227 protein-coding genes, 2 tRNA genes and 5 pseudogenes (2 of these 234 only partly in view) are annotated in these 221,360 nt (G+C 68.4%); 121 read left to right on the plus strand and 113 right to left on the minus strand.

Features of this window, described 5'->3' with window-relative positions; translation table 11 throughout:
- From P1K88_RS06445 to sufD, 4 genes are all read left to right on the plus strand, one after another.
- A protein-coding gene (locus tag P1K88_RS06445) for a DNA-directed DNA polymerase (protein WP_276413467.1) crosses the window boundary here: on the plus strand, positions 1-1,036 show its end. The gene continues 1,775 nt to the left of window position 1, outside the view; only the last 1,036 of its 2,811 coding nucleotides appear in the window; the start codon falls outside the window, past its left edge; the stop codon is at positions 1,034-1,036.
- A gap of 158 nt (positions 1,037-1,194) precedes the next feature.
- Positions 1,195-2,121, plus strand: a complete 927-nt coding sequence (locus tag P1K88_RS06450; protein ID WP_276413469.1) for an ABC transporter ATP-binding protein — start codon at positions 1,195-1,197, stop codon at positions 2,119-2,121.
- A gap of 31 nt (positions 2,122-2,152) precedes the next feature.
- Positions 2,153-3,583 carry a Fe-S cluster assembly protein SufB gene (gene sufB / locus P1K88_RS06455; protein WP_276413471.1) on the plus strand — a complete coding sequence of 477 codons (1,431 nt, stop codon included), beginning with the start codon at positions 2,153-2,155 and terminating at the stop codon, positions 3,581-3,583.
- A gap of 2 nt (positions 3,584-3,585) precedes the next feature.
- Positions 3,586-4,839, plus strand: coding sequence for a Fe-S cluster assembly protein SufD (sufD, locus tag P1K88_RS06460; protein WP_276413474.1), 1,254 nt, complete (start codon positions 3,586-3,588; stop codon positions 4,837-4,839).
- Positions 4,840-4,952: 113 nt separating this feature from the next.
- Here sufD and P1K88_RS06465 read toward each other — a convergent pair whose 3' ends face one another.
- Complete coding sequence (locus P1K88_RS06465) at positions 4,953-6,584, minus strand: alpha-amylase family protein (protein ID WP_276413476.1); 1,632 nt, start codon at positions 6,582-6,584, stop codon at positions 4,953-4,955.
- Positions 6,585-6,730: 146 nt separating this feature from the next.
- Between P1K88_RS06465 and P1K88_RS06470 the strand changes: the two genes are divergently transcribed.
- From P1K88_RS06470 to P1K88_RS06490, 5 genes are all read left to right on the plus strand, one after another.
- Complete coding sequence (locus P1K88_RS06470; protein WP_276413478.1) at positions 6,731-7,204, plus strand: ferritin-like domain-containing protein; 474 nt, start codon at positions 6,731-6,733, stop codon at positions 7,202-7,204.
- Positions 7,201-7,635, plus strand: a complete 435-nt coding sequence (locus P1K88_RS06475) for a metal-dependent transcriptional regulator (protein ID WP_276413480.1) — start codon at positions 7,201-7,203, stop codon at positions 7,633-7,635. Before P1K88_RS06470 ends, P1K88_RS06475 begins: the two co-directional genes overlap by 4 nt.
- A gap of 78 nt (positions 7,636-7,713) precedes the next feature.
- Positions 7,714-7,816 (plus strand) — tRNA-Gln (locus P1K88_RS06480).
- A gap of 424 nt (positions 7,817-8,240) precedes the next feature.
- Positions 8,241-9,485: a hypothetical protein gene (locus P1K88_RS06485; protein ID WP_276413482.1), complete on the plus strand. Its 1,245-nt coding sequence runs from the start codon at positions 8,241-8,243 to the stop codon at positions 9,483-9,485.
- Between the two features lie 89 nt (positions 9,486-9,574).
- A complete protein-coding gene (locus P1K88_RS06490; RefSeq protein ID WP_276413484.1) occupies positions 9,575-9,775 on the plus strand; it encodes a hypothetical protein in 201 nt (66 codons plus the stop codon).
- On the opposite strand, the gene P1K88_RS06495 is transcribed toward P1K88_RS06490, so the two are convergent.
- Positions 9,772-10,500 (minus strand): GNAT family N-acetyltransferase, encoded by a 729-nt coding sequence (locus tag P1K88_RS06495; protein ID WP_276413486.1) that lies wholly within the window; start codon positions 10,498-10,500, stop codon positions 9,772-9,774. The genes P1K88_RS06490 and P1K88_RS06495 overlap by 4 nt on opposite strands.
- 489 nt (positions 10,501-10,989) lie before the next feature.
- On the opposite strand from P1K88_RS06495, the gene P1K88_RS06500 reads away from it, so the two are divergent.
- Positions 10,990-11,712, plus strand: a complete 723-nt coding sequence (locus P1K88_RS06500) for an HD domain-containing protein (protein ID WP_276413488.1) — start codon at positions 10,990-10,992, stop codon at positions 11,710-11,712.
- Here P1K88_RS06500 and P1K88_RS06505 read toward each other — a convergent pair.
- From P1K88_RS06505 to P1K88_RS06515, 3 genes are all read right to left on the minus strand, one after another.
- Positions 11,707-12,411, minus strand: coding sequence for a LysE family translocator (locus tag P1K88_RS06505; protein ID WP_276413490.1), 705 nt, complete (start codon positions 12,409-12,411; stop codon positions 11,707-11,709). The genes P1K88_RS06500 and P1K88_RS06505 overlap by 6 nt on opposite strands.
- Positions 12,412-12,449: 38 nt before the next feature.
- Positions 12,450-13,340 carry a coiled-coil protein gene (locus tag P1K88_RS06510; protein WP_276413492.1) on the minus strand — a complete coding sequence of 297 codons (891 nt, stop codon included), beginning with the start codon at positions 13,338-13,340 and terminating at the stop codon, positions 12,450-12,452.
- 246 nt (positions 13,341-13,586) lie between these two features.
- Positions 13,587-15,431 carry a glycoside hydrolase family 2 protein gene (locus tag P1K88_RS06515; protein ID WP_276413494.1) on the minus strand — a complete coding sequence of 615 codons (1,845 nt, stop codon included), beginning with the start codon at positions 15,429-15,431 and terminating at the stop codon, positions 13,587-13,589.
- Between the two features lie 113 nt (positions 15,432-15,544).
- On the opposite strand from P1K88_RS06515, the gene P1K88_RS06520 reads away from it, so the two are divergent.
- Genes P1K88_RS06520 through P1K88_RS06530 form a run of 3 tightly spaced genes read left to right on the plus strand, consistent with a single transcriptional unit; the run spans position 15,545 to position 17,018 of the window.
- Positions 15,545-15,715, plus strand: coding sequence for a hypothetical protein (locus P1K88_RS06520; RefSeq protein ID WP_276276603.1), 171 nt, complete (start codon positions 15,545-15,547; stop codon positions 15,713-15,715).
- A 25-nt stretch (positions 15,716-15,740) separates the two neighbouring features.
- Positions 15,741-16,166 carry a DUF371 domain-containing protein gene (locus tag P1K88_RS06525; RefSeq protein WP_276413497.1) on the plus strand — a complete coding sequence of 142 codons (426 nt, stop codon included), beginning with the start codon at positions 15,741-15,743 and terminating at the stop codon, positions 16,164-16,166.
- 51 nt (positions 16,167-16,217) lie between these two features.
- Complete coding sequence (locus P1K88_RS06530) at positions 16,218-17,018, plus strand: endonuclease III domain-containing protein (protein ID WP_276413499.1); 801 nt, start codon at positions 16,218-16,220, stop codon at positions 17,016-17,018.
- 9 nt (positions 17,019-17,027) lie between these two features.
- On the opposite strand, the gene P1K88_RS06535 is transcribed toward P1K88_RS06530, so the two are convergent.
- The 5 genes and pseudogenes from P1K88_RS06535 to P1K88_RS06555 all read right to left on the minus strand — a co-directional run bounded on the left by P1K88_RS06535 (position 17,028) and on the right by P1K88_RS06555 (position 20,816).
- On the minus strand, positions 17,028-17,372 hold the full coding sequence (locus P1K88_RS06535) for a HalOD1 output domain-containing protein (protein ID WP_276413501.1): 345 nt from the start codon (positions 17,370-17,372) through the stop codon (positions 17,028-17,030).
- A 76-nt stretch (positions 17,373-17,448) separates the two neighbouring features.
- Positions 17,449-17,697, minus strand: coding sequence for a helix-turn-helix domain-containing protein (locus P1K88_RS06540; protein ID WP_276413503.1), 249 nt, complete (start codon positions 17,695-17,697; stop codon positions 17,449-17,451).
- The gene (locus P1K88_RS06545) at positions 17,679-18,083 is read right to left on the minus strand and encodes a bacterio-opsin activator domain-containing protein (protein WP_276413504.1); all 405 of its coding nucleotides are present in this window, start codon (positions 18,081-18,083) and stop codon (positions 17,679-17,681) included. Before P1K88_RS06545 ends, P1K88_RS06540 begins: the two co-directional genes overlap by 19 nt.
- Before the next feature lie 61 nt (positions 18,084-18,144).
- Positions 18,145-18,714, minus strand: a pseudogene (locus P1K88_RS06550) (aldo/keto reductase); the annotation flags it as partial.
- A 188-nt stretch (positions 18,715-18,902) separates the two neighbouring features.
- Positions 18,903-20,816: a beta-CASP ribonuclease aCPSF1 gene (locus tag P1K88_RS06555; RefSeq protein WP_276413506.1), complete on the minus strand. Its 1,914-nt coding sequence runs from the start codon at positions 20,814-20,816 to the stop codon at positions 18,903-18,905.
- 264 nt (positions 20,817-21,080) lie between these two features.
- On the opposite strand from P1K88_RS06555, the gene P1K88_RS06560 reads away from it, so the two are divergent.
- Entirely contained in the window at positions 21,081-21,569 is a 489-nt protein-coding gene (locus P1K88_RS06560; protein ID WP_276413509.1) for a DUF7984 family protein, read from the plus strand.
- On the opposite strand, the gene P1K88_RS06565 is transcribed toward P1K88_RS06560, so the two are convergent.
- The 4 genes from P1K88_RS06565 to P1K88_RS06580 all read right to left on the minus strand — a co-directional run bounded on the left by P1K88_RS06565 (position 21,555) and on the right by P1K88_RS06580 (position 24,858).
- Positions 21,555-22,604 carry a DUF7350 domain-containing protein gene (locus P1K88_RS06565; RefSeq protein ID WP_276413511.1) on the minus strand — a complete coding sequence of 350 codons (1,050 nt, stop codon included), beginning with the start codon at positions 22,602-22,604 and terminating at the stop codon, positions 21,555-21,557. The two genes, P1K88_RS06560 and P1K88_RS06565, sit on opposite strands and share 15 nt — an antisense overlap.
- Before the next feature lie 82 nt (positions 22,605-22,686).
- Positions 22,687-23,961: a DUF7405 family protein gene (locus P1K88_RS06570; protein WP_276413513.1), complete on the minus strand. Its 1,275-nt coding sequence runs from the start codon at positions 23,959-23,961 to the stop codon at positions 22,687-22,689.
- A gap of 61 nt (positions 23,962-24,022) precedes the next feature.
- Positions 24,023-24,526, minus strand: a complete 504-nt coding sequence (locus tag P1K88_RS06575) for a winged helix-turn-helix transcriptional regulator (RefSeq protein WP_276413515.1) — start codon at positions 24,524-24,526, stop codon at positions 24,023-24,025.
- Positions 24,523-24,858, minus strand: coding sequence for a DUF7471 family protein (locus P1K88_RS06580; RefSeq protein WP_276413517.1), 336 nt, complete (start codon positions 24,856-24,858; stop codon positions 24,523-24,525). The genes P1K88_RS06575 and P1K88_RS06580 overlap by 4 nt, the downstream gene beginning before the upstream one ends.
- Positions 24,859-24,936: 78 nt before the next feature.
- Between P1K88_RS06580 and P1K88_RS06585 the strand changes: the two genes are divergently transcribed.
- The 5 genes from P1K88_RS06585 (at position 24,937) to P1K88_RS06605 (ending at position 34,222) form a co-directional block, all read left to right on the plus strand.
- The gene (locus tag P1K88_RS06585) at positions 24,937-25,647 is read left to right on the plus strand and encodes an ATP-grasp domain-containing protein (RefSeq protein ID WP_276413519.1); all 711 of its coding nucleotides are present in this window, start codon (positions 24,937-24,939) and stop codon (positions 25,645-25,647) included.
- 44 nt (positions 25,648-25,691) lie between these two features.
- Complete coding sequence (proS, locus tag P1K88_RS06590; protein ID WP_276413524.1) at positions 25,692-27,146, plus strand: proline--tRNA ligase; 1,455 nt, start codon at positions 25,692-25,694, stop codon at positions 27,144-27,146.
- Positions 27,147-27,503: 357 nt separating this feature from the next.
- Positions 27,504-32,051 carry a glutamate synthase large subunit gene (gene gltB, locus P1K88_RS06595; RefSeq protein ID WP_276413525.1) on the plus strand — a complete coding sequence of 1,516 codons (4,548 nt, stop codon included), beginning with the start codon at positions 27,504-27,506 and terminating at the stop codon, positions 32,049-32,051.
- Positions 32,052-32,117: 66 nt separating this feature from the next.
- A complete protein-coding gene (locus P1K88_RS06600; protein WP_276413527.1) occupies positions 32,118-33,104 on the plus strand; it encodes an NAD-dependent epimerase/dehydratase family protein in 987 nt (328 codons plus the stop codon).
- Positions 33,105-33,163: 59 nt separating this feature from the next.
- A complete protein-coding gene (locus tag P1K88_RS06605; protein ID WP_276413529.1) occupies positions 33,164-34,222 on the plus strand; it encodes an NAD(P)-dependent glycerol-1-phosphate dehydrogenase in 1,059 nt (352 codons plus the stop codon).
- Here P1K88_RS06605 and P1K88_RS06610 read toward each other — a convergent pair.
- On the minus strand, positions 34,215-34,706 hold the full coding sequence (locus tag P1K88_RS06610; RefSeq protein ID WP_276413531.1) for an NUDIX hydrolase: 492 nt from the start codon (positions 34,704-34,706) through the stop codon (positions 34,215-34,217). The two genes, P1K88_RS06605 and P1K88_RS06610, sit on opposite strands and share 8 nt — an antisense overlap.
- Before the next feature lie 169 nt (positions 34,707-34,875).
- Positions 34,876-36,675, minus strand: a complete 1,800-nt coding sequence (locus P1K88_RS06615) for a S9 family peptidase (RefSeq protein ID WP_276413533.1) — start codon at positions 36,673-36,675, stop codon at positions 34,876-34,878.
- An 81-nt stretch (positions 36,676-36,756) separates the two neighbouring features.
- Between P1K88_RS06615 and P1K88_RS06620 the strand changes: the two genes are divergently transcribed.
- The 4 genes from P1K88_RS06620 to P1K88_RS06635 all read left to right on the plus strand — a co-directional run bounded on the left by P1K88_RS06620 (position 36,757) and on the right by P1K88_RS06635 (position 41,275).
- Positions 36,757-37,815, plus strand: coding sequence for a glycosyltransferase (locus P1K88_RS06620; protein WP_276413535.1), 1,059 nt, complete (start codon positions 36,757-36,759; stop codon positions 37,813-37,815).
- Entirely contained in the window at positions 37,815-38,144 is a 330-nt protein-coding gene (locus P1K88_RS06625; RefSeq protein WP_276413537.1) for a hypothetical protein, read from the plus strand. Before P1K88_RS06620 ends, P1K88_RS06625 begins: the two co-directional genes overlap by 1 nt.
- A 44-nt stretch (positions 38,145-38,188) precedes the next feature.
- A complete protein-coding gene (locus P1K88_RS06630; RefSeq protein ID WP_276413539.1) occupies positions 38,189-39,241 on the plus strand; it encodes an NAD(P)-dependent alcohol dehydrogenase in 1,053 nt (350 codons plus the stop codon).
- A gap of 156 nt (positions 39,242-39,397) precedes the next feature.
- On the plus strand, positions 39,398-41,275 hold the full coding sequence (locus P1K88_RS06635) for a DEAD/DEAH box helicase (RefSeq protein ID WP_276413541.1): 1,878 nt from the start codon (positions 39,398-39,400) through the stop codon (positions 41,273-41,275).
- A gap of 6 nt (positions 41,276-41,281) precedes the next feature.
- Here the strand turns inward: P1K88_RS06635 and folP are convergent, their stop codons facing one another.
- The 4 genes from folP to purH all read right to left on the minus strand — a co-directional run bounded on the left by folP (position 41,282) and on the right by purH (position 46,765).
- Positions 41,282-43,720: a dihydropteroate synthase gene (gene folP / locus P1K88_RS06640; RefSeq protein WP_276413543.1), complete on the minus strand. Its 2,439-nt coding sequence runs from the start codon at positions 43,718-43,720 to the stop codon at positions 41,282-41,284.
- A 40-nt stretch (positions 43,721-43,760) separates the two neighbouring features.
- Positions 43,761-44,549, minus strand: a complete 789-nt coding sequence (locus tag P1K88_RS06645; RefSeq protein ID WP_276413545.1) for a hypothetical protein — start codon at positions 44,547-44,549, stop codon at positions 43,761-43,763.
- 31 nt (positions 44,550-44,580) lie between these two features.
- Positions 44,581-45,111 carry a hypothetical protein gene (locus P1K88_RS06650; RefSeq protein ID WP_276413547.1) on the minus strand — a complete coding sequence of 177 codons (531 nt, stop codon included), beginning with the start codon at positions 45,109-45,111 and terminating at the stop codon, positions 44,581-44,583.
- Positions 45,112-45,184: 73 nt separating this feature from the next.
- Positions 45,185-46,765, minus strand: coding sequence for a bifunctional phosphoribosylaminoimidazolecarboxamide formyltransferase/IMP cyclohydrolase (gene purH, locus P1K88_RS06655; RefSeq protein ID WP_276413548.1), 1,581 nt, complete (start codon positions 46,763-46,765; stop codon positions 45,185-45,187).
- A 204-nt stretch (positions 46,766-46,969) separates the two neighbouring features.
- On the opposite strand from purH, the gene P1K88_RS06660 reads away from it, so the two are divergent.
- From P1K88_RS06660 to P1K88_RS06675, 4 genes are all read left to right on the plus strand, one after another.
- Positions 46,970-47,518 (plus strand): hypothetical protein, encoded by a 549-nt coding sequence (locus P1K88_RS06660; protein ID WP_276413550.1) that lies wholly within the window; start codon positions 46,970-46,972, stop codon positions 47,516-47,518.
- A 57-nt stretch (positions 47,519-47,575) separates the two neighbouring features.
- Complete coding sequence (locus P1K88_RS06665) at positions 47,576-48,577, plus strand: PrsW family intramembrane metalloprotease (RefSeq protein ID WP_276413552.1); 1,002 nt, start codon at positions 47,576-47,578, stop codon at positions 48,575-48,577.
- Between the two features lie 37 nt (positions 48,578-48,614).
- Complete coding sequence (gene purB, locus P1K88_RS06670; RefSeq protein ID WP_276413553.1) at positions 48,615-49,997, plus strand: adenylosuccinate lyase; 1,383 nt, start codon at positions 48,615-48,617, stop codon at positions 49,995-49,997.
- Positions 49,998-50,130: 133 nt separating this feature from the next.
- Positions 50,131-51,408 (plus strand): MFS transporter, encoded by a 1,278-nt coding sequence (locus P1K88_RS06675; RefSeq protein ID WP_276413555.1) that lies wholly within the window; start codon positions 50,131-50,133, stop codon positions 51,406-51,408.
- A gap of 3 nt (positions 51,409-51,411) precedes the next feature.
- On the opposite strand, the gene P1K88_RS06680 is transcribed toward P1K88_RS06675, so the two are convergent.
- From P1K88_RS06680 to dapA, 7 genes are all read right to left on the minus strand, one after another.
- Complete coding sequence (locus P1K88_RS06680) at positions 51,412-52,473, minus strand: zinc-dependent alcohol dehydrogenase family protein (protein WP_276413557.1); 1,062 nt, start codon at positions 52,471-52,473, stop codon at positions 51,412-51,414.
- A 69-nt stretch (positions 52,474-52,542) separates the two neighbouring features.
- Complete coding sequence (locus tag P1K88_RS06685; RefSeq protein WP_276413559.1) at positions 52,543-53,781, minus strand: M20 family metallopeptidase; 1,239 nt, start codon at positions 53,779-53,781, stop codon at positions 52,543-52,545.
- The gene (lysA, locus tag P1K88_RS06690) at positions 53,778-55,016 is read right to left on the minus strand and encodes a diaminopimelate decarboxylase (RefSeq protein ID WP_276413561.1); all 1,239 of its coding nucleotides are present in this window, start codon (positions 55,014-55,016) and stop codon (positions 53,778-53,780) included. The genes P1K88_RS06685 and lysA overlap by 4 nt, the downstream gene beginning before the upstream one ends.
- 153 nt (positions 55,017-55,169) lie before the next feature.
- On the minus strand, positions 55,170-56,009 hold the full coding sequence (locus tag P1K88_RS06695; protein WP_276413563.1) for a 2,3,4,5-tetrahydropyridine-2,6-dicarboxylate N-succinyltransferase: 840 nt from the start codon (positions 56,007-56,009) through the stop codon (positions 55,170-55,172).
- A gap of 246 nt (positions 56,010-56,255) precedes the next feature.
- Positions 56,256-57,053 (minus strand): hypothetical protein, encoded by a 798-nt coding sequence (locus tag P1K88_RS06700; RefSeq protein WP_276413565.1) that lies wholly within the window; start codon positions 57,051-57,053, stop codon positions 56,256-56,258.
- Between the two features lie 234 nt (positions 57,054-57,287).
- A complete protein-coding gene (dapB, locus tag P1K88_RS06705; RefSeq protein ID WP_276413567.1) occupies positions 57,288-58,040 on the minus strand; it encodes a 4-hydroxy-tetrahydrodipicolinate reductase in 753 nt (250 codons plus the stop codon).
- Positions 58,037-58,963, minus strand: coding sequence for a 4-hydroxy-tetrahydrodipicolinate synthase (dapA, locus tag P1K88_RS06710; protein ID WP_276413569.1), 927 nt, complete (start codon positions 58,961-58,963; stop codon positions 58,037-58,039). The genes dapB and dapA overlap by 4 nt, the downstream gene beginning before the upstream one ends.
- Positions 58,964-59,534: 571 nt before the next feature.
- Here dapA and P1K88_RS06715 point away from each other — a divergent pair.
- A complete protein-coding gene (locus P1K88_RS06715; protein WP_276413571.1) occupies positions 59,535-60,032 on the plus strand; it encodes a LabA-like NYN domain-containing protein in 498 nt (165 codons plus the stop codon).
- A gap of 49 nt (positions 60,033-60,081) precedes the next feature.
- Here P1K88_RS06715 and P1K88_RS06720 read toward each other — a convergent pair whose 3' ends face one another.
- On the minus strand, positions 60,082-60,264 hold the full coding sequence (locus tag P1K88_RS06720; RefSeq protein ID WP_276413573.1) for a hypothetical protein: 183 nt from the start codon (positions 60,262-60,264) through the stop codon (positions 60,082-60,084).
- 171 nt (positions 60,265-60,435) lie between these two features.
- On the opposite strand from P1K88_RS06720, the gene P1K88_RS06725 reads away from it, so the two are divergent.
- Together P1K88_RS06725 and P1K88_RS06730 are read left to right on the plus strand one after the other, a co-directional pair.
- Positions 60,436-60,906, plus strand: coding sequence for a PUA domain-containing protein (locus P1K88_RS06725; RefSeq protein WP_276413575.1), 471 nt, complete (start codon positions 60,436-60,438; stop codon positions 60,904-60,906).
- Positions 60,907-60,948: 42 nt separating this feature from the next.
- On the plus strand, positions 60,949-61,425 hold the full coding sequence (locus P1K88_RS06730) for an Ig-like domain-containing protein (RefSeq protein WP_276413577.1): 477 nt from the start codon (positions 60,949-60,951) through the stop codon (positions 61,423-61,425).
- 45 nt (positions 61,426-61,470) lie between these two features.
- Here the strand turns inward: P1K88_RS06730 and P1K88_RS06735 are convergent.
- The 3 genes and pseudogenes from P1K88_RS06735 to P1K88_RS06745 all read right to left on the minus strand — a co-directional run.
- A pseudogene (locus P1K88_RS06735) lies at positions 61,471-61,737 on the minus strand (Rieske (2Fe-2S) protein); the annotation flags it as partial.
- Positions 61,713-61,913, minus strand: a complete 201-nt coding sequence (locus P1K88_RS06740) for a Rieske (2Fe-2S) protein (RefSeq protein WP_276413581.1) — start codon at positions 61,911-61,913, stop codon at positions 61,713-61,715. The pseudogene P1K88_RS06735 and the gene P1K88_RS06740, both read right to left, overlap by 25 nt.
- A gap of 42 nt (positions 61,914-61,955) precedes the next feature.
- Entirely contained in the window at positions 61,956-62,477 is a 522-nt protein-coding gene (locus tag P1K88_RS06745; protein WP_276413583.1) for a hypothetical protein, read from the minus strand.
- Between the two features lie 152 nt (positions 62,478-62,629).
- Between P1K88_RS06745 and dnaJ the strand changes: the two genes are divergently transcribed.
- The 3 genes from dnaJ (at position 62,630) to P1K88_RS06760 (ending at position 65,201) form a co-directional block, all read left to right on the plus strand.
- Positions 62,630-63,781 (plus strand): molecular chaperone DnaJ, encoded by a 1,152-nt coding sequence (dnaJ, locus tag P1K88_RS06750; RefSeq protein WP_276413585.1) that lies wholly within the window; start codon positions 62,630-62,632, stop codon positions 63,779-63,781.
- Positions 63,782-64,104: 323 nt separating this feature from the next.
- A complete protein-coding gene (locus tag P1K88_RS06755) occupies positions 64,105-64,854 on the plus strand; it encodes a hypothetical protein (protein WP_276413587.1) in 750 nt (249 codons plus the stop codon).
- 161 nt (positions 64,855-65,015) lie between these two features.
- On the plus strand, positions 65,016-65,201 hold the full coding sequence (locus tag P1K88_RS06760) for a DUF7333 family protein (RefSeq protein ID WP_276276651.1): 186 nt from the start codon (positions 65,016-65,018) through the stop codon (positions 65,199-65,201).
- Positions 65,202-65,266: 65 nt separating this feature from the next.
- Here P1K88_RS06760 and P1K88_RS06765 read toward each other — a convergent pair whose 3' ends face one another.
- Together P1K88_RS06765 and P1K88_RS06770 are read right to left on the minus strand one after the other, a co-directional pair.
- On the minus strand, positions 65,267-66,007 hold the full coding sequence (locus P1K88_RS06765) for a hypothetical protein (RefSeq protein WP_276413589.1): 741 nt from the start codon (positions 66,005-66,007) through the stop codon (positions 65,267-65,269).
- 102 nt (positions 66,008-66,109) lie between these two features.
- On the minus strand, positions 66,110-66,901 hold the full coding sequence (locus P1K88_RS06770) for an aldo/keto reductase (RefSeq protein ID WP_276414125.1): 792 nt from the start codon (positions 66,899-66,901) through the stop codon (positions 66,110-66,112).
- Between the two features lie 148 nt (positions 66,902-67,049).
- Between P1K88_RS06770 and P1K88_RS06775 the strand changes: the two genes are divergently transcribed.
- Positions 67,050-67,742, plus strand: a complete 693-nt coding sequence (locus P1K88_RS06775) for a halocyanin domain-containing protein (RefSeq protein ID WP_276413591.1) — start codon at positions 67,050-67,052, stop codon at positions 67,740-67,742.
- 1 nt (position 67,743) lies between these two features.
- Here the strand turns inward: P1K88_RS06775 and P1K88_RS06780 are convergent, their stop codons facing one another.
- Positions 67,744-68,274: an SRPBCC family protein gene (locus P1K88_RS06780; protein WP_276413593.1), complete on the minus strand. Its 531-nt coding sequence runs from the start codon at positions 68,272-68,274 to the stop codon at positions 67,744-67,746.
- 132 nt (positions 68,275-68,406) lie between these two features.
- On the opposite strand from P1K88_RS06780, the gene P1K88_RS06785 reads away from it, so the two are divergent.
- Positions 68,407-68,682: a MarR family transcriptional regulator gene (locus P1K88_RS06785; RefSeq protein ID WP_276413595.1), complete on the plus strand. Its 276-nt coding sequence runs from the start codon at positions 68,407-68,409 to the stop codon at positions 68,680-68,682.
- Positions 68,683-68,767: 85 nt separating this feature from the next.
- A complete protein-coding gene (locus tag P1K88_RS06790; protein WP_276413597.1) occupies positions 68,768-69,841 on the plus strand; it encodes a tubulin/FtsZ family protein in 1,074 nt (357 codons plus the stop codon).
- A 38-nt stretch (positions 69,842-69,879) separates the two neighbouring features.
- Here P1K88_RS06790 and P1K88_RS06795 read toward each other — a convergent pair whose 3' ends face one another.
- The 3 genes from P1K88_RS06795 to P1K88_RS06805 all read right to left on the minus strand — a co-directional run bounded on the left by P1K88_RS06795 (position 69,880) and on the right by P1K88_RS06805 (position 72,081).
- The gene (locus tag P1K88_RS06795; protein ID WP_276413599.1) at positions 69,880-71,226 is read right to left on the minus strand and encodes an alkaline phosphatase family protein; all 1,347 of its coding nucleotides are present in this window, start codon (positions 71,224-71,226) and stop codon (positions 69,880-69,882) included.
- A gap of 81 nt (positions 71,227-71,307) precedes the next feature.
- Positions 71,308-71,430: a hypothetical protein gene (locus P1K88_RS06800; RefSeq protein ID WP_276413601.1), complete on the minus strand. Its 123-nt coding sequence runs from the start codon at positions 71,428-71,430 to the stop codon at positions 71,308-71,310.
- Between the two features lie 117 nt (positions 71,431-71,547).
- On the minus strand, positions 71,548-72,081 hold the full coding sequence (locus tag P1K88_RS06805) for an inorganic diphosphatase (RefSeq protein ID WP_276413602.1): 534 nt from the start codon (positions 72,079-72,081) through the stop codon (positions 71,548-71,550).
- A gap of 279 nt (positions 72,082-72,360) precedes the next feature.
- On the opposite strand from P1K88_RS06805, the gene P1K88_RS06810 reads away from it, so the two are divergent.
- Complete coding sequence (locus tag P1K88_RS06810; protein WP_276413604.1) at positions 72,361-72,720, plus strand: PadR family transcriptional regulator; 360 nt, start codon at positions 72,361-72,363, stop codon at positions 72,718-72,720.
- A 17-nt stretch (positions 72,721-72,737) separates the two neighbouring features.
- On the opposite strand, the gene P1K88_RS06815 is transcribed toward P1K88_RS06810, so the two are convergent.
- The 3 genes from P1K88_RS06815 to P1K88_RS06825 form a co-directional block, all read right to left on the minus strand.
- Positions 72,738-73,292, minus strand: a complete 555-nt coding sequence (locus tag P1K88_RS06815) for a DUF7108 family protein (RefSeq protein WP_276413606.1) — start codon at positions 73,290-73,292, stop codon at positions 72,738-72,740.
- Positions 73,285-73,881, minus strand: a complete 597-nt coding sequence (rnhA, locus tag P1K88_RS06820) for a ribonuclease HI (RefSeq protein ID WP_276413608.1) — start codon at positions 73,879-73,881, stop codon at positions 73,285-73,287. Before rnhA ends, P1K88_RS06815 begins: the two co-directional genes overlap by 8 nt.
- A 98-nt stretch (positions 73,882-73,979) precedes the next feature.
- Positions 73,980-74,375 carry a hypothetical protein gene (locus P1K88_RS06825; RefSeq protein ID WP_276413610.1) on the minus strand — a complete coding sequence of 132 codons (396 nt, stop codon included), beginning with the start codon at positions 74,373-74,375 and terminating at the stop codon, positions 73,980-73,982.
- A 105-nt stretch (positions 74,376-74,480) separates the two neighbouring features.
- On the opposite strand from P1K88_RS06825, the gene nreA reads away from it, so the two are divergent.
- Together nreA and P1K88_RS06835 are read left to right on the plus strand one after the other, a co-directional pair.
- Positions 74,481-75,770: a DNA repair protein NreA gene (gene nreA, locus P1K88_RS06830; RefSeq protein ID WP_276413613.1), complete on the plus strand. Its 1,290-nt coding sequence runs from the start codon at positions 74,481-74,483 to the stop codon at positions 75,768-75,770.
- A 47-nt stretch (positions 75,771-75,817) separates the two neighbouring features.
- Positions 75,818-76,000, plus strand: a complete 183-nt coding sequence (locus P1K88_RS06835) for a hypothetical protein (protein ID WP_276413615.1) — start codon at positions 75,818-75,820, stop codon at positions 75,998-76,000.
- A 320-nt stretch (positions 76,001-76,320) separates the two neighbouring features.
- Here P1K88_RS06835 and P1K88_RS06840 read toward each other — a convergent pair.
- Positions 76,321-76,562: pseudogene (locus P1K88_RS06840) on the minus strand (APC family permease); the annotation flags it as partial.
- Positions 76,563-76,697: 135 nt separating this feature from the next.
- Here P1K88_RS06840 and P1K88_RS06845 point away from each other — a divergent pair.
- Entirely contained in the window at positions 76,698-76,871 is a 174-nt protein-coding gene (locus P1K88_RS06845; protein ID WP_276413617.1) for a hypothetical protein, read from the plus strand.
- Positions 76,872-77,099: 228 nt separating this feature from the next.
- Here P1K88_RS06845 and P1K88_RS06850 read toward each other — a convergent pair whose 3' ends face one another.
- Positions 77,100-77,387: a DUF5789 family protein gene (locus tag P1K88_RS06850; protein ID WP_276413619.1), complete on the minus strand. Its 288-nt coding sequence runs from the start codon at positions 77,385-77,387 to the stop codon at positions 77,100-77,102.
- A 112-nt stretch (positions 77,388-77,499) separates the two neighbouring features.
- Here P1K88_RS06850 and P1K88_RS06855 point away from each other — a divergent pair, with 112 nt between their 5' ends.
- The 3 genes from P1K88_RS06855 (at position 77,500) to P1K88_RS06865 (ending at position 79,621) form a co-directional block, all read left to right on the plus strand.
- On the plus strand, positions 77,500-78,519 hold the full coding sequence (locus P1K88_RS06855; protein WP_276413621.1) for a cell division protein CdpA domain-containing protein: 1,020 nt from the start codon (positions 77,500-77,502) through the stop codon (positions 78,517-78,519).
- A gap of 154 nt (positions 78,520-78,673) precedes the next feature.
- Positions 78,674-79,000, plus strand: coding sequence for a transcription factor S (locus P1K88_RS06860; protein WP_276413623.1), 327 nt, complete (start codon positions 78,674-78,676; stop codon positions 78,998-79,000).
- A 9-nt stretch (positions 79,001-79,009) separates the two neighbouring features.
- Entirely contained in the window at positions 79,010-79,621 is a 612-nt protein-coding gene (locus tag P1K88_RS06865) for a DUF6517 family protein (protein WP_276413625.1), read from the plus strand.
- On the opposite strand, the gene P1K88_RS06870 is transcribed toward P1K88_RS06865, so the two are convergent.
- From P1K88_RS06870 to P1K88_RS06900, 7 genes are all read right to left on the minus strand, one after another.
- Positions 79,602-80,003 carry a hypothetical protein gene (locus tag P1K88_RS06870; protein WP_276413627.1) on the minus strand — a complete coding sequence of 134 codons (402 nt, stop codon included), beginning with the start codon at positions 80,001-80,003 and terminating at the stop codon, positions 79,602-79,604. The genes P1K88_RS06865 and P1K88_RS06870 overlap by 20 nt on opposite strands.
- 9 nt (positions 80,004-80,012) lie before the next feature.
- Positions 80,013-80,222 carry a hypothetical protein gene (locus tag P1K88_RS06875; protein WP_276413629.1) on the minus strand — a complete coding sequence of 70 codons (210 nt, stop codon included), beginning with the start codon at positions 80,220-80,222 and terminating at the stop codon, positions 80,013-80,015.
- A 64-nt stretch (positions 80,223-80,286) separates the two neighbouring features.
- Positions 80,287-81,009 (minus strand): methyltransferase domain-containing protein, encoded by a 723-nt coding sequence (locus P1K88_RS06880; RefSeq protein ID WP_276413631.1) that lies wholly within the window; start codon positions 81,007-81,009, stop codon positions 80,287-80,289.
- Position 81,010: 1 nt separating this feature from the next.
- Entirely contained in the window at positions 81,011-81,433 is a 423-nt protein-coding gene (locus tag P1K88_RS06885; RefSeq protein WP_276413633.1) for a nascent polypeptide-associated complex protein, read from the minus strand.
- An 89-nt stretch (positions 81,434-81,522) separates the two neighbouring features.
- Entirely contained in the window at positions 81,523-81,654 is a 132-nt protein-coding gene (locus P1K88_RS06890) for a hypothetical protein (protein ID WP_276413635.1), read from the minus strand.
- A gap of 42 nt (positions 81,655-81,696) precedes the next feature.
- Positions 81,697-84,180 carry a DNA topoisomerase I gene (locus tag P1K88_RS06895; RefSeq protein ID WP_276413637.1) on the minus strand — a complete coding sequence of 828 codons (2,484 nt, stop codon included), beginning with the start codon at positions 84,178-84,180 and terminating at the stop codon, positions 81,697-81,699.
- Between the two features lie 141 nt (positions 84,181-84,321).
- The gene (locus P1K88_RS06900) at positions 84,322-85,725 is read right to left on the minus strand and encodes an aryl-sulfate sulfotransferase (RefSeq protein WP_276413639.1); all 1,404 of its coding nucleotides are present in this window, start codon (positions 85,723-85,725) and stop codon (positions 84,322-84,324) included.
- Positions 85,726-85,838: 113 nt separating this feature from the next.
- Here P1K88_RS06900 and P1K88_RS06905 point away from each other — a divergent pair, with 113 nt between their 5' ends.
- A complete protein-coding gene (locus P1K88_RS06905) occupies positions 85,839-86,387 on the plus strand; it encodes a hypothetical protein (RefSeq protein ID WP_276413641.1) in 549 nt (182 codons plus the stop codon).
- A gap of 259 nt (positions 86,388-86,646) precedes the next feature.
- On the opposite strand, the gene gatB is transcribed toward P1K88_RS06905, so the two are convergent.
- On the minus strand, positions 86,647-88,164 hold the full coding sequence (gene gatB, locus P1K88_RS06910; protein ID WP_276413644.1) for an Asp-tRNA(Asn)/Glu-tRNA(Gln) amidotransferase subunit GatB: 1,518 nt from the start codon (positions 88,162-88,164) through the stop codon (positions 86,647-86,649).
- Between the two features lie 142 nt (positions 88,165-88,306).
- Between gatB and P1K88_RS06915 the strand changes: the two genes are divergently transcribed.
- The 7 genes from P1K88_RS06915 (at position 88,307) to P1K88_RS06945 (ending at position 96,742) form a co-directional block, all read left to right on the plus strand.
- Positions 88,307-89,056: a DICT sensory domain-containing protein gene (locus P1K88_RS06915; protein ID WP_276413647.1), complete on the plus strand. Its 750-nt coding sequence runs from the start codon at positions 88,307-88,309 to the stop codon at positions 89,054-89,056.
- A gap of 119 nt (positions 89,057-89,175) precedes the next feature.
- Positions 89,176-89,484: a DUF7518 family protein gene (locus tag P1K88_RS06920; protein ID WP_276413649.1), complete on the plus strand. Its 309-nt coding sequence runs from the start codon at positions 89,176-89,178 to the stop codon at positions 89,482-89,484.
- A 20-nt stretch (positions 89,485-89,504) separates the two neighbouring features.
- A complete protein-coding gene (gene smc, locus P1K88_RS06925; protein WP_276413651.1) occupies positions 89,505-93,092 on the plus strand; it encodes a chromosome segregation protein SMC in 3,588 nt (1,195 codons plus the stop codon).
- Positions 93,085-94,137 carry a segregation and condensation protein A gene (locus tag P1K88_RS06930; protein ID WP_276413653.1) on the plus strand — a complete coding sequence of 351 codons (1,053 nt, stop codon included), beginning with the start codon at positions 93,085-93,087 and terminating at the stop codon, positions 94,135-94,137. Before smc ends, P1K88_RS06930 begins: the two co-directional genes overlap by 8 nt.
- Positions 94,138-94,201: 64 nt before the next feature.
- Complete coding sequence (locus tag P1K88_RS06935; RefSeq protein ID WP_276413655.1) at positions 94,202-95,302, plus strand: site-2 protease family protein; 1,101 nt, start codon at positions 94,202-94,204, stop codon at positions 95,300-95,302.
- A 164-nt stretch (positions 95,303-95,466) separates the two neighbouring features.
- Positions 95,467-96,357, plus strand: a complete 891-nt coding sequence (locus tag P1K88_RS06940; RefSeq protein WP_276413657.1) for a DMT family transporter — start codon at positions 95,467-95,469, stop codon at positions 96,355-96,357.
- Positions 96,358-96,466: 109 nt separating this feature from the next.
- Positions 96,467-96,742: a hypothetical protein gene (locus P1K88_RS06945; RefSeq protein WP_276413659.1), complete on the plus strand. Its 276-nt coding sequence runs from the start codon at positions 96,467-96,469 to the stop codon at positions 96,740-96,742.
- 156 nt (positions 96,743-96,898) lie between these two features.
- Here the strand turns inward: P1K88_RS06945 and P1K88_RS06950 are convergent, their stop codons facing one another.
- Entirely contained in the window at positions 96,899-97,591 is a 693-nt protein-coding gene (locus tag P1K88_RS06950; RefSeq protein WP_276413661.1) for a phosphoribosyltransferase, read from the minus strand.
- A 121-nt stretch (positions 97,592-97,712) separates the two neighbouring features.
- On the opposite strand from P1K88_RS06950, the gene P1K88_RS06955 reads away from it, so the two are divergent.
- Both P1K88_RS06955 and ppsA read left to right on the plus strand, forming a co-directional pair.
- The gene (locus P1K88_RS06955) at positions 97,713-98,618 is read left to right on the plus strand and encodes a PhzF family phenazine biosynthesis protein (protein ID WP_276413663.1); all 906 of its coding nucleotides are present in this window, start codon (positions 97,713-97,715) and stop codon (positions 98,616-98,618) included.
- Positions 98,619-98,704: 86 nt separating this feature from the next.
- Entirely contained in the window at positions 98,705-101,005 is a 2,301-nt protein-coding gene (gene ppsA / locus P1K88_RS06960) for a phosphoenolpyruvate synthase (protein ID WP_276413665.1), read from the plus strand.
- Between the two features lie 6 nt (positions 101,006-101,011).
- On the opposite strand, the gene P1K88_RS06965 is transcribed toward ppsA, so the two are convergent.
- Positions 101,012-102,016 carry a zinc-binding dehydrogenase gene (locus P1K88_RS06965; protein ID WP_276413667.1) on the minus strand — a complete coding sequence of 335 codons (1,005 nt, stop codon included), beginning with the start codon at positions 102,014-102,016 and terminating at the stop codon, positions 101,012-101,014.
- Between the two features lie 131 nt (positions 102,017-102,147).
- Here P1K88_RS06965 and mfnA point away from each other — a divergent pair, with 131 nt between their 5' ends.
- The 3 genes from mfnA to P1K88_RS06980 all read left to right on the plus strand — a co-directional run bounded on the left by mfnA (position 102,148) and on the right by P1K88_RS06980 (position 105,613).
- Complete coding sequence (mfnA, locus tag P1K88_RS06970) at positions 102,148-103,200, plus strand: tyrosine decarboxylase MfnA (protein ID WP_276413669.1); 1,053 nt, start codon at positions 102,148-102,150, stop codon at positions 103,198-103,200.
- Positions 103,201-103,421: 221 nt separating this feature from the next.
- The gene (locus P1K88_RS06975) at positions 103,422-104,561 is read left to right on the plus strand and encodes a hypothetical protein (protein ID WP_276413671.1); all 1,140 of its coding nucleotides are present in this window, start codon (positions 103,422-103,424) and stop codon (positions 104,559-104,561) included.
- Positions 104,561-105,613 (plus strand): hypothetical protein, encoded by a 1,053-nt coding sequence (locus P1K88_RS06980; RefSeq protein WP_276413673.1) that lies wholly within the window; start codon positions 104,561-104,563, stop codon positions 105,611-105,613. The genes P1K88_RS06975 and P1K88_RS06980 overlap by 1 nt, the downstream gene beginning before the upstream one ends.
- 110 nt (positions 105,614-105,723) lie before the next feature.
- Here P1K88_RS06980 and P1K88_RS06985 read toward each other — a convergent pair whose 3' ends face one another.
- Positions 105,724-106,518, minus strand: coding sequence for a transcriptional regulator FilR1 domain-containing protein (locus P1K88_RS06985; protein ID WP_276413675.1), 795 nt, complete (start codon positions 106,516-106,518; stop codon positions 105,724-105,726).
- Between the two features lie 500 nt (positions 106,519-107,018).
- Between P1K88_RS06985 and P1K88_RS06990 the strand changes: the two genes are divergently transcribed.
- The 8 genes from P1K88_RS06990 (at position 107,019) to P1K88_RS07025 (ending at position 114,593) form a co-directional block, all read left to right on the plus strand.
- Positions 107,019-107,576: a YqaA family protein gene (locus P1K88_RS06990; protein ID WP_276414126.1), complete on the plus strand. Its 558-nt coding sequence runs from the start codon at positions 107,019-107,021 to the stop codon at positions 107,574-107,576.
- Between the two features lie 96 nt (positions 107,577-107,672).
- Positions 107,673-107,972, plus strand: a complete 300-nt coding sequence (locus P1K88_RS06995) for a hypothetical protein (RefSeq protein WP_276413677.1) — start codon at positions 107,673-107,675, stop codon at positions 107,970-107,972.
- A gap of 53 nt (positions 107,973-108,025) precedes the next feature.
- Complete coding sequence (metG, locus tag P1K88_RS07000) at positions 108,026-110,203, plus strand: methionine--tRNA ligase (protein ID WP_276413679.1); 2,178 nt, start codon at positions 108,026-108,028, stop codon at positions 110,201-110,203.
- Positions 110,204-110,244: 41 nt separating this feature from the next.
- Positions 110,245-110,664, plus strand: a complete 420-nt coding sequence (locus P1K88_RS07005) for a DUF7312 domain-containing protein (protein WP_276413681.1) — start codon at positions 110,245-110,247, stop codon at positions 110,662-110,664.
- 24 nt (positions 110,665-110,688) lie between these two features.
- Positions 110,689-111,285: an NfeD family protein gene (locus tag P1K88_RS07010; protein ID WP_276413683.1), complete on the plus strand. Its 597-nt coding sequence runs from the start codon at positions 110,689-110,691 to the stop codon at positions 111,283-111,285.
- Between the two features lie 73 nt (positions 111,286-111,358).
- Positions 111,359-112,549, plus strand: a complete 1,191-nt coding sequence (locus P1K88_RS07015) for an SPFH domain-containing protein (protein ID WP_276413685.1) — start codon at positions 111,359-111,361, stop codon at positions 112,547-112,549.
- A gap of 50 nt (positions 112,550-112,599) precedes the next feature.
- The gene (locus P1K88_RS07020) at positions 112,600-113,205 is read left to right on the plus strand and encodes a winged helix-turn-helix transcriptional regulator (protein WP_276413687.1); all 606 of its coding nucleotides are present in this window, start codon (positions 112,600-112,602) and stop codon (positions 113,203-113,205) included.
- A gap of 230 nt (positions 113,206-113,435) precedes the next feature.
- The gene (locus P1K88_RS07025) at positions 113,436-114,593 is read left to right on the plus strand and encodes a right-handed parallel beta-helix repeat-containing protein (protein WP_276413689.1); all 1,158 of its coding nucleotides are present in this window, start codon (positions 113,436-113,438) and stop codon (positions 114,591-114,593) included.
- 179 nt (positions 114,594-114,772) lie between these two features.
- Here the strand turns inward: P1K88_RS07025 and P1K88_RS07030 are convergent, their stop codons facing one another.
- Positions 114,773-115,015 (minus strand): DUF7123 family protein, encoded by a 243-nt coding sequence (locus P1K88_RS07030; RefSeq protein ID WP_276276697.1) that lies wholly within the window; start codon positions 115,013-115,015, stop codon positions 114,773-114,775.
- Positions 115,016-115,232: 217 nt separating this feature from the next.
- Here P1K88_RS07030 and P1K88_RS07035 point away from each other — a divergent pair, with 217 nt between their 5' ends.
- A complete protein-coding gene (locus P1K88_RS07035) occupies positions 115,233-115,637 on the plus strand; it encodes a TRAM domain-containing protein (RefSeq protein ID WP_276413691.1) in 405 nt (134 codons plus the stop codon).
- A 68-nt stretch (positions 115,638-115,705) separates the two neighbouring features.
- Here the strand turns inward: P1K88_RS07035 and P1K88_RS07040 are convergent, their stop codons facing one another.
- Genes P1K88_RS07040 through P1K88_RS07050 form a run of 3 tightly spaced genes read right to left on the minus strand, consistent with a single transcriptional unit; the run spans position 115,706 to position 117,573 of the window.
- A complete protein-coding gene (locus tag P1K88_RS07040; protein ID WP_276413693.1) occupies positions 115,706-116,425 on the minus strand; it encodes a YkgJ family cysteine cluster protein in 720 nt (239 codons plus the stop codon).
- A 49-nt stretch (positions 116,426-116,474) separates the two neighbouring features.
- A complete protein-coding gene (locus tag P1K88_RS07045; protein WP_276413696.1) occupies positions 116,475-117,251 on the minus strand; it encodes an MBL fold metallo-hydrolase in 777 nt (258 codons plus the stop codon).
- 52 nt (positions 117,252-117,303) lie between these two features.
- Complete coding sequence (locus tag P1K88_RS07050) at positions 117,304-117,573, minus strand: MarR family transcriptional regulator (RefSeq protein ID WP_276413698.1); 270 nt, start codon at positions 117,571-117,573, stop codon at positions 117,304-117,306.
- Positions 117,574-117,756: 183 nt separating this feature from the next.
- Here P1K88_RS07050 and P1K88_RS07055 point away from each other — a divergent pair, with 183 nt between their 5' ends.
- Both P1K88_RS07055 and P1K88_RS07060 read left to right on the plus strand, forming a co-directional pair.
- The gene (locus tag P1K88_RS07055; RefSeq protein ID WP_276413700.1) at positions 117,757-118,461 is read left to right on the plus strand and encodes a class I SAM-dependent methyltransferase; all 705 of its coding nucleotides are present in this window, start codon (positions 117,757-117,759) and stop codon (positions 118,459-118,461) included.
- A gap of 49 nt (positions 118,462-118,510) precedes the next feature.
- On the plus strand, positions 118,511-119,416 hold the full coding sequence (locus tag P1K88_RS07060) for a glycosyltransferase family 2 protein (protein ID WP_276413702.1): 906 nt from the start codon (positions 118,511-118,513) through the stop codon (positions 119,414-119,416).
- Here P1K88_RS07060 and P1K88_RS07065 read toward each other — a convergent pair whose 3' ends face one another.
- The gene (locus tag P1K88_RS07065; protein ID WP_276413704.1) at positions 119,417-120,226 is read right to left on the minus strand and encodes an amidohydrolase family protein; all 810 of its coding nucleotides are present in this window, start codon (positions 120,224-120,226) and stop codon (positions 119,417-119,419) included.
- Positions 120,227-120,422: 196 nt separating this feature from the next.
- Between P1K88_RS07065 and thsA the strand changes: the two genes are divergently transcribed.
- Complete coding sequence (gene thsA / locus P1K88_RS07070) at positions 120,423-121,982, plus strand: thermosome subunit alpha (protein ID WP_276414127.1); 1,560 nt, start codon at positions 120,423-120,425, stop codon at positions 121,980-121,982.
- 102 nt (positions 121,983-122,084) lie between these two features.
- Here the strand turns inward: thsA and P1K88_RS07075 are convergent, their stop codons facing one another.
- The 4 genes from P1K88_RS07075 to pth2 form a co-directional block, all read right to left on the minus strand.
- Positions 122,085-122,276, minus strand: a complete 192-nt coding sequence (locus tag P1K88_RS07075) for a hypothetical protein (protein WP_276413706.1) — start codon at positions 122,274-122,276, stop codon at positions 122,085-122,087.
- A gap of 93 nt (positions 122,277-122,369) precedes the next feature.
- A complete protein-coding gene (gene psmB / locus P1K88_RS07080) occupies positions 122,370-123,062 on the minus strand; it encodes an archaeal proteasome endopeptidase complex subunit beta (protein WP_276413708.1) in 693 nt (230 codons plus the stop codon).
- Positions 123,062-123,796 (minus strand): archaeal proteasome endopeptidase complex subunit alpha, encoded by a 735-nt coding sequence (gene psmA, locus P1K88_RS07085; RefSeq protein ID WP_276413710.1) that lies wholly within the window; start codon positions 123,794-123,796, stop codon positions 123,062-123,064. The genes psmB and psmA overlap by 1 nt, the downstream gene beginning before the upstream one ends.
- Before the next feature lie 73 nt (positions 123,797-123,869).
- Entirely contained in the window at positions 123,870-124,208 is a 339-nt protein-coding gene (gene pth2, locus P1K88_RS07090; protein ID WP_276413712.1) for a peptidyl-tRNA hydrolase Pth2, read from the minus strand.
- A gap of 107 nt (positions 124,209-124,315) precedes the next feature.
- On the opposite strand from pth2, the gene P1K88_RS07095 reads away from it, so the two are divergent.
- On the plus strand, positions 124,316-125,017 hold the full coding sequence (locus P1K88_RS07095) for a YIP1 family protein (RefSeq protein ID WP_276413714.1): 702 nt from the start codon (positions 124,316-124,318) through the stop codon (positions 125,015-125,017).
- 17 nt (positions 125,018-125,034) lie between these two features.
- Here the strand turns inward: P1K88_RS07095 and P1K88_RS07100 are convergent, their stop codons facing one another.
- On the minus strand, positions 125,035-125,784 hold the full coding sequence (locus tag P1K88_RS07100) for a BGTF surface domain-containing protein (protein ID WP_276413716.1): 750 nt from the start codon (positions 125,782-125,784) through the stop codon (positions 125,035-125,037).
- Between the two features lie 207 nt (positions 125,785-125,991).
- Between P1K88_RS07100 and dcd the strand changes: the two genes are divergently transcribed.
- From dcd to P1K88_RS07115, 3 genes are read left to right on the plus strand one after another with little or no spacing between them, the layout of a single operon-like run.
- Positions 125,992-126,579: a dCTP deaminase gene (dcd, locus tag P1K88_RS07105; protein WP_276413718.1), complete on the plus strand. Its 588-nt coding sequence runs from the start codon at positions 125,992-125,994 to the stop codon at positions 126,577-126,579.
- 33 nt (positions 126,580-126,612) lie between these two features.
- Complete coding sequence (locus tag P1K88_RS07110; RefSeq protein ID WP_276413720.1) at positions 126,613-127,509, plus strand: thiamine-phosphate synthase family protein; 897 nt, start codon at positions 126,613-126,615, stop codon at positions 127,507-127,509.
- Positions 127,506-128,156, plus strand: a complete 651-nt coding sequence (locus P1K88_RS07115; RefSeq protein ID WP_276413722.1) for a class I SAM-dependent methyltransferase — start codon at positions 127,506-127,508, stop codon at positions 128,154-128,156. Before P1K88_RS07110 ends, P1K88_RS07115 begins: the two co-directional genes overlap by 4 nt.
- Positions 128,157-128,159: 3 nt before the next feature.
- On the opposite strand, the gene P1K88_RS07120 is transcribed toward P1K88_RS07115, so the two are convergent.
- The 4 genes from P1K88_RS07120 to P1K88_RS07135 all read right to left on the minus strand — a co-directional run bounded on the left by P1K88_RS07120 (position 128,160) and on the right by P1K88_RS07135 (position 131,768).
- Positions 128,160-128,681 (minus strand): HTH domain-containing protein, encoded by a 522-nt coding sequence (locus tag P1K88_RS07120; RefSeq protein ID WP_276413724.1) that lies wholly within the window; start codon positions 128,679-128,681, stop codon positions 128,160-128,162.
- A gap of 108 nt (positions 128,682-128,789) precedes the next feature.
- A complete protein-coding gene (locus tag P1K88_RS07125; protein WP_276413726.1) occupies positions 128,790-129,713 on the minus strand; it encodes a sulfide-dependent adenosine diphosphate thiazole synthase in 924 nt (307 codons plus the stop codon).
- A gap of 430 nt (positions 129,714-130,143) precedes the next feature.
- On the minus strand, positions 130,144-130,893 hold the full coding sequence (locus P1K88_RS07130; RefSeq protein WP_276413728.1) for a 4-phosphopantoate--beta-alanine ligase: 750 nt from the start codon (positions 130,891-130,893) through the stop codon (positions 130,144-130,146).
- 38 nt (positions 130,894-130,931) lie between these two features.
- Complete coding sequence (locus tag P1K88_RS07135; protein WP_276413730.1) at positions 130,932-131,768, minus strand: pantoate kinase; 837 nt, start codon at positions 131,766-131,768, stop codon at positions 130,932-130,934.
- A gap of 91 nt (positions 131,769-131,859) precedes the next feature.
- Between P1K88_RS07135 and P1K88_RS07140 the strand changes: the two genes are divergently transcribed.
- From P1K88_RS07140 to P1K88_RS07155, 4 genes are all read left to right on the plus strand, one after another.
- Positions 131,860-132,162 (plus strand): UPF0175 family protein, encoded by a 303-nt coding sequence (locus P1K88_RS07140; protein ID WP_276413732.1) that lies wholly within the window; start codon positions 131,860-131,862, stop codon positions 132,160-132,162.
- Positions 132,159-132,674: a PIN domain-containing protein gene (locus P1K88_RS07145; RefSeq protein ID WP_276413734.1), complete on the plus strand. Its 516-nt coding sequence runs from the start codon at positions 132,159-132,161 to the stop codon at positions 132,672-132,674. Before P1K88_RS07140 ends, P1K88_RS07145 begins: the two co-directional genes overlap by 4 nt.
- Positions 132,675-132,778: 104 nt before the next feature.
- Entirely contained in the window at positions 132,779-133,153 is a 375-nt protein-coding gene (locus P1K88_RS07150; protein ID WP_276413736.1) for a prefoldin subunit beta, read from the plus strand.
- A gap of 4 nt (positions 133,154-133,157) precedes the next feature.
- Positions 133,158-133,403, plus strand: coding sequence for a DUF3194 domain-containing protein (locus tag P1K88_RS07155; protein WP_276413738.1), 246 nt, complete (start codon positions 133,158-133,160; stop codon positions 133,401-133,403).
- 77 nt (positions 133,404-133,480) lie between these two features.
- Here P1K88_RS07155 and P1K88_RS07160 read toward each other — a convergent pair whose 3' ends face one another.
- The 3 genes from P1K88_RS07160 to P1K88_RS07170 all read right to left on the minus strand — a co-directional run bounded on the left by P1K88_RS07160 (position 133,481) and on the right by P1K88_RS07170 (position 134,751).
- Entirely contained in the window at positions 133,481-133,783 is a 303-nt protein-coding gene (locus P1K88_RS07160; protein WP_276413740.1) for a DUF8142 family protein, read from the minus strand.
- A gap of 82 nt (positions 133,784-133,865) precedes the next feature.
- On the minus strand, positions 133,866-134,324 hold the full coding sequence (locus tag P1K88_RS07165) for a hypothetical protein (RefSeq protein WP_276413742.1): 459 nt from the start codon (positions 134,322-134,324) through the stop codon (positions 133,866-133,868).
- Between the two features lie 139 nt (positions 134,325-134,463).
- The gene (locus P1K88_RS07170; RefSeq protein WP_276413744.1) at positions 134,464-134,751 is read right to left on the minus strand and encodes a DUF8081 domain-containing protein; all 288 of its coding nucleotides are present in this window, start codon (positions 134,749-134,751) and stop codon (positions 134,464-134,466) included.
- 75 nt (positions 134,752-134,826) lie between these two features.
- On the opposite strand from P1K88_RS07170, the gene P1K88_RS07175 reads away from it, so the two are divergent.
- From P1K88_RS07175 to tuf, 6 genes are all read left to right on the plus strand, one after another.
- The gene (locus P1K88_RS07175) at positions 134,827-135,282 is read left to right on the plus strand and encodes a bifunctional nuclease family protein (protein WP_276413745.1); all 456 of its coding nucleotides are present in this window, start codon (positions 134,827-134,829) and stop codon (positions 135,280-135,282) included.
- Positions 135,283-135,333: 51 nt separating this feature from the next.
- Positions 135,334-135,990, plus strand: a complete 657-nt coding sequence (locus P1K88_RS07180) for an HAD family hydrolase (RefSeq protein WP_276413747.1) — start codon at positions 135,334-135,336, stop codon at positions 135,988-135,990.
- A gap of 116 nt (positions 135,991-136,106) precedes the next feature.
- Complete coding sequence (locus P1K88_RS07185) at positions 136,107-138,584, plus strand: bacterio-opsin activator domain-containing protein (protein ID WP_276413748.1); 2,478 nt, start codon at positions 136,107-136,109, stop codon at positions 138,582-138,584.
- A 113-nt stretch (positions 138,585-138,697) separates the two neighbouring features.
- Positions 138,698-138,994 (plus strand): HalOD1 output domain-containing protein, encoded by a 297-nt coding sequence (locus P1K88_RS07190; RefSeq protein ID WP_276413750.1) that lies wholly within the window; start codon positions 138,698-138,700, stop codon positions 138,992-138,994.
- A gap of 406 nt (positions 138,995-139,400) precedes the next feature.
- A complete protein-coding gene (locus tag P1K88_RS07195; RefSeq protein ID WP_276413752.1) occupies positions 139,401-140,372 on the plus strand; it encodes a hypothetical protein in 972 nt (323 codons plus the stop codon).
- 123 nt (positions 140,373-140,495) lie between these two features.
- Positions 140,496-141,764: a translation elongation factor EF-1 subunit alpha gene (gene tuf, locus P1K88_RS07200; protein ID WP_276413753.1), complete on the plus strand. Its 1,269-nt coding sequence runs from the start codon at positions 140,496-140,498 to the stop codon at positions 141,762-141,764.
- A gap of 99 nt (positions 141,765-141,863) precedes the next feature.
- Here tuf and P1K88_RS07205 read toward each other — a convergent pair whose 3' ends face one another.
- From P1K88_RS07205 to P1K88_RS07215, 3 genes are all read right to left on the minus strand, one after another.
- Positions 141,864-142,082: a DUF1328 family protein gene (locus tag P1K88_RS07205; RefSeq protein WP_276413755.1), complete on the minus strand. Its 219-nt coding sequence runs from the start codon at positions 142,080-142,082 to the stop codon at positions 141,864-141,866.
- A 77-nt stretch (positions 142,083-142,159) separates the two neighbouring features.
- A complete protein-coding gene (locus P1K88_RS07210; RefSeq protein ID WP_276413756.1) occupies positions 142,160-143,704 on the minus strand; it encodes a (R)-citramalate synthase in 1,545 nt (514 codons plus the stop codon).
- A gap of 145 nt (positions 143,705-143,849) precedes the next feature.
- Positions 143,850-144,197, minus strand: a complete 348-nt coding sequence (locus tag P1K88_RS07215; protein WP_276413758.1) for a DUF192 domain-containing protein — start codon at positions 144,195-144,197, stop codon at positions 143,850-143,852.
- A 117-nt stretch (positions 144,198-144,314) separates the two neighbouring features.
- On the opposite strand from P1K88_RS07215, the gene P1K88_RS07220 reads away from it, so the two are divergent.
- The 6 genes from P1K88_RS07220 (at position 144,315) to P1K88_RS07245 (ending at position 150,874) form a co-directional block, all read left to right on the plus strand.
- Positions 144,315-145,838 carry a PAS domain S-box protein gene (locus P1K88_RS07220; RefSeq protein ID WP_276413759.1) on the plus strand — a complete coding sequence of 508 codons (1,524 nt, stop codon included), beginning with the start codon at positions 144,315-144,317 and terminating at the stop codon, positions 145,836-145,838.
- 26 nt (positions 145,839-145,864) lie between these two features.
- Entirely contained in the window at positions 145,865-146,443 is a 579-nt protein-coding gene (locus tag P1K88_RS07225) for a DUF7097 family protein (protein ID WP_276413761.1), read from the plus strand.
- Positions 146,444-146,546: 103 nt separating this feature from the next.
- Positions 146,547-147,635 carry an ATP-binding protein gene (locus P1K88_RS07230; protein ID WP_276413763.1) on the plus strand — a complete coding sequence of 363 codons (1,089 nt, stop codon included), beginning with the start codon at positions 146,547-146,549 and terminating at the stop codon, positions 147,633-147,635.
- Between the two features lie 52 nt (positions 147,636-147,687).
- Entirely contained in the window at positions 147,688-148,257 is a 570-nt protein-coding gene (locus tag P1K88_RS07235; RefSeq protein ID WP_276413764.1) for a GMP synthase subunit A, read from the plus strand.
- Between the two features lie 49 nt (positions 148,258-148,306).
- Positions 148,307-150,169 carry a DUF2070 family protein gene (locus tag P1K88_RS07240; protein ID WP_276413765.1) on the plus strand — a complete coding sequence of 621 codons (1,863 nt, stop codon included), beginning with the start codon at positions 148,307-148,309 and terminating at the stop codon, positions 150,167-150,169.
- Positions 150,170-150,211: 42 nt separating this feature from the next.
- Positions 150,212-150,874: a DUF502 domain-containing protein gene (locus P1K88_RS07245; RefSeq protein ID WP_276413767.1), complete on the plus strand. Its 663-nt coding sequence runs from the start codon at positions 150,212-150,214 to the stop codon at positions 150,872-150,874.
- A 163-nt stretch (positions 150,875-151,037) separates the two neighbouring features.
- On the opposite strand, the gene P1K88_RS07250 is transcribed toward P1K88_RS07245, so the two are convergent.
- The 3 genes from P1K88_RS07250 to P1K88_RS07260 form a co-directional block, all read right to left on the minus strand.
- Positions 151,038-151,122: transfer RNA gene (locus tag P1K88_RS07250), tRNA-Ser, on the minus strand.
- Positions 151,123-151,183: 61 nt separating this feature from the next.
- Complete coding sequence (locus P1K88_RS07255) at positions 151,184-152,737, minus strand: hydantoinase B/oxoprolinase family protein (protein WP_276413769.1); 1,554 nt, start codon at positions 152,735-152,737, stop codon at positions 151,184-151,186.
- The gene (locus P1K88_RS07260; protein WP_276413774.1) at positions 152,734-154,719 is read right to left on the minus strand and encodes a hydantoinase/oxoprolinase family protein; all 1,986 of its coding nucleotides are present in this window, start codon (positions 154,717-154,719) and stop codon (positions 152,734-152,736) included. The genes P1K88_RS07255 and P1K88_RS07260 overlap by 4 nt, the downstream gene beginning before the upstream one ends.
- 112 nt (positions 154,720-154,831) lie before the next feature.
- Here P1K88_RS07260 and P1K88_RS07265 point away from each other — a divergent pair, with 112 nt between their 5' ends.
- Positions 154,832-155,839 (plus strand): Gfo/Idh/MocA family protein, encoded by a 1,008-nt coding sequence (locus P1K88_RS07265; RefSeq protein ID WP_276413776.1) that lies wholly within the window; start codon positions 154,832-154,834, stop codon positions 155,837-155,839.
- 1 nt (position 155,840) lies between these two features.
- On the opposite strand, the gene P1K88_RS07270 is transcribed toward P1K88_RS07265, so the two are convergent.
- Together P1K88_RS07270 and P1K88_RS07275 are read right to left on the minus strand one after the other, a co-directional pair.
- A complete protein-coding gene (locus P1K88_RS07270) occupies positions 155,841-156,251 on the minus strand; it encodes a GtrA family protein (RefSeq protein ID WP_276413778.1) in 411 nt (136 codons plus the stop codon).
- A gap of 6 nt (positions 156,252-156,257) precedes the next feature.
- On the minus strand, positions 156,258-157,694 hold the full coding sequence (locus P1K88_RS07275) for a sulfatase family protein (RefSeq protein WP_276413780.1): 1,437 nt from the start codon (positions 157,692-157,694) through the stop codon (positions 156,258-156,260).
- Positions 157,695-158,036: 342 nt separating this feature from the next.
- On the opposite strand from P1K88_RS07275, the gene P1K88_RS07280 reads away from it, so the two are divergent.
- A complete protein-coding gene (locus P1K88_RS07280) occupies positions 158,037-159,428 on the plus strand; it encodes a DUF7827 domain-containing protein (protein ID WP_276413782.1) in 1,392 nt (463 codons plus the stop codon).
- Positions 159,429-159,578: 150 nt separating this feature from the next.
- On the opposite strand, the gene P1K88_RS07285 is transcribed toward P1K88_RS07280, so the two are convergent.
- The 3 genes from P1K88_RS07285 to P1K88_RS07295 form a co-directional block, all read right to left on the minus strand.
- Positions 159,579-160,187: an ArsR/SmtB family transcription factor gene (locus P1K88_RS07285; RefSeq protein WP_276413784.1), complete on the minus strand. Its 609-nt coding sequence runs from the start codon at positions 160,185-160,187 to the stop codon at positions 159,579-159,581.
- Between the two features lie 64 nt (positions 160,188-160,251).
- Entirely contained in the window at positions 160,252-161,574 is a 1,323-nt protein-coding gene (locus P1K88_RS07290) for a S8 family serine peptidase (protein WP_276413786.1), read from the minus strand.
- Complete coding sequence (locus tag P1K88_RS07295; RefSeq protein WP_276413788.1) at positions 161,567-162,379, minus strand: hypothetical protein; 813 nt, start codon at positions 162,377-162,379, stop codon at positions 161,567-161,569. Before P1K88_RS07295 ends, P1K88_RS07290 begins: the two co-directional genes overlap by 8 nt.
- Before the next feature lie 142 nt (positions 162,380-162,521).
- Between P1K88_RS07295 and trpB (P1K88_RS07300) the strand changes: the two genes are divergently transcribed.
- Both trpB (P1K88_RS07300) and P1K88_RS07305 read left to right on the plus strand, forming a co-directional pair.
- Complete coding sequence (gene trpB / locus P1K88_RS07300; RefSeq protein ID WP_276413789.1) at positions 162,522-163,676, plus strand: tryptophan synthase subunit beta; 1,155 nt, start codon at positions 162,522-162,524, stop codon at positions 163,674-163,676.
- Positions 163,677-163,885: 209 nt separating this feature from the next.
- Positions 163,886-164,413 carry a TrmB family transcriptional regulator gene (locus P1K88_RS07305; protein WP_276413791.1) on the plus strand — a complete coding sequence of 176 codons (528 nt, stop codon included), beginning with the start codon at positions 163,886-163,888 and terminating at the stop codon, positions 164,411-164,413.
- On the opposite strand, the gene P1K88_RS07310 is transcribed toward P1K88_RS07305, so the two are convergent.
- Positions 164,410-166,422 (minus strand): AMP-binding protein, encoded by a 2,013-nt coding sequence (locus P1K88_RS07310; protein ID WP_276413793.1) that lies wholly within the window; start codon positions 166,420-166,422, stop codon positions 164,410-164,412. The genes P1K88_RS07305 and P1K88_RS07310 overlap by 4 nt on opposite strands.
- 143 nt (positions 166,423-166,565) lie before the next feature.
- On the opposite strand from P1K88_RS07310, the gene P1K88_RS07315 reads away from it, so the two are divergent.
- The gene (locus P1K88_RS07315) at positions 166,566-167,150 is read left to right on the plus strand and encodes a GNAT family N-acetyltransferase (protein ID WP_276413795.1); all 585 of its coding nucleotides are present in this window, start codon (positions 166,566-166,568) and stop codon (positions 167,148-167,150) included.
- 7 nt (positions 167,151-167,157) lie between these two features.
- On the opposite strand, the gene P1K88_RS07320 is transcribed toward P1K88_RS07315, so the two are convergent.
- Positions 167,158-167,631, minus strand: coding sequence for an FKBP-type peptidyl-prolyl cis-trans isomerase (locus P1K88_RS07320; protein WP_276413797.1), 474 nt, complete (start codon positions 167,629-167,631; stop codon positions 167,158-167,160).
- A 179-nt stretch (positions 167,632-167,810) separates the two neighbouring features.
- On the opposite strand from P1K88_RS07320, the gene P1K88_RS07325 reads away from it, so the two are divergent.
- Both P1K88_RS07325 and P1K88_RS07330 read left to right on the plus strand, forming a co-directional pair.
- Positions 167,811-169,493, plus strand: a complete 1,683-nt coding sequence (locus P1K88_RS07325) for an acyl-CoA mutase large subunit family protein (protein ID WP_276413799.1) — start codon at positions 167,811-167,813, stop codon at positions 169,491-169,493.
- Between the two features lie 125 nt (positions 169,494-169,618).
- Positions 169,619-170,005: an SHOCT domain-containing protein gene (locus tag P1K88_RS07330; protein ID WP_276413801.1), complete on the plus strand. Its 387-nt coding sequence runs from the start codon at positions 169,619-169,621 to the stop codon at positions 170,003-170,005.
- Between the two features lie 18 nt (positions 170,006-170,023).
- On the opposite strand, the gene P1K88_RS07335 is transcribed toward P1K88_RS07330, so the two are convergent.
- Both P1K88_RS07335 and P1K88_RS07340 read right to left on the minus strand, forming a co-directional pair.
- The gene (locus tag P1K88_RS07335; RefSeq protein ID WP_276413803.1) at positions 170,024-171,406 is read right to left on the minus strand and encodes a nicotinate phosphoribosyltransferase; all 1,383 of its coding nucleotides are present in this window, start codon (positions 171,404-171,406) and stop codon (positions 170,024-170,026) included.
- Positions 171,407-171,503: 97 nt separating this feature from the next.
- Positions 171,504-172,205 carry a plastocyanin/azurin family copper-binding protein gene (locus P1K88_RS07340; RefSeq protein WP_276413805.1) on the minus strand — a complete coding sequence of 234 codons (702 nt, stop codon included), beginning with the start codon at positions 172,203-172,205 and terminating at the stop codon, positions 171,504-171,506.
- A 133-nt stretch (positions 172,206-172,338) separates the two neighbouring features.
- Here P1K88_RS07340 and P1K88_RS07345 point away from each other — a divergent pair, with 133 nt between their 5' ends.
- From P1K88_RS07345 to mce, 4 genes and pseudogenes are all read left to right on the plus strand, one after another.
- Positions 172,339-172,692 (plus strand): ArsR/SmtB family transcription factor, encoded by a 354-nt coding sequence (locus P1K88_RS07345; protein WP_276413807.1) that lies wholly within the window; start codon positions 172,339-172,341, stop codon positions 172,690-172,692.
- Positions 172,693-172,694: 2 nt separating this feature from the next.
- Positions 172,695-172,994: pseudogene (locus tag P1K88_RS18420) on the plus strand (DUF7521 family protein).
- Entirely contained in the window at positions 172,991-173,269 is a 279-nt protein-coding gene (locus P1K88_RS07355) for a DUF7521 family protein (protein WP_276413811.1), read from the plus strand. The pseudogene P1K88_RS18420 and the gene P1K88_RS07355 overlap by 4 nt, the downstream one beginning before the upstream one ends.
- Before the next feature lie 66 nt (positions 173,270-173,335).
- Positions 173,336-173,725 carry a methylmalonyl-CoA epimerase gene (gene mce, locus P1K88_RS07360; protein ID WP_276413813.1) on the plus strand — a complete coding sequence of 130 codons (390 nt, stop codon included), beginning with the start codon at positions 173,336-173,338 and terminating at the stop codon, positions 173,723-173,725.
- 21 nt (positions 173,726-173,746) lie between these two features.
- Here mce and P1K88_RS07365 read toward each other — a convergent pair.
- Positions 173,747-174,145, minus strand: a pseudogene (locus P1K88_RS07365) (NUDIX domain-containing protein); the annotation flags it as partial.
- A 156-nt stretch (positions 174,146-174,301) separates the two neighbouring features.
- On the opposite strand from P1K88_RS07365, the gene P1K88_RS07370 reads away from it, so the two are divergent.
- On the plus strand, positions 174,302-175,270 hold the full coding sequence (locus P1K88_RS07370; RefSeq protein WP_276413817.1) for a nucleotidyltransferase family protein: 969 nt from the start codon (positions 174,302-174,304) through the stop codon (positions 175,268-175,270).
- A 121-nt stretch (positions 175,271-175,391) separates the two neighbouring features.
- Here the strand turns inward: P1K88_RS07370 and P1K88_RS07375 are convergent, their stop codons facing one another.
- The 5 genes from P1K88_RS07375 to P1K88_RS07395 form a co-directional block, all read right to left on the minus strand.
- Positions 175,392-175,520 (minus strand): hypothetical protein, encoded by a 129-nt coding sequence (locus P1K88_RS07375; protein WP_276413819.1) that lies wholly within the window; start codon positions 175,518-175,520, stop codon positions 175,392-175,394.
- A 119-nt stretch (positions 175,521-175,639) separates the two neighbouring features.
- Positions 175,640-176,359 carry a diphthine--ammonia ligase gene (locus P1K88_RS07380; protein ID WP_276413820.1) on the minus strand — a complete coding sequence of 240 codons (720 nt, stop codon included), beginning with the start codon at positions 176,357-176,359 and terminating at the stop codon, positions 175,640-175,642.
- A gap of 51 nt (positions 176,360-176,410) precedes the next feature.
- Positions 176,411-177,535, minus strand: a complete 1,125-nt coding sequence (locus P1K88_RS07385; RefSeq protein WP_276413821.1) for a DUF373 family protein — start codon at positions 177,533-177,535, stop codon at positions 176,411-176,413.
- A gap of 43 nt (positions 177,536-177,578) precedes the next feature.
- Entirely contained in the window at positions 177,579-178,547 is a 969-nt protein-coding gene (sppA, locus tag P1K88_RS07390) for a signal peptide peptidase SppA (protein WP_276414128.1), read from the minus strand.
- Positions 178,548-178,570: 23 nt separating this feature from the next.
- Positions 178,571-179,311, minus strand: coding sequence for a proteasome assembly chaperone family protein (locus P1K88_RS07395; protein WP_276413822.1), 741 nt, complete (start codon positions 179,309-179,311; stop codon positions 178,571-178,573).
- Positions 179,312-179,512: 201 nt separating this feature from the next.
- On the opposite strand from P1K88_RS07395, the gene P1K88_RS07400 reads away from it, so the two are divergent.
- The 3 genes from P1K88_RS07400 (at position 179,513) to P1K88_RS07410 (ending at position 182,815) form a co-directional block, all read left to right on the plus strand.
- A complete protein-coding gene (locus P1K88_RS07400) occupies positions 179,513-181,282 on the plus strand; it encodes a PAS domain-containing protein (protein WP_276413823.1) in 1,770 nt (589 codons plus the stop codon).
- 121 nt (positions 181,283-181,403) lie between these two features.
- Complete coding sequence (locus tag P1K88_RS07405) at positions 181,404-182,312, plus strand: RsmB/NOP family class I SAM-dependent RNA methyltransferase (RefSeq protein ID WP_276413824.1); 909 nt, start codon at positions 181,404-181,406, stop codon at positions 182,310-182,312.
- Positions 182,309-182,815, plus strand: a complete 507-nt coding sequence (locus P1K88_RS07410; protein WP_276413825.1) for a DUF7122 family protein — start codon at positions 182,309-182,311, stop codon at positions 182,813-182,815. The genes P1K88_RS07405 and P1K88_RS07410 overlap by 4 nt, the downstream gene beginning before the upstream one ends.
- Before the next feature lie 19 nt (positions 182,816-182,834).
- Here the strand turns inward: P1K88_RS07410 and P1K88_RS07415 are convergent, their stop codons facing one another.
- From P1K88_RS07415 to P1K88_RS07425, 3 genes are all read right to left on the minus strand, one after another.
- Positions 182,835-184,373, minus strand: coding sequence for a DUF790 family protein (locus P1K88_RS07415; protein WP_276413826.1), 1,539 nt, complete (start codon positions 184,371-184,373; stop codon positions 182,835-182,837).
- Between the two features lie 39 nt (positions 184,374-184,412).
- On the minus strand, positions 184,413-184,817 hold the full coding sequence (locus P1K88_RS07420) for a hypothetical protein (RefSeq protein ID WP_276413827.1): 405 nt from the start codon (positions 184,815-184,817) through the stop codon (positions 184,413-184,415).
- An 86-nt stretch (positions 184,818-184,903) separates the two neighbouring features.
- On the minus strand, positions 184,904-186,238 hold the full coding sequence (locus P1K88_RS07425) for a DEAD/DEAH box helicase family protein (RefSeq protein ID WP_276413828.1): 1,335 nt from the start codon (positions 186,236-186,238) through the stop codon (positions 184,904-184,906).
- Positions 186,239-186,370: 132 nt separating this feature from the next.
- On the opposite strand from P1K88_RS07425, the gene P1K88_RS07430 reads away from it, so the two are divergent.
- On the plus strand, positions 186,371-187,048 hold the full coding sequence (locus P1K88_RS07430; protein ID WP_276413829.1) for a nucleotide exchange factor GrpE: 678 nt from the start codon (positions 186,371-186,373) through the stop codon (positions 187,046-187,048).
- A 294-nt stretch (positions 187,049-187,342) separates the two neighbouring features.
- A complete protein-coding gene (gene dnaK / locus P1K88_RS07435; RefSeq protein ID WP_276413830.1) occupies positions 187,343-189,253 on the plus strand; it encodes a molecular chaperone DnaK in 1,911 nt (636 codons plus the stop codon).
- 90 nt (positions 189,254-189,343) lie between these two features.
- Here dnaK and P1K88_RS07440 read toward each other — a convergent pair whose 3' ends face one another.
- Entirely contained in the window at positions 189,344-189,922 is a 579-nt protein-coding gene (locus tag P1K88_RS07440; RefSeq protein WP_276413831.1) for a fasciclin domain-containing protein, read from the minus strand.
- Positions 189,923-190,220: 298 nt separating this feature from the next.
- Here P1K88_RS07440 and P1K88_RS07445 point away from each other — a divergent pair, with 298 nt between their 5' ends.
- From P1K88_RS07445 to aspS, 4 genes are all read left to right on the plus strand, one after another.
- Positions 190,221-190,940 carry a phosphoglycerol geranylgeranyltransferase gene (locus tag P1K88_RS07445; protein WP_276413832.1) on the plus strand — a complete coding sequence of 240 codons (720 nt, stop codon included), beginning with the start codon at positions 190,221-190,223 and terminating at the stop codon, positions 190,938-190,940.
- A gap of 39 nt (positions 190,941-190,979) precedes the next feature.
- Positions 190,980-191,672: an HAD family hydrolase gene (locus P1K88_RS07450; protein WP_276413833.1), complete on the plus strand. Its 693-nt coding sequence runs from the start codon at positions 190,980-190,982 to the stop codon at positions 191,670-191,672.
- Positions 191,673-191,748: 76 nt separating this feature from the next.
- A complete protein-coding gene (locus P1K88_RS07455; RefSeq protein ID WP_276413834.1) occupies positions 191,749-192,624 on the plus strand; it encodes a phosphotransferase family protein in 876 nt (291 codons plus the stop codon).
- A gap of 35 nt (positions 192,625-192,659) precedes the next feature.
- The gene (gene aspS / locus P1K88_RS07460; RefSeq protein ID WP_276413835.1) at positions 192,660-193,964 is read left to right on the plus strand and encodes an aspartate--tRNA(Asn) ligase; all 1,305 of its coding nucleotides are present in this window, start codon (positions 192,660-192,662) and stop codon (positions 193,962-193,964) included.
- 111 nt (positions 193,965-194,075) lie between these two features.
- On the opposite strand, the gene P1K88_RS07465 is transcribed toward aspS, so the two are convergent.
- The 7 genes from P1K88_RS07465 to P1K88_RS07495 all read right to left on the minus strand — a co-directional run bounded on the left by P1K88_RS07465 (position 194,076) and on the right by P1K88_RS07495 (position 201,020).
- On the minus strand, positions 194,076-195,002 hold the full coding sequence (locus P1K88_RS07465) for an aldo/keto reductase (protein WP_276413836.1): 927 nt from the start codon (positions 195,000-195,002) through the stop codon (positions 194,076-194,078).
- Between the two features lie 349 nt (positions 195,003-195,351).
- Positions 195,352-196,176, minus strand: a complete 825-nt coding sequence (gene hop / locus P1K88_RS07470) for a halorhodopsin (RefSeq protein ID WP_276413837.1) — start codon at positions 196,174-196,176, stop codon at positions 195,352-195,354.
- Between the two features lie 120 nt (positions 196,177-196,296).
- Entirely contained in the window at positions 196,297-197,061 is a 765-nt protein-coding gene (locus tag P1K88_RS07475; RefSeq protein WP_276413838.1) for an aldo/keto reductase, read from the minus strand.
- Between the two features lie 51 nt (positions 197,062-197,112).
- A complete protein-coding gene (locus P1K88_RS07480) occupies positions 197,113-200,247 on the minus strand; it encodes a PAS domain S-box protein (protein WP_276413839.1) in 3,135 nt (1,044 codons plus the stop codon).
- Positions 200,248-200,279: 32 nt separating this feature from the next.
- Positions 200,280-200,549, minus strand: a complete 270-nt coding sequence (locus tag P1K88_RS07485) for a KEOPS complex subunit Pcc1 (RefSeq protein ID WP_276413840.1) — start codon at positions 200,547-200,549, stop codon at positions 200,280-200,282.
- A gap of 1 nt (position 200,550) precedes the next feature.
- Positions 200,551-200,685 (minus strand): DNA-directed RNA polymerase subunit P, encoded by a 135-nt coding sequence (locus P1K88_RS07490; RefSeq protein ID WP_162316872.1) that lies wholly within the window; start codon positions 200,683-200,685, stop codon positions 200,551-200,553.
- A 26-nt stretch (positions 200,686-200,711) separates the two neighbouring features.
- A complete protein-coding gene (locus P1K88_RS07495; RefSeq protein WP_379786750.1) occupies positions 200,712-201,020 on the minus strand; it encodes a 50S ribosomal protein L37ae in 309 nt (102 codons plus the stop codon).
- 118 nt (positions 201,021-201,138) lie between these two features.
- Between P1K88_RS07495 and P1K88_RS07500 the strand changes: the two genes are divergently transcribed.
- Positions 201,139-201,363 (plus strand): hypothetical protein, encoded by a 225-nt coding sequence (locus P1K88_RS07500; protein ID WP_276413842.1) that lies wholly within the window; start codon positions 201,139-201,141, stop codon positions 201,361-201,363.
- Between the two features lie 45 nt (positions 201,364-201,408).
- Here the strand turns inward: P1K88_RS07500 and P1K88_RS07505 are convergent, their stop codons facing one another.
- From P1K88_RS07505 to P1K88_RS07515, 3 genes are read right to left on the minus strand one after another with little or no spacing between them, the layout of a single operon-like run.
- Entirely contained in the window at positions 201,409-201,765 is a 357-nt protein-coding gene (locus P1K88_RS07505) for a transposase (protein ID WP_276413843.1), read from the minus strand.
- Positions 201,723-201,920, minus strand: coding sequence for a hypothetical protein (locus P1K88_RS07510; RefSeq protein WP_276413844.1), 198 nt, complete (start codon positions 201,918-201,920; stop codon positions 201,723-201,725). The genes P1K88_RS07505 and P1K88_RS07510 overlap by 43 nt, the downstream gene beginning before the upstream one ends.
- 50 nt (positions 201,921-201,970) lie before the next feature.
- A complete protein-coding gene (locus P1K88_RS07515) occupies positions 201,971-202,480 on the minus strand; it encodes an IS630 family transposase (protein ID WP_276413845.1) in 510 nt (169 codons plus the stop codon).
- Positions 202,481-202,556: 76 nt separating this feature from the next.
- Here P1K88_RS07515 and P1K88_RS07520 point away from each other — a divergent pair, with 76 nt between their 5' ends.
- A complete protein-coding gene (locus P1K88_RS07520) occupies positions 202,557-203,129 on the plus strand; it encodes a hypothetical protein (RefSeq protein ID WP_276413846.1) in 573 nt (190 codons plus the stop codon).
- A gap of 13 nt (positions 203,130-203,142) precedes the next feature.
- On the opposite strand, the gene P1K88_RS07525 is transcribed toward P1K88_RS07520, so the two are convergent.
- Positions 203,143-203,868 carry a DUF2103 domain-containing protein gene (locus tag P1K88_RS07525; RefSeq protein WP_276413847.1) on the minus strand — a complete coding sequence of 242 codons (726 nt, stop codon included), beginning with the start codon at positions 203,866-203,868 and terminating at the stop codon, positions 203,143-203,145.
- A gap of 116 nt (positions 203,869-203,984) precedes the next feature.
- Between P1K88_RS07525 and P1K88_RS07530 the strand changes: the two genes are divergently transcribed.
- A complete protein-coding gene (locus tag P1K88_RS07530; RefSeq protein WP_276413848.1) occupies positions 203,985-204,899 on the plus strand; it encodes a DMT family transporter in 915 nt (304 codons plus the stop codon).
- A gap of 18 nt (positions 204,900-204,917) precedes the next feature.
- On the opposite strand, the gene truD is transcribed toward P1K88_RS07530, so the two are convergent.
- The 4 genes from truD to P1K88_RS07550 form a co-directional block, all read right to left on the minus strand.
- Positions 204,918-206,333: a tRNA pseudouridine(13) synthase TruD gene (truD, locus tag P1K88_RS07535; protein ID WP_276413849.1), complete on the minus strand. Its 1,416-nt coding sequence runs from the start codon at positions 206,331-206,333 to the stop codon at positions 204,918-204,920.
- 55 nt (positions 206,334-206,388) lie between these two features.
- A complete protein-coding gene (locus P1K88_RS07540) occupies positions 206,389-207,744 on the minus strand; it encodes an MFS transporter (protein ID WP_276413850.1) in 1,356 nt (451 codons plus the stop codon).
- A gap of 447 nt (positions 207,745-208,191) precedes the next feature.
- Positions 208,192-208,947, minus strand: a complete 756-nt coding sequence (locus P1K88_RS07545; RefSeq protein ID WP_276413851.1) for an SAM hydrolase/SAM-dependent halogenase family protein — start codon at positions 208,945-208,947, stop codon at positions 208,192-208,194.
- Positions 208,944-209,519: a nicotinamide-nucleotide adenylyltransferase gene (locus tag P1K88_RS07550; RefSeq protein ID WP_276413852.1), complete on the minus strand. Its 576-nt coding sequence runs from the start codon at positions 209,517-209,519 to the stop codon at positions 208,944-208,946. Before P1K88_RS07550 ends, P1K88_RS07545 begins: the two co-directional genes overlap by 4 nt.
- Positions 209,520-209,691: 172 nt before the next feature.
- Here P1K88_RS07550 and lonB point away from each other — a divergent pair, with 172 nt between their 5' ends.
- Positions 209,692-211,941 carry an ATP-dependent protease LonB gene (gene lonB / locus P1K88_RS07555; protein WP_276413853.1) on the plus strand — a complete coding sequence of 750 codons (2,250 nt, stop codon included), beginning with the start codon at positions 209,692-209,694 and terminating at the stop codon, positions 211,939-211,941.
- A 3-nt stretch (positions 211,942-211,944) separates the two neighbouring features.
- On the plus strand, positions 211,945-212,778 hold the full coding sequence (locus P1K88_RS07560) for a CPBP family intramembrane glutamic endopeptidase (protein WP_276413854.1): 834 nt from the start codon (positions 211,945-211,947) through the stop codon (positions 212,776-212,778).
- Here P1K88_RS07560 and P1K88_RS07565 read toward each other — a convergent pair.
- Positions 212,775-213,245: an MGMT family protein gene (locus tag P1K88_RS07565; RefSeq protein ID WP_276413855.1), complete on the minus strand. Its 471-nt coding sequence runs from the start codon at positions 213,243-213,245 to the stop codon at positions 212,775-212,777. The two genes, P1K88_RS07560 and P1K88_RS07565, sit on opposite strands and share 4 nt — an antisense overlap.
- A gap of 143 nt (positions 213,246-213,388) precedes the next feature.
- Between P1K88_RS07565 and trpC the strand changes: the two genes are divergently transcribed.
- From trpC to P1K88_RS07585, 4 genes are read left to right on the plus strand one after another with little or no spacing between them, the layout of a single operon-like run.
- Complete coding sequence (trpC, locus tag P1K88_RS07570) at positions 213,389-214,180, plus strand: indole-3-glycerol phosphate synthase (protein ID WP_276413856.1); 792 nt, start codon at positions 213,389-213,391, stop codon at positions 214,178-214,180.
- Positions 214,177-215,439: a tryptophan synthase subunit beta gene (gene trpB, locus P1K88_RS07575; RefSeq protein WP_276413857.1), complete on the plus strand. Its 1,263-nt coding sequence runs from the start codon at positions 214,177-214,179 to the stop codon at positions 215,437-215,439. Before trpC ends, trpB (P1K88_RS07575) begins: the two co-directional genes overlap by 4 nt.
- Entirely contained in the window at positions 215,439-216,269 is an 831-nt protein-coding gene (trpA, locus tag P1K88_RS07580) for a tryptophan synthase subunit alpha (protein ID WP_276413858.1), read from the plus strand. Before trpB (P1K88_RS07575) ends, trpA begins: the two co-directional genes overlap by 1 nt.
- 26 nt (positions 216,270-216,295) lie before the next feature.
- Complete coding sequence (locus P1K88_RS07585) at positions 216,296-217,099, plus strand: 2-amino-3,7-dideoxy-D-threo-hept-6-ulosonate synthase (protein ID WP_276413859.1); 804 nt, start codon at positions 216,296-216,298, stop codon at positions 217,097-217,099.
- On the opposite strand, the gene P1K88_RS07590 is transcribed toward P1K88_RS07585, so the two are convergent.
- Positions 217,096-218,589, minus strand: a complete 1,494-nt coding sequence (locus tag P1K88_RS07590; RefSeq protein WP_379786813.1) for an AAA family ATPase — start codon at positions 218,587-218,589, stop codon at positions 217,096-217,098. The two genes, P1K88_RS07585 and P1K88_RS07590, sit on opposite strands and share 4 nt — an antisense overlap.
- Positions 218,590-218,821: 232 nt before the next feature.
- Between P1K88_RS07590 and P1K88_RS07595 the strand changes: the two genes are divergently transcribed.
- The 3 genes from P1K88_RS07595 to P1K88_RS07605 all read left to right on the plus strand — a co-directional run bounded on the left by P1K88_RS07595 (position 218,822) and on the right by P1K88_RS07605 (position 220,604).
- Positions 218,822-219,988, plus strand: coding sequence for a 3-dehydroquinate synthase II (locus P1K88_RS07595; RefSeq protein WP_276413861.1), 1,167 nt, complete (start codon positions 218,822-218,824; stop codon positions 219,986-219,988).
- Positions 219,989-220,101: 113 nt separating this feature from the next.
- Complete coding sequence (locus P1K88_RS07600) at positions 220,102-220,440, plus strand: hypothetical protein (RefSeq protein WP_276413862.1); 339 nt, start codon at positions 220,102-220,104, stop codon at positions 220,438-220,440.
- Positions 220,437-220,604 (plus strand): hypothetical protein, encoded by a 168-nt coding sequence (locus P1K88_RS07605; protein ID WP_276413863.1) that lies wholly within the window; start codon positions 220,437-220,439, stop codon positions 220,602-220,604. Before P1K88_RS07600 ends, P1K88_RS07605 begins: the two co-directional genes overlap by 4 nt.
- On the opposite strand, the gene P1K88_RS07610 is transcribed toward P1K88_RS07605, so the two are convergent.
- A protein-coding gene (locus P1K88_RS07610) for an MFS transporter (protein WP_276413864.1) crosses the window boundary here: on the minus strand, positions 220,579-221,360 show its 3' portion. The gene runs 439 nt beyond the window's last position; only the last 782 of its 1,221 coding nucleotides appear in the window; the start codon falls outside the window, past its right edge; its stop codon occupies positions 220,579-220,581. The two genes, P1K88_RS07605 and P1K88_RS07610, sit on opposite strands and share 26 nt — an antisense overlap.

Here is a 221,360-nt window from a genome sequence, read left to right on the forward strand (position 1 = left end):
TTTGGGGTGGGACCGGTTCCGCCTCTACGACAAGGAGATGGGTGCGGCGGTCACCGCCACCGGTCGGGAGGTCATCGACTACACCGACGAAGTCGTCGAAAACGAAGGGTACGAGGTCGTATACGGGGATACTGACTCAGTGATGCTCCAACTCGGCGACATCGGCCCGGACGACGTCGAGGGCGACATCTCAGTCACCGACGAGATGCGCGAGAAGCACCCCGAGATGGACGAGCGAGAACTGACGACGCTCGCGGCGACCATCGCGAAAGGGTTCGAACTCGAGGACACTATCAACGCCTCCTACGACGAGTTCGCGACCGAACAGCTGAACGCGACCGACCATCGCTTCCAGATCGAGTTCGAGAAGCTCTACCGGCGGTTCTTCCAGGCGGGCAAGAAGAAACGGTACGCGGGCCACATCGTCTGGAAGGAGGGCAAGCACGTCGACGACATCGACATCACGGGCTTCGAGTACCAGCGCTCGGACATCGCACCGATCACCAAGCGGGTCCAGAAGGAAGTCATCGACCGCATCGTCCACGGCGAGGACGCAGAGAGCATCAAGACGTACGTCGGCGAGGTTATCGAGGACTACCAGGCCGGGAACGTCGACTTCGACGACGTGGGCATCCCGGGCGGTATCGGGAAGCAACTGGACAACTACGACACCGACACCGCGCAGGTCCGGGGCGCGAAGTACGCCAACCTCCTGCTGGGGACGAACTTCCAGCGCGGGTCGAAGCCCAAGCGCCTGTATCTCGACCGGGTCCACTCGGATTTCTTCGAGCGCATCGAGGACGAGGAGGGACTCGACCCGGCACAGGACCCCCTCTACGGCGAGTTCCGACGGGACCCCGACGTCATCTGCTTCGAGTACGCCGACCAGATCCCCGAGGAGTTCGAGGTCGACTGGGACAAGATGCTAGAAAAGACCCTGAAAGGCCCCATCGCCCGCATCCTAGAGGCGCTGGACATCTCCTGGGACGAGGTCAAGAGCGGCCAGGAACAGACCGGACTCGGGCAGTTCATGTGATGACGTGGCTGCTGGGCGGGCACGCGGACAGAAACCGCTGGAAGTCGGTCGTATTCCCGAATCGAAAAAACATCTTTTCGAATCGAGAACGAGGCCAGTGAAACCCGAAACTATTATCAGCGTCTCCGCCTAGGTTTCGGTTGACCTAATAGATAACTATGGCAGTACTCGAAATCAACAATCTCCACGCCGAAGTCGCCGAAGAGGACGGTGAGCAGATCCTTCGCGGTGTCGACCTCGAAGTGCAGTCGGGCGAGATCCACGCCCTGATGGGCCCGAACGGGTCGGGCAAGTCGACCACAGCGAAGGTCATCGCCGGGCACCCCGCCTATCGAGTCACCGACGGTGAGGTGCTCATCCACCTCGAGGACGACGAGTTCGGCGAGGACTTCGAGATCCCCGAGGACATGCGGACCTGGAATCTCCTCGATCTCGAGCCCAACGAGCGCGCCGCCCTGGGCGTCTTCCTCGGCTTCCAGTACCCCGCCGAGATAGAGGGCGTCACGATGGTGAACTTCCTCCGCACGGCGCTCAACGCCAAGCTCGAAGAGCGCGAGGAGCTCTTCGAGGAGGACGACGAGGAGGACGCTGAGGCCGAGGACACCAACGAGGACGCCGCCGGCTACGACACCTCGCCGATGGAAGGGAACGTCGAAGAGGGCGAGGTCGGTGTCGCCGAGTTCCAGCAGATCCTCCAGGAGAAGATGGAGCAACTGGACATGGACGAGAAGTTCGCCTCCCGCTATCTGAACGCCGGCTTCTCCGGCGGGGAGAAGAAACAGAACGAGGTCCTCCAGGCCGCCATCCTCGAGCCGTCCATCGCCGTGCTCGACGAGATCGACTCTGGGCTGGACATCGACCGCCTGCAGGACGTCTCGAACGGCATCAACGCGCTCCGCGACGAGCAGGGCGCCGGCATCCTCCAGATCACCCACTACCAACGCATCCTCGACTACGTCGAACCCGACCACGTCCACGTGATGCTCGACGGCAAAATCGCCAAGTCCGGCGGCGCCGAACTGGCCGAGCAACTCGAGGACGAAGGCTACGACTGGGTCCGCGAGGAAGTCTACGAGGCCGCGTAACGCCCATCAGTCCACACCACATAATCCAATCATGAGCTCAGACCAAGACCACCTCAAAGAGACCGACACCGAAGCCCGCTTCGAGTTCAAGAAGGAGGAGAAATCCGCCTTCCAGACCGAGAAGGGCCTGACCGAGGAGACCATCCGGGTCATCTCGGAAGATAAGGACGAACCCGAGTGGATGCTCGAGCGTCGTCTGCGCGCCCTAGAGCAGTTCCGGCAGATGCCGATGCCCGAGGGCTGGCCGGGCGCACCCGACCTCTCGGAGGTCGACATCGAACAGATCGTCCCGTACATCCGTCCCGACATCGAGACGCGCGGCGGCGCGGAGTCCTGGGAGGACCTCCCCGAGGAGATCAAAGACACCTTCGACAAACTGGGCATCCCCGAAGCCGAGAAGAACGCCCTCTCGGGCGTCGGCGCGCAGTACGAGTCGGAGATCGTCTACCAGAACATGCAGGAGCGCTGGGAGGAGAAGGGCGTCATCTTCTGTGACATGGACAAGGCCGTCCAGGAACACGAGGACCTCGTCCGCGAGCACTTCATGACGAAGTGCGTCCCTCCGAGCGACAACAAGTTCGCCGCGCTCCACGGTGCCGTGTGGTCCGGCGGGTCGTTCGTCTACATCCCCGAGGACACCACCGTCGAGATGCCGGTCCAGGCGTACTTCCGAATGAACAGCGAGGGGATGGGCCAGTTCGAGCACACGCTCATCATCGCCGAGGAGAACTCCGAGGTCCACTACATCGAGGGCTGTTCGGCCCCGAAGTACTCGGCGTTCAACCTCCATTCGGGCGGCGTCGAGGTGTTCGTCGGCGAGAACGCCCACGTCCAGTACTCGACCGTCCAGAACTGGTCGAAGAACACGTACAACCTCAACACCAAGCGCGCCATCTGCGAGGCCGACGGCACGATGGAGTGGGTCTCCGGCAGCATGGGCTCGAAAGCCACGATGCTGTACCCCTCCACCGTCCTCAAAGGGCCCGGCGCGACGGACAACCACATCACCATCGCCTTCGCGGGCGAGGGCCAGGACATCGACACCGGCGCGAAGGTCTACCACAACGCGCCCGACACGAAGTCCACCATCGAGTCCAAGTCCATCAGCAAGGACGGCGGCCGCACGAACTACCGCGGCCTCGTCCACATCGCCGACGGCGCCGAGAACTCCTCGACGTCCGTCGAGTGTGACGCGCTGATGTTCGACAACGAGTCGACCTCCGACACCATGCCGTACATGGAGATCCAGGAGAACAAGGTCGACGTCGCCCACGAGGCGACCGTCGGCAAGATCGGCGACGAGGACGTCTTCTACCTCCAGAGCCGCGGCCTGGACGACGACGACGCCAAGCAGATGATCGTCGCGGGCTTCATCGAGCCAATCACGGAGGAACTGCCCATCGAGTACGCCGTCGAACTGAACCGCCTCATCGAACTGGAGATGGAGGGGTCGCTCGGATAACAATGAGCACGCAGGTACACGCAAATCTCACAGCGAGCCAGGTCGAACAGATCTCCGAGGACTTGGGCGAGCCCGAGTGGCTGCTCGAGACCCGGAAGGACGCTCTTGGGGCGCTCGACGACCTCGAGATGCCCGACGTCATCCGGACCCCGGGCCGCAAGTGGACGAACCTCGACGCGCTGGACTACGAGACGCTGGTCGACCCGCTCGACTACGCCCAGGAGAAAGACCGCATCGACGCCGAGGGCGTCGACGTGCTCTCGTGGTCCGAGGCGCTCGACCAGCACGGCGACCGCATCGAGGAACACTTCGGCAGCGTCGTCGACCCGCAGCGCGACTACCTCACCGCGCTGTCGACAGCGCTGTTCTCCGCGGGGACGGTCGTCTACGTCCCCGAGGGCGTCGACGCCGAGGACGTGAAGATCCGGACGACGATGAACAGCCGGTCGCTGTTCAACTACACGCTCGTGATCGCCGAGGACTCGGCCTCGGTCACCATCTTGGAGCGCCAGACCACGGGCGAGGACAGCGAGGCGCGGAGCGCCTCGGACGCGAGCGGTGGAACCGCGAGCGAGGGCGCACGATACTACTCGGGCGTCGTCGAGGCCGTCGCCGGCGAGAACGCCTACGTCCAGTACGGGACGCTCCAGAACCTCTCGGAGGAGAGCTACAACTACCAGGTCAAGCGCGCCCACGCCGACACCTACGCCACGGTCGACTGGATCGAGGGCAACATCGGTTCGCGCCTGACCAAGTCCAACGTCGAGACGCGCCTGCTGGGTGACTCCAGCGAGTCCAAGATCGTCGGCGCGTTCTTCGGCCACAACGACCAGCACTTCGACATCGCCTCGCGAGTCTGGCACGAGGCCGAACACACCGTCGCCGACCTCGTCACCCGCGGCGTGCTCGACGACGAGTCCCGCTCGGTCTACGAGGGCGTCCAGGACGTCGGCCGCGAGGCCTGGGACACCTCCTCGTACCAGCGCGAGAACACGCTGATGCTCTCCGATGAGTCCGAGGCCGACGCCTCGCCGAAGCTCATCATCAACAACCACGACACAGAGGCCTCCCACTCCGCGACGGTCGGGCAGGTCGACGACGAGGACATGTTCTACATGACCTCCCGTGGTGTCGACCCCGAGCGCGCGAAGAACATGCTCGTCGAGGGCTTCTTCGTGCCCGTCTTAGAGGAGGTCGCGGTCGACGAACTGCGCGAGGACCTCGACGCCCTCATCGTCGAGCGCCTGACCGCCTGAGCCCGGACTCCCGTTTCATCCACCTGCCGTCGTCTCTATCGACTGGTCGGACGTGCCACCCGATCGGCTGTGCTCGCCTCGGCGTCGGTGTGGGTAGTCGCGGGCCGGCCCTTTTACCGGTCGCTCTTGTCGCCCCGCAGCCAGACGTACTCACAGGGCCCGAGTGAGAACGTCACGCCGCCGTCCGCGACGTGATACCCGCCCGCGCCGACCTGCTGGGTGGTATCCGCGTCGGGGACCTCCCACTGGAGGACCGCCTCGCGGGGCTCGTGGGCGAAGTTGTGCGCGAAGATGAGCGCCACGTCGTCGGTGTCGACGCGGTGGACCATCACGTCCTTGTGGCCCGAGTCGGCCATGTGGAAACTGCCGTCGCTTATCTCGGTGTTGGCGTGGCGGGCGTCGATGACCCGCTGGATGCGCGAGAGCAGGGAGTCGGGGTCGCCGCGCTGGTCGGCGACGTTGACGTGTGTGAAGTCGTACTCCGTGCCGACGACGGGCGGGTTGTAGCAGTCCTCGCGGTCGGCCGTCGAGAAGCCGCCGTTCTCGCTGTCGTCCCACTGCATCGGCGTCCGGACGGACTCGCGCTCCTCGAGCCAGAGGTCAGAGCCCATGCCGATCTCGTCGCCCGAGAGCACGACCGGCGTGCCGGGATACGAGAACAGCAGGCTGTGGGCCATCGCGATGCGGTCGTGGTCGTGGTCGTAGAGGTCCGCCAGGCGCAGGCGGTGGCCGCGGCCGAATATCCACGAGGAGCCGTCGTCGGGCCCGAAGTACTCCCTGGCGTGCTCTAAGGTCTCCTGGGGGAGCTTCAGCAGGTTCCACTCGTCGTGGTTGCGCAGGAAGTTCGCCCACTGGCCGACCCCGGAGATGTCGGGCAGAATCTCGTCGGCCCGGCGGAGCGGCCAGACGTCCTCGACGCCGATGCCATAGACCATGTGGGCGTTGAGGACGAAGTTGAACATCAGGTCGAACGCCTCGCCGTCCGCGAAGTAGTAATCGAGGTGCTCGGGCTGGTCGTCGGCCTCCGCCAGCAGGACGGCGTCCGTCTTCTCGGCGCGGACGACGTCTTTCATCTCGACGAAGATGTCGATGTCCTCGGTGGTGGCGTCGTGTCCCTTCTCGATGAGCATCGGGTGTGCGGCGTCGATGCGGAAGCCGTCGGCGCCCTTCTCGAGCCAGAAACGGAGGATATCGTGCATCTCGTCGCGCACGGCCGGGTTCGAGACGTTGAGGTCGGGCTGGTGGTGGTAGAACTGGTGGAAGTAGTGTTTCCCGGCCACCTCGTCGTAGGACCAGACGCCGTCCTCGTACTCCGGGAAGATGTTCGAGGTGTGGTAGGCGTCCTCGAGGTGGCTGGTCCAGAGGTAGTAGTCGTGGTACTTCGACTCGGGGTCCTCGCGGGCCCGCTGAAACCACTCGTGGTCGATGGAGGTGTGGTTCAACACGAGGTCCGTCAGCACGCGTATGTCCCGGTCGTGGGCCTTCTCGGCGAGTTCCTCGAAGTCCTCGAGGGTGCCCAGGCGGTCGTCGACGTCGCGGTAGTCGGCCACGTCGTACCCGTTGTCACGCAGGGGGCTCGGGTAGAAGGGGCGGAGCCAGAGGCAGTCGACGCCGAGTTCCTCGAGGTAGTCGACTTTCTCGATGAGTCCCCGGAAGTCGCCCCAGCCGTCACCGTCACTGTCGTTGAACGTCTTTACGTCGAGCGAGTAGATGACAGCGTCCTCGTGCCAGTCGGGCTCGGTCATTCTCTGGACTACTCCTCTGGGGCGGGACAGGTTAGCGTTTCGACTCTCACCGTGGCTGTGGCCCACAGGGAACGGCTTAAGTCGCCGCCTCCCGGATGTGCGAGCATGATCGAATCGCCCCGTCACCGCCGACCGGAGGGGTCCCGATGAGTCTCCGTGCCCCCATCGCGTCGGACCACCAGCTGGCGCGCCTCCTCCAGATCGGCATCGTCCTCGAGGAGGTCGTCGAGGCCCGTGCCGAGAAACACGCCGAGGCGACCCAGGACGCCGAGGTGGTCGCGATGCTCGAGGGCGCCGTCGAGGAGTCGGCCGAGCACCGCGAACGACTGGAGACCATTATCGCCGACCTCAACGCGGAGACGGTCCCCTTCGACGAGATACAGACGCTCGTCGAGGCCCAGTACGAGGCCGACCAGGACTTCGACGGCATCCTCTATGACCAGCTGTGCAACGAGGAGACCGCCTACAAGTTCTACGACGACCTCATCGGCGCCCTCGAGGCCTCGGACGCCGACTTCGGGGTCGACCGGGCGCACCTGCTGTCGGTCCTCGAGACCATCCGCGACGAGGAGGCCGAAGGCGTCGAAGCAGTCACCGAACTCATGGAGGACTATCGATGAATACACAGGCTCAGTATCTCAAGGCCATCTACCTCGCACAGCAACAGGCGGACGGCCCCGCCTCGACGGGTGCCGTCGCTGACTTCCTCGACGTGAGTCCGGCCAGCGCGAACGAGATGATCGGGAAACTGGAGTCCCGCGGCCTCCTCGAACACGAGAAGTACAAGGGCGTCGACCTCACCGACGAGGGGATTCAGCAGGCCCGCGACGCCCTCCAGAACTACTGTATCATCGAGCGGTTCCTCGTCGAGGTCCTGGAGGTCGAACAGTTCCGCACGGAGGCCAAACAGCTCGAGGGCGTCATCGACGAGACGGTGGCCGAGCGCCTCGACACCATCATCGACCGCGAACCGCAGTGTCCGGACTGCTTCGACGCCGAGGGAGACGTCTGTGGCCTGCTTGACGTCGAGGCCGAAGTCACCGGCGACTGACTGGTCTCGAAGCGTTCAAGTACGTTCCGGCGAACGATACCGATAGCGTCCCGCAGTCTCGCGGGACGAGCGCAGCGAAGTCCCGTGGTGTAGTGGCCAATCATAAGGGCCTTTGGAGGCGTTCGGGGTCGCCGTTCGTCGAAGACAGCCCTTGACGGCGGTTCGAATCCGCCCGGGACTATCCTGCTGCGAACGACTTCGTGAGCGGCAGGTATCTTCGGCGGTTCGAACCCTGGAAACCGAACGAAGTGAGAGTTCCTCCGGTTCGAATCCGCTCGGGTGCAGGACGTCCCGTCGCCCGGAGGCCGTCGGACCACCGGCCGAGCCGGCTGCGCTCGAGGGACCTGCAGTCGCCGGACGAGCCCCGAAACGGGGGTTATCGAATTCGAAAACGAGTGACCTGTTCAAAGGAGTTCACGAGCGCGGATTTCACAGAGGCACTACAGCACTCTCTAGAGCACCGTATCGGGTGAAACTGGATCCGAGAGCGACAGTCATCGTGGTGATACTGAGGGCGAACTGAGACGACATTCCCACGACAGATAACTCCAGTTAATTTTATAACATTACAGGATGACATGTGTCATACACCTGGCAACAGAACAATGATTTCTGATAACAAAACGGCAACCGTCTCGGCGAACGGCATCCTCGTCGAACGGACGCTTTCCGTGGAGGACGGGTGGGTCGTCGGTACCATCCAGGTCGAGTCAATCAGCCAGCGGCGGGACGTGGTGCACGTCGTCGAGGAGTTGCCCGACGACCTGCCGGTCGAGAGCGTCGGGTTCAAACGCGACGACCCGCCCAGCGACGGGGAGATAACGTGCGAACGCGTGTCGGTGCGGCTCCCGGTCGAGGGCGACGCCGTCAGTGTCGACTTCGGTATCGAACTGGCCGACCCGGTGAGCGACGTGGCGTTCGAGGAACCGCGAATCGAGCGCGTCGATGCCGCCGACCCGTCGGACTCGGTCGCACAGACCGACGGCGGCGAGAACCCCGCCGCCCAGACCGACGGCGACGCGCCCACCGCCAGACCCCAGAGCGCCGACGGAAGTGGGGCCACCGGGGACACGGACGCGCCGGAGGGGGCCGGCGGGGCCCCGCCCTCGGCCTCGGCTGGGGGTCAGCAGGGTGTCTCCGTGTCGTCGACGTCCGTGAAAGACGTCATCCGGGGGACCGACGCGGACGACTCCGAGGAGGAGGACGGCACGGGCGAGGCCACGCAGGGGCAATCGCCGCGGCGGAGCGTCGAAGCGCGACTCGACTACCTCTCGTCGCGGGTCGACGAGTTCGCCGCCTACACCACCGCGCTGGAGTCGTTCTTGGACGAACAGGGGACGGCCCAGGAGTTCATCGACCGGATCGACGAGGAGGTGGCCGAGCTGGGGACCGCGGTCGAGGCGGTCTCCGAGGAGGTCGACGCCGTCCGGGAGACGAACCAGGACCTCGGTGACGAACTCCGGCGCCGGACCGACGACTTGGAGGCGCGCATCGAGGACGCGCACGGGTCCCTCGAGGACGACCTCGACGACGTCAGGACCCGGCTCGACGACGACGTGGCGCGCCTCGACGGGAGTCTCGACGACCAGGCCGAGGACCTCGACTCGCTGCGCGCCGACTACGAGGCGCTCGAGGCCCGCGTCAGCGACATCGAAGCGGAGATAGAGCGCAACGCAGAGACCGTCGACTCGGTCGAGGCGAGCGTCTCGGACGTCGCCGACGACGTCGACGTGCTGCGAGCGGAGGTCGAGACGCTCCGTGGCGACGTCGAGGGGCTCAGCGAGTTCCGGGCGTCGCTGGCCGACGCCTTCGGCGGCTCCGCGGGGCCCGCCACGCCCGCCGAGGAGTAGCGACACCCCACCCGCATGCTAACGGGTGCCATTCCCAGTCCGCGAGAAACCACGGGCCGGTTATAGTGAATGATATCTTACCTTTAGATATGCTCTATGAAACACTGTTCCCGTCGGTCCTCGGCGAAGTGGCACCGGCTACGCTCACTCTAGACGTCGCCATCGGCGTCCTCGTCGCGGTGGTCCTCTTTGCCCTCTATTATAAACTGATACTTCTCCGGGCAAAGCGGGGTCGTGGGCGGGACGGGCCGAACGACGGCGGCTCGTCGAGGCGCGATACAGGGAACTAGAGGTAGGCGGCGTCCCAGCGGAGGGGCTTGCGGACGTTCCCGCAGCTGTCACACTCGATGCGCCCCATCGAATCCATGGCGTTGGCCAGGGTGTTGCAGTTACTGCAGAAGTACCCGTAGCGGTCGTCGCCCTCCTCGTCGGCAAAGACCACCTGGAAGGGTGCGACCGAGCCGCGTTCGGTGTTGTCGTGATCGATGTAGACGGTACGGCCGTCCCCCGTCTCGATGGGTTCCCGGCCCCACTGTTCGGTCTCGGTGTAGATGTTCTCGACGTAGGTCCGCCCGTCGATCTCGACCTCGTCGGTCCCGACCTGTTCGAACCCGCGCTCGGTGTAGAAGGTGTTCCCCTCGACGTTGTCCGCGAGGACGCGCCCGTCGAGGTGCGCCGCCCCGAGGTCGGACAGGTGGGCACGGGTCTCCTCGAACAGGTCAGAGGCGATGCCCTCCCCGCGGTAAGCCGGGTCGACGTGCAACCACAGGAGGGTCCCGGTGTTGTCTGCCGAGACGACGCTCTCGGAGAAGGCGACGACCTGCTCGTCCTCCTCGGTGACCAGCATCTTGTGGTCCTCGTCGTGCATGATCTCCGCCAGGCGGTCCTCGTCGTACCACTCCTCGATGGCGCTGGTGATCGCTTGCGGACCCAGCGAGTACGAGGCCTGCAGCGACCGCCGGGCGACGTCTCTGATGGCCGGTCTGTCCGCGGGTTTGGCCGTTCGGATGTCCATACTCTCATTCTGTGTGCCGACCGGCATAAACGTACAGTCCCGACGACCGGGTCCGCACTGTGCCTTAAATCTGTTAATACCTCCTGTGAGAATCGATACTCTTCGATGAATAGCGTAGGAAAGTTTATATTCCCACCTGTTTGAATAGCAAATGCGCTTGGAGGTGGACAATTAAGAATAACCTTGCCCAGTTCCCGACCGCCTGTGTTCGACGTGTCGAGCCAACGTCCGTCTGTGCATGTGTGGCCCCCACAGCGACCTTGTACCTTCCATGCGGGTTCGATCGCTCAACCATCCCCGTGGGGGCCGCGCCTCGGTGCCGTTTCTGTCAGTCCCGTCCAGCGACGAGCGTCCCCCCTTCGTCCCCGTCGCGGTCAGCTGTATCCTCTGCCCGTCCGAGGCGGATTCTCCCTGTCGTAACGCTAAAGAGTCGAACGTACCTTTCTACCTGTAAGATGATTATTGGACCCTCTCTGCGGAGGTGGTGTTGTGGGCATCGAGATTAAGGAGTCGCCGGTCTCCGACGAGGAGTTCGAGGCGATGAAGGAGTTCGTCCACGACTACCTCGCCGCGAGCGTCGAGAACGAAGGCGAGGGCGGACGGATGCGCTGGTACCCATGGCACTCAGCCGAATACCGGTTCAACCACATCCTCAACGTGGTCGACATCTCGACGAAGATCGCCCGCCGCGAAGGGGCAAACGAGGACGTCACCAGAGTCGCGGCGCTGTTTCACGACATCGCGAAACTGGAGGCCGAACAGGACGTCCACGCCGAGGCCGGCGCGCGCATCGCCCGCGAGTACCTCGTCAGTCACGGCGACTACCCCGACTCGTTCGTCGACCAGGTGTGTACCGCCATCGAGGACCACTCCTACCAGGGCGACCTCACCGACCTCTCGCTGGAGACCCGGTGTCTCATCGAGGCCGACATCCTGGACAAGGTCGGCGCCAACGGGACGGCGCTCATGCTGTTACGGATGGGCTACGAGGCCCGCACTCACATGGACACGGCCGAGATGGTCGAACGCGTCATCGAACGCGGGCAGGACGCCCGCGACCGCATCGTCAGCGACACGGCCGACTCGCTCATCCACCAGCGCCTGAAGCGGACTCGCTGGTTCCAGGAGTGGCTGGAGGTCGAGGTCGCCGAGATGGCTGCCGACGAGGAGGACCAGCTCGACGACGTCGCCACCGGCATGGGCGAGTCATAGCCCCAGGGACCGGGCGAGAAAGAGGACGCCGGTGGCCGCGAGCACCGCCGCACTCGCCCACGCGACGACGGGCGCGAGTCGCTCGACGCGCTGCCTGGCGGCGACGATCGTCGCCGGGAACCCCGTTATCCAGAGGACGATTCCGCCGAACAGCCCTGCGACCAGCAGCGGGTGGCCCGTCCGGACCACGAGGACGTTCGCGAGGTCCGCCCCGACTACCGGGAGGACCGCCAGGACGTCCACCTGGCCGGGTTCGAGCAGGCCGACGCCGACGGTGAGCCAGAAGACGACCTGGTAGGGGTTGGTCAGGGCCAGCACGAACGCCTTCCGGAAGCCGCGACTCCCCCCGTCGTCGGCTTCGACCGACGAGAGCGCCGTCGCGTCCTTGACCGCGCCGTAGGCGAACCACAGCATCAGGAGGCCACCGACGCCGACCATCGCCCGCCGCAGGACTGGCATCGACCGCACTACCGTCGCCACGCCGGCGAGCGCCAGCACGAAGAAACAGGCGTCGGCCACCATCGCGCCGAGGCCGGCCGCGAACCCCGACCGCCACCCCCGGACCGCGCTCTCCTCGGCGATGATGGCGTTCATCGGTCCCGGCGGTGCCGCGAGCGCGAGGCCGAAGACGGCCCCGCCGACGACTGTCGGGAGAAGCGAGATGAGTCCGGTCTGGGCGAGTGCGGGCCAATGAAGCATCTATCGGAGTGGAGAACGGAGAGAAGAAAACGTCGACGTTACAGCTTGCCGGCCTTCTGCAGCTTCATCAGGTCCTCGGTGTCGAGGGTCTCGCCTTCCTTGAACTTCTGGTAGATTTCCTCGGCCTCCTCGCGGGCGGCCTCCTGCTTTTCCTCGCGCTGGGAGCGCTCTTCTTGCTCCTCTTTCTTGTCGAGCTCGCGCAGGCGCTTCTGGACGCGGACGAAGTCCTCGTGGTGCTGGTCGGCGGCCTCCTGGGCCTCGACGAACTCCTCGTGTTTCTCGTCGGCCTCGTCGCGGATCTCGTCGGCCTCCCGGTAGGCCTCGATCATCTTGTTGTGGTGCTTCTGGGCCTCGTCTGCGAGCTCCGTGACCTTCTTGTGGTGCTTGGACGCCTCGGAGCGGACCTCCTCGGCCTCGGCCTTCAGCTCCTCTAAGTCACCGCTCTGGTCGAGCTTCTCGGTCTTCTCCTGGAGCTTCTCGCGCTTGTTCTCGATTTTCTCGATGAGCTCTTTCTCGTCCTCGGAGGAGAGCACCTCGGTCTGCTGTTTGAACTCGAGCTCTTCGATCTCCTCTTTGAGCTCCTCGACCGAGGTCCCCTCGTCGAGTTCCAGGTCGTTTTTGAGCTTGTCGACCTTGTCGAACAGCTCGTTGGCCTTCGCGTTGAGCTCGTTTCGCTTGTCCTTGTGCTCCTGGACCTGCTCGTTGAGCTCGTCGCGCTTCTCGCGGTGCTCCTGGGCCTCGTCGACCTTCTCGCGCGTCTCGGCGTTCAGGTCGTCGCGGGCGGAGGCCCGCTCGCTCGCCATCTGGTTCAGCTCGTTGCGTCGGTCGCGCAGCTGGCCCGCGAGCTTGATGAGCTCGCCTTTGGACTTGTTTTCGAGATCCTCTTCGGTTACTGTAACGTTCTTTGATTCGTCTATCGAGTCTGCCATTGTTGAAACCTCTATGCCATCACCGCTTCTGCACAGACAGCGAGTCCGCTCGTGAGGGGCTGACGCCAATAATAAGGATTCCCTCTCATGTTGGGCGGAAGGCGATACTGCCTGAACGCGGAAGCGTTCTGGTGACTATTACTATCGGGCGGTTGTGTTTAAATATTGCGGTACACTGGATGCCGCGACAACCGCTCTCATGCCTCTGTGTGCCCGCGTGAAGAGTTACCACGACTCCGATGCCACCTATATATTACTCGCTATCTGGTAGGTCGATTTCACGACGCGGTCCCCGACGGCGACGGCCAGCGTCACCTCGTCGCCGGCCGACAGGTCCAGCGACCCGGCGGTCACGCGTCCGTGGGGCCCGACGGTGTGTTCGGCCTGTTCGCGGGCGCCCTCGTGATCCCACTCGACGGTCACCGTCTCGGTGGCCCCGCCGTCGTGGAGGAGGACGACGTCGCTCGGCCCGGGCGTCGGGTCGGCGAGGACGACCCGCGTCGGTTCGTAGGCGTCGGCCAGCGCGTCGAAGGCCGGTTTCGCCGCCCCGTCGGCGGCCAGGACGCCCATCCCGGCGTCGGCCACGTCACGCAGCGTCTCGAGGACGACGACGCCGGTCCCGCGCTCGCGGAACCCCTCGGCGACCGTCCGGACGAGGCGGGCCTGGTAGGCTTGTGAGGCCTCGCGGCCGTCGTCGACGTACCGCTCGTGGGCGCGGCGGTCGAACCCCGCCTCGTCGGCCGGGTCGTCGGTCCCCAGCGACCCCGCGCCGAACCCGCCGACCATCCCGGTCCCGCCGTACCGGTCACAGAGCCACTCGAGGTCCGTCGCCCGCCCGTACTCCCACCCGGGAAACAGCGTGAGGGCGTCGGAATCGATACCGGGCGGGCCGACCACGGGCACGGTCGGGACGGTCTCGACGGCGTCTGCGACGCGCTCGGCCGCCGTCGCGTCGTAGGCCGCCCGCCAGGCCCGGAAGCGAAAGCGCAGGCGGTCGAGCGGTCCCGACCCGAGGCCCGACGCGTAGGCCCCGACGGGCGCGTCGTGGACGCCAACGGCGGCGAGACTCGGGCGGTGATCGTAGGTGTCGACGAGCGACGCCGCGAGGTCGGCCCCGCGCTCGGCGTCGAAGCCGCCGGCGCCGGTCAGCGGGAGGTCCTGCCACAGCAGGACGCCGTGACGGTCACACGCGGCCGCCACGGCCGGCGGCGCTCCCTGGGCACGGACCCGGACGAGGTTGGCGTTCGCCGCGGCGGCCCGTTCGACGTCGTCGGCCGTCGGGTCCAGCAGCGTCACTCCACGGGCCGGGACGCGCTCGCCGTTGACCCGGAAGCCAGCGTCTCCCGTCTCGACGGTCCGCAGTCCCGTGGTCACCGCGTGGGCGTCGTCGCCGACCTTCGCACGGACCACGTAGCGGGCCTGCTCGCCCCTGTCGTGGGGCCACCACAGCGCCGGGTCGCGGACCTCGATGGTGTGTGAGACGGTCGCCGTCCCGCTCCCGGCGGTGACCTGCGAGCGCGACATCGTCCCGCCGCCCCGACTCGCCCCCTCCGGTCGCAGGGTGACCGTCAGTCGGTCGTCGATGGCGTCTGTCGTCAGCACGTCGGCGGTGACGTCGACGGCCGCGCCGTCGTCGGTCAGGCGTGGCGCCACCCGGACGTCGTCGACGTACGGGTCCGGTCGGGCCTCGACGGCGGCGCGCCACCAGATGCCGGGCACACGCCGCTCGGCCGGGAGGGCGTCGGTGGCGTGCAACCCGCCGAAGCGGTCCTCGGGCGCGCGGCACTCGACGACGACGCGGTACTCGTCTGCGTCGGGCAACCTGACGCGGAGCGGCGCGAAGTAGGCGTCGTGGGTCGCGACGCGCTCCCCGTTGCACCACACGCGTGCGTGTGCGAACGTGCCGTGCAGGACGAGACGGGCGTGCTCCTCGCCGGGTCCTCGCGGGTCAGCGAACTTCGTCTCGTAGGCGACGGCGTCGGCGCCAGCGAACTGCGGCGGTCGGCCCGGGATCGTCACCGGGTCCCACGCGTCCGGCGTCGGCGGGGTGCCGTCCGGTGTGACCGCCGCGGCGCGCCACGATAGCGACATACCCGGTGAGGTGTCCGCCGGAGACATATCAGTTACTCCGCTGTCGATTTCCACTTTCACTTTCACTCCGGGGATGGCTCGCATTCAGGTGGGAGGGGGCACTTATCGGACGTATGTTCGAGGAGTTACTCGACGACGCGCCCCACTGTGACGGCCACGACTGCGACCGGCCGCTCGCGGACCCGGCGCTGGTGTTCGAGACGGACGCCGGCCGCCGGGCGGCCTACGAGTGTGCGTGCGGTGCGGTGACGGTCACCGTCTGCCGGCCCGAGTCGTCTCGCTGAAGTACCCTGCCCGTCGAGGGGGCGTATGCACATCGAGGAGACCGTCCACGCGGCGGGCCACGAACACGTCACCGCCGAGCACGCCAGTACCCTGGAACTGACGAGCGACGACTTCCTGACGCCCGCCGGGGACTGCATCCTCGGCATCGAGGCCCACCAGGTCCCGAGCGAGTTCGACGCCGACTTCGTCGCGGCCTGCCGGGACGCCGACGCGACAATCACCGCCACCCTCCAGGCGGCCGGCCACACCGCGACGGTCACCGGGTCCGGCCACCCGGACCTGACCTTCGAGAGCGACCGCAGCCACGTTCTGCGGACGAGCGACTACGTCGACGAGCGGACGGTGATGGTCGGGGCCGACGCCGCCGCCGCCGACATCGACCGCGACCTCGTAGCCGCGGTGGCCGACGGCGCTGACCTGACGATGACTCTGCGCGTCGCCGGCGACTGAGCGGTCGGTCGTCTCGACGCCTCTTTGGGGTTCGCGGCCCACCGTCGGGACATGGACGACCCCGAACCCGACCGGAACATCAGCGGCGGCGAGACGGGTGGCGGCACGGCGCGAGCGTTCGACCACGGGACCGACGCCACCCGCGCCGAGGCCGTCGTCGACCGACTGGGCGACCTCTACTGGCAGAAGACCTACGGCGGCCAGCCCGCCTTCGAGTGTCTGGTCCGGACGATCCTCAGTCAGAACACCTCCGACGCCGCCAGCCAGCCGGCCAACGACGCGCTGCTGGAGGCCTACGGCGACGAGGACCTGGCGGCGTCGCTCGCCGGGGCAGACCAGCAGCGGGTGGCCGAGACCATCGAGTCGGCGGGCCTGTACAACCAGAAGTCGGCGCGCATCGTCGCGCTGGCCGAGCTGGTGGTCGACGAGTACGGCGGCGCCGACGGCTTCGACGAGTACGTCAAGACGAGTGACTCCGGTGCGGTTCGGGACTGCCTGCTCGAGTTGAACGGCGTCGGCCCGAAGACCGCCGACTGCGTCCTGCTGTTCGCGGGCGGTCGCCCGGGCGTCTTCCCCGTCGACACGCACGTCCACCGCATCGCCCGGCGGATGGGGCTCGCCCCGGCTGACGCGGACCACGAGACCGTTCGCGAGCACCTGGAGCGGGCCATCCCCGGCGAGAAGTGCGGCTTCGGACACACGGCGATGATCCAGTTCGGGCGCGAGTACTGTACCGCGCGGAAGCCGGCGTGTCTGGACGACCCCGACGCGTGTCCGCTGGCGGGGCTCTGTGACCAGGTGGGTGTCTATCCGACCGCCGGCGAGGTCGTCGACCCGAGCGAGACAGACTAGATTCCGTTCTCAGGCGCGCCCGGTGATGGAGATGGTGCCGTGGTCGATGCGGACGTCGAATCCCTCGTACCGGAAGGAGACGGAGGCGTTCGCCAGGCCGGCGCGGTGGTCGCCAAAGAGCATATCCAGGGCGTCGGGGTCGATGACGTCGTAGACCACCGGCAGGTCGCACGGGTCCACACCCTTCCGGTCGGCGACGAGCGCGGTGACCGCCATGCTCGGGACGCCGTCGGCCGGGTCGAACTCCGCGGTGGTCGTGCCCGTGGCTTCGTCCGTCGTGAGCGTCGCGAAGGAGAACATCCCACCCTCCGCTATCGCCTCCAGACCAGTCTCCCTGTCAGATAACTCGTCCATGCTCGTACGGAATCTGTCTACGAGAATGCCAGATACGGTTGACTATGTAATCCGTTTATTACGACAGCGTGGCGAGTCATCCGGTTTCGGACAGCATCTTGCGGATGAGCGCCCGGTGGCCGCGCCGCAGGCGGTTCGCGACGGCCTGTCGGGAGATGTCGAGTCGGGCTGCGATGTCCTCCAGCGTCGCCGCCCTTGGTTCGTCGAAGTACCCCATCTCGTATGCCAGCAGGAGTGCCTCGCGTTGCGGCGCCGTCAGCTCGGACGTCGCCGGGTCGGTGCCCGAGGAGAGCTCGTGCAGTTCCGTCAGCGTGAGTCTCTGCACGCCCCGTCGAACTTGGCGATGGCCCCGGATTCGATGCCGCGGACCTGAATCGTCCATCCCTGGACGGTCCCGTTGGTCGCCAGCAGATTGACGCCGGTCTCGACTATTGCACTCAGAACCCCGTCGTAGGAGGTGACGTACTCGCACCGGAAGAGCGTCCGTTCGCTGACCTGGTCGATGACGCCCACGTTCGACAGGGCGGGCGACTTTGAGAGTATCTCGAGGGTCTCGTCTCCGTGGGGACTCCTGATCCAGACGTAGGGGAGGACGGCGTCCCCGGTCGGAATCAGCCGCTCGATCTCGATGGTCGCGTCAGGAAACGACTCGAAGACGCTGTCGAACGGGAACGCACCTTGCTCGATGGTGAACTCCGCGAGCGTCGCCATTGCAGGTACTATCTCCCTCTGTTGATGTAAGAACGGTGGTAGTATTCACACTAGGGGTGAATTACCGGCGGTGGCCCCAGCGCTGGCCGTCGTCGGCGTACCGGGCGCTGACGATGCGGTTGAACTGGTCGTCGGACAGCGAGACGTCGACGGCGCCGACGTTCTCCGCGAGCTGGTCCGTGGTCCGCGCGCCGACGATGGGCACGCAGGTGACCTCCGGCTGTTCGACGAGCCAGCGCAGCGCCACCTGAGCCGCCGTCGCGTCGAGCTCCTCGGCGACGGTCTCGATCGCCTCGAGGACGTGCCACCCGCGCTCAGAGAGGTAGTACTCATCGAAGGAGTCGTAGATGTCCCCCCGGGAGCCCGCCGGCCCCTCGAACGCCGTCGGGTCGTCGGGGTCGGCCCGCTCGTACTTCCCGGTGAGGAAGCCGCCGGCCAGCGGCGAGTACGGACAGACCGCCAGGTCCTGGTCGGCACAGACGTCGAGGTAGTCCTTCACGTCGTCGCGGTAGCCGGCGTGAAAGAGCGGCTGGGTGACCCCGAAGCGCTCGAGGCCCTCGACGTCGCTCGTCCACAGCGCCTTGGTCAGTTGCCAGGCGGCCATCGTCGACGCACCCAGGTAGTGGATTTCGAGGTAGTACGACAGCGAGCGGTCCCAGTCGCGCCGGGGTTCGAGGTGCCAGACGTGGTCGGCCATCGACAGCGTGAGTTCGCGGTCGGGGGAGTCAGCCTCGCGCCCCGACTCGAGGCAGTAGACCCCTCACAGCCACACGTCAGCGCCTGCTCCGGCCGTCGGTGAAGTGAGACGGCGGTGTCAGGTCACCGGAAGCGGAACGTCTCTAGGTTCTCCGGGGCGAAGGTCCGCAGGTTGTGCTCGTGGTACAGCCCCGAGGAGAGGTCCTGCGTCGCGGACTCGTCGCCGTGGACACAGAGGACCTTCTCCGGGCGCGGACTCATCGTGTTGACGAAGTTCTCGAGGCCCTGCCGGTCGGCGTGGCCCGAGAAGCCGTCGAGGGTCTCGACGCGCAGCGACAGGTCGACCGTCTCCCGGCTGCCGTTGCGCGCCGGGGCCGCTCGCTGCCCGTTCTGGATGCGCCGGCCCGGCGTCCCCTTCGCCTGGTAGTCGAGGAAGGTGAGCGCCGAGTCGGGGTCGGGGCCGACGTGTTCGAGCCACGAGCGGACCGGGCCCCGGGTGAGCATCCCGGACGGGGCGAGGACGATGGCCGGGTCGCCCCCGGCGATTGCCTGCCGTTCCGCGTCGTCGCCGTCGAAGGCGTGGAACTGGTCGGAGAGGAAGGGGTTCGCCTCGGCGTCGAAGATGCGGTCCGCCAGGTCGTCGCGGAGGAACTCGGGGTAGGTCGTGTGGACGGCCGTCGCCTCCCAGACCATCCCGTCGAGGTAGACGGGCAGGTCGGGAATCTCCCCCTCGCGCATGGCCTCGGCGAGGACCAGCATGACCTCCTGGGCCCGGCCGACGGCCTCCGTCGGCACCAGGACCGTCCCGCCGCGGTCGGCGGTGTCGCGGACGACCTGTTTGAGCTTCCGCTCGGAGTCGTTCTGGTCGGTCTGGTAGTCGTTGCGGCCGCCGTAGGTCGACTCGAGGACCAGCGTCTCGACGCGGGGGAACTGGTTGACTGCCCCGTCGAGCAGGCGGGTGTCGCTGTAGTGGACGTCCCCGGAGAAGGCGACGTTGTACAGGCCCTCGCCGACGTGGAAGTGGACGACGGAACTGCCCAGGACGTGGCCGGCGTTGTGCAGGGTGAGCTTGACGTCCGGCGCGATGTCGGTGACGTCGCCGTACTCCAGCGTGATGGTGTGCTTGATGGCCTCGCGGACCATCTTGGAGTCGTAGGGCGGCGTCCGGCCGTCGGCGTTCGCGCTGTCGATGTAGTCGAGCGTCAGCAGACCCAGCAGGTCGCGGGTGGGTTCGGTACAGTAGATGGGGCCGTCGTAGCCCCGTTCGTACAGCAGCGGGACCAGCGCGGCGTGGTCGAGGTGGGCGTGTGTCAGGACGACGGCGTCGATGGTCGACGCCCCGGACCCGAGCGCCTCGGGCACGTCGAGATACGGCGTCTCGCCGTCGGCCCCGGGTTTCTCGCCGCAGTCGACCAGGATTCGCGTGTTGGGCGTCGAGATGACGAACGCGGCACGCCCCACCTCGCGACAGCACCCGAGCGAGGTGATGCGGACCCACTCGTCGTCGGACATCGGTTCGCGGTGGATCTGTCGCCCGACGCGCTCGAGGATGGTCCGGCGCTCCTCGCGCTCCTCGCCGAGGAAGCTGCGGACGTTGTCGACCGTCGAGGACTCGATGGGGGCGCTGCGGACGACCTCGGGTGTCCAGCCCACTGCCGCGGTGATCTCGCGGCGCGTCTCGCCGCCGCGGCCGATGACGGCGCCCGGATTCCGGGCCTCGATGCGGACCTCGCCGGTCTCGCGATCGAACTCGATGTCGGTCACGCCGGCGTCGTCGGGGACGACGTCCCGGATGACGCTCTCCGCGTCCTCGGGACGCGTGAGGGCGCTCGGGTCCGGACGGACCGTGATCCGCTTGCGGAGCTTGGAGGCGAGCTGCCGGACGAGTTCGGTGTCGGCCGCGAACTCCGCCGGGTCTCGCGTGTAGATGACCAGCTCCGGTCCCTCGTAGGTCACATCCGAGACGGAGATCCGTCGCGGGACGACGTCGTCTATCGTTGCCTTCACGCCTTCGAGCTGCTTGTCTACCGTACTCATGAGTCAGAAGGGGTCGGTGTCACCGACAGGCGGGCCCCGCCCTCGCTGGCGGTCGGCCCGGCACCTGCGGGATGAACGCTGTCTACGGGTGTCATACAGTTTGTATATCTCTCCGGAACGGAACTCCGCCCGGAAAATCGGCCTCTACCCGAGGTATTCCCCTCACAATATAAAAGGCTTCGCACTACGTGGGCCTGTTGGGCCGGGGACAGGAATCCCGGTTCCGGCACAAGGCGTATGCTCCCGCCACGCGACGGCACCCCCATGCGCGTCACCCCCACCGTCGTCCGCGAGGAGTACGCGTGGATTCGCGACCGGCGGTCGGTCGTGGTTCCGCTGATCAACGACACCCGCGAGCACCTGGGCGAGCAGTTCGACGTCGACGTCGCCACCGTCACGGACACGCAGTACGACGAGGCCGTCGCGGCGGTGTTCGCGGACGGGGACCGGGCGGTCAACGTGGCCGCCCTCTCCCGGTTGCTCCGGGACTTGGACGTCGAGGGGGACTACCCGGGTTTCGTCGTCGACGAGCTGCTGGGCCGGGAACTCGCCGCCGTCGTGGCCGGCGACCAGCCGCTCCGCCTCCTCGCGGAGGCGACGTTCCACGTCGCGGACGTCCGGACGCACGGCGCCAGCGAGGACCCCGCCGGCGCGGACGACCTGGACGCGGCGCTGGCCGCGGGCGTCCAGACGCGGCTCCCCGGCTGGCCCTGGCAGGAGACCCCGAGCCCATTCGCCCTAGAAGGAGAGTGACGGCGTCCCGAGGAAGGCCGTCTCGTATCCCTCGTGTCTCGAGACCTGCGGCGGGGCCACCACGTCGACGGTCACCGAGGGTTCGGCCGCCGCCGTCGGCACCACAGCGCCGTAGTGGTAGCCGACGCCCGGGTGGAGCGCCGCCCGCAGGGCGTCCTCGAAGACCGTCTCGCCGTCGGCCTCGACGGCACCGTCGAGCGACATCATCGGGAGCGGCACCCGGTTGTACGGGGTGCGGACCGATACGGCGAGGTAGGACTCGCCGTCGCCGAGGAACGGCGCGTCACGCATCCAGAGGGCCACGTACTCCGCGTCGCTCCCACTGGCGGTCCCGAGCACCGTCCCGGGTAGCGACCCGGGGGCGGGGACCTGCGAGGTCGGTATCATCTCCATCTCCATCAGGTCGAGGGCGGCCCGCTCGCCCTGCGTCTCGGGGAACTCCTCGTAGGCGAGCCCCTCGAGCGCGGCGTCGGCGAAGTCGAACTCCACGGTGGCCTCGCCGGCCTCGCCGAAACGACCCTCGAAGGCGTCGAGGCGGCGTTCGGTCATCCCCTCGACGCGCACGGTGAGCTGGTAGACCCCCTCGCCGTCGAGGGCGTAGTTGTCGCCGTAGTGAAAGCCCATGTTCTGGGAGACCATCGGCCAGGGCTGCTTGTCGGCGACCGTCTCGCCGTCGCGTTCGACCGAGATCGAGACGCCCGCGGAGACGGGCAGGACGGTCCCGCTCTCGGGGTCCCAGACGCTCGCCATCAGGTGGAGGCTGTCTTCCTCGCGGATGTCGACGCGCTCGGCGTCCGTCCCGGTCACCGTCCAGAACCGGTGGGGAAACGAGTAGGTCAACCCGACCATGTAGTCGCCGGCCTCGCTCATCCCGACCATGTCCATCCCTTCCCTGTGGGTGGGGCGGTAGGTGGCGTCGGGACGGGCTTCGACCAGCGGCGGCGCGCGCGCCGACTGCGAGCGCAGTGACCCACACCCCGCCACCAGCGACGCCCCGGCGGCGCCGGCACCGGCGAGGAACTGTCGTCTGTTCATGTACGTCCCTATCTACCTCTCGTGAAAGACGGTTCTGGTACGCGGGGCGAAAACGACCAGCCCGGGTCCGCCCGGTTGCGAGTTACTGCGACGGGTCGGCCGGCGGCAGGGCCCGCAGCGACCGGGGCGGCAGCAGGTAGTTGCCCCGCCGCTCGACGCGCATGTACTGGAGGATGCCGTTGTTGACGCGCTGCCCGACTGCCGAGTTCTCCGAGACGTCGGTGCCGTTCATCGCCTGCCTGGTCTCGACGAAGTCGGCGATGGAGCCCTGCAAGGAGAGGAAGTGCAGGCCCGCCTCGCCGCCGTCCGTCGAGTCGAAGTCCCGGCGGAGGATGCGCGGGCTGTCCTCGTCGTCGCGTGCCTGGGCGGCCTTCTGGGCGTGACCGACGACGCCCTCGCGGCGACTGCTCTCGACGACGTCCTCGGGGCACTCGCCGACCCCGCTGTCGGTCCCGAGGTTCTCGCCGACCCCCTCCACCCGGTCCTCGGCCGCGTGGGCCGGGCAGAACATCTTCGAGACGCGCTGGTCCCTGGAGTCCTGTTCGTACCACTGCTGGAGCTGCAGGCGGATAACGGAGAGGTGCTCGGTGGACCCACCGGCGAAGGGGCCGTCGTCGATGGTCACCCGGTCCTCGGTGGCCTGGTTGCCCTTGAACCCCGATTTGAAACCCATGAACAGGGGGGCGTCCTCGGAGACGGGTTCGGAGTCCGGGATGCCGTCGACGTCCTGGTTTGCGGCGGGGAGGCCGGCCCCGACGAACCCGGTCCGGCGGTCGGCCGTCTCGAAGACGCCGTCGAACGCCGCCGCCATCTCGTGGCCGTTCGCGGTGTCGGTCTCGCCTTTCAGCGCCTCCTCGGCCGCGAGCACGGCCCGCTCGTCGTCGCTCGCGAGGTGGAGCAGTGCGTCGGGCGTGTCCGGGTCGGGGTCCTCGAAGGGTGCCAGCGCCTCGGGGGCCGGCAGGTCTATGCCCGCGGGCGTCCCCGTCTCGAACCGCTCGAAGTACGTCGGGCCGTATGCCAGCGTAAAGAGCAGGCCCTCGTTGCTCCACTCGTAGGCGCGTTCGAGCGACGTCAGCGCGTCCTCGACCTGCGCCCGCTCCGTGTCGGTGGGCGTCCCCTCGCCAGCGTACTCGAGCAGCAACAGCACGTGGTGGCGCGCCATCCGGGGGTTGCCCGCGTCGTCGGTGGCCAGGGCGGCGTCCCAGGCGTGCTGGCGCTCGGGCAGCCTCGACGGGTCGTCGGTCCCCGCCGGTATCGATCCGGCGCCGCGGTCCAGACAGGCGGCGAGCGCGGCGGCCCCGCCGATGGCGACGGCACTCTTGGCGAACTCGCGACGGGAGATTCCGCGTCCGGTCATCACGCTCGCTAGCCGCTGCGTTCGCATGACGATTGTGGTACGCCGCTCGAAACCGGTCGCCTCACGTCCCCTCGAGGAGCTGGTCGAGCAGGCGCTCGAAGCGGTCGGTGAGGCGTCCGGCGAACGAGGGTTCGACGGTCCGGAGCAGGCCGGCCGTCGCCGCGGGCCGACGGAGCGACAGGGTGACCCGGTTGCCCGCCCGGCGCTTCGCGACGACGCCGGCCGAGACGAGGCCCTCGAGGTGGTGTTCGAGCGTGCTCCGGGCGACGCCCAGTTCCTCGGTGACCGCCGCCGGCGACGCCTGGCCCGCCGCCAGCAACAGTACGACGACGTCCCGTGCCGTCTCCCGTCTGAGATACGCCAGCGTCCGCCGCTCCCACGGTCCGTATCCCGCCGGGTAGTAGTGGGTGCGGCCGTTGCAGCGCTGTTCGGTGACCGACTCGAGGCGCTTGAGGTGGTACTGGACCTGTCCCGTCGCGAGGTCAAGCGCGCGGGTCAGCTCCCGGAAGTGGACGCCCGGGTTGGCCTCGATGTGCCGGTCGATGCGGTCGCGCGTCTCGCTCATGCGTCTCCCTCCAGTCGCCGCTCGACGGTGCGGGCGTAGTAGACGGCACCGAGGACCAGCACCACGACGACGGCGTCGATAGCGTGTTCGAGCAGGTGGTGTGTCTCCGGCGAGACCAGCGACGTCGCCGAGAGGGCGCCGACGAGCGGTCGGGCCACGAGGGCCGCGAGGGCGAGGGCGACGAGCAGGTACGCTCGCGAACGGCGACGGTGATAGGCCGCCACGCCGAGCGCACACAGCACCCCAGTCGCCACGGCCGACACCGCGAGGACGAAGACGACGTCCGTCTGCAGGCCGCCGGCCTGGACGTCCAGGGGGAGGGGCCAAACCATGCCGGAGCTCGGGACTCGATGCACCTCACTCGTTCGGTTCTGGCGGACTTTTTTCACCTCGCCCTGCGACCCCGGGGTATGGACCGCATCGGGTTCCTCTGTGAACCGGCCCACCCCACGTTCTGGCCCGTCGCCGAGCGACTCTCGGCGCGCGGATTCAAGATCCGGTTCCTGGACCCGACGGACCTGGTGGCACGCGACGACGTGGACGCCCTCGATGCGCTGGTCGGGGCGACTCTCGGCCGGACGTCCTTCGAGGTGCTGCGCTACGCGGACCGGGTGGGCGTCGAGACCTGGAACGGGTTCGTCCCGACGACGGCCCTGGCCTCGCGCCTGGTCGCGCTCGAGGCCCTGGAGGCCGTCGACTGTCCGGTCCCCGAAGTGCGGGCGGACCCGCCGGTGCGCCCCGACGAGTACGTCGAGCGGGGGTGCTACCGGTGGGACGCCGGTGCCGACACGTTCTACCAGCGCCGGCTCGACGCCGACCCGGTCACCCAGCGGTACTACGCGGTCGACGACGGCCGGGAGACACACGTCCGGGCCGTGACCGTGCGCTCGGAACTCTCGGGCCTCGAGGACCTGATCGCCACCACAGACGTCGAAGTGGGGCCGGCGACGCGAGTCCGCGAACTCCTGAGCCGGTTTGGCGCCCGGGCCGTCGCCGTCGATTTCGTCCGAGCGGACGACGCCTACGCCGTGGACGTCGACCCCGCGCCGACGTTCGCCGGGGCCCGGATGGACCAGCACGTCGCCGACGCCGTCGCGTCGCTGACGACCATCGGCGCGTGACGCGAACGGGGAGTTTATTACCGGCACCGGCCACGAATCCGACAATGAGTGGCGAGCAGGAACTCGGCATCACGGAGAGCAAGGAGCATTCACCCGGCGAGTGGTACGCCGAGGTCGTCCAGAAGGCCGGCCTGGCGGACTACGCCCCCATGGGCGGGTTCATCGTCACGCGGCCACGCGGGTACGCCATCTGGGAGCGACTCAAGGGCCACCTCGACGGCTGGTTCAAGGACACCGGAGTCACGAACGCCTACTTCCCGCTTTTCATCCCGGAGTCGTACCTCGAACGGGAGAAAGACATCGTCGAGGGGTTCGATCCCGAGGTGGCGTGGGTCACCCACGGCGGCCACGAGGAACTCGAGGAGCGACTGGCGGTCCGGCCGACCAGCGAGTCCATCATCGCGCCGTTCATGGCCAAGTGGACCCGCTCGCACCGTGACCTGCCGCTTCGCCTGAACCAGTGGTGTTCGGTCGTCCGGTGGGAGGCCACCGAGACCAAGCCGTTCTTCCGCACCAAGGAGTTCCTCTGGCAGGAGGGCCACACCGCCCACGCTGACGAGGCGGGCGCGTGGGACGAGACGATGACCCGTCTCGACCAGTACCGCCGCCTCTACGAGGACGTGCTGGCGATGCCGGTGCTCGAGGGACGCAAGCCGGCCCACGACAAGTTCCCCGGCGCCCACACCACGACCACCGTCGAGGCGCTGATGCCCGACGGCAAGACCGTCCAGGGAGCGACCTCACACTACCTGGGGACCTCCTTCGCCGAGGCCTTCGACCTCACCTACGTCGACGAGGACGAAGCCCAAAAGACGGCTCACACCACGTCGTGGGGCCTCTCCTGGCGGGCGATGGGCGCGCTCATCATGACACACTCCGACGACCAGGGCCTCGTGCTCCCGCCCGCGCTCGCCGAGACCCAGGTCGTCGTCGTCCCCATCTGGCAGGAGGACACCAAAGACGAGATACTCGAGTACTCGGCGGACCTGGCCGCGGAACTCGAGGCGGCCGGCGTCCGGGTCGAACTCGACGACCGCGAACACCGCAACCCCGGCTTCAAGTACAACGAACACGAGCTCAACGGCGTCCCCCTGCGCGTCGAGGTCGGGCCCCACGAGGTCGAGGACGGGGAAGCGACGCTGGTCCACCGCCCCGACGGCGAGACCGCGACGGTCGACCGCGAGGGCATCGCCGACGCCGTCGCCGAGCACCTCGATACCGTCCACGCCAAGCTGTACGCCAGCGCCGAAGAGACGCTGGAAGGCGAGATCCGGGAGGCCGCGTCCCGCGAAGAGATTCTGGGCACCATCGGCCAGCACGGCGGCTACGTGAAAGCCGGCTGGTGTGGCGACGAGGAGTGCGAGGATCCGATCAAGGAGGCCATCGCTGCCGAGATCGTGATGGTCCCGCTGGACCGCGACGAGGAGCCCATCCACGAGGCGTGTGCCATCTGTGGCGAGACCGCCGAAGAGACGGCGTACTTCGCGAAGAGCTACTGAGCGCGGCCGAACGCACTCGCGACCGCGTCCCTGGTTTCGACGTTTCGGAAGACGGTTTTGGGGAGGGAGCGTGTGACGTTTCTCCGTGCCCCCGTGAGTGCATCGGACACCGGTGTATATAAATCGGCGTCAGACTCCGGTCATACAATCGGCAGACCGGGGTCGATTTCTTGTTGTCTCTACAATGGTTTCGCTGCCTTCGACGGCCTGGTTCTCGCACCGTGGCGACTGTTCACGAACTATCATCATGGTCATTATATATGTGTCAATATACCTTATATCCCCTAGTTTGGCATTAACAGCCCCTTAGCCTTAGAGGGACACGCTCTTGTACCAGTAGTCGTAAGAATGGTTCACATGGTTGAGCGACCTACTGGCGAGTCTGCGAGCGGGGCCGGGCTCGTAGACCCCACGGACACGCGGTCGAACTGCGGTGTCGGGGTGGTCATGGACCTCGACGGCGGCAGCGACCACTGGGTAGTATCGGACGGGCTCGAACTGCTCGAGAACCTGGAACATCGCGGGACGACGGGCGCCGAGGAGAACACCGGCGACGGGGCCGGTATCATGCTCCAGGTGCCCCACGAGTTCTTCGCCGATGAGGTCGACGCCGACCTGCCGGCCCCGGGCGAGTACGCCGTCGGCACGCTCTTTCTGCCACAGGACGACGGCGCCGCCGCGGACCTGAAAGCCCTCGTCGAGACGGAACTGGCCGCCGAGGGGCTCGATGTCGTCGCCTGGCGGACGGTTCCCACGGACAATTCGGACCTCGGACAGACGGCGCTCGATTCGGAACCCGACGTCGTCCAGTGTTTCGTCACGTCGACGTCCGGGTGGACGGGCCAGGATTTCGAGAACCAGCTGTACGTCGGCCGCCGCGCCCTCGAGACCACCGTCAAGAACGAGCGGCCCGAGGGCCACGAGCGGTTCTACGTCGTCTCGCTGGCCACCGACGTCGTCGTCTACAAGGGCCTCCTGAAGGCCGAGCAGCTCCCCGACTACTATCCCGAACTCTCCGACGAGCGCATGCGGTCGACGTTCGCGATGGTCCACGCCCGTTTCTCGACGAACACGCTCGGCGCCTGGCACCTCGCACACCCCTACCGCCGAATCATCCACAACGGCGAGTTCAACACCATCCAGGGCAACATCAACTGGATGCGCGCCCGCGAGACGGACATCGCGAGCGACCGGTTCGGGGGCGACTTAGAGAAGGTAAAGCCCATCATCGACGACCCGGAGCAGTCCGACACCGCGAGCGTCGACAACGCGCTCGAACTCCTCCTGCAGGGCGGCCGTGACCTCCCGCACGCGCTGCGGATGCTCATCCCCGAGGCCTGGCGCGGCGAGATGAACGACGTGACCGGCGACCGGCGCGACTTCTATGACTACCACGCCTCGCTGGTCGAACCGTGGGACGGCCCCGCGCTGGTGGCGGCGACCGACGGCGAGCGTATCGGCGCGGTGCTGGACCGCAACGGCCTGCGCCCGTGCCGGTACGACATCCTCGAGGACAACACGCTCGTGATGTCCTCCGAGGCGGGTGCGCTGGACCACGACGCCAGCGAGATCACCGAACGCGGCCGCCTCCAGCCCGGCCAGTGTTTCCTCGCCGACCCCGAGGAGGGACGGGTCATCCCCGACGAGGAGGTCTTCGAGGACATCTCCGACGAGAAGTACGGCGAGTGGGTCGCCAGGGAACAGGTCGACATCGCCGACATCACCGACCGTGCGGACAACACCCCCCAGCACTCGGTCGACCGGCTGCGCAGCTACCAGGCGATGTACGGCTACACCTACGACGAGGTGGACCACCTGCTGGAGCCGATGGCCGAGAAGGGGAAAGACCCCGTCGGCTCGATGGGCGACGACACGCCGCTGTCGGTGCTCTCGCAGTTCAACCGGCCGCTCTTTACCTACTTCAAGCAGCTGTTCGCGCAGGTCACGAACCCGCCGCTCGACTACATCCGCGAGGAGCTCGTGACCTCGCTCGAGTCGCGACTGGGCTACCAGCGCAACCTGCTCGAGGAGTCCTCGACCCACGCGCGACAGCTGGTGCTCGACTCGCCGATCCTCACCGACGAGGAGCTGGACGCGATCAAGGACATAGACGCCAACGGCATGTCGACGGCGGTCGTCGACATCACCTACGAGAAGGGTGGCGACCTCCGCGAGGCCGTCGAACGGGCGCGTGCGGAGGCCGACGAGGCGGCGAAAGCGCACGATATCGTCGTGCTCTCGGACCGCGCGGCCGGCGAGGGCCGCGTTCCCATCCCCTCGCTGCTCGCCGTCGGCGGCATCCACCACCACCTCGTCCGCAACGGCCTGCGCAACCACGTCGGCCTCGTCGTCGAGTCCGCGGACCCGCGTGCGGTCCACCACTTCGCGACGCTCATCGGCTACGGCGCCGGCGCGGTCAACCCCTACCTCTCCTATCAGACCATCGAGGATCTGGTCGCCGGCCCGGACGGCGCGGACCTGCCCGACGCCATCGACGCCTACATCACGGCCGTCGAGGACGGCCTGCTGAAGACCATGGCAAAGATGGGCATCTCCACCGTCGAGTCCTACCAGGGTGCCCAGATCTTCGAGGCCGTCGGCCTCTCCTCGGACTTCGTCGCCGAGTACTTCGAGGGGACGACCTGCCGGACCGAGGGCATCGGCATCGAGGACATCGAGGAGGACCTCCTCCAGCGCCACGAGGTCGCCTGGAGCGAGGACGAACCCGAGATGCCCCGCCAGGGCGAGTATGAGTTCCGCTCGAACGGCATCCACCACCAGTGGAACCCCAACACGGTCGGCAAGATCCAGCAGGCCGTCCGCATGGGTGACTACGACATCTACAAGGAGTTCGCCGAGCTGGTCAACGACCAGAACGAGCAACTACAGACCCTGCGTGGCCTGCTCGAACTAGATTCGGACCGCGAGTCCATCCCCATCGAGGACGTCGAACCCGTCGAGGACATCGTCGAGCGCTTCGAGACGGCGGCGATGTCGCTGGGCTCGCTCTCGCCGGAGATGCACGAGAACAACGCCATCGCGATGAACCGCCTGGGGGCGAACGCCAACACCGGCGAGGGCGGCGAGCCGCCCGAGCGCTTCGGCACCGAGAAGGAGTGTACGACCAAGCAAGTGGCCTCGGGGCGCTTCGGCGTCACCTCGGACTACCTGGCAGCGGCCGACGAACTCCAGATCAAGATGGCCCAGGGCTCGAAGCCCGGCGAAGGGGGCCACCTCCCCGGCAAGAAGGTCAACGAGATGATCGCCCACGTCCGCTACGCGACGCCGGGCGTCGGTCTCATCTCGCCGCCGCCGCTGCACGACATCTACTCCATCGAGGACCTGAAACAGCTCATCCACGACCTGAAGGCAAGCAATCCGGAGGCCGACATCAACGTCAAGCTGGTCGCCGAGGACGGCATCGGCACGATCGCGGCCGGCGTCGCGAAGGCCAACGCCGACGTGGTCCACATCTCTGGCCACGACGGCGGGACCGGCGCCTCGCCCAAGACGTCCATCAAGAACGCGGGGCTCCCCTGGGAGCTCGGTGTGGCGGAGGCAAACCAGATGCTCCGCGCGACCGGCCTGCGCTCGCGCATCAAGATCACCACCGACGGCGGGATGAAGACCGGCCGCGACGTGGCCGTCGCCGCGCTCTTTGGCGCCGAGGGCTACACCTTCGGGACCGCCTCGATGGTCACCTCCGGCTGTGTGATGGCCCGGCAGTGCCACGAGAACACCTGTCCGGTCGGCGTCGCCACCCAGAACGAGAACCTCCGCAGCCGCTTCCCGGGCGAACCGCAGCACGTCATCAACTACATGACGTTCGTCGCCCAGGAGCTGCGCGAGATCATGGCCGAACTCGGCTTCGAGACCGTCGAGGAGATGATCGGCCGCGTCGACGTCCTCTCCCAGCGCGACGACGTCACCCAGCCGAAGGCGAAGCAGCTGGACCTCTCTGCGGTCATCGCCGAACCGGCCGACAACGACGGCCGCTACAAGCAGCGCGAACAGACCCACGAGGTCGACGAGCAGCTCGACTGGGACCTGCTCGAGGCCGCCGAACCGGCCATGGAGCACGAGGAACCGGTCGTCATCGACACCGAGATATCCAGCGTCGACCGCGCGGTTGGCGCGACCCTCTCGAACCGCATCAGCCGGCAGTACGGCCAGGCGGGACTCCCGGACGACACCATCCACGTCGACTTCCACGGGACGGCGGGCCAGTCTTTCGGCGCGTTTCTCACCGACGGCGTGACGATGGACCTCACCGGCACCGCCAACGACTACGTCGGCAAGGGCCTCTCGGGCGGGAAACTCCTCTTGAAGACGCCCAGAGACGCCCCGTACGACCCCAGCGAGAACATCGTCATCGGCAACGTCGCGCTCTACGGTGCGACCCAGGGCGAGATCTACGTCAACGGGATGGCCGGCGAGCGATTCGCGGTGCGCAACTCGGGCGTCAAGGGCGTCGTCGAGGGCGTCGGCGACCACGGCTGTGAGTACATGACCGGCGGTGCCATCGTCGTCCTGGGCGAGACGGGCAAGAACTTCGCGGCCGGCATGTCCGGCGGCGTCGCCTACGTCTACGACCCCGACGGCACCTTCGAGGAGCGGTTCAACGACGGGATGGCCTCGATGGAGGCGACCCTCGAGGGCAAGGACCGACAGATGATCACCCGCCTGGTCGAGAACCACGCCGCCTACACCGACTCGGAACTCGCGGCCGACATGCTGGACGACTGGGACGCGGAACTGGACAACTTCACGAAGGTGATGCCCGACGCCTACGCCGAGGTCATCGCCGACCGCGAACGCGACGACGTCCGCAACGAACCGCCCAAGGCCGCCTCGAAGGTCGCCGAGGCCACCGAGGCGGAGTTCGCCGCGTCGACGGACGACTGACCAGTCGACTGCGGCTTGGCCCACCGCGACCCGACCCGTTTTGTCGCTCCCGTCCGAGACGCCGGTATGGATCGTGCCCTCGTCATCGGCGGCACCCGGTTCATCGGCCGCCACGCCGTCGCGGAGTTCCTGGACGCAGACTACGACGTGACCATCCTCAACCGGGGGCGCCACGAGAACCCCTTCGCCGACGACCCGGCCGTCGACCACGTGCGCGGTGACCGTCGCGAGCGCGAGACGCTCGAAGTCGCCCGCCGGGAGGTCGACCCCGACGTCGTCGTCGACTGCGTGGCCTACTTCCCCGCGGACGTGCGCGTCGCGACGGACGTCTTCGCCGACGTCGACGCCTACGTCTACGTCTCGAGCGGTGCCGCCTACGGCGAGGAACGGGTCCCCAAGCGGGAGGGCGAGACCGGACTGGTGCCCTGTGACGACGACCAGGCCACGACAGACAGCCGCGCGACCTACGGCCCGCGGAAGGCCGAGGGCGACCGGGAAGTCTTCCGGGCCGCGGCCGACGGCGTGCGGGCGATGAGCGTCCGGCCGACCGTCGTCTACGGGCCCCACGACTACACCGAGCGCTTCGCCTACTGGGTCGAGCGGGTGGGGGCGTTCGACCGCGTCGTCGTCCCCGCCGACGGCCTGAGCCTCTGGCAGATGGCCTACGTCGAGGACGTCGCGAGCGCGCTGCGGGTCGTCGCCGACTCGGGGACGGCCGGCGAGGCCTACAACGTCGGCGACGAGCACGCGCCGACGCTGGGCGGGTGGGTCGACCTGCTCGCCGACGCCTGCGAGACGAGCGTCGAGACGGTCGGCGCGAGCAGGCGGGCCCTCGCGACCGCGGGCCTGGAACCCGAGGACTTCCCCGTCTATCGCGACCCGCCACATCTGCTCTCGGTCGCGAAACTCCGGTCGCTCGGCTGGTCGTCGACCGATCACGGGACTGCCCTCGAGCGGACCGTCGCGGAGCACCGGCGCAACGACCGGACCGGGCGGGAGTACGGTCCCGACCGGGCGGTCGAACGGGCGGTGCTGGACGCGCTGCCCGAGTGAACGCCCGCCCGGTGTCCGCAGGACAAACCGATTTGTACCCCGGGGGACGACAGGCGTGTATGTTCGACAAGACCACCTGGATTCGCCTGCCGCGCAACGTCGTGGTGGGCCACGGCGTCTTGGACCAGACCATCGACGCCGTCACCGAACTCCATCTCAGCGGCAAGCCGCTGGTCGTCTCGTCGCCCACGCCATACGAGGTAGCCGGCGAGCGGGTCGTCCGGCAGTTCGCCGAGGCGGGCTACGACCCCGCCGAGGTGGTCATCGAGGAGGCCAGCTTCGCCGCGGTACAGGAGGTCATCAGCCACGCCGAGCACGTCGACGCGGGGTTCATGATCGGGGTCGGCGGCGGGAAGGCCATCGACATCACGAAGATGGCGGCCGACGACCTGGGACTGGGCTTCGTCTCGGTCCCGACGGCCGCCAGCCACGACGGTATCGTCTCGGGTCGGGGGTCGGTCCCGGAGGGGGACACCCGCCATAGCGTCGCGGCCGAACCGCCGCTGGCCGTGGTCGCCGACACACAGATTCTCTCGAAGGCACCGTGGCGACTCACCACGGCAGGCTGTGCGGACATCATTTCGAACTTCACGGCCGTCCGCGACTACGAGCTGGCCCACCGGCTGAAGAACGTCCCCTACTCGGAGTACGCCGGCGCGCTCGCCCAGATGACCGCCGAGATGCTCGTCGAGAGCGCCGACTCCATCAAGCAGGGGTTAGAGGAGTCGGCCTGGATCGTCGTGAAGGCGCTGGTCTCCTCGGGCGTGGCGATGTCCATCGCGGGGTCCTCCCGTCCCGCGAGCGGCGCCGAGCACCTCTTTTCGCACCAACTCGACCGCCTCGCGCCGGGGTCGGCGCTGCACGGCCACCAGGTCGGCGTCGGCGCCGTCATGACCGAGTACCTCCACACCGGGCCCCAGGGGCGCTGGCGGGACGTCCGCGACGCGCTCGCGGCCATCGGTGCGCCCACCACTGCCGAGGGACTCGGCATTGACGGCGAGACGGTCATCGAGGCGCTGACGACCGCCCACGAGATTCGCGACCGCTACACCATCCTGGGCGACGGGATGAGCGAAGACGCGGCGCTCGAGGCGGCGACGGTGACGGGCGTCATCTGACCGACTCGATGCCGGCTACGGACGGTTCGGCGTCCCAGCGGACCCGGTCGGTCTCCTTGGACGGCGGTTCGTCGACGTCCGCCGTGAAGACGATGACCAGCTGGTAGACCGTCTCCGCGGACGGGTCGTCGCTGTTGCAGTAGCCGGTGATGGTGGCGCTGTCGACGTCTTCGATGACGCAGTCGACGCCCACCTTCTCCCGGACGATGCGTTTCGCCGCGGCCTTGGGCGTCTCCTCGCCCGTTATCTGTCCGCGGGGCACCGTCCATCCGCGCTTGCCATCGCGGACCAGCACGTCGTCGGCCTCGTTGCGGACGACCACGTGGACTTCGGCCCCCTCCCGTCCGCTCTCGGTAGCGACCCGCCGGTACTGTTCGTCGTCGACCTCGTATGTGGTCTGGTTCACCGTGACTGCCCCGTAGACCTGTTCCAGGCGTTCCAGCCGGTCCTGGATGTCTTCCCGGGTCCCCCCGTCGCTGACCATACTGACATCTCGAAAGGACCGCGTATAAAGTCGTTCATTATTTTCATCTCTGTTACTGGGCACAATCGATAGACTGCAGCCCCGTCGGTGAACACGATGGGGCGCAGTCTTCCGGTTTCCCCAGGAGTTCGCAGGATGCTCTTAAATACGTCCGATTCGCCTCGCTCGTTCAGACGTGTTCGTCCAGGAACTCGACGACGCGCGAGTAGGCCTCGATGCGGTTCTCGCGCTTGCTGATGCCGTGTCCCTCGTTCTCGAAGATAAGTCTCTCGACCGGGACGCCGTGGGACTCGACCTCGGCGGCGATCTGTTCGGCCTCCCCGACCGGCACGCGGGGGTCGTTGGCCCCGTGGAGGACGAAAAGCGGCGCGGCGATGCGGTCGGCGTTGTTGAGCGGCGAGATGGACTCGAGGAACTCGCGGTCGTCCTCCAGCGACCCGTACTCCGCCTCCCGGAGCTCGCGGCGCCACTCGCCGGTGTTCTCGAGGAACGTGACGAAGTTCGCGATGCCGACGACGTCGACGCCGGCCGCCCAGAGGTCCGGGTACTCGGTGAGCGCCGCGAGGACCATGAACCCGCCGTAGGACCCCCCCATCGCGACGATTCGGTCGTCGTCGACCGCCGGGTGAGCGTGTAGCCAGTCGACGCCGGCCCGGAGGTCCTTCACCGAGTCCATCCGTTTCTCGACGTCGTCTAAGTGGGTGTAGGCCGTCCCGTAGCCGGTCGACCCGCGGACGTTGGGCTCGAAGACGGCGTAGCCCCGCGAGAGGAAGTACTGGGTCAGCCCCGCGAAGGAGGGCCGGCGCTGGCTCTCGGGACCGCCGTGGATGTCGACGATGACCGGCGTGTCGCCGTCCTCACCAGCGCCGTCGGGGAGCGAGAACAGCGCGGGAATCTCCCGACCGTCGAAGGACTCGAAGCGGACCACCGCGGGTTCGACGAACGTCTCGCGGGGGATGCCGGCCGTCGACGCGGCCGTCCAGCGCTCCGTGGCGCCCGTCTCCGTCTCAACCACGAAGAGGTTCGTGTTCACCGTCCGGCCCGTCACGCTGACCGCGAAGCGGTCGGCGTCGGGGCCCCACGCGACGCCGCCGGCCAAGCCGCCCGGCAGGTCCGGTATGGGAAACGAGTCGATTGTCGTCGGTCCCGTGAGCTCGCCGACGGTCAGCTCGTTGTAGCCGTCGACGTTGCGCGAGACGGTGATGCGCCCCGTCGCCTGGTCCAGCGCGACGCCGTCGATGTTCCACTGTGAGTCCTCGCGGACCGGTTCGAGCGTCCCGTCCAGATCGAGGCGGGCGAGGTACAGCCGGTCGCTGTCGTGGTCGGTGACGAGGTAGAGGCCGTCGCCCTCGGGGCCCCAGGACGCGCTGAGATAGCGGACGGTCCCCTCGTGGGGGGTGAGGTGTGTCAGGTCGCCGCGCTCGACGTCCAGCACGTAGAGGTCTTGGTCGAAACTGGAGTGGGCCTCGCTGACGACGAGGTGACTGTCGTCGGGCGACCACCCACCGACCGAGAGCCACCCGTCGCCCTCGTGTATCAGTTCGGCGTCGGTGCCGGTGACGTCGCGCCCCTGGACGTAGACGTCGAAGACGGCCTCGTCCCGGCGGTTCGAGGCGAACGCGAAGGCTTCCCCGTCGTGTCGCCACCCGCCCCAGCGGTGTTTCGCCTCGGGGTGGGCGGTGAGGTTCGTGATGCGGTTCTCGCTGTCCAGGCGGTACAGCTGGGCGCGCTCGTTGCCCCCCTCGTCCATCCCGAAGACGAGTTCGTCTCGCTGGGGCGCGTAGTCGACGAAGCCGACCGGTTCGTCGAAGAAGGTCCGCTGTTCGGGCCACCCGCGTGGCTCCTCGAGGGTCCAGACCTGTCCCACGCCTGTCGTGTCCAGGAGAAAGGAGAGCGTCCCGTCGGCGGAGACGGACGCGCCGTAGGCGCTGCGGACGTTCAGGTAGCGTTCGAGGTCGTACTCGTACACGCCACCCCGAAGGCGGGGCACCGGCAAAACAGTTTGTGGCGAACGGGGGGATTTTTGCCGGCCGGTGTCGTCCCCGCCAGTATGCGTGTCGCGGTCGTCGCCATGGAGACGAGTCACTACCGGGAGACGGCCGGCCGCGAGCGGGTCGAACGGATCGCGACCGACCTCGCCGAGGCGGGCCACGACGTCTCGGTGTTCTGCTCGCAGTGGTGGGACGGCCACGACAGCCGGTTTGCCCCCGAGTCGGTGACCTACCGGGCGGTCACCGTCTCGCCGACGGCCCCCTCCTTCTGTACGCGGCTCCCGGCCCTGCTGGCCCGGTCTCGTCCCGACGTCGTCTACGCGATACCGGAGCCACCCTCCGTCGTGCTGGCCGCCAGTGCCGGGGGGTTCCTGGCCCGCGCGCCGCTGGTCGTCGACTGGTTCGGCGACGAGTCCGTGCCAGAGGGACGGATGACCCGGTCGGCGCTGCGGACGCCGGACTGTCTCGTCACGCCCTCCGAGCTGGTCCGGACGACCCTCCGCGAGCGGGGCGCACCCGACGAACAGACCACCGTCCTGCCCGAGAGCATCGACATGGATCTGGTCCGCGAGGCCGACCCCGCCGAGGAGGTGGACGTCGTCTACGCCCACCCGTTAGACGAGAGCGCGAACGTCAACGCGCTCTTTCTCGGCCTGGCCGAACTCCGACAGAAAGACTGGTCGGCGACGGTCATCGGCGACGGCCCCGAGCGCGAGACCTACGAGCAGGAGGCCGCGGACCTGCGCATCGACGACCGGGTCGAGTTCGTCGGGGCCTGCGACCGCGAGCGGCGGGTCTCCATCTACAAGGGCGCCCACGTCTTCGTCCAGACGGCCTTCAGGGAGTACTTCGCAACCGAACTGCTGTGGGCGATGGCCTGTGGCTGTCTCGGCATCGTCGAGTACCAGGCCGAGTCCAGCGCCCACGAGCTCATCGAACAGCGCGACCGGAGCTTCAGGGTCACCACTCCCCAGGAGATCGCCGACCGCATCGTCGCGTCGGCCGACTTCGAACGCAAGCACGTCGACGAGTCGTGGGCGTCCTTCGACCACGACGCAATCCGGGTCGAGTACGAGGAACTGTTCGACCGCCTGGTTGAGGAGTACGGGTTCGTCTGATGGCAACCGGCGAGGAGAGACGGCTGGCGCTCGCGCTCGTCGTCCCCGAGGTCGTCGGCCTGTCGCTCTTGTTGCTCTTGTTGGGCCTGAGTCTGGCCGGCCGGTCGTCGTTCGCAGCGACGTACTCGGTCCCGCTGCGTCTCGCCGCGTTCGCGTTCGTCCTCGTGGAGCTTCTCATCCCGGTTGGCGTCTACCTGGACGTCAGGCGGCGACCGGACGACCCGGACCTGACGTGGGTCCACGCGGCGGCGCTGCCGGTTGTCAACGTCTTCGGGGTCGTCGCGTACCTCGAGGAACGCCGGCGTGCGCTGGGCGAGTCCGGGCCGTAGGTTTATATTGTAGTTCAATCTACATTTAGTGTGGTGATACATCCATGCAAGCCTTCGTCATGACGGAGCTCGGTGAGGTCGGATTCGCCGAGAAAGAACGACCAGCACCGGGACCGACAGACGCGATTCTTCGGCCGACGAAGGGCCTCGTCTGTACGTCCGACGTACACACGGTCCACGGCGCGATCGGCGAACGCGAGAACCTCACGCTCGGGCACGAGGTCGTCGGTATCGTCGACACGGTCGGTGCGGCAGTCGAGGACTTCGAACCGGGGGACAGAGTGGCCGTCGGCGCGATCACGCCCGACTGGGGCTCGGCCGCCGCACAGGACGGACACTCCTCGCAGTCGAACCAGGCGCTCGGTGGCTGGAAGTTCGCCAACGTCAAGGACGGCACGTTCGCGGAGTTCGTCCACGTGAACGAGGCGGACGCGAACCTCGCTCACATCCCCGAGTCCGTCACCGACGAGGCGGCGGCCTACGTGACCGACATGATGAGTACCGGGTTCATGGGCGCGGAGAACGCCGACATCCCCATCGGAGGAACCGTCGCGATCTTCGCGCAGGGACCTGTCGGGCTCATGGCCACGAAGGGCGCGGCGCTGCAGGGAGCCGGGCGCATCATCGCCGTCGAGACGGTCCCGAACCGACAGGAACTCGCCCGGGAATACGGTGCCGACGACATCGTCGACTTCGAGGCGGGCGATCCGGTCGAACAGATCATGGACCTGACGGACGGTGAAGGGGTCGATTCGGCCATCGAAGCGCTGGGGCGCACCGAAACGTTCGAACAGTGCGTGAAGGTGACGAAACCCGGCGGGACGATCTCGAACGTCGGGTATCACGGCGAGGGCGAGTACGTGAACATCCCCCGCGAGGAGTGGGGCGTCGGCATGGCCGAGAAGACGATCACGACGGGTCTCTGTCCGGGCGGTCGGGCCCGTCTCCGACGGCTCCTCCGCTTGCTCGAGGCCGACCGCGTCGACCCGACGCACATGACCTCCCACGAGTTCCCCTTCGAGGAGACAGACGAGGCGTTCCGCCTCATGGAGACCAAAGAGGGGGACATCGTCAAACCGCTGATCGACTTCGAGTGACCGCTGCAGCGGATCGGGACAGGGGCCCCGAAGGCTCCCGTTTCGCTGCCGACGAATCGGATCGGTGCCCGTTCTCGGTCGAGACGCGCTCGCGCTCGCTATCGGCCAGCGGCCGTAGACGAAACCCGTTTGACCGTTCGACCACTACGGACGCCAGTGACAGACGACGAGTCAGCCGACGGGGACGGCTCGACGGACCCCGACGCAGACAGCGACCGACCCGTCGAACTCGACGCCGTCTACGACGCGTTCGACGCCGTCGGCCGGCCCCACCTGACGGCGACCGAGCTCTCGCGGAAGACCGACCTCACGCCCGACGAGGCCCGCGAGGCGCTGGCGGCGCTCGCCGACGACGGACAGATACAGCGCCACGACGTCTCGGAGGCCGAGTCGGTCTGGTACCCCACCGACGTCGGCGAAGTGACGAAGCGCGAGCGGGTGATCCTCTTCCCGGACCGCCGTGAGATCGTCGTCGAGCACCCCGAGCAGTTCACCCGCGCACAGCTCTCGCAGTTCGCCCGGTTACAGGACAGCAACCGCTCTGGCGGGTCGATTTACGAGATTCGCGAGGAGGACATCTGGGCCGCGCCACACGATTCGCTGGACGCGCTGCTGTCGACGATGCGGGACGTGCTGGGCGAGCGGTCGCCGCATCTCGAGGAGTGGGTGACGGGCCAGTGGGAACGCGCCCGGAAGTTCCGCCTGTACACCCACGAGGACGGCTACGTGGTCCTCGCGGCGGAGAACGACGACCTGATGGGCAACGTCGCCCGGCAGAAACTCGACGAGGACCACCTCCGGGCGCCGATATCGGACTCCGAGTCGTGGGTCAACGAGGACAGCACCGCCGAGATCAAGCGGGTCCTCTACGAGGCCGGCTATCCGGTCCGCGACGAGCGTGATCTGGAGACCGGCGACGCCCTCGAGATGGACCTCCTGCTCGGATTGCGGGACTACCAGCAGGACTGGGTCGAACGGTTCGTCGACCAGGGCTCGGGCGTGTTCGTCGGGCCGCCTGGGTCGGGCAAGACCGTCGCGGCGATGGGTGTGATGGCCGCCGTCGGCGGCGAGACGCTGATACTCGTGCCCTCGCGGGAACTGGCGACCCAGTGGCACGACGAACTGGTGCGCCACACCTCGCTCTCCGACGACGACATCGGCGAGTACCACGGCGGCGAGAAGTCGATTCGCCCCGTCACCATCGCCACCTATCGGACGGCGGGGATGGACCGCCACCGGAAACTGTTCGACCAGCGCCGGTGGGGGCTCATCGTCTTCGACGAGGTGCATCACATCCCCTCGCCCATCCACCGCCGCAGTGCCGACCTCCAGACCAAACACCGCCTCGGCCTCACCGCGACGCCCACCAGGGAGAGCGACGACGAGGAGGAGATATTCACGCTCGTCGGCCCGCCCATCGGGACCGACTGGGGCAAGCTGTTCGACGAGGGCTACGTCGCCGAACCGGCGGTCGAGATACGGCTCGTGCCCTGGGGGACCGAGGACGAGCGGACCGAGTACGCGGCCACGTCGGGCCACGACCGCCGGCAGGCCGCCGCGTCGAACTCCGGCAAGGTCCCGGAGGTCCGCTACACGCTCGCCGAGCACCCCGCGGCGAAGGCGCTGGTGTTCGTCGAGTACCTAGACCAGGGACGGGCACTCAGCGAGGCGCTGGACGTGCCGTTCATCAGCGGGGAGATGCCACACGTCGAGCGTGAGCGGCTGTTCGGGGAGTTCCGCCGGGACGAACGCGACACGCTGGTCGTCTCCCGGGTCGGCGACGAGGGTATCGACCTGCCCGACGCGGAACTCGCCGTCGTCGCCTCCGGTCTGGGCGGGTCCCGCCGACAAGGGGCCCAGCGCGCCGGCCGGACCATGCGACCGGCGGGCGACGCGCGGATGATCCTGCTCGCCACGCGGGGCACCACGGAGGAGGACTTCGTCCGACGGCAGATGCGCCACCTCGCCTCGAAGGGCATCCAGGTCACCGAGACGGAGAGCGAGGCCGTCGAATCGCCAGCCGACGCGGAATAACCGGGTTCACTCCTCGAACCGCGTCGGGTCGCTCGCCGCGTGGACGACGTCCACGGCGGCCACGTTCTCGGGCACGTCGTGGACGCGAACGATGTCCGCGCCGCGCTCGGCGGCTACGGCGGTGGCGGCGACCGTCGCCGACCCCCGCTCGTCCGGGCCCCGACCGACGAGGCCGAACATCGATTTGTGGGAGTGGCCGACGAGCACCGGACAGCCAAGCGCCCGGAACTCGCCGAGTCGGTCCAGCAGCTCGAAGTCCTCGGCGGGCGACTTCCCGAAGCCCAGTCCCGGGTCGACGATGATCTGCTCGCGGTCCAGTCCCGCCTTCTCCGCCAGCAGGACCCGCTCTGTCAGCTGGTCGATGCAGTCCTCGACGACGTCGTCGTACTCGACGTCCGTGTCGGGGTCGACCGGCGTGTCGATGGAGTGCATCACGACCACGGGCACGTCGTGCTCGGCGGCGACCAGTCGCATCTCGGGGTCCTCGAGGCCCGAGACGTCGTTGAGGATGTCCGCGCCGGCGTCGAGTGCCGCGCGGGCGACGCTGGCCTTCCGGGTGTCGATGGAGATGGCCACGTCCGTGTCGGAAAGCGCCTCGATGACCGGCACGACGCGCTCGCGCTCCTGCTCGGCGGGGACCGGGTCGGCCCCGGGCCGGGTGGACTCGCCCCCGACGTCGAGGATGTCGACGCCCGCCGCGACCATCGCCTCGGCGCGGTCGACGGCGTCCGCGACGTCGTCGTATTCGCCCCCGTCGTGGAAGGAGTCGGGCGTGACGTTCAGGATGCCCATGACGGCGGTGCCGTCGTCCCACGGATACGTCCGCTCCGGGGGCGGCTGCTGGATGCCCAGCGCGTCGCGCAGTTCCTCGCCGAACGTCGACAGGCCGTACGGTTGCCCCTCGAGTTTGTCGGTCAGCCGCTTGAACTGCGCCATCGTCGCCATCATCACGACGTCGACGTTCTCCTCGTCCTGGTTGTTCAGTCCGGAGATGGCACACTCCCCGCCCAGCGAGAGCAGTTCCTCCTTGAGGTACTGGGCCTGCCTGACCTGGACCCGCGTTCGCAGGACGCGGTGGACGGCCTTCCCGCGCATCCGCCAGGCTCCGGCGTCGGTGACGTCGGCGGCCTCGATGGTCGCGCGAGCCTCGGGAATCGAGTCGACGCGCTTGGGGACCATCGACCGCGACCACCGCGTCCGGGCCTCGCGGACGGCGTAGAGCGACCCGGTGACGAGGACGGCGTCGTCATCGCTGGCGGCGTCGAGCGCGATACCGAGTGCACCGGCGACGTCGGAGCGCGTCTCGACCGTGGCGTCGGTCGTCGATTCGATGGCCTCGGCGACGACCGACGTCGACTCCGCCCGGTCGACGTTGGGCTTGCAGGCCACGACGTGGTCGGCCGTCGAGAGAGCCGCCGCGATGCCGGTGTGGTCCTTGTCGACCATCGCGCCCACCACCACGTGCAGGTCGTCGTACGCGAACTCGTCGAGCGTCTCGACGACCCGCTCGACGCCGCCGGGGTTGTGCGCCCCGTCGAGGACGGTCAGGGGCGACTCGTCCATCACCTCGAAGCGGCCCGGCCAGTGTGCGTTCCGCAAGCCCCGGGCCAACTCGGCCGCCGAGACGCCCGCGATCTGCCGGCACAGCACTGCCGCGACCCCCGCGTTCAGTGCCTGGTGTTCGCCCAGCAACGGGAGGTGTGTCTCGGCGTGCCAGCCCGGCCCGTCGAGCGTGACGGCGGCCTCGAGGCCCTCGCGGCCGCGGTAGGTCACCGTCACGTCCGCCCCGGCCGCCTCGCCGACAGTCAGTACCTCGTCGGCGACGTCCCGGACCGCTTCCAGTGCCCGTCCCGTCGCGCCGGTCACCAGCGGCGCGTCGCCGGGCGCGACGTGGGCCTTGTCGCGGGCGATCTCCACGACGGTGTCGCCGAGGATGTCCGTGTGTTCGAGCGTCACCGACGTGACCGCGCTGGCGACGGGGTCGACGACGCTGGTGGCGTCGTGCTTGCCGCCGATGCCGACCTCCAGGACTGCCACGTCGACGTCCTGGCGGTCGAACTCCCAGAGCGCGAGCGCCGTCAGCGTCTCGAAGAACGTCGGCGAGTCGTTGGTCGCGCCCTGCGTGGTGAGATGGGGGCGCACCTCGGTGACGAACTCGACGAGGGCCGCCTTCGACAGCTTCCGGCCGTTGACCGTGACGCGCTCGCGAACGTCGTCCAGGTGCGGCGAGGTGTACCGGCCGACGTCCAGGCCCGCCTCCCTGAGCGTGCGCTCGACCATCCGGACGGTCGAGCCCTTCCCGTTGGAGCCGGCGACCTGGACACACCGCAGGTTCTCGTGGGGCTCGCCGAGTTCGGACAGCAGATCCCGCGTGGCGTCGGTGCCGGTCCCGGACGGGAACCGGCGCAACTCGAGGAGGAAGTTCGCGGCCTCGTGGAACTCCATGCACGCACAAATCGGAGCCGCGCGCTTTAGCCTGTCGGACCTACCGTTCGCCGCCCGTGTCACGCTGCGCCCACTTCACGACGGCCGCCGTGACGGCGAGAAAGCCCATCCCCAGCAGCGGCGCAACGTCGACTGACCCGGCCGCCCCGCTGGTCGGGTCCGCCGACGCCGCATCGTCTTCCGTCGCCGCCTGCACTCCGTCCGCCGGCCCGTCTCCCGCCGACCCCTCGCCTCCGGCCGGTGGCGCTTCGACGGCCGACGCTGTGCCAGCCGCGTCCGCGGACGGTCCAGCCGACGCCGCCTCCTCTCTCAGCACCGTCGACTCGGCCGTGTCGGTGAGTTCGACCGTCCGTGGCCTGCCGGTCGGCTCGCTCCCCCGGCCGGCCGCGACGTCGCCGGTGTCCGCTGTCGCCGTGTCCTCGTCGCTGTCGGGGCGCCACTCGTCGACGGGTTCGTCGACGCTGTCGACCATCGGTGGCTGGTCGGCCGCCTCGTCGGCGTTCCGGCGGCGGAGCCACCACAGCACGGCGCTCGCGACGCCGACCAGCAGGAACAGGACGCCCACGACCAGCAGGCCATACTCGCGGACGACCGGCGGCAGACGGTCCGTCGGGCCGCCCTCCGAATCGTCGTCAGTGCCGGCGCTCACGTCGACGGCGGTGTCGTTCGGTGGCGGCGTCTCCCCCGGCCCCGCCCTCCAGGCGTCGAAATCGTCTCTCTCGGCCGGCTCCCCGGACTCGTCGCCGACTGCGACACCCGGGACCCTCCGGAGTACGCGGGCGGCGGGGCCGACCTCCGTCTCGACCCTGACGAACGTGTAGTCTCTCATACGTGTTCTAACGGCCCGCCGGGACGTGAAGCTACCCCCGGTCGCGCTCGGTCAGCGTCTCGTGTTCCCGGCCGGTCCGCTCGGCCGACGCGGCGGGCGTCGACGGGGCCTCCTCGCCGGGCTCGCTCTCGAGCAGCGACTCGAGTTCGCGCTCCAGGCCGGCCTCCGAGAGGTCGCCGTCGACGTAGCGCCGGACCAGCTCCGCCCGACGCTCCTCGCGCGTCGGTTCGGGCGGTTCGAAGCGGTCCGCGAGACCCAGCGCCGACAGCGGCGGGAGGAGGCGCTCGAGCAGACGGACGGCGTCGGCTACGCCCTGGTGGGTCGGCAGCGACGCGCGCCGGCGCAGTTCCAGCGCGAGTGCCACCGCGAGCACGAGTGAGAGCCCGAACAACACGAGCGGCCCGAGGACGGCGAGCGCGACCGGCGCGAGTATCGGGCCGCCCGTGAGCAGCGTCGACAGCGTGGCGGCGGCCCCCACGAGGCCGAGGCCGACGGCTCCGGCGGTGGTCAGGACGACGCCGGCGAACAGCAGGAGGTGGCGGTTGTCGGCGACCCGGGACACGCGTCTAGCTACGGCCAGGACGGGCAAATGCGTTTGGCACCGGTCGGGGTCGTACCGGCGTCGACCGGCGGGCTCAGTCGTGGCGGAACGACCGCTGGCCGGTGAACACCATCGCCATGTCGTGCTCGTCGGCAGCCTCGACGACGCTCTCGTCGTTCTTGGACCCGCCGGGCTGGATGACCGCCTCGATGCCGGCCTCCGCGGCCGCCTCGATGCCGTCGGGGAACGGGAAGAACGCGTCGGAGGCCATCACGGCGCCCTCGGCGTCCTTGCCCTCGGCGTGCTCGTCGGCCTTCATCGCGGCCAGGCGGACGGCGTCGACGCGGGAGACCTGTCCCATGCCGATGCCGACCGTCTCGGTCCCTTTCGCGAACAGGATGCCGTTGGACTTGACGTGTTTCAGCGTGTGCCAGGCGAAGAGCATCGACTCGACCTGCTCGTCGGTCGGCTCGCGCTCGGTGACGACCTCCAGGTCGCCGGCGGTCAGGTGCTGGGTGTCGCGCTCCTGGACCAGCCGCCCCCCGACGAGGGGTTTCTCGGTGATGGTGTCGGTGACCTCGAAGTCGTCGGTGACCTCCAGGACGCGCAGGTTCTCCTTCTCGAAGAGGACGTCCAGCGCCGCGTCGGTGTACCCCGGCGCGACGACGACCTCCTTGAACGAGTCGACGATCTGCTCGGCGGTGTCGGCGTCACAGGTGCGGTTGAGCGCGACGATGCCGCCGAAGGCGCTCATCGGGTCCGTCGACAGCGCCCTCGCGTAGGCGTCGGCGAGCGTGTCGGCGGTCGCACAGCCCGCCGGGTTCGTGTGCTTGATGACCGCGGCCGCCGGTTCGTCGAACTCCTTGATGAGGTTCAAGGCGCCGTCGGCGTCGTTGTAGTTGTTGTACGACAGCGCCTTCGCGCCCTCGTTGAGCTGGTCGGCGTGGACGACGCTGGCCTCCGACACCGTGGTGTCGGCGTACAGTGCGGCGTCCTGGTGGGGGTTCTCCCCGTAGCGGAGGTCGGCGGCCCGGTCGTCCGAGACCAGACGGCGCGCGGGGAAGTTCCCGCCCACGTCGCCCTCGACCGAGACGGACCTGTCCTCGTAGTCGACCTCGACGCGGTCCTCGGCGAACCACTTGACGACGCGGGGGTAGGCGGTGAACTCCCCCTGGTAGAGGACGCGCTCTTTCAGGTCGTCGACGTCGTCGCCCTCCACGACTGGAATCGGCTCCTGCGTGACGATGGGGCCGCCGTCGACCGTCTCGTCGACGACGTGGACCGTACAGCCGGTGACCTTCACGCCCGCCTCGAGCACCTGCTCGTGGGCGTCCATGCCGGGGAAGTTCGGCAGGAGCGAGGGGTGGACGTTCAGCGTCGTCGGCGCCTCGTCGAGGAATTTCTCGCTGAGGACGCGCATGTACCCGTCGAGGGTCACCAGGTCGAAGTCGTACTCCGCGAGGGACTCGAGCACGCGCGCTTCGTGAGCCTCGCGGGCCTCGCCGTCGTCGCGTTCGACGACCTCGGTGGGGATACCGCGCTCGGCCGCCGCGTCGAGCACGGGTGCGTCGGCGTCGTTCGTCAGTACGACAGCGAACTCGGCCCCGCCCGGGGCCCGGTCCGCGATGTTCATGAGATTCCGGCCGCGGTTGCTGGCCATGCCGGCGAGTTTCATATCCGAGTGGGGGCGCGGACTGTGCAAAGTAGTTGCGAAACGGCCGCTCGACGACCCTCGCGACACCCACCGAACTGGCAATCGGGCTCGGTATCTCGGGACGGTCCCGTGCGTGACCGGGTTCCTGGCTCCTGTGAGCGGTCGCGGCGCCGCCGGCGTTCGCGTGTCGACGTGCATTTGTAGCCGGACCGACGAACGGCGAGTATGTCGAAACTGCGGTGTCAGTGGGCTGGCGCCGTCGCCGCGGTCGGGGGACTCGTCTGGGTCGGGTGGGCCGTCACGCTGGGACTGACCGGAGCCGAGACGGACCTCGTCCGGAGCGCCGTCGTCGTCTCGACGCTCGGCGTCGTCGCGGGCCACTACGCGGTCGAGACGTTCTACGGGGCGCGGATGAAACGGCCCGGCGTCGGCGGGACCTGGCTCGGTGCGCTCGGCGGCATCCTCTTTGCCGCCGGCCAGGCGCTGCGGGTCGTCACCGGCGGCGGGACCGTCCTCGTCGCGCTGGGCGTCCTCGCGCTGGTCGCCGGGTCGCTCCTGGCCGCCGTCGGCCTCGTGCGAACGCGCATCCAGCCGCCGTGGCTGGGCGTGTTGCTGGGCGCCGGGACCGTCGTCTTCCTGGGGTTCAGCGCCCAGCCCGCGACGGCGGTCCTCTACGGCCTGGCGTGGGTCGCCCTCGGGCAGGATCTCTACCGGTACGACCCGCCCGACGGCCGCTTCGGCGAGTCGGCGGCCGACTACGGCTGGCTCTCGTAGGCGCCGTTTGCATTCGACGCCACAACGCTAACGTGTCTTCCACGCGACGTGTCTGACGTGTCATCCGACGATACCGAGGACCCCGTGGCGGCGGCACTGTCCGGTTCGACCGACCTCTACGACGTCGCCGAGTGGGACCCCCGGTCGGGGCTCGACCGGTTCTCCGTGTCCATCCACGGGTTCCTGCACGCCTCGCGCCGCTGGCTCCTCATCGCGCTGGGTCTGGTCCTGTTCGTCGCGCAACTTGCCTTCGCCGGCCTGCTCGTCCTCCGGCAACCGTCGCTTGGCATCCTGGCGGCGCTCTCGGTGGTCCCGGCCTTGGCCATCGTCGGCTACCTCTGGTACGGCGACCCGACGATACGCGAACCCGTCGAGACGATGGCCGTCGTGTTCGTGCTGGCCATCCTGTTTGCGAGTTTCGCGGCGCTCGTCAACACCGTCCTCCAGCCGCTGTTCCAGTTGATCCCGGTCGTCGGGATGGCCGTGTTCTTCTTCGTCGTCGTCGGCCCGATCGAGGAGACGGTGAAGTGGCTCGGCGCCCGGGTCGGCGCGTTCGGCACTATCGAGTCGGTCGTCGACGGCGTCGTCTACGGGGCCGTGGCCGGACTGGGCTTTGCCACCATCGAGAACGCGCTGTACATCGTGCAGGGATACTCGCAGGCCATGTCGCTGGACAACGCCGAGCCGCTCCTGGCGGCCGTCCAGACGGCGACGAGTCGGGCGTTCGTCGGCCCGGGCCACGTGCTCTACTCCTCGATCGCCGGCTACTACCTGGGCCTGGCGAAGTTCAACCCCGAGCACAGAGGCCCCATCGTGGTGAAGGGCATCTTCATCGCGGCGGTCGTCCACGCCGTCTACAACACATCGGTCACGTACCTTCCACAGCTGGTGCCGTGGAACCTGGTGACCTTCGTCGGGTTCGTCGTCGCCTTCGACGCCGTCGTCGGTTACTTCGTCTACCGGAAACTCTCGCGGTACAAGCGCCTCTACCACCAGACCGAGGCCAGCGGCCACCACAGCGAGGGGGACCCGTCGGGTTCGGAGTCGGCCGACGCGTAACGACACGCTTTTTCGGACTTCCCGTGCACTCTCGGATATGACCGAGAGAGGGCCACTCGCCGCCGTGTCGCCGCTCGACGGACGGTACGCCCGCTACACCGACCCGCTCGTCCCGTACGCCAGCGAGCGTGCGCTCATGCGCGCCCGCGTGCAGGTCGAAGTCGAGTACCTGCTGGCGCTCGCCGACCTCGACGCGACGCCACTGACCATCGGCGACGACCAGCGCGCGACGCTTCGTTCGCTCTACGAGGCGTTCGACGACGAGGACGCGACCGTCGTCAAGCGACTCGAGACGGAGGGCTACGGCGAGTACGCCGCCACCAACCACGACGTGAAGGCAATCGAGTACTTCGTCCGCCTCGGGATGCCCGAGGAGCTGGACGCCGACCACTGGATCCACTTCGGCCTCACCAGCGAGGACGTCAACAACCTCGCCCACCGTCTGCTCGTCAAGCCCGCTGCCGAGGACGTGCTGGTCCCGGAACTGCGCGAGGTCCGCGACGCGCTGGTGGAGATGGCCCACGACTACGCCGACGTGCCGATGCTCGCCCGGACCCACGGCCAGCCCGCGACGCCGACGACGTTCGGCAAGGAGATGGCCGTCTACGCCTCCCGCCTTGGCCAGGCAATCGGGCGCATCGAGCGCGCGACCGACGACCTCTCGGGGAAACTCGCCGGCGCGTCGGGCACCTACGCCGCCCACCACGCGGCCTATCCGGACGTGGACTGGCCCGCGTTCTCGACGGCGTTCGTCGCGGACCTGGGACTGGAGCACGAACCGCTGACGACGCAGGTCAACCCCTGTGACGACCTCGCGGCGCTGTTCGACGCGCTCCGGGGAGCCAACAACGTCCTGCTGGACATGGACCTGGACATGTGGCTGTACGTCTCGGACCGCTACCTGGGCCAGGAGACCGTCGCGGGCGAGACGGGGTCCTCGACGATGCCCCACAAGGTCAACCCGATCGACTTCGAGAACAGCGAGGGGAACCTCTCGAAGGCCAACGCCGATCTGACCTTCCTCGGCGACTACGTCACGAGCTCGCGCCTCCAGCGTGACCTCTCGGACTCGACGGTCAAGCGGAACATCGGCGCGGCGTTCGCCCACTGTCTCGTCGGCTACCGCAAGTGCCAGAACGGCCTGGCGAAGGTCGTCCCCAACGAGCAGGTGATGCTGGACGATCTGGACGACACGCCCGAGATCATCGGCGAGGCGGTCCAGACCATCCTCCGCCGCGAGGGCCACGACGACGCCTACGAGCAGGTCAAGAAGGCAACCCGCGGCCGCGAGGTGACGATGGCCGACTTCGAGGCGATGATCGCGGACCTCGACGTCGACGAGGCGGTGCGCGCGGAGCTCGAGGCCCTGACCCCGTCGGGCTACACCGGCATCGCACGGGACCTGGCCGAGGACGTCTGATACTGCCGGCTGTACGTTCGTCACAGCTCTCGGAACCCCGGGGGGTGCCGAGTATTTTCTAAATGTTACAGCCGGCAGTATGGGCGGCGAACGGAAAGAGTCACCACGCGCTCGGCCGTAGCCGCGACAACCGATGGTCCTCGGTACAGACAGTCGAGTCATCACCCTGGGGTTGGCCCGCATGGCCGACGCCCTGGGGAACTCCTTTCTCATCATCGTCCTCCCGCTGTACATCGCCAGCGGGCAGATATCGCTGGCCGGCATCGTGGGGACGAGCGTCTTCGGCTTCGTCCTCCAGACGGAGACGCTCATCGGCCTCGTCCTCTCGCTGTTTGGCCTGCTCAACAGCTTCGGACAGCCGTTCACGGGGCGAGTCTCCGACCGGACCGGTCGACGCCGGATATTCGTCCTCGTGGGGCTTGCGATCTTCGCGGTCGGGAGCGCGGCCTACCCCTTCCTCACGAGTTACTGGAGCGTCCTGGTCGCCCGGGCGCTCCAGGGCATCGGCGCCGCGTTCACCATCCCCGCGACGGTGGCGCTGGTCAACGACTACGCGGAGAGCGACGCCGAGCGCGGGGGCAACTTCGGCGTGTTCAACACGTTCCGGCTCGTCGGCTTCGGGTTCGGTCCCATCATCGCCGGCGTGGTCATCACGGGCGGACTCGCCGCACGGGACGTCGTCACGTACTCGCTGTTCGGGTCGACCGTCTCGGGGTTCACCGCGGCCTTCGCCGTCGCCGTCCTGGGGGCGGTGGTGAGTTTCGTGCTGGTCTTCCTGCTCATCGCCGACCCGCCCGCGGCCGCCAACGCCGCGAGCAAGAACCTCGCTATCGCCGTCCGGGACCCGAACGGCCGGGGGCTCGACTCGGTGTTCGTCCTCGGCGTCGGCACCTTCCTGATGGCGACGACCATCGCGCTCTTTGCCACGCTGGAGGGGCCCATCCGGATGCGCCTAGACGAGTCGACGTTCATGTTCAGCGTCCAGTTCGCTGCCGTCGTCATCGCCAACGTCGTCTTCCAGGTGCCCATCGGCCGGGCCAGCGACCGGTTCGGCCGCCGCCCGTTCGTCGTCGCCGGGTTCGTCGTCCTCGTCCCGTCGGTGTTCGCCCAGGGTGTCGTCACCGACCCGTGGCTGATGCTGCTGGCCCGCTTCGTCCAGGGCATCGGCGTGGCGCTCGTCTTCGCACCGTCCCTGGCGCTGGCCGGCGACCTGGCGGGCGAGCGCGGGTCGGGGACGACCCTCTCGGTGCTGACGATGGCCTTCGGCCTCGGCGTCGCCGCCGGCCCGCTGGCCTCGGGGCTCCTCTTTAACTTCGGCGGGTTCAGCACCCCCTTCACCGTCGGCGCTGGCCTGGCGGTCGTCGCGCTGGCCCTGACCTACTCGCAGGTCGAGGAGACGCTGGAGGTCTGACGCTCAGAACTCGTCGATGACGGGTATCCCCAGCGTGTCGTAGTCGGTCATCGCCGCGAGTTTCTCGGGGGTCTCCTCGAGCGAGACCGTCTCGGAGACGATCTTCGCCGGGTCGATGCGCCCGCCCTCGATGAAGCGGAACAGCTCGTCGTAGCGGGCCGGCGACATGCCGATGGCGCCGACGACCGACAGCTCCTCGCCGACGATGCGGTCGGTGGGGAGCGCCACCTGACCGCCCTCGCTACTGGTCGTCAGCCCGATCTGGACGTGCTGGCCCCGCGTCCGCAGGCAGTTGACGGAGTTCTGGCACGTCGTCGCGATACCGAGCGCGTCCACCGAGACGTGCGCGCCCCCGTCCGTGATGGCGCGTATCTCGCCGGGCACGTCGTCGGTCGCGTCGGCGTCGACCGTCGCCCTGGCCCCGAGTCGCTCGGCGAAGTCCAGCTTCTCCGCAAAGAGGTCGACCGCGACCACGTTCGCGCCCAGCGCCGCCGCGATGTGGACCGCCGACAGGCCGACCCCGCCACAGCCGTGGACGGCCACCCAGTCGCCGGCGTCGACGTCGGCCTGGTGGACGAGTCCGTGGAAGGCAGTCATGAACCGACAGCCAAGGCCGGCCATGTCCACCGAGGAGACGCTGTCGGGCAACTGGACGACGTTGACGTCGGCGTCCGGGATGTGGAGCTGCTCCGCGAAGGCACCCGGGACCGCCGGCGCCAGGCCGAGTGCGAGGCCGTTCTCACAGAGGTTCGCGTGGCCCGTCCGGCACTGGTGACAGGTGCCGTCGGCGAGGTTGAACGGGACCGTCACGTGGTCGCCCTCGCGGACGCGCTCGACCTCGTCGCCGACCGCGCGGACGATGCCCGCAGGTTCGTGGCCCAGCACGTGCCCGGGGGCCAGGCCCCGCTCCGCCCAGACTGGGTCCCCCTGCCACGCGTGCCAGTCGCTCCGGCAGATGCCACACGCCTCCAGTTCGATGACGACTCCCTCGGGGTCCGGTGTCGGCGGGTCAACCGTCCTGACCTCCAGCGGTTCACCGTGACCGGTGAAGACAACTGCGCGCATACCCGGACCTGGTCGCCCGACCGAATAATAGTATGCCCAGTCGCGCCGGGAGGTCCGACCGCGACCCCCTCAGACCAATCGCTCGATGCTCTCTCTGAGCGCGCGAGCGGCGGCCCTGACCTCGGAGAGCCGGACGTACTCGCGCTCGGAGTGAGCCACCGCACCGACGTCGTCGGTCAGGTCGCCGGGACCGAAGACCACCGTCGGCGCCCGCTCGGCGAAGTACGAGGCCTCCGTCGCCGCGCCGAAGGGTCGGACTGCGCCGCCGCTGGCACGCTGGAGGACCCGGACGACCTCGGCGTCCTCGTCGGTCGCGAACGCCTCGGGGAAGGGGGTGTCGGGCCGGACGAGGTCCACCGAGAGCCCCATCGGTCCCGGGAGCCACTGCGCGAGGTGGGTCTCTAGGTCGGCACAGAACTCGCCGCTGGTCTCGGGCGGGACGGAGCGCCGGTCGAAGGTGATGACACACTCGGCGGGCACCTGGTTGGTCGCCTCGCCGCCCTCGATCATCGACGGGGTGAGCGTCGCCCGGCCGAGCGTCTCGTGCTCGGCGGGGCCGCTCACTCGCGGTTCCGTCCCGTCACCGCTCGTGCCTTCCGAGGCGCGCTGCGCCTCGCGTTCCTCGTCGTACGTCTCCATCGCCTGCAGGACGGGCGCGGCCGCCCGGATGGCGTTCATGCCGCTGGCCGGGTCGGCGGCGTGGGCGCTCTCGCCGCGGATGGTCACCGTCCCCTCGAACTGCCCGCGAGCGGCGGTACAGACGTCGAGCCCAGTCGGCTCGCCGACGATGACGGCGTCGGCGTCGCTGTCCTCGGCGAGATGCGCGCCGCCGGTCTGGGTCGTCTCCTCGTCGATGGAGACGGCCAGCGTCACGCGCCCGGCGTCCGGCGAGACGGTGACGAAGGCGTCCAGTAGTGCCGCGAGCGACCCCTTCGCGTCACACGCCCCGCGGCCGCAGGCCACGTCGCCTGCGTCTCGTGGCTGCCGGCCGCTCGACTGGTCCGAGGCGGTCGCCTCGCCCCCCTCGTCGCCACTCCCGTCGACCCGCTCGTCCAGGCCGGGCGGTTCGGCCCGCCGCTCGTACGGGAGGTGTGGCGGGACGGTGTCGATGTGCGTGTTCAGGAGGAGGTGGGTCCCGTCGCCGTCGCCCCGCGTCGCGCGGACGTTCCCCAGGTCGTCGACCGTCCCCTCGATTCCCTCGGCGTCGAGTGTCTCGAGGAGGTACTCGCGCATCTCGCCGACGTCCTCGTGGGAGGGGACGTCGACGGCCTCGCGGTGGAACGTCTCGAGATCGAAGGTCGTCGTCACGCCTGTTCCACCCGTGTGACGTCCTCGAGCGTCTCTCGTTCCCTGACGATCCGCGCCTCGCCGCGTTCGATGGCGACCTCCGCCGGACGGGGCTGGGAGTGGAACTGGTTGGCCAGTTCGTAGCCGTACGCGCCGGCGTTCCCGATCGCCAGCAGGTCCGTTCGCTCGGGCCGGGCGATCGGTCGGTCGGTACAGAACACGTCCGCGCTCGTACAGCAGGGCCCGCCCACCGACACCGGTTCGGCCTCGCGCTCGGGGGCGCTGACGTTCCGGATGGGGTGGTACGACCCGAACATCGCCGGGCGGATCAGCGTCGCGAGCGAGGCGTCGACGCCGACGACTGTCGTCGCCGGCGTCTCCTTGACCGTGTTGACCTCGGTGAGGATGCACTCGGCGTCGGCGACGACGTAGCGTCCCGGTTCGAGTTTGATCTGTGCGTCCAGGTCGCCGACCGCGTCCCGGACCTTCTCGCCGACGACCTGCATGTCGAGTGGCTCCTCGTCCTCGCGGTACGGGACGCCGAAGCCGCCACCGAAGTCGACGAACTCCAGGTCGCCCACCCCGTCGATGACGGTCCGGCCCATGTCCGCGACCTTCGCGATGGCCCGGCAGTGATCGTCCAGGTCGTCGTGGAGGACGCCGCTGCCGGCGTGGGCGTGGAGTCCCACGAGGTCGAACCGCTCTGCGACGTCTTCGGCGACTTCGGGCACCTGCTCGTAGGGGATGCCGAACTTCGCGTCCTTGCCGGTCGCGACCTTCTCGTGGTGCCCGGTGCCGATGCCGGGGTTGACGCGGATGGCGACCCGGCCGTCGTAGCCCCGCGCCTCGAGTCGGTCGAACGTGTCGCGCGCGCCGGCGGTGATGGTCAGCCCCGGGTGGGCCGCAGCGAGGTCCGTCGCGTAGTCGAGGTCGTGGTCCGGGGGGTTGACCGCGGTGTACTGGAGCGTCCCCGGCGGCGCGCCGGCGTCGATGGCCCGCTGGAGTTCCCCCCAGGCGGCACACTCGATGTCCGCGCCGGTCTCGAGCAGTTTCGAGAGCACCGCCTGGCCCGTGTGGGCCTTCGCGGCGTACATCACGTGGGCGTCGGGGAACGCCGCCGAGAACCGCTCGTAGTTCTCGGCGACCCGATCCAGGTCCAGCACGTACAGCGGTGTCCCGTGTTCGACAGCGAGCCGTTCGAGGAGCCCGTGGTCCCAGTCCGCGAGACGGCGGACCGGCGGCGAGGCGTCGTTCATTGGCAGAACCACGCCTCGCCGCGTAACAAGAGTTGCGCTCTCGGAGCGAGTGGCCGGGCGTTTCGACGCCGCTGGGACCCTCGTTCGCACCGTCGGCCGTGGTCGTGACTCCGCTGCTCGCTTTCCGAGGGTTTCGCTGCGCTCGCGCTCTCGCTAGTCCCGGAGCGCGTCTTCTCGCTCGGTCGCCTCCAGCGTCTCCTCCTCGACGTCGGTGGCGACGACGGCGGGCTTGTAGGCCCCGCCCGGAATCAGATCGTGTTCGCCGACCGATGAGTCGACGAACCGCTGGAAGGCCCGGCGCTCGGGCGGGAGTTCGCCGTACAGCACCTCGTCCTCGACGAGGTCGTAGACGGGGATGCGCGGGGTCAACAGCGTGTTCTCGCCGACGACGCTGCCCTCGCCGACGACGAACCCGGAGGTGACCCGACAGCCGGCACCCAGCGAGACGTCGTCCTCGACGATGACCGGCGCGCTCTCGACCGGTTCGAGGACGCCGCCGATGAGGGTGTTCGCGCCGAGTTTGACGTCCTCGCCGATCTGCGCACAGGAGCCGACCGTGTCACAGGAGTCGACGAGCGTCCCGTCGCCGACGTGCGCACCGATGTTGACGAAGGAGGGTGACATCATGATGCAGTCCTCGCCGAGGTAGGCCCCGCGGCGGATGGTCGTCCCGTCGGGCGTGTTCCGAGTCCCGCGCTCGCCCAGGTCCTCGGTGTCTCGCAGGGGCAGGACGTCGTGGTATGTGACGCCGCCGTACTGGCGCTCGTAGGTCCGCCGGAACGCGAAGTTCAGCAGGATGCCCCGCTTGACCCACTCGTTGACCTGCCACTCGCCGTCGACCTTCTTCGCGGCGCGAATCTCGCCGGTCTCCAGCGCCGTGAGGAAGGCATCGAGCGTATCCAGCTGCGGCGGTTCGACGTCCTCGACGGTCGCGCCACCTTCGTAGGCCGTCCACAGGTCCTCGACGTTCCCTTCGAGGTCTTGTCCGAGCATTGGTGTCCGTGTGTATCCCCTCCCGGAGTATAGCCTCCGGGGATTCCGAACGGCGGTTCGGGATATATTCTCGGCCGGATCGTCGCGGTAACGGCGCAACAGAATGGGGCGGCCGGCCACCCGACTCCGGCGGCGCTTAAGAGCACAGCTCTTCCGTAGCCGGGCGCGTCACAGAACGATCCACACGAGATTCACCGATAGCGGAGTGAGTCAGCCGGTCCGTACGAGTGGGAAGCATCGACGTCCCTATCGGGAACTGCTCTCGGTCGTATTTCCTGTGAGGTCTCGTGCCGTATCTACCCACTCGTGTTCTGGGAATGGCGCGGGTCGTACGCTGTAGGTGTAACGATACGGACCCCCCTCTGCGTCCTTCGTGATATCGTAGGCGTAGATGATTCCATCTTCGAGGCCGAGCTGGAGCGTTCCGTTGATCGCTGGTGGGGCCTGGGAGTCCGGACGCGTCCCGGTCACCCGGTACGTGATGACTGGGACGCCGTGATGCGTCGTCGTATTGATCGCCTCCCAGGTGTAGGAATCGACGACCATCGTGTGGCGACCGATGTTCGTGGGCGCGATCTGTCCGTAGCGCGGGTCGTATCGGTAGTACGCGTCAGTCGTGTTGTCGTAGACGAACGCCGGGTCCGACCTGAACTGCTCGCGCTGGTGTTCCGGGAGACTGTCGGCTGGTTGGTAGAACACGTAGGTCGTCCCGTTGCGATAGACTTTGGCGTCGTGCCAGCGGTCAGCGATTATCTCTCCCGTCGTGGCGTTGATGTAGTACTCGCCTTCTACGAGTCGGCGCTCGGAGGGGGCAGCATAGAGGATTGCGTACGACTCCCAGTATCTACGCGGCGTGTGAGTCAGATTGGCGTCGTCGGCGCCGAGAGTCGAGAAGTTGATGTGGTCCGGTCCTGCTCCAGGGGGATACGTCTGGTCGGAATCGAGGGGCTCTGATGGGCCAGACCAGACGCCGAGGAGGGCGACGGAAGCGACGACTATTACCACGAGTATGAGCGAGCCAACGACGAGGTCGTGCCGGTTCATACAGGGCACGACTCCCGCTGGCAGGTTATGCATACGTGAAGCTCAAACCGATTTTTGTGTGACGGAGTGGCACTATCCTGTTCGAGGAGACCCACCAGCGCCGCTGTGCTGACCGTCTGCCAGGGTTTTGATGCCGTCTCCGTGATGTGGTCCGTCAGAACGTGCTCGCCGCTGGGGACGACGCGAGGCCCACAACGAAGGGGAGAGACCGTGATTCGTGGGGCTCTCTGCCGGTTATGAACCGACGACTTCGCCAAAGCGGTACCAGTCGGCTTCGCGTCCGTCGACCCACGCGGCGGCGTCGAGCGCGCCGGCGGCGAAGACGGCCCGGTCCTCCGCGCGGTGCGAGAGCGAGAGCACCTCGTCGTTGCCCGCCAGGACGAGCTCGTGCTCGCCGCGGATGTCGCCGGCACGGCGGGCGAAGACGCCGATCTCGTCGGCCTCGCGCGGGGCGTGGCCCTCGCGGCCGTAGACTGGTTGGACGTCGCGTTCCTCCTGTACCACGTCGAGGATGGTGTTCGCGGTGCCCGAGGGTGCGTCGACCTTCTGGTTGTGATGCGTCTCCATCAGTTCGAGGTCGTAGTCGTCCAGCGCGCGCACCGCCTCGCGGACGGTCCGCTGGAGGACCTGGATGCCCCGCGAGAAGTTGGTCGCCTTGAGCACGGCGACCCGCTCGCTGATATCCTTCAGTTGTGCCATCTCCTCCTCTTCGAAGCCGGTGGTGCCGACGACGAGCGCGACCCCGGCGTCGGCACAGGCTTCGGCCAGCGAGAGCGTCGATTCGGGGATCGAGAAGTCGACGACGACGTCGACATCGTGCTCGGCGAGCGTTGCTGCTACGTCGTCGGCGACGATGGGGACGCCCTGGTACTCGCCTGCCTCGACGTCGAAGCCGACGACGATCTCGAGGTCATCGCGGTCGGCCGCGGTGTCGACGACCGTCTGCCCCATCCGGCCGGCCGCGCCGTTGACGGCGACCCGCGTCATCGTTCGACCTCCGCGTACTCGTCCTCGAGGTCCTCGGTCTCCAGGACTGTGAGCACGTCACGGAGGTGGTCGAGGTGTTCGTCCGAGAGTCGCGTCAGGGGCGAACGCACGTGCGCCGGGCCGTAGCCCCGGATGCGCATGGCCTCCTTGACCGGGATGGGGTTGGTCTCGACGAACATCGCGCGGAACAGCGGCCCCAGTTCGTGGTGGATCGCGCGGGCGCGCTCGAAGTCGCCCGACAGCGCCGCACCGACCATCGCACAGGTCCGCTCGGGTTCGACGTTCGCGGCCACGGAGATACAGCCCGTGCCGCCGACCGAGAGCATCGGGAGCGTCATCCCGTCGTCGCCCGAGAGCACCGCGAACTCCTCGTCGCGCGTGCGCTCGATGATCTCGGAGATCTGGTTCATGTCGCCGCTGGCGGCCTTGTACGCCTGGATGTTCGGATGCTCGGCCAGTTCGACGGCCGTGTCCGGCTCGATGTTCTGGCCGGTCCGCGAGGGGACGTTGTAGACGATCTGCGGGACGTCCACCGCGTCGGCGATGGCGGTGTAGTGCTCTATGAACCCCTGCTGTTCGGGCTTGTTGTAGTACGGCGAGATGAGCAGGAGGGCGTCGGCGCCGGCGTCGGCCGCTCGGCGCGACAGGGAGAGCGCCTCGCGGGTGTTGTTCGACCCGGTGCCGGCGATGACGGGCACGTCGTCGACGGCGTCGATGACGGCCTCGACGACCTCGACGTGTTCGTCGTGGGTCATCGTCGCCGACTCGCCGGTCGAGCCCGCGGGAACGAGCCCGTCGACGCCCGCTTCTTCGAGCCGCTGGGCGTCTCGCTGGAGTGTCTCGAAGTCGATGCTGCGGTCCTCGTCGTCGTGGAACGGCGTGCACATCGCGGGAAACACGCCGTGGAAGTCGATGTCGGTCATTGCTGAGTTGTGTCGTGTCGCTGTGGGATATGTCGTCCGGTCTGTCCTCGAGAACTCGACCCGGGACGGGGCGCCACGCCCGCCGCGAGCCGCTAGAACGAGTGTTTGCGTTTCGGCGGGGAGACGACGCGCTCGCCGGCGGCAGTCCCAGCGACCGGGACGGGGAGGCGTCGTCGCATACGAGAACCTGTCTATCCAGACGGTGTTAATAGTTCTGCTCCGCGTCCGGGCGGTCGCGCCGCTGGAGCGCTCGTCGCCGCTCTCGGGGGTCTGTCGGAAAATGCGTCGCTCTGGTGTCTCGCTGCCGGGCTCGGTCGTCGGACTCGGTCCCGCCGTCCGCGCTGACCGCGTCGCCGGGGTGGGACCGACCGGACCTGTTCGAGCCGACGGAGGTGGGTCGGCCGTCGACGTTCTTCGTCACGCAGTCCTCGCCGCCCCAGCCCGGGGCGACGCCGATGGTGAGCGCCCCGCATCGCCCCAGGAGAGCGCCCCGGGCGAACGCTGATTCCGGGTGGCACGGAGACGGTGTCGAGTCCGAAAACCTATCTTTCCGGCGGCGCAATCCGCGCCTATGACCGTCACGCATCCGGGACAGCGCGTCGCCGTGCTGGCCGACGCGCAGAATCTCTATCACACCGCCCGGAGTCTCTACACGCGCAACATCGACTACGCAGCACTCCTGGAAGAGGCCGTCAGCGGCCGCGAGCTGTCCAGGGCCATCGCCTACGTCATCCGTGCCGACTCGCCCGAGGAGGAGTCCTTCTTCGATGCGCTCGTCGACATCGGTTTCGAGACCCGCATCAAGGACATCAAGACGTTCCAGGACGGGTCGAAGAAGGCCGACTGGGACGTGGGGATGAGCCTCGACGCCGTCACGCTGGCGAAGCACAACGACGCAGTCGTCCTCTGTACCGGCGACGGTGACTTCGCCCGCCTGTGTCGCTACCTGCGCCACGAGGGCTGTCGGGCCGAGGCGATGGGCTTCGCGGAGTCGTCCTCCGAGGACCTGATAGAGGCTGTCGACGGCTTCGTCGACATGAGCGACGACCCCGACCGGTTCCTGCTGTAGGATCGACTGGTCGAGTCGGTTCGAGCGGCAGAACGTGGTTATCGGACGTTCAGACCGGGCGACCGTCTTCGGAGGTCCCGATCAGCAGTGCGCCCGCCGCCAGGCCGAGCGCGGCGATGGTGGCACCGAACAGCGGTACCGAGACGTCGAGGGGACCGGTCCCCAGGATGAGCGCCGTACTGGCCGCCAGCAGGACCCCGCCCACGAGTACTTTTCGCTTGTCTGTTGCCATTGTAGTGGCCACTTAGACGTCATCCGGTATAAAATTCCCCAAAACCACCCGACGGGCGTACGATAGACGGTCACACACTACACAAAAAATGGTGATGGTCTGCCTGCGTGGTTTTCCCGCGCCCGCCCGCGGACCGAAAGTCGGTTGTCGCCGGGGCGTCGAGGACGGACGATGACCGACCGCGAGTTCCGGAGCCTCCGCCGCGCCGCCGACTACCAGTTCGGCCGCGGCGCGGGCGCGACGCTCTTTCCGGCCCCCGACGCTATCGAGGTGACCCACACCAGTTCCGGCCGCCCCCGACAGGTCCTGGCCGACAGCGGCCGGCTGGCTACCTACGGCACCGACGGCCGCTACACCCTCGGGGTCGCCGGCGGACGCCGCCTCCTCGATGGGTTCGACGCGCCACGCCACCGCGTCGTCGTCGGCGACGAGAGCGAACCGTTCGTCCGTGAGGGGCGCAACGCCTTCGCGAAGTTCGTCCAGGACGCCGACCGGGACCTGCGGCCGGGCGACGAGGCGCTCGTGGTCCACGCCGAGGGCCACCTGCTCGCGGTGGGCCGTGTGGAACTGCCCGGCCACGGCATGGCCGACTTCGACACCGGGATGGCCGTGAAGGTGCGCCACGGGGCCGACGACGCCTGATCGCCACAGAAGACCTTTACTACGACCGTCGGAACCGCCGGTATGCGCCGCCGCCAGGTCCTTGCCACCCTCGCCCTCACCACTGTGTCGCTCGCTGGCTGTTCCGCACCGGGAACGCCCGGAACCGACGACGGGACGGCTACCGACGCGCGGACCCGAACCACGACGTCGGAGCCGCCCACCACCGAACCCACGTCGACGACCGACGTCACACCGGACCCCGACGACCCCATCGCGGTCGACCTCCGGAACACCACCGAGCGGGAACTGATTGTCGAGGTCACGATCACGCGCGCCGAGGAGACGGTGTTCGAACAGGCCACCACCGTCGCTGCTGGCGGGACACAGCAACTCGACACCGGAATCAGTCAGACCGGGTCCTACGAGGTGACCGTCGCTATCGAGGGCGGGCCGTCGGAGACGGACCCGTTCCCCGTCGGACCCTACGACATTCGGATGGGTTCAAACGCCATCGTGGAACTCTCGATGGACGGGATTCGGATGTACTTCGAAGAGTAAGGACCCGAGAGGCTCCGGAGTCCGCAGTACTGCCGGCCGCTGGTCTCAGGTCGACTCGTCCCCGTGAATCTGCTCGCCCCGGAACAGCCGGTGGGCGATGGTGAACGTCTGTTCTCGCTCCCGGCGGGTCGGGAAGTGTGCGGCCATGTAGCGCGCCGTCGCAATCAGGGGCACTCGACGCTCGCGGTCGCTCTCGGCGTGGTCGGACTGTCGGAACGCCGCCTCGACGTTCTGGAGGGTGTGGAAGCTGGAGTCTTCGCGCAGTAGCCCCTCGCCGAAGGTGCGTTTCAGTGACAGGTCGGCAGGCCGTCCTCGACGGTGCCCTTCGCCAGTGGAAAGCCCATGTGCGGACACCGGTTGTCGACGGCGTACACCTCCTCCTCGTGGTGGAAGAGCGCGACGGTGTGGCCGCCGGCGTCGGCGACGTCGTGGCCCTCCCGTTCCAGCGTCGCGAGGTCCGCGACCGCAACGAGTTGGTCGGACGACATACCCGACGTTCGGCACGGATTCACAAGGTCCTTCCGCCGGGGTCACGCGCTCGTGCCGTTGACGAGCGGCACCGTCGCCAGCGTCTCGGTCCGGGTGTCCGGCGCGCCGAGGGGGCGGCCGGTCCAGACGACGGCGACGGTGTCGCCGGCCTCGAGGTGGAAGCCCACGGTCGCGTCGCCGTCGTGGAAGTCACCGTCGCCGTCGCTGTCGACCCGCGGGTCGTCGACGACGAACTGCGCGCCCTCGCCGACCGGGAGCGCCGACTCGTCGGCCCAGACCACCGTGGTCGTGGCGTTCCGGTCGGCGTCGGTGACGGCGACGGCCAGTTCGTCCGTCGCGGTCCCGGTGAGCCGATCGCCGCCGGCGTGGGTGAGCGTCACCGCCCCCGTCTCGGCGTCGAACTCGGCCTCGACGACGACGTCGGGGGAGTCGGTCCGCAGATCGGCCCCCGGGCCGACGACCAGGCCGGCCAGGGCGACCACCGCGAGCACCGCCAGCCCCCAGACTGCCAGTCGCTCGAGTGGCAGCGCCGCGCGCGCGTCGGTCGGTCCGGCCGGACTCATTGGTCGAACTGTCTGTCGGGGTGCAGATAAGTTTCCCGCCCTGCGTGCGCCGCGGTCATTCGGGGGACGGCACCGGCGTCGCGGGTCGCACTTGCCTCTCGACCGAGAGCCGTTCTATTCAAGTATCTCAATACGGTATCTGCCCACAACGAATGAGCCAGGACTTCTACGAGATACTGGGTGTCTCCCGCGACGCCTCTGAGGACGAGATCAAGGAGGCCTACCGGGAGAAAGCCCGGGAGTTCCACCCGGACGTCAGCGACGATCCGAACGCCGAGGAGAAGTTCAAGAAGGCCAAGAAGGCAAAGGAGGTGCTCACCGACGAGGAGAAGCGCCAGATGTACGACCAGGTGGGCCACGAGCGCTTCGAGCAGGCCCAGAAGCGCGGTGGCGTCGGTGGCGGCGGCGCCGGCGGGGCCGGCGGCATGGGCGGCGACCCCTTCGGCGGGGCCGGCGGCTTCGACATGCAGGACATCTTCGACCAGTTCTTCGGCGGCGGGGGCGGTCGCGGCGGCAATCGACCCCGCCAGGGCCAGGACCTCCAGACGCGCATGGAGATCGACCTCGAGGAGGCCTACCACGGCGCGAACAAGCAGCTCTCGGTCACGCGCCCGGAGACCTGCGGGGAGTGTGACGGCGCCGGCCACCCGCCCGGGACCGACTCCCGGACCTGTCCGGAGTGTAACGGCCAGGGACAGACCACCCGCGTCCAGCAGACGCCGATGGGCCGCGTCCAGCAGACGGCGACCTGCCGGCGCTGCGAGGGCGAGGGCGAACTCTACGAGGAGACCTGTGGGACCTGCGGCGGCGACGGCGTCGTCCGGAACGAGGCGACCCTGGAGGTCGAGATCCCGGCCGGCATCTCCGACGGACAGACCCTCCGGATGGAACGTGAGGGTGCCCCCGGCGAACGCGGCGGGCCCAACGGCGACCTGCTCATCGAGGTCACCGTCCGCGACCACCCGGACTTCGAGCGCGACGGCGACGACCTCTCTCACCAGCACGCCATCTCGTTCCCGCAGGCGGTCTTCGGCGACACCATCACCGTCCCGACCATCGACGGCGAGGTGGAGGTCGACGTCCCCGGCGGCACCCAGAGCGGCGAGGTCTTCCGCCTCCAGGGCAAAGGGATGCCCCGCCTGCGCCGCCGCGGCCACGGGGACCTCTACGTCCAGGTCCAGGTCGTCACGCCCGAGGACCTGAACACGGAACAGCAGGAAGCCCTCGAGCAGTTCGCCGAGGCCGGCGGCGAGGAGGTCGACGTCGAGGAGGGCTTCTTCGAGAAGCTCAAGAACTCTTTGTAAGTCGTCGTCTCCGATTCTGTAGCGGCTTCTCTGACAGTCAGAAAGCCCCCAAGGGACCAACGGTCCCTCGCTGCCTTTCAGTCCCGCCCCACGACTGGTGACCAGCCGTTAGCGGGTGGGACTGAAAGGGGCGACCCGCTGGACTCGGGGGACTCGTTGCGCTCCGCACTCACGACGTTCGTTGCGGTGCTTACGTCGTCCGCCTTCGTCCAGCGGGTCGGGGCTTTCTGGCTGTTCACGTTCGAACCCACTGTTACGCCCATCACTCCACCAATCGCGAGCCACTCGTCGCGCTTTTGGCCGTCCCCGCCCAACCGGCGCCCATGCAAACGCTGCGAGAGCTCGTCGCCGCCGGTCGCGAGCGCGAGGGTGTCCTGTTCACGTCGCCAGAGCGCGCCGCGCCTTACAGTTACCGGGACTTCTGTACGAACGCCTGGAAGGCGGGCAACCTCATGCGCCACTACGGCGTGCGCCACGGGACCCGCGTCGCGGTGGTCGCCGGACCGAAGAACCCGACCGATGAGGACGAACCCGGTGTGCTCCGTGACGGGCCCGACGCGCTGCTGGCGGTGCTGGCCGCGACGCTTGACGGCGCCGTCGTCGACCTGGACCCGCCGGGGGCCGTGGACGCGACGGCGCTCGTCTCGCCGGCGAACTGGCTCGACCGGTACGAACTGGCACCGGGGACGAAGGCGCTGGCCTACGGCGGGCCCAGCGACGACCCCACGGTGGCGCAGTTCGAGCGCGAACTCTGGAGCGAGAACCCGCTCCAGCCGCCGGGCGAGGTGGGGCCCGCCGACGCCGCGCTGGCGGGCGACCGGACCTACACCCACGGCGACCTGCTGGCGGCGGCCCAGCGCGTCGTCGAGGACTACGGCGTCGACGCCGGGACGGCCGTCGCGCTCCGGGCGCCGGTCACCACCGCGGGCGCGCTCGTCGGCGGCCTCATCGCCCCGATGCGCGTTGGCGCGACGGTGCTGCTCGGCGGCGACGAGCCTGCGGACCTCGCGGTCGCACCCGACGACGACGTGCCCGAGTCGACGGTGGTCCGGCCGGCCGACGTCTCAGTGTGAGACGCGATACAGGGCACTGACAGATGTGCGTCGAGAGGGGGCCGGAGACGCCAGTCCGGTGTGGCGGCTCGTCACCCCGGTTCCGCGCTGCCGCTCGTCGGTTGGCTACCCGGCCGGTCCGGTTTCTCAAGGGTTTTGTCCGTTCGGTCGCAACACCGGGTATGGAGTACGACTTCACGCGCTCGGTGGTGCCCCTCGTCGTGATCGTGGCCGTCGCGACGGTCGCGCTCACAGCCATGATGACCCCTTCGACGGTGTTCATGATGGTCCTCCCCTCGATGATCGTCTTCTCGGTCGTCGCGTTCTTCTTCGGGATGAAACACGGCGAGTTCCGCGCCAGTCCGTAGCGGTCCGGGTCGGTCGCCGGGCGCCGCTTCGTCGAAGTCTCAAAACGGCCGAGCGGCTGCTGCCGTCACTCGGTCGGTCGCACGACGTCGGCGAGCGTCACCAGCAGCCCCAGTAGCCAGCCGACCGGGAACGAGAAGCCGAGCCACATCAGGACGTAGGCGGCCCCCTCGCGCTCGAAGTTCTGGACGAAGAACTGGGCGATGCGGTTCGAGTCCAGCAGGTCAAAGAGGATGTAGCGTGCCAGCGCGTCGCTTCCGGGCAGGACGACCTGGGCGACGGCCGTCGAGAACAGCGCCGCGACCACCGGGGGCAGGAAGATGGCGGTCATCGCCAGCGGGAAGGCGAGCAGGACGGTCGTCGCGCGCCCACCGACGCTCCGGAAGCCGACGGCCAGCGCGGCCGAGAGCGTCGCGACGCCGCCGGCGATGGCGATGGCGGTGAACCCGCCGGCGATGAGGTCCAGTTCGAACCGGGCCAGCGCCACCAGCCCGCCCCAGACGAGCAGCGAGAGCACCACGACGCCGACGAGGCCGAGTCGCGTCGCCGTGCCGCCGATGCGCCGCGTCTGGAAGCGGACGACGGTCCCGAACAGGACCAGCGGGTAGATGATCGCGACGACGGGCATCCCCAGCGCGGCCCAGGCCCGGTAGAGGAGCATCCCGGCCTGGCTGTCGGGTGTCCACGTTCCGAGGACCGTATCCCGTGCGCCGCGCTGCCGTGGATAGACCAGTTCCATCCACGTCTCGTGTAACCGACGGAGGTCGAAGCGCATCGCGCCGACGATCCCCTGGTTCCCGGTAGACATACACCAGGGTTTGACCTACCCCGTTTAAAAGTTTGAGGCTCGGTACGGGCCGTACGCGGCGAAACAATCCGACGCGCGTCAGACGCCGTGGACCGCCGCGAGTCAGTCCCAGCTGTCGGGGCCGAAGCCCGGGTTGACGCGCCGCTCCGTGCGCTCGATGGCGTCGATGCGCGCCACGTCCTCCTCGGAGAGGTCGAGGTCCAGACTCGCCAGGTTGTCGCGGATGTGGGCCTCGCCGGTCGCCTTCGGGATGGCGGTGACGCCATTCTCGCGCAGCCAGGCGAGGCTGACCTGCGCTTCGCTGACGCCGTGGTCGTCGGCGATGGCCGAGAGGACGTCGTCGTCGAACACGCCGCCGCGGGCGAGCGGCGAGTAGGCGACCAGTTCGTAGTCGTGTTCGCTGGCGTGGTCGCGCAGTTCCCGTTGCTGCAGGAAGGGGTGCATCTCGACCTGGTTGGCAAAGAGCGGGGCCTCGAGCGTCTCCAGTGCCGTCTCGACGTGGTGGGGCTCGAAGTTCGAGACGCCGACGTTGCGGATCTTGCCCTGTCGGTACAGCTCGTCGAAGGCCGAGAGCGTCCCCTCGGGGTCGTATGCGCCTGCGGGCCAGTGGACGTACAGCAGGTCCACGGCGTCGACGCCGAGCTTCGAGAGGCTCGCCTCGGTCGACGCGAGCACGTCGTCGTGGGCGAGGTTCGAGTTCCACACCTTCGTCGCGAGGAAGACGTCTTCGCGGTCGACGTCGGCCGCCGCGATGCCCTCGCCGACGGCGGCTTCGTTCCCGTAGGCCTGTGCGGTGTCTATATGCCGGTACCCACGCTCGAGGGCGGTCCGGACGCTCTCGGCGCACTGGTCGTGGTCGTCGTTCTGCCAGGTTCCGAGGCCGAGCATCGGCATGCCGTCGGCCCGCGGGACCGCGTCGGGGTTGGCTGCAGGTGTCATCCCGAGATGTCAGGGGCGTCCCCCGGAAATGGGTTGTGGACTGGCGGTCACCCCGCCGGCGGAAACCGACATATTGAGAACCCGGCCCCCACAACGGTCGAGTATGACAGACGGTAGTGTCGACGTATCTCGTCGGGCCTTCCTGCGGACGGCCGCGGGGGTCACGGCTGCCTCGGCCGCGACAGGAACGGCGGCGGCACAGGAAAACGGGACCGAAGGTGACGGTGGCGGTGGCGGGGGGAGCAGCGGCCCGCCGGACTACGGCGGTTTCCTCGACCAGGTCGGCAACTACGACGGGACCACCGTCGACGCCACCGGCCAGAGCGAGGTGACAGTCTCGGTCGGCGCGCAGGGCAACGGCGGCGCGTTCGCCTTCGACCCGCCCGCGGTGCACGTCGACAACGGCGCGACGGTCCTGTTCGAGTGGACCGGCGAGGGCGGTGGCCACAACGTCGTCTCGGACGGCGAGGGCCCACTCGACTCCGGCGACCCCGTCTCGAACGCCGGCGTCAACTACGAGTACACCTTCGAGGAGGACGGCATCTACCCGTACGTCTGTGTCCCCCACGAGGGACTGGGGATGAAAGCCGCCATCGTCGTCGGGACGGACTACCCGACCGCAGACAGCGGCGGTGGCGGTGGCGGCGGTGGCGGCGGTGGGGGCGGGTCCCCGCAGGTGCCCAGCAGCGCGAAGACCCTCGGCGTCGCGACGTCGTTCGTCATGGTGGCGACGCTGGGGCTCGCGTACTTCTTCATCCGCTACGGCGGCGACTACGAGACGCCCGGCGAGGAGTAACTCAGACCGTCTCGCCGTCGCTCCGAATATCGAGGTCGACCGCCCGGCGTTCGCCCTCGAGGTCCGCGACGACGCGTTCGACGATACGCTCCGCCTCCCGTCGAATCAGCGGGACCACCTTCCGGATGACCCAGTCCAGCGAGACCAGTCGTGGCAGGTCGACGGCGTCTTTCGAGGCCGAGCCGGGGTCGAACGCGATGCGGAGCACGACGCGGGAGGCCGCGTCGGCGTCTGCGGGTGCTTCCTCCGGGGCCGGGTCGACTATCCAGTGACCCTCCGCGTCGATGTCCTTGACGAGTTTCCAGTCGATACTGTGTGGCGGGTCGACCGCCGTCACCTCGGACCTGGCGGTGTAGGTCAGCTTCCACCACGAGAACACGAGGTCGTAGCGAGTCCCCGGCGCGCCGTCGCCGTCCTGTCGAACCTGGTCGATGTACTCCGAGTAGCGGGCATAGCCCGGGAAGTCGAGCAGGAACTCGTACAGTCGCTCCGGGGGCACGCGCACCACGGTACTGACCTCGATCTCGTCCACGTCCCCTAGGCGGTGGGTTCGCGTCGTAAACTTTCGGGCGACCCGGCGGCGCGGTAATTGCCGGAAGATTCATTCTGTGCATAATCTGGAACAGACAATATTATTACGCTGTATCCGATACGGGATAGTAGCATGAGTGCTTCCGACATCCAGCACGCCGAGGCGGACGGAGACTCCGAGCCCACGGGGTGGGACGCGGTCAGGGACCTGCCCCCGAGTGCGAAGCTCGTCGCCAAGGTACTGGAGTACAACGACACGCTGACCCAGAGCCAGCTTGCAGACGAGACGCTGTTGCCGCCACGGACCGTTCGCTACGCGCTGAACCGACTCGAGGACGTCGGCGCCGTCGACTCCCGGTTTTCCTTTGCCGACGCGCGAAAGCGCATCTACTCGCTGCGCATCGAGTGAGCTCGCCGGGGCGGTGGCCGTTCTCCCCGACCGGCCCGTCCCGTCCGGGGCAACGTTGATTAGTCGGCCTGCCAAGACGTTGGATATGAAAGTCGTCCTGATTGGTGTCGGCCAGGCTGGGGGCAAGATAACCCAGTCGATCGCCGAGTTCGACTACGAGATGGGGTTCGAGGCGGTACGGGGGGCGCTGGCGGTCAACACCGCCCGTGCGGACCTCCAGAACCTCGACATCGACACGACCCTCATCGGCCAGGACCGGGTCAAGGGCCACGGGGTCGGCGGCGACAACGAGCTGGGCGCACAGGTGATGCAGGAGAACGCCGCCGAGGTGCTCGACGACCTGGACGGTCGGCTTACCTCCGAAGCCGAGGCGGTCGTGGTCGTCGCCGGCCTCGGTGGCGGCACCGGATCCGGCGGCGCGCCGATGCTCACGCGCGAGCTCAAGCGCATCTACGACATCCCCGTCTACGTACTGGGCGTCCTCCCCGGGCGCGACGAGGGGGGCATCTACCAGGCCAACGCCGGCCGTTCGCTGAAGACTACCGCCCGCGAGGCCGACTCCCTCCTCCTCGTGGACAACGACGCCTGGCGCGGCAGCGGCGACAGCGTCGCGGCGGGCTACGAGCGCATCAACGACGCCATCTCCCAGCGGGTCGGCCTCCTGCTGGCCAGTGGCGAGACAACGGAGGGCGTCGGCGAGAGCGTCGTCGACTCCTCGGAGATCATCAACACTCTCCGGGGCGGCGGCCTCGCGTCGCTGGGCTACGCCAGCGCGACGGCCAGCGAGGACCCCGCGGAGAACGTCAACGTCGTCACGAGCGTCACCCGGAAGGCGCTGCTCTCGAGCATGAGTCTGCCAAACGCCGTCGAGGCCGACAAGGCGCTGCTGGTCGTCGCCGGCGACCCGGAGCGCCTCTCGCGGAAGGGGGTCGAACGGGCGCGCCGGTGGGTCGAGGACGAGACCGGGAGCATGGAGGTCCGTGGCGGGGACTTCCCGCTGGCCTCCTCGAAGATCGCGGCGCTCGTGGTGCTCTCGGGCGTCGAGCGGTCGCCCCGTATCGACGAGTTCCTGGACCGCGCTCGGGAGGCCGCGACGTCCCAGGGCAAGAAGGTCGACCCGGAGGAGTTCGACAACGAGGACCTGGACAACCTGCTGTAAGGCGGCGGCGCGTTCGAAAGACGCTGGGGATGAGGACCCTACTGGACCAGGCTGCTGCCGTCGAACGACGTCCGGTCGTAGTCGTGGTCGAGCAGGTCGAGGATGGTCGGGGCGATGTCGAAGAGGTCGGCGTCCTCGATGCGGACCTCGGGGTCGTCGACCAGCAGCGAGGCGTTATCGAAGCTGTGCATCCCGTTTCGCGGGCCGACGCCGAAGACGTCCTCGGAGCCCTTGAAGCCGGCCTTCAGGTCGAAGCCGTGGTTCGGGATGACCACGAGGTCCGGCGCGATGTCGTCGTGGTCGCCGCGGAACGCTTGCTCGCGGGTGACGACGCGTTCGGCCACCTTCTTGCCGTCAGGCCCCTCGAGGGCCTCGAGTTGCTCTTTCAGGTCCGCCCGGACCGTCTCGTACTCGGACTCGGGGACGCTCCCGCGGGGTTCACGGCCCTCGAGGTTGATGTAGAATCGCCCGGGGATGAGCGAGTAGGCCGTCGTGTCGTCGGCGATGTCGCCGAGTTCGCTGTGCTCGTCGTCGTCGTACTCGAGCCAGCCCTCCTGTTCGAGCCACTCGTTGAAGTGGACCTCGTAGTCCAGCGACGTGAACCCGTGGTCGGAGGCGACCACCATGGTCACGTCGTCGGGCAGCAGGTCGCGCAGGCGACCGAGGTAGTCGTCGACCGTGCGGTAGAACTCGAAGAACGCCTCCTGGTTCTCGCCGTCGCGCTCGTAGTCCCTGAACAGGAAGTGGTTGACCCGGTCGGTGGTCATGAAGACGCCGAAAAAGAGGTCCCAGTCGTCGGCCTCGACGTACTGCTTGAACGTCTCGAAGCGCTTCTCTAGGGTCTCGTGGGCGTCCTCGACGAACTCGCTCTTGTCGTCGCTGTGGCCCAGTTTGGCGTTGACGTCGATGCGGTAGCCGTTCGACTCGAGCGTCTCGCGCAGGTCGTCGGGGTAGGCGGCCTTGTCGACGCCCGGTGAGAGGAACCCCGAGACCATCCGCTGGACGTTACGCTGGGGCGGGAAGGTGACGGGGACGTTCATCACGGTGGCGTCGCGGCCGTCCTCGGCGACGCGGTCCCAGAGCCGGGTCGCCTGGACGTCACGCCCCATCGGGACGTAGGTGTCGTAGGAGCCGACCTCACGGTCCTGGAAGCCGTAGACGCCCGTCTCACCGGGGTTGACGCCGGTCGTCAGCGCCGGCCAGCAGGCGCTGGACTCCGGAGGGACGATGCTGTCGATGGGGCCGGCGCTCCCGTCGGCGGCGAGCTCGGTGAGGTTCGGGAACACGTCCGGGTGCTCGTCGATGAGGCTGTACGGAACGCCGTCGATGCCGAAGAAGGCCACGCGGGGGCCGCTATCTCCTTTCAGTCGGTCGAATAGTCCCATGTGACCCGGTATAGCGGTCAGGGACAAGAAACTTCTTTTCGCAACCGGGTCGCACCTGGCGGCAACCGACGCCGGCGTCGATCAGGCGTCCTCGGCGTTCGCCGGGACGACGGTCAGGTGTGCGATTCCGGGTATCGGGGGTTCCTCGCGGCCCGGCGCGCCCGGTTCGTGTTCGAGCGTCGGGTCGGTCTGATGGGTCGCCATCGTATCGGGATATACCGACCGAACGGCCTAATAATTACCCATGCTCATAACTCATCGGCAACTCCTGCCGTCATTACCCACGGATATACCGTCTGGAACGCCGACTGAACCGCCGGCTCAGTCGAAATGCTCGTCGTAGAGGTCCTGGGCGTGCTCGATGGCGTCCATCGCGGCCTGCTTGTCCTCCCAGCCCTGCGTCTCGACTTCCTTGCCCTCCTCTAAGTTCTTGTACGTCGCGAAGAACTCGTCGATCTCGTCGAGCGTCTGCTGTGGGATGTCCTCGAGGTCCTCGATGTGGTCGTAGCGCGGGTCCTCGCTCGGGACGGCGATGACCTTGTCGTCCTGCTCGCCGTCGTCGTCCATCCTCATGAGCGCGACCGGGCGGGCCTCGATGACACAGCCGGGGAACGTCTGATCTTCGACGAGGACCAGCACGTCGAAGGGGTCCTCGTCGTCGTAGTACGACTGCGGGATGAACCCGTAGTCCGAGGGGTAGTGGACGTTCGAGTGGAGCACGCGGTCCAGGACGACACCGGGGATGTCCTTCTCGTACTCGTACTTGTTGCGCTCGCCCTTGAGACACTCGACGACGGCGTAGATCTCTTCGGGTGGGTTCGGTCCGGTTTCCAGATCTTCCCAGAGGTTCGTCATCGTCTCGGAGTGGACCGGGGCGTCAAAAAGTCCTTTCGTAATGTCTCTCGGTCTGGACGACCGGAAGGTATTTTTAGGTGCTATCGAGATATTACTACAAGGAGTAGTTAGCGGCTACGGCCCGACACACACCGACACCGACGCCGGAGTGGCCAGTGTAAATTGAGTACCCCCTGACACTGGCCAATACCCCGTTACGGGGCCGCGGTCCCCTGATTTGTCCTGTCTCTTAGGCTGAAGTTAACAAGTGTTAAGTACTGTGGTGACATCGTACTAACTATGTCAGAGGCACAATCACTCGACGCAAGCCCCGGCATCGCGAAGGACCTCACGGCCTTCCAGCAGAACATCCTGGTCATCCTGGCCGAAGAGCCACGGTACGGCCTCGCTATCAAACGCGAGCTCGAGTCGTACTACGACGACGAGGTCAACCACGGTCGCCTGTACCCGAACCTCGACGACCTGGTCGAGATGGGTCTGGTCGAAAAGAGCGAACTCGACAAGCGAACGAACCAGTACGCACTGACCGAGGACGGCAAAGAAGCGGTCCTCGACCAGCTCGGCTGGGAGTTCTCGAAGTTCGTCACGGACGGCGACCGCGCCGGCATGCTCGAGAACCTGGTCGAGAGCCAGAAGTAATCGCCGTTTACTCGGCGTTACGGCTCGAGTACTCGATTCCCAGATTTTTCGACGGTCAACCGAACAGACTCCTCCAGCAGCGCCCGCTGTTCGTCGCTCGGCCAGGCGTTCCGCGGGAAGTACTCCGTCTTGAACTCCGCGAGTTCGTCGGGGGTCGCCTCCGCGATCGGCTTGGCGTAATGGTTGCCCATGAAGTCCGCCAGTGCCGACGCGGTGGCCCCGTGGACCGGGCCGTGCTCCTCCTCGACGGCCGTGGCCACTGCACGGTTGCGCTCCTCGACGGCGTCCCACTCTTCGGGGTCGCCGGGCCCGCTGAGCTGGATCTCGACGCCCCGGTCGACGTCCTCGACCCGCTCGGGACGGATGACGCCGTCTTCCACCCACTCCTGTGGGTGACAGACCAGCACGTCGCCGGTGTCGTCCGCTCTGACGCGCGCGGTGAAGTCGTGGCTGTCCAGCAACGCGTCCCGTCTGTCGACGTACGCCGTCGCCTCCGCGTCGTCGACCACCTCGCGTGCGAGTCGGGTGAGCCGTTCCGCTTCCTCCAGTACCTCGGGTGGCAGGTCAGTCATCGTCGAGTGCGTCGTTGGCTAGTTGGTCCGCGCGGTCGTTTATCTCTCGCGGAACGTGCTCGATGTGCCAGTCGTCGAAGTCCATCAGGAACTCCCGGACGCGGACCCGCTGTTCGCGCAGGTCGGGGTCGTTCGTGTTCCACTCGCCCCGGACCTGCTTGACGATGAGCTCCGAGTCACCCCGGACGCGGACTTCGTCGAATCCGTACTCCGTGGCGACCTCCAGCGCCCGCACGAGCGCGGCGTACTCGGCCTGGTTGTTGGTCGCCCGGCCGATGGTCTCGCCGCCTTCGGCGACGATGCCGCTGTCGTCGACGAGGACGTACCCGACGGCGGCCGGGCCAGGGTTCCCGCGAGAGGCACCGTCGAAGTAGACGTGGACGCGGCCGCCCGAGTCAGCTCGCAGCAGCGCCTCCAGTCGCGCGGTGTCGCCACCCTGGACGACGACCTTCCCGTCGTAGGCGACGGCGGTGGCGCCCGCGTGTGTGGCGCGCCAGCGTTCGTGCGGCGTGTTCCCCGACTCCACGGGGACGCCGTCGGCTTCCAGACGCTCTCGGGCGGCGGTCGGGTCGCACTCGATGACCGGCATCGTCCGAGGGTGGCCGACGGGCGGGCAAAGCCGTTGTGGTCCGCCGGAGCAGGCAGGCGCTTTCGGTGCGGTGAGTGGAAAACGGAGACTCGACGCGATCAGCTGCTCGAGCGGCCAGCGATGCGCTGGGCACCGGTCTGGCGCCCCTCCTCCCCGCCGACGATGCGGTCGGCGAAGACGCCGATGCCCGACGCGACGATGAGGAGACTACAGACCAGCTGGATGGTCAGGTACGGGTCGAAGCGCGCAAACAGGTACGGCGTCGCCGCCAGCACGATGCCGCCGACGATCGCCACCCCCGCCGCCATGGGGCTCGCCTGCTTGCCCGACGAGATGCGGTACGTGGAATGGGCCAGGGCGATGACCACGAACTCCCCGACGAGCAGGTTGATGAGCGCCTGGACGTACGGAATCGAGAACACGCTCGACAGGATGACGACGACGAGGCTGAGTATCGTTGCGACGAGTCCGAGCCACTTGAGTGCGTCTACCATGTCAGTCTCACTACCCCGCTCTTCCGGCGCCCTCCTAATAGTTGTTCATGCTCTTTCGGTCGCCGGGGGACACATTGATGCCCGCCGGGGGGCAACTGCGAATAGATGCAACTCGACGAGTTCATCGAGGGGTTCGAGCGCGACGAGGCCGCCGAGCGCCGTCGCCTCGCCGCCGAGAAGTCCTACGCCATCACGGACCACCTCGAGGACGTCGAGCGACAGTTCGAGCAGGCCCTCCAGGGCGACACGCTCGTGGGCTCGACGGCCCCCGAGATATTCGTCGGCCGGTCGGGCTACCCGAACGTCTCGACGGGACTGCTCTCACCGGTGGATACCGGGGCCGCCGCTGACGACTTCGCGACCAGCGGCGAGTGGTACCAGCAGGGGCTGGGTATCGAGGACGTCCTCCAGCGCCGCACCGGAATGGTCAACTCGGCGAAGCCGACGTCCGTCGACGCGGTGAGCACGGGGGGCGGTCGCGGGCAGTCGGGCGTCCACGACGTCTGGACGGGCTTCGTCGGCGTCCAGCGCGAGGTGGCCATCGCCGACCACGCCGTCGGCGTGGAGGTCGGCCTCGACGGGAAACCAGACCTCGACGTGGCCTTCGACGACGTCTCCACGCCGACGGGGCCGCGGGCCCGCGCGAAGCGGGCCGACCTCACGGAGAACCCCCACGTTCCCCGCCCGGTGCAAAAGACACTCTCGGACGACGACTGGCGCGCCGAAGGAGCGATGACGTACCTCTACCGGCGGGGATTCGACGTCTACGACATCAACACCATCCTCTCGGCGGGTGCGCTGGGCCAGGCCAGCGAGCGCTCGCTCGTGCCGACCCGGTGGTCTATCACGGCCGTCGACGACACCGTCGGCCAGTACCTCCGGGGGACCGTCCACAACAGCGACACCATCGACAAGCCCGAGGTGTGGTACAACGAGTACATGGGCAACCGCTACTGGGTGCTGCTCTCGCCGGGGCGCTGGGAGTTCGAACTCGTCGAGATGAAGGCCCCAGAGAGCGTCTGGAACCCGAACCCGGGAGCGGGCTACTACCTCGCCAGCGCTCACGAGGGGTACGAGGGTCGCACCGGCTACGTCGAGGAGACGGCCGGGGCCTACTACGCCGCCCGCCTGGGCGTGCTCGACCACCTCCAGGACCGGGGCCGCCAGGCGAAGTGTCTCGTCCTGCGTGAGATAACCGACGATTACTGGGCGCCCGTCGGCGTCTGGCAGGTCCGCGAGGGCGTCCGTAACGCCTTCGAGGGCGAACCGGGCGTCGGCCAGACGTTCGGCGAGACGCTCTCAGCCGTGGCCGACCAGCTGCCGGTCCCGATGGGGGCGCTCCGCCGCAAGTCTCAGCTCGTCGCCGGACTGCAGTCGACGCTGTCGGACTTCTGAGGCGACCCGGGACAACAAATTTCACGCTGGTGGGCCAGAGAGCCTGTATGTTCGCCCTCCTGTTCCCCGGACTGCCTGGCGGCCCCGAACTCCTCATCGTCGTCCTGCTACTCGGACTGTTCCTGGTACCGCTCCCGCTCCTGCTCGCCGCCGGTGGCTACGTCGTCGGCAAGCGCCGCGGCCGGCGTGAAGCGACCCAGGAGCGCGAGGGCGCGTCGAGCGAGGAGTGAGGTCCCAGTTTCCCGCCGGTCCGTCACCGTGTCCTCGTCCTCCCGACGGACGACGAGCACCGGACCGACCGACCCCGCCGCGACCCGGTCGGGTTCCTCGCCCCAGACGAGCGAGGCGAGCGACGGGGCACGCTGACCCATGTCGATGGCGTCGTGGCCCGGGCGGTGTCGACGAGCGCCTCGAAGGGAGTGCCCGCCTGGTGGCTCGTCGTGACATCGACGCCCGCAGTCGCGAGGTGCTCGGCCGCTTCGTCGAGTCGCGTCTGTGACGGGTCTCCCTCGCCGACGACCAGTAGCGTGACGTCGATGTCCCGGTCGCCGACCAGTGGTGCGACGACGCCGCCGATGGCGAACGACCCGGCGGCTGGTCCGGCCGCGAGGCCCGGAAGACGAAGATGCCTGCCCGGATCATCGTCCCGATACCGATGGCGAGGCCAGCGGTGAGCCCGATGGGCCGCTCGAGCTCGGCGTCGTCGGTGGTGGTCGCCCCGTTCGTCTCGACTGTCGGTTCCACGTTGGGGGTCTCGCCGCGGATGTTCTGTCCGGGCTCCTCGCTGGCCATACACGATCCAGGACTGGGCTCGAACGCAGAGTCGTCCGTCGATTACTGTGGGTCTCGACGGCCGTGTTAGCAGGTCTCGTGCCTGTCCGGGAACGAATCGACTCGTTTATCGGTGCCAATCCGTGAGGGGAACCTATGACCTCCGACAGGCGTGGGCCCGGGCCCGCCGAGCCCCTCTCCAGCCGCGCGTTCCGCATCACCGTCGACGACGGTCGCGACGACTTCTGTGCCCTGAGCATCGAGGGCGACGACCCCGAGACCGAGTGGCTCATCTCCGATACGGTCTGTGCGCTCGAGAACATGCGGTGAGCGCGCAGGCGCCTCGTACGACACCGCTCGCTGACTGTTCCAGCGCTCGCCGTCCCCGCCTTGCCGTCGACTCCATGCGTTCGCGTCACGTGCGCCGAGGACCGTCGGTGACCTGCGAGAGCGCCCGTCAGCGACCCACGTCACCGACCGCAGACTAAAGACTCTGGGCCGTGCCGGTGACTCGGACGACAGTGGTCTCTGTGCGGGACACCGACCGGGAGACCCGCTTCACTCGGTCGGGACCGGCCCGGTGCCGATGACGTCCCGAACTGCGTTCTCGAACTCGTTGCGGTCCGCGAAGTACGGCACGTCGACTTCTTCGAGGACCTCGGCCAGCTCCCGGGGGCCGTCGGGCGTCCGGATGGTGGTCTCCCCCTCGCGCTCGACGATGGTGCTGTGTTCGATGCCCCAGGTGAGTCGCGCCGAGACGCGCGCCAGCGGCGCGCCCTCGACGTCGGGCCCCTCGCCGAGTTCGACCGCCGGCGCCTCCTCTTCCTCGCTCTCGTCGTCGCTCATACCCCGACTGTACCCGCGGGCCCGATTAGTGCTTTCGGAAACGTGCCGGCCGTACGCCCGTCTTGCCTCTGTCTGACGGGTAGTTTTGTCGGTGGCCGTGGTACAGCTCGCCATGACCAGTTTGACAGACGTCTACGAGGGGGACGTCGGACGCATCGCGTCGCGCCGGCGCCAGTTCGCCGGGACGGCCCTGTTCGTCGCGGGGGCGGCCGGCCTCGTCGGGGCCATCGCCCTCGCGACGACGGGGCTGGGGTCGGTGCTGGGACTGGACGGGTACGCCGCGCGCGAGGTCGCCGGTATCGTCGCTGGACTGGCGCTCCCGGCGGTGGTCCTGGGTGTGTTCGTCGTCCTGCCCGCGGGGCGACAGATCAGGGCGACGGCCGGCCTCGGCCTGGGCGTGGCCGTCTTCGGCGTCGCCCTGTTCCAGCACCTCTACCCGTACAGCTGGCTCGAGGGCGCACCGCTGCTGGCCTCACTCGCCGGCTTCGTCTACTTCGCCGGCGTCGTGACGACGTTCTGGTGTCTGTTCGTCGCGCTCGCGACGTTCAAGACACGCAACGACCCCGGCGGCACCGCACACATGGCGGTCACCGAGGCGGGGACCATCAGACTGGTCGAGGAGGCACGCTCGATTCCCGGTCTGGGCGGCATCGGGTTCTTCGGCCAGGACCCCGACGGCACCGTCGAGACCCAGACCAACCGGCCGGGGGCGGACTCGGGCGCGGTCAGCGACGGCGGGTCCCAGTCCGACCCGGCGGCACAGCAGTCGTCTGCGTCCCAGTCTCGTGACCGACCACACGCCGCCGGCCGGTCCTCCCAGTCGACCACCGACACGTCGTCCCCGTCCGGCGGCGTGTCGGCGATGGGTCCCTCTGAGCACTCGCTGGATCCCCGCATCGCCAACGCCGGCCCCGAGGCCTCCCCCTCGACCGACGGCGGCACGACGACGGAGACGGGCCACGACCCCATCACGGAGACGGCCGTCCACCGGGGTGAACCGGACACCTACTGTGGCAACTGCCGGCACTTCCAGTACGTGATGGAGGGCGAGGACATCCAGCCCTACTGCACCTACCACGCGGAGGTCATGGACGACATGGACCCCTGTTCGGCGTGGATGCGAAACGACTGAGCCCCCGCCCCGTTTTCCGGTCCTCCCATGTCGCTGGGCTGCTGCTTCGAACCGTCCGCGAGCCCCGGCACTGCTCTCGTCTGCCGACCGACACCTCTCCGCGACGACGAACCCGGGCGTTTAACACGCCCGCCGAGCATACAGGGGGACACCAATGGAGTTCTGCGACGACTGCGGTTCGATGATGAAGACAGAGGGCGATACCTGGGTCTGTGGCAGCTGCGGCTACGAGAAACCGCGTGACGCCGAGACGGAGAAACAGACGGCCGTCACCACGCAGGGCCAGGAGGCCTCGGAGGTCGTCGACACCTCGGAGGTCGACGCCGCGGACATGGGGCCGACGACGAACGCGCGGTGTCCGGAGTGTGGCAACGACCGGGCCTTCTACGAGATGAAGCAGATCCGTGCGGCCGACGAGTCCGAGACGCGCTTTTTCACCTGCACCGAGTGCGAGCACAAGTGGCGCGAGGACGACCACTGAGGCCAGAGCGTGTCTGACGACGCCGCGTTCCCGGTGCTCCCGACCGACCGCCTCTCTGCGGGCGGGTGGACGATCGCCGACGAGACCGTCGAGACGGTCTTCGAGATGCCGACGGCGAGGGTCGTCGGCGCGACCAGGCTCTACGACGACGACCGGACGCGGGGGGCGGCCCGAGAGGCGGTCAGCGTCGACCAGCAGTGGCGCTTCTTCTTCGCGACGCGACTGACGTTCGAGCCACCGCTCGCCCCGGGCATCGGCGCGCCGATGGTGTTGCCGACGGTGCGTTCGGAGGCCGTCTCGGCGTTCGCCGACCAGCTGCGTGACCGCGGGTTCCGCAACGTCGACCGGGGGCGGCGCGAGCGGATCCGCGTCGACTCGGGCGACCGAGCGCGACTCAGGTCGTACTCGGCGTCAGTCGACGTCGGGGACGTCGGCGAGACGCTGTCGGTGACTGGGTGGGTCGCTGTCTGGCACGGCGACGGGTTCCGCATCGCGGCCGGCGCCTATCCGGACGACAGGGTCGCGGACGTGCTGGGTCTCGAGGACCCGCCGGACGTGCTCTGCCGGACCGCCAGGGAGTACCGCGACGACCTGCTCTCGCTCATCCGCGCCGTCGAGTGACCGCGGCTAGCAAGAGCCCCTCCGGGACGAGTTCGACCGGTCCGAGCCCGAGCATCCCTGCTAGCCCGCTCGGCGTCGCTCCGTGGCCGATGCGGGCCAGCGGGACGCCGCGGACGCGCACCTCGGCGGTCAGGCCGGTCGAGGCCAGGCCGGCGGCGACGTCCATCGACTCCGACCGGTGCCGGCGGAACAGGTCGACGGCGCTCGGGAGCGACGGGCAGTCGACGGCCACCAGGTCCTCGTAGCCAAGCACCGTGACCGTCGTCCCGTCTATCGTCACCTCGAGGTCGGCCTCGACGGACAGCTCCGGCCGCCGTTCGAGGCGGTCCAGCAGCTCCGCGACCGTCGTTATCGGTTCGTCGGTCGTGCGCGCCGCCGTCACTGTCGCCACTCACTCACGCTCGCGCGTCTTGACCGTGAGCGTCCCGTCGAGGCGCCAGTGGGCGTACTCCGGGTCGTCGCCCGTCTTGCTCGGGACGTCGACCTCCATGTCCTCGAACTCGTACGTTATCTCGGCGTTGCGTCCGGTCAGGCGGTCATAGAGGCTGATCGCGAGCTCTGGCCAGGTCTGTGTCTCCTCGGGCGCGTCTGTGTCGCTCATACGGTCGGTTATACGGTTCGCTGACGTTTGAAAGTATGCCTCCCGCACCACTTCTGCAGCGCGGTCACGGCCGACGGGCGAACGTGAGGTAGCCGGTGTGGCCGACCCCGGCCGTCGAGGGCCGGGACCCGCGCTCGTCGAAGTCCATCTCGCGCTGGACGGTATCGAGCGTCTCGATGTCGTCGAGCCCGACGTCTCTGGCCGCCTCGACTGCCGCCCGCGTGTTCTCGACGAACGGGGAGTACACCGCGAGCGACCCGCCCCGTTCCAGCAGCGTCGGCGTCCGCTCGACGACGGCGGGGGCGTCCTCGGTGTCGAGCGTGAGGACGTCGAACCCGGAGAGGTCGTCTATGTCGTCGGTGACGTCGCCGGTCCGCACCTCGACGGCCTCCGAGACGCCGGCGACCGCCATGTTATCCCGGGCCACCGCGGCGAACTCGGGGTCCCGCTCGTAGGTCACCACGTCCGCGCCCAACCGGCCCATGTAGGCGCTGAGGATGCCGGTCCCGGTGCCGGCGTCGAGCACCCGGTCGCCGGCGGCCACGCCGGTCTTGCCCACCACGAGGCCGACGTCCCGTGGCATCATCGGCGCGCCGGTCCGTTCGAGGTGGGTAAAGAGGTCCGGCCCGCGGAGTCGGCGGACGGTGAAGCTCGTGCCGAGATGGGTCTCGACGACCTCGCCGGCCGCGACGTCCTCGGGGACCTCGAGGATACCGAGGTCGGACTCGAAGCGCTCGCCGGGTTCCAGCAGGTACTCGCGGTCCTCGTGGACGAAGAGGTAGGCCACGTTACTCCAGCTGGTCGACGGCGTCGGCGAGGTCGCCGTCGTTGTCCTCGAGCGCCTGCCGGGCGGTCTCCTCGTCGACGCCGGCACGCATCGCCACCAGCTCGATATCGCCCTCCGAGATGGTCACCGGGCCGGACGACTCCGTGTCGGCCTCGTCGCTCTCGTCGTCGTCGGCCTCTGCTTCCGTCTCGTCGGCCACACTGCTCGTGCCGTCGCGGGCCCGGGACTCGGGTTCGCCGACGACCTGGTAGGTCTTTTGCCCCTGTGCGGCCATCAGCTGGACCTCCGCGTCGGTGAAGACCAGTTCCTCCTCGGGGGTCCGGATAATCACTTCCTCGGCGTCGATATCCTCCATATCGATGCCCATCTGTTCCATCATCTGCTGTAGCTTGCGCGGGTCCATCCCGCCGCCTCCGCCGAACATACTCCGAATCCGCAGTGCGAGGGGAAAAGTCTCACGACCCGTCGGCTCTCGCCGCCGTCGAGTCGGTCCACGAGCAGTGACGGTGGCGTTCACTCGCCGACCGGGCCCCACTCGTTGCGGTCCCCCAGCCCCTCGTAGCCGTCGTATATCACCGTCGTCACGAGCGCACGAGACCGGCGTTGGTAGGCTGGTCGGGGTAGCCACGGCGTCGGCAGACCCATACGGACGCCCGGTCGCCGGTCGTCGTCGGTGTCGTCCGCGGCTCAGGCCTCGAGCTGGTCCTGCCAGTCGCGGACCTTGCCGGCGGTCACGCCCTGGACCTCCGCAGCGACGACGTCGGGGTCGGCCTCGCGCAGGGCGTCCAGCGAGTCGACGCCGGCGGCCTCGAGCTTCTCGGCGGTCGCGCCGCCGATGCCGTTCAGGTCCTCCAGGTCCTCGACGGCGTTGCGAGCCCGGTACTCCTCGTAGTTACAGATGGGACAGCCAAGTTCCCAGGGGTCGTCGCTGGCGGGGTCGACGACGAGTTCGGGCAGGTCGTGGTCCTCGCAGAACTCGTCGGTCACCTCGATGTCGCCGTTTCGGGGCAGGGGCAGCGAGTAGTCACAGTCGGGATAGCGCGTACACCCGACGAGCCGTGACCCCGAGCGGAGGTGCTTGATCGCGAGTTCGCCGCCTTCCTCCTGGTGGCACTCGGGACACGGGCCGATGACCTCGTCCTCGCTCGCCTCGGCCTTCTCGGCCTCGCAGCGGGGACAGCCGTGGACGAAGGTGTCCCGACCCGCGAGCATCTTGACGTGTTTCATGTCGTGGTCCGCACAGACCTCGTCGAGCACCTGCGGGCTCCCGGTGGAGGGCAGCGGGAGGGTGTTGCGACACTCGGGAAAGCCGTCACAGCCGACGAAGTACGAGCCCTGACGCGAGCGCCGGACGAGCATGCCCTCGCCACACTCCGGGCACGGCCCCAGCGTCTTGTCGGCCTTCAGCGACTCCTGGAGGTACTCGCCGATCTCCTCGCGCGAGTCCTCGAGTTCCTCGAAGACCTTCTCTAACATCTCGCGGGACTCGTCGGTCACCTCGTCTAACGTGGCCTCGCCCTCGGCGATGGCGGTCATGTCCCGCTCTAACTGGGCGGTCATCTCTTCGCTGGTGACGTGGTCGGCGAACTCCTCGGCAGCCTCGACGACGGCCATCGCGAGCTTCGTCGGCCGGGGCGGGTCGCCCTCGATGTAGCCGCGGTCGTAGAGTTTCTCTATGGTATTGTGTCTCGTGCTCTTCGTCCCCACCCCGAGCCCCTCCATGGTCTCGATGAGCCGCGACTGGCCGTATCTGCGGGGCGGCTGGGTCTCCTTGTCCTCCAGGCGGACCGCGGTGATGGCCAGCTCCTCGCCCTCCTCGACGTCGGGGACGTGGTTCTCGCTGGCGCTGGAGTAGGGGTAGACGGCGTGGTAGCCCGGCTCGAGAAGGCGCTTGCCGTTGGCCTTCAGCGAGCGGCCGGCGGCGTCGGCGACGACGCGCAGGTGCTCCCAGGTGGCGGCCTCGGCGACCGTCGCGAAGAACCGGCGGACGACGAGCTCGAATAGCTCCCACTCGGCGTCCGACAGGTCGCTCTGCGAGGGGAGCTCGCCGGTCGGGTGGATGGGCGGGTGGTCGGTCGTCTCCTCGTCGCCCTCGGTGGCGACGATCTCGTCCTGTTCGAGCAGCGACTCGGCGTCCTCGCCGAACGTCGGCGACCCGACGAAGGCGTCGAGCAGGGCGTCCTCCTCGAGGTCCTCCGGGTAGACCGTGTTGTCGGTCCGGGGGTAGGTGATGTAGCCGGCGGTGTAGAGGTCCTCGGCGATAGACATCGCGCGCTGGGCCGAGTAGCCCAGCGAGCTGGCCGCCGAGATGAAGGCGGTTGTCTTGAACGGCGTCGGCGGACTGTCCTCGCGGGTGCGCCGGCGGACGCTCGTCACCGCCGCGGCGTCGACGCTCGTCAGGTCGGCGTGGGCCGCGTCGGCCTCGCCCTCGTCCTTGACGCGTTCGGCCTCGGTGCCGTCGTCGTCGTAGAAGTACTGGGCTTCGAAACTGGACCCGTCCTTCGCGAGGTCGGCGAACAGCTCCCAGTAGGCTTCGGGTTCGAAGGCCTGTATCTCGCGCTCGCGGTCGACGATGAGCTTCAGCGTCGGTGACTGCACCCGACCGACCGAGATGAAGTCGTTGCCCAACTGGCGGGCCGACAGCGAGAGGAAGCGCGTCAGCGCCGCGCCCCACACCAGGTCGATGATCTGGCGAGCCTCGCCGGCCGCCGCCAGGTCGAAGTCAACCTCGTCGGGGTCGGCGAACGCCTCGGTGACCTCGCGGTCGGTGATCGAGGAAAAGCGGACCCGCGAGATGGGGATGTCCGTCTCGGCGCGGATGAGCTCGTAGGCCTCCTTGCCGATGAGCTCGCCCTCGCGGTCGTAGTCGGTCGCGATGACGGCCTCGTCGGCCCGGCGGGCCAGTTGCTGGAGCGTCGTGACGATGTTCTCCTGGGTCGGTTCCTTCGTGACGTCGGCGTAGATGAGCTCCGAGGGCTCGACGTCGCGCCAGTCGCTGTACTCGGGCGGGAAGTCGACGCCGACGACGTGGCCCGAGAGCCCGACGACCCGCTTGTCGCCCCAGCGGTAGACGTTCACGCCGTTGCGTCGCTCGGTCGAGGCGCTGCCCTCCGAGAGAATCTCCGCGATGCGGCGCGCGGCGTTGTCCTTCTCGGTGATAATCAGCTCCACGGCCCACCACCTTGTGCTGTCATTAGCGGTCGATACGCCGCGAGAGAGTCTAAAGACTTTCGGGGGAAATCGGCCGACAGCGCGGGTATGCGTGCGGTTGCGGGCGGCTGCGGGGGCGGGCCCACGCCCGCGAGAGGTTGCCTAGTCGGCCGGTTCCGGCGCCCCGTCCCGACGGGCCCTGAGGTGGCGATAGCCCAAGAAGCCAACCTCCGCCAGCAGCCAGGCGATCGCAAGGGCGGCCGCCAGCAGGCCGTAGAACAGCGCCCACCCGGTCATCCACACCGGACGGAGCCACGGCGCGTAGTGGCCCCAGACGGTGCTCACCTCGCTCGCGACGCCGGCAAGCGGCGTCCCGGCGAACGTGGCCTCGATGAACGTCCCGACCGAGACGTTCTGCTCGCCGCCGGCCGAGAGGTTGGCGCTGCCCGTGATGTCGTAGGTGCCGGTGGCGTTCTGCTCGCGGATGGTCGGCCCGTTCGACCCGTCGCCGTGGGCGATGCGCTCTGAATCGTAGGGGCCCCAGGTCACGTAGTACTCCCAGACGACTTCGCCGGTAGGCGTGACCTCGATGACGCGGTGGTTCAGCGTGTCCGTGATGAGCGTGTTGCCGTTCGGGAGTCGATCGGCGTCACGGGGCCAGTTCAGCGTGTTCGACCCGACGCTCCAGGTCCGGGTCCACGTGCCGTTCGTGTAGGCGTACTCGACGACGCGGTTGTTGCCGCTGTCGGCGACCAGCATCGTCGGCGTCCCGTCCTCTCCACGGAGGAAGTCGGGGTTGTGCTGCTCGTTGAGGATGCTGTGGTTCCCGTCCTCGCCGAGACGCATGTCGATCTCCTTGGTGGTGCGGTTGATGAGCAACACCTGGTCGAAGTTGCGCGGCGAGACCAGGAAGTGGTCGTCGCCGACGACGTCGACGTCGTTGCTGTGGGTCCAGTCCTCGTCCATCCCGCCGTCGGTCGAGGGCGGGAAGTGGTTCCGGTAGGCCCAGGTCCAGGTCACCTCGTCGGTCGTGAGGTTGTAGACGACGATCTCGTCCATCGACGTCTCGTTGGACGCCTCCCACGCTCGCATGTGTGAGATCACCAGCGCGGTGTCGTTGAGCATGTCCACGTCGTGAGTGTCCTCGTAGGGGAGCAGCCGCTTCCAGACCCGCTCCTGGGTATCGGGGTCGTACTCGTAGACGAGCGTCTTGCCCTCGCGGGGCGAGACCACGAGCAGGTTCCCGTTGGGCAGCGGGTCGATGTCGAAGAACCAGCCACTGGTCCCCTCGGGGTTCCGGTGGGTCCACCCCAGGCGGCCGCGTTCGTCCACCGCCACGAGGCGGGCGGGCTTCTTGCGGTTGGTGTTCCCCTGGAAGGTGTAGCCCTGCGCGCTGACCACCGTCGTCCCGTTCGCGGGACTGGTCAGCGTGCCACGTTGCAGTGTCTGTGCGTCCGACGGTTCGTGTGTCACCGCACTGACCAGCATCGGAGTCAGCAGCGACAGGACGAGGAGGGCGACGACGCCGCGGACGGCCCAGCGGCGCGACCTGATACTCGGGAACACACTCCCGCCTGCGGGGCGGGACGGATTAATCCCTTCGAGTCGTTCCGAGGGGCGGTCCTGGCCGCCGCGGGCACTTCCGATGCGCTCATGACGCTGCCGACCAGAGCGTCGACATGGACTCCCGGACCGCTCGCGTCCTCCGTGGTGTCGCCGCCACGCTCGTCTTCGCGACGGCGGCCTTCCACCTCTGGTGGGGTCTCCCGCGCAGCATCATCTACCTGCAGGCCCTGGAGAGTCTCACAGGGCGGGGGCTGCCACCGGACCCGCGTCCGTTCCTCTTTGTCGCGATGGCGGCGCTGCTGTTTGCGGGCCCGCATCTCGTCACGCGGAAGGTCGTCGGGCTGCGTGACGCATACGTCGCCGGCACTGTCGTCCTGCTGGCCTCGGTCGCCGCCTGGGTGTTCTGGCACACCACCGGGCACGGCGCCTTCCTCGTCGACAGCTTCAGCGCCCCGTCGGCGGGCGGCGGCGGCCACCACCACGACCAGAGCAGCCTCGCGCTCGTCCTCGACCACTTCGTCGTCGAACCCGTCGAGGGCGTCATCAAGATAATCGAGCTGTCGGCCATCGCCATCTTCGTCACGCTCCTGTGGAGGGACCCGGCCATCATCCCCGACGGGAACCAGTCCCGGAGCGACGCGGGCGAGGGAGTCGACAGTTAGCGCGGGGGCGTATTCGCGCTCCGCGATTCGTCCCGGCGTCCCCCCGCTTCTCTCGGTCCCGTGAACCGATGCGCAGCGCGTGTCGGACGCTACTCGTCCAGTTCCTCGCGCAACAACCCTTCACAACCACCTTTTTCGTCGTCGGGTTTCCTCGCTCGCTTCGCTCGCTGCGGGAACCCATCCTCGAAAAACCTGGGGGAAAAAGGCGGGACCTCACTTCGTTCGGTCCCGTGAACCGAAGCGCTGCGCGCTTCGGATGCTACTCGTCCAACGCGTCCCGAAGCAACCCGTTCACTTCGCCGGGGTCCGCGCTGCCGCCGGTCTTTTGCATCACCTGGCCGACGAGGAAGTTGATGGCGCCGCCCTCTCCGTCGTCGTAGTCCTGCACGGCGTCGGGGTTCTCCTCGATGGCTTCCTCGACAGCCTGCTGGACGGCGTCGCCGGAGGTCTTGCCCAGGCCCTCGCGCTCTACGACGGTGTCGGGGTCCTCGCCCTCGTCGAGCATCTGCCGGAGCACGGTCTCGTGGGCGTTCTTCGCGGTGATCTCTTCGTTCGCGACCAGTTCGACCAGGCGGGTCACCTCGTCGAACCGTCCCGAGACGTCCGTGATCTGCATGTCGCGGTAGTTGAGTTCGCCAAGCAGGTTGTCGGCGACCCACGTCGCCGCCAGGTCGGCGTCGAACTGCTCGGCGACGTCCTCGAAGAAGTCCGCGACCTGTTTCGTCGAGGTGAGTTTCGATGCGGCCTCCTCGCTGAGGCCGTACTCGGCGACGAACCGCTCGCGGCGCGCGTCGGGCAGTTCCGGAATCGAGAGTTCCGCCTTCCAGTGGCTGACCCGGAGCGGCGGCAGGTCGGCCTCGCGGAAGTAGCGGTAGTCCTTCTCCTCCTCTTTCGAGCGCATCGAGACGGTGTTGCCGTGGGTCTCGTTGAAGTGGCGCGTCTCCTGTTCGACGGCGCGGCCCGACTCGATGAGTTTGCGCTGGCGCGAGGCCTCGAAGGCCAGGGCCTGCTCGGCACCCTTGTGGCTGGAGATGTTCTTGACCTCGGTACGGTTGGCGTCCGCGAGGACCGACTCGTCGATGGTCCCGTCGTCGTCCACCTCGCTCGCGTCGACCATCGAGAGGTTGGCGTCGATGCGCAGGCTGCCGTCGCGGGTGGCGTCGAAGACGCCCAGGTACTCCAGTACTTCCTCGAGCTTCTCGAGGAACGAACGGACCTCCTTGGGGGCGCGGAAGTCGGGCTCGGTGACGACCTCCATCAGGGGCGTCCCGGCGCGGTTGTAGTCGACGAGCGTGTAGTCGGCCCGGTCGATAGAGCAGGTCCGGGACTCCAGCGGCCCGGTGCCCTCGCGGACGTGCTTGATCGAGCCGGGGTCCTCTTCGAGGTGGGCCCGCCGGATGGCGACCGAGCGTCGCTCGCCCTCGACGCCGAACTCCAGTTCGCCGTCCTGGCAGATGGGCGCGTCGTACTGGGTGATCTGGAAGTTCTTGGGCAGGTCGGGGTAGTAGTAGTTCTTCCGGTGGAAGGCGGTCTCCTCGGGGATGTCGGCGTCGATGGCCTTGCCGACCTTCACGGCGGCTTCGACGGCCCCCTCGTTGACGACCGGGAGCGCGCCCGGCAGGCCGAGACACACCGGACAGGTGTGGGTGTTGGGGTCGTCGTCGGCGACGTCGGTCGAACAGCCACAGAATATCTTCGTGTCCGTCTCGAGCTGGACGTGGACCTCCAGCCCGATGACGGCCGCGAGTTCGCCGGACTCGGCGGCTTGTGCAGTCATTACCCGGCGTTCGGCGTCCGGTGGCTAAAGGCTAACGACCCCGGCGCGCCGCCGTGTCGCCGACCCGCGAGCACGCCGGCTCCGGGGGCTGCTACTCGATCAGAGGGCAAACGCTAATATCTCCGAACTACAACGGCCACGCGTGACCATTGCACGGTTCATCGACGCGGTCAGCACGGGGGGGAAGACGCTGACCGTGTACAACGAGGACGAACCCGCCCCGCTGGTGCGGATGCTCCGGCGGATGGTCGACACGCCGACGGTCGACGTGCGTGAGGGGTCCAGCGACGACGGGGCGGTGACGGACGCGGTCACGCTGGAAGACGAGAACGGCGCGGAACTCGGCATGTCGTCGCTCGAGGACATCGCCAGGAGCGTCCTGATGGTCAACTCCGACCTCTACACCACCGGGACGCGCCCCGTCGACGAGGTTCAGACGCCGGAGGTGCTCGCGAACCTCGAGGAGACGACCTTCTCCGTCTCGGGCAAACAGAAGATGCTGCTCATCCAGATGTCCCGCCACATCGAGTCGCTGGCGCTCCAGCACGGCGACGGAACACTCCACGCGGGATTCCAGTACCTCTCGCGCATCGACGACGAACGGGGGACGCGCCGGGTCTACGAGCGACTCGTCGAACGGGACGTCGACGTCCACCTCTACGGCGTTCCGGACAGCGAACTGTCGGTGAGCGAGGACGTCGCGGTCTACACGTCGCCGACCGAGGAGCTCCGGCGCTCCTGGTTCGTCGTCCACACCGGGTGCCCGGACCCGGCCAAGGCGGCGCTGGTGGCCGAGGAGACGGGCGACAACGAGTGGCGCGGGTGCTGGACGTTCGACGGCGAGGTGACCGATGCGGTCACCGAGTACGTCGAGAACACGTACCGTTCGTGACTGGTCCGCCGTGTGACCGGTTCGCGCCGAACCGGCACCTGTGTGTCGCGCCCGACCTGTCAAAATATGTGTCAATGTCTGACGTAGGTATAAGTGGCCGGACCGGTTGGTGTTCTCATATGTGCGGCAACCGTGTCGAGGAACTCGAAGCGCACGTCAAGGAACTGGAAGCGTCCGTCGAGGGGCTCACAGACGAACTCGTCGAGTGCAAGGTCCGACTTCGCGAACTGGAAAACGCCGTCGACGAGGACCTCGGGTTCGGCGACGACGGCACGGTGAGCCACCAGCGGGCCGATACACCTAACACGGAGGACACCGACGGGGCTGACAACAGGGAGGGAGTCGCGGCCGGGTCCGATGGCGACGCCGAGGCCGACGCAGAGTCCGGGTCCACAGAGGACTCGGAGTCGGACATCATCGTCGCGTAGGGAGACGGTCCGCCCACCGTATGCACATCAAAGAGCTCGTCCTTGACAACTTCAAGAGCTTCGGTCGCAAGACTCGAATCCCCTTCTACGAGGATTTCACCACCATCAGCGGCCCGAACGGCTCGGGCAAGTCCAACATCATCGACGCCGTCCTCTTCGCACTCGGCCTGGCCCGTACGTCGGGCATCCGCGCAGAGAAGCTGACCGACCTCATCTACAACCCCGGGCACGCCGACGAGGACGCCGAGTACAGCGGCGAGCGCCAGGCCAGCGTCGAGGTCATCCTCGCCAACGAGGATCGGACGCTCGAGCGCTCGCAGGTGGTCAACGCCGCCGGCACCGAGGACATCGGCGACGTCGACGAGATCGCCATCAAGCGCCGCGTCAAGGAGACCGAGGACAACTACTACTCCTACTACTACATCAACGGTCGCTCGGTCAACCTCGGGGACATCCAGGACCTGCTGGCCCAGGCCGGCGTCACGCCCGAGGGCTACAACGTCGTCATGCAGGGCGACGTCACCGAGATCATCAACATGACCGCCGGGTCTCGTCGGGAGATAATCGACGAGATCGCCGGCGTCGCCCAGTTCGACCAGAAGAAGGCCGACGCCTTCGAGGAACTCGAGGTGGTCCAAGACCGCATCGACGAGGCCGAACTGCGCATCGAGGAGAAGCAGGGCCGCCTCGACCAGCTCGAGGACGAACGCGAGACGGCCCTGGAGTACCAGTCGCTCCGCGAGGAGAAAGAGGAGTACGAGGGCTACCGGAAGGCCGCCGAACTCGAGGACAAGCGCGAGGAACTCGCGGCGGTCACCGAGGCCATCGACGACCTCGAGTCGGAACTGACCGACCTCCAGGCCGAACTCGACGAGCGCCAGGGGAAGGTCATCCGCCTGGAGGACGAGCTCCACGAGCTCAACAACGAGATCGAGCGCAAGGGCGAGGACGAACAGCTCGCCATCAAGCGGGAGATAGAGGAGATAAAGGGCGATATCTCGCGGCTCGAGGACAAGATCGCGACCGCCGAGGCGGCCGTCGAGGACGCCGAGAACGAGCGCCGCCAGGCGTTCGTCAAGATCGACCGCAAGCAGGAGACGGTCGACGACCTGGAGAGCGACATCCGCGAGACCAAGGTCGCGAAATCCAACGTCAAGGCCGACATCGCCGACAAGGAGAGCGAGCTCGCCGACGTCCAGTCCCGCATCGACGCCGTCGGCGAGGAGTTCGAGGAGGTCAAGGAGGAACTCGAAGCGAAACGCGAGCGCTTAGAGACGCTCAAAAGCGAGCGCAACGACCTCCAGCGCGAGCAGGACCGCCTGCTGGACGAGGCCCGTCGCCGCTCGAACGAGGAAGACGAGAAGCGAGACGCCATCGAGGACCTGGAGGCCGAGATCCCGGACCTCGAAGCCGAGATCGCGGACCTCGAGACGGAACTCGAGAAGGCAGAGAAGAACAAGGCGACCATCGGCGAAGTGGTCGACGACCTGCGCGAAGAGAAACGGGAACTGCAGTCGGACGTAGACGATCTCGAGGACGAGATCAGCGCGAAACAGCAGGAGTACGCCGAACTCGAGGCCAAGGCCGGCCAGGACGGCGACTCCTCGTACGGTCGGGCAGTCACGGCCATCCTGAACGCCGACCGGGCGGGCGTCCACGGGACCGTCGGCCAGCTGGGCGGGGTCGACCCCGAGTACGCCACCGCCTGCGAGACGGCCGCCGGCGGCCGACTCGCCCACGTCGTCGTGGACGACGACGGCGTCGGCCAGTCCTGCATCGAGTACCTGAAGTCGCGCAACGCCGGCCGGGCGACGTTCCTCCCCATCACGCAGATGCAGCCCCGAAGCCTGCCGTCCCTGCCCAGCGCAGACGGCGTCGTCGACTTCGCGTACAACCTCGTGGACTTCGACCCCGAGTACCAGGGCATCTTCTCGTACGTGCTCGGCGACACCGTCATCGTCGACGACATGAGCACAGCGCGGGACCTGATGGGCGACTACCGGATGGTCACGCTGGACGGCGACCTCGTCGAGAAGAGCGGCGCGATGACCGGCGGGTCCTCCTCGGGGACGCGCTACTCGTTCTCGGGGGGCGCTGGGAAACTAGAGCGGGTCGCACAGCGCATCACCGAACTGGAGGACCAGCGCGCCGACGTGCGCGCCGACCTCCGGGACGTCGAGGAGCGCCTCGACGATGCCCGCGACCGCGAGACCGAGGCGACCGAGCAGGTCCGCGACATCCAGCACAGCATCGAGCAGACCGAACGCGAGGTCGAGGAGACCCGCGAGCGCATCGAGCAACTCGAGGCCGACCTCGAGGAGATCGCTGGCCAGCGCGAGGCCGTCGCCGAGGAGATGGACGAGCTGGAGGCCGACATCGAGGCCAAGAACGACGAGATCGCGACGCTCCAGGGCGACATCGACGATCTCGAAGCGGAGGTCGCTGACTCGGAACTCCCGGCGCTGACCGACGAGCGTGAGGCCATCGAGGACGAGATCGACGCCCTGGAGGACCGACTGGACGACCGGGACGCCGAACTCAACGAACTGCAACTGGAGAAACAGTACGCCGAGGACGCCATCGAGGACCTCCACGACGACATCGAGGCGGCCCAGAACCGCAAGGCTGAACACGAGGAGCGCATCGTCGAACTCGAAGCGAAAGTCGAGGAGAAGGAGGCCGAGAAAGCCGAGAAGGAGGCCGAGGTCGCGGACCTCGAGGACGAACTGGCCGACCTCAAAGCGGAACGCGAGGACCTGCGCGAGGACCTCCAGGCGGCAAAGGAGGCCCGCGACGAGCAACAGGCCGCCGTCACCGAGGTCGAACGCGACCTCGAGGACGAACGCGAGACCGAGGACCGTCTCGAGTGGGAGATAGACGAGCTCGAGGGCCAGGTCGGCGACTACGACCCCGAGGACGTCCCGGACCACGACACGGTCGAGTCCGAGATCGAGCGCCTCGCCGGCGAGATGGAGGCCCTGGAACCGGTCAACATGCGCGCCATCGAAGAGTACGACCGCGTGGCCGACGACCTCGCTGATCTCGAGGACAAGCGCGAGACGCTCATCGAGGAGGCCGACGGCATCCGCGACCGCATCGAGACCTACGAGGCCCGCAAGAAGGAGACGTTCATGGCGTCGTTCGACGCCATCAACGAGCAGTTCGAGGACATCTTCGAGCGCCTCTCGAACGGCACGGGCCACCTCCACCTCGAGGACGAGGCGGACCCCTTCGAGGGCGGACTGACGATGAAGGCCCAGCCCGGCGACAAGCCCATCCAGCGGCTCAACGCCATGTCCGGCGGGGAGAAGTCCCTGACTGCGCTGGCCTTCATCTTCGCCATCCAGCGCCACAACCCCGCGCCGTTCTACGCGCTCGACGAGGTGGACGCCTTCCTCGACGCGAAGAATGCCGACCTCGTCGGCGAACTGGTCGACGAACTCGCGAGCGACGCCCAGTTCGTCGTCGTCTCGCACCGCTCGGCCCTGCTGGAACGCTCCGAGCGCGCCATCGGCGTGATGATGCAGGGCGACAACGTGAGTGCCGTGACCGGCATCGACCTCTCCGGCGACGGCCCGGAGGACGAGGAGGTGCCGGCGGATGACTAGCGAGGGGCCGACGGAGCGAAGCGACGGAGGGCCCTCGGAGAACTCGAGCGGGGAGCGAAGCGACCCGCGAGATGGCGAGAGGCCCGACGACGACATCCCCCTCGACATCACCGGACATGACGACCGCGAGCCGCCAGGCGAGTCCTCGTCAGCCGAATCGCTGTTCGGTGCCGACGAGGCCGGCGACGACGTGGACCCGACGACGAACGGGCACGTCGAGTCGCCGGGAGGCGGAGGCGACCCCGACAGCGAGGACGCCGACGAGGACGACGGCGAACCGGTCGAGGTGCTCGTCCAGCTCGCCGACGACGGCGAGATCGACCCGTGGGACATCGACGTGGTCCGGGTCACCGACAAGTTCCTCGAACGCCTCGACGAGGGCGACCTGCGGACCGGCGGCCGGGCGCTGTTCTACGCATCGGTCCTCGTCCGGATGAAGAGTGACGCCATGCTCGGCGAGGACGAGGCGGAGGACGAACCGGCGGAACCGTGGGAGCAGGCGATGACCGAGGGTGCCCCCATCGACGAACCCGACCCCTTCGCCGCGCTGGAATCCGAGATGGACCGGCGGCTCGAACGCCGGCGCGCCCGCGGGATGCCACAGACGCTGGACGAACTCGTCCGCGACCTGCGGGACGCCGAGCGCGACTCCTGGTGGAAGGAGTCCCGCGAGTACGACACCTCGGGGTCCCCGAAGGGCTTCGCCCGGGGGACACAGGAACTGGACTACCGCGGGGCCGACGACATGCGCCTCGACGACGAACCGACGGCCGAAGACGTCACCGGTACCGCCCACGCCGAGCACATCGACGACATCATCGACGACGTGTTCGCGGCGGTCCGCGAGCAGTACGAGAAGGGCCGCACGGAGGTGCTGTACCGCGAAATCGAGACCGCAGGCGGGTCCCGGGTCGAGACGTTCCTCGGCCTCCTCTTTCTGGCCCACCGCGGCCGCGTGCGACTCGAACAGGACGACCTCTTTGGCGACCTCTGGATCCAGGACCCGAGCGCGGCGACGGGGCCGGGCGAGGCCATCGCGGACTGACTCCGGTGCGAAGGCGCCACGCGGCGGAAACAGGTCTAAACCGCTCCAGCCCTAACGGTACGTAATGGCAGAGCAGTCGTCGTCGACAGGGATCCCGGAACCCGAGCGACTGGCCGACACGTTCGTCGTCTACGAGGTGGACACCTCCCCCAGCGACGGCGTGCGCTACTACGGCGAACCGCTGACCGAGGCCGAGCAGGTCGTCCAGCGGGTCGCGCCGTGGTTCCGCAAACGGGGGTACCGGGTCTCACTGCGCCACGAGACCGGCGAGTACGTCCTGGTCGCCACCGAGCGGTCGCTCGGCGTCGACGGAATCCCGTGGGTCAACGTCACGCTGGCACTGGTGACGCTCCTCTCGACGCTCTACGCGGGCACCCGGTGGTACGGGCTCTCGGTACCCGAGGACCCGACCGCACTGGTGGCCGCCTGGCCTTTCGCCGTGTCCGTGCTGGGCGTCCTGGCCGTCCACGAGTTCGGCCACTACGCGCTGTCGCGCCGCCACGAGGTGCAAGCGAGCCTCCCGTACTTCATCCCGCTCCCGAACCTGCTGGGGACGCTCGGGGCGGTCATCCGCATGCGTGACAACATGCCCTCGCGGCGGGCCCTGTTCGACATCGGCGTCGCCGGGCCGCTGGCCGGCCTGGCAGCGACGGTGGTCGTCACGGCGATCGGCGTCACGCTCCCGCCGGTCGAGGTCACGCGCGGCATCGCCACCCGCGTCGAACTCGGCTACCCCCTCCTGCTCCAGGGCGTCGCGGCGCTCATGGGCGAGCAACTCACCTACGCGGACCCGCGGCTCCTCCCGAACCCGGTCGTCATCGGCGGGTGGGTCGGTGCCTTCGTGACCTTCCTGAACCTCCTCCCCGTCGGACAGCTGGACGGCGCCCACGTCACCCGGGCGCTGGTCGGTGACCGGATGCGCCTCGTCCAGCGGGCCGTCCCCGTCGCCCTGTTCGGCCTGGCCGGCTACCTCTACGTCTTCGAGGGTGGCCGTGCCGCCGCGCTGTGGGCGTTCTGGGGCGTCCTGACGCTCGTGTTCAGCCGGGCCGGCTCGGTCACGCCGGTCGACGAGACGTCCCTCGGGACCAGGCGCAAGGCCGTGGGCCTCCTGACACTCGTTCTCGGCGCGCTCTGTTTCGTCCCCATCCCGCTGGTGCTGGGCTGACGGCGACGGGGCCGACGACGCTCAGCCGGCCGAACGGAGCCGCTCTGGGGCCACGGTCGACGCGTTCGAACTCCCTCGATGACCCGGGGTCCCGGTCTGGAAGACAGATCCCGTCCGGTGACGAATCCACGGGGTCTTAATCCCCGTGGACGGACAGTCGGTCGATGGACCGCGAACGGATCCTGGCGACGGCGCCGCTTCTCGCGGCGGTCGTGTGGGGCGGCATGTACGTCGTCAGCAAGTGGGGGTTCAGCGAGATTCCGCCGCTCACGCTCGCCTTCCTCCGCGTCGCACTCGGTGCTGGTGTCCTCTACCTGGTCGTTCGGCTGACGACGCCGACCCGGTCGTTCTCCCCGACGGAGTGGCGACGGTTCGCCGCGCTCGCGGTCTGGCTCACGGCGGCGCTCACGACCCAGTTCGTCGGGACGGACCTGACGAACGCGAGTCAGGGCTCGTTGCTCACTATCCTGACGCCCGTCTTCATGGTCGGGCTCGGCGTGGTCGCGCTCGGTGAACGCCTCACCGGCGGGAAGCTGGCCGGCATCGGCCTCGCCTGTGTCGGCACGCTCGTCGTCCTCCTGGGGCAGTACGACGTCAGTGCGCTGGCGAGCGGGAGCGGCATCGGCGGCGGCCTCCTGCTGCTCTCGGCGTTCAGTTTCGCCGCGTTCTCCGTGTACGCGAAACCGCTCATCGAACGGTACTCAGCACTCGAGACGGCCACGTACGCCACCGTCCTGTCGGTGCCGCTGTTCGGGGCGCTGGTTCCGGTCGAACTGTATGTGCGCCCCAACGCCCTCAGCGCCGTCTCGGTGACGCTCCCCGTCGTCGGCGCCGTGCTCTATCTCGGCCTCCTGAGCACCGCGGCGGCCTGGTACTGGTGGTACAAGGGCATGGAGTACGCCGACGCCAGTACGGTCGCGGTGTACTTCTTCGCCCAGCCGGTCGTCGGCGTCGCCCTCGGGGCCGCCCTCCTCGGCGAGCGGACCGGACTCAGCGTGGTCGGTGGGGGTGCGCTACTCGTGCTTGGCGTCTTCCTCGTGAACAGGGCCGACTAGCCCGGGCGTCGTTCGATGGCGGCTGTCCACACCTTCGGCCGCGGCCCCCCGCTTTACCACCGACCCGACAGGGGAAACAACGACGTACGTGGCCGACGTACCGGCGTCTATGAGCAACCGAGCGCCCCTGCTCGAACCCGACGCCGAGGAGATCCGTCTCGTCATCGAGCGACTGCTCGACGAGACGGTCGACCGGGACGAGTCCTTCGAACTGGAACTCGAGGACCTCGAGGTGGCGGTGCCCCTCCGGTTCGGCGAGGACGCGCCGACGGCCACGTGGGGGCTGAACGGCAGCGTCACGGTCACCGTCGACGGCGTCCGGGCCCCCCTGCGCGAGTGGATCGAACTCCACGAGGACCGCCTGGTCGAAGAGCGGGTCGACTGAGTCGGAAGCCCTCGACGTGTGGGCGGAGGTCGAGTGCCAGCGTCCGGACCGAGGCGGGGGCCGACGCCGTCGACGACTGCTGTCCTGGCTTGGCCCGACCACACGCGACGCCCGCACGAGACTACGGACGATGGTCGACGACCCGACCGGGGTCGCTCACTCGAGACGTCGCCAGCCGTCCCCGGTCGCGGTGACGATGTCTCGCCGCTCCATCTCGGTCAGGACCTCCCCCAGTCGCCCGGGCTGGGCGATCTCGAGTTCGGTGTGGCTGACGTCGTGGTACGACCGGAGCAACTCCCGGACGTCGTCCTCGTCGTGGACCGACGCCGCGCTCTTGTCCATGACGCCGGCGAGGAGTTCGCACATGTCCTCGACGAAGTTCCACGGGTAGACGACCCAGGTCCACTCCTCTAAGTACTCCCCGACGAAGTCCGGTTCGTGCTCGCTGGTGTCGAGCAGCTGCAGTGTCGCCGTCCGGACGCTGCTCGGGTCGCGCTCGCGGACCGTCTCCGCGGCCGTCTCGATCGACTTGCCCGTGTCGGCGATGTCGTCGACGATGAGCACGTCCTTGCCGGCGACGGCGCCGTCGGCGAGGGGGTACCGAACTTCGGCTTCCTCGCCGGTCTGGGCCGTCCCGACGTAGTGTTCGATCTTCAGGCTCGCCAGGTCGTCCAGGCCGAGGAAGTCACACAGGCAGCGGCCCCCGAACCAGCCGCCGCGGGCCAGCGCGACGACGACGTCGGGGTCGAACTCGGCGGCCCTGACGTCGTCGGCCACGTCGCGACAGAGACCGTAGATGTACTCCCAGTTGGTGATGGTACACGGGAACTCGTCCGGTAACTCGCCCATGGGGGGAAGTCGGTCGGCGCGGCACCTTAACGGTTTCAGAACGGCCACGGCCCGCCCGAGCGGGCCGGTGTCGGTTGCGGCCACCAGCAGAACTAACCCGGGCGTGGTCCAACGGGGGGTCATGGAGACGCGACAGGCGCTGCTCGTCGACGCGTTCGCTGACGAACCCATGGCGGGCAACCCCGCCGGGGTGGTCCCGGACGCCGACGGGTTGGCCGACGACCAGCTGCAGGCCATCGCGAGCGAACTCGGCGCCAGCGAGACGGCGTTCGTCCTGCCGAGCGAGGCCGCCGACCGGCGCCTCCGCTTTTTCACGCCCGAGCAAGAGGTCGACAACTGCGGGCACGCGACGGTCGCCGCCCACGCCGCGCTGTTCGAGCGCGGCGTGCTCGAGGCCGGCGAGTACACGATGGAGACCGGGCGGGGGACCTACGACGTCGAGTGCAAGCTCGACGGGACGGTCTGGACCGACCAGGGCACGGCCGACGTCGAGCTCGTCGACTATCCGCTGGACGCCGTAGCCGACGCGCTCGGCGTCGACGACGCGACGCTGCGGGACGTCGGCGCGGACATGCCACTCGCCGTCGGCGACACCGGGTTCCCGTGGCTCCTGGTCCCGATAAACTACTTCGAGCACCTGAGCGGGGCCGACCCCGACATGCGAGCCATCGAATCGCTCTGTGAGGACGTCGGCGCGCAGGGGCTGTACGCGTTCACGTTCGACACCATCAGCGGCGAGGCGACCCTGCACGGGCGGGCGTTCGCACCGCTGGTCGGCATCGAGGAGGACCCGGTGACCGGGACGGCCGCGGGGGCCTGTGCCGCTCACGTCCGCCGGCAGGGCGCTCTCGACGACACCGTCGACCAGGTCGTCGTCGAACAGGGCCACTTCCTCGACCGGCCGGGTACCGTGAAGGTGGACACCGACGGCCACGCGGTGTGGATCGGCGGGCGGGCCGTGACGACCCTCGACGGGTCGCTGGCGGTCCCGGCGGCGGACACGTCCGACGACATCATCGAGGTCTGATTTGTTCGCCCCCGAGTAAACCACCGGCCTCGGATGCCGTGACCGGAAGACCCATAGTTCATCTTCGTGACCTTCCAGACGAGTCAATGCCTACATTGTGGCTCGACGACATCGGTGCCGACGACCTCGAGACGGTCGGTGGCAAGGCGGCGTCTCTCGGAGAACTGACTGCGGCGGGGCTCCCGGTCCCGTCGGCGTTCGTCGTCACCGCCGACACGTATCGGTCGTTCATCGAAGCAACTGGCATCGACGAACCGCTGTTCGAGGCGGTCGACGTCGACACCGACGATTCGCACGCGCTGGCCGAGGCGGCAGAGCGTGCCCAGGAACTGATCCTCGAGACGGACCTGCCCGCGGCGGTCCGCGAGGACCTGCTGGCGGCCTACGACGAGATGGGTGACGCCGACGTCGCCGTCCGCTCCTCGGCGACCGCGGAGGATCTCCCGGACGCCTCGTTCGCCGGGCAACAGGACACCTACCTCAACGTCTCGCGGGCCGACCTGCTCCGGCGGGTCAAGGAGTGCTGGGCCTCGCTTTTCACCCAGCGGGCCATCTACTACCGCAAGGAGAACGGCTTCGACCACGACGTGGTCAACATCGCCGTCGTCGTCCAGCAGATGGTCGACGCCGAGAAGTCGGGCGTCATGTTCACGAGCCACCCCTCGACCGGCGCCCCGAAGGCCATCCTCGAGGCCGCCTGGGGCCTGGGCGAGGCCGTCGTCTCGGGGGCCGTCTCGCCCGACAACTACGTCGTCGACCGGACCTCCGGCGAGATCGAGGAGGTGACCGTCGCCGAAAAGCGGGTGATGTGCGTGCGGGGCGACGACGGCGAGACAATCGAGCGCTCCGTCCCCGAGGAGAAACGCGAGGAGCGCGTCCTCTCGGCCGACGAGATACGCCGCCTCATCGAGGTCGGCGAGCGCGTCGAGGCGCACTACGACACGCCACAGGACGTCGAGTGGGCCATCTTCGAAGACGAGGTGTACCTCCTGCAGTCCCGGCCCATCACGACCATCGACGAGGGCACGAGCGCCCCGGAGACAAGCGCCCAGCGGGCCGAACCGACGGAAGGTTCCGGCGCCGCCGACGGCGGGTCGATGCAGGCACAGAGCGACGACGTCCGTCTCTCCGGCCTCGGGTCCAGTCCCGGGCGGGTGACCGGCACCGTCAAGATCGTCGACAAACTCGACAACCTGGACAAGGTCGAGGAGGGCGACATCATCGTCACCGAGATGACCACGCCGGACATGGTGCCGGCGATGAAGCGCGCGGCCGGCCTCGTCACCGACCAGGGCGGGATGACGAGCCACGCGGCCATCGTCTCGCGGGAACTCGGCGTCCCGGCTGTCGTCGGCGCCGACGACGCGACCGACCGCCTGCGCGACGGCCAGCGCGTCACGCTCGACGGCGACATGGGCACCGTCGAACAGGGTACGGCCATCTCCGAGGACGCCGAGGAAGAGGACGTGCCGAGCGTCGAACCCCACTCGCCGGTCAAGCCGATGACCGGGACGGAGGTGAAGGTCAACGTCTCCATCCCCGAGGCGGCCGAGCGCGCGGCCGCGACGGGTGCCGACGGCGTCGGCCTGCTCCGCATCGAGCACATGATCCTCTCGACGAACAAGACGCCCGCGCGCTACGTCGAGGACCACGGCGAGCGCGCATACGTCGACGAGATCGTCGACGGCGTCCGGAGCGTCGCCGAGGCCTTCTACCCCCGGCCGGTACGGGTCCGGACGCTCGACGCCCCCTCCGACGAGTTCCGCCAGCTCCAGGGCGGCGAGGACGAACCAAGCGAGCACAACCCGATGCTGGGCTACCGGGGTATCCGGCGTTCGCTCGACCGGCCCGACGAGTTCAGACTCGAACTGCGCGCGTTCGAACGCCTCTTTGACCTGGGCTACGACAACGTCGAGCTGATGCTCCCGCTGGTGACCGACGCGGAGGACGTCCTGCGGGCGAAGGCGCTGATGGAGGAGGTCGGCATCGACCCCGAGAAGCGCGACTGGGGCGTGATGATAGAGACGCCTGCCAGCGCGCTGGGCATCGAGCAACTGTGCGAGGCGGGCCTGGACTTCGTCTCCTTTGGCACGAACGACCTCACGCAGTACACGCTGGCGGTCGACCGGAACAACAACAACGTCGCCGACCGCTTCGACGAGCTCCACCCCGCCGTGCTGGACCTGATGGGCCAGGTCATCGGGACCTGTCGCGAGTACGACGTTGCGACGAGTATCTGCGGGCAGGCGGCCTCGAAGCCGCGGATGGTCCAGTTCCTCGTCGACGAGGGCGTCACCTCCATCTCGGCGAACATCGACGCCGTGCGCGACGTCCAACACGAGGTCAAGCGCGTCGAGCAGCGCCTCCTGCTCGAATCGGTTCGCTGACCGGCCTTACAGTTCGCTGTCCGGAACCACGACCACTTTGCCGAACCCGTCTCGCTCCTCGATGAGCCGGTGGGCCTCCTGAATCTCGCTCATCGGCAGGGTCTCGCGGATGCGGGGCTCGACGGTCCCGTCCCACACGAGGTCCAGGGCCTCCTCGGCCTGTCCGTGGGTGGCCATCGTCGACCCGATGACCTGCAGCTGGTTCCAGAAGATGCGATTGAGGTCCGTCTCCGGACGGCCGCCGGTCGTCGCGCCGCAGGTGACCACGCGCCCGCCCTTCGCGAGGCTCTTCAGCGAGTCCTGCCAGGTGTCGGCCCCGACGTGGTCGACGACCATGTCGACGCCGCGGTAGTCCGTCAGGTCCCGAACCTCGTCGGCGAAGTCGTCCTCGGCGTAGGCCAGCTTCGCGTCGGTGCTCGCCGTCGCGAACACCTCCGCGCCGGCGTGGGCGGCCACCTGGACGGCGGCGTGGCCGACGCCGCCCGACGCCCCGAGGACGAGCACCGACTCGCCGACCTTGAGGTCGCCCCGGTCGCGGAGCATCCGCCACGCGGTCATGAACACGAGGGGGGCGGCCGCGGCCGTCTCCCAGTCGACGCCCTCTGGGACCGGCGCGAGGTTAGCCTCGGGAACCGCCGCGAACTCGCTGTGGACGCCCCGGACGTGCTCGCCGATGATGTGGAAGTCGGGTGCCAGCGTCGGATCGCCCTTGCGGCTGAACTCGTCGTCGCCGCCGCTCCTCCCGGCCAGCAACGCGACCCGGTCGCCGGGTTCGAACCGCGTGACGCCCTCGCCGACCTCCGTGACGACGCCCGCGCCGTCGCTGCCCGGGATGTGGGGCATGTCGAGGTCGACGCCCGGCAACCCCCGCCGGGTGTGGACGTCGAGGTGGTTCAACGAGGCGGCCTTGATGTCGACGAGGGCCTCCCCTCGCCCACACTCCGGGTCGGGGAACTCGTCGTAGGTGAGCACGTCTCTGTCGCCGTGGGTGTCGAACTGAACTGCCTGCATCGTTTGCACGATGGTCGTGGGTGCTACTTAACCTCGTACGCCGGCGGCACCGACGGCGACACGGCGGCGGTCCGTCCATCGGGGTATCGAACAAAACCGATAAACCAGTTCCCCCCGTCACTGCCGACAGCATGCTCCAGCGGGCCGAGCCACAGGATTTCGACCGGGTGCTCTCGTCGATGTGCACCGTCCCCCATCCTGCGGCCTACGAGGCGGCCAAGCGCTTTCTCGCGACCAACCCCGGCGACCCGGGCACCTACGAGACCATCGCGGACCTCGAGCGGGAGGCCGTCGACTACCTCGGCGAGCTCGCTGGACTCGCCGACCCCGCGGGATACGTCGCCTCCGGCGGGACGGAGGCCAACATCCAGGCGCTGCGGCTCGCCCGCAACCGGGCCGACACCGACGACCCGAACGTCGTCGCGCCGGTCCACGCGCACTTCTCCTTTACCAAGGCCGCCGACGTGCTCGGCGTCGAGTTGCGCACCGCACCGGCCAGGGACCACCGCGTCGACGTCGACGCGATGCAGCGCCTGGTCGACGAGGACACGGTCTGTGTCGTCGGCGTCGCCGGCTCCACCGAGTACGGCTTCGTCGACCCGATCCCCGCCGTCGCCGACCTCGCTGCCGACGCGGGGGCGCTCTGTCACGTCGACGCGGCCTGGGGCGGGTTCTACCTCCCGTTTACCGACCACGACTGGCACTTCGGGCACGCCGAGGTCGACACGATGACTATCGACCCGCACAAGGTGGGCCAGGCCGTCGTCCCCGCCGGCGGCCTGCTGGCCCGGTCGCGCTCCCTGCTCGACGACCTCGCCGTCGAGACGCCCTATCTGGAGTCGACCGACCAGCTGACCATGACAGGGACACGGTCGGGAGCCGGCGTCGCCTCGGCCGTCGCCGCCATGGAGGCGCTGTGGCCCGACGGCTACCGCGAGCAGTACGAGCGCTCGATGGCCAACGCCGAGTGGCTGACCGAACAGCTCGACGCGCGCGGTCACGACGTCGTCGGGCCGGAACTCCCGCTGGTGGCGGCGGACCTCTCGGTGCCGATGACCGACGAACTGCGCGACCGGGGCTGGCGCGTCTCGAAGACCGGCTCCGGCGAGATGCGGGTCGTCTGCATGCCCCACGTCACCCGGTCGATGCTGCGGTCCTTCGTCGCGGATCTGGACTGGTACTGACGGCGTCGTGTCCGGCGAACGAAGTGGGCCGGTTTTCCCCCCGGTTCTGCGACGAGCGGTTCGCGGAGCGCACCCGAGGAAGCAAAAGGTGGTTGGTCGCGGATCCGGACTGGTACCGAGCCGCCGGGGTCTCCGGCCCACGTCGAGTGAATACGTCACGTCGTGACGCAATTCGTCCGAGGGTGACCTAAAGCCGGTACACGCGATACTGAAGGGTGGGTATGGGCCTGTTCAGTAGCGAACCGGCGGCTCGGGTGTGTGGAATCGCAATCGACGACTACGGCCTGCGGATTTCGACGATGTCCTGCGAGGACCGCACGCTGTCGAGTCCAGCGGACGGGGAGTTCGTCGGGATGCTGGACGGACCAGCCACGGCCCGGGCGAGGGGCATCGACGAGACGTTGACGGCGCTCGCGGGACGGACGGTGCCGCTTCTCGAGGCCGAAGACAGGGACGCTATGGGGCGCAGTGCGTCCGCCCGCGACGGCTATGCAGACCGCCTCGCGGAACTGTTCGACGAAATCGACGACGACGGCTGGGACGGGGAGACCGTCGTCGCGATGCCGCCGGACTACGCCGACAGCTCGGCACTCGAGCTCCAGGGGGTCGTCGAAGACAGCGGGTTCGACGTCCGGCAAGTCGTCACGCACGATGCCGCATCGAGCGTACTGGGTGCGGTCGATCACGAGATCAACACCGACGCGAGCGGCAGCCACCCGATCGTCACCGTCGACCTCGGGCTACGGGCGGTCACGGTGACCCTCGCGTCGGTGAACCTCGACGAAGGCCGCGTTCGAGTGCGCGCTCGCGACAGCGTCGACGCCGGCCTGGTCGACTTGCTCGGGCACACTGCGGTGAACGCGATCGAGGACTCCCGGCTGACACCCGACGAGGTGACCCTCGAGATGGAGACGGGACTGTATCCGGCCATCCGACAGATATTCGACCCGTACACGGACTCCGCTCGCGGCGAAATCGAGGTCGGCGGCGAAACGATGCCGGTCACGGTGAGCACCGAGCACTTCATCGGCCTGTTCGCGGACGTCGCCTCGTTCGCGGAGATGGCTGCGACGGAGTTCGTCGTCGAGGCGGGGTACGTCCCGCGGGAAGTCGACCGCGTCCTCATCTCCGGCCTCGGCAGCGAGGGCGACTCCGGCGGCGACCTGACCGCACAGATCGCGGCCAGATTCACCAGCGAGGACTCGATGGCAGCCGAGGTCGGTGCCGGATACGCGCCCGAGAGCGTCTACTACGGGAACGAGATGATGCCGGACGTCGGCGCCGCCGACGTCGCCCGTGAGGCCCACGCCCTCGGACGGGACCTCGATATGCTGGAGACGCTGGACGTGGAGGCGACGTGATGTCTCGTGTGGACGACACCGACTCCGGCGCCCGCTCTGGGAGCGCCAGGAAGCCGACGGAGTTCACGGCCGACGACCTGCTCGAAGAGTACGCCGAGACCTGGAGCGTCGCGAGCGACCTCGTCGAGGCGGCGACGGTGCAGCACGTCGAGCAGTGGGACGCGACGAAGGAGATCGAACGGACGCTCACCGTCACGGAGTCCCGGCGAACGATCTCCGTGGAACCGTCTGATGCGCCGTCTCGAGAGTCGGCCGTCCCGATCGACGAGCGCTACGAGCACGCACCGGATGGGTTCGAGGCTGCGACGGTGACGTTCGTGGACTTCGAGAACGCGTCGCTCGTGAGCTGTACGGACTGCGGGGGAAGCGGCCGAGAGGCCTGCAGCGAGTGCGACCGCCGGACGGTCGTCGAGTGCGAGGCGTGTGGCGGGGACGGCGCCGACGACTGCGGGGAGTGTGGCGGCGACGGCGCACGGACGTGTGGTTCCTGCAACGGCACGGGCGACCACGGGGACGCCAGGTGCAGTCGCTGCAACGGCACCGGCGAGACGACCTGCGAGACGTGCAACGCGACGGGGGAGCGTCGGTGCCCGACGTGCGACGGCGCTGGCGACGTGACCTGCCCGAACTGCTCGGGGAACGGCGACGTGCCGTGTGGCACCTGTTCGGGTACGGGTGAACTGTACGAAACGACGCGGGGGACGCTGGAGTACGAACCGGCGTCGACGTTCTCCGTGGCGGACGCGAGCGGGGCCGACGAGTCGTGGTTCGAGGACGTCGAGGGCGACCGCCTCGACAGGACGGTTCGGGAGACGCCGGACCGTGCCGACGAGGGCGGCAGCGCGACGGTCAAACACGAGATCGAACAGCGCTCGGTCCCCGTAACGAAGGTCACCTACGAGTACGGCGACGACCAGTACGACCTGTTCGAGGTGGCGCGGGACCTCCACAGCCACTCGGCCCCGAAGTCGACCACGAGACGCCTCCTGCCGCTCGTCGCCGGGCTCGTCGTCGCCGCGGGCGCGGGGTACTACATCATGTTCGTCCTCTGAGTCGGGTCCGGACTCGCGGATCGGTATGCGTTCTCGGCCGTCGAGGATTCACTTCAACACACAGTTGGTACGACTCCCCCGTTCGTCACCACTGTTCACCCAAGGTGTGGTCACCGCGAGGTAAGCTCCGTCCCGGCGTCACCGTAGTACGCCGCCAGCGGCGTTCCACGGTCGCGGTGCGTTTCAAACAGTGAGCCGAGCCACTCGACCGCAGTGGCGTCGTCGTTGGCGGCGTAACCCACGAAGTTGTCGTGGGCACCGTGGATCATGAGGTACCCTCTCGTTCGGTCCCCACCGGTTCCGATGTACCACGCGAAGGGCAGGTCAGTGACGACAGATATCGTAATGTTCCCGCAGTCGAGCGCGTCACCGGTACGGGTCGGCATCTCGGCGGCGAGATAGTCGGCCACCACTTCGGTGACGACCAGTGACGCGTCGAGCGAACCTTCGACGACGGCTCGCCGGTGGACCGCCGACATGAACTCCTCGTCGTTCGGGGCGAATGCCCCTCCTCGGAGCTGGTCCGACTCCTCGACGACCGCTCGGACGCGCTCCCACACGACCGCCGGCGGGAACTCGGACATCGTGACGACGTCCGCACCGGCGAAGAAACGGAACTCCCGTGGCCCTTCGGTGTCGAACTCGTTTATGACCTCGCCCCACTCCGTTGCCGTTTCCGCCACCGCAAGGGCCTCGTTTGCAGTCTCGAGCAGCAGCTCTCCGGTGTAGGTCGTCTCGTAGCCGTCCTCGGTCCGCTGGATCAGGTCGGCGTCTTCGAGCGCGTCCACCGCCCGATCGACCGTAGACCGGGAGTCGTCGAACTCGTCGACGAGGTCCCGCTTCCAGGCCGGCCGGGTGGACAGGCGATCGAGATACCGCCGGCGATCGAGAACGAGATCCAACATAGCCGGAGATTATTTTTATATTAATTAAGTATTATTGTTTGGGGCCGGGTACCGAGTACGAGATCGGACCTCACCTCGTCCGGGTGGCTGTCGACGGCGGCTCCGCGAGAGGGACGGCGAGCGTCCGTCGCCGGTCGGGCGAAAAACCGGGGTAGAGCAGGGTTCCTCGAGGGTTCGTATTCAGCGCGGCGAGGGGGAGACACGGGTGATCCAGGACGCCCCCGCATCGAGAATCAAGCGTCGGCGCACCACACTGTCTCCCGGGTTCTTCGACGAGCACGCCGGGAGCGACGCACGCCACTGCTGTCTGACCGCTGTCCGGGGCCGACCGGGGACGACTGGCGCTGAAGCGGTCCGTCGTCACGGGGTGGCTTGGGTCCGATCGCTCCGGGGCCGCGCGAACCTGTCAGCGATATAGGGGTCTACTGAGAGCACATACCAAGATTTAGAACCCATTGGTTGCAAGGGGGGGTGTGGACGTGACTGGCCCGGTCGTTCCGATGATCGCCTTTCTCGGTGAGTGTACGACACACGGCGGGGGACTCTCGCTGCTCGAGGAGGCCGTCTGTACCGCCACGGGGCCGACCGGGCTGGCCATCATCGCGGTGTACTCCTTTCTCATCGCGTTCATCTTACCGCTGCCGAGCGAAGTCGTCCTCGTCCCGGCCGAGACGCTCCGTCTCGGCCTCTCGACGACGGGGAACCTCGTGATGATAATCGTCGCCAGCGCGACGGGCAAGGCGATGGGGAGCCTCGTAGCCTTCCACATCGGCCAGGAGGCCAAGGAGTACGGCCCGCTCGTCCGTCGCATCCGGAACTCGCGGTTCGACATCATCGAGTGGTCCGAGCGCCAGACCGTCCAGCTGGCCAAGAAGTTCGGCTACGTCGGCCTGGCGCTTGCCCTCTGTGTGCCCTTCTTCCCCGACACGCTGTCCATCTACGCCTTCACGGTGCTCGAGGAGGACTACGTCAAGTTCGGCGCCGCGACGTGGGCGGGCAGCGCCGGCCGTCTGCTCGTGACCCTCGGGCTGGCGGGTGGCACCCTGGCGCTGCTGTGAGCCCGCCAGCAGGTCCGCCCGGGCACGTTGGTGTGTACTCTGGTTGAGTACTCTCGTGTATGGCAATGTGCCGCCTCACCGCCCAGACCCTCCGCAGTGGCATCATCGTCCTCGTCGGCCTCGTTCTGCAACGCCGACCTGACGGCCACCTTCGGGGGTACCGAACTGGCCCTCCGGGACGCGACAATCGCCGACCTATCCGCCCACGTGCGTCCCACCGCCATCTTCGGCGGTGCCCGACTCGGCGTCTCCCGGGAGTGGAACGTCCGGATCGACGTCCTGCCGCTGTCCGGCGCCACCGAGGACCGCCGTCCCCGGGCCGACGAACCCCACGAGGACGTGGACCTCGTCGTCACGGGGTTCGCTGCGTTCGGTGGCGTCGAGATACTGGACTGACCCGCTCGCGGAAACCAACCCCCTTTTGACCCACCGGCGGCACACGTTCTGGTATGAGCCACGACGAGTTCCCGACCGAGGAGCCGGCGGTGGTGACCTGTGGACTGCCCTACGCCAACGGCGACCTGCACGTCGGCCACCTCCGTACCTACGTCGACGGGGACGCCCTCTCGCGTGCCCTGCGCCGCATCGGCCAGCAGACCGCCTTCGTCTGTGGGTCGGACATGCACGGGACGCCGGTCGCCGTCAACGCCGCCGAGGAGGGCGTCGAACCCGCCGAGTTCGCCCTGGAGTACCACGAGACCTACGCCGAGACGTTCCCGCAGTTCAACGTCGAGTTCGACAACTACGGCCACACCGACGACGAGACCAACACCGAGATGACCCAGCGGTTCGTCCGCTCGTGGATCGACAACGGCCACGTCCACGAGAAGGAGATCGAGGTCGCCTGGGACACGGAGGAGGATCAGCCCCTGCCCGACCGCTTCGTCGAGGGCACCTGTCCCTACTGTGGCGAGCACGCCCGCGGCGACGAGTGCGACGAGGGCTGTCAGCGCCACCTCGAACCCGGCGAGATCGAGGACCCCGTCAGCACCATCACGGGCAACCCCGCGGAGTACCGTACCCGCGAGCACAAGTTCCTCCGCCTGGCGGACTTCCAGGAGTACCTGCAGGGCCTCCTCGACCGCCTCGAGGGGACCGACAACGCACAGAACCAGCCCCGGGAGTGGATCGAGGGCGACCTGCAGGACCTCTGTATCACGCGGGACATGGACTGGGGTATCGACTACCCGGGGGGCAGCGTTGCTCCGGAGGAGCAACGTGAAGAAAGAAGCGGCAAAGCCGCAGACGCGGACGGCGACGGCGACGACCTGGTGCTGTACGTCTGGGTCGACGCCCCAATCGAGTACGTCTCCTCGACCAGGCAGTACTCCGAGCGGGTCGGCGCCGACGAGTACGACTGGGCGGACGTCTGGCTGGTCGACGGCGAGGAGCGCCACGGCACCGGGTGGGACGACGAGTGGACCGACGAGGGCGGCGAGATCATCCACGTCATCGGCCGCGACATCATCCAGCACCACGCCGTCTTCTGGCCGGCGATGCTGCGCGGCGCGGGCTTCAACGAACCGCGGGCCATCCTCGCCACCGGTTTCGTCGGCATCGACGGCAAGGCCCTCTCTACCTCGCGGAACCGCGCCGTCTGGGCCGACGAGTACCTCGACGCGGGCTTCCACCCCGACCTGTTCCGGTACTACATCACGACCGGCGCCGGGCTCGAATCCGACGTCGACTTCTCCTGGGACCGCTTCCAGGAGCGGGTCAACGGCGAACTGGTCGGCAACGTCGGGAACTTCATCTACCGCTCGCTGCTCTTTGCCGAGCGCAACTACGACGGGACGCCCGACGCCGACGTCAGCGGCGACGTCCGCGAGCGCATCGAGGACGCGCTCGACGAGTTCGAGCAGGCCGTGCGGGAGTACGACGTCCGCTCGCTGGCCGAGGTCGCGATCGACCTCTCGAACTACGGCAACGAGTACATCCAGCGCAACGAGCCGTGGAACCTCGTCGGCGACGACCCCGACCGCGCCCGGCAGGTCATCCGCGACTGCGTGCAGCTGACGAAGGCCGTCGCCGTCGTGATGCAACCGGTCCTGCCGGGGAAGGCCGAACGGCTCTGGGGACAACTCGAGGAGGAAGGCTCCGTCGCCGACGTGTCCCTCGACACCGCTCTGGAGGCCCCGCCGGCCGAGTTCGGCGAGCCCGCAGAACTCTTCGAGAAGGTCGAGGACGACCACATCGAGGGCCTCAACGAGGAACTGGCCGAGCGCGTCGAGCGCGCGGCGTCGCCAGACGCCGCGAACGAAGACGGCGACGCCGACGACGAGCCGGCCGACCTCCAGCCGCTCGTCGAGGAGCGCATCAGCTTCGAGGACTTCGAGGGCGTCGACATGCGCGTCGGCGAGATCCTCACCGCCGAGCCTGTCGAGGGTGCGGACAAGCTCCTCAAACTGGAGGTCGACATCGGCCACGAGGTCCGTCAGGTCGTCGCCGGCCTGCGCCAGCTCCACGACCACGAGGACCTCCCCGGGACGCGGGTCATCCTGTTGGCCAACATGGAGCAAGCCGAGCTGTTCGGCGTCGAGTCCAACGGGATGGTGCTCGCCGCCGGCGAGGAGGCCGACCTGTTGACCACCCACGAGGACGCGCCCCTCGGGACGCGCGTCCGGTGAGGTCACGAGGCCTTTTGTAGCCACGACACGTATCGCCGTGCATGCCAGACGACGGCGGGTGGCGACAGTCAGAGGAGGAACGCGACGTCGTCCAGCACGAGCACCGCCAGTCCGTCCGCGAGGAGTCAGACGGCGGTTCCGAGCCCGGAGCCGGCGCGCTCGACGCCGAGACACTGGTCGACGCCGTGCCGGACCAGATGGTCCAGGAGACCGAGGACGACGACGAGGGCGCGGTCGCCGGGTCGTTCGCGCCGGACCTCGAGGTCCGCCCGGGGACGCCCCGTTTCGAGAACGTCGTCTTCGTCGCGCTGGGCGTCTACGTCGCCATCCTCGCCGTCGGACGGATGTTCGTCGGCGCGTCGATGTACACCCCCGAGACGCTGGGCGCGCTCACGGTCGGCGTCATCGCCGGTACCGCACTCCTCTATGGCCTTTTCACCCGGACCAACCCGGACACTTAATCCCGTGCCGACACTACAGTAGGTATGGTCGACCCGCTGACCGTCGCGCCCCTCGCCCCTCTCCAGGCAGAATCACTGTTCAGTCTCTCGCTTTCCCTGCTGCTGTTCCTGGCCGGGTCGGGGCTCATCGTGGCGGAGGCGTTCGCCCCGGGGACGCACTTCTTCGTCCTCGGGGTGGCCCTGCTGACCGCGGGGCTGGTCGGGCTGTTCATCCCGGCCGGACTCGGCATCTTCGCCCCCCTGATCCTCGCTGCCGTCGTTCTGCTCTCGACGGGCGCCACGCTGTGGGGCTATCGGAAACTCGACTTCGCCGGCGGCGAGCGGGGCGTGACACTCTCGTCGAGTTCCCTCCGGGGTCAGTTCGGCACCGTCACCGAACGGGTCACGACGACGGACGGCGAGGTCAAACTGGAAGACGGGGGCTTCAACCCCTACTATCAGGCCCGGAGCGTCGACGGCGTCATCGAGGTCGGCACCGAGGTGATGGTGGTCGACCCCGGTGGCGGCAACGTGCTCGAGGTCGAGTCGGTCGAGGGGACCGACGACATCGACCGGGAACTCGAGCGGGACCGTCAGCGGACCGACGACCGGGAGTCCGAATTCGAATCCGAGACGACCTGACCGGTTGCGAATCGCAGGTTCCTGTCACGGGTACCCAAGGTTTTTCTTTCACCGAGTCCGAGTCTTCGGTGTAATGTTCCCCGCGTTAGTGCCGCTACAACTGTTAGGAGGCATCATCGGCTTCGTCACCGTCGTCCTCCTCATCATGGCCATCGCGCTGGTGTACTCCAGCGTCGTCATCATCCGCCCGTACCAGAAAGGCGCGTACACCGTCCTCGGGACGTACCGTGGCATCCTCGATCAGGGGATCCACTTCATCTACCCGTTCGTCTCGGACGTCACCCGCTTCGACATGCGGACCCAGACGCTCGACGTCCCGCGACAGGAAGCCATCACCCGCGACAACTCGCCGGTCACCGCCGACGCCGTCGTCTACATCAAGGTGATGGACCCCAAGAAGGCGTTCCTCGAGGTCGACAACTACGAGCGCGCCGTCTCCAACCTCGCACAGACCACCCTCCGTGCCGTCCTGGGTGACATGGAACTCGACGACACCCTCAACAAACGAGGGGAGATCAACGCCCGCATCCGCAAAGAACTCGACGAACCCACCGACGAGTGGGGGGTCCGCGTCGAGAGCGTGGAGGTCCGCGAGGTCAACCCCTCGAAGGACGTCCAGCAGGCCATGGAGCAACAGACCTCCGCCGAGCGGAAACGCCGTGCCATGATCCTGGAAGCCCAGGGTGAACGGCGCTCCGCCATCGAGACGGCGGAAGGTGACAAGCAGTCCAACATCATCCGCGCACAGGGTGAAAAGCAGAGTCAGATCCTCGAAGCGCAGGGTGACGCCATCTCGACGGTCCTCAGAGCGAAGTCTGCCGAGTCGATGGGCGAGCGCGCCATCATCGACAAGGGCATGGAGACGCTCTCGGAGATCGGTCAGGGCGAATCGACGACGTTCGTCCTGCCCCAGGAACTCACGTCGCTGGTCGGCCGCTACGGCAAGCACCTCTCGGGGTCCGACGTCAAGGAGAACGGTCACGTCCTCGAGGGCCTGGAGTTCGACGAGGAGGCCCGGGAGATGCTCGGTCTCGACGACATCGAAGAGATTCTCGGGCAGATCGACCAGGAAGCGCAGGTCGACGTCGAGGCCATGGAACAGGAGGCCCAGAAGATCAAACACGGCGAGGACGCCGGCGTCGACAGCGCCGACGAAGTCATCGAAGAGATGGACGCCGAGATCGACGACGACCCGGCCGCGACCGACGTCGCTGGCGGCCCCGACGACACGACGCGAACGTCGGAGGTCGACAAGGACAACTAACGACTAGCCAGGCGAAGACGTTTTATTACCCAGCCACCTTTTCGGTAGCAATGACACGTGAGGGCGACGTGGACGAGGACAAGCGAGCCACGCTCCGTCGCTTTGCCGCCCTCGGTGCAGCGAGCCCGTTTGCCCGGTTCGCCGACAGCGGGAGCGACAGCGACGCCCCTGACGCTATCGCCGGCTACGTCTCCGCCAATCCGGGCACCCACTTCTCGAAACTCCGCGACGACCTCAAACTGGGCACCGGCGAGGCCCAGCACCACCTCCACCGCCTGGAGAACGAACGTGTCGTCGCTTCCCGGAAAGACGGCGATTACCGGCGGTACTTCCCCGCCGGCCAGTTCTCGGAGACCGAACAGGTGACACTGGGGTACCTCCGCCGGGAGACGCCCCGCGGGATGCTCGTGGCGCTCCTCCGGAACCCCGCAGTGACGGCCTCCGAACTGGCGAGCGAACTGGGCGTCTCGCGGCCCACCATCAGCAACTACGCGGGTGAACTCGAGGCCGCGGGCCTGCTCTCACGAGACGACGGCTACGCCGTCACCGAACCGGAGACGATTCTGCTGCTCTTGGTCCGGTACGCCGACTCCTTTGGCGACGACGCCGCGGCACTCGCGAGCGAGGCGGGCTCGCTCGTCCGGTACGACCCGTAGCGACGCGCTCGTGGGCCCGGAGCGACCTGATCGTTTCGTGCGTAGCGTCGCGACCGGACGGCCCGCGTCGGTCCAGCATTTCGCGAGCGGTAATGGACTGTTACCGCCGACCAGCTGCCGGCCGTGAGGAGCTAACTAATACTGATTCGCAAGTATCTGATGGCGTGAGTTATAAAAAATCCGACACTGTTGGCCGGCGAACGTTCGTAAAGACACTCGGCGCAATCGGCGTGGCGGGCGCGTTCGCGTCGTCTGCGAGTGCCTCGAGTCACACCGTCCAGAACATGGTCGACGACGCGTCGGCGGGCGATACTGTCTCGGTGCCCGCCGGGACCTACCCGGAGACGGTCACCGTCGACAAGGCCCTGACGCTCGTGGGTCCGAACGCCGGTCTCCACCCGGAGTACGACTCGCGCGGGCCCGAGGCGACCCTCGAGGGGTTCCGAATCGGGGCCGACGATGTCTCTCTCGACGGCTTCCGCGTCGCCGACGGGACGAAAGGCGTCGCGAGCGTCGGGAGCGGTTCGACTTGGAGTTCGATCAGCGTCACCCACACCGACTTCGACTCGCTCTCCGAGTGGCCGGTCCTCCACGGGTTTGGCTCCGGTGGCGGCGTCGGAACCAAGGACTGGACCGTCTCCCAGAGCCGCATCGCGAACATCACCGGCGACAACATCACCGGTATCGTCCTGTTCAACGTCGACGGCGTGACGCTGGAGCGCAACCACGTCGAACACGCCACCTCCGGCGTGAGCGGCCGGCGGGGTCACAACCTCGATGGGTGCAGCGACGTGACGATGACCGACTGTCACGTCGACATGGGGCTCCGGTCGCCGTCGAACTCCCTCGCCAGTTTCAACGCGGCCCGCTACTCGCTCCAGCTGTCCATGAGCGACCAGTCCGTCTCGGACGTCCACGTGTGTAACAACACGTTCATGGGCGGCTACGACTGCGTCGTCACGCTCGGGAACGGCGACATCAGCGATGTCGAACTCGTCAACAACACGCTCACGGACAACGTCATCGGCGTTCGTCCGCAGGCGGGGACGAACTCCTCCACCGGGAGCGTCTCTCGCTTCACGATTCAGCGCAACGATATCGCCGACCAGGTGTACGGTATCTTCGTCGACGACGGCGGCAGCAGCGGCGACCCCTACACGGACTTCGCTGCAAACCTGAACGACCTGTCCGGGAACGACCTCGGCCTGCTGGTGCAGTCCGGGGCGAACGTCACGGACGGCATCGACGCCGAGCGCAACTGGTGGGGTGACCGGAGCGGGGCGGACGGGAACGTCGCTGACCCGGATGAACTGGCGAGCACGAAGCCGTGGCTACGCAACGAGCAGGCGGCGGGCACCGTCCCCGGCAAGGGCTGTCTCGACGACTGAGTTTCTCCCCGGGACTCCATCCGTGGTGGCGTCCGGAAAATGAGTACGCGACCCCCGCGAAAGCGCGGTCCGACAGGGCGTGGCGGAGTTCCCGACTCATAGTGACTGCTGTGAGTCATTTCGGTACCAACCGCACGACTACGTGCGGTCGTACCGGTAAACAGTCACAGCAATCACTATCAGGCCTCGACCATCCACGTCGTCGAAGAGGAGTAGCCCCACTTCTCGACGTCGAGGCCGTGCTCGCCCTCGGCGATGGCGGACATGTTCGTCCCCACCTCTTTGGCCGACAGGCCGAGTTCCTCGCCGATGAGCCGGGACTTGAAGTACGTCTGCTCGCCGGCGTGGGTCCGCAGGTACTCGAGGATTCGGCGCTGTTTCTCCGAGAGTCGCGTGTCGGCCGCCTGTGCTGTCGCGCTCATTGTACACCTCTTGCTACACACGAAGCCCCCTTAGCAGATTTGGTACGAACGGTTAACGCCGCGCCCTCGTGCGGTTTTCCGACCGGGTTCCGCTCCGGGCGGGTCGCCCGGGGTCGTTTCCACCCCGGGTTGGTACAGGTGGTTAACACGCGCCTGTCGGGCGTCGGCAGTTCTTTTATACTGGCCACACATTACGGCGAACAGAGGTCTATCACGTATGGAAATCTCGGATCAACTCCTGTGTCTGTTCAGTGCTGACGTCACCGACGAGGGTGACCGCTACGTCGTCGAGGTACCGCGCCGCGAGATCGAGACCGGGTCCGTCGAGGCCGGCGGGACGTACCGCGTCGCGCTAATCTCGGCCGAGGCGGGGACCGAGGCCAGCGACGAGGACGGCACGCCCGAGACGCCACCGGACCAGCCCCAGCCCCCGGTCGAACCCGGCGAGACGCGCTACGTCGAGATCGAGGACATCGGCAAGCAGGGCGACGGCATCGCCCGCGTCGAGCGTGGCTACGTCATCATCGTCCCCGGCGCCGACATCGGCGAGCGCGTGAAAATAGAGGTGACGGAAGTGAAGTCGAACTTCGCGGTCGGCGAAATCATCGACGACGGCGTCTAGTCGGACTCTCTCGTTTTCGACGTCGATGGACTCCAGCCCCGTAGCGGCCGCCACTCCCCGTCTCGCGGTCACTCCTCGTAGGCGGTCCCGTCGGGTCGTTTCGCGCCCTCCGAGTCGTGGACGACGACCTCGCTCTCCGGGTTCGCCGGGGCGTAGTTGTCGCGGACCCCGATGGCCTCCTCGAGTTCCCGCACGGCGCGCTCCTTGAGCGCAGTCGCCAGTTCTTCGGCGTGGTCCCTGTCGATGTCGCGGCCCAGCCCCTCACACTCGTGGGCGTTGAGCGTCACCTCGTCGTCGTCGCCCGCGTCTCGTGGGTCCAGCGAGACACTGTCGACGGCCTCACCCATGGGCTGACTGGTGCCCCCGAGCGCCACGCTGAACGGATACGTCTGGCAGATGAGCGGGCGGTCCTCGTGGACCGTACACGCTCCCACGCCACCCTCGTCTTCGGTGTAGAAGGTACAGTCCCCGCAGTCGTCGGTCTGGAGGGCCCACTCGAACGTCTCGCCCTCGGGACCGTCCGGCCCGTCCTGCAGGCCGTAGGGCATCGGTCGTGCGACGTCCCGGAAGTCGTAGTCGCCGGCGGCCTGCAGGTCGCGAATCTCGTCGGGGAACACCGTAGCGGTGTGTGGCTCCGGGTCGTCGCTGTCCCCGCCACAGGCCGTCTCGCCGGCCCTACAGCAGGCCCCACAGCGCGTACACTCGAACCCGATGGTCTCGATGGCGTCGGCCAGCGCCGCCACCTCCAGGTCCCGTGCGCGTTCGAGCTCCGCTTCGAGCGATTCCACACGCTCTCTACCGTCGGGACGGACAAAAGGGGCCCGACCTCGGCGGCGCTCAGGCGGGCGTCGCTCGCTCGCCGTCCCACGCCAGGTCGCCCTCGACGGCGAGTTTCTCGAGGTGGGCGACCACCGTCGCGCGGGCGAGGGCACGGACGCCGCGCAGGTCCTTGTCGTAGGCCGCCGCGAGTATCTCGTCGGGCGTGGCGGCCCCCGCCTCGACGGCCGCCCGGACGCGTCGTTCCCGGTCGAGTCGGTGGGCGACGAGGCGACGGCAGGTCACCCGCGGCGAGTCGATCGGCGGGCCGTGACTGGGTGCCAGTCGGGCCGGAGCGAGCGCGTGCAGGCGGCGCAACGAGGTCAGGTACGCCCGCAGGTCGCCCTCGGGCGCGCCCACGGCGACGCTCCCCTCGGCGACGGCCAGGTCGCCGCTCACGACGGTGTCGCCGGCCACGAAGGCGACGTGTTCGGGTGCGTGCCCGGGTGTCTCGAGGGCCCGTACGGGACCGTCGCCGGTCGGCATCGCGGTGGCGACGGTGAACGTCCGGTCGGGCGTCACGCCGGTCGCTCGCTCGAAGGCGTCGGCTCGTCCCCGCCTGGCCCAGACGGTGGCGTCGTGGGCGTCGGCGTAGTGGGCGACGGCGTCGACGTGGTCCGGGTGGTGGTGGGTGACGGCGACGTGGGCGACAGACCGGTCGGCGAGCGCCGCGTCGAGGGCGTCGGTGCGTGCCGCCGGGTCGACGAGCACCGCGTCGCTGCCCCCGAGCACGTACGCGGCGGTCTGGCCGGTCGGTGCCCGCGTAGACACCGGCAGGTCGACTCTCGTCACGTCCATCGGATAGACGCAGGGCGTCGAGGATGAAGAACGAGGCGGTCTGTGGACGCGCTCAGGCCGACAGGTAGTACACCTGCTTGCGCGCGTCCGTGAAACTGTACCGCGAGTCGACCAGGCCCGTGTCCTGCAGGCGGTTCAGCGCGTAGCGGACCGTCCGGTCCGGGAGCAGCGAGGCCTCGGCCAGCTGCCCCTGTGACAGCGGGGCCTCGTCATCCAGTACTTTCGCGACGAGCTTCGCGCTCGGCGGGAGCTCGCGCAGGCGGTCCCGGAAGTCCGCTTCGGCGAACGGCGTGGTCGGCGCATCTTCGACGGTAGTGCTCATATCCGGTGATACTCCAACGGTACTGGTAAAAGTTGGCTATATGTATGACCAAACAATACGAATACCTTGATGTGTATAATGTCTCCTTATATTCCGTGACGGTCCGGTCGTTCGAGGGCGGTGGGGGAGTGGGGAACGTGGATTCCAGTATCGTTTTATCCCCCGGGAAGCCACAATCGTAGCGTGAAAGGGCAGGAGTGGTACCAGGCCGACACCGTGGCCGAAGAGTACGAGGCCAAGCGGTTCTCCCGCGGCGGACGGCTCATCGACCGCCGGGAGAAAGCGGCCGTGCTGGAGGCCATCAGTCCCGTCGAGGACAAGAGCGTCCTCGAGGTCGCCTGTGGGACCGGGCGGTTCACCGTCATGCTCGCCGAACGCGGCGCCGACATCACCGGGCTGGACATCTCCGGACCGATGCTCCAGCAGGGCCGCGAGAAGGCACGGGCCGCCGACGTCGACGACCACGTCGAGTTCATGCGCGGCGACGCCGCCCGCCTCCCGTTCCCCGACGACCACTTCGACACCGTCATCGCGATGCGTTTTTTCCACCTCGCGGACACCCCCGCGGCGTTCCTCGCAGAGATGCGCCGGGTGGCCAAAGAGCAGGTCGTCTTCGACACGTTCAACCGGTTCTCGACGCGCTCTATCTACAACTGGGCGCTCCCGATGGGGTCGCGGCTCTACTCGCGGTGGGAGGTCGACCGCCTGCTCGACGGTGCGGGTCTGGAACTGGTCGGCGAGGACCACGACTGGATCCTCCCTTACGGATTCTACCGGAAGATCCCGAACGAACTGGCCGCCTCGCTGCGCTCGCTCGACACCGCCATCGGCGAGACGCCGGTCGGCGAGGCGCTCGCGTCCGTCTCCTACTGGAACACCCACGTGTAGTCGTGCCGGCCCGCGAGTTTTATGCGCTTCCGGAAACGTAGCCGGAGGTATGGAACTCTCGGTAGTGGTCCCGACGCTCAACGGCCGCGAGGAGCTGGCCGGGTGTCTGGACACACTCGCCGAGCAGGTGCCCACAGCGGAGATCGTCGTCGTCAACGGCCCCTCCGCCGACGGCACGACCGGGATGGTCAGGGACCGGGACGACGTCTCCGTCCTGGTCGAGATCGCGGACCGGTCGGTCAACGTCGCCCGCAACGCAGGGATCGACCGGGCGACGGGCGACGTCGTCGCGATGGTCAACCAGGGCCTCTCCGTCGAGGACGGCTGGGTCGGTGCGATTCGCGACGCCTTCGTCGACGGCTGTAACGTCCTGACCGGGCCGACCCACCACCAGTTGCGCGCCGGGATGACCACCGAGACAAAGGAGTCACGGACCATCGCGGGTCGCGAGGTGACGTACTTCAACCCCGGCAACGTCGCCATCGAGGCCGACGTCCTCGCGGCGCTCGACGGGTTCGACGAGTACCTGGACGTCGGCGGCGCACGGGACTTCGCCCACCGTCTGGCCGGCGCCGGGTACGACGTCACGTGGGACACCGACATGAGCGTCAGCCGCGAGTTCGAGGCCGACGGGGGCATCACGGAGACGGACTGGCGGTGGAAGTACCGCTCGCTGTCGTACCGGCTGTTGAAAAACTACGGCGTCCGGCCGACCGTCGCTCGCCGGATCACGAGTCACGCGGTCCGCGACGGCGTCGAGGCGCTGAAAGACGTCGCTCGCGGCGACACGGTCCCCTCGGAGTGGTTCGCGAACGGCCGGGACGTGGTCGACGGCATCACGACCGGCGGGCGGGACGGAGTCACCGCCCGGGTCCGGGACCGGTCTACTCGCCGCAACCCCAACGGGCGGTCGAAGCGGGCCGACCGGGCCGTCGCGGTCTACGACTGGCGGTAGTCAGGGCGCGAGCTCGTCGACGACGCGCCCGGGATTGTTCGAGAACACCTTCTTCATCGCGTCTTCTGGCACGTCCAGGGTGAGAATCTCCATCACTGCCACGTTCGGGTGGACCGCCGGGGCGCCGCTCCCGAAGAGGACGCGGTCGGGGTGTTCGAGCACCGCTCGCTCGAGCTGTCCCCTGTAGCGGACGGCGCTCGTGTCGAGGTACAACTGGTCGTGGCTGTCGAGCAGGTCGATGGCGTCGTCCATCAGATCGCGCCGGAGCGGGTGGCCGCCGAAGTGCGCGAGGATCACGGGGAAGTCGTAGCCGAGCAGCGCCTCGGCGACCCGGGATGGGGGGAACGACTCGCCGCCGTGGACGAGGACGGGGAGCGACACCGACGCGAGTTCCGCCAGCACCTCCTCGTCCGGGAGGCCGTCGGTCGCCGGGTCGAGCTTGAACCCGAAAAAGCGGTCGTCGTAGGCGTACTGCTCGACGTCGGCCGGCGAGGTGTGTGACTCGCCGCGACGGCTCGTGAGGTTCCGCAGCGTCGTCCCCGGGCCGGTGTCGAGACCGCGAATCCCGTTGATGCGCGCGAACGCGACCATCGGCCGGCCGACGGTCATCCTGGCGACGCCGTTGTTCGCCTTCAGGTACGAATCGTCGCGTGGCCCCGGGTAGACGACGGCCCTGACGACCCCAGCCTGGTGCATCTCGCGCTCGAGTTGCTCGGGGTTGCCCACCCCGTCGCGAGGCCGCCGTTCCTCGTCGGGTTCGAGACGGGCGTGGACGTCGACCACCCGGAACTCGTGCTCCAGCTCCAGCATTCTACCCGACTGTGGACCCTTCGCTGTATTAATTCATCGGACGCCCGACCGTCGCTGGCACTGCACGGCGGCCGTTCCCACACTCATCTGACAGACGGCGGGGGGTTCAGGGCTCGGCCGTTCGGAAAGGTTTATATAGAACCGCTTACGATGGTTTAGGTGAGGTTACACACACATGTCATCTGGCCAGCGACGCATGGGCGGCCAGCCTCTTTTCATCCTCAGTGAGGACGCCCAGCGTACACACGGGAAGGACGCACAGTCGTCGAACATCTCGGCCGGCAAGGCCGTCAGCGAGTCGGTACGGACCACGCTCGGTCCCCGCGGCATGGACAAGATGCTCGTCTCCGACAGCGGCGACGTCGTCATCACGAACGACGGCGCGACGATTCTCGGAGAGATGGACATCGAGCACCCCGCCGCGCAGATGATCGTCGAGGTCGCCGAGACCCAGGAGGACGAGGTCGGCGACGGCACGACGACGGCGTCCGTGCTCGCGGGCCAGCTGCTCGCGAAGGCCGAGGACCTGCTGGACGACGACGTCCACCCGACGACCATCGTCGAGGGGTACCACGCGGCGGCCCAGCTGGCAAACGATGCCATCGAGGAGGTCGTCCTCGACGCCGACCTGGACGACGACACGCTCGTCGAGGTCGCCGAGTCCGCCATGACCGGCAAGGGTACTGGCGACGTCAAGGCCCACCGCCTCGCCGAAGTCGTCGTCGAGGCCGTCAGCCACGCGAAATCCGATGCCGGCGTCAACCGCGACAACATCGAGATCCACACCCAGACGGGCGCGGCCTCCTCGGCCACGGAGCTCGTCGAGGGCGTCATCCTCGACGAGACGCCCGTCCACGACAACATGCCACAGTCCGTCGAGGACGCCTCCATCGCCGTCCTCGACTTCGAGCTCGACGTCCGCGAGAGCAACATCGACGCCGAGTACAACGTCTCCAGCGTCGACGATCTCACCGCCGCACTGGACGCCGAAGAGCAGGAACTCCAGGGCTACGCGCAGGCCATCGTCGACGCCGGCGTCGACGTCGTCTTCACGACCGAGGACGTCGCCGACCGCGTCGCATCCAGCCTCGCGAAGGCGGGCGTCCTCGTCGAGGAGGGCCTCCCGATGAAACAGACCAAGAAGGTCGTCAACGCGACCGGCGCCAAGCGCATCGGCTCCATCGACGACCTCTCCGAGGAGGTGCTTGGCCACGCCGACAGCGTCACCGTCCAGAAGCACGGCGACGAGGAGTCGACGGTCATCACCGGGGGAGCGACCGCCGAGGCCGTCACCATCTTCGCCCGCGGGTCGACCGACCACGTCGTCGACGAGATCGAGCGCGCGCTCGAGGACGCCCTGGGGGTCACCGTCGCCGCGCTGGACGCCGGTGGCGTCGTCCCCGGTGCTGGCGCGACCGAGATTGCCATCGCGGACCACATCCGCTCCGAGGCGGCGTCCATCGAGGGCCGCAAACAGCTCGCCGTCGACGCGTTCGCCGACGCCATCGACGTGCTGCCCCGCACGCTCGCCGAGAACACCGGCCTCGACGCCATCGACGCGCTCGTCGACCTGCGCGCCCGCCACGAGAACGAGGGCATCGCCGGCATCATCAGCGAGGGCCAGACCGGCATCATCGGTGACCCCGTCGAGCACGGCATCCTCGACCCCGCCGCCGTCAAGCACGAGGCCATCGACTCCGCCACCGAGGCGGCGACGATGATCGTCCGCATCGACGACGTCATCTCGTCGTCGTAAGCCGCTCATCGCACCGGATCGTCGCACTCCCCTTTCTTTCGCCGCGAAAACACGCTTCGGGTAGTCACTCACGCGTCGGCGACCGACCCGGTTTCCGTCCGCCTACTCGAGGACCGATAGCGTCCCGGTTCGGCACTTCGAACAGTGCACGCGCCTCGACTCGATGAAGACGGTCTCGCAGTCAGAACATTCGTACAGGCGCGCTTCCGGCGCCGACAGCGTCGTCTCCACGGCCTCCGGCACGTCCTCGCGTCGTCCGAAGGCCCCACCGATGTAACTCTTCAGGCTGAGCATGACTCAGGTACGACCGACAGGAGCATCAAGATATCGACTGGTACAAATATCGGACGTACGCGGCCGTGAACCGGCAAGGTCGCGCCGGGCGGGTCAGGCGGCCGACGCGTAGTCGTCGAAGGCGTCGATATCGACGCCGTCGGCGGTGATCTCGGCGACGACGACGCCGTTGCCCGACCCGGTGTCGCGCTCGGCGGCCGCGGTGACCGCACGGATGGCGAGCGCGCGGGCGTCCTCGATGCTCATCTCGGGGTCGTACTCGCCCTCGATGGTCCCCGTGGCCACCATCGTCCCGGAGCCGGTGACGGTGTAGTCGTCCTGCAGGACGCCGCCGGCGGGGTCGATGCTGTAGACGTGGCTGCCCTCCTCGTCGACGCCGCCGATGATGGGGTTGATGGCGAAGTACGGGCCGCCACGGGCGAAGTTCCCGGCCAGGGTCGCCAGGCCGTGGATCGACATCGTCTCGTCCCGGCGGACCTCGTAGAGGTTCGCCTCGGCGCGAATCGAGCGGATGAACGACTGTGCGCCGCCGACGCTCCCGACGAGGGTCATCGCCGCCGTCGGGTGGATCTGCTCGACCTTGGTGACCTGCTTGTTCGAGACGAAACGGCCGCCCAGCGAGGCGCGCCGGTCCGTCGCGACGACGACGCCCTCCTCGGTGCTGATGCCGACGGTGGTCGTCCCCGTCTTGACGACGGCCTCGTCGTCCTCGGTCCCTTCGTCGGCCGGGATGGACCCGACCTCGGGATCGTAGGCGTCGGTCAGTCGGTCGTCGGGGTCGTACATCACTCCTCACCTCCGAGTTCGAACTCGGCCAGCCGGTCCGAGACGTCGTTTTCGGGGAGCGTGCTGAACTGCTCGCTCTCGACGTCGATGGTCGCGATGTCGACGCCCGTCGGGTCGAGGCCGTCGTCGTTGATGGAGGCGAGCGCCCGGAGCGCGAGTTCGATGCCGCCCTCGAGGTCCAGGCCCTCCGCGTACTCGTCCTCGAGGAATCGCTGGATGTCCTCGCGCGACCCGCCGATGGCGACGGCCTGCCACTCGTAGGGCGTCCCCGAGGGATCCGTCTCGAAGAGGCGGGGTTCGCCGTCCTCGATGCCGCCGACCAGCAGGGCGACCCCGAACGGGCGTGCGCCGCCGGTCTGGGTGTACTGCTGGATGTAGTCGGTGACCTCCTTCGTGAGCGCCTCGACGGAGGCCGGTTCGTCGTAGCGCAGGCGGTTGACCTGGGCCTGGCGTCGGGCCACGTCGATGAGCTGTCTGGCGTCGGCGACGTGACCGGCGCTGGCGACGCCGACGTGGTCGTCTATCTCGTGTATCTTCTCGATGCTGTCGCGTTCGATGAGCGGCGACCGGGCGTGTCGGTCGGCGGCCAGCACCACGCCGTCCGCCGTTCGGATGCCGACGCTGGGTGTGCCGCGCTTGACCGCTTCACGGGCGTACTCGACCTGGTAGAGGCGGCCGTCCGGGGAGAAGATGGTTATCCCGCGGTCGTAGGCCTGTTGTTCGTTTCCTTGCATTGTGTGTACTCAGTGTTCACCCGAGGTTAGGGCTTCAGTTATATAAGCCACCTTACGCTGGCAATTCTCGCCGTCAGTACAGCGAGAGATCGCCGGTGACCCGGTCGACGAGGTCGTCCTCGGCCGGGCCGACGGCGAGCGCCGTCACGGTGCCGGGTTCCAGCTGGGTGTGGCCCGCGTCCCTGACTATCGCATGGGGCAGACCCTCGCGCTCCGCGCGGTCGGCGAGTTCGAACAGCTCGGACTCGCCCGTCGCCTTGAGGACGACCTTCTTCTGACCCTCGCCCTTCCAGGCGTTGCGGGCCTGCCGTCCGGTGTCCTCGTAGGCCGACAGGGACGCGTGTGCGACCTGGGCGGCGAGTTTCCCCTCGCCCATGCCGATGTCGGCCCGTGCGACGATGGCCTGCTTCATACCCGCCCCTAGACTGCCGCCCTTAAGCCCCCGTCGGAGCACCGACCCAGTTGCACGTACCACAGGGTACATACGGTGTCGGTGTGGACCCACCGAGAACAGACCCGATGCTCCGTACACTGCTGGTTCGCCCCGCCGAGTTCTTCGAGGGGCGACGCGACGACCTCAACGGCGTGACCGGCGGCCTCGTGATGCTGGGGTTCGCCGTGGCCACCACCGCCGTGGCCGCCGTCGTCCTCTTTGCGCTGACGCGAGCTGTCGAAGGGACCACGACGATTCCGAACCCCGACCGACCCGCCGAGTCGGTCTGCTCGGGCGAGTCCCCGCCGGCGGCCTGTAGCGAACCCGCCGCGGTCACCGTCGACGTCGGTGCGCTCGTCTGGGGGAACGCCGTCGACGCGCTGCCGCTGCTGTTTTTCGGCCTCCTGGCCGGCGCGCTCCTCCTGGCGGTCGCCCTCCACTTCGGCGCGAAACTGGCCCGGGGGAGCGGTGGGTTCGGGGCGACGGTGGAGATTACCGCCTGGGGACTGCTTCCGACGCTCGTCGCCGTCGTCGTGGGCGGTGCTCTGCTCGTCGGCTTCGCCGTCCGGACCGACCTCTCCGTCGCCGACCCGGACCGGGTGGCCGCCGCGTTCCGGCCGATACAGACCGGCGTGCAGGGACTGACACTGCTGCTCGTGCAGGTCGCGGGCGCGGCCTGGCAGGCGTTCGTCTGGGCGGCCGGACTCCGGGTGGCCCATCGGCTCCACCGCATCGGGGCCATCGCGCTGGCCGTCATCGTCGCGACGCTCCCGGTGGTGTTGCTCTAACCCCGGCAGGGCGACGCTCAGTCGACCTCGCCCGGCACCTCGGTGAGCGTCGTCCCGTCGTGACGGACAGCGACCTCGAAGGTGGTGTTGTCCTCGACGGCGGTGAAGTCCATCGTCACGGCGAAGGTCCCGTCGTCCCGGACGACGGCGGGCTTCTGTCGCAGGAAGGGGCTGGCCGAATCGGTGCTGCGCACCCGTACCGTCAGTTCGCTGCCGGCCCCGACGTCGGTCGTCCCCCGAATCGTCTGGTCGGGGGCCGCGCCGACGGTGAGCCGGTCGCCCTCGTGAACGATGTGCGTCCCCGGTGCCGGCGTGGGCTCGGGGGTCGGTTCCGCGCTGACCGAGGCGTCGATGTGGGCGGTGCGGGTCGCCACGACGCCGGTGTCGTTCCGGACGACGACGGTGGCGGTGGCGTTCTCCTCGACGCCCCGGAGGTCGAAGCTCGCCGCGAACGTCCCGTTCTCGCGGACCGTCGCCAACTCCGTGTAGAGGAACGGCGACGCGCTGTCGGTGCTCTCGATACGGACCGTCAGGTCGGTCCCCGCCGCGACGCCGGTCGTGCCACGGACGGTCTCGTTCGCGGTTGCCTGGAGGACCAGCGACTCGGTGCCCGGCTGGATTGCCGTCCCGCGCGGCGTCTCGGCCGGCGCTGACTGGCCGCCGTCGACCCCGTCGTTCGTGACGAGCGGGACGCCGACGGCGGCGCCGGCGAGGACCAGCGCCACGAGCCCCAGGCCCGCGACGAGGGCGACCCGGTGGCTGTTCATCGACGCACCCCCCGTTGTCGCTGTCCGTGGTCCGCTGTCCGGTACGACTGGTCGTCCGCTGGAGGGGATGGGCGGCTGGGCCGCATACACGGTAGACTTGACGCGTGTCGGACATAACCCTCCTCGTGGCTCAAAGCCGAGTTGAAGCAACCGGTGATGCCACGCCGAGGCGGGAGGTTTAGGTACCGCGTGGCGCTACCTCGGGTAATGATACTCTCGGACGCCGACATCCTCCGCCGCCTGGAGGCGGGCGACCTGGTCGTCGAACCGCTCGACGACCCGGACATCCAGATCCAGCCCGCGAGCATCGACCTCCGGCTCGGCAGCCAGTTCCTCGAGTTCCAGCACGCGAACATCCCGTGTATCCACCCCAACTCCGAGTCGGAGGTCGGCGAGTACGTCGAGGAGACAGAGATCGACGAGGGCGGGGAGTACATCCTCCACCCCGGCGACTTCGTGCTGGGGACGACCTACGAGCGCGTCGAGATCCCCGACGACCTCATCGCCCACGTCGAGGGGCGGTCGTCGCTTGGCCGCCTGGCGATCGTCGTCCACGCGACTGCCGGCCTCTGTGATCCCGGCTACGAGGGCCAAATAACGCTCGAGCTGTCCAACCTCGGCACGGCGCCCGTCGCGCTCACGCCGGGGATGCGCATCTCCCAGCTTACCTTCACGGAACTGAAGACCCCCGCCGACCGCCCCTACGGGGAGGAACGGGGCTCGAAGTACCAGGGCCAGCGGGGGCCACAGGCGAGCAAGATACAGGGAGACCGGGAATTCGGTGGCGACCAATGACCGACGAGCGCCAGACCGGTGGGGACCACTGACATGCGCTTCATCGAGGAGATCGTCGTCGACGACTTCCTTCCGACGTTCCGCTCGCTGCTGGCCGACGCGCTCCGGGAGCGCGGGTTGACACAGTCCGAGGTGGCGGACCTGCTGGGCATCAGTCAGAGCGCCGTCTCGAAGTACGTCCACGGCGAGGTCGAGCGGAACCCGGCGCTGCTTGACCACCGCGGCCTGGCCGACCTGGTCGAGCGCCTCGCCGACGGCCTCGCGAGCGGCGAGATGACGCCCGTCCAGGCGCTCGTCGAGACGGAGGTGTTCGTCCGCGAACTCGAACAGGGCGGCCTGCTCGCGACGCTCCACGAGGACGCCGTACCGGAACTGGCCGACTACGACACCGAGTTCTCGGTCCACGACCCGGACTCGGAACTGCGCGCCGCCGAGCGGACGCTGTCGTCGGTCCGGCGGGGGCTCTCCATCCTCGAGAACACGAGCGGGTTCGCCTCGCTCATCCCGGCCGTGGGGTCGAACCTCGTCGAGGTGCTGCCCGGCGGGGACGGCATCGACGACGTGGCGGCCGTTCCGGGCCGGATTCTGGACGTGAAGGGGCGGGCGACGATTCCCGCCGACCCCGAGTTCGGCGTCAGCGAACACGTCGCGACGGTCGTGCTGGCCGCCCGCGCGGCCGACAGCGGCGCGCGCGCCGCGCTCAACGTCAGGTACGACCCCGACATCGTCGCGGCGCTGGCGGCGGCGGGCCACGGGACCGTCGAGTTCGACGCCGAGGCAGACCTGGAGACGGCAGTCGCGGGGGCACTCGCGGAGAACCCGGACGCGGACGTACTCTACCAGACTGGCGGGATGGGCGTCGAACCCGTCGTCTACCTGCTCGGTCCGGACGCCCCGACCGTCGCCGCGTGGGCGCGGGACCTCCTGTGACCGACGCCCGGGCGTTCTACGGGCGCTGGGCGTCCGTCTACGACCACCTGGCGAGCGCGCCGCTCGTGGGCGACTGGCGCGACCGGGCTGCCGACGCGCTCGACGCCGAGGCGGGCGACACCGTCGTCGAGATGGGGTGTGGGACCGGCGCGAACGTGCCCGTCCTCCGTGGACGCGTCGGTCCGGCGGGCCACGTCGTGGGGCTCGACCTGACCCGCGAGATGCTCCTGCGCGCGCGGCGTCACCCCGACCGGGTGGACGGTCGCGTCGACTACGTCCAGGCCGACGGCGCCCGGCCACCGGTCGCGAACGCCGACGCCGTCCTCGCGACGTTCGTCGCGGGCGTCTTCGCCGACCCGGCGGCCGCCGTCGACGCCTGGTGTGACTGCGTGCGACCCGGTGGTCGCGTCGCGCTACTGAACTTCCAGCGCAGCGACCGCGCCCTCGCGGCGCCGCTGAACGTCGCCTTCGAGGGGTTCGTCCGCCTCTCCGCACCGGGGACGCGCCTCTCGTGGCGGTCACACGCCAGTGTCTTCGAGCGGCGCGTCGCCCGCGCTCGCGAGCGCCTCACCGAGCGGACGGTGGCCCGCCGCTACGAGACGTTCGCCGGGGGGTTCCTGGGGCTGGTCTCCGGCCGGGTCCCGTAGGGCTCAGTTCGTTCCCGACTCAGTGGGCGGGAGGGCGGCCGCCCTCGCCAGCGGTTCGGCCCCGTCACCGGGCGCTTCGAGCACGTCCAGCAGGTCCGGTATCGTCCACGTCCGCGACCCGTCGGTACAGGGATAGATGCCGACGATGTCGCCGTCCTCGTAGGCGGCGGCCAGCAGCATCGGGGTCGTCAGCACCGTCTCGCTCCCACCCACCAGGAGCGAGGCGGTGCGCGTCTCGAAGGGCGGCCGGAGGCTCAGCTGGTGGTCCTCGGCCCATCGCTCGAAGGTTTCGATGGTTTCGAGCAGCTCGCTCTGTCGGTTCCGCCCACCGACGACGATCTCCTCGGGCCAGGTCGTCACGGTGAAGTCCGCGAGCACGCCGGTCGACCGGAGGCGACTCAGGCGGTCGATGACGGTCGCCCGGGGGCCACACACCGGCCGGCGCGTCCAGAGCGCGACCTCCAGACCGCTCGCGCGCCCGTCGACTTCGACGGTGGACTCAGTTCGGGTTGCGTCGTTCGACATCGATTGTCAATCGTACACGTATATCTCGCACAAGTAGTTAATCATTTGGGTATTCTCGGTATTAGTACCGGTACACGAACTAATATAGCGAAAAACTGGCCTCTACAGTTAGTCGTCGGCAGGGGCCGGCGTCGTCTGTGAGAGTTCGATCGGGTCGGCGTCGACGCCCAGTTCGTCGAGGGCGACCTCTGCGGCCTTCTTGCCCGAGACGAGCATCGCGCCGAAGGTGGGACCCATCCGCGGGAGGCCGTGGGTCGTCGCCGTCGCCATTCCCGTCGCTATCAACCCGTCGTGGACGAGGCCGGTCTGCTCGACGACGGCGTCCTCGCTCTCGCCGACCCACATCGAGTCGTGACCGGGCGAGTCGTGACCGGGCGCGCCGTAGGTGTCGGCGTCGGTCTGGTCCATCCCTGCGTCGCCCTCCTCGACGTCGATCCCCTCGAGGACCCCGCGCTCGTCGAGTTTCTTCACCGCCATCGCGTCGTGCCCGGTGGCGTCGAGGACCAGGTCCGACTCGACGGCGATCGGGTCGACGCAGGTGATCTCCCGGGGGAGCGCGTGGACCGGCGTCCAGTTCATCACGATGCCGCCGACGCGGTGGTTCTCGCGGACGACCACGTCGGTGAACTCCGTCATGTTCTGCATCTTCGCCCCCGCGTCACAGGCCGCCTTGATGAGGCCCGAACAGGCTTGCGGGCCGTCCGCGAGGTACAGGCCCTCGGTGTCGCGGGCCGGGTCGTAGTCGACCCCGAGGTCAGCGAGTATCTCCTGGGCCGGGTCCCGCACGGTCACCTTGTTCATGAGGAACCCACCGAGCCAGAACCCGCCGCCGAGGTAGTTGTTCTTCTCGACGACCATCGTCTCGACGCCGCGCTCGGCGAGTTCCTTCGCCGCCATCAACCCGGACGGTCCCCCGCCGACGACGACGACTTCGGTGTCGGAGAACTCGAGGAATTCCTCGCTCCACTCCTGGCCGATCGCGCGCGTGACGTCTGCTTCGTCCACGTCGCTGAACTTGTCGAACTGACGCATACCACTAAGTAGTATCGCTGGGTAGTACATAGGCGTTCTGGTGCCAGGATCCTGGATACGCCGGGAGCGCGAAATTTCACGAAAAAGGCCACGCTACCCGATGGTTTCAGGACCATCGGTCCGATCCGAGTGGCGTGTGGCAACGTCTACCGGGACCGGGACCACGGACACAGGCTACGCAGAACCGACTGGCAGGCGCATCGCGGAGGGAGACCGCCACGGGGTCGACCCGTGCCCGTCTCGAAGTTCGCCGTCGCCGGCGGCGTCCTGACGACGGCCGCGATGCTCAACGACGGGGAGACGGCGGGCTACGACCTCTCGTACTTCGCGACGTCGACCGGGTATGACGCCCGTTGCCGGGGGACCGCTCGTCGAGCGCGTCCGCGAAGCCGTCGACCTGGAGTGACCATCGCCCCGCCGCCCCCGCCTCTCACTCACCGTCGCGTGTCCGAATCGCTCGCTCGGCGTCGGCGAGCGCGTCCTCGGCGTCGAACGCCTCGATGGCCGCTTGCTGGGCCTCGGGGTCGTCGAGCAGGTCCCGTGCGTGGGCGGTGATTCCGGGGATCGCCCGGACGATGTTGTCGATTATCGGGACTGTCGCGACCTGTGCCGACCGGCTGAGCGGGTTCAGGTCGACGACGAGCTCGGTCTTCCCCATCGCACCCAGCGCCTCGGCCCGGTCGCCGTCCTCCAGGGGGACGAGCACGACGTCGGCCGCGCCGATGCCGTCGGCGTCCACCTTCGCGCGCTCGTGGTCGAGTCCCGGGATAGTGCCGTCGGCGGTCAGCCCCTTCACTGCGGTCGCGCCGTGTTCCCGCAGGTACTCGGCGATGGCTTCGATGCGCTCTTCGGTCCGGTTGAACAGGTTCACCTCCAGGTCGGCGCCGGTGACCTCGGCCAGTTCGACCAGTTCGCCGGGGACCAGGGCCGCCGCGTTGCCGTTGACCGAGATCACGGCGTGGTCGGCCTGCAGGAGGTGGGCGGCGGCCGCCCGCTCGGCACGGTCGGCGCTCGCCAGGGTCTGTTCCCCCAGCAAGTAGTCGTAGGCCTCCCCCCGGCCCTGTGCGATGAGCCCCTGACGGGAGGTGATGCCGCGGTCGACGCCGGCCTCGATGCGGTGGCGTGTCAGCAGCGACTCGTAACGCGGGTGGCTCTCGGGGACCTCGACCTCGTCGCTCATACGCGCCGTTCTCGCGCGGACGGTAGAAAGCCCGTCGGTCAGCGGTCGGGGTCGACGGCGGCGCCCGCCGGGGCGACCGCACAGACGTTCGCGTCGTAGCCGGCGTCGGTGAGCCCGGTCCCGAGCGCGAAGACGGTCTCGCCGAGCATCGCCATCGCGGCGTCCCCGCCCGCTTCGTTGACCTCGGTGACGACGTCCCGAACCGCCGGCGTGAGCAGGTCGGCCTCCCGTGAGAACTGCCGCGAGGCGCGCATGAACGTCCCGAGCGTCGGCTCTTTGACGACCTGCGAGAGCGCCCGTTCGCCCGCTCCGGTCAGCGCGTCGGTCTCGCCGTCGACCACCTCGGCCGTCGACAGCTCGCCGAGCGTGTGGTACTCCACGCGGGTCCGGGCCGGAATCGCGTCGACGTAGTTGTGAGCGGGCGCGCCGGGCTCGAGCCGGAGCGGGACGCCGCCCCGGGCCTGGGCGACGACGTCGCCAAGGCCCGTCCCGGCCTGCACCTCGGCACCGTGCGCGATGGTCACCAGCTCGTTGTACGAGAGCCGCCGGTCGAAGACCGCGTTCCCGGCCAGCGCGGCCCCGAGCGCCATCGCGCCGGAGACGCCGAACCCGGCCCCCAGCGGCAGCGGCGTGGTCCCCGTCACGCGGGCGGTGGCGTCCAGCGCGGCGAGGACCCGCTCGACCGCGCCCATCTCCATCTCCCTGCCATCGAGCTCGACCTGCGTCTCCTCGGCCGGACTGACGGTCACGTACACCCCGTCCGAGAGCGCCAGTCCCCCACCGCGCGACCCCGTTTCGGTCGGGTTCGACCCCCGGTCGACGGTGAAAAAGCCGGTCACGTGGCCCGGGACGAAGGCCTCGGCTGCCGTTGTCATCGTCTGCCCTCGTGTGTCCACCGGGTTAATCGTTGGCGTGTCGGGTCGACCCGTAGATTCAAGTGAGTTTGCATTGTACTACAACGCATACATGCCGACAATCAGTGCTCGACTCCCCAGCGAGGAGAAGGCGGAACTCGACGACGTGGCGGCGCTGCTCGCAGAGGACCGGTCGACGACCATCCGGAAGGCGCTGGCGGAGGGGCTCGAGACGCTGCGCATCCGGGTGGCCGTCGAGCGCTACCAGTCCGGGGACGTCTCGGCCGCGGAGGCCGCACACATCGCTGACCTCTCGGTCGCGGAGTGGCTGGACGTGGCCCGCGAGCGCAACCTCACCACGCAGCTGACGCTCTCGGACCTCGAGCTGGACGCCGACACGGCGGCGGAGCTGTGACCCGCATCTACGTCGGCCCGACCTCGCTGTACAAGCTCGGCCAGGTCGGCGAGCTGGCGCTGCTGGGTGCGTTCGACGGCGACGTCGTCGTTCCCGCGCCGGTCATCGACGAGGTGGCCATCGAACCGACGGCGACGAACCTCGCGGAGTTCCTCGAGAGCGAATCCGTCGCGACGGCCGTCGACGAGGCGTACCTCGAACAGGCCCGGTCCCTGCTGGGCGAGAAACAGCTCGGCCCGGCCGCCACCGTGCTTGCGGGGGTGCTGGCCCACCGCGACCCGGCGGATCGGTCGGCCGTCGCCGTCGTCTCCGAGGACCGCACCGTCCGTCGCGTGGCCCAGGGTCTGGGGTCGGCGATCACCAGTAGCTTCGGCGTCGTCGTCAGAGCCGCCGTCGAGGACGACACACTCTCCCCGTCGGCGGCAAAGCGCATCATCCGGCGGATGGACCAGCACGGGATGCACCTGACGGGGGAGTTGCGCGAGCGTGCGGTCGGGGAGGTCTCCGGGTAGGATCCAACGGTCGGCGGACGTGCCTGGGTAGCACGGCCGCGAGCGGAGGGGAACGGCGGCACCGAAAGCGTGGGTTTAACAGTCCGGACCCCGACCCTCGGAGTATGCAGGGTAACCTTCCGCCGGAAGCACAGGAGAAACTCGAGGAACTGCAGGACCTCCAAGAGACCGCACAGCAGGTCGCGACACAGAAACAGCAGGCCGAGTCGCAGCTGAAAGAGTCCGAGACGGCGCTCGAGGAGCTCGACGACATCGACGAGGACACGACGATGTATCGCGAGGTCGGCGAGCTGCTCGTCAAGACCGACTTCGACGAGGCCCGCGACGACCTCGAGGAGAAAGTCGGCAACCTCGAGGTCCGCGTCGAGACCCTCGAGAAGCAGGAGCAGCGCGTCCAGGAGCAGTTCGAGGACCTCCAGAGCGAGCTCCAGCAGATGCTCGGTGGCGGCCCCGCTGGCGGCCCCGGCGCCGGCGCGTAAGGCGATGCCGTCAGACGACGAGGTCGTCCAGGCGGCCGCCGAGGCCGCCGAGTCCGTCGTCTTCTCCCGGTTCGGCGTGAGCGAGGTCGACGACCTCGACGTGACCGTCTCCTTCGAGGACGGCGTCCTCGAGGTCGAGGTCTACGTCAACGCCCCGGAGAGTCGACTCGACGAGACCCAGGTCGCAGACGACGCGGCGCTGGCGGCCCGATCGGCCGTCGACGACCTCTTCGCCGACGAGTCCGAGTGACTGCCGGGCGGATTCTCGTCCGGTTGCGACCCGTCAATCACCGACGAGCCACGGCGCTCGCGACCTCGCGGCCCCGCTCAGGTCCGGTCGCTCGCGAACCCGGTCCGGAACGCGATCCAGGCCAGCACCGAGACGAACAGGATGGGCGGGAGAATCATGAAGCCCCACAGCGGGTCCAGTCCCCACCCGAGCAACAACACCAGGTCGAACAGTCCGATGAACAGGAAGGGCGTGACGTACTTCGCGGCCTGCCACCGGTCCATCCCGTCGCCGTCGAGGAGTGATCTCGAATCGTCGTCACCCGCGAGGAGGTCCTCCGTGGTCCGGTCTGTCGACCCGGTGTCGTCCGGGCGGACGCCTGACTCGACGGTATCGTCCATACCACCACTCGGGAACGGACGGCAAAAAGTACCGCGCTTGCGTCGTCGGGGGACGCGCGCCGCGGTGGCCGGGTGTGCCGCGTTACTGCTCGGTGGCGTTGGACGCGTCGGCGGTCTCACTGGCGGCGTCCTGTGCCGTCGCGTCCTCGTCGTCCGACCCGTCACCCGGCGTCAGGTCGCTGATGTGCCGGCCGAGGTCACCCTCGAGCGTGCCGGCGACGTGGTCGTTGATCGTCTCGTGGACGTCGCTGACGAAATCCGGTACCGGGGCGGGCATCGAGGTCGGCGGGCCGCGTTGGCCGGCCGCGCCGACGTCCGCGGGCGGCCCGCGTCGGTCAGCGTCGGCTTCCTCTGTGTCGTCGGCCTCGGCGGCATCGACTGCGGTCTCGTCCACGTTCGCGTCCGCCTGTGCGGTCGTCGCGTTCTCGTTAGCGGCAGCGTTGTCAGAAGCCTGTGCGCCAGCGGCCGCAGGCAGCGCCGCTGCCGAGCCCGTAACGAGGAACACGGCGAGCAGCGCGCCGGTCAGTTTCGTGAGTTGCATCGTGCGTTGACTCCACTCGACCCTGTGGACCGACGGTACATGAAGGGGGTAAGCGCGGAAGGCGAGTCAATGCGGATTTAGTCGATTTGAACGCTCTACGTGCCGATTTAATCCGGATTAACTGGGATTGACCGGCGGCTCACCCATCGTTCTCGCCCAGCGTCCGCTGGCGGCGGTCCGTCCCGGTCCGCGCGCGCTGTCGGGACCGGCCCACGAGGTAGCCGTCGGCCTCGTCGTCGGCCCAGGACGGGGCGTCCTGGAGCCAGACCGGTGCCCTCGGCCCGCGACACTCCCGCGCCCACGCCCGGGCCAGCGCCTTCGTCTCGAAGGTCCGACGCGGGCCGTGGCGGTTCACCCACCGGCCCGCGGGCGCGCTGACCTTCCGCGCAGAGGGCTTCACGATGACGCGGTAGCCGTCGTCGCTCACGGGTGGGCCTACGGGGCCGACCCGTAAACCGCTCCCGGGCTAGGTTTTCATACCCGCGCACCCAACGTTTCGGTCATGGAACACGAGGCCACGGTGGAGGGTGTCGGTGTCGGCGTCAGCGACGAGGGGACGGGGACGCCGGTCGTCCTCCTGCGCGTCCGCGAGGAGATCGTCCCCATCTTCGTCAGTTCCGACCAGGCCCAGTCGATGCAACTGGCCATCGACGGCGAACCGTTCGAGCGGCCGCTGACACACGACCTGCTCGTGGACATGGTCGCGGAGTTCGGCGGCGCCATCGACCGGGTCCGCATCGACGACCTCGCCGACGGGACCTTCTACGCGAAGATCGACACCGAACAGTATCTCGAGTCGGGCCGCAAGGACCTGGTCTTCGACGCGCGCCCGTCCGACGGCATCGCCATCGGCCTCCGGGTGGACTGCCCGATCGTCGTCTCCGACGAGGTCATCGACGCCGCGGGGCGGTCGCCGGACCAGTTCGAGACGGGCGGTGGCGGGGAGTTCGGGGGCTGACCTCGCGCCGATGAGAAAGACTCTCGATTGTCCGTCCCCGACAGGCCCCCGATGAGCTACGACTCGGTCATCTTCGACAACGACGGCGTCCTCCTGACCCTGACCGGCATGGATGCTCACCGGGAGGGGGCCCGCGAGGCGTTCGCGCGCGTCGGCGTCGACGACCCAGACCCGGACCACATCGAGGCGATGAGCATCGGCGTGTCGGTCCCCCGACTCGAGTCGGTGTGTGCCCACTACGACCTCGACCCCGCGCGGTTCTGGGCGGCCCGGGACGCGGCCATTTCGGCGGCCCAGCGCACGGCGATGCGGGCCGGCGAGAAACGGCCCTACGACGACGTCGACGTCCTCGAGGACCTGACGGTCCCCCTCGGGGTCGTCTCCTCGAACCAGCAGGCCACAGTCGAGTTCGCGTTCGACCACTTCGGTCTCGCCTCGCGGTTCGAGACGGTCCGCGCCCGCGAACCGACCGTCGAGAGCCTCCGCCTCAAAAAGCCCCATCCTCACTACCTCGAGGCGGCGCTGGAGGACCTGGACGTCGACGACTCGCTGTTCGTCGGCGACAACGAGTCCGACGTGGAGGCGGCCCACCGCGCCGGCATCGACGCCGCGTTCATCCGGCGACCCCACCGCGTCGACGCCGACCTGGAGGTCGACCCGGAGTACGACGTCCGGGGCCTCGAGGATGTGGTTCGCATCGCCGAGTGACAGGACGAATCCGACGCGAATACGGGGCCATCCGGAATGTCCCCGGGTCGCGACTGGGTGCTATCTGGTAAGTAAACTGAAGTCAGGCTTTCCCCCTCGACGGCGAGACTCGATGTATGGAGAAGTCGGCCGGGGGGCCACGACAGGACGGGGACAGCGGCACGGATGGCAGTGATCGAGCGGCGGCGGACGCACAACAGTCACCACCGGCCCTGCTGGAGACGCTCGCGGCCCGGGTACCGGAACCGGTCGTCGTCGTCGGCCCGGACCTCGACATCGTGGTCGCGAACGAGAGTCTGACCGACCTGGTCGGGCTCTCGTCGTCGGTGGTCGTCGGCGAACCGGTGACGTGGCTCTTCCCCTCGCTCTCTCGGGCTGCCATCGAGGAGAACTGCCGTGCGGACACCGGCGAGTACCTCCGCTCGCCCAGCGACGGGGCCAGCGGCGACGGGTGGGTCGAACTCGCCTTCGACGAGCACCGCTGGGACGACCGGACGTACTACGTCGGCGTCGTCCACGACGTGACCGACCGCCACGAGCGCGAGCAGATGCTCGAGCAGTACGAGCGCATCGTCGAGACCATCGAGGACGGCGTCTACACGCTCGACGAGACGTTCACCATCCAGACGGTCAACAGCGCCGTCGAATCGATGACCGGCCACGCCGCCGAGGACCTCGTCGGCGAGAGCGCGATGGTCCTCGCCGACGAGTCGACCCTGGAGGAGGCGGCGAGACTGGCCGCACAGATGCAGTTCGGCGACCAGGAGGTCGGGACGCTGACGACGGAACTGACGACGGCGGACGGCGGGACGCTCCCGGTCGAGACGCGGTTCACGACCTACGACCTCGACGACGACCGGTTCAGACAGGTGGGCGTGGTCCGTGACATCTCCGAGCGCCGCCAGCTGGAAGCGACCCTCGCGGCGCTCCACGACGCGACGCGGTACCTGTTGCACGCAGAGACCAAATCGGAGGTCGCAGACCACATCGTCGCCACGGCGACGGACGTGCTCGACCTGCCCGAGGCCTCGATGTTCCTCTTTCACCCCGAGGAGAACGTCCTGAAACAGACCGCAGTCTCCGGCCACGATGGCGAGCACGCGACGACTCGCCCCGTCACGCCCGACAGCGGCCTCATCTGGGATACGTTCGTCGACAACGAACAGGTCTCGTTCGGCCCGGACAGCGACCTGGAACTGGGCGGGGGACTGACCGGCACCGAGTGGACGGGCATCGCCTTCCCGCTCGACGACCACGGTGTGTTCTTCGTTCGGACCGACGGGGAGGTAGACTCGCGGGTCCGCGAGCTGATCGAGCTGCTCGCTGCCAGCGCCCAGGCCGCGCTGGCCAGGGTCGACCGCGAGCTGACGCTCCGCCAGCGCGAGTCGGAACGCCGTTCCCAGAACCGTGAACTGCGCCAGCTCGAGGAGGTCAACGCCATCATCAGGCGCATCGACAGGGTGCTGGTGGAGGCCGAGACGGTCGAGGCCATCGAACAGGCCGTCTGTAACCAGCTGGCGGCGTCGGAACTGTTCTCGCTGGCCTGGATCGGCCGTCAGGACGGGACGGATTTGGTCCCCCGCTCCTGGGCCGGCGACTCCGCGCGGTACCTCGACAGCATCGACCGCTCGGTCCAGCCCGAGGGTGGCCCCCCGTCGGTCCGGACGAGCCGGTCGGAGCGGATGACTGTCGTGTCCGCCATCGGCGACGGTCTGCGCGACGATGCCTGGCGGACGGCGGCCATCTCACAGAACTACCAGTCCGTCATCAGCGTGCCGCTCCAGTACGACGAGTTCGTCTACGGTGTCCTGACGGTCTACTCCGATCGCTCGGACGCGTTCGGCGAGATGCTCCAGTCGGTGTTCGCCGAACTGGGCGAGAGCATCGCGAACGCGATACGCGACGTCGAGGCCCGTCAGCGAGGGGCCGCCGACACGGTGCTCGAACTCGACCTCTCGCTGGGTGCCACCGACACCCTGCTCGTCCAGCTGGCAGACGCCCTCGGGACCACGGTCACCTGCGACGGGGCGGTGCCCCACGAGGACGAGACGACGCGGCTGTTCATCGAGGTCGAGGGGGATCCGGACGTCGACGTGGCCGAGACCATCGCGTCCATCGTCAGCGTCGAGGCCGTCACCGATCTCTCAGTGGACGACGACGTCGACCGCTACGAACTCATCGTCGACGGTCCGACCGTCGCGGGGACCCTGACCGAACTCACGGCGAACCTCTCGTCCCTGACGGCGACGGCGCGCGGCATCGAGGTCACGCTGCACCTGACGACCGACGTCGACGTCCGGGAGTTCGTCGAGCGAATCCAGCGACGCTACCCCGAGACGCACCTCGCCGCCCGCCGGGAGAAGACGGTCCCCCACCGGACCCACGACGGTATCCGCGCGGCGCTCGAGGAGCGTCTCACCGACCGGCAGCTCGAGGTGCTGAAGACGTCGTACCTGAGCGGCTTCTTCGACTGGCCGCGCAAGAGCACCGGCCAGGACGTCGCAGAGATGCTCGACGTCTCCCAGCCGACGGTCAACCGGCACCTGCGCGTGAGCGAGCGCAAACTCATCGAGCTCCTCTTCGACGACGTCTGAGACGGCCCCTGACCGGGGAGCTATACACATATGTGCCCCGCTGGGGGCGGTGAATCTGATTAGCCGGAATCTGTTTTTCGGTATCCCCGGTACGGTACGCCGGCGACTCACGAATGACCGAAACAACACTCGTCTACCGACCCGCGCCGAACGAAACGCTCTCTGACACCGTCGTCCGTGCCGTCGCTGACGCGAAGGGCGTCGACCCGCTGGACCTGGACGCTCGCGTCTACGACGCCGTCGACCCAGACGCCCTCGACAGGCTGTTTACCCCCACAGGCGACGGGTCGGCCCGCCAGGGGATGGTCGCCTTCCCGATGGCGGGCTGTCGCGTCGAGGTCCAGAGCGACCACGCCGTCCGCGTGACCCCGCCCCGCTCGGCGGAACCCGCCGCCGAGGTCCGCGCCTGAACTCGCCAGCGCCAGCTGACGCCTTCTCCCTGCCGAGTAATAGTCCGTTACCGGTCGCGATGCCCCTCCGCCGCGTCATCCGGCCTGCAGTCGACGACGGCAGCCGTGTTCGATCGTCGGTATGGGAACCCTACCCCGTTGGTAACTGGTACGTACAATACCGATTACTGGGTCGATCTGGTACGTATCTGTCTGTTATAAACTTCCTTGTCGTAAGAATATCCTTACGTGGGTGTCCGACACGTGGTGATATGGGATGTGCAAGCGACGTCGCGGGGCGCCTGCCGGTCGTGACGCTCGACGGCGGACCGCCTCGAAGTAATACCGTGTTACCCCCTCTCACGCGGACGGTACAGACAGGTTATCGGCCCTCGCCGGGCCGACTCGAAGCGCGGGGGTGTGAGCGATGAGCACCGATAGCCAGCAGGTACAGTCCCCGGACTTCTTCGACCGGATTCAGCGCGTGACACTCCCCGACCGCGTCACCGAACTGGTCGACGAGTACGAGCAGGTCTGTGGTGAGCGCGACCGGTTCCTCTGGCGGTGGATCTACTCGCTCTTTCCGGAGTTTACCCTCTCGTCGGTCGACCCCGCCCACGCCGACCACGTGCGCACGCAGAAGACGATACTGACGATGTACGTCACCGTCCTCGACGACCTGGTCGAGAACCACGGGGACAGGGCGACGTTCGACGAGGCGCGGCGCCTCGTCCGCGCGCCCGCCACCGTCGACCCCGACCGGGCGGCCGTCGACGAAGCGTACTTCGCGTTCATCGACCGTCTCTGGACGGAGTTCACGAGCGGTCTCGAGGACGCTCCCCGCCGTGGGGAGTTCGAGGACGTCTTCGACTACGACATCACCCAGACGCTGAACGCGATGGACTACAGCGCCGTCGTCAACGAGAACCCGCGCATCGCGAACCTCAACGGGGCCGAGCGCTACGACGCGCACAACATGGTCATGTTCCCCTACGCCGACGTCGACCTGATGTACTCCTCGACCTTCGACCTCGCGGACTACGGGACACTGCGGGACCTCCTGTGGGACCTCCAGGAGATGGCCCGAATCGGCAACTGGCTGACGACGTGGGAGCGGGAGGTCCACGAGGACGATTTCACCGCCGGCATCGTCGTCCTCGCCCTCCAGGAGGGTATCGTCTCGCCCGACGAGCTGGCGGGCACCGACGAGCAAAAGGAAGCGGTCATCGAGCGCATCAAGGGCCAGAACCTCGAACAGGTCTTCCGGGACCGCTGGGCGGACCGCTACCGCGCGGTCAGGGACCGGCAGTCCGACGCCGACAGCGTGGACCTCCAGGCCCTCGTCTCCGGGATGGAGACGGTCTTCGAGTACCACGTCGCGAGTCGCGGCCACAAGTAATCCGGCGTCTCGACCGGTCCGGGGTCGGGTTCGCGGCGCCGTCGGCACCTGCAGCACGTTTTATTGTCGACTGATGTGAATTATAGATGTGGTAACGTTCGCGCGAGCGAGCGACTGATACCTATGTCCGAGACCAAGCCACACCAGAACCTGGCCATCATCGGCCACGTAGACCACGGCAAGAGCACGCTCGTCGGCCGGTTGCTCTTCGAGACCGGGAGCGTCCCCGAACACATCATCGAACAGCACCGCGAGGAGGCCGAAGAGAAGGGCAAGGGCGGCTTCGAGTTCGCCTACGTCATGGACAACCTCGCCGAGGAGCGCGAGCGGGGCCTGACGATCGACATCGCCCACCAGAAGTTCGACACCGACACGTACTTTTTCACCATCGTGGACACGCCCGGCCACCGCGACTTCGTGAAGAACATGATCACCGGCGCGAGCCAGGCCGACCACGCCGTCCTCGTCGTCGCGGCCGACGACGGCGTCCAGCCACAGACCCGCGAGCACGTCTTCCTCTCGCGGACGCTGGGCATCGAGGAACTCGTCGTCGCCGTCAACAAGATGGACATGGTCGAGTACGACGAGGACCGGTTCCGCGAGGTGGTCGCGGAGGTAGAGGAGTTGCTCAATCAGGTCCGCTTTGCCACCGAGGACGCCTCGTTCCTGCCCATCTCGGCGTTCGAGGGCGACAACGTCGCCGAACCGTCCGAGAACACGCCGTGGTACGACGGGAAGACGCTCCTGGAGACGCTCAACACCCTGCCCGAGCCACAGCCGCCGACGGACGCGCCGCTGCGCCTGCCCATCCAGGACGTCTACACGATCTCGGGTATCGGGACCGTCCCGGTCGGCCGCGTCGAGACCGGCATCCTCAACACCGGCGACAGGGTCTCCTTCCAGCCGTCGGACGTCGCCGGCGAGGTCAAGACAATCGAGATGCACCACGAGGAGGTCCCGAAGGCGGGCCCCGGCGACAACGTCGGGTTCAACGTCCGCGGGATCGGCAAGGACGACATCCGGCGTGGCGACGTCTGTGGCCCGGCCGACGACCCGCCGACGGTCGCCGAGACCTTCCAGGCCCAGATCGTCGTGATGCAACATCCCTCGGTCATCACCGAGGGCTACACGCCGGTCTTCCACGCTCACACGGCACAGGTCGCCTGTACGTTCGAGTCGCTGGACCAGACACTCGACCCCTCCTCCGGCGAGGTCGCCGAAGAGAATCCGGACTTCATCGAGAACGGCGACGCCGCCGTGGTCACCATCCGTCCGCAGAAGCCGCTGAGCATCGAGCCCTCGTCGGAGATTCCGGAACTGGGTTCCTTTGCCATCCGCGACATGGGCCAGACTATCGCAGCGGGGAAGGTGCTGTCGGTCACCGAGCGCTGACTTCCTCGGTCCCGCAGTGGCAGGGTCGGCGACGACGCGAGTCCGACGCTCGTGTGGCCCCGGGGCGCCGGCGCCTTCGTGCTGTCGCCGAGCGCGCCCTCAGAGCAGGACGGAGACGACGGCGAGCACGATGAAGATGATGACGAGCCACTTCGCTATCGCCATGCTGAGTCCCGCGACGCCACGCGCGCCGAGGAGTGCCGCGACGAGCGCGAGAATCAGGAAGAGGATAGCGAGCTCGACGAATCCACCGCCGAACTGGAGTACCGGCACGTGCCCGGCCGAAACGGCGCTCTGGACCGCGTGGTCGAATCCCATGCGTGGTGCCACGAGGCGAACCTTCTTGACACTTTGCCAATAATTTGGGGTTACTGGGGGGAGTCGTCGGCCGGCGCTCAGTCGTCGGCGACCAGCGGTTCGCCCTCGTCGGCCATCAGGCGGTCCATGGCGTCTACCATCGCGCGCACGGACGCGCGTGTTATGTCAGAGTCGCTCGCGGAGACGGCCACGTGATCGTCGCCGCGGGACATCTCTATCTCGACGGTGACGACGGCGTCGGTGCCGCCGGTGATGGCGTCGACGTGGTAGTCCTCGAGCGTCGCGTCCGCGGCGTGGGACAGCGCCGTCTCGGTGGCGTTCATCGCGGCGTCGACCGGGCCCGAGCCAACCGAGGCCTCCTTGCGCTCCTCGCCGTCGACCGAGAGACGGACGCTCGCCGTCGGGGTGTCGGACCCGGAGACCGCCGTGAGCCCCAGGAGCTCGACGCGGCGGTCCGTGGCCTGGCCGGTGACGTCGTCGGCGATGGTAAGCAGGTCCGCGTCGGTGACGCGCTTGCCCCGGTCGCCGATCTCCTTGACCCGGGCGACGATCTGGGCCAGCTGGTCGTCTGTGACCTCGACGTCGTGTTCGTCGAGCGCGGCCTTCACGCCGGCCCGCCCGGCGTGCTTGCCCAGGGCGAGCCGTCGCTCGCGGCCCACCTTCTCCGGCGGGTACGGCTCGTACATCGAGTCGTCTTTCAGCGTGCCGTCGGTGTGGATGCCCGACTCGTGGGTGAAAGCGTTCTGACCGACGACGGCCTTGTTCGGGGCCAGCGGGATGCCCGTGCGGTTGGCGATGAGTTCGGCGAGGTCGTACACCTCGGTCAGTTCCATCGTCTCGACGCCGTAGCCATGCGAGAGCGCGATGGCGACCTCTTCGAGGGCGACGTTGCCCGCGCGTTCGCCGATGCCGTTGATGGTGCCGTGGACCATGTCCGCGCCCGCGGCCACCGACGTGAGGGCGTTCATCACGGCCAGCCCCAGGTCGTCGTGGGTGTGGGTGCTGACCGGACCCAGCTCGGAGAGCCGGGAGACGCTCTCGAGCGCGCGGTCCGGCGTGGCGTGGCCGACGGTGTCGGCCCAGCAGATGCGGTCCGCGCCGGCGTCGAGCGCCGAGCCGAGCAGTTCCTCGAGGTAGTCGAGGTCGGCACGGGAGCCGTCCTCGCCGATGACCTCGACCCACAGGCCGTGGTCCTTCGCGTACTCGACGAGGTCGACCGTGTTGTGGACGTTGTCCTGCTTCGAGGTGCCGACCTTCTGCTCGACGTGCTTGTCGCTGGCAGGGACGACGAGAGCGACGCCGTCGACGCCACATTCCAGGGCGAGGTCGATGTCGTTTCGGATGCCGCGAGAGAAACTCGTCACGGCCGCGTCCAGGTCGAGTTCGGCGACCCGCGAGATGGTCTCGCGCTCGCCGGGCCCGGTACACGCGCTGCCGGCCTCGATGACGTCGACGCCGGCCTCGTCGAGTTTGCGGGCGATGCGGGCCTTGTCGTCGGGCGTCAGCGAGACGCCGGGGGCCTGCTCGCCGTCGCGCAGGGTCGTATCCAGAAACTGTACCTCGCCGACGTCTTCGAGGGGACGCGTCGCTGGGTGGTCCCCGAACAGTGTGTGCTGACTCACAGAAAGGTCACTTCCGTCACTCTTGGGGGCGAATTTCGCGCCCAGCCGCCTCGCGGCGACTTCCTCTATCCTCCGTCGGGTGTCCCGACATTGTACTCTGACGTGACACGCTCACACTATAAAAAGTGACGGATACGCGCCGCGGTCAGGACTCGACGACGACGGTGTCCCCGACCGCCACGTCCTCGGCCGCCCCGGCGGGCAGTTCCAGGACCGTGTCGGCTTTCGCCCACCCGAACGAGCGCCAGGGGTGCATCGTCCTGACCGCTGTGACCTCGTCGTCGGCGACCCACACCACGTCGATGGGAAACCGGACGAACAGCATGTGAATAGAGCGCCGGCCGACCCGGTCGAAGGGGAACACGAGACCGTAGTCGTCGGGTATCGACCGGCGGAGCATCAGCCCGCGGCCCTGCTGGAACAGCGAGTCGGCCCGCTCGACGTCGGTAGCCAGTGGCCGGGCCGCTCCCGCCGGGTCGTGGACGATGCGCATACCCATCGCCTGGAGCGAGGCGGAGTTAGGTGTTCTGCCCGCGGCGGTGACTGGTGGATTCTTATCGCGTGGGAATCCGTCCCCGTTTTAATCACACTGGGCGTGTCAATTCCACTGATGGCTCGGCTGTTCGGTGTACGGGGTGAGAGGCTATCCCGCTCGACGGGGGTGACGGGAAAGCGCTGGCGATGGCTCGGTGGCCTGGTGTTGCTCGTCCCCGGTATCGCGGTCGGTATCGCAACTGTCGTACAGCTGTTCAACTCCGAGGCCCCGGCGCGCTGGCGACTCGTGACCGGGGCCGCGCTCTTCTGTCTCAGTCTCCCGCTCGTCGTCGGCGCCGCCTGGCTCGCCACGAGTGACTACGAGCCGGCAGACGTCAAGCGCGTCGTCTCCTGGTCGCTGGCCGGTTCGCTCCCCATTACGGCCCTGGCGCTGGTGGTCGTCGGCTACCAGCAGGCACACGGCGTCTCGGTGGCCCAACCGCTGCTGGTCACCGCGTGGGTCGCGGGGACGGGAGCGGTCGGCGGGTTGCTCACCGGCGTCTACGACGTCAGCCGGGAACGCGAGCGGGTCCGCAGTACCCGCGCCGAGAACCGACTCAGCGCCATCGTCGAAGCCTCGCCCGTTGCCGTCATCGCCATCGACAGCGACGGCATCGTCCAGACGTGGTCGAGCGGGGCCGAGCGGCTGTTTGGCTGGACGGCCGGGGAGGTGCTGGGCGAACCGTATCCGCTCGTCCCGGAGGACCGCCGCGAGGAGTTCCGCCGGCACAAACAGCGCGTCGACAAGGGGTACGTCATCGACGGCATCGAAACGCAGCGACAGCGCAAGGACGGGGCGCTCGTCGACGTGAGCCTCTGGTCGGCCCCCATCAACGACCCCGACGAGTCGGTGTCCGGACACATGATCGCCATCGCGGACGTGACCGACCGGAAACAGCGCGAACAGCAACTCGCGGTGCTCGAGCGCGTCCTCCGCCACGACATCCGGAACACGGTCAACGTCATCGAGGGGCGGGGCGACCTTCTCCTACGGGAACTCGACGACGAGGCGAACCTGTCGGCGGCCAGCCGCATCGTCGAGCGGGCCCGGCGGCTCGAACGGCTCAGCGAGAAGGCCCGCGACGTGACCAACGTGCTCCGGGGCGGCGAGAACGCCGGCGTCGTCGACGTCGTCGACCTGGTCCGGGAACAGCGCCGGCGCATCGGCCGGGAGTACCCCGACTGTGACATCCGTCTGGACGCGCCGTCGTCGGCCACCGTCTCCGGCGACCAGCGCCTGGGCATCGCCATCCGCGAGGCCGTCGAGAACGCCGTCGTCCACGGCTACCGGGAGACGCCGGACGGGGAGCCGGCCTACGTCAGTCTCGAGGTGCGACACGAGGACGAGTACGTCGTCGTCACCGTCACCGACACCGGGCCGGGGATTCCCGAGCGGGAACGCAAACCGCTGTCCGCCGAGACGGAGACGAGCCTCCAGCACGGTAGCGGCATCGGCCTCTGGTCGATTCACTGGCTGGTCCGCAGCATCGGCGGCGAGGTGACCATCTCCGACCGCGATCCCCACGGTGCGGTCGTGACCCTCCAGCTTCCGGAAGCGCCCGAGTCGCTCCTGATCCCCGATAGCCGGCGGACAGATTGATTACCGTCGCTCCCGGACCGACGGGCGTGGAGAAAGCGCCCGGCGGCACCTCGGTCGGGGTCGACGACCCGTACGCACACGTCGACCGGTGTGACTTCGTGACCGACGAGGGGAAGTGCCGCTGGGCACGCGAACACGGCCACCACGACCCGGCGTTCGCGAACGCGCGCAGCGCCGACGGCTTCCGCTGTCCCGCCGCCCTCGGCAGGGCCGAGGACGCCGACGGGACGGCCACTGACACCGGACGGGCTGAGCCCGAGTGGAAGTGGGCCGACTGCCCGCACTTCCGCTGTCGCAACCACGAGCGGGCCTGCGTCCGGTGTGGACTCGAGGAGCGCCGGATGGCCCACGCCGACGAGCGACCGCTCCTCGAGGAACACCACCTCTCGTACCGGGACGGGGCGAGCGACGACGACCTGGACCACGAGATAACCGTCTACCTCTGTCGGTGGTGTCACGCCAAGGTCCACGGCTCGTGGGCGCGCGTCGACGACGACGCGGCACCGGATCCCGAGGCCATCGCCGAACAGGAGGGCCGGCGTGCCAGAGAACAGTCCGAACTCGGGTTCGAGTCGGCCGCCGACCGCTATACTGATGACAACTGACAGGCTCCTGTCGGCATCGCTACGTGTGTCCCCCGGCGAGTATCACATCTGATAGCGAGGACTGTAACGATTAAGTCCCCGCTCGGGAAATACGTCGCCACTCGTGAAGGCTCCGGAGGTATCGAAGCGGTCCCTGGGGATGGGATACGTGGTGGGCACGGGCGTCGTGCTCTCGATCGCGCTCGTGCTCCACGCTATCACCGCGATGCAGGTCGGCCTCTATGCCCTCCTGGTCGTCTGTTCGGGACTGGTCCCGGCGCTCTCGCTCGTCGGAGCGAACTACTGGCTCCCCCGGAGCGGCCTCGACGGCGAGGAGGTGTGGACAGTCGCCGAGTGGGGCGGGTTCGGCATCGCCATCCTCACGCTCGCGAACGTCGCAGTCCTCCTCGCCGACGTCGAACTCGTCCGGTACACCCCGGGACTCCTCGCCAGCAGCATCGCCGTGGGCGGGTTCGTCGGCATCCTCGTGGGTGCCCTGCTCGAACTCCGCCGCTCGGCCCGTCGCCTCTCACAGAGCAACGACGTGCTCAACCGCGTCCTCCGTCACGACATGCGAAACGACCTCAACGTGGCGCTCGGCCACCTGAGCCAGCTCGAACGGACGGCCGACGGCGAGGCCGCCGAACACGCCGACCGTCTCCGGGAGACCATCGACGACATGGCGACGACGACCGAAAAGGCCCGGCAGATAGACGTGGCGCTCGCGGCCGACCGGCGGTCACAGCGTCCCGTCGACGTGGTGCCGTACGTCCGCGACCGCGTGGCGGCGGTCCGGCGAGCCTACCCCGAGGCCACCGTCGAACTGGACTGCCCCGACGAACTCGTGGTCCACGCGGACTGGTTGCTCGGGACGGTGCTCGACAACCTCGTCGAGAACGCGGTGGTCCACAGCGAGGGGACCCCCTCGCTCAGCGTCGTCGTCGAGCGCCGTGGCACCACCGCACACGTCCAGGTCCGCGACGACTGTCCCGCCATCCCGGACGCGGAGCTCGACGTCTTCTCCGCCGGCGGCGAGACGCCCCTGCACCACTCGAAAGGTGTCGGGCTCTGGCTGGTCACCTGGGTCGTCGAGAGCTACGGGGGCGACGTCTCCTTCCGGAACACCGAGTCCGACGGCAACGTCGTCGAACTCGAGCTCCGGACCGCCAGCTGGGTCGAGCGCAGCCGATGGCACGGCCTCCTTGACCGCTGAGCCCGACCCGGTATCAGGAAATATATACGCGGCGATGGCATTGCCGAGTGTAATGACCCGAATCGCCGTCATCGACAACCACGGGCAGTTCACGCACCTCGAACAGCGTGCGCTGCGTGACATGGGCGTCGACGTGGACCTGCTTGACAACACGACGCCGGCCGACGAGATCGCCGCCGACGGCGTCGTCCTCTCGGGCGGCCCGGACATCGAGGACATCGGCAACTGTCCCGACTACCTGGACCTCGAGGTGCCGATATTCGGCATCTGTCTCGGGATGCAACTCATCGCCCAGGAGCTGGGCGGCCGGGTCGGCGGCGGCGACTACGGCGGCTACGCCGACGTCACCGTCGAGATCCTGGACGAGTCGGACCCGCTCGTGGGGTCGCTGTACCCCGAAACGCGCGTGTGGGCCAGCCACGCCGACGAAGTCAAGGAGGTCCCCGACGGCTTCGACCGGACCGCCACCTCCGACATCTGCGGCGTCGAGGCGATGAGCAACACCGACGAGGACATCTACGGCGTCCAGTGGCACCCGGAGGTGGTCCACACTGAGGAGGGCGAGGCCGTCTTCGAGAACTTTGTCGCGGTCTGTGACCAGCGGTCGGTCGCTCGTCAGTGAACCGCGTCAGACGCAGGCTATTTATCGGCACACGAGGTTTGGTTGACACATGACGGCCACACAGGGGAACCTCGCCAGTCTCTCCCGCTTTATCTTCCGGGCCCCGAACTGGTACTCGAGCCTCGCGTTTGCCCTGTTGCTCGCCGCCTTTACCGGCATCGCGGCCTTCGACTCCCGGTTCGTCCTCGACGACGCCTGGCAGGGCGTGTTCTATATCGGCCTCCCGACGGCCATCGCCGGCGCCGTCACCCCCTGGGTCGACCGCCAGTTCGGCGGCCAGCTGACCCCGAACCGTGCGTCGCTGCTCGCGCTCATCTGTGAGCTCGTCACCATCGCCTTCCTCACCGTCGCGGGCGTCATCGCCCTGATCAGTCCCCGCTTCGGGCAGAACTTCGTCTTCGACACCCTGCTGGTGGCGCTGGCCTCCATCTTCGCGTTCCGCCTGCTCATCCTGATGGCCGTCTCCAGGCACTCGCTGCTGGCGGCGGTGGTCCCCGCGAGCGTCCAGACGGTGGCTGCTGCCGCCCTGCTGGCCATCTACAGCGGGGCCACGGCGTTCATCCTTGATAACCCGATGCTGCGCGAGATGCTGGCCCGCGCCGAGAAGGCCCCGCCCGAGATACAGGGCCTGATCCCGGCCGACTTCGCCCTGCTGGCGGTCATCTGTGCCTTCTACGCGCTTGCGGTCTGGGCGTTCCTCGTCGTCATCGACCAGCCCTGGCGCTCCTCGCTGGGCGTCTCCGCGCTCGATTTCCTCCGGGGCTTCATCGGCCACATCGCCGAGGGGTCGGACGAACTCGAGGCGTTCTTCGAGGACATCGGCGAGGAGGCGCTGGTCCCGGTGACCGTCCTCTCGGTCCGCCGACCCGGCGGCGAGGAGAAGGCCCGCTTCGTCCTGCCGATGATTCACCCAGGTCCCATGGGCGAGATCGGCGGCGGGAACCTCCCCAAGCGGGTCGCTGACGCCGCCGACGGCCTCGCCTTCCCGCCCCACGCCACCGCCGGTCACGACTTCAACCTCGTCACCGAGCGCGAGGTCGACACCATCCTCGAGACGGCGGCGACGGCCCACGACCGAATCGAGTACACCGACGCGGCGACGGCCGGCCACCGCCTGACCGAGGGCGAGGCGACGCTTACGGGCCAGGCCTTCGGCGACGACGCATTCGTCGTCACCACCTACGCCCCCGGCTTCGCCGACGACGTGGAGTACGCCGTCGGCCTCTCGGCGATGTCCGAGGCACGCTCGGGCGGCCTGGACGACGTCATGCTCGTCGACGCCCACAACAGCAACGACGGGCTGGAGGGCGACGATCTTGGCCACGTCGTCCCGGGCAGCCAGCGCTCGTTCGACATGATATACGGCGCTGGGGAACTGGGCGACCTGCTCGCCGACGCCGAGACGGGGTCGCTCCGCTGTGGCGTCGCCTGGGACGAGACCCCCTGGGATCCCGCGGAGGGCATCGGCCCGCTGGGCATCCGGGTCTGTGTCTTCGCGGTCGACGGCCAGACGACGGCCTACGTCCTGATCGACGGCAACAACATGGAACCGGGGCTGCGCGACAGTATCCTCGACACCGTCGACGCCGTCGACATGCTCGAGGTGATGACCAGCGACACCCACATCGTCAACACCGTCGAGGCCGAGAACCAGGTCGGCCAGGCCATCCCGCCCGCAGAGATCGTCGCCCTCATCGACGACCTGATCGATCGGGCCGTCGCGGACCTCGAACCCGTCGAAGCGGGGATGGAGAGCGAGACCGCCGAGGTCACGGTCTTCGGCAACGACCGCACCGAGACGCTGGCCTCGACGGCGAACGCGATGGTCTCGCTGGGCGGGGCCCTCGCCGCGGCGTTCATCCTCGCGGTGATGGCCGTCAGCGTCCTCATCTTCTCGCTGACCGGCTTCTAGCGGGTTCAAGAGATAAGGGACCCCCGGTCGTTGGATTGGCACATGACGCTCACGGACGCCGTCAAGAACAGCTTCGTCTCCGGACTCATCCTGTTGACGCCGCTCGTGGTGACCCTCTTTGTCCTCCGGATTCTCGTCAACTGGTCGCTCCAGTTCGTCGACCCCGTGGTGCAGGGCACGCGCCTGACACTGTACACGGGCAACGAGATCGCCGCCCAGCTGGTCGCGGCGGTTCTCATCCTCGCCGGCGTCACCCTCGTGGGCTATCTCGCCCAGAAGAGCATCGGCCAGCACCTCTTTGGCAACATCGGCCGCGCCGTGAACTTCATCCCGCTGGTCAACACCCTCTATGCCAGCGTCCGCCAGGTCGCGTCGTCGCTCGTCGAGCGTAACACCGGCTACGAGGGGGTCGCACTCGTCGAGTACCCTCGTGAGGGGGTCTACGCCATCGGCCTGGTCACCGGCGACGGCCCGCCCGAGATGGAGGCCGTCGCCGACGAGGAACTGTACGCCGTCTTCCTGCCCCACAGCCCCAACCCGACGGCCGGCCGACTCCTCTATCTCCCCGGCGACCAGGTCCACGAGATCGACATGAGCGTGCGCCGCGGGATGCGACTCGTCGTGACGACAGGGATGGGCGCCGAGTCCGAGTCGAAGCTCCTGCCGGAGCTCGCGAGGGAGAACGGCCTCGAACCGAAGAACTGACCCCGCAGTTGCGTCGCCTGTCGTCGTGGCCGCGAGAAACGCCGTCGAGATTTGAGCCGACGAGTCGCAGCCCCGGAACGGCGCGAAGCGCCGCACGCCCGGAACGTCTCGGCCCGTTCAAATCTCGACGGCGTTTCCACTCAACGAAGTGGGTCGTGGAAAACGCCGAGGAGGAGATTTGAACTCCTGAGTCCGTGAGGACAGTTGCTCTCGAAGCAACCGCCTTGGCCAGGCTAGGCTACCTCGGCTCACCCTATCGTTCCGCGCTGTCGTCTTTAGGGGTTTCGATTCGACGTCGGGCACCCCGACTCACCGGTCGTCGTCGTCGTCCACGTCGCCGTACCCACCACCACCCGGCGTCTCGACCCGGAGTGCGGTCCCGGCCTCGACGTCCAGGGTAACCTTCGCGCCGACCGCCTCGCCGTCGACGAAGTTCCGGCCGGTCGCCCCGTCGTCGCCCCCTTCGAGGCCCCACGGAGCGTGGCGGCGGCGCTCGGTCAGCAGGGAGACGGTCGCGTCCGTCTCGACGGTGAGCTCGCGGACCAGTCCGTCGCCGCCGCGGTGCTCGCCCGCGCCGCCGCTGCCACGCCGGAGGCTGTACTCCTCGACCCGGAGCGGGTAGGCCGCCTCCAGTGCCTCGACGGGCGTGTTCAGCGTGTTTGTCATCCCGACCTGGACGCCCGACGGGCCGTCGGCGTCGTCGGTCGCGCCCATCCCGCCGCCGATGGTCTCGTAGTAACTGAACGACGGGCCGCCGACGACGAGGTTGTTCATCGTCCCCTGGCCGGCCGCCGGGACGCGCTCGGGGGCGGCCTCGGCCAGCGCGCGGAAGACGACGTCGGTGACCCGCTGGCTCGTCTCGACGTTTCCACCGACCACGGCGGCGGGTGGCGCCGGGTTCAGCAGCGACCCCGGCGGCGCGTGGACCGAGACGGGGTCGTAACAGCCCTGGTTCGGCGGCACGTCGGGGTCGGTCACGCACCGCACCACGTAGTAGACGGCGCTCTTGGCGACCGACAGCGGGGCGTTGACGTTCCCGTCGACCTGCGGGGCGGTGCCGGCGAAGTCCACGTCCAGCTGCGCGCCCTCGACGGTCACCGTCACCTCGATGGGGATGTCCGCGTCCGTGACGCCGTCGCCCTCCATGACGTCGGTGGCGGTGTAGGTGCCGTCCGGTATCTCACGGAGCTCGGCCTCGACCCGGTTCCGGGAGTACTCGCGGACGGCGTCGAAGGCCGCGAGCAGGCGGTCGCCGTGGTCGTCCAGCAGGTCCCCGACCCGCTCGGCCCCGCGTTCGTTGGCGGCGACCTGGGCCTGCAGGTCGGCCTGGCGTTCGGCGGGGTCGCGGACGTTCGCCGCCAGCAGACTCCACACGTCCTCGCGGCGCTCGCCGTCGGCGACGAGGCGCAGCGGTGGAATCCGGACGCCCTCCTGGTGTATCTCGCGAGCGCCGGCGGGCATGCTCCCGGGGGCCATCCCGCCGACGTCGGCGTGGTGGGCCCGCGAGACGGCGTAGCCCACGACGTCGTCGTCGGGGGCGATGGGCGAGACGAGCGTCACGTCCGGGAGGTGGGTCCCGCCCTCGAAGGGGTCGTTGAGGATGAACACGTCGCCGGGCGCCGGGTCCTCGTCCCGGACCGCGTCGACGGCCTCGGGCATCGCCCCCAGGTGGACGGGGATGTGCTCGGCCTGGGCGACCAGTCGACCCGCGTCGTCGAACAGCGCGGTCGAGCAGTCCCGGCGCTCGGTGATGTTCGGGGAGAATGCGCCGTGGACGAGCACTTCGCCCATCTCCTCGGCGACGCTCTCGAGCTGGTTGCGCAGAATCTCGAGCTCGACGGCGTCGAGATCCGGTGCGGTCATGCCTCGCCCTCCAGGTGGAGCGTTCCGCGGTCGTCGACGGCCAGCGACCACGCCGGCGGGACCACGACGGTGCTCTCGCCACCCTCGACGACGGCCGGGCCGGTTCGCTCGCGACCGGGCGCCAGCCCCGCCCAGTCGAGCACCGGCGTCTCGTGCCACTCGCCGTCGAAGCGGACCTCGCGGCGGCCGGCGCCCGCGTCGGTCGTCGCCGCGTGCGACAGCGGCGGCATCTCGTGGTCGACCGTCGCCCGCGCCCGGAGCGTCACCACCTCGACCGGTTCCTCGGGCAAGCGGTAGCCGTGGGCGCGCTCGTGGGCCGCGTGGAACCGGGCGCCGAGTGTCGCGCGGTCGAAGTCCTCGATGGCGACGCCCAGTTCGTAACTCTGGCCGGCGTAGCGACAGTCGGCCTGGAAGGCGACCGTCGCCGCCCCCGGGTCGGCCGCGTCGGAAAGCGCCTCGGCCGCGAGGTCTTCCAGGACGTCTTCCACAGCCCCGGGGTCGGCCTCGTCCAGCCGTGTCCGGTAGGTCCGGGCGGCGTCGTGCTGTTCGTCGGCGGCCAGCAGTCCCAGCGCCGAGAGGACGCCGCTGGCCCGCGGGACGACGACGCGCTCGACGCCCAGGCGGTCAGCAAGCGCCGCAGCGTGCATCGGCCCGGCGCCGCCGAACGCCGCGATGGCGAACTCGCGCGGGTCGTGGCCCCGCTCGGCGGTGACGCTCCGGATGGCGCGGGTCATCGTGGCGTTCGCGACGGTGTAGACCCCCTCGGCGGCCGTAAGCGGGTCGTCGAGGGCCGCGTCCGCGGCGAGGTCGGCGAGCGCGTCGGTCGCCGCGTCGGCGTCGAGTTCGAGGCCCGCCCCGAGCGTGGTGTCGGCGCCCAGGTAGCCCAGCTTCAGGGCGGCGTCGGTCACTGTCGGATCGGTGCCACCCGTCCCGTAGCAGGCCGGGCCGGGGTCGGCGCCGGCCGACCGGGGGCCGACGCGGAGCGCCCCGCCCTCGTCGACCCAGGCGATCGAGCCGCCGCCCGCGCCCACCGTCTCGACGTCGACCATCGGGACCCGGACCGGACGCCCGCCCACGTCCGCGTCGGTCGTCCGCTCGACGCGCCCGTCCCGGACCAGCGAGACGTCGCTCGAGGTCCCGCCCATGTCGAAGGTGACCAGCCCCGCGACGTCCTCGGGTTCGAAGGCGCTGGCGCCGACGACGCCGGCGGCCGGACCCGACAGCGCCGTCGTCACGGCGTTGTCCCGGACTGTCTCGACCGAGGCGATGCCGCCGTTGGACTGCATCACCATCGGGGCCGGCAGGTCCCGCTCGTCGACGCCCGTCGAGAGTCGTTCGAGGTACTCGCCGACGACCGGCGTCAGTCCGGCGTCGGCAACCGTCGTCGCGGTGCGCTCGAACTCGCGGAACTCCCCCAGAACCTCGTGGCTGGCCGAGACCGGGACGTCCAGCTCCTCGCGAAGCGTCTCGGCGGCTCGGCGCTCGTTCTCGGGGTGGGCGTAAGCGTGCAGCAAGGAGACAGCGACCGCCTCGGCGTCGACGTCCCCCGCGAGGGCTCGAACCGCCTCGGGGTCGACTGCCCGCTCGATACCGTCTGTCGTCGCCCGCTCGTCGAGTTCGTAGCGGCGCCCGGCCGGCACCAGCGGCGCGGGGCGGTCGGAACGGGGGTCGTAGAGGTCGGGGCGGTCCTGCCGGCCGATGGCCAGCACGTCGCCGAACCCGGCGGTTGTGACCAGCGCCGTCTCGGCGACCCGCTCCTCGAGCAACGCGTTGGTCGCCGCCGTCGTCGCGTGCCGAAAGACGTCGACGGATTCCGGTTCGACGTCCGCCTGCGTGCAGGCCGTCTCGATGCCCTCGAGGACACCGGCGTGCTGTGGACTCGTCGTCGGCACCTTCGCCGTCGTCATCCCGGCGGCCGTCACCAGGACCACGTCGGTGAACGTCCCCCCGACGTCGACGCCCACCCGTACCGAATCGTGCATACGCCCCGTCGGACCGCCGGCGGGAAAAACGCTCCTCACAGGGGCCCCCTCTCGGGTGGCCCGGACACGTGGTCCCACAAGAGATTTCCCCGCTGCGGGGGACAGTTCTGGGGTGACACGTTCATCGACACCGGTCCGCGTCGGCGTCGCCGGCTGTGGGTTCATCGGGCAGACCGTCGGGGGCGACTTCCAGTGGGACGACCGCGCCTCGCTGGTCGCCATCGCCGAGGTAGACGACGAGACCCGCGAGTCTGTCGGCGACGATTTCGGCCTCCCGGCGACCGGTCGCTACGACGACTACGGGCGGATGCTCGCCGAGGCCGACCTCGACGCCGTCCTCGTCGCGACGCCCCACACGCTCCACTACGAGCAGGTCGTAGCCGCGATGGACCGGGGCCTGCACGTCCTCTGTGAGAAGCCGCTCGCGACGGACCTGGCGGACGCGCGGGACCTCACAGACCGCGCCGAGTCGGGCCAGGAGGTCCTGATGGTCGGGTACCAGCGCCACCTCGAGGACGGGTTCCGCAAGGCCCGCAAGCGGTGGGCATCGGGCGACGCCGAGCCCCGCTTCGTCACAGCCGAGATAACCCAGCGGTGGATCGAGGGCGTCGGCGGCACCTGGCGGACCGACGCCGACCACTCCGGCGGCGGCTTCCTCTACGATACGGGGAGTCACATCCTCGACGCCATCTGCTGGACGACCGGGCTGACGCCCGACTGGGTCAGCGCCGAGATGACCTTCCACGACGACGCCCGGCGCGTCGACTCGCGGGCGCTCGTCACCATCGGATTCGAGGGCGGCGCGACGGCGACGGTGTCGGTGTTCGGTGACGCCCCGGCCGTCCGCGAGCACATCCACATCTGGGACGACGACGGCGCGGTGTACCTCGACGGCCGGGAGTGGGAGCCCCGGCGGTACCGGGAGGTCGACGCCGACAGCACGACGACGACGCCCTACGTCCGTCCGTCGGAGTGGAGCAAGGCACAGGCCTTCCTCGACGCCGTCGTCGAGGGCCGTGACCCGCCTGCCACCGCTCGTGACGCACTGGTCGTGACCGCGATAACGGAGGCGGCCTACGAATCGGCACGGACCGGCCGGAAAGTCGACCTCTCGCTGTGACCTAGCCCCACGTCCAGCGCGTGTCCAGCGAGTAGCGATAGATGCCGGTCAGCGCGATGGCCACGGCGTTCGCGACGAGATACTTCTGGCTGCCCCAGGTGACAAGGGCAAAGAGGATGCCAAGCTGGATCGGGATGGCCGTCCCACGCACGAGGTTCGTCTTGCCCATCCCGACGAAGTACTCCCGGAGCGTCGTGTGTCGCGAGCGGTGGAACGTCCAGTGGTTGTTGAGGACGTACTGGAAGATGATGGTCAGCTCGATGGCGACGAACGCGCCGACGAGGTAGTTCCTGCCCCCCAGGTCGACGAACGTCCACAGGAGCACTGTCTGGACACCCGCGGCTGTCAGCCCGACGAGAAAGAACCGGACGAGCCTATCCATCCGGACTGGCGACCGCTGGGCGAGCGCCATTCGTGGCTACTGGTAACCGAGCGCCCTTAGTCTTGCCGTTATTTCGTCTGACGCCTGGCCGTCGCCTGGCTCCTCGCCCGCCGAGTTCTCGCTGGCTGCCAGGAGTCGGTCCACGTGCTCGGCGACGGCCCGGGAGAGGCGGTCGAGGACCGGCGTCGGCGCGCGCTCGGTCGTCGCCTCCGAACAGAGATCCCGCTGTTCCCCGGGGTCTGCGTTTCGGTCGTACAGCTCGCAGTGGCCGGAGTCGGTGTGCTCGATGTAGGTCCAGCGCTCGTCGCGAGCGCTGAGGAGCAACTCGCCGTCGTCGAGGCGGCGCGGGATGGGCTGACTCGTGACGCTCTCGCCCCGGACGGCCGCGGAGACGACCGGCGTCTCGGCCGCGAGGGGCACGTCCCCGTCGAGCGCCCCGACGAGCGACGGCCCCTCCCATCCCCCGGCGGGGTCGACGCCCAGCAACGCACAGACCGTGGGCGGAATCGCGTCGAGGCCGACCGGCTGGCTGACCGTGCCACTCGGGCCGTCCGGGTGGGAGACGAACAGCGGCACGTCGACGAGCTCGCGGTACAGTTTCGGGTAGTGCGCGAGGTGGCCGTGTTCGAGGAACTCCTCGCCGTGGTCGCCGGCGACGACGACGGCTGTCTCGTCGGCGAACCCCTCGGCGTCCAGCGTCTCCATGATGCGGCCGACGCTGGCGTCGACCTGTCGGACGGTGGCCGCGTACAATGTCTCCAGCGTCTCCAGCGTGCGCTCGTCGACGTCCCACCCCAGGCCGGTTCGCACGTGGGAACTGAGCATCCGGACGACGTTCAGCCGGGTGTCGGCCACCTCCCGGAGGTGTCGGGGCGCGGGCACGTACGGCGTGTGCGTGTCCATGTAGTGGACCCACAGGAAGAAGCCGTCCTCCGTCTCCCGGAGGAACTGGACCGCGTTGTCCTCGAGGTCGCCCATGCGCGAGATGTCGGCGAACGGACGGTCGTCGGACCCGCCGCTGAGCACCGTCGCGGCCCGGCGGAACGGCGACGTCGCCAGCTGGACCCACGCCTGGACGGTCGGGTGGGCCGCGAGGTACTTGCTGTACCCGCCGCTGTCGACGAACGGTTCGAACTCGTCGAAGCCGCGGTCGTACCCCCACGGGTCGGTCAGGAACCCGTTCGCGGCGTTGAACCCCGCCGTCGCGAACCCGGCCTCGGAGAGCCGCTCGGCCAGCGACGGCGTGGACGCCAGGCCGATGTCGGGCCGCTCGGCAAAGACCGGTCGGGACCCGAGGATGCTCGGGAACGAGAACGGCGTCCAGTTGCCCTGTGCGAACGCGTTCTCGAAGACGACGCCGCCGTCGGCCAGGTCGTCGAGCACCGGCGAGACCCCGTCGTCGTTGCCCACCGCGTCGGCCCGCAGCGAATCGACGGTGACGAGGACGACGTTGCTTGCGGCGGGATCCGACATCTACGCCACCTCAGCGTGGTGTCCGTGCCAGCGTCCCTGTCCGCGTCCCCGGCCACACAGAGAGAGAATGACTGCAGTATCGACCTTCCCACGGCTTCGTAGCCACATACCTAGTCCACTGCTCACGCAGTACTGAATCTTCTGGTTTCTCGAGAGAGCCGTCGAACGGCGTCTCCGTGGATGGCTCCGGATTCAATGTGGATTTTACCTACCGCGGGCGATTTATCCCGGCCGGGACAACCTTGCGAGTGCAACGATGCAATACTGCCCTCCAACCCAGCGGTGTTCGAGTACACGGCACCGGATCGCGCCTGGCTCCACGGTGTGTCTGGAGGTGGTACCGTGAGACTGCGCGCGTTCGCACTCGTCGGCCTCTTGCTCGGTGCGGCCGTCCTCGGCGCCGCCCCGGCCGCCGCCGACCAGACGGCGACGATCGACGCGGAGAGTCTCCCCCTTCACGCCGACGACCAGCAGGTCGTCCGGGGTGAGACGACCGTCAGTCCGGGGTCGGAACTGACCGTTCGCCTCCGGTCGAGTGACGGAAGCGACCCCTTCCTCGTACAGGAATCCACCCGCGTCCTCCAGGACGGGACCTTCGCCGCGACGTTCGACATGAGTCAGGTCTCTGGCAACACCAGCGTCAACCTCGTGGTCCACTCCGACGGCGAGACGCTCGTCGAGCGCGACAGCAGGGTCGTCGCGTGTGACGGCAACTGTTCGGACCCGGCACCCCCGACGCCGGCGCCCACCCCCACGCCCACGGAGACGGAGACGGAGTGGGAGGGGTCCGGGCTCGACGTGCGACGGGTCACGACGGTCCAACAGGGCGCAACTGCGACCATCCCGCTCTCGATGGAAGGGGTGGAAGTGGCCACCGTCTCCATCGGCGGCCCGGACGTGAACTACGTGATCAACGCGACGGTCCGTGACGGCGACGCCGACGGCGAGGCACGAGTGCTGTTCAACACCAGCAACGCGGGGACCGACGGCGCGACGCTGGCCGTCGCGGATCCCGACGACGACCTGACGGTGATGACTGACGAACCGGCCCTCCCGTCGACGCTCGACCCGGCCGACTACGAGATTCGCCTGTACGAGGGCGCCGGAACTGCCGGGCAACCGGCCGCCGTCGGCACACTCTCTATCACCGACGACGGAACGAACGACACGGAGCACAACGTCTCCGAGGCTCCCGAGTTCGGGTTCGAGCGGAGCATCGTCCGCACGCGACAGGGCGAGACGGCTCGAATCGCTATCTCGCTTCGGAGCGCCGAGGCCGCCACCGTCTCCATCGGCGGCCCCGAATCCGGGTACGAGATCAACGGGACGGTCCGTGACGGCGACGGCGACGGCCGGGTGACGCTGGTGTTCGACACCGCCGCCGCCGGGCACGACGGGACGACGCTCTCGACGGCGGGGACGGCCGACACCGTCACGGTCGAACCCGGGTCGGAGGTCGCCCTCGACACGCGCCTCGAGGCGGGCGACTACGACCTCTCGCTGGCCCGTGGGACCGCCATCGGCGCTGACGTCGACGACATCGGGACCCTCGTCGTCCAGCCGAGTGATGACGAGGCGTCCCCGACGGCGACGCAGACGGCCGCGCTGTCGGACGCGGACACTTCCCCGCCGCCGTCGGATCGTGACCTCGGTGCTGGCGTCGGTTCGCTCGCTGTCGGTGGCATTCTGGCGACCGCTGCGGCCGTGTTGCTCTTCCGGGCGTTCGTCGCCTGAGGCACCCTCTGTGCGGTCGCGACGGTGCCGATCGAGTCGACAACGACCCGTCTCGACGCGTACCGCTCGTCGCAGTGCTCCTTTTCCAGTCGTCTCATGGCGGCGCCACCTCCACCGCGCCGGACTCGCGAGAGTGACGCTCAGGCGATACTACCGTGAAGCGACGGCGACAGCCAGCCCGAGGACGGCGAGACAGCCACAGAAAAACAGGAGCCCGGGTTCGAACACCTCGAAGACCAGCCACGCGAGCGACCCGCCGGGGGCCGGCGAAGCCGCCGTTGTGCTGGCGGGTCCGAGGACACCGTCCGTGGCGGGATTCGCGAGTCGTTTTGCCCCCCACTGGACGAACAGGCTCGCGAGGCCGAGCAATCCGAGGCCCGCGACAACGTCTGTCAGTGATCGCTGCAGGCGTGGCCGCAGGTCGCCGTCGCCGACGAAGACGATGGGGTCGCTCGCCGGCCCGTAGACGGTCATCTCGTTGCCCTTCTCGGAGTAGACTGTCTCTATGGGCTCGATGAGGCCGGCCTCTCGGAGGTTCGTCACGTGGTAGTGGACGTTCTGGACGGAGGTGTCACACCGCTCGGCTATCTCCGAGGGCGTGCCCGGCTGGTCGAACAGCGTCCGGAACAGTGCCCGGCCGGTGTCCGACGCCAGCGCGTCGAGCACCTCGTCGGTCGCCCGCTCGTCGACGTCGAGCACACGCGGTGTCTCGTCGGGTGCCGCTGTACGTTGTTGGATCTGGTCGATAAGTCCCGGCATACGTGTCGCTGGCGTGTACTGAACGGCGAACCGACAAAGGTCTCCGGCAGACTAAAAATCAGATTTAACCGGTCTCGCTCCCCTCCGCGGCCGTCCGGTTGTCGGCCGCGCGGACCGCTGCGACGGGGTCGACCTCGCCGTGACCGGTCGCGTAGTCGACACCGGCCGCCGCGACGTCCTCGCTCGTGAGTTCGAGCAGGAGTTCGACGTGTCGCGGCGAGAGCGAGTCGTCCGCGGCCAGCACGAGTGCGGCGGTCCCGCCGACGTAGGGGACGGCCGCCGACGACCCGACGAACCCTCGGTCGGAGACGGCGGCGAACCGGCGGTCCGGAGCGACCACGTCGATGCCCGTTCGGCCGTCGGCCGTCGGCCCGCGCGAACTGAACGGTTCGACCCGGTCGACCCGGCTGTTGTACGCCCCGACCGCGAGCACTCCGTGGGCCGTCGCCGGGGCGACCAGGCTCCCTCTCGGGGTCGAGTGCTGTAACTCGTGGGTGGGCGAGACGACGCGGAGGCGGGCACCGGTCGGGTCCGGCGGGCCGCGGACGACGACGAAGTACTCGCCCGGCGAGACGTCGGCGACGATCCGCTCGTTCGGCACGTCGTCGGCGCGATAGGGCTGTGAGCGGGCGACCAGGCGTGGCGAACTCCCGTTCTCGCTGTACAGCTCGAGCGTGTAGTCCTCGTCGGCGTGTGCCTGCTCCCACGACAGCCACATCGTCACCCGCGTCCCGCCCCGGAGCCTGTTGCGCCGGCTCTCGCCGTCGAACTGGAGGACGCCGTCGTCGACGGCGGTGCGGTCGTAGGTCCCCTGCCAGTGGGAGTCCGCGAGGTTCCCGGCGGGCGCGACGACGAGCGTCCCGGCGTCGGTGGCTCGCTCGACGGTTCGGGCCACGGGGCCGGTCCCGTCGCCGGGCTGGCCGTAGAACGAGACCGGCGCGACGATCACGTCGACGTCACGGCGGGTCAACCACTCGACGGCCCGCTGATAGCTGTCGACGCCGCCGACCCGCGTCAGGTAGAGGTCGGCGTCGGGTGCGGTCCGGGCGAGGACGGTCGCGGTGGCGGTCCCGTGGCTGTTTGTACTCCCACGAACCCCGCCACGACCGAACGCACGGGTCTCTCGGACGTGGCCCGACAGCGCGCGCGAATCGAGGTCGAACCCGGCGACGTCGACCACGCCGACAGAGACGTTCGAACCGGTTATCCCGGCCCGGTGGAGCCGCCGGAACTCGTCCTCGTTCGTCGCGACTGCCGGCTCCGCGTCGGCGGCGGTCTCGTCGGATGCCGGCGCCGTCGTCGTCACCGCAACCAGTCCGATTCCGACGGTGAGGAGCGCGACCCCGACGGCCGCCAGCGCCGCCGCGACCCGGACCCGGTCAGGCATCGTTCGCTCCGGTCGGGATGTCTGCCCTTCCGGCTCCGACGGCCTGGTCACGACCGACCGAGCGGGCCTGATTCGATGCCCATGCCGGTCGTTCGACGGTCACCCCACCGGCGTCCACCACCCGGTAGGTGTACGTCCGCGTCCGGACGTGTCGGCCCCACTTGTTGCGCTCGACGGTCACGAACGTCACGGCGAACAGCTCGATGCGCCCGCTGGCGGTGACGACGGCCCGCCCCTCGTACCGGACCTCGTCGGCTTCCAGTCGCTCGCCGCTCGGCGGGCCGCCGTCGTCGGCCGTGAGCACGTACCGTCGTGGCGTGCCGTCCTCGACGGAGCGCACGGTGTACCGCCCGGCGGAGAGCCACCGTTCGAGTCGCGCCGTCCGGTAGCGCGTCGCCGGGGCGACGTCGCTCCGGACCGTGGTCACTCGCCGGTCGTCGCCGCGCCGGTAGCCGGTCGCGGGGCCGCGCCACGTCTCGACACGCTGACGGTCGGCACCGCGCTCATGGACCTCGATGGTACGCGAGGGTCCGTTGTCGTCCACCCACACCCGCGTCCTGACGGTTTCGTTCGTCTCGCCGGTCCGGTTCGACCGGACGCTCTCCAGGTGGACGCTCGCACCAGCGAGGGACCGCTCGTGAGCGGCGACGAGGGCGGCGGCGTCGACGGTCTCTTCCGCGACACCCGGCGGGGTGGCCGAGCTCGCTCTGGTCGTCGTGTCCGGTTGGGTCGGACCGCTCGTGAGCGTCGTCCACCCCGAGCCGAGGACGAGCAGACAGACGAGGACGACCCGTAGACTCGCCATTGGCGGGCCTTCTGCGCCCTCACTAAAATGTCCCCGGAACGCTCAAACCGGCGTCGTAGTCTGGGTCAGCGGCTCGGCCGAACGGCTCCCGTCTCCGGGACGTCGATACAGTTTAATCCCGGGGCCGAATGACTGTCAACGTATGACAGACGGCGACTTCGAGGGCTACGGTGGGCGACACGTCCCCGAGCCCCTCAAAGAGCCCCTCGAACAGCTGGCGACCGCGTACGACGACATCAAGGACACCGACGCGTTCCGCGAGGAACTGGACGCGCTCTTGGGGGACTTCGCCGGCCGGCCGACGCCGCTGTTCCACGCCGAGACCCTCAGCGAGCGCTGGGGAGCGGACATCTACCTGAAACGAGAGGACCTGCTCCACGGCGGTGCCCACAAGATCAACAACACGCTCGGCCAGGCGCTGCTGGCGAAGAAGGCCGGCCGACCCCGCCTCATCGCCGAGACCGGGGCCGGGCAACACGGCACCGCGACGGCGATGGCCGGTGCCCTGCTCGACCTGGACACGGAGATCTACATGGGCAAGAAGGACGTCGAGCGCCAGAAGATGAACGTCTTCAGGATGCGCCTGATGGGTGCGGAGGTCAACGAGGTCACGCGGGGCGACCAGGGGCTGGCCGACGCCGTCGACGCCGCCCTGGAGGACTTCGCGCAGAACATCGAGGACACCCACTACCTCGTCGGCAGCGTCGTCGGGCCGGACCCGTTCCCACGGATGGTCCGGGACTTCCAGAGCGTCATCGGCCGCGAGGCCCGCGAGCAGTTCCAGAACCGGACGGGCGAACTTCCGGACGCGGCCGTCGCCTGCGTCGGCGGCGGGAGCAACGCGATGGGCCTGTTCCACGCGTTCCGCGACGACGACGTGGCCTTCTACGGTGCGGAGGGCGGCGGCGAGGGCGCTGAATCGACGCGCCACGCCGCGCCGCTGGCGGAAGGGCACGAGGGCGTCATCCACGGGATGAAGACCCGGATCATCGACGACGACGTGGAGGTCCACTCCGTCTCCGCCGGCCTGGATTACCCCGGCGTCGGCCCCGAACACGCCATGTTCCGGGCGGTCGGCCGCGCGGAGTACCACGGCGTCACCGACGACGAGGCCCTGGAGGCGTTCCGCGAGCTCTCCGAGGCAGCGGGCATCATCCCCGCGCTGGAGACGAGTCACGGCCTGGCCTACGCGAAGCACCTGGCCGGCGAGAGCGACCACGACTCTATCCTCGTGAACCTCTCCGGCCGCGGCGACAAGGACATGGAACAGGCGGCCGAGATGTTCGATCTCTCCTGAACGGGGCTCACTCCGGCGTCGGGGCGTAGTCGGCGTGCTCGCCGTCGCCGCTCTCGGGGTTGAGGATACAGCGGCGTGAGCCCAGCTGCATGGCTGGCCGAACGGCCCTGGCATTGATAAACGCCCGCCGTTGGACGGCGTCGCCGGCGCTAGTCTAGTGCCGTTGGGCTAACCCGTGTACATAAGTAGGGAGTTCCGCTACTGTGGGTATGGCGAACATCGAGTTGACCAGCAGCCAGCGAGCGGCCCTGACGGCCCTGGTCAACGAGCACGACTCGACCGGCGAACCGGTGAAAGGCGAGGTCATCGCCGAGGCCGTCGACCGGACGCCGGGGACCGTCCGGAACCAGATGCAGCACCTGAAAGACCTCTCCCTGGTCGAGGGGCTCACCGGGCCCAACGGCGGTTACCGGCCGACACCGCTCGCGTACGACGCGCTCGGGCGCGAGGACATCGACGACCCCCAGACGATGACACTCGCGCGCAACAACCGGCGCGTCGACGTCACCGTCGACGGCATCCGTCTGACGAGCGTCCACCACCCCGAGGCGTGTCGCGCCCACGTGCACCTCCAGGAGTCGTTCACCGAGTTCGAGATCGGCGACGCTCTCGCCGTCGGTCCGACGCCGGTTGCAGGGCTCTTGCTCGCCGGCGTGGTCGAGGCCGTCGACGAGGCGAACAACGAGATCGTGGTCGACATCGCCCAGCTGGAGGCCCCGGTCGACGGGCCGGACTAGCGGGCGTCGCGAACCTCCGTGAGTGTGGCCGGGTTCTCGATGCTGGACATGTCGCCCAGGTCCTCGTCACGGTAGACCGAGGCGATGGCCCGACGGATGATCTTCCCGCTCTGGGTCTTGGGGAACTCGTCGACGAACAGTACCTCGCGGGGCCGGAAGGGCTTGCCCAGCTCCTCCCCGACCATCGCCGTGATCTCCTCGCGCAGGGCGTCTCTCTCCGCGACGCCGTCCTCGACGACGACGTAGAGGACCACCGCCGTCCCGGTGGTGTCGTCGGGGACGCCGACGGCCGCCGCCTGGTTGACGGCGTCGTGTTCCATCGCCGCGCCCTCCACCTCCGCGGGACCGACCTTCCGGCCGGCGACGTTGAGCGCGTCGTCGGCCCGACCGTGGAGGAACCACAGGCCGTCTGCGTCCTTCTGGGCCCAGTCGCCGTGGTTCCAGCGGTCCGGCCAGCGCGACCAGTACTCCTCGAGATAGCGCTCGTCGCCCGACCACAGCGACTTCGTCATCGACGGACAGGAGTCGCGGGCGACCAGGAAGCCCCGCTCGTGGGTGTCGGCGATGGACTCGCCCTCGCTGTCGACGATGTCGATGTCCATCCCCAGGCCCGGCCCGCCGAGCGTCCCCGGCTTGAGCGGCTGGATGGGCATGGGCATGAGAAAACAGCCCATTATCTCCGTCCCGCCAGAGATATTGATTATCGGACAGGTCTCGTTGCCGACCGCCTCGTAGAACCAGTGCCAGGACTCGGGGTCCCACGGTTCGCCCGTCGACCCCAGCAGGCGGAGACTCGAGAGGTCGTGGCCCTCGAGCCAGTCGTCGCCTCGCTTGCGCAGCGCGCGAATCGCCGTCGGCGAGACGCCGAAGGTCGTGATGTCGTGGCGGTCTATCATCGCCCAGAACCGGTCGGGTTCGGGGTGGTCGGGGGCGCCCTCGTACATGAAGACGGTGCCGCCGAAGGCGTGGTTGCCCAGCAGCGTCCAGGGCCCCATCATCCAGCCGATGTCGCTGACCCAGAAGAAGCGGTCCGAGGGCTTGTGGTCGAACCCGAAGTAGACCTCCTTGGCCGCCTGGAGCAGGGCGCCCGCGTGCGTGTGGACGATACCTTTCGGTTCGCCGGTCGTCCCAGAGGAGTACAGCAGCATCGACTCCTGATCGGCGGCGAGGTGTTTGCTTGCGTAGGCGTCGTCCTGCGTCTCGACGGCCTCGGTCCACCACTCGTCGCGGCCGGTCCAGGTCAGCGTCTCGTCGGGGTCGTCGGCCGTGCCGATGCGGTCGTAGACGACGGTGTGTTCGACCGGCTCACCGGCCTCCTCGATGGCCTCGTCGGCCGTCCCCTTGAGGTGGACCCCGCTGCCTCTGCGGTAGAACCCATCGCCCGTGAACAGGACCGAGCAGTCGGCGTCGGCCAGGCGCGTCGCCGTCGCGTCGACGCCGAACCCGGAGAAGATGGGGACGGCGATGGCGCCGACCTTCAGACAGCCGTAGAGAATCGCGGCGACCTCGGGGACCATCGGCATGTACAGGCCGACGGTATCGCCGGTCCCGATGCCGACCGATTCCAGGTAGTTCGCCACCTTGCTGGCCTGCCGGTTCAGCTCATGGAACGTCACCTCGCGGACGTCGCCGGGTTCGCCCTCCCAGATGAGCGCGACGTGGTTCCGGGTGCCGCTGTCGCGGGCGGCGTGCCGGTCGACCACGTTGTGGGCGGCGTTGATGGTCCCTCCGGGGTACCACTCCGTGTACTGGGGCCCGTCGGTGTCGTCCCTGACCCGGTCGTACTCGTCGAAGAACTCGATGCCCAGATAGTCCGGCAACACGTCCCAGAACCACTCGACCCCGGAGTCCGGTTCGTCGGGCAGGTCGGTCGTCGTCCGCTCGACGAGTTCGTCGTAGTCGTCGATGTCGTGGGTCTGCATGAACGCCCAGACGTTCGTCGACTCGACGAACTCCCGTGTCGGTTCGTGGACGACAGTGTCCATCTCCTCGAGTGAGTCCGAAGCCATACCCTGCGGTTCGATGACGGGCACCAAAGAAGTTGCGTGAAATACGACGCTTTCTCCAGGCCGACGCGTCCGTGACTGGCTCCGAGTGGGGGCCGACCCCAGTGCTGCAAACGCTTTTCATCGGGGCGGGTCTACCCTGTCGTATGTACGTCCGGGACGCGAAAAACCGCGAGGAGGTCTGGCTGCTGGACCACATCGAGGCGATGGGACTGGACGACACAGCGTTTCGCTCGCGGGACTACGTCGTGGCCATCGACGAGGAGTCCCACGAGAAGGCCGGGTTCGGCCGCATCCGTATCCACAAGACCGACGAAGGCGACTACTGCGAGCTGACGAGCATCGGCGTCCTGGAGGAGTGGGAGGGCCAGGGCGTGGGCGCACACATCATCGAGCGCCTCGTCGAGTACGCGAGTGACGAGGGGTTCGACGTCGTCTACTCGCTGACGAACGCGGCCGAGTACCTGGTGCAGTTCGGCTTCGACCCCATCGAACCGGCGCAGCTGCCCGACCGACTGCGCGAGCGCCTGACAGAGAAGCAAGAATCCCTCCAGCCCGACGCCGTCCCGCTGCGCCTCCAGGTCGACCGGTTCGAGATGCCCGGGCGACACCGCGACCGGTTCAAGCAGGCCGCCGCCGACGACGAGTCGGCCGACGAACCCGCGGAGGGGCCGGAGGACTTCGGTATCGACCCGGACGAGGCGACCTACAAGTACGACACCGGCCGCTGACGGCCGGTCAGCGGACCTCGAGGACCTCGAGGTCGAAGACCAGCGTCCGCCCGGCCAGTTCGTGGTTGAAGTCCACCTCGACGGCGTCGTCCCGGACGGCAGTCACGTCGCCGTGGAGGCCGTTCTCGGCGTGGACGTGCAGGCCCGGTTCCGGCCGTTTCCCCACCATCGCCTCGAACGTCTCGGGATCGTACTCCCGGACTCGCTCGGGGTCGTGGTCCCCGTAGGCCTTCTCGGGTGGCACCCGGACGGTGGCTTCCTCGCCCTCGCGCATGCCGACGAGCGCCTCGTCGATGCCCTCGATAATCTCGCCTGCACCCACGGTAAAGGAGAGCGCCGCGTAGTCGGCGTCGTCGGTGCCCTGGGCCTCCTGGAGGCCGTGTCGGCTGGCGACGTCGGCGCGCGACGTGTCGAATACGGTGCCGTCCTCGAACCGGCCGACGTACTCGATGGTGACGCCGTCGCCCTGCTCGATAGCCATTGGGGGAGGTGCGGTCACGTGCGGTAAAAAGCCGTCGGGCGCCGCCGCCGGAGTGGGCACGTTCGGACACCAGAGTGGCAACAACGCGGCGGGTCCCTGCACAGCAAGGTCACCGCGGGGACTGGTGTGGGACCACCGCGTCGCGAACGCTTATACTCGCGCCGGTCGAGGTTCCGGGCATGTTCGACCCCGACGAGCTGGACGACATCCGCGAGGCGAAAGCCCGGTGGGAAGCAGAGCAGGTCCAGCCGACCGTCGACCGATTCGGCGAACGCAAGGAGACGTTCACGACGGACACCGAGGGGCACGAGGTAGACCGACTGTACACGCCGGCCGACGTCGCCGACGTAGACTACGAGGAGGACCTGGGCTTCCCGGGCGAGGACCCGTACACCCGGGGCGTCTATTCGACCGGCTATCGGGGCCGCCTCTGGACGATGCGACAGTACGCGGGCATGGGCACCGCAGCGGAGACCAACGAGCGGTTCCACTACCTGCTAGAGCAGGGCCAGACCGGCCTCTCGATGGCCTTCGACCTGCCGACCCAGATGGGCTACGACTCCGACGACGCGATGGCCGCCGGCGAGGTGGGCAAGACCGGCGTCGCCATCGACTCCCTTGCCGACATGGAGACGGTCTTCGAGGGCATCCCGCTTTCCGACGTCTCGACGTCGATGACGATCAACGCGCCCGCGTCGGTGCTGCTGGCGATGTACATCGCCGTCGGCGACCAGCAGGGCGTCGACCGCGAGCAGTTGCGCGGGACCATCCAGAACGACGTGCTGAAGGAGTACATAGCGCGGAACACGTTCATCTACCCGCCGGAGCCCTCGATGCGGCTCATCACGGACATCTTCGAGTTCTGTGCGACGGAGGTGCCCAACTTCAACACCATCTCCATCTCGGGCTATCACATCCGCGAGGCGGGGTCGACCGCCGCCCAGGAGATCGCCTTCACGCTGGCCGACGGCATCGAGTACGTCGAGGCGGCCATCGACGCCGGCCTCGACGTCGACGACTTTGCCCCCCAGCTGTCCTTTTTCTTCGCCTCCTACAACAACATCTTCGAGGAGGTGGCGAAGTTCCGCGCGGCCCGCCGCCTCTGGGCGTCGATCATGGACGAGCGGTTCGACGCCGAGAACCCGAAGTCCAAACAGCTGAAGTTCCACACCCAGACCGCCGGGTCGACGCTGACCGCCCAGCAGATCGAGAACAACGTCGTCCGCGTGGCCTACCAGGCGCTGGCGGCCGTCCTCGGCGGGACCCAGAGCCTCCACACCAACGGCAAGGACGAGGCCATCGGCCTCCCGACCGAGCAGTCGGTGCGGACGGCGCTGCGGACCCAGCAGATCCTCGCCCACGAGTCGGGCGCGGCCGACACCATCGACCCGCTCGCCGGCAGTTACTACGTCGAGTCGCTGACCGACGACCTGGAGGCCGACGCCCGCGACCTGCTCGCGGACATCGACGACCGGGGCGGGATGGCCGACGCCATCGAGAGCCAGTGGGTCCAGCGCCAGATCCAGGACGTCGCCTTCGAGCGCCAGCGCGAACAGGAGGCCGGCGAGCGAATCATCGTCGGCGTCAACGAGTACGAGGTCGAGGAGGAGGGCGAACAGGACATCGAGGAGGTCGACGAGGCCGTCGAGCAGGCCCAGCACGATCGGGTCGCCGGCGTCCGGGAGCGGCGGGACGACGAGGCCGTCGAGGCCGCACTGGCCGCGCTCGAGGACGCCGCCCGGGGCGAGGAGAACCTCATGCCGTACCTCGTCGATGCGGTCAAGACCTACGCGACGACCGGCGAGATCTGTAACGTGCTCCGGGACGTCTTCGGCGAGTACCAGCCCGGGTCGTCGCTGTAACGCCGCACTTTCGATCCCAAAGCGTTCGGTCAGCTCTGCCCCGGTTTCCGAACGGCAACTGCATTGAACGATGGACGCGTAGTTTCACGTATGGAACACGACCGACTTCGCCCGGAGGTGTGCACATGAGCACCGACAGGTCCGACCGGCGACTGGTGACGCTGCTGCTCGTCGTCCTGGGGGCGCTCGTCGTCCTCCCGCTGTTCGGGATGGGATTCGGGATGATGGGCTACGGCTCGATGATGGGTGGGATGTGGGGCGGCGGGATGTGGAACGGCGGGATGTGGAACAGCGGTACGGCCCCTGGGTGGATGCTGTTCGTCGGCCTCGTGATGCCGCTCCTGTTTCTCCTGCTCCTCGTGGGAGCGGTGTATCTCGTCTACCGGTTGCTCACCGACGACGACGGGAGCGGCCAGGACGCTGCCATCGACGAGCTCAGGACGGCCTACGCCCGGGGCGACCTGACCGACGCGGAGTACGAGGACCGCCTGGAGCGCCTGCGCGAGGAGTGAGCGTTAGGTCTCCGATCATCAGCGCTGGTCCGCAACCATCCGTTCCAGTCGGTCGCTGACCGCGTCGGTCGCCGCCGTCAGCGCGTCACCGACGCGCACCTCGTAGTCGGCCGGCGAGTCGAGCTCCCGGACCGCCGGCGGCAGTTTCGCCAGCTGCTCGCGCGCTCGCTCCCGCAGGTCGTCCAGTGACGGCACGTCGTAGACCACGTCGCCGTCCTCGACGACCGTCTCGAGCAGGTCGGTTCCCGGCACGTTGTCGGCCTCCGAACGGAGCGCCAGTGTGTCGGACACGTACCTGCCGTCCTCCTCGACGCGACAGACGCTCTTGGCCCCGGGGTAGGTCACCTTCCCCGTCGAGAGTTTCATGCTCGGTTCCATCTCGCCGTCACGCCTGACGGCGACGAGCTTGTAGACGCCCTCGACCTTCGGGGCGTCGGTGCTGGTCACCAGTGCCGTCCCCGGCCCGAACCCGGCGGCGACCCCGCCCGCGGTGAGGAAGTCCCGAATCAGGTACTCGTCGACGCCCGAGGAGATGTAGATGTCGACGTCTCCGAGACGGTCGTCGACGGTCTTCGAGAGGACGGTCAGGTCACCGGAGTCCAGGCGGACGCCGGCGAGGTCGACGCCCAGCTCGTCGGCGACGGCCTGTGCAGTCTCGGCGCCGGCCACCGTATCGTACGTGTCGACCAGCAGTATCGCGTCGTCGCCGAACTCCGCGAGGAAGGTCTCGAAGGCGTCCCGTTCGGTCTCGAAGCTCTGTATCCACGAGTGGGCCATCGTCCCGAAGGTGGGGACGCCCAGCGCCTCGCCCGCGGCGACGTTCGAGGTGCCGTCGAAGCCCCCGATGTAGGCGGCACGGGCCGCCTTCAGCCCGGCGTCGGTGCCGTGGGCGCGCCGCGAGCCGAAGTCCACCAGCGACTGGTCCTCGCCGTAGCGACCGACGGTATCGCGCATCCGAGCCGCCTTGGTGGCGATCAGGCTCTGGAACCCCACCTGGTTGATGAGGGCCGTCTCCAGCAGCTGTGCCTGGCAGATCGGCGCGGTCACCTCCACCAGCGGTTCGTTCGGGAACACCGGCGTCCCCTCCGGGAGCGCTCTGACGTCACCGGTAAACGAGAGGTCCGCGAGGTACTCGAGGAAGTCGGGGTCGAACCCCTCGTCCTCGAGGTAGCGCAGCGCCCGGTCGCCGAACGACAGCGTCTCGACGAAGTGGACGGCCTGCTCCAGTCCGGCCGCCAGCATGTACCCGCGTCCCGGCGGGAGGTCCCGAAAGAAGAGGTCGAACGTCGCCGTCGGGGTGTGGTCCCGTGTGTGGTACCCCTGCATCATCGTCAGCTCGTACCGGTCGGTGAACAGCGACAGGTTCTCCGGGGTGACGTAACCGAAGTCGGTGTCGGCCATTGTCGATAGTTGACACGCTACGGGCAAAAGGGTGTGCTGACGGGCGTGCGAACCAGTCAGAGAGAACGAGCGACCGTGTGGCTTCGGCGACGGCGCCTCAGTGGGTGTGGCCCAGCGCCTCGTTGACGCGTTCGTTGAGATCTGCTATCTTGTGCCGGGGCTCCTCGCCGAGGTCCGCTGGTGGTTCCTCCATAGCTGGCTGGCCGTGGGCGTCGGGTTCGCCGACGATGACGGTGCCGATCATCCCCAGCGTCTCGTGGGGCTTGCAGTAGTAGTGGTAGACGCCCTCGGTCTCGAAGGTGTGTTCGAACGTCGCCCCCTGCTCGGTCAGCAGACCACTGTTCCAGGCGGCCGCTCCGTCGGGCACCAGCTGGGGCTTGTCGTTGTCGGGGTGGTACGCCGCCGTCGCGTGACTCCCGCTCTCGTTGTGGAAGGTGACGGTCCCGCCGACGGTCACGCGGACGACGTGTGGCGCAAAGTGGTACTCGCCGTCCTCCGTCTTCATCTTCACCTCGGCGTGGTCGGTGGGATCGCCGATCTCGCCGTGACCACCCTCCTCGTGGCCGTGACCGCTCTCGGTCTCCTCGCTGTGGCCGCTCTCGGTCTCCTCGTCGTGGTGTTCGGTCTCCTCACTGTGGCTGCTCTCGGTCTCCTCGTCGTGGTGTTCGGTCTCCTCACTGTGGCCGCTCTCGGTCTCCTCGTCGTGGTGTTCGGTCTCCGTACCGCCACCGGGTTGTCCTCCGGAGCTGGAACAGCCGGCGAGCCCGGCAACCGCAGTTCCTGCGACGAGCTGTAGCATGCGACGTCGAGTGTGGTTGGTGGTGGCCATTACAGGTAGACCTACTGTTCCCACTGGTATAGTCCGACGAGGAGATTTGCTGGCCCAGCAAACTCGCTGTCTTTTTAATAGGCGGCTGGGTTTACCTCTACACGTGCGCTCCGACCACGCCGTGACGGAGGTGTTCTCCGTCCTCGACGACGAGTATTCGCGGGCCATACTCGAGGCGACCCGTCGGGGCCCGAAATCCGGGAAGGAACTCAGCGAGGAGTGCGAGATGTCGCGCGCGACCGTCTCCCGACGGGTCAACGACCTCCTCGACCGTGGCTTTATCGTAGAGCGGACTCACGTCGACCCAGAGGGGCACCACTACAGCGAGTACGAGGCCGTCCTTGACCGGGTGGACGTCAGACTGAACGAGGAGAGCGGTTTCGACGTCCGCATCGAGGTCGCGGAGGACGCCGCGGACCGCTTTGCCCGCATCTGGAGGGAAATGCGAAACGACTGACCATGCACATCGAACTCGTCATCGCCAAGACCGTCACCGCCGCGCTCGGCGTCGCCATCGCGTACTAGGCCTACCGGGGGTACCAGCGAACCGGTAGCGAACCGCTCCGGTACGTCGCCGTCGGGTTCGTGTTCATCAGCGTCGGGGCCGTCCTCGAGGGTGTCCTCTTCGACGTCCTGGGCCTCTCTATCTTCGACGCCGGGACGATACAGACCACCATCGTCGCCGTGGGGATGCTCTTCATCCTGTACGCGCTGTACGGTGGGAGCAGGGAACTGGAGCGTCCGGGGGCCGAGGAATGACAGACACGACGACCACCGTCGTCCTGGCCGGGGTCCGCCTGGCGGTGTTGCTCCTGGGTGCGACCATAACCTACTACAGCGCGGTCGCGTACCGCAGGACCGGGGCGCAGTACCTCCGGAACGCGTCCATCGGGTTCGCCATCATGACGGTGGGCGTCCTGGTCGAGGGCCTGCTCTTCGAGGTAGCGGGCCTGAACCTCGAGGTGGTCCACATCGTCGAGTCCGTCGCCATCGGCATCGGCTTTCTCGTGCTCCTCGTCTCGCTGCGGCAGTGAGTGGCGGCCACCGACGGCCCGTCCGTCGACTCCGGAACTATATGTCGGGACGCCCAACCTCTCTGCATGCACTTCGACCACGCCGGTATCGCCACGGACGACGCTGCCACACTGGCGGACCTGTACGGCGCCGCCTTCGACGTGTCGGTCGCCCACGAGGAGACGTTCGACGGGATGCAGGTCACCTTCCTCGACCTCGGTAACGGGTACTTCGAGCTCCTGGAACCGCTCCCCGACAGCGAGGGGGCCATCCCCACCTACCTCGAGCGGGAGGGCCCCGGCGTCCACCACCTCGCGCTCGCGACCCCGGACGTCGAGGCCGCCCTGGCGGCCGCCGTCGAAGGGGGCGTCGACCCGATCGACGACGAACCGCGGCCGGGGGCCTGGGGGCACGAAGTGGCCTTCCTGCATCCGAAGTCGACCGGCGGTATCCTGCTGGAACTGGTCGAGCACTGACCGCGCCGGACCGCCGTGGGCTCACTCCGCGGGCCGGTCACGGGAGTCGTGGAACGCCGCAAACAGGTCCGCCGCGCCGTCGGTCAGGCGGGCAGGGGGGTCGGCGAACCACGTCGCACCGACGAGTTCGGACTCGTCGACGTCTATCGACCCCTTGCGATACTCGGCCCGGAAGTAGACGTCCAGCGTGTGGACCGACCCCTCGGCGTCCGTGTCGGGGAAGTACCTGCTGTGGACGACCTCCTCGACGCCGGTGATGGTACAGCGGACGCCGGTCTGTTCGTGGACCCGCCGCACCGCCGTCTCCTGCATCGACTCGTACTGGTCGCCCTCGCCGCCGCCGGGGAGCGCCCAGCGGTCGGCGCCGCGGCCGAGCACCAGCAGTACCCGGTCACGGGTGTCGGCACCCGCCGCCTCGGGGCGTCAGCGGCCGTCGACTCCTCGTCTCGCTCGCCGTCGCCTGTCATACCGTGACGTTCCCGCCGAGGCGGATAAATGAGACGGTCTCCCGTATCGGCGTCACGTGGTGGAACAGACACATAAAGGTCTATTACGGCCCCGTGAGAGGAATCGTCCATGCAGGCAATTGTTCTCGCGGGTGGCTACGCCACGCGGCTCTGGCCCGTCACGCGGAACCGACCGAAGATGTTGCTCCCGGTGGGGAAGTCGACGGTCATCGACCGCATCCTCTATCAGCTCGAGGACGACGAGCGAATCACCGACGTCTTCGTCAGCACGAACGAGCGGTTCGCCGAGGCGTTCGAGGACCACATCGAGGACATCGGCCTCGAGAAGCCCCAGCTGTCCGTCGAAAAGACGGTCGAGGAGGACGAGAAGTTCGGCGTCGTGGGCGCTCTTGCCCAGCTCGTCGAGCGTGAGGGCTTGGGCGACGAGGACCTGCTCGTCGTGGCCGGGGACAACCTGATGGGCTTCGATATCGGCGAGTTCATCGACCACTTCGAGCAATACGAGGACCCCACGCTCGCGGCCTACGACGTCGGCTCGCTCGAGAAGGCGAAGTCCTACGGCCTGGTCCAGCTCGAGGACGACCAGGTCGTCGACTTCCAGGAGAAACCCGACGACCCCAAGAGCACACTCGTCTCTATCGCCTGCTACGCGCTCCCGGCCGACGCCATCCTGTTCGACGAGTACCTCGAGGGGGACAACAACCCCGACGAACCGGGCTGGTTCATCCAGTGGCTCGTCGACCGGGGGCCGGTCCGTGCGTTCAGCTTCGACGATGCGTGGTACGACATCGGCGAGGCCGAGAACTACCTCGAGGCCGTCGCCTGGAGCCTGGGCGGCGAGAACATGATCGCCGACGACGCGACCCTGGAGAACACGACGCTGGGCAAGAACGTCCACGTCCTCTCGGGGGCCCACGTCGAGAACTCCCACCTCGAGGAGACGGTGGTCTTCGACGGGGCGACCATCGTCGACTCCGACATCCACGGCTCCATCGTCGACCGGAAGGCCCACGTCGAGAACCTCGACCTCTCGGGCGCGCTCATCGGTGCCCACAGCGAAGTCGCCCACGAAGGATAGGCGCCACGAACCGGTTCGGAAGGGGGTTCTCTCGCCCTGGCCGGTTTCGATTGGAGCGGCCGGGCGCCGTTACGCGCGTCGGTAGAAAGGGGCGTCGACGTCCGGGGACGCCGACTCGCCGTCAGTCCGCGCTATGTCGCGGAACGTACTGGCAGTCGGTACATCCCCAGGTCGCGCCGTCGAAGGTGATAGCGCCGTTACAGTCGGGGCAGCGGTACGCCAGGGTGGTCGAGAGGCTGTTGGTTGCCATTGTGATACTCGAGTCAGTCTACCAATATGAATCTTATTATAATATCGGCGATATTCCTTAAGGCACTCGAAGGATGGTAAAGGCCGTGTTCCGAGCGGCGCAACCCTGCTCTGAGTGGCCTACGCCAGGAAGGCGTCGGTGATCTCGAGCGCCCCGCGGTCGCCCTGCCACCGCCGCTCGTACTCGAGTTCGATGCGCCGGTCCATGTGGGGGCCGTCGGTGACGAGCGTCTCGAACTCCCCGCCCTCGCCGAGGATGTGGACGCCGTACTCGTCGGACAGCGTCTCGAGTTCGTCGAGCGCCGCGGCGTCGATTGTCCGGCCGAGCCACGACTCGTCCAGTCCGTAGGCGGCGACCTGGACGATGCGAATTTCGAAGCCCGCGTCGAGCATCGCGTCGGCCAGGTCGCGGGGGGGTTGCTGCCAGAGCGGGGCGAACAGCTCGGCCTCCAGGCGCTCGGCCATCGCCTCGATGCGGGTCGTCTGGTACTCGCTCTCGACGGCACCGGCCGTGAGACCGCCGATGCCGCGGTCCAGTTCGCCGTCGAGCTGGCGCAGCGCGGCCTCGAGCGGTTCGAGTTCCTCGTCGCCCTGGACGCCCGCGTCGGGGACGTCGCCGGCCCCGAAGTCATCGGGTTCGACCTCCAGGAGGGGGATGCCGATGCTCTCGGCGGCCAGGGCCGCCAGTCGCGTCGCCGGGACGTGATACATGTAGGAGTCGCCCTCGGGGTGGACCGTCACCAGTCGCTCGACGGGGTACCCACGTTCGAGCGCCCGGTAGAGCGCCCACGAGGAGTCCTTGCCGCCCGAGAACAGCGAGACCCACGCGCCGTCTGACATGGGGCTGGGTAACCGGTCGGCGGCTAAATCGCTGTCTATCGACGCTGCGGATCAGTCGGCCAGTTCCCGCTCGATGTCGGTCTGACTGACGTAGGCCGCGACGCGGACGCCCACGAGACTGATGAGGATACCCGCGAGGATGAACGCCGCCAGTCGCTGTCCCGACTCCAGGGTGAAGCGTTGGACCTCGACGATGCCGAGGTCCGTCGGGGTGACGACGAAGGGGTCGAAGACCCCGCCACGTTCGAGGAAGTACGCCGAGAAACCGCGGACCACCAGGCCGACCGCGACGGCACCGAACGGGAGGTTCACGTAGGCGCTGCGGACCCCCTCCCGCTCGAGCAGTTCGTCCAGCAGGCGCCCCACCGACGCCGCCAGCGCCGCGGCGGTGAGCCAGGGGACGCTGTGGAACAGGAACATGTTGACGACGATGAACGGGCTCGTCTCGCCGATAGATCCGACGCCCAGCGCGCCGGCGAACAGCCCCACCACCGAGAGGCCGGCGGCGACGACGTAGGTGACCAGCGACACCTGGCCGGAGTACAGCCCCTCCCGAATCTGGCCGGGGAGCCGCGAGAGGTAGTCGTCGATGCCCAGTCCCTTGTAGATGAGGAAGACGCCGAGCGCGGCGGCGATGGCCCCCACCGCCATGGTCGTGCTCTCGACGACGACCAGCAACAGCGGGAACGCGAGCATGACGATGCCGATGGGGACCAGCACTGTCTTGCGCAGCTCCTCGTCGGCGAGGAACTGCTTGAGCAGGTAGTACGTCGACTCGATGTCCCGGGCCTGTCGGACGACCACGCGGTCCACGGCGTCGACACGAACCCGGCTCTCGACGATGGGGACCAGCCGTTCGTCCTCGGCGCTGTCGACGACGACCACGGCGGAGTCGGGGTCGTACTCCTCGACGAGCTCGTCTGTCTGTCGTGCGATCTGGCGGTCGGCGCCGACGCTGTCGGTCCCGCCGCCGACGACGGCGACGACGACCTCGCTCCCGTCCCGCTCGAGGTCCTCGGTGACGCGCAGCCCCTCGAGCAGGCAGTTGACCCGGCTGTCCTCTGGGTCCACGACCCCCGTCTCGGTTATCAGTCGCTCGACGGCAGCACTGCCGACGACCGGACACTCGTCTGCGACCGGGCTGTCCCGGTCGATACAGACGACCAACGTGGTCACAGTTTTGCAGACACGCCCCCGAGATAAAAATCCCTCGCGCCGTTCACCGGCGGAATGAGAGTCCGTCGACGTCGCCGTCGACGGCCCCGGTCAGGCCCGCACCCAGCGCGTAGGCCGTCCGCTGGGCGCCGCCCCGGAGCCGCTGGGTCAGGCCGCGCTGGGGCTCGAACTCGGCGACGGTGACCGGTTCGCCCAGTCTGTCCTCGAGGCGCTCCTCGACGTCCTCGCGGGTCCCGATGCGGTCGACCAGCCCCCGCTTGTGCGCGTCGGTGCCGAGGAAGACCTTCGCCTCCGTCGCCCGGATCTCCTCGGGGTCCATCTCGCGGCCCTCGGCCACCGTCTCGACGAACTGGTCGTAGTAGTCGTCGACGATGCCCTGGAGGTACTCGCGTTCGTCCTCGCGTATCTCCTTCAGCGGGAGGCCGGCGTCCTTGTAGTCCCCGGCGGTGAACTGCTCGTAGGAGAGGCCCGCGCGGTCGGCCAGGTCCGTGGCGTTGACCCGCGAGCCGATGACGCCGATGGAGCCGACGATAGAGCCCTCGCGGGCCCACAGTTCGTCACAGCCGGCGGCGATGTCGTAGCCGCCGCTCGCACAGACGTCGGTGGCGTAGGCGACGGTCGGCCCCTCGAAACGCTCCGCGGCCAGGCGGATGTCCTCGCTCGGGACGATTTCCCCGCCCGGCGTGTTGAGCTTCAGCAGGAGCGCATCCGCGCCCTTGTCGGCGTCGGCCCGCTCTATCTGCTCGACGACGTCGTCGGCGCCGGCGCCGACCGGCGGGCTGACGACGCCGCCACCGCCATCGCGGGTAATCGGGCCCTCGACGGCGACCTCGGCGACGTTGTGTGAGGGGGCGACGGAGTCGGCGGCGTTGCCCCCGATCTTGACCGCGGCGACGACGACGCCGACGACCAGCAGGACGCCGAGCAGCTCGGCGAGGTCGCCCGGGAAGGCGACGAACAGCACCCACCCGACCACCGCGGCGACGAGCGCCACGGCGCCGACGACCACCAGCCGGGTGACCGTCCGACTCGCGCTCACTGGTACATCCCCAGCGGCCGCGCGCTCGTGCTCTCCTCTGTGTCCTGGAGCTGCCGGGCGAGGCGGGCCTTGGCCTCGCGGATCTGCTCGGCCTGGTCGACGAGGACGTCGGTGTCGACCTCGATGCCGGCGATGGGGCCGATGCCCTCCGAGAGCAACCGGCGGGCGGCCCGCGGGTCCGGGAACCGCCGGTCGGCCTCGACGACCAGGCCGACGCTGGTCAGGTCGATGCTGTTGGCCTCGTGGATGAGGGCGCCGGTCGGCCCGGTGATGGCGCCGTCCTCGGTGGGGACGTCGACGCCCGCCGCTTCGAGTAGCGACGCCCCCTCGCCCGTGGAGACGCCGTAGACCACGGGTTCCCGCTCCTCGTCCGGTTCGGTCGCCATCCCGCTGAGGAAGACCGGCGTCACGTCCATCTCCGCGAACCAGCCCACGATGCAGCCCGCGAACTCCGTCGCCGCGGACGGCGAGATCGGCGCGTCGCTCTGGAGGACCAGCAGGTCCTGGTCGGCGTCGGCGTAGAACCGGACCGGCGAGCGGATCTGGGGGTCGCCATCGGCGTAGACACCGATCTCCGGGAGCCCCTCGCAGTGGGCCGATGCGTAGTGGTCCATGTCGTACACCTCGACCAGGTGGTCGGCGGCGATCTTCCCGACGAGGCCGACGCCGGGGAGTCCCTCGACGAGTGTCGGTTCGTCCAGCGTGACGTCCTCACGGTGGACTTCAACGTGTGCCATGCCCCCGTATTCGACTGCCGAAGGCATGAAAGGCGGGGTGGAACGGTCACCGCGCCGGGGTCGGGCTCTTGCCGTCCCGGGAACGCGCGACTCCAGACCACGACCGACCTACGACACGGCGAGGAACGGCACGCGAGGGGCTGTACCGGCCAGTTCCTGCCACCAGATATATGCCTTCTCAGCCCAAGCGAACGGCAGAACATGGAGCGACCGACGCACGTAGCGAGCTCGGGGCCGGTCCTGGTCGTCCAGTCCGACGGCCGCATCGACCACGTGAACACGGCGGCCCGACTGCTGCTGGACGCGCCCTCCACCGACGCCCTCGTCGGGGAGTCGGTCCTCGAATTCGTCGCGACCACGGACCGGGACCCGCTGCTCGACCAGTTCGACCGGTTGGTGGGAGGTGACGCGTCGGCTATCGGGCTGACCCTCACGCTGACGGGCCCGACTCGCGGCGCTCGAGACTTCGTCGTCCTGAACTCGGCCGTCGAGTGGGACGGGGCCGAGCGCGTCGAGATGACCGCCTTCGATGCGAACGAGGAGCTCCCGACCGGGTTCCAAGAGCGGACGATGGACGCCACGCCGGTTGGCATCACGATTGCGGACGCCGACCGGCCGGACGAACCCATCATCTACGCCAACGACGGGTTCTGCGAGCTGACCGGCTACCCCCGCGAGGAGATACTCGGCCGGAACTGTCGGTTCCTGCAGGGGGAGGAGACGAACGAGGACACCGTCGCGGAGGTCAGGGACGCCGTCGACGCCGAGGCGCCGATCACGACCGAACTCCGGAACTACCGTCGCGACGGGTCGATGTTCTGGAACCGGCTCACGATAACGCCGGTCGAGGCACCGGACGGGACCGTCACACACTTCCTCGGCTTCCAGGAGGACGTGACCGACCGCCGGGCCTTCGAACAGGCGAAACGGATCTTCGAGATGCAGGCCGAGGCGCTGGACAAGTCCATCTTCATCACGGACACCGAGGGCACCATCGAGTACGTGAACCCGGCGTTCGAGCGAACGACCGGTTACTCGGCCGAGGACGCCGTCGGCGAGAACCCCCGGATTCTGAACTCGGGCCAGCAGGACGAGACGTTCTATCGCGAGCTGTGGGAGACCATCACCGTCGGTGAGGTCTGGGAGACCGAAATAACGAACCGGCGGAAGTCGGGCGAGCTGTACCGGACGACACAGAAGATCGTCCCGGTGACGGACGCCGACGGAGCGGTAACCAACTTCGTCGCCATCGAGGAAGACGTCACGGACGCCCAGTTCATCGAGCAGGTGCTGCACGTGATGGACCGCGTGCTGCGACACAACGTCCGGAACTCGGTCACCGCGATTCGCGGATTCACGGACCTTCTGGAGGGCGAACTCGACGACCAGGAGCACCGCGCCGCCGTCGAGGCCATCCAGGAGCACACCGAAAAGCTGGGCAAGCTGAGCGACGAGACCCGGACCATCCGGGAACTGTTCCGACGACGGCACGCCGAGCACTCGCTCTCGGTGGCCGCGGTCGAGGGATTCGTCGACACGCGACGCGAGATGCACCCCGAGGCCGTCATCGAACTCTCGATGGACGCCGGCGACGACACGGTGGTCCAGAACGGCAGCCTGTTGCAACTCGCCATCGACGAGGCGCTCGAAAACGCCGTCGTCCACCACGACGGCGAGACGCCACGCGTCGCGGTGACCGTCGAGGCGGCAGACGACGGCGAGGCGCTCCGCGTCGAGATAGCCGACGACGGCCCCGGGATCCCCGACGAGGAGTGGGACGTCATCATGGCCGGCGAGGAGACGCCGCTCCAGCACGGGACCGGCATCGGCCTCTGGCTCATGTACTGGACGGTCACGGCGCTGGGCGGCACGATGCGACGGGCCGAGAACGATCCACGTGGCACCGTCATCACGTACCACGTGCCGCTCGTCGCCGGCGACCACGTCGACGAGTGGAAATCGAGCGAGTGAGTCGCGCCGGTTGGCTGTCGCGACGGCCCGGGTAGACCGCCTTCCCGTGTCGGTGCCCGACCGCTGAGCCCGGCTCCAGACTTCGAAACCGACAAGCGACCTCCCGGCCAACCCCGGGCCAATGGAACCACCCGACCGGTATCGCCCCATCGTCGACGACTTCGAGGCGTTCCGCGAGGCCTGCGAACGCCCACTCCCGTCGGTGGTCAGAGTCAACACGATCAAGGCCAGCGTCGCGGACGTCCGACAGGCACTCGCCGAGGCCGACATCACGGCCGACCCGGTCGACTGGCACGACCGGGTGCTCGTCCTGCCCGAGGACCCGCCGGGGAACAACTGGCCGTACTTCCACGGCTGGATCCACGGCCAGGAGGAGGTCTCTGCCGTCCCCGCGACGGTGCTGGACCCCCAACCGGGCGAGCGCGTGTGGGACGCCTGTGCCGCACCGGGGAGCAAGACGACCCAGCTCGCGGCGCTGATGGACGACCGCGGCGAGGTCGTCGCCAGCGACAACAACCTCGGGCGGATCTCGGCGCTCCGGTCGAACACCGAACGGCTCGGCGCGACCAGCGTGGCCGTCACCCACGAGGACGCGCGCAACCACTCGCTTTCCCCCTTCGGCGGGGCGACCTACGACCGCGCGCTGGTCGACGTGCCCTGCTCCTGTGAGGGGACCATCCGCAAGAACCCCGACGCCTTCGACGACTGGTCGCTCTCGCACGTCCAGGGCGTCGCCGGCGTCCAGAAGGGCATCCTCGCGCGGGCGGTGCAGGCCACCGACCCCGGCGGCACGGTCGTCTACTCGACGTGTACGTTCGCGCCGGAGGAAAACGAGGCCGTCCTCGACCACGTGCTCGGCGAAGAGGACTGTGAACTCGTCGACTACGACCTCCCGCTGACACACCGGCCGGGCGTCACCGAGTGGCAGGACGAGGCGTTCGACCCGAGCGTCACCCGGGCGAAACGCATCTACCCCCACCACAACGACACGGGCGGGTTCTTCTGTGCGAAACTGGAGGTGACGGGATGAGCAACGACAGCACGACGTTCACCCGGTTGCCCGCGACGGACGCCGAGCGCGAGGACGAGGGCAGGGCCACCCGCGCGGAGGTCGTCGACTTCTGGGCCGAGCGGTTCGGCGTCCCGCCCGAGACGTTCGCCGACTACACGTTCTGGGAACGCGGCGCGGGCAAGATATGGGTCTACCGGGGTGACCCACCGTCTCCGGTGGACGTCGAGGGCCTGGGGATGACGTTCCTCAGGACCCGCCAGGAACACTGGAAGCCGACGCTCGAAGCCGTCCAGCGCTTCGGCCACCACGCGACGACGAACGTCGTCCACCTCGAGGAAAACGAAGCCGAGGCGTTCGTCGCCGGCCACGACCAGGAACTCGACTGGGACGGCGACTGGGGCTACCTCGTCGTCACCCACGACCTGGCCGGCGACCCCGAACCCGTCGGCGTCGGCCTGTACGTCTACGGCGAACTGCGCTCGCAGGTGCCGAAAGGGCGGCGACGGGAACTGGACGGGTAGTCGACGCCTCGCCCCGGTTTCACTCTCTGGGCGCGATCGTCCCGCCGGACAGTCCGTCCCACTCGACCCGGTAGCCGAGCCTGGCCAGCAGCGCGCTGTCGTCGTCGACGCCGTATTCGTCGAACACGGTTTCGACTGTCCCGTAGGCCATTCCGGCTTCGAGTTCGTCACGCAGGTCCGCCAGTACTCCCGGACGGACGAGCGTCCGGCCGACGCGCTCGTGGTCGGGGAACGACTTGTCCTCGATGGCGTCCTCGCTGACGCCGTGCTCGGCGGCCAGCGCCGCGAGCGACACGACGTCGGCCTCGGGCCGCAGTTCGTCGGGGAGGGCCGCCGCGCTCGCGGCGACGAGGTCCGACTCGTAGGGCCGCAGCGCGTCACGGACGTCCTTGACACGGACCCGGTCCCTGTAGGGGATCGCCCGGTGGTCGAGCGACTCGATGGCCTCGCCGACGCCCAGCGAGTCGTCGACGGCGACGAGCAGTTCCACGCCCTCCAGATCGGCCAGCCGAGCGAGTTTCTTCTCGACGTACTCGGGCGTCCAGAACCCCATCACCTCGAAGAAGACGCGGAACTCGGCGTCGGCGTTCCCGGTGTTCTGTACGCCGTCCGCGCCGCCGGGTTGCCACTCGAAGGCGAAGTCGGGGACGACGACGTGTTCGCCGGCCGCGAGCGGTTCGGGTTCCCGGACGAGCGTCCAGTCGAGGCCGAGTGCCTCGAACCGTGCGGCGAAATCGGCCTCGACCCCGCTGTCGTAGGTCACCGTCGCCACGGGGTCGGTGCCCGGCGGCGTGAGGTCGGCGTCGGAGAGCGTCAGCGTCCGCTCGGTCCCCCGGTCGTCGACCGTCGCCTCGAGGTGCCACTCGCCGGCCCGCGAGACGGTCCGCAGGAGTCGGGCGAAGCGGGTTCCGTACCGGCGCGTGTTCGAGAACAGCGCGTCCGGCCCGGTGACGACGACTTCACGGCCCGCCTCGGTCCTGCGGATCTCGTACATGAGTCGGAGGCGCTTGACCGCCGAGACGAGCGTCGTGGGGTCGGACGAACGGACGCGAACCTCCGTCGCGTCGAACAGCGCCGTCTGGGCCAGCGAGAGGTTGTACTGCCGGCGCAGATCCGCCGGCGTCCAGCGCGCGTCGACGTCCGCGAGCACTTCGCGAGCCTCCAGATCGGCGTAGAGGGAGTCCTCGACCGCCTCGACGGACACCCCCAGTCTGTCGGCCGCCCGTTCCAGCGCGTCGGCGCGCTCGCCGTCGGTGACGACGCCGACGGCCTCGGCCGCCTCGAAGACCCGCCGTCGCACCCGCTCGGGTGGGACGGCCGCTCGCGTCTCGAAGGTCGCCGCCCGTTCGAGTAGTTTCGCGAACCCGCGGACGAGCTTGAAGTCCGCGTCGCCCTCGAGGTCGGTGAGCGCCGCTTGCAGGTCGGCACGCGTCTCGCCGACGTGCCCCTGATAGACCCCGAGGACGCGAGCGGCCAGTCGGTCCGCCGACTCGTCGACGAACTGCGGGTGGTAGCCGCCGCCGGCCCGCGAGACGCGCAGGAGGTCCTTCGTCAGCACGCCTTCCAGTGGGTGGCCGCGCTACAAAAGTGCCTCGCGCTACTCGTCGCGCTCTGCCCGTCGCCGCCAGGCCCGCTCCTGTCGTCGCTCGGCGACGTGGCTGTCGCCGTCGGCGATGTCCTCGCTGGCCTGGCGCTCGAACTGCTGGACGTCGTCCAGCAGTCCGTCCTCGAACGTCTCCAGCAGGTCGTACGTCCACCGCTCGTCGACCGCGCCACTTGGAAGCAGGTCGGTCCGGAGGCGGTCGGCCAGGTCGTCGTAGCCACAGGCGCGCAACACCGGTTCCGCGTCGTCCAGGTGGTCCATCGCGTGTCCCGTGGCGTGGTGGAACTCGATGAGGTTCCCGTGGGCGCGCCGGAGCCACTCGAGCCCCAGTTCGACCGAGTGCAGCGCGTCCACCTCGAAGTCGTTGAGGTCGGTCGGGTCGTCTGTGGTCTGTGCCATGTGTTCACGTACGTCTTGGAGCGCCATACCTCTTGGCCGCCTGCTGGGGCGCACCGCCCGCGGACCGGCCGCCTGCACCGAGCGGGCTACCGGCGACGCCGTGCCACCCGCTCTTCGGCGGTCTCCTCGGTCACCAGTTCGTACAGCAGGGCTCGGCCGCCGTCGGCTTTCGGGCGGAGGATTCGGCCCAGGCGCTGGGTGAACTCGCGTTCGGAGCCACTCCCGGAGAGGACGACGGCGACGTTGGCGTCCGGGACGTCGACGCCCTCGTCTAAGACGTTCGCCGTCACCACCCGGGAGTAGGTGCCGTCGCGAAAGCGTTCGAGAATCTCCCGGCGTTCGCTCGCGCCGGTCTCGTGGGTGATCGCGGGTATCAGGAACCGCTCGGAGAGCCGATAGACGAGGTCGGTGTAGGCGGTGAAGACGATGACGCGGTCGTCGCGGTGGGTATCGAGGATGGCGGCGAGGCGCTTGACCTTGCGCTGGGCGTTCATCATCTCCTCGCGGGCGCGCTGCTTCGCCAGGAGCGCCTCGCGGGCCGCGGGGTCCCGGCCCGAGCGCTTGACCAGCTCCTGGTAGTCGCTGCCCGACCGGAGTTCGATGCCCGAGCGGGCCAGATAGTCGGTGAACGTGCCCTGGTACTCCTCGTAGCGCTCGCGCTCGGCGTCGGTGAGCGCGACTTCGAGGCGCTTGATGTCGTAGTCCGCGAGGTGCTCGCCGGCGAGGTCGTCTACCGCGACCCGGTGGACCAGCGGGTCCACCAGGTCTTCGACCACGTCGTGCGCATCGTCGGGCCGTTCGAAGGTCGCCGTGAGTCCCATCCGAGCGGGCGCGGCGAGTAGTCGCGCGATGTCGCGGTACCCCTCGCCGCCGAGATGGTGCACCTCGTCGAAGACCACGAACCCGAAGCGGTCGCCCAGTTCGTCCGCCCGGAGGTACGCCGAGTCGTACGTCGAGACGGTGACCGACTCGACGCGCTGTTCGCCCCCGCCGAGCCGACCGACGGGGACGTCGAACTCCCGTTCGAGTTCGCGCTGCCACTGCTCTAACAGGTCGATGGTCGGGACGACGACCAGCGTGGGCGTGCCCAGCGCGACCATCGCGGCGATGCCGATGACCGTCTTCCCGCTCCCGGTCGGCAGTTCGAGACAGCCGCGGTCGCCGGCCGACCGCCAGGCGTCGAGCGCCGTCTCCTGGTAGGCGCGCAGGTCGTAGGTCGTCGCGAGGTCGAGCGACGGGTGGTCGAGGACGCGGTCCTCGTACTCGACGCCACGCTCGTCGAGGGCAGTACGGAGCGCCGCGTACCGGTAGGCTGGCGCGCGCGCGCTCTTCGAGCGGGCGTCGTCTTCGACGCCGGGAAGGTCCGCCGGCGGGTCGCCGTCGAGTCGGACGGTCCCGTTCTCGAACGTCAGCGTCAGCACGGCTTCGCGTTCGCCGCTGGGCCGGATAACGCTTTCCGCCCCGCCGACGCGCTTCGGCGCGTCGATCTCGGCCGTCGACTGCCAGGAGTGGATTTCTGAATCCTTTTATTCGCGAACGGACTTCGTACGTACATGACCGAACAGGACGCCGCCGACGACTCGTCCGTGGCCGACACCGAGCGGACAGTCGAGGACGTCGACATCGAGGAGGCCCCCGAGGACGTGGACGTGAGCGAGGTCGACATCGATGGGGCGGACGACGCCGCGTCCGGGACGCCCGACGAGGCGCTGGTCGAGCGCGTCGCCGAGTCCGACCCCGAGGGCATCGCGAGCGAACTCGCCGCGCTCCGGGCCCGGACCGAGATGCTGGAAGACGAAGTCGCCGACCGCGAGGCCGAAATCGAGGAACTCGAGTCGAAACTGAAGCGCAAACAGGCCGACTTCCAGAACTTCAAGAAACGGATGGAAAAGCGCCGCGAAGAGGAGGAACAACGGGCCACCGAGGATCTGGTGACCCGCCTGTTCGACGTCCGTGACAACCTCGATCGCGCCCTCGAACAGGACGAGGACGTCGACATCCGCGACGGCGTCGAGGCGACGCTCCGCCAGCTCGACGACGTGCTCGACGCCGAGGGGGTCGAGGTCATCGACCCGGACCCGGGAGCCGAAGTCGACCCGACACAGCATCAGGTGCTCGCCAGGGTCGAGAGCGACGAGGAACCGGGTTCCATCGCCGACGTCCACCGCCTGGGCTACCAGATGGCCGACAAGGTCCTCCGCGAGGCGCAGGTCACCGTCAGCGAAGAGTAGCGAGGGATAGCGAGGGTCTGAGCGAAGCGAAGACCCTCGTAATTGTGAACGGCGAGCGAAGCGAGCCGTGAGCAGCGGATGGGAAGCGAAGACCCTCGTAATCACGAGGGACACGGACGGAGCGTGGTGCCCGAGTCGACGACCCCCGACCGCTCGTGTTGCGGTACGTGTTATATGTGCTGATTAGTGGTCGCCGAACAGTTCCAAACCGCCGGAAGGGGGCCCCTCTGTACGGTTCGGAACTCGGCTCATCTAGCAACTTTTAACCGGCGCAATCCGGTAAGAGTCGGTAAGATGACGAGCAACAAAATCCTGGGTATCGACCTCGGGACGACGAACAGCGCGTTCGCGGTCATGGAGGGTGGCGACCCGGAGATCATCGTCAACGGCGAGGGTAACCGGACGACGCCCTCGGTCGTCGCGTTCGACGACGGGGAGCGCCTCGTCGGCAAGCCCGCCAAGAACCAGGCGATCAAGAACCCCGACCAGACCGTCCAGTCGATCAAGCGCCACATGGGCGAGGACGGCTACACGGTCGAACTCGACGGCGAGGAGTACACGCCCGAGCAGGTCTCGGCGATGATCCTCCAGAAGATCAAGCGCGACGCCGAGGAGTATCTCGGCGACGACGTCGAGAAGGCCGTCATCACGGTCCCGGCGTACTTCAACGACCGCCAGCGCCAGGCGACCAAGGACGCCGGCGAGATCGCCGGCTTCGAGGTCGAGCGCATCGTCAACGAGCCGACCGCGGCCGCGATGGCCTACGGACTCGACGACGAGTCCGACCAGACCGTGCTCGTCTACGACCTCGGTGGGGGTACCTTCGACGTCTCCATCCTCGACCTGGGCGGCGGCGTCTACGAGGTCGTCGCCACCAACGGCGACAACAGCCTCGGCGGCGACGACTGGGACGAGGCCATCATCGACTACCTCGCCGACGAGTTCGAGGCCGATCACGGCGTCGACCTGCGCGAGGATCGCCAGGCCCTCCAGCGCCTGACCGAGGCCGCCGAGGAGGCCAAGATCGAGCTCTCCTCGCGCAAGGAGACCCGAATCAATCTGCCGTTCATCGCGACGACCGACAACGGGCCGCTCGACCTCGAGGAGAAGCTCACCCGCGCGAAGTTCGAGTCGCTGACCGAGGACCTCATCGATCGTACCGTGGGCCCGACGGAGCAGGCGCTTTCCGACGCCGGCTACGACAAGGGCGACATCGACGAGGTCATCCTGGTCGGCGGGTCGACGCGGATGCCCCAGGTCCAGGAGAAAGTCGAAGAGATGACCGGCCAGGCGCCCCAGAAGAACGTCAATCCCGACGAGGCCGTCGCGCTGGGCGCGGCCATCCAGGGCGGCGTCCTCTCGGGCGACGTCGACGACATCGTCCTGCTGGACGTGACGCCGCTGTCGCTGGGCGTCGAGGTCAAGGGCGGCCTCTTCGAGCGCCTCATCGACAAGAACACCACCATCCCGACCGAGGAGTCGAAGATCTTCACCACCGCCCAGGACAACCAGACGCAGGTCCAGATCCGCGTCTTCCAGGGCGAGCGAGAGATCGCCGAGGAGAACGAACTGCTCGGCGCCTTCGCGCTCTCGGGCATCCCGCCGGCCCCCGCCGGCACCCCGCAGATCGAGGTCTCGTTCAACATCGACGAGAACGGCATCGTCAACGTCGAGGCCGAGGACAAAGGGTCGGGTAACAAGGAGGACATCACCATCGAGGGCGGCGCCGGCCTCTCCGACGAGCAGATCGAGCAGATGCAAGAGGAGGCCGAGGAACACGCCGAAGAGGACGAGGAACGCCGCAAGCGCATCGAGGCGCGCAACGAGGCCGAGGCCTCGGTCCGCCGCGCCGAGACCCTCCTCGAGGAGAACGAGGAGCAGATCGACGGCGACCTGGAGGCGACCATCGAGGAGAAGATCGAGGACGTCGAGGCGGTCCTCGAGGACGAGGACGCCGACACCGAGGACTACGAGGAGGTCACCGAGGCCCTCTCCGAGGAACTCCAGGAAATCGGCAAGGCGATGTACGAGGAACAGGCCCAGCAGGCCGCCGGCGGTGCAGCGGGCGCCGGCGCGGCGGGCGCTGGTCCCGGTGGCGCAGCGGGCGCCGGCGCCGGTCCGGGTGGTGCGGCCGGCCAGGACGGCGAGTACGTCGACGCCGACTTCGAGGACGTCGACGACGAAGAAGAGAAAGACGACGAGTAACTGCACCGCCAGTCTCCTCTCGATACTCGCATCCGAATCGGGTGAAAAAACGAACCCGGGCCTTTCGACCGCGCTGGTCGCGGTCTCTCGTTACAGCGTCGCCAGAATCTCCGGTGGCACCAGGACGCTGTCGATGCGGTGAACGACGCCGTTGGATGCTTCGGTGTCCGGCGCTTCGATGGTCGCCCCGCCGAGTTCGTCGCCACCGCCGTTGAGGCCGAGGCCGTCGACGTCGACTGTGCCACCGGTTTCCATCTTGATCTTCGAGGCGTTCACCACCGACTCCGAGTATCGTCGGCCGTTGGTGACGTGGTACAGCAGCACTTCTGTGACGCCGTCGGCTCCGAGAGCGCCGACGACGTCGTCCAGATCCTCGATATCGTCGTCGAGTACGCTATCGAGCGTCGCAATCAACTCACCGAACGCTTCGTTATCCGGTGCGAACACCGTGTACTGTCGATTTCCGTCGAGCACGCCGGCGAGTCCGGTCGCATTGAGCGCGGCCTCCAGACTGCTGAAATCCGGCGACTCCTCGACGATGTCGAGAATCGTCCCGTCGGCACTCGCTCCCTCTCGTCGCCCCTTCCCTCGCGCTGCTGCTGTTCCGACACCAGTTGTGAGCAAGATACCTGCCCCTCCGACCGCCTTCAGTACGTTTCGTCGATTCATGTCTGCCATGTTGCACCCGTAAAATGTAACTGAGACTATTAGTTACGTATGCCACACCCGTTAGGAAGCATCGTCGACAGATTGTACAACTCTCGAGAGTCGTCGCTCGGACGGTGTCAACTGGTACGTAACTGGGCTAGAACCGCTGTCAGATACCTAACCGAAGCGCCAACGGCGAAGTTGCTCGCCCCCCGTTCCTGTCTACCGCGAGCACGAGTGGACACCCGAACGACCCGGTCGAGACGCTCCGGTTCCAGCATTCGAAGGCGTTATACGCTCAGGCGCGAGTCACGCTGGTATGAGCGCCTGGTCGGATTGGAATCACATCGTGAAAATCGACCCCGACAAGACGTTGGTCGACGGCGAGACCTACGAGGACGTGGCTGCGACCGGAACCGACGCCATCGAGGTGGGCGGCACGACCGGGATGACCGAGGAGAAGATGACCCGGGTCGTCGAGGCCTGCGGGAAGTACGACATCCCGGTCTACATCGAACCGTCGAACCCCGCCTCGGTGGTCCATAGCGACCGCCACGACGGCTATCTCATCCCCGTCGTGATGAACGCCGGCGACGTCACCTGGATCACCGGGGCCCACAAGGAGTGGATCCGCATCGACGACGACATCGACTGGTCGCGCACGTTCACGGAGGCCTACATCGTGATGAATCCGGACGCCTCCGTGGCGACCTACACGCAGGCCAACTGCGACCTCGAGGCCGACGAGGTGGCGGCCTACGCGGAGGCCGCCGAACACCTGCTGGGCCAGGAGATCATCTACGTCGAGTACTCCGGCATGCTCGGGGACGCCGCGAAGGTGGGCGCCGCCCACGACATCCTCGACGACGCGACGCTCTTCTACGGTGGTGGCATCCGCGACTACGAGTCCGCCCGGACCATGGCCGAGCACGCCGACACCATCGTCGTCGGCGACCTGATCCACGACGAGGGCGTCGACGCCGTCCGCGAGACCGTCGAGGCCGCCAACGACGCCAAAGCCGCCACCCCGACCGACTGACGGCAGATTCCTTTTGTCTCCGCGGCGCGTACCCCGACTATGAGTCCCCCGCAGGCGGTGGTCTTCGACCTCGACGGCACGCTGTGTGAACCCACACAGGACGGCGCGGCGCTCTACGCCGCCGCCTTCGACGCCACCGGGATGGACCCCTTTGGTACTGCGAGCGACCTCTGGGCCTCGCTCGAGGGCCCGCCGGACACCTCGAACGAACAGTCGTATCTCGCTGCCGGGTTCCGTCGACTCGCCGCGCAGCACGGCCACCGACGGGTCCCGGCCGACGACCTCGCCGCCGGACTGCTCGCCGCCGTCGACCGGAGCGCCGTCGCGTTCAGGGAGAGAGCCGAGGCGGCGCTCGACGCGGCGCTCGCTCACGGCCCGGTCGGTGTGCTGACCAACGGCCCCGCACACCGCCAGGAGCCGAAGGTCGAGGCCCTGGCGCTCGCCGACCGCGTCGGGACGGTCTGTTACGCCGGCGACCTGGAACGCCGCAAGCCCCACCCCGACCCGTTCGACCTGGTCTGTGAGACGCTCGACGTCGCCCACGAGCGGACCCTCTACGTCGGTGACTCGCTGGCGTACGACGTGGCCGGTGCTCACGCCGCCGGCCTCCAGGCGGCCTGGTGTCCGCAGACACCTGGCGACGCGAACGGCTACCGACCGGAGTACGTCTTCGAGCGCCCCGACGAACTCGCGGCCGTACTCGACGGGACGGTGGCGGCCGAGGAACCGTGACGGGGGTCGGGAGCACGTGACGGTCGTCGAGGACGTACTGCACCGAGTCGCCCCGGATCGGTCACCCGAGTCCCTGGTGCGACCACGGCAGGGCAACTACAAGGAGACCGTCGTCGCTCGATACGCCGACGGGCCGGATCTGGTCGTCCAGCTGTCAGACGATCCCGACGCGACGCACGTCGAGGCGGTCCTGCTCGCGGAGATCGACGAGCGGACGGCCGTCCCGGTCCCGACGCTGGTCGACCACGGGCGACTGGCCGGTCGGGCCTACCTCGTCACCGAGCGCGTCGCCGGGGCGGACCTCCACGAGCGATTCGTCGCCCTCGACCCGGACCGCAGGCAGGCGCTCGCCCGGCGGTTCGGCGAGATTCTGGCCCGTCTCCACGAGGCGTTCCCGTTCGGGTCTGCCGGGCCGGTGTCCATAGACGAACACGGAGAGCTCGAGGCTGCCGGACGGACCGTCGAGGCAGATTTCACGGCCTACGCCGAGTCGGCGCTCGAAGCGCTGCCCGGGGCGTTCGACGATATCCGCCCGCCGCTCGCCGAGGCACTCGCCCCACCTCCGGCACCTCGGTCACCGAGACTGTTTCCCTGGGACCTCCGCCCTGGGAACGCGCTGGTCGACGACGGCCACCTCGTCGCGGTACTCGACTGGGGAGCACCCCGGGCGACCGACCCCGCGATGTCGGTCGCCAAGACCGAACACCTCGTCTGTCGATGGTACGGAACTGACCCGGCCCCGCTCCGTTCGGCGTTCCGGGCGGGCTACGACGCCGTCCGGACGCTACCCGAGGTCCCCGTCCCGTACTGGCTCGCCGCCGTCGCCGCGTCTGCCGTCGATTCCCGGGGCGTAGTGACCCGGCCCCACTACCCCGAGCGCTCGGGGGCCGACGCGGTCGCGGTTCACCGCGCCTGGCTGGCCGAGTGGCTGGGGACCGGCGCGACCGAATAAACGGAGTTTAAGTCCGTCCCGTCAAACGCCACAGTATGGACGACCGCACCTACACAGCGGACGCCGAGCCGGGCGACGAGGTCACCGTCGCCGGCTGGGTCCACGAGATTCGGGACCTGGGTGGCATCGCCTTCCTCATCCTCCGGGACACCACCGGGAAGATCCAGGTCAAGTTCGAGAAAGACGAGATGGACGACGACCTCGTGGAGACGGGGCTGAACGTCCACCGCGAGTCGGTCATCTCGGTGACCGGGGCCGTCGAGGAGGAACCGCGCGCGCCGACGGGCGTCGAAGTCACGCCCGAGAGCGTCGAGGTCGTCGCCGAGGCCGACCCCGAGCTCCCGCTCGACCCCTCCGGCAAGGTCGACGCCGAACTGCCGACCCGTCTGGACAACCGGACGCTCGACCTCCGCAAGGACGAGGTCAAGGCCATCTTCGAGATCCGCGCCGAAGTGCTGCGCGCGGCACGCGAGGCCTTCCGCGACCTGAACTGCACGGAGATCAACACGCCGAAGATCGTCGCGACGGGGACCGAGGGCGGCACCGAACTGTTCCCCATCACGTACTTCGGCCGCGAGGCGTTCATGAATCAGAGCCCCCAGCTGTTCAAGCAGCTGATGGTCGGCTCCGGCTTGGAGCGGGTCTTCGAGATCGGACCCATCTTCCGCGCCGAGGAACACAACACGCCACGGCACCTCAACGAGGCGACCTCCATCGACTTCGAGTCGGCCTTCTACGACCACACCGAGGCGATGGACGCCTGCGAGCACGTCGTCACGGCCGCCTACGAGGGCGTCGCGGAGAACTGCCAGGACCAGCTCGAGGCGCTGGACCTCACGGACGAGTTCGAGGTCCCCGAGGGCGAGTTCCCGCGGCTGACCTACCAGGAGGCGCTGGACCGGATCAACGCCACGGGCGAACTCGACGAGCCCCTCGTCTGGGGCGACGACCTCTCGACGGAGGCCGAACACGTCCTGGGCGAGGAGATGGGCGAACACTACTTCATCGTCGACTGGCCCAGCGAGATCAAGCCGTTCTACATCAAGGACCACGACGACGACCCCGAGGTCTCGACCGGTTTCGACATGATGCACCCGTCGATGGAACTGGTCTCCGGTGGCCAGCGTGAACACCGCTACGACCACCTCGTCGAAGGGTTCGAACAGCAGGGGCTGGACCCCGAGGCCTTCGAGTACTACACCAAGATGTTCAAGTACGGCATGCCGCCACACGCCGGCTGGGGCCTGGGCGGCGAGCGCCTGATCATGACGATGCTCGGGCTGGGGAACATCCGCGAAGCGGTGCTGTTCCCGCGGGACCGCCAGCGACTCTCTCCGTAGAGTCGCACTGTCACGCGGGAGCTCATCGGACGAACGGAGTGAGTCCGAGGGCGCTCCCCAGTCTCCCGGACTGCTGTGCGCGCTCGACCCGGGAGCGTCTCCGTGTGACGGTTACCGGATGGACTTCAGCGCGGCCGACCCGATAGACAACGCCGCTTTCCGCATCGGTTCCGGCATGCGCGAGCCGACGACCCCTCGCATCGTGTGTATCGGCCCGCCCTGTTTGTCGAGGAATCGGTATCTGAACGACCCCCGGGCGTCGGTGATCGTTTGCATCTCCGCATCGGAGAGCTCGAAGTCGAACACGTCGAGGTTCTCTCGGATGTACCGGTCGGTCGAGCTCTTGGGAATCGCGATTACTCCGTCCTGCTGGATCAGCCAACGTATCGTGACCTGTGCTGCCGTCTTCCCGTGGCGTTCGCCGATTTCCGCGAACGTCTCGTCACTGACGACGCGCCCTTCGGCAAGCGGGCTATAGGCGGTGACGAGAATGTCGTGTTCCTGGCAGTAGTTGACTGTGTCGCCGTGGATGTCCGTGAAGTACGGGTGGTACTCGATCTGGTTGGTGAGTATCGGGGTCTCTGCGACGTCTCTCGCACGCTCCAGCAGCTCGACCGAGAAATTACTGACGCCGATGTGCCGGACTTTCCCCTCGGCGACCAGCTCGTCGAGCGCTCGAAATACCCCTTCCATGTCCCCGTCACGCTGCCACCAGTGGACCAGGAGAAGGTCCACGTAGTCGGTCCCCAGGCGATCGAGAGACCCCTCTGCTTCCGCCAGAAACCTGTCGTACGTTAGCATCTCACGATAGCCTTTCACCTTCGTCGTGAGGAAGACGTCTTCGCGATCGACCTCCGACTCGGCTATCGCGTCACCGATGACGGACTCGTTGTCGTACGCCATCGCGGTGTCGACGTGGCGATAACCAGTTTCGAGCGCGGTCCGGACGGCCTGCAGACACTCTTTTCCTTCCATCTGGTACGTCCCGAACCCGATCTTCGGGACGGATGTTCTGTTCACGCCTACGATTTCGTCCATGTCGGTTGCAGGATGAACCCACTGTGATAATAAGTAGTAACTTATTACCGAGTTACGCATATTTTACGCAGTTTACGACCGAATGGTAGTGGGGGCGAGGAATACATCGGTAGGATGCCTATCCTCACAGGAACACGAATTAGGCTGGACGCCTGCTCAACAGGTCTCCATGCCGACTGTGTGCTTCCGCATTCAGCACGCGTTACCGCTCAGACGCTGCGCGGTTCCACGGTTGCAGGTACTTCCTACCGTGGACGGCGACGCGGGCTCATACTGCCGGCTGTACCATTTAGAAAATACTCGGCATCCCGGGGTGCCAAGAATCTTTCCGAACGTACAGCCGGCAGTATCAGTCGTCGCTCGGCGCGGCGCCCGCGGTCCGACTCCCCGACCCGGACTCCGCGACGACCCCCTCGTTGGCGGCGACCCAGCGCAGCAGCAGGAACGCGAAGACGTACTTCGCGAGGATGTCCAGCCCGGAGTAGCCCCACGAGGTGACGCCGACGCTCAGGAGGGCAAAGCCCTCGGAACCAAGCGCCCAGAGGATGGGGTAGCCCAGCCACAGCACGACGGTCAGCGTGCGGAGCGTCTGGAATATCTCGCTCGTCCCGGCGGCGGCCGCCGCGCCGCTCCACTCCACGAGCAGGATGTAGAGGACGGCCACGAAGAAGGCACAGCTGATGAGGTAGAAGACCCACCGGAAGAGGTACGAGGACGTGACGAGCGCGGCCGCCAGGCCGGTCACGCACATCCCGACGTCCATCGTGATGGCGGTGAATATCGAGGTCCGGTCGGCGTCGGCCAGCAGGCCCAGCGCCAGCAGGATCATCGGCGTCGAGAGCGTCCACGTGAGGTAGCGGCCCCACGGTGAGAGGACCTGCTCGCCGGCCAGCGCGTGGCCGGCTGGCATCTCGAGGAACCCGACTGTCAGCCCAGAGGCGAGCCCGGCGTAACTGGAGATCGAGACGAGCGGGACCAGGAGCGTCGCGACCCAGATGAGGTTCGCCCGCGGGGACTGTACCCCCCTGCCCATGTAGACGAACAGGAGTATCGCGAGTCCCGCGAGCGCGATGTTCACCCAGAGCGACGACTGCAACAGGAAGTCCGACTGTATCTCCCGGAAGGCGTCTGACTGTGTGGCCTGCAGGACCGGTCCGGTGACGGGTGTCGACATACGAATCCAACGTGGGAGCGGGGCATTATATCTTCGCCCCCCAACTGGGTTGGGTCGAGGGGTCGCTGGCGAACGCGGCGGTGGGCACCGGACGGGGGTTCGTTCGCCACCCTCCGCGGTCTACTCCGGGAACAGCTCTTCCTCGCGGTCGATGGCCTCGATGCGCGCGACGTCGTCGTCGTCGAGTTCGAGGTCGGTGGCCGCCAGGTTCGCCGCGAGGTGCGCCCGCGAGGAGGCCTTCGCGATGGCGACCACGTTGTCGTACGAGGTGACCCAGGCGAGACTCACCGCGGCCGGCGTGGTGTCGTGGCGGTCGGCGATGGCCTCGAGCGTCGGATCCTCGAAGACCTGTCCGCCCGCGAGCGGCGAGTACGCGACCAGCGGGTAGTCGTTTGCCTGCGCGTCCTCGAGCAGCGACCGTCGCCAGAAGAAGGGGTGAAACTCCACCTGGTGGGCCGCGATGGGGCTCTCGAGGTGGTCGCGAGCGACGGCGAGGTCCGCCGGGTCGAAGTTCGAGAGACCGACGTGGTGGGTCAGGCCGTCCTCGCGGACCGCGTCGACGGCGGGCAGCGTCGTGGCCGGGTCGTAGTCGCCCCGTGGCCGGTGGACGTACAGCAGGTCGACGGTCGACAGGCCCAGTCGGTCGAGGCTCGCCTCGGTGCCCGGGCGCACGTCCGGCTCGGCCAGGCTGTCGATCCAGAGTTTCGTGGCCACGGTCAGGGCTTCACGGTCGACGTCCGCGGCGGCGATGCCCTCGCCGACGACTCGCTCGTTCCGGTATATCTGTGCGGTGTCGACGTGTCGGTAGCCGACGTCGAGGGCGGTGGAGACGACCGCGGACTCCTCGATGCCCATGGTGCCGAGTCCGACCGGTGGCAGGTGCATGGGGCGATACTCGCGGTGGCGGCTGAAGGGGGTATCGGTCCCGACGGTGCCTCAGATATCCAGCAGCGACTCGAGGAGGTTCAGCTTCGCCCGGCGGAGGTGCTGGTGGAGCGTCGGCGAAGAGATGTCCAGGGCGTCGGCCAGCTCCTCCGCGGTCGTATCGCGGGGCCAGGCGTAGTAGCCCGCGAGGTAGGCGGCGCGCAGAACCTCGACCTGCCGGTCGGTCAGCTGGTCCAGGACGGTCTCGCCATCGCCGCCGGGGTCCCTGTCGCGCGGTCGCTCTTGCTTCGAGGCGAGTCGCAGGTCGTCGATATCGGCCGACAGCGTGCGGTGTATCGTCCGCGGGTCGGCGTCCACCGGCGCCTCCGCGGTGATGGTGAGTCGGTCCCGGTCGGCGACGATGTCGGTGGGTCGCGCGCCCACGTCCAGCAGCGCCGCCTGGTAGGCCCGGGTCACCGTCAACTCGAGGCGGCCACCGTCGCCGTCGCCACGGACCACTCGCCCGCCGGTGACGGGGTCGGTCTCCAGACAGGTCTCGAGGACCGCCTCGGGGTCGGCGCCCTCGACGGTCACGTACTCGAGGTACTCGTCGCCGATGTCGATACACCCCGTCGCCTCCAGGCGACAGCCGTGCCGGCGGGCGACGGCCACGAGCCAGATGTCCTCGTTCTCGGTCTCGAACTCGAGTTCGACCACCCGGTCGTCCAGCAGTAACTGCCTGTTCTGGACGGCCGTGAACGCGAACCCGACCATCTCGCCGAGGACGGTGAACGCCTCGATGGCCCGGTCGCTGAACGCCTCGGGCCGGTTGGCGTAGACGAGCAACGCGGCGTGGACGACCCCCTCGTGGACGAGGGGGACGACCGCGGCCGACCGGAAGCCACGCTCCAGCGCCTCCTCGCGCCAGGGGGTCATCCGCTCGTCGTCCGCGAGGTCGTGGATGACCTGGACCTCGCCGGTCTCGATCGCCGTCAGCCCGGGGTCGTCCGTCCGGTCGGCCGCCCGCGAGCGCTCGGCGACGATGCCGTGGTACTCTTCGCCGCCGCCCGCGCCCGTCTTCCAGACGAGGTGGTTCTTGTCGACGGCCCGCTCGCCGATCCAGGCCAGTTCGTAGTACTCGGATTCGACCAGGCGATCACAGACCAGCGCCTCGATCTCCCCGACGGTCACGGCGGTGCTCAGCGCCCGGATGACGTCCTGGATGAGGACGTGAATCTGCGTGAGCGTCTCGAGTTCGTCGCGCTGGGCCTCGAGTTCTTGCTGGCGTTCCTTGCGTTCGGTGATGTCCTGGTGGATGCCCACCATCCGCTGTGGCGTGCCGTCCGCGTCGCGTTCGAAGACCCGCCCCAGGTCACGAATCCACCGGCACTCGCCCGACTTCGTCCGCAACCGGTGGTCGCACTCGTAGATGTCGGTCTCGCCGTCGAAGTGACGTCGAATCTCGTCCCAGGCCCGCTCCAGGTCGTCCGGGTGGACCAGTTTCTCCCACGTCTCCAGTCGCCCCTCGAGTTCCGCGTGGTCGTACCCCAGCATCCCAGTCCAGCGTTCGTCGAACTCGACGCCGCCCGTCTCGACGTTCCAGTCCCAGACGGCGAGGTCCGCACCCTCCAGCGCGAGTTCGAGGCGCTCGGTCGTCTCCCTGAGGCGGCGTTCGCGTTCACGCAGTTCGGTGACGTTCTGGGCGACGGCCATCCCCGCGATGATTTCACCGGCCGCGTTCCGAATCGGGACCACCTTCACGGAGTAATCCTGGCCGGCGAAGCTGTCCTCGAATGTCCGCTGCTCGCCCGCCAGGGCGTCGCTGTACGCGTCCTCGAGCAGGTCTGCGTTCTCCGGCGGGAACACGTCGCTGGGGGTCTTGTCGATGAAGTCCGCCGGCTCCATCCCCAGCTGTTCTAGGTCCTGGCCCCCGACCTCGAGGTATCGCATCTCCCCGTCGAACAGGAACACGCCGCCGCTGGGGAAGTTCCCGACGAGGTTGTCGAACAGCTCCTTGTACCGCTCCAGTTCCCGTTCGCGGTCCAGTCGGTCGGTGACGTCGCGGGCGACACCCATCAGGCCGAGATAGCCGCTCTCGGTCCCTTCCAGCAGCGTGTAGTGGACCGATATCTCCCGCTCGGTCCCGTCCGCCCGGACGAACGTGAGGTCGACGGTGGCCTCCTCGCAGTCCGGGTCGGTGACGAGTCGCTGCACAGTCTCCTGCCCTTTGGCGAGCTGGCCCTGGGCGAGCACTTCGGAGGCGTGTGTCCCGAGCAGCTCCGATTGTTCGTATCCCAGCATCGACGCCATCGCCTCGTTACAGAAGTCGACGTTCCCGTTGGCGTCGAGCGTGTACAGGCCGTCCTGGGCGAACTCGACGAGCAGGTCCAGCAGTCGCTCTCGAGCCTCCCGGCGGACCTGTTCGGTCACGTCCCGGAGCTGGAGGAGTCTGAGCGACCCGGCGGCCGCCGGCAGGTCGGACTCGTCCCAGAGGAGGTGGCCGTGGTCCGGGACGCGCAGGATCACCGGGTCGTCCGGCCCGTCCCGGAGTCGCTCGAGCGCCGCGCGTCCCTCCCGTGTCTCCGTGAGGACTCGCTCGGCCCAGTCGTCGACGTTGGTCACGGGTGCGCTCGCATCCGGGAGCCGCGATTCCAGCGCGGCGCTCGACCAGACGACAGTGCCGTCGTCCTCGACGAGCACCGCCGTCTCGTCCTCGTGGGCGCGGCGCTCGATGTCGTCTACCGTCGCCGCCAGTGCGTATTCCCGCCGGTCCGTGTGGGGACTGGTCACGCCGACGATCTTCTCCGCCAGGAACTCGTCGTGGCCCGCCTCGCTGTCTTTCTCGACGATGGTCGTCGCGGCCGCAAGCACCTCGTCGTCGAACGCCGCGGGGTCCCGGTCCGTGTAGAAGATGACCGGACAGTCCAGGCCTGCGAGCAACCGCTCGACGGGCCCGTCGAGCCCCTCCGGGTCGAGTACCACGCAGTCGATATCACCGGTAGCGACGTCGAGGGCGGCCTCGACGCTGGCGACGCTGGCCATCGATATCGTGTCACGGCGGTCCGTTATTGCCTGTCGGGTCGCCTCCCGGAGTGTCGCGTCAGCGTCGACGTAGAGCACGTCGATGGTCGCTGCCACAGCGGTGGCCTCGTCGGGGTCGACCAGTCGGCCGTCGTCCGGTCGCCGTTCAGGCAGCGTCTCACGCATTACTGTGTGTACCCATACCACGCGAGCTGTCCCTAATACTCTTGGGTCTCTACCGCCCCGGCCGACTCGGCGACGGAGACGAGCGTCAGCCAGGTGTTGCTGCCCGCTCTGAGCGCGACCAGGTCGCTCGCCTCGACGGTCAGGGTGAGGACGGCCCCCTGGCGGTCGAGCGTGGCCGTCGTCCGGTCGCCGTCGATGGCCCCGACTTCGGGCCGGACGCTGCGCTCGACGCGGCGCGCCCGCTCTGTGTCGTCGAACTCGACGGTGAAAACAGTCCGGTGGGCCGCGCCGGGTGCCGACACGTCAGTTGACGTCGATTTCCTTGACGTCCGGCGACCGCTCTTTCAGCAACACCCGGTGCCCGCAGTACGGGCAGCGGACGCCGCCGTACTCGTCGAGCGTCACGTCGCGCTTACAGCGTGAACATTTGTAACTCATGAGGGGACCTTCGTTCCGGAGCTCCGTTATTCTTCGTCCTCGGCGAGCGCGGCACGGATCGAGCGGCGGACCGTCTTCCCGCCGGGGGTCTCGGGCCGGTAGCTGCCGCCCGTGAACGTGTAGTCACAGGAGCTGCACTGCCAGATGCCGGTCCCCTGCCGCGAGACGTCCTTGTCGCCACAGTTCGGGCAGGCGTGGTCCTCGTGCATCTCTCCCTCGATCTCGGCGACGCGGCGTCGCGCGACGCGACCGTAGCGGGCACCGAAGCGGCCGGCGCTCCCGGTTCGTCCCTTCTTTTTGGCCATAGTGTTCACCAGTCGGCACAGCGGCCACATAAGCCCTTCGAGATACGGCCTCAGCACGCGCTGTCCGGCCCGCGAGGGTGTGTGAGCGGGTCCCGTGGCGCCGCGGCCACAGCGCATTTCCGGCCGGCCCCAGTAGACGCCCGGTGCCATGGACGAGGTACTCGACGTCGTCGACGTCGCCGCGGACTCGGGGTTCGAAGGCATCGTCGCCTGGCTGTTGCGCCTGGTCGGTCTCGTGGCCGTCCTGGCCGGCCTGGGCCTGTGGCTGTTCACGGAGATGGGGCTGTTCGTCGTCCCCGCCGTCCTCGTCCTCGTGGGTCTGGTCCTGCTCGTGGCCCCCTTGGTGCTCCTGCTCGCGGCGGAACTGACCTGACCCCCACGACCACTGATACGGTCGTGCGTTAGTTTTTACCGGTGATTACGGACAGAGATAGTTCCAGATATTCGGTTCATCAACCGTAGGGAATCCTCGTTGGATCTGCTCTTTCAGCGTCGCAAGATCAGGGATGAGGCGGTGCTTGAACCATTCGTTGAGTCGGTCCCAGCATCCTTCCACTGGGTTAAGCTCCGGTAATTTCGGCGGAAAGTACCACACATCGAGATGCTCTTCACCTTCTTCGTCTCCGCGCACGCACGCGACCGAACTGTCTCCGACAGTCTCGGTCGCGCGCTCACCACTGACGTGTTCCCAGAGATCTCTGTTGTAGAAGTACCCAGCACGGTCGAGAAACACTACCAACTCTTCTCCAAACCTCTCTTGGAGCGCTCCGAGCAACCAGATCCCTTGCTGTGAGGTGAGATTCTCTTCGGTCCAGCAGTAGAGCTGTCACCGTCGTCGGTGACAGCGCCCAGCACGGTCACTTTATCCCACGAGTTTGAGGTCTCTATCGTTGGATTTGATCCGATTGGGTACCAGCCACGTCGTTGCACTGTGCCGACGCGCTTGGTGAACTGATCGACGACAACGACAGTTTTCTCGGTCAGCTTCGGCCGTTTTTTTCGACCGTGTCTTGGAACTCGGCTTCTTTTTCCGGGTCAGCCTCGTGATTGCGCGGCCGTGCTGTCCGGCAGGACAGCCCGGCCTTTCCCAGGAGTTTCCGAGCGTGGCCTTCACTGTATTCGACTCCGTACTCTTCTTTGACGTGGTGGAGCAGTAGTTTCGGCGACCACGCTTGTTGCTCGTAGCCGAGTTCCGTCGGCGATTGCTGGAGCTGTTCGAAGAACTGTTTACGCTCGTGTTCGTCGAGCTTTGAGGGGCGACCTGGTCTGGGATCATCGTAGGGGGCTTGCTCGATCGGTTCTTCAGCGAACCGATCGAGCCAGTTGCGAATCGTCTTCTCCACGACACCATGTCGTTCAGCCAGTGTCTCCAGTTCATCGCCCTGCTTTCGACCGATTGCAGCAAGAACACGTTCCCGAGGAATCTCTCCCTCTGTTCGTTCACGGAGATCCTGTAGCTCTTCCAGAGTGATATCGTCCAACCGCCTCATTACCGCAAATTGAGTCTACACTGGCAAATATTTTCGCACGACCGTATGAAGAGGGTGGCGCTCGGAGTCTCCGGTGATGGCCGTCACCGACACTGCCCGCGAGCGCCTCGACCGCCTCGCGCCAACGACCAGCGGCCGGCTCTCCGAGTCGGGGTTCCTGCTGGCCGGTGCGACGGCCGGCGCGCTCGGGTGGGGCGGCACGCAGTTGCTGGCCTGGACGGGCCCGGCCGCCGCCGCTACGCTGGCGACGGGGCTCTGGACCGTGCTCGTCGCCGGGTTCGTCGGCGTGACCGTCCTGCACGGTCCCGAGGCGACGCGGTTTTCGGACCCGATGTTCGTCTGGGGCGCGGTCAACGGGACGGCGACGGCGCTCACGCTCGGGGGTCTCCTCGGGACCGTCCCCCCGCTCGTCGCGTTCTGGGGCGCCTGGGCGGCCGCGTCGGCCGTCGGCTACTGTTGGACCGGCGGCCTGCTCGAGGGGGCCGGCCAGTCCGAGCGCGGCCGTGGGTACCTCCTCTCCGGTATCGTGGCGCTCGCGGTGCTCGCGGCCGGCGTGGTGGCCTTCGACGTGATCGAACCGGTCGCCTTCCTGGTTCTGGGCGTTCTGCACGTCGTCCCGCTGGTGCTCGACGCGCGGCGAGTGCGGTGAGGCTCCATCGCCGTCAGCCCTGCAAGCCCGCCTCGCGGAGCGCCTCGTTCAGGTCCGCGCGGACGTGTTCGCCCAGCTCCCGGTCGCCGGCGGTGGTGACGACGCGGTTCTCCTGGACGCTCGACCCGTCGCGGATGAGCACCCGCACGTTGCCGTTGCCGTCCGCGCGGGTCGCCTTCGCCCGCACGCCCGTCGGTGAACTGGCTCCACCGGCGTCGATGGGCCCGGGGATGACCTTCTTGACGTGGGGGTGGCCGGCGACGGTCTGGATGACCCGCTGGCCGGCGCGGCCGCCGATGAGCGTCGAGTGACTCCCGCCCAGTTTGTCCGCGGGCGCGGCGTCGACCACCTCCAGTGCGGGGTCCCCCTGTCGCTCGATGACCCGCTCGACGGGAGCCTCGCCCTCGACGCGGAAAAACTCGTAGTGCAGCTGGCCCCGAACCGCGGCGATGACCGCCCGGTCGCCGGTGACATACACCTCCTCGGGCCGCTTGCGGCGTACCTCGTCGGCGACGAGGCCGGCGAAGTTCCGCAGTTCGACGACGTCTTTCTCGCCGTCCTCGGCTTCCGGCGTGGTCGTCACCGTCCGCTGCCCGACGACCTCGCCGTCGGCGATACAGGTGACGGTCGCTCGCTCGCGTTCGAGTTCGAGGACGACCACCTCGGTGTTGGCAGTGTGACAGACCAGGCAGTAGTCGCCCGGTCGGGAGAGCGGCGTCGCACACTGCCGACAGTCCATGCAGGGAGGTTGGGTCGCTCGCCCGGATAAGCGAGGCGGTTCGGCGGCGGGGACGGGTGCCGGGTGGGTGGCCCGGGGTATTTTAGCGTCCGGTATTGTCGTCAATAGCACTACCTATGTCTCGAGCCAGGACGGTGCTCCTCTTTCTGGCCGTCACGGTGATCTTCGGGACGGCCTTCCCGGCGGTCAAGGCCGGACTCGCGTTCTTCCCCCCGCTCGTCTTCGTCGCGGTGCGGAACTACTTCGCCGCTGTGCTCCTCCTCGCGTACGCGAGCGTCAGGATAGACTACCGGGTCCCCCGGACGCGACGGGACTGGGCGGCCGTTCTGGCCGGCGGCGTGTTCCTCATCGGCGGGGTTGGCTTCGGGTTCGTCGGCCAGCAGTTCATCACCAGCGGCGTCGCGGCCGTCATCTTCAGTCTCTCGCCCATCGTCACCGGCCTGTTCGCCTGGGGGCTGCTCCCCGAGGAGCGTCTCGTCGGCCGCGACTACCTCGCGATTCTGCTGGGGTTCGTGGGAGTCTCGATAATCGTCCGCCCCGACCCCGGCGCGCTGCTGGACCCCACCGTCGTCGGCAAACTCCTCGTGTTCACGGCGGTGGCCGTCGTCGCCCTCGGGACGGTGCTTGTCAGGCGGAGTCGGACCCCGATGCCGGTCCCGGCCCTGACCGGGTGGGTGATGGTCGTCGGGGCGACCATCCAGGCGGGGTTCGCCGTCGCCATCGGTGAATCGCTGGCCAGCGTCAGGATAACCCCGCTTGCAGTCGCGACGCTCCTCTATCTCGGCGTCGTCGTGGCCGCGCTCGGCCTCGTCTGGTATCTCGTCCTGATGGGGGCCGTCGGCGCCGTCCGGGCGAACCTCGTGACGTACCTGACGCCGGTCGTCTCGTTGCTGCTCGGGTGGGCGTTCCTCGACGAGCAGATTCAGGCGCTGACGCTGGCGGGCTTTGCGGTCATCGTCGTCGGGTTCGCCCTGCTCCAGCGGGGCGACCTGTACGCGGAACTCGCCAGGTACCGCGCGCTGTGCCGGTGACCCGACGGCGGGCCGCGCTCACTCGTCGGGGTCGCCCTTCCGGAACTCCCGGAGGAGTACCGTCGCGTAGCTGCCCTTCGGGAGCGCGAAGGAGAACGTCAGGTCGGCCCCCTCGCGCTCGACCCCGAGGTCGGTCCGCACGAGCACCGCCCGCCGCGTCCCGGTGCTGTCGAAGGCGCCGGGCAGGTCGAAGTCGGCCGGTTCGACCCCGACGTCCTCGAGGACCGCCCGCTCGATGTCGCCCGGGTCGCCGTCGGCGAGTTCTGTCTCTGTGCCCACGAGGGGCGCCGTGACGAACGCCCGGCCCCGCTCGCAGTGGCGCTCGACGGTCCGCAGGCGGCTCTCGGTGACTCGCTGGATGCGGTCCGGGTCCGGCAGCGCCAGGTCGGCCGGGGCGGCGCCGGCTTCCGGGCTTCGCCCGCTCGCCGCTGTCGAGGTGCGTCGCACCTCGCTGTCTGCAAAACACACCACGTCGCCCGCGACGGGCCGGTCGAAGGGGAGGCCACGCTCCAGGCGCGCCGAGAGGACGCGGTTGAAGACGTACGACTGGGCGGCGTTGACGAACAGCGTCTGGAGGTTCGTCGGGAGCGTCTCGAGGGCCTCCCGGAAGTCCGCGGGCGTCTCGCCACCGTTCTCGACCAGCGTGTGACACATCGACCGCTCGTAGCCCAGCGCCCGCGGCAGGCGCTCCAGCGCGCCCGCCCAGTCGCGGGTCTCGTCCACGTACGCGCGGGCCTCCCGGGTGGCTTCGGGTTCGCGCTCGTGGGGGTTGCCGACGTAGGCGAGTACCGCCTCCTCCCAGGATTCGCGGACGATGGCCAGCCCGACCTCGTGGGTGACCGGCCGGCGCGACCCGAACCGCTGCTGGCCGAAGTAGTTCGGGACGCCGACCGTGACGGGGTCCTCGGGTAGCGTCTCTCCATCGACTGACTCGTCCCCGCCGCTCAGCGCGTGCAGGTCCGCCAGCACCGACGGGGCGGTCTCCGGCCGGTCGGCGTCGCGGACGACGATCTCGAAGGCGTTGCCCGCGAGGTCACCGAAGAGGATGGGACGCCCCGCGCGCCCGACCACGTCGATCGTCGCCCCGTCGAGGGCCGGCAGGTCGCCGGCGTCGACGCCCGTCACCGAGAACAGCTGCGTGGTGACCGCGCGCTTGTCCTTCGTGCCCGCCCAGGAGACCCGCTCGCGGGAGATGCCCAGACGGTCCGACAGCGCGCTCGCGAAGTCGTTGGTCTCCCAGTTCTCGAGTTCGGCCCGGAAGACCAGGTGGGGGTACGCGCCGGTGTCGGCGTCGACGGGCTGGGTCTCGAAGGCCTCGATCTCCCGCACTCGGAAGTCCTCTGGCGAGGCCCGCAGGCGCCCGCCCACGCCGTCGGCGTCGCTGACGTAGTACTCCATACCGACCGCGCGCTCGAGTGGATGAGCGGGGCGCATCTTGCTCTGTCTGTTCGCGGGCCGGACTTTAGGGTTGGCGTTCGGCCCCGGCGGCTCACTCGTAGGCCTCGAACTCCCGGCCGAAGGCGAGGAAAGTGGCGACGCCGGCCGTCCCGACGGCCGAGGCGACGCCGAAGGCCAGTTCGGGGCCGGCCCGGACCGTCAGGCCCGCCAGCGTGACCGCCCAGTCGCTCCCGTAGAGCCACCCGCCGATGGCGGCGCTGGGGATGACGACGGTGTTCCGCACGAGGTAGTAGGTTCCGGTGACGCGGCCGCCGGCATCACGGTCGGCCGGGCCGACGATGAGCGCCTTGTGGGCCGGCAGGCCGGCAAAGCGCAGGCCGGAGTACGCGAAGACGGCGACGAGCAGCCACTGGTTCGGCGGCGTGAAGATGAGCACGACCGGGAAGAGCGCGTAGACCGAAAAGCCCAGGGCCACCGCCGGCTTGAGCCCGGTGTATTCGGCCAGTCTGGCCACGGGGGCCATCGAGACGATGGCGACGACCATCTCGATGCCCAGCAGGACGCCGAAGAAGGCGTCGGGCCGGAGGTCGAACCCGAACCCGGAAAACCCCACCGCGAGGAAGTCCGTGACGACGATGACGAAGAAGACGTAGACCATGCCGTTGGCGAACCGCACGAGCGTGTCGGCGACCAGCAGCGGGCGGAGCGTTCGGGGCATCCGCCGGAGGTCGGCCAGTATCTGCTCGACCCCCTCGAAGGACTTGCCGATGGAGTCCTCGCTCGCGTCGTACAGGCGGTGCTGGGCCACGGTGGCGAGGGCGCCGAATCCGACGGCGACGAGCAGGACCCACTGGAACCCGACGACGAACGTCGCGCTGGCCGCCAGCAGGGCGGCGGCAAGCAGCGGCCCGACGAGGAACCCGACGCGGCGGAACACCTCGGTGCTGGCAAAGCCCATGGCGAGGCGGTCGGACGGCACGCTCTGCTTGACGATGGCGAAGGTCGCACCCAGGCCGAACGACTTCCAGGCCTGGGCGAGAAAGAGTCCGACGAAGACCAGCATCCACGCGGGCACGGTGACCGGACCCAGCGCGACGCCGCCGACGACGGACGCCAGGTACCAGAGCCCGAACCCGAGGGTGGCGAGCGTCGCGAAGGCCGTGAGCGCGAACCGGGAGCCGATGCGGTCGGAGACGGCGCCGCCGGGATATGGGTACACCGCGCTGATGAGGTTGCCGACGCTCCCGTAGAGGCCGATGACGCCGGCGCTGGCCCCCAGCAGGCGCAGGTACTCCGGGACGTACCGGCTCGTCATCTGGAAGGCCAGACTGAACGCCAGCATCGACAGGGAGAGCACCAGCACGTCCCGCTCCAGCGCGAAGAACTGCCGGAAGGCGTCGAGCAGATCGACGCTGTCGTCTCTGCCGGCCCCGGATTCGGCGGCCATGACAGTCGGTTCGAAGCAGTCTCACTTAATTCCCGGAACTGTCGGCTATGGTGGGTTATACTGCCGTACGAACCGGTACGGATCCGAGTCGGTCGGGACGGCGAGCAACCGCTCGACGACTGAGAACCGCGAAAAGGGACAGACACGAGCTGGGACTCGTGTGTGGCGACGGCGTGGCCGCCGTGGGGCGGCGACCTGGTGCCAACCGTCGACCGTCGCCTGCTGAAACCGCCGGTGGCCGTAACGGCCGCGAACGCTTCCGCGGCGTGCTACGCACCCCCGCTGTCGGTCTCGTCGTGCCACCGCTGGCGCCGACCGGACGTCGTTGCTGTGCGCTCGTCGGGGGGGCGACGGACCACCCGGGACCGCTCGTGACTGCTCGGCCAGCATCCAGTAGATTAGGCTTGCCTAAAAGTGTATAACGTTGTCGCTTTCCGGCGAGGTGGGTCACCGCGTCACCCGGACCGCACCGGCGGCCTCGAGGTCGAAGGCCTCGTCCCCGCGGCCCCGGTTCACCGCGAGTTCGACGTTCCCGTGGCTCCCGACGGTCACGAGTCGCTCGCCGACGTCGACGGCGGCGTAGGCCCGCCGGACCGGGACGCTGGCGCCGTTTACCGTCACCGACTCGCCGAACCGGTCGGCGAGGACGTCGCCGGGAACGTTGGTGATGACGTTCCCGAAGCCGTCGACGACGAGCACCTCGCCGGTGACGGTGTCGCCGTCCCGTTCGGCGGCCGGGAACTGCAGGTCGACGACGCCGTCGGTCCGCGTCGCCCGGTCGAACCCCTCGATGGCGTCGACGCCCGCTTCGTGGACCGCCGCGGCGGCGGGCGCGAAGACGTCTCGCCCGTGGAACGTCGTGCTCGCGGCGTCCTCGTAGGCCCAGGCGAACGCCTCCGGGTCGTCGGCGAGCTCGCGGGCGGCCGGGAGGAGCACCCCGTTGTCCGGTCCCACGAGCGCGTGCGCGCCGGCCCGGACCACGAGCGCGTCCCGGTCGGTGCCCACGCCCGGGTCGACGACGACACAGTGGACCGCCGGCGGGAAGTACGGGAGCGTCTGTGTCAGCCAGAACGCCGCCGCCCGGACGTCCTGACGGGGGAATTCGTGGGAGACGTCGATCAGGCGGGCGTCACACTCGCTGGCGATGACCCCCTTCATCGCCGCCGGGTACGGCGTCCCGAAGTCAGAACTGAGCGTTATCATCCCTCTGGGTCGCCGACGGACCGGCGCGTCTCGTCGTCGCGTTCGTCCTCGGCGGCGTACCGCTCCAGCGAATCCGTATCGGAGACGTACTGCAGGCGCTTGACGCCGTGACACTCCTCGATGACGTCGACGACGGCCGCTGGGACCCGGTCGCGCCACGACTCGTCCCGGATTATCCGCTCGCGAATCTCGCTGCCCTCGAGCCGTTTCCGGTCGAACATCGGCGACTGGCGCACTTCGATGCCCGACTCCTCGAAGAGTCGCACGACCAGCGGATTGTTCGAGTACGCGACGTCGAAGTCCGGGCACATGCTCTCGACGTGGCTCACCCACACCGCGTTGCGGTTGATGTCTTCCAGCGGGACGACGTACGTCGTGAGGTCGAACTCGGCGACGGCCTTCGTGATCATCATGATCCGCTCGCCGGCGGTGAAGGGGTCGTGTGTCGTGTGGGAATCGTCGGCGCTCCCGATGCCAAGCACCAGCTCGTCCACCTCGTCCGCGATGCGCTCGACCATCGCGTGGTGGCCGTCGTGGTAGGGCTGGAAGCGGCCGATGTAGAACCCGCGCATACCCGTCTGTGTGACGGGCGGTTTGATAAACCCGACGACGAGCGGCCACCGCGCCAGTAGGACCCCCGTAATCCGACTGCCGTCCGCCGGTTCTGATGGTGTGGCAAAGACGGGCGTGGGGAGAAAGTATATCAGTCGACAGGCCCTCCACTGATACGTTAGAAACGTTTGTATGAGCGACAATACCGACACAGACGCGGCTCCCGACCCTGAACGGGGGGCACGTGACGCCGAGGATGGGACGGCGACCGATGAGGACCGGTCGGGTCCGTCGCCAGACGACTCGATGTCTGACGGGCGGACGGACGAGGAGAGCGGTTCACAGAGCGAGGACCCCGAGCCACCGTCTCGCGGAGAACAGACGGGGGATGACCACGGACACCAGGGGCCGGCCGACGACGCTTCGATCAGTGACGATCGGAGCAGGCAGAACGAGGCCCCGGAGAACCCCGACCCTCACGAGGAGACCCTCGCTGACACGACGCTGGGAAGCGACGTGACGGTCGACGGCGAGTCGAGCCTCCGCGACGAGGAGGAAAACCTCCTGGGCGGTCTCGACATCGACACCACCGCCGACATCCAGGTCCCCGAACGACTCGTCGATCAGGTCATCGGGCAGGACCACGCCCGTGACGTCATCAAGAAAGCGGCCAAGCAGCGCCGCCACGTGATGATGATCGGCTCGCCCGGGACGGGCAAGTCGATGCTCGCCAAGGCGATGAGTCAGTTGCTCCCGCGAGAGGAACTGCAGGACGTGCTGGTCTATCACAACCCCGACGACGGAAACGAACCGAAGGTCCGGACCGTGCCGGGCGGGAAGGGCGAACAGATCGTCGAGGCCCACAAGGAGGAAGCCCGCAAGCGCAACCAGATGCGGACCTTCCTGATGTGGATCATCATCGCCATCGTCATCGGCTACTCGCTGATCATCGTCCAGCAGATCCTGCTGGGCATCCTCGCGGCCGGTGTCATCTACCTCGCGTTCCGCTACGGGTCGCGTGGCAGCGACGCGATGATCCCGAACCTGCTCGTCAACAACGCCAACCAGAAGACCGCGCCCTTCGAGGACGCCACGGGCGCCCACGCCGGCGCGCTGCTGGGCGACGTCCGCCACGACCCGTTCCAGTCAGGCGGGATGGAGACGCCGAGCCACGACCGCGTGGAACCCGGCGCCATCCACCAGGCCAACAAGGGCGTGCTGTTCGTCGACGAGATAAACACGCTGGACATCCGCAGCCAGCAGAAGCTGATGACGGCCATCCAGGAGGGCGAGTTCTCCATCACGGGCCAGTCCGAGCGCTCCTCGGGCGCGATGGTCCAGACCGAGCCCGTCCCCTGTGACTTCATCATGATCGCGGCCGGGAACCTGGACGCGATGGAGAACATGCACCCCGCGCTCCGCAGCCGTATCAAGGGCTACGGGTACGAGGTGTACATGGACGACACCATCGAAGACGACCCCGAGATGCGCCGGAAGTACGCCCGCTTCGTCGCCCAGGAGGTCGAGAACGACGGGCGGCTCCCGCACTTCACCGAGGCGGCCGTCGAGGAGGTCATCCTCGAGGCCCGGCGCCGCGCCGGCCGCAAGGGCCACCTCACGCTGAAGTTCCGCGACCTCGGTGGGCTGGTCCGCGTCGCCGGCGACATCGCCCGCGCCGAGGACCAGGAGCGGACCACCCGCGAGGACGTCCTCCAGGCCAAGCGCCGCTCGCGGTCCATCGAGCAACAGCTCGCGGACAACTACATCGAGCGCCGCAAGGACTACGAGCTCACCGTCAACAGCGGCGACGTCGTGGGCCGCGTCAACGGCCTCGCCGTCATGGGCGAGGACAGCGGCATCGTCCTCCCCGTCATGGCGGAGGTCACCCCCTCGCAGGGCCCCGGCCAGGTCATCGCGACCGGCCAGCTCCAGGAGATGGCCGAGGAGGCCGTCCAGAACGTCTCGGCCATCATCAAGAAGTTCTCCGACGAGGACATCTCGGAGAAGGACGTCCACATCCAGTTCGTCCAGGCCGGCGAGGGCGGCGTCGACGGCGACTCCGCCTCCATCACCGTCGCCACCGCGGTCATCTCCGCGCTGGAGAACGTCCCCGTCGAGCAGAACATCGCCATGACCGGCTCGCTGTCGGTGCGTGGCGACGTGCTCCCGGTCGGCGGCGTCACCCACAAGATCGAGGCCGCCGCGAAGGCGGGCCTCGACACGGTCATCATCCCCGAGGCCAACACCCAGGACGTGATGATCGAAGACGAGTACGAGGACATGATCGAGATCATCCCGGTCTCGCACATCTCCGAGGTACTCGAAGTGGCACTCTCCGGCGAACCGGAGAAAGACTCGCTGGTCGACCGCCTCAAGTCCATCACGGGCAAGGCGCTCGAACACGAGGTCGGCCGCCAGGGCGGCAGTCCCAGCCCGCAGTAACCCGTGCCCGAGTGGGCCGCCTTCGTCGGCCTCACGGGCCTGCTTCTAACCGCACTGCTCGCGCTCGCACGACTCTCACAGGACGCGCTCGACACCGACGGCGGCCTCACCGCCGCCTCCGACACGCTTCACCCGGGCCGGCTCGCCGACGGGCCCGACCCGACCTACCCGCGGTTCGAGACGGCCGAGGCCGCCGCCCAGCGCCGGCAGCTCGAGGGGCGGTTCTCGGGCCCCGACCTCTCGGCGGGCGCGCTGTTCGCGAACGTCGCGCTCACCCAGGGCCTGTTCGGCGCGCTCGTGGTCGGCGGCGCGTTTTATTTCGACATCCCGGCGACGGCCGTCGGCATCGTCGACGCGCCGCTCTCGACCGGCCTGCCCGCCGTGGCCGTCGGTGTCGCCGCCGGCCTGGGCTTCTGGGTCGGCAACGAGGTAGCGGCCTCGCTGGCCGACGGCTTCGGTGTCGCCGTCGACGAGTCGCTGCGCCAACTCCTCGCGCCCGACTCCGTGGCCGGGTGGGTCGTCCTCCTGGGTCTCGTCCTGCCGACCATCGCCGTCGTCGAGGAACTGCTCTTTCGCGGCGCGGCCATCGGCGTCCCCGTCGCCGGCCTCGGCGCGCCGGCGTGGGCGATGGCCGTCGTCTCCTCGGTGGCCTTCGCCCTGGGACACGGCGCGCAGGGCCGGGCCGGCGTCCTGGTCACGGGCGCGCTTGGCCTCGGCCTGGCGGGCCTGTTCGTCCTGACCGACAGCCTGCTGGCCGTGGTCGTCGCTCACTACCTGGTGAACGCGCTCGAACTGGTCGTCCACGAGGGGCTGGGCCTCGACCGCCTCTCGGTTTAGAGCCCTTCGACGATCCGGAGCTTCTGCTCGACGGCCGGCGGCGCTCCGCTCGGGCCGTCTCGCACCCGGTGGTCGGGAATCAGCAGCGGCACCGGGTTGGCGTCCAGCGCCTCGCGGACCAGGTTCTGGTCGTCCATCTCCTCGGCCGAGAGGTCCGGCGTCATCGAGGCCACCGTCTCGACGGAGGCGTTCTCGCCGTAGGGTATCTGCCGGACCGCCTCCAGCACTTTGCGCTGGTCGGTCGGGACCGTCAGGCCGACGGCCACGTCCGTGAAGTCGTCCCCGTTCCCGGTGAGGTAGTCGTCGATGCGGTCCAGCAGCGGGTGGTCCGCGCCGGCGTCTGCGTCCGGTTGCGTGGGGAACGAGACCGAGATGATGCGCTCCCCCGCCTCGCCGAGCTGGACGTACCGCTCCAGGTAGTCCGACTCGCGGGCGTAGATACCGGCGTCCCCCGTCGGTGCGCTCATGTCCCTATCCTCGGCGGGTCGCCCCTTCAAGATTCGCCCCTCTGGTGGGGTCGCTCTGCGGTCGCCGGTCGGCGGGCGCTGCCGATGCCGCCCGGCCCGACTGCGCAAGCCTTATGAACATCTCTGTACGTTAGTGTACGGTAATGGACGCTAGTGAGGAAGAGATGGCACCCGAAGTCGCCTCGATACTGGCGGCGGCCCGCGAGCGCGGCGGCGGTGGCGAGCGCGTCTCGGTCGACGACGCGTGGTCGTTGCCCGACGCCGTCGCCCGCGCCGAGGGAGACGGCCGCGTGCCGCTCATCGCGGAGGTGAAACCGACGAGTCCGACCGCCGACGGCGAGCGGACCGACGACCCGGTCGCACTCGCCCAGCAGATGGTCGCCGGCGGGGCCGCCGCCCTGTCGGTGTTGACTGAACCCGAGCACTTCGGCGGGTCCGCCGAGACGCTCCGGCGGGTGCGCGAGGCCGTCGACGTGCCGGTCCTCCGGAAGGACTTCGTCCTCTACGAGGACCAGCTCGACGTCGTGGCGGCAGACGTGATCCTGCTCATCGTCCGGTTCCTCGAGGAGGAGGGCACGGACGACCTCGCGGACCTGCTCGCGGCCGCTCGCGACCGCGGCTTCCAGGTCCTCGTCGAGGCTCACACCGAATCGGAGGTCGAGACGGCCCTGGCGGCCGGTGCCGAGATCATCGGCGTCAACAACCGCGACCTCTCGATGCTCGAGGTCGACCTCTCGACGTTCGAGCGCGTCTCGGCGTCGGTCCCCGAGAGCGTCACCCTCATTGCGGAAAGCGGCATACACACGCCCGACGACGTCACGCGGATGCGCCGTGCCGGCGCGGACGCGCTGCTCGTCGGGTCGGCCATCATGGACCACGGCGGCGATTCGGACGTGACCGAGAACACCCGACGACTCACGGAGACACAGACATGAGCACGGACGACGCACACGACCCCAAGTTCGGCGAGTACGGCGGACAGTACGTCCCGGAGGCACTGATGCCGGCAATCGAGGAGCTGGCCGACGCCTACCGGCGGTACGTACTGGAAAACGAGGACGGCTTCATGGACGAGTTCCGCGAGCGCCTGGCCGACTTCGGCGGCCGGCCGACCCCGCTGCAGTACGCAGACCAGCTCTCGGAGCGCTACGACACCGACGTCTACCTGAAACGGGAGGACCTGCTCCACGGCGGCGCGCACAAGCTCAACAACGCGCTCGGGCAGGTACTCCTGGCGAAGTACATGGGCAAAGAGCGCATCATCGCCGAGACGGGGGCCGGCCAGCACGGCACCGCGACGGCGATGGCCGCCGCGCACCTGGACATGCCCTGCGAGATATACATGGGCGAGACGGACATCGCGCGCCAGCGCCCCAACGTCTTCCGGATGCGCATCAACGGTGCCGAGGTCAACCCGGTGACGGTGGGCCGCGGGACGCTCAAGGAGGCCATCTCCGAGACGATGCGCGACTGGGCGACAACCGTCGAGACGACTCACTACGTCATCGGGAGCGTCGTCGGCCCGCACCCCTTCCCGAAGATGGTCAGGGACTTCCAGTCGGTCATCTCCGAGGAGGCCCGCGAGCAGTGCATCGAGAAGACCGGCGACCTGCCCGACGCCGTGCTCGCCTGTGCCGGTGGCGGGTCGAACACGATGGGTACGTTCGCCGAGTTCGTGGACGACTCCGAAGTTGACCTCTATGCCGTCGAGGCCGGGGGTTCGTCGCTCCAGGTCGACGAGGAGAAGGGGGTCGCGCCCAACTCCGCGTCCCTGTCGACGGGCGGCGAGGGCGTCCTGCACGGTGCGCGGACGAAACTCCTGCAGGACCGCGACGGGCAGATCATGGAGTCACACTCCATCTCGGCCGGACTGGACTACGCCGGCGTCGGCCCGGAGCTCGCACATCTGGTCGACGAGGGCCGCGTGACCCCGGTGAACGTCGACGACGACGCCGCGCTCGAGGCGTTCCACCGCCTCTCGCAGGACGAGGGCGTCATCCCCGCACTGGAGACGGCCCACGCGTTTGGCTTCCTAGAGGGGCACCACGACGAGGTCGGCGACACCGTCGTCGTCAACGTCTCGGGCCGCGGCGACAAGGACCTCGAGACGGTCATCGAGGAAACCTCGAAACGCGACCTCGACATCGCGCCGGACCTCTCGTTATTCGAACAGATCGGCGGAGGGGGACGCTGATGAGCCTCGAAGCCGCATTCGCCGACGAACCGGCGTTCGTCCCCTACCTCGCGGCCGGCGACCCGACCTACGGGGCGTCCCTCGAGTACGTCGAGGCGCTGGCCCGCGGCGGCGCGGACGTCATCGAACTCGGCCTGCCGTTCTCGGAACCCATCGCCGAGGGCAAGACCATCCAGGACGCCATCGTTCGCTCGCTCGAGGCCGGGATGACGCCGGCACGCTTCTTCGAGTTCGTGGAGGACCTGGACGTGGACGTGCCCGTCGTCTGCATGACCTACTACAACCTCATCTATCAGTACGGTGCGGAGGAGGGACCGGGTCCGTTCGTCGAGAGGGCCGCCGAGGTCGGCATCGAGGGCTTCGTCGTCCCCGACCTGCCCGCCGAGGAGGCCGGCCCGCTCCGCGAGGCCTGCGACGAGTTCGGCCTCGATCTCGTCTTCATCGTCGCGCCGACGACCCGCGGCGAGCGCCTGGAGACGATGATGGACCAGGTCTCGGGCTACGTCTACGTCCAGGCGCGACTTGGCGTCACCGGCGCGCGCGACGACGTCGACGACGCCACCGAGGAGTCGCTCGCCCGCCTGGCCGACTGGGACGTCCCCAAGGCCGTCGGCTTCGGTATCAAGACCGGCGAGCACGCCGAACGTATCGTCTCGGCCGGTGCGGACGGCGTCATCGTCGGGTCCGCGCTCGTCGACATCGTCGCCGAGGGCCACGAGAGCGGGGCGCCCGTCGACGACGTGGCCGACGAACTCGAAGCCAAGGCCCGGGATCTCAAGGAGGGTGCGCTCCGCGGGGCACAGGAACGTCCGCAACCGGAACGCACATAATCGCTCTTGCCACACTCTCGCATATCATGACTGCAGGGAAACGCACACGCCTCGACCGCATCGGGACAGACGAGAAGTACGTCATCGTCCCGATGGACCACGGAATCACCATGGGGGCCGTGAAGGGCCTCAAGGACATCGAATCGACCATCGACGCCATCACGCGCGGCGGCGCGGACTCGGTGCTCACCCAGCGTGGCATCGCCGACCGCGTCCACCCGAACAAGAACGGCGCGGGCTACATCGTCCACCTCAACGGGTCGACGACCATCGGCCCCGACGAGAACGACAAGCGCATGACGGGTACCGTCGAGGACGCTATCCGTGCCGGCGCCGACGCCGTCTCGGTCCACATCAACGTCGGCAGCCGGTACGAACCCGAGCAGATAGAGGACCTCGCCGCCCTGACCAGCGAGGCCGAGCGCTACGGCCTGCCCGTCCTGGCGATGAACTACGCCCGCGGCCCGGACATCGACCCCGACGACCCCGACTACAACCAGGCCGTGGGCCACGCCGTCCGCATGGCCGAGGAACTGGGCGCGGACGTGGTCAAGACCGGCTACACCGGCGACGCCGAGACGTTCCAGCACGTCGTCGAGTCCACGTCGCTCCCGGTCGTCATCGCCGGCGGTGCGAAAGGCACCGACGAGGAGACGCTCAGGATGGTCCGTGGTGCGATGGACGGCGGCGCTGCCGGCGTCTCGATGGGCCGGTCTATCTTCCAGCACGACGAACCGGAGAAGATCACACGCGCCGTCGCCAGCGTGGTCCACGACGATTCGAACGCCGAGGACGCGCTCGAAGCGGCCGAACTGGCCGTCCAGGCCTAGAAACTGAACAGCGACAACACGCGACGGGCGACGGATTCGTCGTCCCGGGCGTCCGACGCCGAGTCCGGGCCGTCTTCGGCGGACCCGGAGGCTTCGTCCTCCTCGTCTCCGTCGATCGCATTCTCTCCGCCTGAGCCGGTAGCGTCCTCCTCGTCTCCGTCGGTCGCGCTTACCGCGCCAGCCTCGGAAGCACGCTCTTCGTCTCCGTCGAGGGCCTTTCTCTCGTCTGCGTCGGCGGCGCTCTCGTCGGCAGGCACCGCCCCGGTGGCCGGGTCGGCATCGGTCTCCACCGACGAGGGCCGAGCAGATTCGGCCGTACCCGAACCTGCTTCTCCGCCCCTCTCCTCAGCGGCCGGCGTTGGCTCCTCGGACGAGGCCGTGCCCGTCTGTTCGCTGGACTCGTCTCCGCCGGTCGAAGGCGCACTCTCGTCCGGCTCGGTGTCGCTCTCCGGTAGGTCCACTTCCTCGTCGGCCCCGGACTCCGGCGCCATCGCGTCCGTTTGGGCGGCGGACGGCGCTTCGGTCTCTTCTCCCGTCTCGGTCCCATCGGGGTGACTCGTCTGCTCGTCTGACTCCCCGGCCATTGCCGACTCCCGATCGCCACCGCGGTCCCCACGGGCCGTCTCGGGGTCCCGCGAATCTGACCCGCCGTCGTCCGACGACGTGGACGGGTTGACGACCGTCCCGCCGTCGGTCGGTTCGAGCGGTCGAGCCGTCTCGCCGCCCGGGCCCGCCCCGTCGCTGTGCAGGGACTGCTCGCCGCTCGTGGTAGTTCCGTCCGACGGCGGCGCCCCCTGGAGTCCGAGGTCCCCACGCTCGGCGCCGACAAGTTCCCTGGCGATCTTCCGATAGGCTATCGAGGCACCGCTGTTCGGCGCGTTCGAGACGACGGGGCGACCCCTGTCCTGGGAGTGGGGGACCGCCTCGTCCTCGGGGACGTGACCGAGTAGTTCCACCTCGAGGAACTCGGCGACCCGGTCGGCTCCGGGCGAGGCGCCCGTCCCGGACTTCGTGAGGACGAGGCCCCGGACGTCACAGTCGACGCGCTCGGCGAGCTGTTTCGTGTTCTGGACGTTGCGGACCGAGGCCACCCGCGGCGTCGAGACGAGGATCACCTCGTCGGCGACCTGCATCGGCCGCACCGTCTCCTCGCTCAACCCCGCTGGCGTATCCAGCAGGACGATGTCGTAGTGCCACCGGAGCGTCTCGACGACGTCCGGGAGGCGTCGGAGGTCGGTCTCCGCGTACCCCTGGAGGTCCGTCCCGCTGGGAACCACCGAGAGCCCCGAGTCCGTCTCGTAGGTCGCCGCCTCGATGCCACACTCGCCCGCGAGGACGTCGTGGAGCGTCGTCGCCTCCGTGACGTCGATGTCCACGTCGAGGAAGTCCACGAGGTTCGCCATCGCCAGGTCGAGTTCGACCGTGACGGTGGAGTACCCCGCTGCGGCGAGCGACGCCCCGAGGTTGATACTCGTCGTTGTCTTGCCCACACCACCCTTGGCCCCAGCTATCGCACAGGCGAATCTGTTGTTCATAATTTACGAACCAGATAGCAGTATCTGTTACTCAGTTATTAGATGAGATTGATAACTCTTGCGCCCGTGTTATCTACGATGGATCCGCTCGGTCGTCTCGGCACGGTCGGGTCCGCCGACCGTGTCTGCGGACGACCGGGCTACGGGTTCCGCCACGTTCAAGCCCCATCGTCGCGGACGTGGGCGTATGACACGAAGCGTGTGGCTCAAGGCCGACGACGAGGTCGGCGACTGGGAGACGCGAAAGCGACGGATCACCGCTGGTCTCGAGGCCGGCGTCGACTGGGTGCTGGTCGACGAGACCGACGTCGAACGGGTCCGTGACCTCGGTGCGGTCGACGTCGCGGCCCTCTCCAACGGCGACGTCCACGTCATGGACGCCGAGGGCGAGGACTCCGAGGCGGACGCGACCGTCGTGGGCAAGGACGGCGAGGGCGACGGTACCGTCGACCTCCCGACGGACTTCTCCGGGTCTGCGGACCTCTCTGCGCTGCGCCGCGACGGGACCGCCGCCGAGGGCGGCTACGTCCGTATCTTCGACGAGGACTACGAGGCCTTCGCCGAGGAAGTCGCGAAGGCGGCCGACTACACCATCGTCATCGGCGAGGACTGGCAGATCATCCCGCTCGAGAACCTCATCGCCCGCGTCGGCGACGAGACCGACCTCATCACCGGCGTCCAGAGCGCCGAGGACGCTCGGACGGCCTACGAGACGCTCGAACACGGGGCCGACGGCGTTCTGCTGGACACCGACGACGTCGACGAGATACGCAAGACTGTGGAGGTCCGCGACGAGATGGGGCGCGAACAGGTCGATCTCGAGTACGCCACCGTCACCGCCGTCGAACAGACCGGGTCTGCCGACCGCGTCTGCATCGATACGGGCAACCTGATGGACCACGACGAGGGCATGCTCGTCGGGTCGATGGCTCGCGGCCTCTTTTTCGTCCACGCCGAGACGGCCGAGTCGCCCTACGTCGCCTCGCGCCCCTTCCGGGTCAACGCCGGTGCCGTCCACGCCTACGTCCGCACGCCCGACGGCGGGACCAAGTACCTCTCGGAGCTGCAGTCCGGCGACGAGGTGCAGGTCGTCGACGAGAACGGCCACACCCGCGAGGCGATCGTCGGCCGCGCGAAGATCGAGAAGCGCCCGATGTTCCGCGTCCAGGCCGAGACCGAGGCGGGCGACCGCATCGAGACGCTGCTGCAGAACGCAGAGACCATCAAGGTCCACACGCGCGACGGCCGCACCGCCGTCACGGACCTCGAGGTCGGCGACGAGATACTCGTCCACTACGAGGACACGGCGACGCACTTCGGCGAGAAGATCGAAGAGAGCATCATCGAGAAGTGAGGCGGGCCGCTGTCGGGCCGCTCCTCTCACTCGTCGAGAATCGTTGACGGTCTCTATCCCCTCCGGGCGCCTCTCTCCACCCGGTGACGCCGATGCCAGACACCGCTTCCCCCGTGGCAACGTCACGCGAGGGCGCTCGTCGCCGTTCTCGCGACGACGTCCTCGCTTCCCGGTCTCTTCCGGCCGGGCTGGCCGCGCTGTGGCTCTCGGAGGTGGTCCCGGCCACGCTCAACGGCACGCCGCCGCTGCTCGTCGCGGAACAGGGGCCACAGGCGCTCGTCTCGCACTCCCCCGACCTCGCGGTCGTCGTCCCCGCGCTGGCCGTGGTCGCGCGGTGGCTCTGGCAGCGGCGGGCCTGGGAGTACGTGTTCGCTGGCGTCGCACTCGTCTTCGGGGCACTGCTCGCGCCGGCGATCACCGGCACGCCCGCGCTCTTTCTCGCCGGCGGGTGACCCTGCCGCTCGTTGCCGTCGGCTTCACCGCGCTCCCGGTGGTCGTCGCGGCGGCCTCCGCCGTCGGCTACCTCCGCCGGATTCCCGGGGCCGACCGGGACGTCCGTCGGGACGCCGCGGACTGGCGACGGGGGTCGCTCACGACGTCACGGACGTGGGTCTGAGCACCAGCGCCGATAGCCCGGCGAGGACCAGCAGGACGGCCCCGAGGGCGAACGACTCCGACCACCCCACGCGCGCCACGAGGATGCCCGTCACCGTCCCGCCGAAGATACCCCCCGGAATCTTCGCCGAGTAGACGAGCGCGTAGTTCTCAGAGGAGCGCGCTCGCCCGTAGTACTCACCGACCAGCGAGGGGAAGATGGCGAAGACGGGACTCCGGAAGAAGGCCGTCCCGGCGACCAGCACGACGAACAGCGCCGCCAGGCCCGACAGACCGCTGAGTATCGCCCCGCCCAGCGAGAGGCCGCCCAGGACCAGCGAGACGCCGACGGTCCGCTCGCCGCCGACGCGGTCCGAGAGCGTGCTCATCACCATGACGCCCAGCGCGTCGGCCAGCGCGACGACGGACGCGACGGTGGTCGCCGTCCCCGGGTCCAATCCCAGGCCGGTCGTGAACCCGACCGACTGGCCGATGAGCATCAGGCCGACGCCGTCGACGACCAGCATCACCCAGTAGAGCACCCAGAACTGCCAGGTGCCGACGACAGTCCGCCACCCGACGCTCGCGTCGACGTCGACGGCCCGGTCGGACGTCGTCTCCCCTTTCGGTGCTTCGTCGCGTTTCGGCGGGTCGCGGACGACGATCGTCCCCAGGAGCCCCAGTCCCCCGACCAGCGCGCCGAGGGCCAGCAGCGTGCCCGTATACGAGGCGTCGATGCGGGTCTGGACCAGGGGGATGACGACGACGCTCACGGCAC

This window comes from Haloarcula halobia (genome assembly GCF_029338255.1).
Classification (GTDB): domain Archaea; phylum Halobacteriota; class Halobacteria; order Halobacteriales; family Haloarculaceae; genus Haloarcula; species Haloarcula halobia.

What these genes read in the sequence shown, in the direction of transcription:
- P1K88_RS06470 (WP_276413478.1), top strand. Translation starts at nt 6,731, where the DNA reads ATGAGTCTCCGTGCCCCCATCGCGTCGGACCACCAGCTGGCGCGCCTC.
- P1K88_RS06490 (WP_276413484.1), top strand. Translation starts at nt 9,575, where the DNA reads ATGCTCTATGAAACACTGTTCCCGTCGGTCCTCGGCGAAGTGGCACCG.
- P1K88_RS07075 (WP_276413706.1), bottom strand. Translation starts at nt 122,276, where the DNA reads ATGCTCAGCCTGAAGAGTTACATCGGTGGGGCCTTCGGACGACGCGAG.
- P1K88_RS07260 (WP_276413774.1), bottom strand. Translation starts at nt 154,719, where the DNA reads ATGCACGATTCGGTACGGGTGGGCGTCGACGTCGGGGGGACGTTCACC.
- P1K88_RS06695 (WP_276413563.1), bottom strand. Translation starts at nt 56,009, where the DNA reads ATGCTCGGACAAGACCTCGAAGGGAACGTCGAGGACCTGTGGACGGCC.
- P1K88_RS07120 (WP_276413724.1), bottom strand. Translation starts at nt 128,681, where the DNA reads ATGTCGAACGACGCAACCCGAACTGAGTCCACCGTCGAAGTCGACGGG.
- P1K88_RS07155 (WP_276413738.1), top strand. Translation starts at nt 133,158, where the DNA reads ATGCCGTCAGACGACGAGGTCGTCCAGGCGGCCGCCGAGGCCGCCGAG.
- P1K88_RS06775 (WP_276413591.1), top strand. Translation starts at nt 67,050, where the DNA reads ATGACAGACGGTAGTGTCGACGTATCTCGTCGGGCCTTCCTGCGGACG.
- P1K88_RS06885 (WP_276413633.1), bottom strand. Translation starts at nt 81,433, where the DNA reads ATGTTCGGCGGAGGCGGCGGGATGGACCCGCGCAAGCTACAGCAGATG.
- P1K88_RS07545 (WP_276413851.1), bottom strand. Translation starts at nt 208,947, where the DNA reads ATGATAACGCTCAGTTCTGACTTCGGGACGCCGTACCCGGCGGCGATG.
- trpA (WP_276413858.1), top strand. Translation starts at nt 215,439, where the DNA reads ATGAGCCTCGAAGCCGCATTCGCCGACGAACCGGCGTTCGTCCCCTAC.
- P1K88_RS06855 (WP_276413621.1), top strand. Translation starts at nt 77,500, where the DNA reads ATGACCAGTTTGACAGACGTCTACGAGGGGGACGTCGGACGCATCGCG.
- P1K88_RS06920 (WP_276413649.1), top strand. Translation starts at nt 89,176, where the DNA reads ATGTGCGGCAACCGTGTCGAGGAACTCGAAGCGCACGTCAAGGAACTG.
- P1K88_RS06485 (WP_276413482.1), top strand. Translation starts at nt 8,241, where the DNA reads ATGATTTCTGATAACAAAACGGCAACCGTCTCGGCGAACGGCATCCTC.
- trpB (WP_276413789.1), top strand. Translation starts at nt 162,522, where the DNA reads ATGACAGACGGCGACTTCGAGGGCTACGGTGGGCGACACGTCCCCGAG.
- P1K88_RS06845 (WP_276413617.1), top strand. Translation starts at nt 76,698, where the DNA reads ATGACCTCCGACAGGCGTGGGCCCGGGCCCGCCGAGCCCCTCTCCAGC.
- P1K88_RS07310 (WP_276413793.1), bottom strand. Translation starts at nt 166,422, where the DNA reads ATGGCTTCGGACTCACTCGAGGAGATGGACACTGTCGTCCACGAACCG.
- P1K88_RS07050 (WP_276413698.1), bottom strand. Translation starts at nt 117,573, where the DNA reads ATGAGCACTACCGTCGAAGATGCGCCGACCACGCCGTTCGCCGAAGCG.
- P1K88_RS06510 (WP_276413492.1), bottom strand. Translation starts at nt 13,340, where the DNA reads ATGGCAGACTCGATAGACGAATCAAAGAACGTTACAGTAACCGAAGAG.
- P1K88_RS06645 (WP_276413545.1), bottom strand. Translation starts at nt 44,549, where the DNA reads ATGAGAGACTACACGTTCGTCAGGGTCGAGACGGAGGTCGGCCCCGCC.
- dnaJ (WP_276413585.1), top strand. Translation starts at nt 62,630, where the DNA reads ATGAGCCAGGACTTCTACGAGATACTGGGTGTCTCCCGCGACGCCTCT.
- P1K88_RS07400 (WP_276413823.1), top strand. Translation starts at nt 179,513, where the DNA reads ATGGAGCGACCGACGCACGTAGCGAGCTCGGGGCCGGTCCTGGTCGTC.
- P1K88_RS07010 (WP_276413683.1), top strand. Translation starts at nt 110,689, where the DNA reads ATGGTCGACCCGCTGACCGTCGCGCCCCTCGCCCCTCTCCAGGCAGAA.
- P1K88_RS07175 (WP_276413745.1), top strand. Translation starts at nt 134,827, where the DNA reads ATGGAACACGAGGCCACGGTGGAGGGTGTCGGTGTCGGCGTCAGCGAC.
- psmA (WP_276413710.1), bottom strand. Translation starts at nt 123,796, where the DNA reads ATGCAAGGAAACGAACAACAGGCCTACGACCGCGGGATAACCATCTTC.
- P1K88_RS06860 (WP_276413623.1), top strand. Translation starts at nt 78,674, where the DNA reads ATGGAGTTCTGCGACGACTGCGGTTCGATGATGAAGACAGAGGGCGAT.
- P1K88_RS07185 (WP_276413748.1), top strand. Translation starts at nt 136,107, where the DNA reads ATGGAGAAGTCGGCCGGGGGGCCACGACAGGACGGGGACAGCGGCACG.
- P1K88_RS07530 (WP_276413848.1), top strand. Translation starts at nt 203,985, where the DNA reads ATGTCTCGAGCCAGGACGGTGCTCCTCTTTCTGGCCGTCACGGTGATC.
- P1K88_RS07440 (WP_276413831.1), bottom strand. Translation starts at nt 189,922, where the DNA reads ATGAATCGACGAAACGTACTGAAGGCGGTCGGAGGGGCAGGTATCTTG.
- P1K88_RS06530 (WP_276413499.1), top strand. Translation starts at nt 16,218, where the DNA reads ATGGACGACCCCGAACCCGACCGGAACATCAGCGGCGGCGAGACGGGT.
- P1K88_RS07045 (WP_276413696.1), bottom strand. Translation starts at nt 117,251, where the DNA reads ATGGACGTGACGAGAGTCGACCTGCCGGTGTCTACGCGGGCACCGACC.
- ppsA (WP_276413665.1), top strand. Translation starts at nt 98,705, where the DNA reads ATGCCTACATTGTGGCTCGACGACATCGGTGCCGACGACCTCGAGACG.
- P1K88_RS07380 (WP_276413820.1), bottom strand. Translation starts at nt 176,359, where the DNA reads ATGTCAGACGGCGCGTGGGTCTCGCTGTTCTCGGGCGGCAAGGACTCC.
- P1K88_RS06965 (WP_276413667.1), bottom strand. Translation starts at nt 102,016, where the DNA reads ATGCAGGCAGTTCAGTTCGACACCCACGGCGACAGAGACGTGCTCACC.
- tuf (WP_276413753.1), top strand. Translation starts at nt 140,496, where the DNA reads ATGTCCGAGACCAAGCCACACCAGAACCTGGCCATCATCGGCCACGTA.
- P1K88_RS07065 (WP_276413704.1), bottom strand. Translation starts at nt 120,226, where the DNA reads ATGCTGGAGCTGGAGCACGAGTTCCGGGTGGTCGACGTCCACGCCCGT.
- P1K88_RS07540 (WP_276413850.1), bottom strand. Translation starts at nt 207,744, where the DNA reads ATGGCCGCCGAATCCGGGGCCGGCAGAGACGACAGCGTCGATCTGCTC.
- P1K88_RS06700 (WP_276413565.1), bottom strand. Translation starts at nt 57,053, where the DNA reads ATGAACCGGCACGACCTCGTCGTTGGCTCGCTCATACTCGTGGTAATA.
- trpC (WP_276413856.1), top strand. Translation starts at nt 213,389, where the DNA reads ATGGACGCTAGTGAGGAAGAGATGGCACCCGAAGTCGCCTCGATACTG.
- P1K88_RS07410 (WP_276413825.1), top strand. Translation starts at nt 182,309, where the DNA reads ATGAGCAACGACAGCACGACGTTCACCCGGTTGCCCGCGACGGACGCC.
- P1K88_RS06505 (WP_276413490.1), bottom strand. Translation starts at nt 12,411, where the DNA reads ATGCTTCATTGGCCCGCACTCGCCCAGACCGGACTCATCTCGCTTCTC.
- P1K88_RS07235 (WP_276413764.1), top strand. Translation starts at nt 147,688, where the DNA reads ATGACCCGAATCGCCGTCATCGACAACCACGGGCAGTTCACGCACCTC.
- P1K88_RS06450 (WP_276413469.1), top strand. Translation starts at nt 1,195, where the DNA reads ATGGCAGTACTCGAAATCAACAATCTCCACGCCGAAGTCGCCGAAGAG.
- sufB (WP_276413471.1), top strand. Translation starts at nt 2,153, where the DNA reads ATGAGCTCAGACCAAGACCACCTCAAAGAGACCGACACCGAAGCCCGC.
- P1K88_RS07180 (WP_276413747.1), top strand. Translation starts at nt 135,334, where the DNA reads ATGAGCTACGACTCGGTCATCTTCGACAACGACGGCGTCCTCCTGACC.
- mfnA (WP_276413669.1), top strand. Translation starts at nt 102,148, where the DNA reads ATGCTCCAGCGGGCCGAGCCACAGGATTTCGACCGGGTGCTCTCGTCG.
- P1K88_RS07205 (WP_276413755.1), bottom strand. Translation starts at nt 142,082, where the DNA reads ATGGGATTCGACCACGCGGTCCAGAGCGCCGTTTCGGCCGGGCACGTG.
- dcd (WP_276413718.1), top strand. Translation starts at nt 125,992, where the DNA reads ATGATACTCTCGGACGCCGACATCCTCCGCCGCCTGGAGGCGGGCGAC.
- P1K88_RS06810 (WP_276413604.1), top strand. Translation starts at nt 72,361, where the DNA reads ATGTCAGAGGCACAATCACTCGACGCAAGCCCCGGCATCGCGAAGGAC.
- P1K88_RS06570 (WP_276413513.1), bottom strand. Translation starts at nt 23,961, where the DNA reads ATGACCGGACGCGGAATCTCCCGTCGCGAGTTCGCCAAGAGTGCCGTC.
- P1K88_RS07195 (WP_276413752.1), top strand. Translation starts at nt 139,401, where the DNA reads ATGAGCACCGATAGCCAGCAGGTACAGTCCCCGGACTTCTTCGACCGG.
- P1K88_RS06785 (WP_276413595.1), top strand. Translation starts at nt 68,407, where the DNA reads ATGAGTGCTTCCGACATCCAGCACGCCGAGGCGGACGGAGACTCCGAG.
- lonB (WP_276413853.1), top strand. Translation starts at nt 209,692, where the DNA reads ATGAGCGACAATACCGACACAGACGCGGCTCCCGACCCTGAACGGGGG.
- dapA (WP_276413569.1), bottom strand. Translation starts at nt 58,963, where the DNA reads ATGACCGACATCGACTTCCACGGCGTGTTTCCCGCGATGTGCACGCCG.
- P1K88_RS07125 (WP_276413726.1), bottom strand. Translation starts at nt 129,713, where the DNA reads ATGCGTCAGTTCGACAAGTTCAGCGACGTGGACGAAGCAGACGTCACG.
- P1K88_RS06475 (WP_276413480.1), top strand. Translation starts at nt 7,201, where the DNA reads ATGAATACACAGGCTCAGTATCTCAAGGCCATCTACCTCGCACAGCAA.
- P1K88_RS07245 (WP_276413767.1), top strand. Translation starts at nt 150,212, where the DNA reads ATGACGCTCACGGACGCCGTCAAGAACAGCTTCGTCTCCGGACTCATC.
- smc (WP_276413651.1), top strand. Translation starts at nt 89,505, where the DNA reads ATGCACATCAAAGAGCTCGTCCTTGACAACTTCAAGAGCTTCGGTCGC.
- P1K88_RS07430 (WP_276413829.1), top strand. Translation starts at nt 186,371, where the DNA reads ATGACCGAACAGGACGCCGCCGACGACTCGTCCGTGGCCGACACCGAG.
- P1K88_RS07395 (WP_276413822.1), bottom strand. Translation starts at nt 179,311, where the DNA reads ATGGCACACGTTGAAGTCCACCGTGAGGACGTCACGCTGGACGAACCG.
- mce (WP_276413813.1), top strand. Translation starts at nt 173,336, where the DNA reads ATGCACTTCGACCACGCCGGTATCGCCACGGACGACGCTGCCACACTG.
- P1K88_RS06745 (WP_276413583.1), bottom strand. Translation starts at nt 62,477, where the DNA reads ATGAGTCCGGCCGGACCGACCGACGCGCGCGCGGCGCTGCCACTCGAG.
- P1K88_RS07020 (WP_276413687.1), top strand. Translation starts at nt 112,600, where the DNA reads ATGACACGTGAGGGCGACGTGGACGAGGACAAGCGAGCCACGCTCCGT.
- P1K88_RS07130 (WP_276413728.1), bottom strand. Translation starts at nt 130,893, where the DNA reads ATGAGCGACGAGGTCGAGGTCCCCGAGAGCCACCCGCGTTACGAGTCG.
- purB (WP_276413553.1), top strand. Translation starts at nt 48,615, where the DNA reads ATGACCGAGAGAGGGCCACTCGCCGCCGTGTCGCCGCTCGACGGACGG.
- dnaK (WP_276413830.1), top strand. Translation starts at nt 187,343, where the DNA reads ATGACGAGCAACAAAATCCTGGGTATCGACCTCGGGACGACGAACAGC.
- P1K88_RS07285 (WP_276413784.1), bottom strand. Translation starts at nt 160,187, where the DNA reads ATGCCGGGACTTATCGACCAGATCCAACAACGTACAGCGGCACCCGAC.
- P1K88_RS06720 (WP_276413573.1), bottom strand. Translation starts at nt 60,264, where the DNA reads ATGGCAACAGACAAGCGAAAAGTACTCGTGGGCGGGGTCCTGCTGGCG.
- P1K88_RS07340 (WP_276413805.1), bottom strand. Translation starts at nt 172,205, where the DNA reads ATGCTACAGCTCGTCGCAGGAACTGCGGTTGCCGGGCTCGCCGGCTGT.
- P1K88_RS06600 (WP_276413527.1), top strand. Translation starts at nt 32,118, where the DNA reads ATGGATCGTGCCCTCGTCATCGGCGGCACCCGGTTCATCGGCCGCCAC.
- P1K88_RS06985 (WP_276413675.1), bottom strand. Translation starts at nt 106,518, where the DNA reads ATGTTGGATCTCGTTCTCGATCGCCGGCGGTATCTCGATCGCCTGTCC.
- folP (WP_276413543.1), bottom strand. Translation starts at nt 43,720, where the DNA reads ATGGAGTTCCACGAGGCCGCGAACTTCCTCCTCGAGTTGCGCCGGTTC.
- P1K88_RS06715 (WP_276413571.1), top strand. Translation starts at nt 59,535, where the DNA reads ATGACCGTCACGCATCCGGGACAGCGCGTCGCCGTGCTGGCCGACGCG.
- gltB (WP_276413525.1), top strand. Translation starts at nt 27,504, where the DNA reads ATGGTTGAGCGACCTACTGGCGAGTCTGCGAGCGGGGCCGGGCTCGTA.
- P1K88_RS06790 (WP_276413597.1), top strand. Translation starts at nt 68,768, where the DNA reads ATGAAAGTCGTCCTGATTGGTGTCGGCCAGGCTGGGGGCAAGATAACC.
- P1K88_RS07240 (WP_276413765.1), top strand. Translation starts at nt 148,307, where the DNA reads ATGACGGCCACACAGGGGAACCTCGCCAGTCTCTCCCGCTTTATCTTC.
- P1K88_RS06585 (WP_276413519.1), top strand. Translation starts at nt 24,937, where the DNA reads ATGGACCGCATCGGGTTCCTCTGTGAACCGGCCCACCCCACGTTCTGG.
- P1K88_RS06535 (WP_276413501.1), bottom strand. Translation starts at nt 17,372, where the DNA reads ATGGACGAGTTATCTGACAGGGAGACTGGTCTGGAGGCGATAGCGGAG.
- P1K88_RS06935 (WP_276413655.1), top strand. Translation starts at nt 94,202, where the DNA reads ATGGCAGAGCAGTCGTCGTCGACAGGGATCCCGGAACCCGAGCGACTG.
- P1K88_RS07275 (WP_276413780.1), bottom strand. Translation starts at nt 157,694, where the DNA reads ATGTCGGATCCCGCCGCAAGCAACGTCGTCCTCGTCACCGTCGATTCG.
- rnhA (WP_276413608.1), bottom strand. Translation starts at nt 73,881, where the DNA reads ATGCCGGTCATCGAGTGCGACCCGACCGCCGCCCGAGAGCGTCTGGAA.
- P1K88_RS06770 (WP_276414125.1), bottom strand. Translation starts at nt 66,901, where the DNA reads ATGCCGATGCTCGGCCTCGGAACCTGGCAGAACGACGACCACGACCAG.
- P1K88_RS07335 (WP_276413803.1), bottom strand. Translation starts at nt 171,406, where the DNA reads ATGGCCGACACCGACTTCGGTTACGTCACCCCGGAGAACCTGTCGCTG.
- P1K88_RS07060 (WP_276413702.1), top strand. Translation starts at nt 118,511, where the DNA reads ATGGAACTCTCGGTAGTGGTCCCGACGCTCAACGGCCGCGAGGAGCTG.
- truD (WP_276413849.1), bottom strand. Translation starts at nt 206,333, where the DNA reads ATGCGCCCCGCTCATCCACTCGAGCGCGCGGTCGGTATGGAGTACTAC.
- purH (WP_276413548.1), bottom strand. Translation starts at nt 46,765, where the DNA reads ATGAAACTCGCCGGCATGGCCAGCAACCGCGGCCGGAATCTCATGAAC.
- P1K88_RS06760 (WP_276276651.1), top strand. Translation starts at nt 65,016, where the DNA reads ATGGAGTACGACTTCACGCGCTCGGTGGTGCCCCTCGTCGTGATCGTG.
- P1K88_RS06765 (WP_276413589.1), bottom strand. Translation starts at nt 66,007, where the DNA reads ATGTCTACCGGGAACCAGGGGATCGTCGGCGCGATGCGCTTCGACCTC.
- P1K88_RS07220 (WP_276413759.1), top strand. Translation starts at nt 144,315, where the DNA reads ATGGCTCGGCTGTTCGGTGTACGGGGTGAGAGGCTATCCCGCTCGACG.
- P1K88_RS07190 (WP_276413750.1), top strand. Translation starts at nt 138,698, where the DNA reads ATGACCGAAACAACACTCGTCTACCGACCCGCGCCGAACGAAACGCTC.
- P1K88_RS06680 (WP_276413557.1), bottom strand. Translation starts at nt 52,473, where the DNA reads ATGCGCGCAGTTGTCTTCACCGGTCACGGTGAACCGCTGGAGGTCAGG.
- P1K88_RS07330 (WP_276413801.1), top strand. Translation starts at nt 169,619, where the DNA reads ATGAGCACCGACAGGTCCGACCGGCGACTGGTGACGCTGCTGCTCGTC.
- P1K88_RS06610 (WP_276413531.1), bottom strand. Translation starts at nt 34,706, where the DNA reads ATGGTCAGCGACGGGGGGACCCGGGAAGACATCCAGGACCGGCTGGAA.
- P1K88_RS07490 (WP_162316872.1), bottom strand. Translation starts at nt 200,685, where the DNA reads ATGAGTTACAAATGTTCACGCTGTAAGCGCGACGTGACGCTCGACGAG.
- thsA (WP_276414127.1), top strand. Translation starts at nt 120,423, where the DNA reads ATGGGCGGCCAGCCTCTTTTCATCCTCAGTGAGGACGCCCAGCGTACA.
- P1K88_RS06930 (WP_276413653.1), top strand. Translation starts at nt 93,085, where the DNA reads ATGACTAGCGAGGGGCCGACGGAGCGAAGCGACGGAGGGCCCTCGGAG.
- trpB (WP_276413857.1), top strand. Translation starts at nt 214,177, where the DNA reads ATGAGCACGGACGACGCACACGACCCCAAGTTCGGCGAGTACGGCGGA.
- P1K88_RS06580 (WP_276413517.1), bottom strand. Translation starts at nt 24,858, where the DNA reads ATGGTTTGGCCCCTCCCCCTGGACGTCCAGGCCGGCGGCCTGCAGACG.
- P1K88_RS06815 (WP_276413606.1), bottom strand. Translation starts at nt 73,292, where the DNA reads ATGACTGACCTGCCACCCGAGGTACTGGAGGAAGCGGAACGGCTCACC.
- P1K88_RS07100 (WP_276413716.1), bottom strand. Translation starts at nt 125,784, where the DNA reads ATGAACAGCCACCGGGTCGCCCTCGTCGCGGGCCTGGGGCTCGTGGCG.
- P1K88_RS06805 (WP_276413602.1), bottom strand. Translation starts at nt 72,081, where the DNA reads ATGACGAACCTCTGGGAAGATCTGGAAACCGGACCGAACCCACCCGAA.
- P1K88_RS06660 (WP_276413550.1), top strand. Translation starts at nt 46,970, where the DNA reads ATGTCGAAACTGCGGTGTCAGTGGGCTGGCGCCGTCGCCGCGGTCGGG.
- P1K88_RS06560 (WP_276413509.1), top strand. Translation starts at nt 21,081, where the DNA reads ATGCGCGTCACCCCCACCGTCGTCCGCGAGGAGTACGCGTGGATTCGC.
- P1K88_RS07495 (WP_379786750.1), bottom strand. Translation starts at nt 201,020, where the DNA reads ATGTGGCCGCTGTGCCGACTGGTGAACACTATGGCCAAAAAGAAGGGA.
- sufD (WP_276413474.1), top strand. Translation starts at nt 3,586, where the DNA reads ATGAGCACGCAGGTACACGCAAATCTCACAGCGAGCCAGGTCGAACAG.
- P1K88_RS07325 (WP_276413799.1), top strand. Translation starts at nt 167,811, where the DNA reads ATGTTCGACCCCGACGAGCTGGACGACATCCGCGAGGCGAAAGCCCGG.
- P1K88_RS06555 (WP_276413506.1), bottom strand. Translation starts at nt 20,816, where the DNA reads ATGAGTACGGTAGACAAGCAGCTCGAAGGCGTGAAGGCAACGATAGAC.
- P1K88_RS06495 (WP_276413486.1), bottom strand. Translation starts at nt 10,500, where the DNA reads ATGGACATCCGAACGGCCAAACCCGCGGACAGACCGGCCATCAGAGAC.
- P1K88_RS06950 (WP_276413661.1), bottom strand. Translation starts at nt 97,591, where the DNA reads ATGGGCGAGTTACCGGACGAGTTCCCGTGTACCATCACCAACTGGGAG.
- P1K88_RS06565 (WP_276413511.1), bottom strand. Translation starts at nt 22,604, where the DNA reads ATGAACAGACGACAGTTCCTCGCCGGTGCCGGCGCCGCCGGGGCGTCG.
- P1K88_RS06975 (WP_276413671.1), top strand. Translation starts at nt 103,422, where the DNA reads ATGGGCCTGTTCAGTAGCGAACCGGCGGCTCGGGTGTGTGGAATCGCA.
- P1K88_RS06525 (WP_276413497.1), top strand. Translation starts at nt 15,741, where the DNA reads ATGCACATCGAGGAGACCGTCCACGCGGCGGGCCACGAACACGTCACC.
- P1K88_RS07445 (WP_276413832.1), top strand. Translation starts at nt 190,221, where the DNA reads ATGAGCGCCTGGTCGGATTGGAATCACATCGTGAAAATCGACCCCGAC.
- P1K88_RS07315 (WP_276413795.1), top strand. Translation starts at nt 166,566, where the DNA reads ATGTACGTCCGGGACGCGAAAAACCGCGAGGAGGTCTGGCTGCTGGAC.
- P1K88_RS07475 (WP_276413838.1), bottom strand. Translation starts at nt 197,061, where the DNA reads ATGCACCTGCCACCGGTCGGACTCGGCACCATGGGCATCGAGGAGTCC.
- pth2 (WP_276413712.1), bottom strand. Translation starts at nt 124,208, where the DNA reads ATGAAGCAGGCCATCGTCGCACGGGCCGACATCGGCATGGGCGAGGGG.
- P1K88_RS07255 (WP_276413769.1), bottom strand. Translation starts at nt 152,737, where the DNA reads ATGACCGCACCGGATCTCGACGCCGTCGAGCTCGAGATTCTGCGCAAC.
- P1K88_RS06835 (WP_276413615.1), top strand. Translation starts at nt 75,818, where the DNA reads ATGTTCGCCCTCCTGTTCCCCGGACTGCCTGGCGGCCCCGAACTCCTC.
- P1K88_RS07450 (WP_276413833.1), top strand. Translation starts at nt 190,980, where the DNA reads ATGAGTCCCCCGCAGGCGGTGGTCTTCGACCTCGACGGCACGCTGTGT.
- P1K88_RS06755 (WP_276413587.1), top strand. Translation starts at nt 64,105, where the DNA reads ATGCAAACGCTGCGAGAGCTCGTCGCCGCCGGTCGCGAGCGCGAGGGT.
- hop (WP_276413837.1), bottom strand. Translation starts at nt 196,176, where the DNA reads ATGTCGACACCCGTCACCGGACCGGTCCTGCAGGCCACACAGTCAGAC.
- P1K88_RS07480 (WP_276413839.1), bottom strand. Translation starts at nt 200,247, where the DNA reads ATGCGTGAGACGCTGCCTGAACGGCGACCGGACGACGGCCGACTGGTC.
- P1K88_RS07160 (WP_276413740.1), bottom strand. Translation starts at nt 133,783, where the DNA reads ATGGACGATACCGTCGAGTCAGGCGTCCGCCCGGACGACACCGGGTCG.
- P1K88_RS06730 (WP_276413577.1), top strand. Translation starts at nt 60,949, where the DNA reads ATGCGCCGCCGCCAGGTCCTTGCCACCCTCGCCCTCACCACTGTGTCG.
- P1K88_RS07370 (WP_276413817.1), top strand. Translation starts at nt 174,302, where the DNA reads ATGCAGGCAATTGTTCTCGCGGGTGGCTACGCCACGCGGCTCTGGCCC.
- P1K88_RS06955 (WP_276413663.1), top strand. Translation starts at nt 97,713, where the DNA reads ATGGAGACGCGACAGGCGCTGCTCGTCGACGCGTTCGCTGACGAACCC.
- P1K88_RS06905 (WP_276413641.1), top strand. Translation starts at nt 85,839, where the DNA reads ATGGACTCCCGGACCGCTCGCGTCCTCCGTGGTGTCGCCGCCACGCTC.
- P1K88_RS07305 (WP_276413791.1), top strand. Translation starts at nt 163,886, where the DNA reads ATGGCGAACATCGAGTTGACCAGCAGCCAGCGAGCGGCCCTGACGGCC.
- P1K88_RS06825 (WP_276413610.1), bottom strand. Translation starts at nt 74,375, where the DNA reads ATGGTAGACGCACTCAAGTGGCTCGGACTCGTCGCAACGATACTCAGC.
- P1K88_RS06990 (WP_276414126.1), top strand. Translation starts at nt 107,019, where the DNA reads ATGATCGCCTTTCTCGGTGAGTGTACGACACACGGCGGGGGACTCTCG.
- P1K88_RS07465 (WP_276413836.1), bottom strand. Translation starts at nt 195,002, where the DNA reads ATGGACGAAATCGTAGGCGTGAACAGAACATCCGTCCCGAAGATCGGG.
- P1K88_RS07015 (WP_276413685.1), top strand. Translation starts at nt 111,359, where the DNA reads ATGTTCCCCGCGTTAGTGCCGCTACAACTGTTAGGAGGCATCATCGGC.
- P1K88_RS06940 (WP_276413657.1), top strand. Translation starts at nt 95,467, where the DNA reads ATGGACCGCGAACGGATCCTGGCGACGGCGCCGCTTCTCGCGGCGGTC.
- dapB (WP_276413567.1), bottom strand. Translation starts at nt 58,040, where the DNA reads ATGACGCGGGTCGCCGTCAACGGCGCGGCCGGCCGGATGGGGCAGACG.
- P1K88_RS07290 (WP_276413786.1), bottom strand. Translation starts at nt 161,574, where the DNA reads ATGCCTGACCGGGTCCGGGTCGCGGCGGCGCTGGCGGCCGTCGGGGTC.
- P1K88_RS07565 (WP_276413855.1), bottom strand. Translation starts at nt 213,245, where the DNA reads ATGAGCGCACCGACGGGGGACGCCGGTATCTACGCCCGCGAGTCGGAC.
- P1K88_RS06850 (WP_276413619.1), bottom strand. Translation starts at nt 77,387, where the DNA reads ATGAGCGACGACGAGAGCGAGGAAGAGGAGGCGCCGGCGGTCGAACTC.
- P1K88_RS07110 (WP_276413720.1), top strand. Translation starts at nt 126,613, where the DNA reads ATGCGCTTCATCGAGGAGATCGTCGTCGACGACTTCCTTCCGACGTTC.
- P1K88_RS07095 (WP_276413714.1), top strand. Translation starts at nt 124,316, where the DNA reads ATGCTCCGTACACTGCTGGTTCGCCCCGCCGAGTTCTTCGAGGGGCGA.
- nreA (WP_276413613.1), top strand. Translation starts at nt 74,481, where the DNA reads ATGCAACTCGACGAGTTCATCGAGGGGTTCGAGCGCGACGAGGCCGCC.
- P1K88_RS07500 (WP_276413842.1), top strand. Translation starts at nt 201,139, where the DNA reads ATGGACGAGGTACTCGACGTCGTCGACGTCGCCGCGGACTCGGGGTTC.
- P1K88_RS06890 (WP_276413635.1), bottom strand. Translation starts at nt 81,654, where the DNA reads ATGGGTCTGCCGACGCCGTGGCTACCCCGACCAGCCTACCAACGCCGG.
- P1K88_RS06800 (WP_276413601.1), bottom strand. Translation starts at nt 71,430, where the DNA reads ATGGCGACCCATCAGACCGACCCGACGCTCGAACACGAACCGGGCGCG.
- P1K88_RS06625 (WP_276413537.1), top strand. Translation starts at nt 37,815, where the DNA reads ATGGCAACCGGCGAGGAGAGACGGCTGGCGCTCGCGCTCGTCGTCCCC.
- P1K88_RS07355 (WP_276413811.1), top strand. Translation starts at nt 172,991, where the DNA reads ATGACAGACACGACGACCACCGTCGTCCTGGCCGGGGTCCGCCTGGCG.
- P1K88_RS06725 (WP_276413575.1), top strand. Translation starts at nt 60,436, where the DNA reads ATGACCGACCGCGAGTTCCGGAGCCTCCGCCGCGCCGCCGACTACCAG.
- P1K88_RS06465 (WP_276413476.1), bottom strand. Translation starts at nt 6,584, where the DNA reads ATGACCGAGCCCGACTGGCACGAGGACGCTGTCATCTACTCGCTCGAC.
- aspS (WP_276413835.1), top strand. Translation starts at nt 192,660, where the DNA reads ATGGACGACCGCACCTACACAGCGGACGCCGAGCCGGGCGACGAGGTC.
- P1K88_RS06545 (WP_276413504.1), bottom strand. Translation starts at nt 18,083, where the DNA reads ATGGCGACGCTCGCGGAGTTCACCATCGAGCAAGGTGCGTTCCCGTTC.
- P1K88_RS06520 (WP_276276603.1), top strand. Translation starts at nt 15,545, where the DNA reads ATGTTCGAGGAGTTACTCGACGACGCGCCCCACTGTGACGGCCACGAC.
- psmB (WP_276413708.1), bottom strand. Translation starts at nt 123,062, where the DNA reads ATGTACGACCCCGACGACCGACTGACCGACGCCTACGATCCCGAGGTC.
- P1K88_RS07405 (WP_276413824.1), top strand. Translation starts at nt 181,404, where the DNA reads ATGGAACCACCCGACCGGTATCGCCCCATCGTCGACGACTTCGAGGCG.
- P1K88_RS07585 (WP_276413859.1), top strand. Translation starts at nt 216,296, where the DNA reads ATGACTGCAGGGAAACGCACACGCCTCGACCGCATCGGGACAGACGAG.
- P1K88_RS07135 (WP_276413730.1), bottom strand. Translation starts at nt 131,768, where the DNA reads ATGACAACGGCAGCCGAGGCCTTCGTCCCGGGCCACGTGACCGGCTTT.
- P1K88_RS07215 (WP_276413758.1), bottom strand. Translation starts at nt 144,197, where the DNA reads ATGCGCATCGTCCACGACCCGGCGGGAGCGGCCCGGCCACTGGCTACC.
- P1K88_RS06740 (WP_276413581.1), bottom strand. Translation starts at nt 61,913, where the DNA reads ATGTCGTCCGACCAACTCGTTGCGGTCGCGGACCTCGCGACGCTGGAA.
- lysA (WP_276413561.1), bottom strand. Translation starts at nt 55,016, where the DNA reads ATGAACGACGCCTCGCCGCCGGTCCGCCGTCTCGCGGACTGGGACCAC.
- P1K88_RS07270 (WP_276413778.1), bottom strand. Translation starts at nt 156,251, where the DNA reads ATGGCGCTCGCCCAGCGGTCGCCAGTCCGGATGGATAGGCTCGTCCGG.
- P1K88_RS06675 (WP_276413555.1), top strand. Translation starts at nt 50,131, where the DNA reads ATGGTCCTCGGTACAGACAGTCGAGTCATCACCCTGGGGTTGGCCCGC.
- P1K88_RS07320 (WP_276413797.1), bottom strand. Translation starts at nt 167,631, where the DNA reads ATGGCTATCGAGCAGGGCGACGGCGTCACCATCGAGTACGTCGGCCGG.
- P1K88_RS07030 (WP_276276697.1), bottom strand. Translation starts at nt 115,015, where the DNA reads ATGAGCGCGACAGCACAGGCGGCCGACACGCGACTCTCGGAGAAACAG.
- P1K88_RS07140 (WP_276413732.1), top strand. Translation starts at nt 131,860, where the DNA reads ATGCCGACAATCAGTGCTCGACTCCCCAGCGAGGAGAAGGCGGAACTC.
- P1K88_RS07375 (WP_276413819.1), bottom strand. Translation starts at nt 175,520, where the DNA reads ATGGCAACCAACAGCCTCTCGACCACCCTGGCGTACCGCTGCCCCGAC.
- P1K88_RS06945 (WP_276413659.1), top strand. Translation starts at nt 96,467, where the DNA reads ATGAGCAACCGAGCGCCCCTGCTCGAACCCGACGCCGAGGAGATCCGT.
- P1K88_RS07295 (WP_276413788.1), bottom strand. Translation starts at nt 162,379, where the DNA reads ATGGCGAGTCTACGGGTCGTCCTCGTCTGTCTGCTCGTCCTCGGCTCG.
- P1K88_RS07005 (WP_276413681.1), top strand. Translation starts at nt 110,245, where the DNA reads ATGCCAGACGACGGCGGGTGGCGACAGTCAGAGGAGGAACGCGACGTC.
- P1K88_RS06515 (WP_276413494.1), bottom strand. Translation starts at nt 15,431, where the DNA reads ATGTCGCTATCGTGGCGCGCCGCGGCGGTCACACCGGACGGCACCCCG.
- P1K88_RS06620 (WP_276413535.1), top strand. Translation starts at nt 36,757, where the DNA reads ATGCGTGTCGCGGTCGTCGCCATGGAGACGAGTCACTACCGGGAGACG.
- P1K88_RS06575 (WP_276413515.1), bottom strand. Translation starts at nt 24,526, where the DNA reads ATGAGCGAGACGCGCGACCGCATCGACCGGCACATCGAGGCCAACCCG.
- P1K88_RS06630 (WP_276413539.1), top strand. Translation starts at nt 38,189, where the DNA reads ATGCAAGCCTTCGTCATGACGGAGCTCGGTGAGGTCGGATTCGCCGAG.
- P1K88_RS07515 (WP_276413845.1), bottom strand. Translation starts at nt 202,480, where the DNA reads ATGAGGCGGTTGGACGATATCACTCTGGAAGAGCTACAGGATCTCCGT.
- P1K88_RS06605 (WP_276413529.1), top strand. Translation starts at nt 33,164, where the DNA reads ATGTTCGACAAGACCACCTGGATTCGCCTGCCGCGCAACGTCGTGGTG.
- P1K88_RS07165 (WP_276413742.1), bottom strand. Translation starts at nt 134,324, where the DNA reads ATGCAACTCACGAAACTGACCGGCGCGCTGCTCGCCGTGTTCCTCGTT.
- P1K88_RS07595 (WP_276413861.1), top strand. Translation starts at nt 218,822, where the DNA reads ATGACACGAAGCGTGTGGCTCAAGGCCGACGACGAGGTCGGCGACTGG.
- P1K88_RS06795 (WP_276413599.1), bottom strand. Translation starts at nt 71,226, where the DNA reads ATGGGACTATTCGACCGACTGAAAGGAGATAGCGGCCCCCGCGTGGCC.
- P1K88_RS07525 (WP_276413847.1), bottom strand. Translation starts at nt 203,868, where the DNA reads ATGGACTGTCGGCAGTGTGCGACGCCGCTCTCCCGACCGGGCGACTAC.
- P1K88_RS07420 (WP_276413827.1), bottom strand. Translation starts at nt 184,817, where the DNA reads ATGGCACAGACCACAGACGACCCGACCGACCTCAACGACTTCGAGGTG.
- P1K88_RS07035 (WP_276413691.1), top strand. Translation starts at nt 115,233, where the DNA reads ATGGAAATCTCGGATCAACTCCTGTGTCTGTTCAGTGCTGACGTCACC.
- metG (WP_276413679.1), top strand. Translation starts at nt 108,026, where the DNA reads ATGAGCCACGACGAGTTCCCGACCGAGGAGCCGGCGGTGGTGACCTGT.
- P1K88_RS06980 (WP_276413673.1), top strand. Translation starts at nt 104,561, where the DNA reads ATGTCTCGTGTGGACGACACCGACTCCGGCGCCCGCTCTGGGAGCGCC.
- P1K88_RS07520 (WP_276413846.1), top strand. Translation starts at nt 202,557, where the DNA reads ATGGCCGTCACCGACACTGCCCGCGAGCGCCTCGACCGCCTCGCGCCA.
- P1K88_RS06875 (WP_276413629.1), bottom strand. Translation starts at nt 80,222, where the DNA reads ATGAGCGACACAGACGCGCCCGAGGAGACACAGACCTGGCCAGAGCTC.
- P1K88_RS07150 (WP_276413736.1), top strand. Translation starts at nt 132,779, where the DNA reads ATGCAGGGTAACCTTCCGCCGGAAGCACAGGAGAAACTCGAGGAACTG.
- proS (WP_276413524.1), top strand. Translation starts at nt 25,692, where the DNA reads ATGAGTGGCGAGCAGGAACTCGGCATCACGGAGAGCAAGGAGCATTCA.
- gatB (WP_276413644.1), bottom strand. Translation starts at nt 88,164, where the DNA reads ATGACTGCACAAGCCGCCGAGTCCGGCGAACTCGCGGCCGTCATCGGG.
- P1K88_RS07550 (WP_276413852.1), bottom strand. Translation starts at nt 209,519, where the DNA reads ATGCGCGGGTTCTACATCGGCCGCTTCCAGCCCTACCACGACGGCCAC.